This window comes from Octadecabacter sp. SW4, from assembly GCF_008065155.1.
Taxonomy (GTDB): domain Bacteria; phylum Pseudomonadota; class Alphaproteobacteria; order Rhodobacterales; family Rhodobacteraceae; genus SW4.
Genome location: NZ_CP042819.1, coordinates 1,642,285 through 1,871,354, shown reverse-complemented (window position 1 = coordinate 1,871,354; position 229,070 = coordinate 1,642,285). Strand labels below are relative to the sequence as shown.

209 protein-coding genes, 6 tRNA genes and 7 pseudogenes (2 of these 222 only partly in view) are annotated in these 229,070 nt (G+C 61.0%); 98 read left to right on the top strand and 124 right to left on the bottom strand.

The annotated features are described in order from the left end of the window. A protein-coding gene (locus FTO60_RS09220) for an AraC family transcriptional regulator (RefSeq protein WP_148055681.1) crosses the window boundary here: on the bottom strand, positions 1–433 show its 5' end (the start). It extends 461 nt beyond the left edge of the window; the window shows 433 of its 894 coding nt (coding positions 1–433); the start codon lies at positions 431–433; the stop codon falls past the left edge of the window. Between the two features lie 317 nt (positions 434–750). On the opposite strand from FTO60_RS09220, the gene FTO60_RS09215 reads away from it, so the two are divergent. Then, on the top strand, positions 751–1,554 hold the full coding sequence (locus tag FTO60_RS09215; protein ID WP_254696943.1) for an SDR family NAD(P)-dependent oxidoreductase: 804 nt from the start codon (positions 751–753) through the stop codon (positions 1,552–1,554). A gap of 163 nt (positions 1,555–1,717) precedes the next feature. On the opposite strand, the gene FTO60_RS09210 is transcribed toward FTO60_RS09215, so the two are convergent. Together FTO60_RS09210 and pgk are read right to left on the bottom strand one after the other, a co-directional pair. Beyond that, on the bottom strand, positions 1,718–2,611 hold the full coding sequence (locus tag FTO60_RS09210) for a fructose bisphosphate aldolase (protein ID WP_148055680.1): 894 nt from the start codon (positions 2,609–2,611) through the stop codon (positions 1,718–1,720). A gap of 78 nt (positions 2,612–2,689) precedes the next feature. Next, a complete protein-coding gene (gene pgk, locus FTO60_RS09205) occupies positions 2,690–3,865 on the bottom strand; it encodes a phosphoglycerate kinase (RefSeq protein WP_148055679.1) in 1,176 nt (391 codons plus the stop codon). A 128-nt stretch (positions 3,866–3,993) separates the two neighbouring features. On the opposite strand from pgk, the gene FTO60_RS09200 reads away from it, so the two are divergent. The 3 genes from FTO60_RS09200 to FTO60_RS09190 all read left to right on the top strand — a co-directional run bounded on the left by FTO60_RS09200 (position 3,994) and on the right by FTO60_RS09190 (position 6,330). Next, positions 3,994–4,500, top strand: coding sequence for a peptidylprolyl isomerase (locus tag FTO60_RS09200; protein WP_148055678.1), 507 nt, complete (start codon positions 3,994–3,996; stop codon positions 4,498–4,500). Further along, complete coding sequence (locus FTO60_RS09195; RefSeq protein ID WP_148055677.1) at positions 4,493–5,176, top strand: peptidylprolyl isomerase; 684 nt, start codon at positions 4,493–4,495, stop codon at positions 5,174–5,176. Before FTO60_RS09200 ends, FTO60_RS09195 begins: the two co-directional genes overlap by 8 nt. A gap of 191 nt (positions 5,177–5,367) precedes the next feature. Continuing rightward, positions 5,368–6,330, top strand: coding sequence for a DUF3179 domain-containing protein (locus tag FTO60_RS09190; protein ID WP_148055676.1), 963 nt, complete (start codon positions 5,368–5,370; stop codon positions 6,328–6,330). Between the two features lie 140 nt (positions 6,331–6,470). Here the strand turns inward: FTO60_RS09190 and FTO60_RS09185 are convergent, their stop codons facing one another. Next, a complete protein-coding gene (locus tag FTO60_RS09185; RefSeq protein ID WP_148055675.1) occupies positions 6,471–7,865 on the bottom strand; it encodes a YdiU family protein in 1,395 nt (464 codons plus the stop codon). 16 nt (positions 7,866–7,881) lie between these two features. Further along, complete coding sequence (locus FTO60_RS09180; protein ID WP_148055674.1) at positions 7,882–8,331, bottom strand: GNAT family N-acetyltransferase; 450 nt, start codon at positions 8,329–8,331, stop codon at positions 7,882–7,884. Between the two features lie 166 nt (positions 8,332–8,497). Between FTO60_RS09180 and FTO60_RS09175 the strand changes: the two genes are divergently transcribed. Continuing rightward, on the top strand, positions 8,498–9,340 hold the full coding sequence (locus tag FTO60_RS09175) for a phytanoyl-CoA dioxygenase family protein (RefSeq protein ID WP_148055673.1): 843 nt from the start codon (positions 8,498–8,500) through the stop codon (positions 9,338–9,340). 36 nt (positions 9,341–9,376) lie between these two features. Here FTO60_RS09175 and FTO60_RS09170 read toward each other — a convergent pair whose 3' ends face one another. From FTO60_RS09170 to FTO60_RS09150, 4 genes are all read right to left on the bottom strand, one after another. Then, positions 9,377–10,321, bottom strand: coding sequence for a nucleoside hydrolase (locus tag FTO60_RS09170; protein WP_148055672.1), 945 nt, complete (start codon positions 10,319–10,321; stop codon positions 9,377–9,379). Between the two features lie 228 nt (positions 10,322–10,549). Further along, on the bottom strand, positions 10,550–11,095 hold the full coding sequence (locus FTO60_RS09165; RefSeq protein WP_148055671.1) for an amino acid synthesis family protein: 546 nt from the start codon (positions 11,093–11,095) through the stop codon (positions 10,550–10,552). A gap of 247 nt (positions 11,096–11,342) precedes the next feature. Beyond that, positions 11,343–11,552 (bottom strand): hypothetical protein, encoded by a 210-nt coding sequence (locus FTO60_RS09155; protein WP_148055670.1) that lies wholly within the window; start codon positions 11,550–11,552, stop codon positions 11,343–11,345. Next, on the bottom strand, positions 11,549–12,709 hold the full coding sequence (locus tag FTO60_RS09150; protein ID WP_148055669.1) for an aromatic ring-hydroxylating dioxygenase subunit alpha: 1,161 nt from the start codon (positions 12,707–12,709) through the stop codon (positions 11,549–11,551). Before FTO60_RS09150 ends, FTO60_RS09155 begins: the two co-directional genes overlap by 4 nt. A gap of 320 nt (positions 12,710–13,029) precedes the next feature. On the opposite strand from FTO60_RS09150, the gene FTO60_RS09145 reads away from it, so the two are divergent. Further along, positions 13,030–13,281 (top strand): hypothetical protein, encoded by a 252-nt coding sequence (locus tag FTO60_RS09145; RefSeq protein ID WP_148055668.1) that lies wholly within the window; start codon positions 13,030–13,032, stop codon positions 13,279–13,281. Positions 13,282–13,336: 55 nt separating this feature from the next. Here FTO60_RS09145 and ilvN read toward each other — a convergent pair whose 3' ends face one another. Genes ilvN through FTO60_RS09130 form a run of 3 tightly spaced genes read right to left on the bottom strand, consistent with a single transcriptional unit; the run spans position 13,337 to position 16,317 of the window. Then, positions 13,337–13,906: an acetolactate synthase small subunit gene (ilvN, locus tag FTO60_RS09140; protein WP_148055667.1), complete on the bottom strand. Its 570-nt coding sequence runs from the start codon at positions 13,904–13,906 to the stop codon at positions 13,337–13,339. Further along, entirely contained in the window at positions 13,907–14,566 is a 660-nt protein-coding gene (locus FTO60_RS09135) for a hypothetical protein (RefSeq protein WP_148055666.1), read from the bottom strand. Further along, on the bottom strand, positions 14,566–16,317 hold the full coding sequence (locus FTO60_RS09130; protein ID WP_148055665.1) for an acetolactate synthase 3 large subunit: 1,752 nt from the start codon (positions 16,315–16,317) through the stop codon (positions 14,566–14,568). Before FTO60_RS09130 ends, FTO60_RS09135 begins: the two co-directional genes overlap by 1 nt. Before the next feature lie 447 nt (positions 16,318–16,764). Between FTO60_RS09130 and FTO60_RS09125 the strand changes: the two genes are divergently transcribed. From FTO60_RS09125 to FTO60_RS09105, 5 genes are all read left to right on the top strand, one after another. Then, positions 16,765–18,672, top strand: coding sequence for a calcium-binding protein (locus tag FTO60_RS09125; protein ID WP_148055664.1), 1,908 nt, complete (start codon positions 16,765–16,767; stop codon positions 18,670–18,672). A 165-nt stretch (positions 18,673–18,837) separates the two neighbouring features. Beyond that, positions 18,838–20,679 (top strand): calcium-binding protein, encoded by a 1,842-nt coding sequence (locus tag FTO60_RS09120; RefSeq protein ID WP_148055663.1) that lies wholly within the window; start codon positions 18,838–18,840, stop codon positions 20,677–20,679. A 412-nt stretch (positions 20,680–21,091) separates the two neighbouring features. Beyond that, on the top strand, positions 21,092–22,174 hold the full coding sequence (locus FTO60_RS09115) for a TRAP transporter substrate-binding protein (protein ID WP_148055662.1): 1,083 nt from the start codon (positions 21,092–21,094) through the stop codon (positions 22,172–22,174). A 120-nt stretch (positions 22,175–22,294) separates the two neighbouring features. Continuing rightward, complete coding sequence (locus tag FTO60_RS09110) at positions 22,295–23,284, top strand: TRAP transporter small permease subunit (protein ID WP_254696768.1); 990 nt, start codon at positions 22,295–22,297, stop codon at positions 23,282–23,284. 18 nt (positions 23,285–23,302) lie between these two features. Then, a complete protein-coding gene (locus FTO60_RS09105) occupies positions 23,303–25,654 on the top strand; it encodes a TRAP transporter large permease subunit (protein ID WP_148055661.1) in 2,352 nt (783 codons plus the stop codon). 255 nt (positions 25,655–25,909) lie between these two features. Here FTO60_RS09105 and FTO60_RS09100 read toward each other — a convergent pair whose 3' ends face one another. The 3 genes from FTO60_RS09100 to FTO60_RS09090 all read right to left on the bottom strand — a co-directional run bounded on the left by FTO60_RS09100 (position 25,910) and on the right by FTO60_RS09090 (position 27,799). Next, positions 25,910–26,740 carry an arginyltransferase gene (locus FTO60_RS09100; protein WP_148055660.1) on the bottom strand — a complete coding sequence of 277 codons (831 nt, stop codon included), beginning with the start codon at positions 26,738–26,740 and terminating at the stop codon, positions 25,910–25,912. A 92-nt stretch (positions 26,741–26,832) separates the two neighbouring features. Next, on the bottom strand, positions 26,833–27,285 hold the full coding sequence (locus FTO60_RS09095; protein WP_254696767.1) for an RDD family protein: 453 nt from the start codon (positions 27,283–27,285) through the stop codon (positions 26,833–26,835). A gap of 61 nt (positions 27,286–27,346) precedes the next feature. After that, positions 27,347–27,799, bottom strand: coding sequence for a DUF2852 domain-containing protein (locus FTO60_RS09090; protein WP_148055659.1), 453 nt, complete (start codon positions 27,797–27,799; stop codon positions 27,347–27,349). A 347-nt stretch (positions 27,800–28,146) separates the two neighbouring features. On the opposite strand from FTO60_RS09090, the gene FTO60_RS09085 reads away from it, so the two are divergent. Genes FTO60_RS09085 through FTO60_RS09075 form a run of 3 tightly spaced genes read left to right on the top strand, consistent with a single transcriptional unit; the run spans position 28,147 to position 31,847 of the window. Next, positions 28,147–30,921, top strand: a complete 2,775-nt coding sequence (locus FTO60_RS09085) for a glutamine-synthetase adenylyltransferase (protein ID WP_148055658.1) — start codon at positions 28,147–28,149, stop codon at positions 30,919–30,921. Then, entirely contained in the window at positions 30,911–31,183 is a 273-nt protein-coding gene (locus FTO60_RS09080) for a hypothetical protein (RefSeq protein ID WP_148055657.1), read from the top strand. Before FTO60_RS09085 ends, FTO60_RS09080 begins: the two co-directional genes overlap by 11 nt. After that, on the top strand, positions 31,176–31,847 hold the full coding sequence (locus FTO60_RS09075) for a hypothetical protein (RefSeq protein ID WP_148055656.1): 672 nt from the start codon (positions 31,176–31,178) through the stop codon (positions 31,845–31,847). The genes FTO60_RS09080 and FTO60_RS09075 overlap by 8 nt, the downstream gene beginning before the upstream one ends. Here the strand turns inward: FTO60_RS09075 and eda are convergent. Together eda and edd are read right to left on the bottom strand one after the other, a co-directional pair. Next, on the bottom strand, positions 31,844–32,485 hold the full coding sequence (gene eda, locus FTO60_RS09070; RefSeq protein ID WP_148055655.1) for a bifunctional 4-hydroxy-2-oxoglutarate aldolase/2-dehydro-3-deoxy-phosphogluconate aldolase: 642 nt from the start codon (positions 32,483–32,485) through the stop codon (positions 31,844–31,846). The two genes, FTO60_RS09075 and eda, sit on opposite strands and share 4 nt — an antisense overlap. A gap of 78 nt (positions 32,486–32,563) precedes the next feature. Then, positions 32,564–34,366 (bottom strand): phosphogluconate dehydratase, encoded by a 1,803-nt coding sequence (gene edd / locus FTO60_RS09065; protein WP_148055654.1) that lies wholly within the window; start codon positions 34,364–34,366, stop codon positions 32,564–32,566. A gap of 230 nt (positions 34,367–34,596) precedes the next feature. Between edd and FTO60_RS09060 the strand changes: the two genes are divergently transcribed. Genes FTO60_RS09060 through FTO60_RS09050 form a run of 3 tightly spaced genes read left to right on the top strand, consistent with a single transcriptional unit; the run spans position 34,597 to position 37,014 of the window. Next, positions 34,597–35,223: a DUF6778 family protein gene (locus tag FTO60_RS09060; protein ID WP_148055653.1), complete on the top strand. Its 627-nt coding sequence runs from the start codon at positions 34,597–34,599 to the stop codon at positions 35,221–35,223. Between the two features lie 41 nt (positions 35,224–35,264). Beyond that, a complete protein-coding gene (locus FTO60_RS09055; protein ID WP_148055652.1) occupies positions 35,265–36,461 on the top strand; it encodes an RSP_2647 family RNA methyltransferase in 1,197 nt (398 codons plus the stop codon). Positions 36,462–36,471: 10 nt separating this feature from the next. Next, positions 36,472–37,014 (top strand): RSP_2648 family PIN domain-containing protein, encoded by a 543-nt coding sequence (locus FTO60_RS09050; protein WP_148055651.1) that lies wholly within the window; start codon positions 36,472–36,474, stop codon positions 37,012–37,014. Here the strand turns inward: FTO60_RS09050 and FTO60_RS09045 are convergent. The 8 genes from FTO60_RS09045 to FTO60_RS09015 form a co-directional block, all read right to left on the bottom strand. Next, positions 37,004–37,690, bottom strand: coding sequence for a M48 family metallopeptidase (locus tag FTO60_RS09045; protein ID WP_148055650.1), 687 nt, complete (start codon positions 37,688–37,690; stop codon positions 37,004–37,006). The genes FTO60_RS09050 and FTO60_RS09045 overlap by 11 nt on opposite strands. 40 nt (positions 37,691–37,730) lie before the next feature. Further along, positions 37,731–38,360 carry an MOSC domain-containing protein gene (locus FTO60_RS09040; RefSeq protein ID WP_148055649.1) on the bottom strand — a complete coding sequence of 210 codons (630 nt, stop codon included), beginning with the start codon at positions 38,358–38,360 and terminating at the stop codon, positions 37,731–37,733. Then, positions 38,357–38,953: a DedA family protein gene (locus tag FTO60_RS09035; protein WP_254696766.1), complete on the bottom strand. Its 597-nt coding sequence runs from the start codon at positions 38,951–38,953 to the stop codon at positions 38,357–38,359. Before FTO60_RS09035 ends, FTO60_RS09040 begins: the two co-directional genes overlap by 4 nt. Continuing rightward, entirely contained in the window at positions 38,946–39,305 is a 360-nt protein-coding gene (locus FTO60_RS09030) for a hypothetical protein (RefSeq protein ID WP_148055647.1), read from the bottom strand. The genes FTO60_RS09035 and FTO60_RS09030 overlap by 8 nt, the downstream gene beginning before the upstream one ends. Beyond that, the gene (locus tag FTO60_RS09025; RefSeq protein WP_148055646.1) at positions 39,302–40,486 is read right to left on the bottom strand and encodes a VWA domain-containing protein; all 1,185 of its coding nucleotides are present in this window, start codon (positions 40,484–40,486) and stop codon (positions 39,302–39,304) included. Before FTO60_RS09025 ends, FTO60_RS09030 begins: the two co-directional genes overlap by 4 nt. A 4-nt stretch (positions 40,487–40,490) precedes the next feature. Next, a complete protein-coding gene (locus tag FTO60_RS17680; RefSeq protein WP_172623854.1) occupies positions 40,491–40,661 on the bottom strand; it encodes a hypothetical protein in 171 nt (56 codons plus the stop codon). 12 nt (positions 40,662–40,673) lie between these two features. After that, complete coding sequence (locus tag FTO60_RS09020; RefSeq protein WP_148055645.1) at positions 40,674–42,038, bottom strand: DUF2927 domain-containing protein; 1,365 nt, start codon at positions 42,036–42,038, stop codon at positions 40,674–40,676. A gap of 369 nt (positions 42,039–42,407) precedes the next feature. Beyond that, a complete protein-coding gene (locus FTO60_RS09015; RefSeq protein ID WP_148055644.1) occupies positions 42,408–43,247 on the bottom strand; it encodes a MoxR family ATPase in 840 nt (279 codons plus the stop codon). A 189-nt stretch (positions 43,248–43,436) separates the two neighbouring features. Here FTO60_RS09015 and dksA point away from each other — a divergent pair, with 189 nt between their 5' ends. Then, positions 43,437–43,859: an RNA polymerase-binding protein DksA gene (gene dksA, locus FTO60_RS09010; protein ID WP_148055643.1), complete on the top strand. Its 423-nt coding sequence runs from the start codon at positions 43,437–43,439 to the stop codon at positions 43,857–43,859. Between the two features lies 1 nt (position 43,860). After that, the gene (locus tag FTO60_RS09005) at positions 43,861–45,006 is read left to right on the top strand and encodes an FAD-dependent monooxygenase (protein WP_254696765.1); all 1,146 of its coding nucleotides are present in this window, start codon (positions 43,861–43,863) and stop codon (positions 45,004–45,006) included. 30 nt (positions 45,007–45,036) lie between these two features. On the opposite strand, the gene xth is transcribed toward FTO60_RS09005, so the two are convergent. From xth to FTO60_RS08990, 3 genes are all read right to left on the bottom strand, one after another. Beyond that, complete coding sequence (gene xth, locus FTO60_RS09000; protein ID WP_148055642.1) at positions 45,037–45,837, bottom strand: exodeoxyribonuclease III; 801 nt, start codon at positions 45,835–45,837, stop codon at positions 45,037–45,039. Between the two features lie 108 nt (positions 45,838–45,945). Beyond that, entirely contained in the window at positions 45,946–46,287 is a 342-nt protein-coding gene (locus tag FTO60_RS08995) for a hypothetical protein (protein ID WP_148055641.1), read from the bottom strand. Between the two features lie 246 nt (positions 46,288–46,533). Next, a complete protein-coding gene (locus FTO60_RS08990) occupies positions 46,534–46,857 on the bottom strand; it encodes an iron-sulfur cluster assembly accessory protein (protein ID WP_148055640.1) in 324 nt (107 codons plus the stop codon). 96 nt (positions 46,858–46,953) lie between these two features. Between FTO60_RS08990 and FTO60_RS08985 the strand changes: the two genes are divergently transcribed. The 8 genes and pseudogenes from FTO60_RS08985 (at position 46,954) to FTO60_RS08950 (ending at position 55,303) form a co-directional block, all read left to right on the top strand. Further along, the gene (locus tag FTO60_RS08985; RefSeq protein WP_148055639.1) at positions 46,954–48,117 is read left to right on the top strand and encodes a deoxyguanosinetriphosphate triphosphohydrolase; all 1,164 of its coding nucleotides are present in this window, start codon (positions 46,954–46,956) and stop codon (positions 48,115–48,117) included. A 142-nt stretch (positions 48,118–48,259) separates the two neighbouring features. Then, the gene (argS, locus tag FTO60_RS08980; protein WP_148055638.1) at positions 48,260–50,002 is read left to right on the top strand and encodes an arginine--tRNA ligase; all 1,743 of its coding nucleotides are present in this window, start codon (positions 48,260–48,262) and stop codon (positions 50,000–50,002) included. 479 nt (positions 50,003–50,481) lie between these two features. Continuing rightward, positions 50,482–51,105 carry an SPOR domain-containing protein gene (locus FTO60_RS18040; RefSeq protein ID WP_368074250.1) on the top strand — a complete coding sequence of 208 codons (624 nt, stop codon included), beginning with the start codon at positions 50,482–50,484 and terminating at the stop codon, positions 51,103–51,105. Beyond that, the gene (gene nagZ / locus FTO60_RS08970) at positions 51,106–52,110 is read left to right on the top strand and encodes a beta-N-acetylhexosaminidase (protein WP_148055637.1); all 1,005 of its coding nucleotides are present in this window, start codon (positions 51,106–51,108) and stop codon (positions 52,108–52,110) included. After that, positions 52,103–52,891 (top strand): ScpA family protein, encoded by a 789-nt coding sequence (locus tag FTO60_RS08965; RefSeq protein WP_148055636.1) that lies wholly within the window; start codon positions 52,103–52,105, stop codon positions 52,889–52,891. Before nagZ ends, FTO60_RS08965 begins: the two co-directional genes overlap by 8 nt. Next, positions 52,884–53,519: an SMC-Scp complex subunit ScpB gene (gene scpB / locus FTO60_RS08960; protein ID WP_148055635.1), complete on the top strand. Its 636-nt coding sequence runs from the start codon at positions 52,884–52,886 to the stop codon at positions 53,517–53,519. The genes FTO60_RS08965 and scpB overlap by 8 nt, the downstream gene beginning before the upstream one ends. A gap of 99 nt (positions 53,520–53,618) precedes the next feature. Next, on the top strand, positions 53,619–53,822 hold the full coding sequence (locus FTO60_RS08955) for a hypothetical protein (RefSeq protein WP_148055634.1): 204 nt from the start codon (positions 53,619–53,621) through the stop codon (positions 53,820–53,822). Between the two features lie 27 nt (positions 53,823–53,849). Then, positions 53,850–55,303: pseudogene (locus tag FTO60_RS08950) on the top strand (GGDEF domain-containing protein). On the opposite strand, the gene FTO60_RS08940 reads toward FTO60_RS08950, so the two are convergent. The 8 genes from FTO60_RS08940 to FTO60_RS08905 all read right to left on the bottom strand — a co-directional run bounded on the left by FTO60_RS08940 (position 55,300) and on the right by FTO60_RS08905 (position 60,695). After that, complete coding sequence (locus FTO60_RS08940) at positions 55,300–56,379, bottom strand: 2'-deoxycytidine 5'-triphosphate deaminase (RefSeq protein WP_148055631.1); 1,080 nt, start codon at positions 56,377–56,379, stop codon at positions 55,300–55,302. The pseudogene FTO60_RS08950 and the gene FTO60_RS08940 overlap by 4 nt on opposite strands. 70 nt (positions 56,380–56,449) lie before the next feature. Beyond that, a tRNA-Pro gene (locus FTO60_RS08935) sits at positions 56,450–56,526 on the bottom strand. 81 nt (positions 56,527–56,607) lie between these two features. Beyond that, a complete protein-coding gene (locus FTO60_RS08930) occupies positions 56,608–57,246 on the bottom strand; it encodes a MerR family transcriptional regulator (RefSeq protein ID WP_148055630.1) in 639 nt (212 codons plus the stop codon). Positions 57,247–57,257: 11 nt separating this feature from the next. Beyond that, the gene (ihfA, locus tag FTO60_RS08925; protein WP_148055629.1) at positions 57,258–57,560 is read right to left on the bottom strand and encodes an integration host factor subunit alpha; all 303 of its coding nucleotides are present in this window, start codon (positions 57,558–57,560) and stop codon (positions 57,258–57,260) included. 94 nt (positions 57,561–57,654) lie between these two features. Beyond that, complete coding sequence (locus tag FTO60_RS08920) at positions 57,655–58,626, bottom strand: beta-ketoacyl-ACP synthase III (protein ID WP_148055628.1); 972 nt, start codon at positions 58,624–58,626, stop codon at positions 57,655–57,657. Continuing rightward, a complete protein-coding gene (gene plsX, locus FTO60_RS08915; protein WP_148055627.1) occupies positions 58,623–59,765 on the bottom strand; it encodes a phosphate acyltransferase PlsX in 1,143 nt (380 codons plus the stop codon). The genes FTO60_RS08920 and plsX overlap by 4 nt, the downstream gene beginning before the upstream one ends. Positions 59,766–59,769: 4 nt before the next feature. Further along, positions 59,770–59,976 (bottom strand): 50S ribosomal protein L32, encoded by a 207-nt coding sequence (rpmF, locus tag FTO60_RS08910; RefSeq protein ID WP_148055626.1) that lies wholly within the window; start codon positions 59,974–59,976, stop codon positions 59,770–59,772. Between the two features lie 173 nt (positions 59,977–60,149). Next, complete coding sequence (locus FTO60_RS08905) at positions 60,150–60,695, bottom strand: DUF177 domain-containing protein (RefSeq protein ID WP_148055625.1); 546 nt, start codon at positions 60,693–60,695, stop codon at positions 60,150–60,152. Between the two features lie 82 nt (positions 60,696–60,777). Between FTO60_RS08905 and FTO60_RS08900 the strand changes: the two genes are divergently transcribed. Together FTO60_RS08900 and FTO60_RS08895 are read left to right on the top strand one after the other, a co-directional pair. Then, on the top strand, positions 60,778–61,251 hold the full coding sequence (locus tag FTO60_RS08900; protein ID WP_148055624.1) for an outer membrane protein assembly factor BamE: 474 nt from the start codon (positions 60,778–60,780) through the stop codon (positions 61,249–61,251). Positions 61,252–61,291: 40 nt separating this feature from the next. Continuing rightward, a complete protein-coding gene (locus tag FTO60_RS08895) occupies positions 61,292–62,068 on the top strand; it encodes a GNAT family N-acetyltransferase (RefSeq protein WP_148055623.1) in 777 nt (258 codons plus the stop codon). Positions 62,069–62,112: 44 nt separating this feature from the next. Here the strand turns inward: FTO60_RS08895 and FTO60_RS08890 are convergent, their stop codons facing one another. Then, complete coding sequence (locus FTO60_RS08890) at positions 62,113–62,475, bottom strand: SUF system Fe-S cluster assembly protein (RefSeq protein ID WP_148055622.1); 363 nt, start codon at positions 62,473–62,475, stop codon at positions 62,113–62,115. Between the two features lie 105 nt (positions 62,476–62,580). Here FTO60_RS08890 and tgt point away from each other — a divergent pair. Further along, a pseudogene (gene tgt / locus FTO60_RS08885) lies at positions 62,581–63,710 on the top strand (tRNA guanosine(34) transglycosylase Tgt). On the opposite strand, the gene FTO60_RS08880 reads toward tgt, so the two are convergent. Continuing rightward, a complete protein-coding gene (locus tag FTO60_RS08880) occupies positions 63,707–64,567 on the bottom strand; it encodes a hypothetical protein (protein ID WP_148055621.1) in 861 nt (286 codons plus the stop codon). The pseudogene tgt and the gene FTO60_RS08880 overlap by 4 nt on opposite strands. Before the next feature lie 141 nt (positions 64,568–64,708). Between FTO60_RS08880 and FTO60_RS08875 the strand changes: the two genes are divergently transcribed. Together FTO60_RS08875 and lon are read left to right on the top strand one after the other, a co-directional pair. Continuing rightward, positions 64,709–65,095 (top strand): nuclear transport factor 2 family protein, encoded by a 387-nt coding sequence (locus FTO60_RS08875; protein ID WP_148055620.1) that lies wholly within the window; start codon positions 64,709–64,711, stop codon positions 65,093–65,095. 261 nt (positions 65,096–65,356) lie between these two features. After that, positions 65,357–67,768, top strand: coding sequence for an endopeptidase La (gene lon, locus FTO60_RS08870; protein ID WP_148055619.1), 2,412 nt, complete (start codon positions 65,357–65,359; stop codon positions 67,766–67,768). A gap of 310 nt (positions 67,769–68,078) precedes the next feature. Here lon and FTO60_RS08865 read toward each other — a convergent pair whose 3' ends face one another. The 4 genes from FTO60_RS08865 to FTO60_RS08855 all read right to left on the bottom strand — a co-directional run bounded on the left by FTO60_RS08865 (position 68,079) and on the right by FTO60_RS08855 (position 72,843). After that, positions 68,079–70,136, bottom strand: a complete 2,058-nt coding sequence (locus tag FTO60_RS08865) for a molybdopterin-dependent oxidoreductase (RefSeq protein ID WP_148055618.1) — start codon at positions 70,134–70,136, stop codon at positions 68,079–68,081. A 218-nt stretch (positions 70,137–70,354) separates the two neighbouring features. Then, positions 70,355–70,933, bottom strand: a complete 579-nt coding sequence (locus tag FTO60_RS17825; RefSeq protein ID WP_197738489.1) for an L-lactate permease — start codon at positions 70,931–70,933, stop codon at positions 70,355–70,357. A gap of 11 nt (positions 70,934–70,944) precedes the next feature. After that, positions 70,945–71,838, bottom strand: coding sequence for an L-lactate permease (locus tag FTO60_RS17820; protein WP_197738488.1), 894 nt, complete (start codon positions 71,836–71,838; stop codon positions 70,945–70,947). A 3-nt stretch (positions 71,839–71,841) separates the two neighbouring features. Then, positions 71,842–72,843 carry a 2-hydroxyacid dehydrogenase gene (locus FTO60_RS08855; RefSeq protein WP_148055617.1) on the bottom strand — a complete coding sequence of 334 codons (1,002 nt, stop codon included), beginning with the start codon at positions 72,841–72,843 and terminating at the stop codon, positions 71,842–71,844. Positions 72,844–73,231: 388 nt separating this feature from the next. On the opposite strand from FTO60_RS08855, the gene FTO60_RS08850 reads away from it, so the two are divergent. The 6 genes from FTO60_RS08850 (at position 73,232) to FTO60_RS08825 (ending at position 77,807) form a co-directional block, all read left to right on the top strand. Then, positions 73,232–74,689, top strand: coding sequence for a pyridoxal-dependent decarboxylase (locus FTO60_RS08850; protein ID WP_148055616.1), 1,458 nt, complete (start codon positions 73,232–73,234; stop codon positions 74,687–74,689). Positions 74,690–75,101: 412 nt separating this feature from the next. Continuing rightward, positions 75,102–75,566 carry an HU family DNA-binding protein gene (locus FTO60_RS08845; protein ID WP_148055615.1) on the top strand — a complete coding sequence of 155 codons (465 nt, stop codon included), beginning with the start codon at positions 75,102–75,104 and terminating at the stop codon, positions 75,564–75,566. A gap of 19 nt (positions 75,567–75,585) precedes the next feature. Continuing rightward, positions 75,586–75,660, top strand: a tRNA-Val gene (locus tag FTO60_RS08840). Between the two features lie 53 nt (positions 75,661–75,713). Continuing rightward, positions 75,714–76,301 (top strand): histidine phosphatase family protein, encoded by a 588-nt coding sequence (locus tag FTO60_RS08835; protein ID WP_148055614.1) that lies wholly within the window; start codon positions 75,714–75,716, stop codon positions 76,299–76,301. Between the two features lie 63 nt (positions 76,302–76,364). After that, positions 76,365–76,440 (top strand) — tRNA-Val (locus FTO60_RS08830). A gap of 428 nt (positions 76,441–76,868) precedes the next feature. Next, positions 76,869–77,807 (top strand): pirin family protein, encoded by a 939-nt coding sequence (locus FTO60_RS08825; protein WP_148055613.1) that lies wholly within the window; start codon positions 76,869–76,871, stop codon positions 77,805–77,807. Positions 77,808–77,890: 83 nt separating this feature from the next. Here the strand turns inward: FTO60_RS08825 and FTO60_RS08820 are convergent, their stop codons facing one another. Then, positions 77,891–80,584 (bottom strand): calcium-binding protein, encoded by a 2,694-nt coding sequence (locus FTO60_RS08820; RefSeq protein WP_172623852.1) that lies wholly within the window; start codon positions 80,582–80,584, stop codon positions 77,891–77,893. A gap of 271 nt (positions 80,585–80,855) precedes the next feature. On the opposite strand from FTO60_RS08820, the gene FTO60_RS08815 reads away from it, so the two are divergent. After that, positions 80,856–81,341 (top strand): CBS domain-containing protein, encoded by a 486-nt coding sequence (locus FTO60_RS08815; RefSeq protein WP_148055611.1) that lies wholly within the window; start codon positions 80,856–80,858, stop codon positions 81,339–81,341. Here FTO60_RS08815 and FTO60_RS08810 read toward each other — a convergent pair. The 3 genes from FTO60_RS08810 to FTO60_RS08805 form a co-directional block, all read right to left on the bottom strand. Next, positions 81,304–82,047, bottom strand: a complete 744-nt coding sequence (locus FTO60_RS08810; RefSeq protein ID WP_148055610.1) for a Crp/Fnr family transcriptional regulator — start codon at positions 82,045–82,047, stop codon at positions 81,304–81,306. The genes FTO60_RS08815 and FTO60_RS08810 overlap by 38 nt on opposite strands. A 224-nt stretch (positions 82,048–82,271) precedes the next feature. After that, positions 82,272–82,445, bottom strand: a complete 174-nt coding sequence (locus tag FTO60_RS17675; protein ID WP_172623851.1) for a hypothetical protein — start codon at positions 82,443–82,445, stop codon at positions 82,272–82,274. Positions 82,446–82,522: 77 nt separating this feature from the next. Further along, on the bottom strand, positions 82,523–83,284 hold the full coding sequence (locus FTO60_RS08805; RefSeq protein WP_148055609.1) for a polysaccharide deacetylase family protein: 762 nt from the start codon (positions 83,282–83,284) through the stop codon (positions 82,523–82,525). A 223-nt stretch (positions 83,285–83,507) separates the two neighbouring features. Between FTO60_RS08805 and FTO60_RS08800 the strand changes: the two genes are divergently transcribed. The 3 genes from FTO60_RS08800 to FTO60_RS08790 all read left to right on the top strand — a co-directional run bounded on the left by FTO60_RS08800 (position 83,508) and on the right by FTO60_RS08790 (position 84,207). Further along, a tRNA-Asp gene (locus FTO60_RS08800) sits at positions 83,508–83,584 on the top strand. A 33-nt stretch (positions 83,585–83,617) separates the two neighbouring features. After that, positions 83,618–83,694 (top strand) — tRNA-Asp (locus tag FTO60_RS08795). Positions 83,695–83,985: 291 nt separating this feature from the next. After that, positions 83,986–84,207 (top strand): RND transporter, encoded by a 222-nt coding sequence (locus tag FTO60_RS08790; RefSeq protein WP_148055608.1) that lies wholly within the window; start codon positions 83,986–83,988, stop codon positions 84,205–84,207. Here FTO60_RS08790 and FTO60_RS08785 read toward each other — a convergent pair. Continuing rightward, positions 84,204–85,502: a S41 family peptidase gene (locus FTO60_RS08785; protein WP_148055607.1), complete on the bottom strand. Its 1,299-nt coding sequence runs from the start codon at positions 85,500–85,502 to the stop codon at positions 84,204–84,206. The genes FTO60_RS08790 and FTO60_RS08785 overlap by 4 nt on opposite strands. Beyond that, the gene (locus FTO60_RS08780) at positions 85,499–86,872 is read right to left on the bottom strand and encodes a dipeptidase (protein WP_148055606.1); all 1,374 of its coding nucleotides are present in this window, start codon (positions 86,870–86,872) and stop codon (positions 85,499–85,501) included. The genes FTO60_RS08785 and FTO60_RS08780 overlap by 4 nt, the downstream gene beginning before the upstream one ends. 313 nt (positions 86,873–87,185) lie before the next feature. Between FTO60_RS08780 and hemA the strand changes: the two genes are divergently transcribed. The 4 genes and pseudogenes from hemA to FTO60_RS08760 all read left to right on the top strand — a co-directional run bounded on the left by hemA (position 87,186) and on the right by FTO60_RS08760 (position 91,965). Next, positions 87,186–88,409 (top strand): 5-aminolevulinate synthase, encoded by a 1,224-nt coding sequence (hemA, locus tag FTO60_RS08775; protein ID WP_148055605.1) that lies wholly within the window; start codon positions 87,186–87,188, stop codon positions 88,407–88,409. A gap of 115 nt (positions 88,410–88,524) precedes the next feature. Beyond that, positions 88,525–89,736: a helix-turn-helix domain-containing protein gene (locus FTO60_RS08770; protein ID WP_148055604.1), complete on the top strand. Its 1,212-nt coding sequence runs from the start codon at positions 88,525–88,527 to the stop codon at positions 89,734–89,736. An 89-nt stretch (positions 89,737–89,825) separates the two neighbouring features. Further along, positions 89,826–90,949, top strand: a pseudogene (gene ispG, locus FTO60_RS08765) (flavodoxin-dependent (E)-4-hydroxy-3-methylbut-2-enyl-diphosphate synthase). Positions 90,950–91,536: 587 nt separating this feature from the next. After that, on the top strand, positions 91,537–91,965 hold the full coding sequence (locus FTO60_RS08760; protein WP_148055603.1) for a hypothetical protein: 429 nt from the start codon (positions 91,537–91,539) through the stop codon (positions 91,963–91,965). An 84-nt stretch (positions 91,966–92,049) separates the two neighbouring features. Here FTO60_RS08760 and FTO60_RS08755 read toward each other — a convergent pair whose 3' ends face one another. Further along, complete coding sequence (locus FTO60_RS08755; protein ID WP_148055602.1) at positions 92,050–92,814, bottom strand: MBL fold metallo-hydrolase; 765 nt, start codon at positions 92,812–92,814, stop codon at positions 92,050–92,052. 97 nt (positions 92,815–92,911) lie between these two features. Here FTO60_RS08755 and FTO60_RS08750 point away from each other — a divergent pair, with 97 nt between their 5' ends. Beyond that, positions 92,912–93,322 carry a hypothetical protein gene (locus tag FTO60_RS08750; RefSeq protein WP_148055601.1) on the top strand — a complete coding sequence of 137 codons (411 nt, stop codon included), beginning with the start codon at positions 92,912–92,914 and terminating at the stop codon, positions 93,320–93,322. A 15-nt stretch (positions 93,323–93,337) separates the two neighbouring features. Here FTO60_RS08750 and FTO60_RS08745 read toward each other — a convergent pair whose 3' ends face one another. Then, entirely contained in the window at positions 93,338–94,657 is a 1,320-nt protein-coding gene (locus FTO60_RS08745) for a M48 family metalloprotease (RefSeq protein ID WP_148055600.1), read from the bottom strand. A 77-nt stretch (positions 94,658–94,734) separates the two neighbouring features. Here FTO60_RS08745 and FTO60_RS08740 point away from each other — a divergent pair, with 77 nt between their 5' ends. Together FTO60_RS08740 and FTO60_RS08735 are read left to right on the top strand one after the other, a co-directional pair. Then, a complete protein-coding gene (locus FTO60_RS08740) occupies positions 94,735–95,886 on the top strand; it encodes an aminotransferase class I/II-fold pyridoxal phosphate-dependent enzyme (RefSeq protein ID WP_148055599.1) in 1,152 nt (383 codons plus the stop codon). Between the two features lie 31 nt (positions 95,887–95,917). Then, a complete protein-coding gene (locus tag FTO60_RS08735) occupies positions 95,918–97,150 on the top strand; it encodes an N-acetylmuramoyl-L-alanine amidase (protein ID WP_254696764.1) in 1,233 nt (410 codons plus the stop codon). On the opposite strand, the gene FTO60_RS08730 is transcribed toward FTO60_RS08735, so the two are convergent. Continuing rightward, a complete protein-coding gene (locus FTO60_RS08730) occupies positions 97,144–97,758 on the bottom strand; it encodes a class I SAM-dependent methyltransferase (protein ID WP_148055598.1) in 615 nt (204 codons plus the stop codon). The genes FTO60_RS08735 and FTO60_RS08730 overlap by 7 nt on opposite strands. 153 nt (positions 97,759–97,911) lie before the next feature. Between FTO60_RS08730 and FTO60_RS08725 the strand changes: the two genes are divergently transcribed. The 3 genes from FTO60_RS08725 to FTO60_RS08715 all read left to right on the top strand — a co-directional run bounded on the left by FTO60_RS08725 (position 97,912) and on the right by FTO60_RS08715 (position 102,457). Beyond that, the gene (locus tag FTO60_RS08725) at positions 97,912–100,428 is read left to right on the top strand and encodes a penicillin-binding protein 1A (RefSeq protein WP_368074266.1); all 2,517 of its coding nucleotides are present in this window, start codon (positions 97,912–97,914) and stop codon (positions 100,426–100,428) included. Between the two features lie 67 nt (positions 100,429–100,495). Continuing rightward, positions 100,496–101,623: a peptide chain release factor 2 gene (prfB, locus tag FTO60_RS08720; RefSeq protein WP_148055596.1), complete on the top strand. Its 1,128-nt coding sequence runs from the start codon at positions 100,496–100,498 to the stop codon at positions 101,621–101,623. Between the two features lie 51 nt (positions 101,624–101,674). Further along, entirely contained in the window at positions 101,675–102,457 is a 783-nt protein-coding gene (locus FTO60_RS08715) for a DUF2189 domain-containing protein (RefSeq protein ID WP_148055595.1), read from the top strand. On the opposite strand, the gene FTO60_RS08710 is transcribed toward FTO60_RS08715, so the two are convergent. The 6 genes from FTO60_RS08710 to bcp form a co-directional block, all read right to left on the bottom strand. Further along, entirely contained in the window at positions 102,454–103,134 is a 681-nt protein-coding gene (locus tag FTO60_RS08710; RefSeq protein ID WP_148055594.1) for a DUF4336 domain-containing protein, read from the bottom strand. The two genes, FTO60_RS08715 and FTO60_RS08710, sit on opposite strands and share 4 nt — an antisense overlap. Before the next feature lie 69 nt (positions 103,135–103,203). Then, positions 103,204–103,704, bottom strand: a complete 501-nt coding sequence (locus FTO60_RS08705; protein WP_148055593.1) for a polymer-forming cytoskeletal protein — start codon at positions 103,702–103,704, stop codon at positions 103,204–103,206. Then, positions 103,694–105,013 carry a M23 family metallopeptidase gene (locus tag FTO60_RS08700; protein WP_254696763.1) on the bottom strand — a complete coding sequence of 440 codons (1,320 nt, stop codon included), beginning with the start codon at positions 105,011–105,013 and terminating at the stop codon, positions 103,694–103,696. The genes FTO60_RS08705 and FTO60_RS08700 overlap by 11 nt, the downstream gene beginning before the upstream one ends. Positions 105,014–105,209: 196 nt before the next feature. Continuing rightward, entirely contained in the window at positions 105,210–106,013 is an 804-nt protein-coding gene (locus tag FTO60_RS08695; RefSeq protein WP_148057103.1) for a ferritin-like domain-containing protein, read from the bottom strand. Positions 106,014–106,029: 16 nt separating this feature from the next. After that, positions 106,030–107,154: a PLP-dependent aspartate aminotransferase family protein gene (locus FTO60_RS08690; protein WP_148055591.1), complete on the bottom strand. Its 1,125-nt coding sequence runs from the start codon at positions 107,152–107,154 to the stop codon at positions 106,030–106,032. Between the two features lie 45 nt (positions 107,155–107,199). After that, positions 107,200–107,673: a thioredoxin-dependent thiol peroxidase gene (gene bcp, locus FTO60_RS08685; protein WP_148055590.1), complete on the bottom strand. Its 474-nt coding sequence runs from the start codon at positions 107,671–107,673 to the stop codon at positions 107,200–107,202. A gap of 105 nt (positions 107,674–107,778) precedes the next feature. On the opposite strand from bcp, the gene FTO60_RS08680 reads away from it, so the two are divergent. The 6 genes and pseudogenes from FTO60_RS08680 to lpdA all read left to right on the top strand — a co-directional run bounded on the left by FTO60_RS08680 (position 107,779) and on the right by lpdA (position 117,310). Continuing rightward, complete coding sequence (locus FTO60_RS08680; RefSeq protein WP_148055589.1) at positions 107,779–111,054, top strand: DUF3971 domain-containing protein; 3,276 nt, start codon at positions 107,779–107,781, stop codon at positions 111,052–111,054. A gap of 22 nt (positions 111,055–111,076) precedes the next feature. Beyond that, positions 111,077–112,129: a tRNA preQ1(34) S-adenosylmethionine ribosyltransferase-isomerase QueA gene (gene queA, locus FTO60_RS08675; RefSeq protein ID WP_148055588.1), complete on the top strand. Its 1,053-nt coding sequence runs from the start codon at positions 111,077–111,079 to the stop codon at positions 112,127–112,129. A 143-nt stretch (positions 112,130–112,272) separates the two neighbouring features. Next, positions 112,273–113,564, top strand: a pseudogene (locus FTO60_RS08670) (MFS transporter). Between the two features lie 51 nt (positions 113,565–113,615). Continuing rightward, positions 113,616–114,200 (top strand): DUF924 family protein, encoded by a 585-nt coding sequence (locus FTO60_RS08665; protein ID WP_148055587.1) that lies wholly within the window; start codon positions 113,616–113,618, stop codon positions 114,198–114,200. A gap of 102 nt (positions 114,201–114,302) precedes the next feature. Continuing rightward, entirely contained in the window at positions 114,303–115,835 is a 1,533-nt protein-coding gene (locus FTO60_RS08660) for a diguanylate cyclase (protein WP_254696762.1), read from the top strand. An 80-nt stretch (positions 115,836–115,915) separates the two neighbouring features. After that, positions 115,916–117,310 carry a dihydrolipoyl dehydrogenase gene (gene lpdA / locus FTO60_RS08655; protein WP_148055586.1) on the top strand — a complete coding sequence of 465 codons (1,395 nt, stop codon included), beginning with the start codon at positions 115,916–115,918 and terminating at the stop codon, positions 117,308–117,310. 123 nt (positions 117,311–117,433) lie between these two features. Here the strand turns inward: lpdA and FTO60_RS08650 are convergent, their stop codons facing one another. Together FTO60_RS08650 and FTO60_RS08645 are read right to left on the bottom strand one after the other, a co-directional pair. Beyond that, the gene (locus tag FTO60_RS08650; RefSeq protein ID WP_148055585.1) at positions 117,434–119,866 is read right to left on the bottom strand and encodes a VWA domain-containing protein; all 2,433 of its coding nucleotides are present in this window, start codon (positions 119,864–119,866) and stop codon (positions 117,434–117,436) included. A gap of 94 nt (positions 119,867–119,960) precedes the next feature. Next, the gene (locus FTO60_RS08645) at positions 119,961–120,323 is read right to left on the bottom strand and encodes a rhodanese-like domain-containing protein (protein ID WP_148055584.1); all 363 of its coding nucleotides are present in this window, start codon (positions 120,321–120,323) and stop codon (positions 119,961–119,963) included. Between the two features lie 152 nt (positions 120,324–120,475). Here FTO60_RS08645 and uvrA point away from each other — a divergent pair, with 152 nt between their 5' ends. Next, entirely contained in the window at positions 120,476–123,334 is a 2,859-nt protein-coding gene (uvrA, locus tag FTO60_RS08640) for an excinuclease ABC subunit UvrA (RefSeq protein ID WP_148055583.1), read from the top strand. A 16-nt stretch (positions 123,335–123,350) separates the two neighbouring features. Here uvrA and FTO60_RS08635 read toward each other — a convergent pair whose 3' ends face one another. From FTO60_RS08635 to FTO60_RS08620, 4 genes are all read right to left on the bottom strand, one after another. Further along, positions 123,351–123,551 carry a DUF2892 domain-containing protein gene (locus FTO60_RS08635; protein WP_148055582.1) on the bottom strand — a complete coding sequence of 67 codons (201 nt, stop codon included), beginning with the start codon at positions 123,549–123,551 and terminating at the stop codon, positions 123,351–123,353. Between the two features lie 64 nt (positions 123,552–123,615). Continuing rightward, positions 123,616–124,743, bottom strand: coding sequence for a carboxylate-amine ligase (locus tag FTO60_RS08630; protein WP_148055581.1), 1,128 nt, complete (start codon positions 124,741–124,743; stop codon positions 123,616–123,618). Between the two features lie 7 nt (positions 124,744–124,750). After that, positions 124,751–125,083, bottom strand: coding sequence for a cupredoxin domain-containing protein (locus FTO60_RS08625; RefSeq protein WP_197738482.1), 333 nt, complete (start codon positions 125,081–125,083; stop codon positions 124,751–124,753). Positions 125,084–125,172: 89 nt separating this feature from the next. Then, positions 125,173–126,672, bottom strand: a complete 1,500-nt coding sequence (locus tag FTO60_RS08620) for a CoA-acylating methylmalonate-semialdehyde dehydrogenase (RefSeq protein ID WP_148055580.1) — start codon at positions 126,670–126,672, stop codon at positions 125,173–125,175. Positions 126,673–126,732: 60 nt separating this feature from the next. On the opposite strand from FTO60_RS08620, the gene FTO60_RS08615 reads away from it, so the two are divergent. From FTO60_RS08615 to coaD, 3 genes are read left to right on the top strand one after another with little or no spacing between them, the layout of a single operon-like run. Continuing rightward, a complete protein-coding gene (locus FTO60_RS08615) occupies positions 126,733–127,665 on the top strand; it encodes a LysR family transcriptional regulator (RefSeq protein ID WP_254696761.1) in 933 nt (310 codons plus the stop codon). Positions 127,666–127,695: 30 nt separating this feature from the next. After that, positions 127,696–128,130 carry a CBS domain-containing protein gene (locus FTO60_RS08610; protein ID WP_148055579.1) on the top strand — a complete coding sequence of 145 codons (435 nt, stop codon included), beginning with the start codon at positions 127,696–127,698 and terminating at the stop codon, positions 128,128–128,130. 60 nt (positions 128,131–128,190) lie between these two features. After that, a complete protein-coding gene (gene coaD / locus FTO60_RS08605; protein ID WP_148055578.1) occupies positions 128,191–128,682 on the top strand; it encodes a pantetheine-phosphate adenylyltransferase in 492 nt (163 codons plus the stop codon). A gap of 47 nt (positions 128,683–128,729) precedes the next feature. Here the strand turns inward: coaD and gap (FTO60_RS08600) are convergent, their stop codons facing one another. From gap (FTO60_RS08600) to tkt, 8 genes are all read right to left on the bottom strand, one after another. After that, on the bottom strand, positions 128,730–129,734 hold the full coding sequence (gap, locus tag FTO60_RS08600; protein ID WP_148055577.1) for a type I glyceraldehyde-3-phosphate dehydrogenase: 1,005 nt from the start codon (positions 129,732–129,734) through the stop codon (positions 128,730–128,732). A 108-nt stretch (positions 129,735–129,842) separates the two neighbouring features. After that, a complete protein-coding gene (locus FTO60_RS17670) occupies positions 129,843–129,986 on the bottom strand; it encodes a hypothetical protein (RefSeq protein WP_172623850.1) in 144 nt (47 codons plus the stop codon). Positions 129,987–130,032: 46 nt separating this feature from the next. Next, positions 130,033–130,563, bottom strand: coding sequence for a helix-turn-helix transcriptional regulator (locus tag FTO60_RS08595; RefSeq protein WP_254696760.1), 531 nt, complete (start codon positions 130,561–130,563; stop codon positions 130,033–130,035). Between the two features lie 8 nt (positions 130,564–130,571). Then, positions 130,572–131,111: a cytochrome b/b6 domain-containing protein gene (locus FTO60_RS08590; protein WP_148055575.1), complete on the bottom strand. Its 540-nt coding sequence runs from the start codon at positions 131,109–131,111 to the stop codon at positions 130,572–130,574. A gap of 56 nt (positions 131,112–131,167) precedes the next feature. Beyond that, a complete protein-coding gene (locus FTO60_RS08585) occupies positions 131,168–131,416 on the bottom strand; it encodes a PepSY domain-containing protein (RefSeq protein WP_148055574.1) in 249 nt (82 codons plus the stop codon). 164 nt (positions 131,417–131,580) lie between these two features. Then, the gene (gap, locus tag FTO60_RS08580) at positions 131,581–132,585 is read right to left on the bottom strand and encodes a type I glyceraldehyde-3-phosphate dehydrogenase (RefSeq protein ID WP_148055573.1); all 1,005 of its coding nucleotides are present in this window, start codon (positions 132,583–132,585) and stop codon (positions 131,581–131,583) included. Between the two features lie 172 nt (positions 132,586–132,757). Continuing rightward, complete coding sequence (locus tag FTO60_RS08575; RefSeq protein ID WP_148055572.1) at positions 132,758–133,312, bottom strand: DUF4329 domain-containing protein; 555 nt, start codon at positions 133,310–133,312, stop codon at positions 132,758–132,760. A gap of 21 nt (positions 133,313–133,333) precedes the next feature. After that, entirely contained in the window at positions 133,334–135,352 is a 2,019-nt protein-coding gene (gene tkt / locus FTO60_RS08570) for a transketolase (protein WP_148055571.1), read from the bottom strand. Positions 135,353–135,656: 304 nt separating this feature from the next. Between tkt and FTO60_RS08565 the strand changes: the two genes are divergently transcribed. Together FTO60_RS08565 and FTO60_RS08560 are read left to right on the top strand one after the other, a co-directional pair. Next, positions 135,657–136,130 carry a hypothetical protein gene (locus tag FTO60_RS08565; RefSeq protein WP_148055570.1) on the top strand — a complete coding sequence of 158 codons (474 nt, stop codon included), beginning with the start codon at positions 135,657–135,659 and terminating at the stop codon, positions 136,128–136,130. Further along, complete coding sequence (locus FTO60_RS08560) at positions 136,130–136,543, top strand: cell division protein ZapA (protein WP_148055569.1); 414 nt, start codon at positions 136,130–136,132, stop codon at positions 136,541–136,543. The genes FTO60_RS08565 and FTO60_RS08560 overlap by 1 nt, the downstream gene beginning before the upstream one ends. A 50-nt stretch (positions 136,544–136,593) precedes the next feature. On the opposite strand, the gene grxD is transcribed toward FTO60_RS08560, so the two are convergent. The 3 genes from grxD to purL form a co-directional block, all read right to left on the bottom strand. Beyond that, entirely contained in the window at positions 136,594–136,956 is a 363-nt protein-coding gene (gene grxD / locus FTO60_RS08555; RefSeq protein ID WP_148055568.1) for a Grx4 family monothiol glutaredoxin, read from the bottom strand. 69 nt (positions 136,957–137,025) lie between these two features. Next, complete coding sequence (locus FTO60_RS08550; protein ID WP_148055567.1) at positions 137,026–137,262, bottom strand: BolA/IbaG family iron-sulfur metabolism protein; 237 nt, start codon at positions 137,260–137,262, stop codon at positions 137,026–137,028. 116 nt (positions 137,263–137,378) lie between these two features. Beyond that, entirely contained in the window at positions 137,379–139,538 is a 2,160-nt protein-coding gene (gene purL / locus FTO60_RS08545) for a phosphoribosylformylglycinamidine synthase subunit PurL (RefSeq protein WP_148055566.1), read from the bottom strand. A gap of 127 nt (positions 139,539–139,665) precedes the next feature. Here purL and FTO60_RS08540 point away from each other — a divergent pair, with 127 nt between their 5' ends. The 3 genes from FTO60_RS08540 to FTO60_RS08530 are packed head-to-tail and all read left to right on the top strand — an operon-like array spanning position 139,666 to position 142,567. Continuing rightward, positions 139,666–140,679: a pyridoxal-phosphate dependent enzyme gene (locus FTO60_RS08540; RefSeq protein ID WP_148055565.1), complete on the top strand. Its 1,014-nt coding sequence runs from the start codon at positions 139,666–139,668 to the stop codon at positions 140,677–140,679. After that, positions 140,676–141,821, top strand: a complete 1,146-nt coding sequence (locus FTO60_RS08535) for a Xaa-Pro peptidase family protein (protein WP_148055564.1) — start codon at positions 140,676–140,678, stop codon at positions 141,819–141,821. Before FTO60_RS08540 ends, FTO60_RS08535 begins: the two co-directional genes overlap by 4 nt. A gap of 2 nt (positions 141,822–141,823) precedes the next feature. Then, positions 141,824–142,567: an aspartate/glutamate racemase family protein gene (locus FTO60_RS08530; RefSeq protein WP_148055563.1), complete on the top strand. Its 744-nt coding sequence runs from the start codon at positions 141,824–141,826 to the stop codon at positions 142,565–142,567. 176 nt (positions 142,568–142,743) lie between these two features. Here FTO60_RS08530 and FTO60_RS08525 read toward each other — a convergent pair whose 3' ends face one another. Further along, a complete protein-coding gene (locus tag FTO60_RS08525) occupies positions 142,744–143,646 on the bottom strand; it encodes a LysR family transcriptional regulator (protein WP_148055562.1) in 903 nt (300 codons plus the stop codon). Between the two features lie 162 nt (positions 143,647–143,808). On the opposite strand from FTO60_RS08525, the gene FTO60_RS08520 reads away from it, so the two are divergent. The 11 genes from FTO60_RS08520 (at position 143,809) to FTO60_RS08470 (ending at position 155,308) form a co-directional block, all read left to right on the top strand. Further along, the gene (locus FTO60_RS08520) at positions 143,809–147,225 is read left to right on the top strand and encodes an indolepyruvate ferredoxin oxidoreductase family protein (protein ID WP_148055561.1); all 3,417 of its coding nucleotides are present in this window, start codon (positions 143,809–143,811) and stop codon (positions 147,223–147,225) included. 92 nt (positions 147,226–147,317) lie between these two features. Continuing rightward, positions 147,318–148,220, top strand: a complete 903-nt coding sequence (locus tag FTO60_RS08515; RefSeq protein ID WP_148055560.1) for a lysophospholipid acyltransferase family protein — start codon at positions 147,318–147,320, stop codon at positions 148,218–148,220. Next, the gene (locus tag FTO60_RS08510; protein ID WP_148055559.1) at positions 148,198–149,007 is read left to right on the top strand and encodes a glutamate racemase; all 810 of its coding nucleotides are present in this window, start codon (positions 148,198–148,200) and stop codon (positions 149,005–149,007) included. The genes FTO60_RS08515 and FTO60_RS08510 overlap by 23 nt, the downstream gene beginning before the upstream one ends. Positions 149,008–149,059: 52 nt before the next feature. Beyond that, positions 149,060–150,085 carry an N-acetyl-gamma-glutamyl-phosphate reductase gene (argC, locus tag FTO60_RS08505; RefSeq protein WP_148055558.1) on the top strand — a complete coding sequence of 342 codons (1,026 nt, stop codon included), beginning with the start codon at positions 149,060–149,062 and terminating at the stop codon, positions 150,083–150,085. Continuing rightward, the gene (gene ccmE, locus FTO60_RS08500; RefSeq protein WP_148055557.1) at positions 150,085–150,531 is read left to right on the top strand and encodes a cytochrome c maturation protein CcmE; all 447 of its coding nucleotides are present in this window, start codon (positions 150,085–150,087) and stop codon (positions 150,529–150,531) included. Before argC ends, ccmE begins: the two co-directional genes overlap by 1 nt. A 56-nt stretch (positions 150,532–150,587) precedes the next feature. Then, the gene (locus FTO60_RS08495; protein WP_148055556.1) at positions 150,588–151,199 is read left to right on the top strand and encodes a holin-associated N-acetylmuramidase; all 612 of its coding nucleotides are present in this window, start codon (positions 150,588–150,590) and stop codon (positions 151,197–151,199) included. Next, the gene (locus FTO60_RS08490; protein ID WP_148055555.1) at positions 151,190–151,747 is read left to right on the top strand and encodes a holin family protein; all 558 of its coding nucleotides are present in this window, start codon (positions 151,190–151,192) and stop codon (positions 151,745–151,747) included. Before FTO60_RS08495 ends, FTO60_RS08490 begins: the two co-directional genes overlap by 10 nt. Then, positions 151,737–151,940, top strand: coding sequence for a hemolysin XhlA family protein (locus tag FTO60_RS08485; RefSeq protein WP_148055554.1), 204 nt, complete (start codon positions 151,737–151,739; stop codon positions 151,938–151,940). The genes FTO60_RS08490 and FTO60_RS08485 overlap by 11 nt, the downstream gene beginning before the upstream one ends. Positions 151,941–152,048: 108 nt before the next feature. Then, positions 152,049–154,022, top strand: a complete 1,974-nt coding sequence (locus tag FTO60_RS08480; protein ID WP_148055553.1) for a heme lyase CcmF/NrfE family subunit — start codon at positions 152,049–152,051, stop codon at positions 154,020–154,022. Further along, positions 154,019–154,465 (top strand): cytochrome c-type biogenesis protein, encoded by a 447-nt coding sequence (locus FTO60_RS08475; protein WP_148055552.1) that lies wholly within the window; start codon positions 154,019–154,021, stop codon positions 154,463–154,465. The genes FTO60_RS08480 and FTO60_RS08475 overlap by 4 nt, the downstream gene beginning before the upstream one ends. Positions 154,466–154,531: 66 nt before the next feature. Further along, positions 154,532–155,308 carry an enoyl-CoA hydratase-related protein gene (locus FTO60_RS08470; RefSeq protein ID WP_148055551.1) on the top strand — a complete coding sequence of 259 codons (777 nt, stop codon included), beginning with the start codon at positions 154,532–154,534 and terminating at the stop codon, positions 155,306–155,308. A 119-nt stretch (positions 155,309–155,427) separates the two neighbouring features. Here the strand turns inward: FTO60_RS08470 and FTO60_RS08465 are convergent, their stop codons facing one another. The 3 genes from FTO60_RS08465 to gltX form a co-directional block, all read right to left on the bottom strand. Continuing rightward, the gene (locus tag FTO60_RS08465; RefSeq protein WP_148055550.1) at positions 155,428–156,081 is read right to left on the bottom strand and encodes an alternative oxidase; all 654 of its coding nucleotides are present in this window, start codon (positions 156,079–156,081) and stop codon (positions 155,428–155,430) included. Positions 156,082–156,255: 174 nt separating this feature from the next. Beyond that, on the bottom strand, positions 156,256–157,551 hold the full coding sequence (locus FTO60_RS08460; protein ID WP_148055549.1) for a citrate synthase: 1,296 nt from the start codon (positions 157,549–157,551) through the stop codon (positions 156,256–156,258). A gap of 96 nt (positions 157,552–157,647) precedes the next feature. After that, a complete protein-coding gene (gltX, locus tag FTO60_RS08455; protein ID WP_148055548.1) occupies positions 157,648–159,051 on the bottom strand; it encodes a glutamate--tRNA ligase in 1,404 nt (467 codons plus the stop codon). A 77-nt stretch (positions 159,052–159,128) separates the two neighbouring features. On the opposite strand from gltX, the gene FTO60_RS08450 reads away from it, so the two are divergent. Further along, positions 159,129–161,219 carry a ComEC/Rec2 family competence protein gene (locus tag FTO60_RS08450; RefSeq protein ID WP_368074249.1) on the top strand — a complete coding sequence of 697 codons (2,091 nt, stop codon included), beginning with the start codon at positions 159,129–159,131 and terminating at the stop codon, positions 161,217–161,219. Here FTO60_RS08450 and lexA read toward each other — a convergent pair. From lexA to FTO60_RS08420, 6 genes and pseudogenes are all read right to left on the bottom strand, one after another. Then, positions 161,213–161,907: pseudogene (gene lexA / locus FTO60_RS08445) on the bottom strand (transcriptional repressor LexA). The gene FTO60_RS08450 and the pseudogene lexA sit on opposite strands and share 7 nt — an antisense overlap. 70 nt (positions 161,908–161,977) lie before the next feature. Then, a complete protein-coding gene (gene glp, locus FTO60_RS08440; RefSeq protein WP_148055547.1) occupies positions 161,978–163,150 on the bottom strand; it encodes a gephyrin-like molybdotransferase Glp in 1,173 nt (390 codons plus the stop codon). After that, entirely contained in the window at positions 163,147–163,623 is a 477-nt protein-coding gene (moaC, locus tag FTO60_RS08435) for a cyclic pyranopterin monophosphate synthase MoaC (protein ID WP_148055546.1), read from the bottom strand. The genes glp and moaC overlap by 4 nt, the downstream gene beginning before the upstream one ends. Continuing rightward, a complete protein-coding gene (gene trpC / locus FTO60_RS08430) occupies positions 163,623–164,429 on the bottom strand; it encodes an indole-3-glycerol phosphate synthase TrpC (RefSeq protein WP_148055545.1) in 807 nt (268 codons plus the stop codon). The genes moaC and trpC overlap by 1 nt, the downstream gene beginning before the upstream one ends. Then, a complete protein-coding gene (trpD, locus tag FTO60_RS08425; protein WP_148055544.1) occupies positions 164,430–165,446 on the bottom strand; it encodes an anthranilate phosphoribosyltransferase in 1,017 nt (338 codons plus the stop codon). After that, positions 165,443–166,030, bottom strand: a complete 588-nt coding sequence (locus tag FTO60_RS08420; protein ID WP_148055543.1) for an aminodeoxychorismate/anthranilate synthase component II — start codon at positions 166,028–166,030, stop codon at positions 165,443–165,445. Before FTO60_RS08420 ends, trpD begins: the two co-directional genes overlap by 4 nt. A gap of 217 nt (positions 166,031–166,247) precedes the next feature. Between FTO60_RS08420 and FTO60_RS08415 the strand changes: the two genes are divergently transcribed. Then, the gene (locus FTO60_RS08415; RefSeq protein ID WP_148055542.1) at positions 166,248–167,699 is read left to right on the top strand and encodes a divergent polysaccharide deacetylase family protein; all 1,452 of its coding nucleotides are present in this window, start codon (positions 166,248–166,250) and stop codon (positions 167,697–167,699) included. Between the two features lie 381 nt (positions 167,700–168,080). Here FTO60_RS08415 and FTO60_RS08410 read toward each other — a convergent pair whose 3' ends face one another. From FTO60_RS08410 to FTO60_RS08360, 11 genes are all read right to left on the bottom strand, one after another. Further along, the gene (locus tag FTO60_RS08410; RefSeq protein ID WP_148055541.1) at positions 168,081–169,649 is read right to left on the bottom strand and encodes an ABC transporter substrate-binding protein; all 1,569 of its coding nucleotides are present in this window, start codon (positions 169,647–169,649) and stop codon (positions 168,081–168,083) included. Between the two features lie 38 nt (positions 169,650–169,687). Then, a complete protein-coding gene (locus FTO60_RS08405; RefSeq protein ID WP_254696759.1) occupies positions 169,688–170,776 on the bottom strand; it encodes a DUF917 domain-containing protein in 1,089 nt (362 codons plus the stop codon). Beyond that, complete coding sequence (locus FTO60_RS08400; RefSeq protein WP_148055540.1) at positions 170,773–171,873, bottom strand: DUF917 domain-containing protein; 1,101 nt, start codon at positions 171,871–171,873, stop codon at positions 170,773–170,775. The genes FTO60_RS08405 and FTO60_RS08400 overlap by 4 nt, the downstream gene beginning before the upstream one ends. Beyond that, on the bottom strand, positions 171,866–173,410 hold the full coding sequence (locus FTO60_RS08395; RefSeq protein ID WP_148055539.1) for a hydantoinase/oxoprolinase N-terminal domain-containing protein: 1,545 nt from the start codon (positions 173,408–173,410) through the stop codon (positions 171,866–171,868). Before FTO60_RS08395 ends, FTO60_RS08400 begins: the two co-directional genes overlap by 8 nt. Before the next feature lie 2 nt (positions 173,411–173,412). Next, positions 173,413–175,116 (bottom strand): ABC transporter ATP-binding protein, encoded by a 1,704-nt coding sequence (locus FTO60_RS08390; RefSeq protein ID WP_148055538.1) that lies wholly within the window; start codon positions 175,114–175,116, stop codon positions 173,413–173,415. Further along, positions 175,113–175,991, bottom strand: coding sequence for an ABC transporter permease (locus FTO60_RS08385; RefSeq protein ID WP_148055537.1), 879 nt, complete (start codon positions 175,989–175,991; stop codon positions 175,113–175,115). The genes FTO60_RS08390 and FTO60_RS08385 overlap by 4 nt, the downstream gene beginning before the upstream one ends. Then, the gene (locus tag FTO60_RS08380) at positions 175,988–177,010 is read right to left on the bottom strand and encodes an ABC transporter permease (RefSeq protein ID WP_148055536.1); all 1,023 of its coding nucleotides are present in this window, start codon (positions 177,008–177,010) and stop codon (positions 175,988–175,990) included. Before FTO60_RS08380 ends, FTO60_RS08385 begins: the two co-directional genes overlap by 4 nt. 104 nt (positions 177,011–177,114) lie before the next feature. Next, the gene (locus FTO60_RS08375) at positions 177,115–178,638 is read right to left on the bottom strand and encodes a LuxR family transcriptional regulator (RefSeq protein WP_148055535.1); all 1,524 of its coding nucleotides are present in this window, start codon (positions 178,636–178,638) and stop codon (positions 177,115–177,117) included. A gap of 293 nt (positions 178,639–178,931) precedes the next feature. Next, a complete protein-coding gene (trpE, locus tag FTO60_RS08370) occupies positions 178,932–180,437 on the bottom strand; it encodes an anthranilate synthase component I (protein WP_148055534.1) in 1,506 nt (501 codons plus the stop codon). A gap of 9 nt (positions 180,438–180,446) precedes the next feature. Further along, complete coding sequence (locus tag FTO60_RS08365) at positions 180,447–182,291, bottom strand: SurA N-terminal domain-containing protein (protein WP_148055533.1); 1,845 nt, start codon at positions 182,289–182,291, stop codon at positions 180,447–180,449. A gap of 334 nt (positions 182,292–182,625) precedes the next feature. After that, positions 182,626–182,988 (bottom strand): MAPEG family protein, encoded by a 363-nt coding sequence (locus FTO60_RS08360; RefSeq protein WP_172623849.1) that lies wholly within the window; start codon positions 182,986–182,988, stop codon positions 182,626–182,628. Between the two features lie 106 nt (positions 182,989–183,094). On the opposite strand from FTO60_RS08360, the gene FTO60_RS08355 reads away from it, so the two are divergent. Then, entirely contained in the window at positions 183,095–183,904 is an 810-nt protein-coding gene (locus FTO60_RS08355; RefSeq protein ID WP_148055531.1) for a helix-turn-helix domain-containing protein, read from the top strand. A gap of 205 nt (positions 183,905–184,109) precedes the next feature. Here FTO60_RS08355 and FTO60_RS08350 read toward each other — a convergent pair whose 3' ends face one another. The 4 genes from FTO60_RS08350 to fabI form a co-directional block, all read right to left on the bottom strand. Further along, positions 184,110–185,276 (bottom strand): aminotransferase, encoded by a 1,167-nt coding sequence (locus FTO60_RS08350; RefSeq protein ID WP_148055530.1) that lies wholly within the window; start codon positions 185,274–185,276, stop codon positions 184,110–184,112. Between the two features lie 34 nt (positions 185,277–185,310). Beyond that, on the bottom strand, positions 185,311–185,832 hold the full coding sequence (gene gpt, locus FTO60_RS08345; protein ID WP_148055529.1) for a xanthine phosphoribosyltransferase: 522 nt from the start codon (positions 185,830–185,832) through the stop codon (positions 185,311–185,313). A 79-nt stretch (positions 185,833–185,911) separates the two neighbouring features. After that, positions 185,912–186,529 (bottom strand): LysE family translocator, encoded by a 618-nt coding sequence (locus tag FTO60_RS08340; protein ID WP_148055528.1) that lies wholly within the window; start codon positions 186,527–186,529, stop codon positions 185,912–185,914. 6 nt (positions 186,530–186,535) lie between these two features. Further along, a complete protein-coding gene (gene fabI / locus FTO60_RS08335) occupies positions 186,536–187,342 on the bottom strand; it encodes an enoyl-ACP reductase FabI (RefSeq protein WP_148055527.1) in 807 nt (268 codons plus the stop codon). A 139-nt stretch (positions 187,343–187,481) separates the two neighbouring features. Between fabI and pdxH the strand changes: the two genes are divergently transcribed. The 6 genes from pdxH (at position 187,482) to FTO60_RS08305 (ending at position 190,460) form a co-directional block, all read left to right on the top strand. Next, positions 187,482–188,087 carry a pyridoxamine 5'-phosphate oxidase gene (gene pdxH / locus FTO60_RS08330; RefSeq protein ID WP_148055526.1) on the top strand — a complete coding sequence of 202 codons (606 nt, stop codon included), beginning with the start codon at positions 187,482–187,484 and terminating at the stop codon, positions 188,085–188,087. Between the two features lie 121 nt (positions 188,088–188,208). Next, on the top strand, positions 188,209–188,757 hold the full coding sequence (locus FTO60_RS08325) for a cold-shock protein (protein ID WP_148055525.1): 549 nt from the start codon (positions 188,209–188,211) through the stop codon (positions 188,755–188,757). Then, positions 188,754–189,215: a DUF192 domain-containing protein gene (locus FTO60_RS08320; protein WP_148055524.1), complete on the top strand. Its 462-nt coding sequence runs from the start codon at positions 188,754–188,756 to the stop codon at positions 189,213–189,215. The genes FTO60_RS08325 and FTO60_RS08320 overlap by 4 nt, the downstream gene beginning before the upstream one ends. A gap of 52 nt (positions 189,216–189,267) precedes the next feature. Continuing rightward, positions 189,268–189,344 (top strand) — tRNA-Pro (locus FTO60_RS08315). Positions 189,345–189,568: 224 nt separating this feature from the next. Then, complete coding sequence (locus FTO60_RS08310) at positions 189,569–189,862, top strand: hypothetical protein (RefSeq protein ID WP_148055523.1); 294 nt, start codon at positions 189,569–189,571, stop codon at positions 189,860–189,862. Between the two features lie 184 nt (positions 189,863–190,046). Continuing rightward, the gene (locus FTO60_RS08305) at positions 190,047–190,460 is read left to right on the top strand and encodes a hypothetical protein (RefSeq protein WP_148055522.1); all 414 of its coding nucleotides are present in this window, start codon (positions 190,047–190,049) and stop codon (positions 190,458–190,460) included. Between the two features lie 68 nt (positions 190,461–190,528). Here the strand turns inward: FTO60_RS08305 and FTO60_RS08300 are convergent, their stop codons facing one another. Further along, positions 190,529–190,990 (bottom strand): hypothetical protein, encoded by a 462-nt coding sequence (locus FTO60_RS08300; protein ID WP_148055521.1) that lies wholly within the window; start codon positions 190,988–190,990, stop codon positions 190,529–190,531. A 541-nt stretch (positions 190,991–191,531) separates the two neighbouring features. Here FTO60_RS08300 and FTO60_RS08295 point away from each other — a divergent pair. Next, complete coding sequence (locus tag FTO60_RS08295; protein WP_148055520.1) at positions 191,532–195,203, top strand: vitamin B12-dependent ribonucleotide reductase; 3,672 nt, start codon at positions 191,532–191,534, stop codon at positions 195,201–195,203. A 286-nt stretch (positions 195,204–195,489) separates the two neighbouring features. Here FTO60_RS08295 and FTO60_RS08290 read toward each other — a convergent pair whose 3' ends face one another. After that, positions 195,490–195,930 carry a MarR family winged helix-turn-helix transcriptional regulator gene (locus FTO60_RS08290; RefSeq protein WP_172623848.1) on the bottom strand — a complete coding sequence of 147 codons (441 nt, stop codon included), beginning with the start codon at positions 195,928–195,930 and terminating at the stop codon, positions 195,490–195,492. Between the two features lie 161 nt (positions 195,931–196,091). On the opposite strand from FTO60_RS08290, the gene FTO60_RS08285 reads away from it, so the two are divergent. The 3 genes from FTO60_RS08285 (at position 196,092) to FTO60_RS08275 (ending at position 198,420) form a co-directional block, all read left to right on the top strand. Continuing rightward, positions 196,092–196,583: an EF-hand domain-containing protein gene (locus tag FTO60_RS08285; protein ID WP_148055518.1), complete on the top strand. Its 492-nt coding sequence runs from the start codon at positions 196,092–196,094 to the stop codon at positions 196,581–196,583. A gap of 23 nt (positions 196,584–196,606) precedes the next feature. Next, the gene (locus tag FTO60_RS08280) at positions 196,607–197,869 is read left to right on the top strand and encodes a ferric reductase-like transmembrane domain-containing protein (protein ID WP_148055517.1); all 1,263 of its coding nucleotides are present in this window, start codon (positions 196,607–196,609) and stop codon (positions 197,867–197,869) included. Positions 197,870–197,940: 71 nt separating this feature from the next. Then, the gene (locus FTO60_RS08275; RefSeq protein ID WP_148055516.1) at positions 197,941–198,420 is read left to right on the top strand and encodes an enoyl-CoA hydratase; all 480 of its coding nucleotides are present in this window, start codon (positions 197,941–197,943) and stop codon (positions 198,418–198,420) included. Positions 198,421–198,764: 344 nt separating this feature from the next. Here the strand turns inward: FTO60_RS08275 and urtE are convergent, their stop codons facing one another. The 16 genes and pseudogenes from urtE to tyrS form a co-directional block, all read right to left on the bottom strand. Further along, on the bottom strand, positions 198,765–199,460 hold the full coding sequence (gene urtE, locus FTO60_RS08270; protein WP_148055515.1) for an urea ABC transporter ATP-binding subunit UrtE: 696 nt from the start codon (positions 199,458–199,460) through the stop codon (positions 198,765–198,767). Then, positions 199,447–200,202, bottom strand: a complete 756-nt coding sequence (gene urtD, locus FTO60_RS08265) for an urea ABC transporter ATP-binding protein UrtD (protein ID WP_148055514.1) — start codon at positions 200,200–200,202, stop codon at positions 199,447–199,449. The genes urtE and urtD overlap by 14 nt, the downstream gene beginning before the upstream one ends. Further along, positions 200,199–201,380, bottom strand: coding sequence for an urea ABC transporter permease subunit UrtC (gene urtC, locus FTO60_RS08260; RefSeq protein WP_148055513.1), 1,182 nt, complete (start codon positions 201,378–201,380; stop codon positions 200,199–200,201). Before urtC ends, urtD begins: the two co-directional genes overlap by 4 nt. Before the next feature lie 3 nt (positions 201,381–201,383). Further along, positions 201,384–203,312, bottom strand: coding sequence for an urea ABC transporter permease subunit UrtB (gene urtB, locus FTO60_RS08255; RefSeq protein ID WP_148055512.1), 1,929 nt, complete (start codon positions 203,310–203,312; stop codon positions 201,384–201,386). Between the two features lie 76 nt (positions 203,313–203,388). After that, on the bottom strand, positions 203,389–204,675 hold the full coding sequence (gene urtA, locus FTO60_RS08250) for an urea ABC transporter substrate-binding protein (RefSeq protein ID WP_148055511.1): 1,287 nt from the start codon (positions 204,673–204,675) through the stop codon (positions 203,389–203,391). Between the two features lie 701 nt (positions 204,676–205,376). After that, positions 205,377–205,490, bottom strand: a pseudogene (locus FTO60_RS18035) (DDE-type integrase/transposase/recombinase); the annotation flags it as partial. Positions 205,491–205,502: 12 nt separating this feature from the next. Then, positions 205,503–205,583, bottom strand: a pseudogene (locus FTO60_RS18030) (cupin domain-containing protein); the annotation flags it as partial. Further along, positions 205,580–206,854: a phosphopyruvate hydratase gene (eno, locus tag FTO60_RS08240; protein WP_148055510.1), complete on the bottom strand. Its 1,275-nt coding sequence runs from the start codon at positions 206,852–206,854 to the stop codon at positions 205,580–205,582. The gene eno and the pseudogene FTO60_RS18030, both read right to left, overlap by 4 nt. A gap of 49 nt (positions 206,855–206,903) precedes the next feature. Beyond that, entirely contained in the window at positions 206,904–207,800 is an 897-nt protein-coding gene (locus FTO60_RS08235; RefSeq protein ID WP_148055509.1) for a DMT family transporter, read from the bottom strand. Further along, positions 207,800–208,489 (bottom strand): NYN domain-containing protein, encoded by a 690-nt coding sequence (locus FTO60_RS08230; RefSeq protein WP_148055508.1) that lies wholly within the window; start codon positions 208,487–208,489, stop codon positions 207,800–207,802. The genes FTO60_RS08235 and FTO60_RS08230 overlap by 1 nt, the downstream gene beginning before the upstream one ends. Continuing rightward, positions 208,489–208,905, bottom strand: a complete 417-nt coding sequence (locus FTO60_RS08225) for a Fur family transcriptional regulator (protein ID WP_148055507.1) — start codon at positions 208,903–208,905, stop codon at positions 208,489–208,491. The genes FTO60_RS08230 and FTO60_RS08225 overlap by 1 nt, the downstream gene beginning before the upstream one ends. A 62-nt stretch (positions 208,906–208,967) precedes the next feature. Beyond that, complete coding sequence (locus FTO60_RS08220) at positions 208,968–209,654, bottom strand: hypothetical protein (RefSeq protein WP_148055506.1); 687 nt, start codon at positions 209,652–209,654, stop codon at positions 208,968–208,970. Positions 209,655–209,735: 81 nt separating this feature from the next. Further along, on the bottom strand, positions 209,736–210,674 hold the full coding sequence (locus FTO60_RS08215) for a zinc transporter ZntB (protein WP_172623846.1): 939 nt from the start codon (positions 210,672–210,674) through the stop codon (positions 209,736–209,738). After that, complete coding sequence (locus FTO60_RS08210) at positions 210,671–211,918, bottom strand: sodium:proton antiporter (protein ID WP_148055504.1); 1,248 nt, start codon at positions 211,916–211,918, stop codon at positions 210,671–210,673. Before FTO60_RS08210 ends, FTO60_RS08215 begins: the two co-directional genes overlap by 4 nt. Before the next feature lie 21 nt (positions 211,919–211,939). Beyond that, positions 211,940–212,341, bottom strand: coding sequence for a hypothetical protein (locus FTO60_RS08205; protein ID WP_148055503.1), 402 nt, complete (start codon positions 212,339–212,341; stop codon positions 211,940–211,942). A 125-nt stretch (positions 212,342–212,466) separates the two neighbouring features. Beyond that, complete coding sequence (gene tyrS / locus FTO60_RS08200) at positions 212,467–213,720, bottom strand: tyrosine--tRNA ligase (protein ID WP_148055502.1); 1,254 nt, start codon at positions 213,718–213,720, stop codon at positions 212,467–212,469. Between the two features lie 61 nt (positions 213,721–213,781). Between tyrS and FTO60_RS08195 the strand changes: the two genes are divergently transcribed. Beyond that, positions 213,782–214,876: an anhydro-N-acetylmuramic acid kinase gene (locus FTO60_RS08195; protein ID WP_148055501.1), complete on the top strand. Its 1,095-nt coding sequence runs from the start codon at positions 213,782–213,784 to the stop codon at positions 214,874–214,876. Positions 214,877–215,090: 214 nt separating this feature from the next. Here FTO60_RS08195 and FTO60_RS08190 read toward each other — a convergent pair whose 3' ends face one another. Next, complete coding sequence (locus FTO60_RS08190; protein ID WP_148055500.1) at positions 215,091–216,656, bottom strand: trimethylamine methyltransferase family protein; 1,566 nt, start codon at positions 216,654–216,656, stop codon at positions 215,091–215,093. A 427-nt stretch (positions 216,657–217,083) separates the two neighbouring features. Here FTO60_RS08190 and FTO60_RS08185 point away from each other — a divergent pair, with 427 nt between their 5' ends. Beyond that, a complete protein-coding gene (locus tag FTO60_RS08185; RefSeq protein WP_148055499.1) occupies positions 217,084–217,686 on the top strand; it encodes an outer membrane beta-barrel protein in 603 nt (200 codons plus the stop codon). Between the two features lie 235 nt (positions 217,687–217,921). Then, entirely contained in the window at positions 217,922–218,515 is a 594-nt protein-coding gene (locus FTO60_RS08180; RefSeq protein ID WP_148055498.1) for an outer membrane protein, read from the top strand. Between the two features lie 32 nt (positions 218,516–218,547). Here FTO60_RS08180 and FTO60_RS08175 read toward each other — a convergent pair whose 3' ends face one another. From FTO60_RS08175 to soxR, 4 genes are read right to left on the bottom strand one after another with little or no spacing between them, the layout of a single operon-like run. After that, positions 218,548–219,396, bottom strand: coding sequence for a YgcG family protein (locus tag FTO60_RS08175; RefSeq protein ID WP_172623845.1), 849 nt, complete (start codon positions 219,394–219,396; stop codon positions 218,548–218,550). Between the two features lie 4 nt (positions 219,397–219,400). Further along, positions 219,401–220,210: an oxaloacetate decarboxylase gene (locus FTO60_RS08170; protein WP_148055496.1), complete on the bottom strand. Its 810-nt coding sequence runs from the start codon at positions 220,208–220,210 to the stop codon at positions 219,401–219,403. After that, positions 220,207–221,397, bottom strand: a complete 1,191-nt coding sequence (locus FTO60_RS08165; RefSeq protein ID WP_148055495.1) for a pyridoxal phosphate-dependent aminotransferase — start codon at positions 221,395–221,397, stop codon at positions 220,207–220,209. The genes FTO60_RS08170 and FTO60_RS08165 overlap by 4 nt, the downstream gene beginning before the upstream one ends. A 32-nt stretch (positions 221,398–221,429) precedes the next feature. Continuing rightward, the gene (gene soxR, locus FTO60_RS08160) at positions 221,430–221,885 is read right to left on the bottom strand and encodes a redox-sensitive transcriptional activator SoxR (protein ID WP_148055494.1); all 456 of its coding nucleotides are present in this window, start codon (positions 221,883–221,885) and stop codon (positions 221,430–221,432) included. A gap of 76 nt (positions 221,886–221,961) precedes the next feature. Between soxR and FTO60_RS08155 the strand changes: the two genes are divergently transcribed. From FTO60_RS08155 to FTO60_RS08140, 4 genes are all read left to right on the top strand, one after another. Continuing rightward, a complete protein-coding gene (locus tag FTO60_RS08155; RefSeq protein ID WP_148055493.1) occupies positions 221,962–222,348 on the top strand; it encodes a VOC family protein in 387 nt (128 codons plus the stop codon). Between the two features lie 705 nt (positions 222,349–223,053). Continuing rightward, positions 223,054–224,463, top strand: coding sequence for a cysteine--tRNA ligase (gene cysS / locus FTO60_RS08150; RefSeq protein ID WP_148055492.1), 1,410 nt, complete (start codon positions 223,054–223,056; stop codon positions 224,461–224,463). A gap of 193 nt (positions 224,464–224,656) precedes the next feature. Then, positions 224,657–226,276: a citramalate synthase gene (gene cimA / locus FTO60_RS08145; protein ID WP_148055491.1), complete on the top strand. Its 1,620-nt coding sequence runs from the start codon at positions 224,657–224,659 to the stop codon at positions 226,274–226,276. Then, a complete protein-coding gene (locus tag FTO60_RS08140) occupies positions 226,273–227,034 on the top strand; it encodes a squalene/phytoene synthase family protein (RefSeq protein WP_148055490.1) in 762 nt (253 codons plus the stop codon). The genes cimA and FTO60_RS08140 overlap by 4 nt, the downstream gene beginning before the upstream one ends. Here the strand turns inward: FTO60_RS08140 and FTO60_RS08135 are convergent. Beyond that, a complete protein-coding gene (locus FTO60_RS08135; RefSeq protein ID WP_148055489.1) occupies positions 227,031–228,266 on the bottom strand; it encodes an MFS transporter in 1,236 nt (411 codons plus the stop codon). The genes FTO60_RS08140 and FTO60_RS08135 overlap by 4 nt on opposite strands. Before the next feature lie 27 nt (positions 228,267–228,293). After that, on the bottom strand, positions 228,294–229,070 hold the 3' portion of the coding sequence (locus FTO60_RS08130; protein ID WP_148055488.1) for a cobyrinate a,c-diamide synthase. The gene runs 495 nt beyond the window's last position; the window shows 777 of its 1,272 coding nt (coding positions 496–1,272); its start codon lies beyond the right edge, outside the window; the stop codon is at positions 228,294–228,296.

The window sequence follows — 229,070 nt, the reverse complement described above, 5'->3', positions numbered from 1 at the left end:
GAAGCGCATCGCTAAAGGCCGCATCCCAACTGGCCAGTCTGATCCCCTGTGCGCGCAATGCGCCCCTGCGCGGGGGGAGGGCAGCTCCGGCATTGTCCATCTCCAAGGCCAGTTCCGCCATGACCCGGTGATCCAGCGACACGAACACACCATAAAGCGGATTGTTCATGGATGCAGCGGGCGTCCCGGCCTTCACCGGCATCGACATCGGGCAGCACAAATATTGTCTGTCGTCGTAGACGTGCCGGTGGCCATCCAGGATGGCTTCCTTGGCCCCGCTCACGATGGCAACGACGCAGGGTTCATACACGGCTGGAACACAGGGGATCGCCTGTGTGGCCCGAAACAGGCGCACGCCCTTGATACCCGTTTCCGTCAGGCCGTCCCGGTCAGTGCGGGTTTTGATAAGCTGTTTGATCTGGTCTTTGCCCATACGCCCGATCTAAGGCTGCAAATTCGGGCATGGCAACCCAACTGATACAATCAGGCAAGTATTTGCGATGATATCGTCTACTTCTGCCCATCGTAGAGAGCTATCTACATTCTCAAGTCGCGCACAGGCACTGCACGGTTGCCGTGCCGACGCTTCAAGGAGTAACGCAATGGCAGACACGACATTCGGACCCAAAGGCTGGACGCCAAAGCGCCTCGTCGCACTGGCGGGCAAAACCTATGTGATCACCGGGGGCAACGCAGGTGCGGGATTTCAAGCCTCGCGCATCCTTTTGTCCAAAAGGGGGCAAGGTCGTGATGCTGAACCGCAGCGCGGAGAAATCGACCGCTGCTATCAAAGAACTGAAAGAAGAGTTTGGCGCAGAGGCCGATGTGAGCTTTGTGCGCATGGACCTGTCTGATCTGGCAAGTGTGCGCACGGCGGCCAGGGAGATTTTGAGAACTGTCCCGCAGATCGACGCCCTGATCTGCAACGCAGCCATCGCGCAAGTGCCGACTCAAAAGCTGACCGTTGACGGATTCGAAAGTCAGCTTGGCACAAATCACTATGGCCATTTCGTGCTGTCCGGGATGCTGTTTGACCGGATCGAAACCAGCAAAGGTCGGATCGTGGTTGTCGCCAGCCTTGGCTATAACATGGGCACCAAAACCATCCAGTTCGACGACATGAACTGGGACAAGAACTACAGCGCCAACCCGGTCTACAGCCAAAGCAAGCTGGCGCAGATGATGTTTGCCTATGAGTTGCAGGATCGCCTTAAGGGGACAGGCAAGGACGTGCAGGTTTACGTCTGTCACCCGGGTGCCTCTGCGACCTCGCTGATCAGCACCAGTGGCGGGCTTGTGACGCGCATGACATGGTGGCTGATGAGCAGGACGCCGCTGGTGCAAACTGCCGAAAAAGGGGCCTATCCAGAAGTCATGTGCGCGACCGAGGACGGGCTGGAACAACGCGCGCTTTATGGTCCCACGGGATTGATGCAAACCGGCGGCCCGGTCGGCAAGGGGACGCTCAACCCCCACGCCTATGACAAACCTGTCATGGAAAAGCTGTGGCACGTGTCTGAGGAGGCGACCGGATTTAACTGGGCCTTCGATTGACGATCGGCGCGGCGTGTTCAATCGCTCCGCGCCGCAGTGGGCAGTCGCGCATTCCGCTGCATTGGTCAAAGTAGACCCAATCCCGCCCTTTGCCGTAATGCGAAGGTTTGTCGCAAATCCGAAAAATGGGGTGCGGTGGTAAGAACCCGCCCCATTTTGCGCCCTATCCTGCGATGGACGCGCGGTAGATGCTGTCGATGGTCTCGGCGATCATGGCGTTGAAGGCCGCGTCGCTTTGCTGCGCGGACAGCCCTTCGGTCAAGGCACGGCTAAAACTGGCGATGACGCCGCGATTGCGGGCCAGTTTCGCGTTCGCCTCGTCGCGCGAATAACCGCCCGAAAGCGCGACGACCTGCATCACCTTGGGGTGATCCACCAGCGGCGCATAATGGTTGGCGACCTCGGGCAAGGTCAGCTTCAGCATCACCTGCTGCCCGTCGGGAACCTTGTCCAGATGGCGCAGGATTTCGGCCAGCAGCAGGTCTTCGGCGGCCGCCTTGTCACTGATCGAAATGGTCACTTCGGGTTCAAGGATCGGCACCATGTCGTGGGCCAGCACCTGCGCACCGACCTCAAACTGCTGCGCGACGATGGCCGCGACCCCCGCCGGATTGGCCGCATTGATCACCGAACGTTCCTTGGTGCCAAAGACGCCAAGCCCATGCGCGCGGGTCAAAAGATCATCCAGACCCGGCATCGGTTTCATCAGTTGCGCGCCATCAGCTTCGGCCTCCAACCCCTTGTCAATCTTGAGAAAAGGCACAACGCCATGATCTTCCCAAAGGGCCTGGGCGGCGGGCTTGCCGCCAAAGTCGCGGTCCATCGTCATTTCAAACAGGATCGCGCCCAGAATCTTGTCGCCGTTGAACGCAGGGGCGGCGACGATCCGCGCGCGCATGGCGTGGATCAGGTCGAACATTTCCGCGTCATTGCTGAACTGGTCCTCGGTCACGCCATAAAGCCCCAGCGCCTTGGGCGTCGATCCGCCGCTTTGGTCCAGTGCGGCGATAAAGCCCTGACCGCTGCGGATTTTGTCGGCTTGCTGCTGGTTTGGCATGGTTCGATCCCTTCTGTTTCATTTGATTTAGGTCTGGCGCGGCAGGCTCGCAATGTTGGTTGCGCTAACCTGTGCTGTTTAGCCCAGTGCGGCAACGCCGGGCAGAGTCTTGCCTTCCATCCATTCAAGGAAAGCACCGCCAGCGGTGGAAATATAGGTGAAATCATCGGCCGCGCCCGCCTGATTGAGGGCCGCAACCGTGTCTCCACCCCCGGCGACCGATACCAGCTTGCCCGCTTTGGACAGATCGGCGGCCTTGCGCGCGGCGGCATTGGTGGCCGCATCAAAGGGTGCGATTTCAAATGCGCCCAGCGGTCCGTTCCAGACCAGCGTCTTGGCGTTTTCCAGAACCGCGCTGATATAGGCAACGGTTTGCGGCCCCGCATCAAGGATCATCGCGTCAGCGGGGCAGGCATCGGGGGCCAGCACTTCGCTGGGCGCACCGGCCTTGAATTCACGGGCCACGACGATATCGCGCGGCAGGATGATTTCGCAGCCCACATCGTTGGCCTTTTGCAGGATGGCGCGGGCGGTGTCGGCCAGATCGTGTTCCGCCAGTGATTTGCCCACGTCGATCCCTTGCGCGGCCAGAAAGGTATTGGCCATACCGCCGCCGATCACCAGATGATCGACCTTGGTCACGAGATTGCCCAGCAGGTCCAGCTTGGTTGATACCTTGGCCCCGCCGACCACGGCGACCACGGGACGGTCGGGTGTTCCCAGCGCCTTTTCCAACGCGCCCAGTTCTTCGGCCATCAAACGCCCTGCACAGGCTGGCAGCAGGCGGGCCAGCGCTTCGGTGCTGGCATGGGCGCGATGGGCGGCCGAAAAGGCATCGTTGCAATAGACATCGCCAAGGCTGGCCAGACGGGCCGCAAAAGCGGGATCGTTCTTTTCCTCGCCGGGGTTAAAGCGCAGGTTTTCCAGCAACAGCACCTCGCCGTCGCCCATTTCGGCGACTGCATCAGCGTAATCGCTGTTCACAAAGGTCACGGGTTGGCCCAGCACGTCGGATACGGCCTGCGCGATATGTTCCAGTGACATCTCCGGCACGACCTTGCCCTTGGGGCGGCCAAAATGGGCCATTAGGATCACCTTGCCGCCCGCCGCCTGAATATCGTCAACGGTCGGCACGATCCGGTCAATGCGGGTGGTGTCGGTGACATGGCCGTCCTCGACCGGGACGTTGATATCGACGCGCACCAGCACGCGTTTGCCGTTCAGGTCCATGTCATCAAGCGTTTTCCAAGCCATGTCAGCCTCCGGTATCTGCGGGTTCACGCTTACTTGACCCGCCAGACGTGCGGCGTCAACAGCGCCGCTTGGCAATCGGCGCCGTGGCGCATAGTGTCCGCGCGAAATATCAGCTGAGGAGCGCCAAGATGGCCGAGATCAAAGACCCCGAAAATACAATCCTGATGGAACTGACCGGCGGGACCGTCACTATCGCGCTGCTGCCCGATGTGGCCCCCGCCCATACGGCCCGCATGAAGGAACTGGCCCGCGCCGGTGCCTATGACAACGTCGCCTTTCATCGCGTGATTGATGGCTTCATGGCGCAGACCGGCGATGTGCAGCACGCCAATATGGAACAGGACTATAACCCCGGGCGCGCAGGCACGGGCGGGTCTGAGTTGCCTGATCTTCCAGCCGAATTTTCCAAAATCCCCCATGCGCGTGGGTCATTGGGCGCGGCGCGCTCGGCCAACCCGAACTCGGCCAACAGCCAGTTTTTCATCAACTTCAAGGACAATGATTTCCTGAATGGCCAATACACCGTTTACGGGCAGGTCATCTCCGGCATGGAACACGTCGATGCCATCGCCAAGGGCGAGCCACCGGCGAACCCCGACCGGATGATCAGCGTCAAGGTGGCGGGCGATGCGTAACCGCGCGCTTCTTGTCGTTTTGCTGGCGGGTGTTGTCGCGGCGGCCTATTTTGTCGTGATCTCGCCGCGCGGCGACGTGCCGACCACGGCCAGTGACATACCCACCGAAGTGGTCGCGCCCGCTCCGGCGGCCGAACCGGCCCCCGTGTCGCAGGCGGCCCTGGATGCGGTGCAGGGTCTGGGCCTTGTGATCGACGTCACCGGCGAAGCCAATGGCAGCATCGTCATTGACCTTTTCGAGGACACCGCCCCCGCACATGCCGCCCAGATCAGCGAACTGGCCGCATCGGGTGCCTATGACGGCGTGGTGTTTCACCGCGTGATCGAAGGCTTCATGGCACAGACCGGTGATGTGGAATTTGGCAAGATGGGCATGGATATGCGGCAGGCCGGCATGGGCGGGTCAGACCTGCCCGATCTGCCGCTCGAGGTGGATGACACGCAGTCGTTCCAGCGTGGCACCGTGGGTATGGCTCGCGCCCAAGACCCCAATTCCGCCAATAGCCAGTTCTTTATCATGTTCGCACCGGCCACCCAGCTGGACGGCAGCTATACGATCATCGGCGAGGTGGTCGACGGGCTGGATGTCCTGGACGCGATCAAGCGCGGCACGGGGGCCAATGGCGCCGTGATCGGCGCGCCCGACGTGATGTCGGCCGTGCGCGTGATCAATTGAAATGACCGATGATCGGCTGGGGCCCGCGCGGGTGATCGTCGGCAGCGGGGACCGGTTGGACGGTGATGGCGTGCCGAACTGAAGCGCCTCTCCGTCGTGAAGGGCTGGACGATCACCCTCTGTCACGTTGCTGTTAGGGGGCTAGCTTTGGCAGCGCGCTGCGGACATCCTTGAGCCAAAGGAGAGGACCGATGCGCCTGACACTTGCCGCCACCTTTGTCGCGATAGCTGGTATGGCCAGCGCCAACCCCGAATTCTGGGAGCGCGAGTGGCCCAATACGGATTTCACCGCCACCACAATCACCGACTGGACCGAGATCATGTCGGGCGGCCCGCCCAAGGACGGGATTCCGGCGCTGTCGGACCCGTCGTTTCTGGCCGTGGGTGACGAGAGCACGCTACAAGACCGCGAGCCTGTGATCACCGTTGAAATCGAGGGAGAAACCCCGCGTGCCTACCCGATCCGCTATCTGATCTGGCATGAGATCATCAATGATGTGGTCGGCGACACCCCTGTGGCAGTGACGTTTTGCCCGCTGTGTAACTCGGGCATCACCTTTGATCGGCGCACGGAGGCTGGCGTGCTGGATTTCGGCGTCACCGGCAAGCTGCGCATGTCGGATATGGTGATGTATGACCGCCAGACCGAAAGCTGGTGGCAACAGGCCGTGGGCATCGCCATTGTCGGAGAGCTGACTGGAACCACGTTGCAGACCCTGCCAAGCTGGATGGAAAGCTGGGCGCAGTTCAGCGCGCGCAACCCTGACGGGCTGGTCATGGCGCGCCCCGATGCGCGGCGCGCCTATGGCGAAAACCCCTATGTGCAATACGACAGCTCTTTTCGCCCGTTCCTGTTTTCGGGTGAAATGCCACCCCATGATATCCCCGCTCTGGCCCGTGTGGTCCGTGTTGGCGATCGCGCATGGCCAATGACCCGCGTGGCCGAGGCCGGAGAATTGCGCGAAGCAGGCGTGGTGCTGACATGGGAGGCGGGGCAGGCCTCGGCGCTGGACAGTGCGCGGATCGCGGCGGGGCGCGATGTGGGCACGGTGCGGGTGCGTGACGATGCTGGCGCCGATCTGGCCCATGATGTGCTGTTTGCCTTTGCCTTTCACGCCTTCTGGCCCGAAGGGGAATGGATGTTGGGCCAATGAGCGGGTGCCCCGCGCGCCTATTACCCCCAACCTGACCTTCCCTGAGGGGAAGGGACAATGGGGCGGCCCGACCCCGTTTCATGGGCGTTTCGAGCGTTGAAAGGTTTGCCTCCGGCGGGAGTTATTACGAACAGAAGAAATCAGGTGCCACAGAAAGTGCGCGTGACTTTTTCGTCCGCGTCGGGCGGGCGTGCGTAGGTCGCATTGGCCGTAAAGGGCTGCGTCACGGCGGCGAGCATGGCGTGGAAGGGTGCGTCGTCATCGGTGATGGCCGCTTGAATTGCGGCCTCGATCCGGTGCAGTCGCGGCACGATCTGCGGGTTGGTGCGCGCCATCTGGCCGTGGTCGGGGTTGTGCGATTGCCAGCGGGTCTTCCATGCATCAAAGGCAGCGCGGTCGATGAACTGATCGCGCGCGTTCGCATGGGGCAGGGCGGCAAATGTATTGGTGAAATCCGCGCCGTCCCGGGCCATCAGCGCCAGCAGGTCTTCGATAAGGTCTGGATCGCTGTCACTCAGCCCAAGTTTGGCGCTGAAGGTGGCTTGATACGCGGCCGCGTAAAGATCGGGAAAGCGGTTGATGATCGCCGTGAACTGGTCGATGGCCGCACTTTGGTCGGGCATCAATGGCACCAGCGAGGTGGCGAATTGCGCGATATTCCAATGGGCCAGTCTCGGCTGGTTGGCGTAGGCATAGCGCCCCTGTTGATCGATTGCGGAAAACACCGTGTCGGGGTGGTAGCTGTCCATCATCGCGCAGGGGCCATAGTCGATCGTTTCACCGGCGATCGCCACGTTATCAGTGTTCATCACCCCGTGAATGAATCCCAGCCCCATCCATTTGGCGACCAGATCGACCTGCCGTTGCATGACCTGTTCCAGAAGGTCGGCGGGGCCGCTGGCCCGCGGATAATGGCGCGCGATTGTGTAATCGGTCAGGGTTTGCAGCCCGTCCTGATCCCCCCGCGCGGCGAAGAACTGAAAGGTGCCGACACGGATATGGCTGGCGGCGGTCCGGGTCAGAACTGCGCCGGGCAGGGCGGTTTCGCGCTGCACTTTTTGTCCCGTGCGCACAGCCGCGAGGGCGCGCGTTGTCGGCACCCCCAAGGCGTGCATCGCCTCGCTCATCAGGTATTCGCGCAGCACCGGCCCCAGCCACGCGCGCCCGTCACCGCTGCGCGAAAACGGCGTGCGCCCCGATCCTTTGAGCTGGATATCGTGGCGGGAGCCGTCGGGCGCGATCACTTCGCCCAGCAGCAGGGCACGCCCGTCGCCCAGTTGTGGGCTCCAGCCGCCGAACTGGTGGCCGGCATAGGCCTGTGCCAGCGGGTCGGCCCCGTCGGGTGTAACGTTCCCGGAAAACAGAACGGCAGCCTCGGCCTCACTCAGGTCGCTGCTGTCGATACCAAGGTCGCCCGCCAGCGCATGGTTGAACGCGATCAGTGCGGGCGTGGCGACGGGTGTCGCGGGCTGGCGCGCATAAAAGCGCTCCGGCAGGGCGGCATAGCTGTTGTCAAAGGCGATGTGCAGGGGCATGGGGCTTATATAGGTGCTAGAGCCTGCGTGTCATCAGGCAGTATTGATCACGCAAGCCAAACCCCGCCTTTTCATAAAGCCGCTGGGTGGCGCGATCATCGCGCTTGACCTCGAGGTGCAGCGCCGTCACGCCCGCCCCTTGCAGCGCCTTGCCGACCGCGATCAGCGTTTCGGTGCCGATCCCGCGATTGCGCACAGAGGGGCGGATGTAGATTTCATCGACAAAGCTGTCCATGCCGCCAAATTCCAGCGACCAGCCAAAGGTCACCACGACATAGCCGATCGGCGCGCGGGCCGGGCCGAACAGATAGGCGGCCCCCAGAGGTGACCCTTCCAGCAGCGGCTCAAGACTGGCACGGCGCATCGCATCATCGCTGGCTATGCCCATTTCCTCGTGACACCGCGCGACAAGCGTCAGCAGGGCGTCAAGGTCGGCGGATGTGGCAAGGTGGATGGCTGTGGACACGGGGGGGCGGCCTTTTGCAAGCGTTCGGCGCGACCCTAACGCTGCGCGGCGGGAAAGGACAGACGAAGCGGGCAGTCGTGGGTGCAGTTTTCGCCCACCCAGTGTCGCCCATAGGCAAGACCCGCCGTGTTCGGGCTTGTTTGATGGGCGCAAAGGGGAGGATACCATGCAACACAAAGGCGCGGATTTCATCAACCTTGCGGCCTATCCGATCCATCGCGATGGGGCCACGCGCGATGCGGTCCTGGCAGAGGTGCGCGCCGCCCTCGCGCGTGACGGCTGCGCCGTATTGAAGGGGTTTTTGACGCCCGTTGGTGTTGCTGCCCTTGCGGACGAGGCCGACAAAGTCGCCGATCAGGGCCACAAATCCTATAGCAAGACCAACGCCTATTTCACCAAGGATGACCCAAGCCTGCCGCCCGATGATCCGCGCCGCCAGTTCTTTGCGCGCTCCAATGCGTTTATTGCGGCTGACAACTTTGCCGCCGACGGCCCTTTGCGCGCCGTGCACGATTTCGACGGCTTCGACCGCTTCATTCAGGATTGCCTGCAAGAAGAAAAGTTCTTTCGTTACGCCGATCCGCTGGCCGATGTGATCGTGAACATGGCCGGTGCGGGGAACGGGTTTCCCTGGCATTTCGACACCAACAATTTCACCGTGACGCTGGCGATCCAGAACGCCGAGGAGGGGGGCGCATTCGAATATGCCCCGCATATTCGCGCGCAAGGCGAAAATTTTGCCGAGGTGGCGCGCGTGCTGGACGGGACATCAGACAAGGTGCGGGTGCTGCATCTGGAGCCCGGTGATTTACAACTGTTTCGCGGGCGCTATTCCTTGCACCGTGTCGCCCCCCTCAAGGGGAACCGCCCGCGCTATGTGGCGATTTTTTCCTATGTGGAAGAACCTGACATGGTGGGCAGCGTGGAGCGCACAACCCAGCTTTATGGCCGCGTTCTGCCGATTCATCGGGAACGGGCCGGGCTGCGGGCGGATCGCTATATCGACTGATCGCGGGCCGGTGTGCCTGCGCGGCTGTGGTGATCATCACCCCAGTCGCGCCAGCCGCGCAGCCAGCAGCGCGAAAAATGCATCTGCATCAATATCGCGCATGAACAGCGCGTTGGGCGCGCGATCGGTGACGCGCCACCAGTCGGCAACAGTCATGCCGCGGGTCAGCTCGGAGCGGGTTTCAACCGCGACGTTGATCCGGCGGCCTTTGAACAGGTCCGGCTGGATCAGATAGGCAATGACGCAAGGATCATGCAGGGGCGCGCCCTGGGTGCCGTATTTCTCCTTGTCGTAGCGCTCGAAAAAGTCGGTCCAGGCAGCCACCATATGACCCACTTGCGTGTCCATTGCACGAAAGGCGGCGACATGGGCGGGCGTGGTCAGCGCCTTATGCGTCACATCAAGCGGCATCACCACCAGCGGCACGCCCGCGCGGAACACGATATCGGCGGCTTCGGGATCGACGTAGATGTTGAACTCGGCCGCGGGAGTGATGTTGCCACCCTCGAAAAAGCCACCGCCCATCAGCACGATTTCCTGCACGCGGGCGACAATGTCGGGCGCGCGGGTAAAGGCGGTGGCGATATTGGTCAGCGGCCCCAGCGGGCAAAGCGTGACCGTGCCCGCCGGTTCGCGGCGCAATGTGTCGATGATGAAATCCACACCATGCCGGTCTTGCAGCGGCATCGTCGGCTCGGCCATCTGCGGGCCGTCCAGCCCGGTTTTGCCATGCACATGTTCGGCCGTGACCAGCGTGTGTTTCAACGGCCTGTCGCAGCCCGCAAAGACAGGCAAATCGGTCTTGCCAGCCAGTTCACAGACGATGCGCGCGTTTTTCTGGGTCAGGGGCAGGGGGACGTTGCCCGCGACGGCCACCACGCCCAGCACATCGACATCCTCGGGCGAGGCAAGCGCAAGCAGGATCGCGACCGCATCATCCTGTCCGGGGTCCGTGTCGATAATGATCTTGCGCGCGCTCATTCTGCTCTCCTGCGGTGTCGGATCAGGAAATCAGGAACGGCGCGGCGATGCCAGTGGAAAGAGGGGGGATGGGGCGCGTCCCGGTCCGAAGCCAGACGTTGTCGTGCTGGAATACCGGAAGAAACCAGTGCGGCACGTGAAGTGCCGCGCGAGCGGCTTCGTCCAAGAGCCCAAAGTTTCCGATGCTGCGTCGATGTCTAAATGGCGGCTTTAAGAAAGTTAGCTTGATCAAGATGGGCTCGGGCCCTTTCCAACGCGTGGATGTGCTCGTGTTCCGTCCGACAGCCCGATGCACAATACGATTTCGTCTGCACGGGGTGCATCAGGCACCACCAGCGTCATTGTGTCGATGTGATCAAAGGACCATGCCTCGTCCTTATGACCCAGTGGCAAATCAATGGACCCGGCCAACGGCCCAACTTTGTGGTTCGACGGCATCAGGGATTGACCGCCACCCACGGCTGCGCGCACAGGCTTTCCGAGCGCAGGGTGCAACATGGCGGCACCATGTTCCATCGCGCCAGCCGATCCGATAAGGGCCGCTTTGCCGTAGCAAACTGGAGGCTCGCCCAACATCTTCACGAGCTCTTGTGTCAGCAATTGACCTAGCCGCGCGCCAACATCGAAGAGGGGCGAGAGGTCGTCCTGATGTACCCCTGCGAATTGGTTTCTGACAACCGCCATGGCAGCAACGCGTATGATACGGTCACACGCCATACTCATTTCGTCAGCGGTGATGATTTCCTTTGTGAAGACCGTTTTTCGAACGTCCATGATCACACTTTCCTCTCATAATCTGTAAGGCGCACATCTTTGAAAAATTGGAATGCGATGCCTAGCGGAACCACGATAGAGAAGAGGATCATTGCAAGCCACAGTGGCCCCCGCCCATTACCCGCTGCATCAAGGATAGCGCCCGCGAACCGCCGAAACCAGCCGTTGGTTCGGAGATGGGCAAGGCCTGCTTCGTCCCACAACCCAGCCATCTGAACCCGTCGCCACCTTCAGCCCTAGCCATCCGCTAGACCCGCCCGTGTTTGGCTAGACGGGCGTGCAGGCTGTCGGCGTCGGGATGGCCCATTTCCAGCGCGTAGATATAGGCGTGTGTCAGGTAGAAACAGCTGGCGTCGATATCGTTGGCGGTCATCCCTGCCTCGCCGTAAAGCGTGACCAGCGCGCGGCGGTCGTCGCGTGCATGGGCGGCCAGCAGACGGTCGTCAAGATCGCTCATTCGGCGGCTTGGGCCTTAGTGCGGTGCGCCTGGACACAGCCCGCAACCCAATCGTGGAAACAATGGGTTGGCCCGTCCATGACGGGGCTGAACCGGCCACCGTCAAAGCTGGGCGCGGCGCGACCCCTTTGCATGCCCTCGACCACGAAGATGTCCTCTTCAAAGACACCGCGCCACAGATGGGCGTTGCGCGCGCGCATGTCCTCGCTCACCTTCGGGTCGGCGTAGTAAAGATGCACATGTTCGGTCGTCGTGGTCTGGGTGTTGGGTTCCAGAATGATCACGAAACAGTGGTCACGCTGGGCCCCCAACAGGACGTTGGGATAGACGGCGACATATTCCGCGCCCGTATCCCATTTGTCGCTGAGGTTCGCAAAATCGGGGAACACCATGTCATCCGGCCCCTTCAACTGGCGGTAAACCAGCGTGCCCTGACCGGAATATTTGCCCGGTGCGGCGATGTTGTAATGATCCTCAAGGCGGGAATAGCTGTTCAGGCCGGGATGGATCCAGGGCAGGTGGTAGCTTTCACAGTAGTTTTCCACGGCCAGTTTGAAATTGGTCTCGACCTGCAGGTCAAAGCGGCTGTCAGCACCGCCATGATACATCGGTTGGTCAAATTCGCGCCAGCGCTCCAGCAGATCGGCATGCACCACCTCAAAGGGGTCGGCCTTGCCGTCGATGTTGATGAACACGGTGTCGAACCAGATGTGGCTGCGCACCTCGTTCAACCCCAGATCATCCTTGACGATGGCGGGGTGGGTGTTGTGACCGGCACCGCCCACATGCGGGGTGCTGATCAGCTTGCCAGCCGTGGAATAGCACCAGCTGTGATAGGGGCAGCGGATCGCGCCTTCGATTTTTTTCGGCTCGCTCACCAGAATCATGCCGCGATGGCGGCAGATGTTTTCAAAGACGCGGACCTGACCCGCGCGGTCGCGGATCAGCAGCAGGGGGATACCGGCAAATTCCAACGGCACCGCATCGCCGTTTTCGGGCACATCGGCCGCCACGGCCAGACCGGCCCAGCTTGCGAACAGCACCGCGTGCTTTTCCTCCTCGAACATGGCGGGATCAACGTAATGGGCGTTGGGTAAGCCATGTGCGGTCTCAAGGGGGGCGCGAACGGCAGAAAGATCGTTTGGGTGCGTGGCCATGTGACAGGACTCCCGATGCAGATGATGGCCAAGTTTAACAGAGATTGCGCCAGATTTCGCAGTCTGTGCGCGACTTGCGCAACCCTGACCGCGACATCGTTTCGGCAAGGGTTTGCGCAAATTCAGGGGGCGCATTGGTCACAAATGGCCGACCCGGATTGATCGGCGAAAGGGCGCAAACAGTAGCGGTGAAAATGCGCGCAAGGTCGCGTGCAATTGCCATTTTCGCGCCAGACGATAGCATGTTGTCAGGACAGACCCTTAATTGGGCCGTGAAGACGATGCAGTCTTCGCACCATGTCCTTAAAGGAGACGAAGAAATGACTTCCAAGTTCAAGATTCTGACACCCGTCCTTGTTCTGATTGCGGCCCCTGCATTCGCCCAGGAGATGGACGCGGCAATCGATGTGAACGGCGATGGGATGTATTCCTTCCCCGAGCTTCAGGCAGTTGACGGCGAACTGACCGAGGATGCGTTTACCGTGATGGACGTTAACGGTGATGGCCTGCTGGACGGGGATGAAGTGGCCGCAGCGACAGACGCGGGGCTGATGCCCATGTCCGACGGCTAGGTCTGACCGCCAATGAAATTTGCGCCCCCGCCGTGACGACGGTGGGGGCTGCGCCCTAGGCGAATTCGACGCCGCGCGCCAGTGCCGCAACACCCGTGCGCGCCATTTCCACAAGGCCAATCGGGCGCATGAGGTCGGCAAAGGCGTCGATCTTTTCCGGCGTGCCGGTGATTTCGAAAACAAATGATTCCAGGGTGCTATCCACCACATTGGCGCGGAAGATATCCGCGAGACGCAGGGCTTCGACCCGCGCGTCACCCTTGCCCGCAACCTTGAACAGCGCCAGTTCGCGTTCCACGCTGGCCCCTTCGACGGTCAGGTCGTGGACCTCATAGACCGACACGATCCGGCCCAACTGCGCCTTGATCTGTTCGATCACCTGCGGCGTGCCGGTGGTGACAATGGTGATGCGCGAGCGGTGGCCCTCGTGGTCAATCTCGGCCACGGTCAGGCTTTCGATGTTATACCCGCGCCCCGCAAACAACCCGATGACGCGCGCCAGCACGCCGGGTTCGTTTTCCACGACCACGGCCAGCGTGTGCCGCTCGATCACCTCGGAAAAGGTGGGGCGAAGGTTATAGGCGGAATGGCTCGTCGCGCCTTTTTTGATTTTGAGTGGGGACATTTAAGGGTTAGCCTCTCTGTTTTTTAGGACGATAAAAGGACCGATATAGTCGCCGCTCGAGAAAAATATGCCTCTCGATTCCGCCAGTTTTAGGAATGGGTCCATACAACTCATGAACTTTGGTACGTGCTGGTTAACAGCAAAGCTTAGGAATTCATTCTCACCATCATTATAGTAAGGTCGAAAGAACTCCTTTTCCTCGTCTGTCCATATGATGTTGTTCGGCAAAAGCGATCTTAGGTAAATGCTATCCGCCGCGATCAAAGCCCAAACACTAGAGAGTTGTTGAGCTAATTCGGGGCGCTGCCTCGCGATGTCTGTGCCGTGTTTAAGTAGCGATGCCAAATGGAACCAGGTTGGCTTTCTGCGGGCAATATCGTCTTTGGCGTTTCCAACGGATTCAGCGGTAAGTTTGATGAATTCTCTTACTCCCATTTCCTCACCTCTCTTGGCGGCCTCGGTAGCAAAAACCGGCAGCATTATGCTTAGATTGACATGAGCGACCAAAACCATAGCTCTCGTTTGGGGGTCATAGTGTTCAAGTGATTCAACGAGGTAGCTGACGAATTCAGAGTCGCTGAACTCAAGAGGTAATAGGAGTGGGTTGGAAGGTGCGTGACTGCTGCCTCTCCCAAATATTCCTTTGAAGAATCCAGCCATTAAACCAACACGCTCCCCTTGGCATCAATCGCGCCAGAGGTGCTCGCATCCCCCAGCAGCATTTCGTTGTGGGCCTTGCCGGACGGGATCATCGGGAAGCAGTTTTCGTGCTTCTCCACCAGACAATCAAACAGGACGGGCCCGTCGTGGTTCAGCATTTCCATGATCGCATCGTCCAGATCGGCGGGGTCGTGGCACTGGATGCCCTTGGCACCAAAGGCTTCGGCCAGTTTCACGAAATCGGGCAGGCTCTCGGACCAGCTTGAGGAATACCTTTCGCCGTGCAGCAGTTCCTGCCACTGGCGCACCATGCCCAGACGTTCGTTATTGAGGATGAACTGTTTGACGGGCAGGCCGTATTGCATGGCGGTGCCAAGTTCCTGCATGTTCATCAGCCAGGATGCCTCACCGGCGATGTTGATCACCAGCGCGTCAGGGTGGGCCATCTGCACACCGATTGACGCGGGATGGCCATAACCCATCGTGCCAAGGCCACCGGATGTCATCCAGCGGTTGGGATCTTCAAAGCCCAGATACTGCGCGGCCCACATCTGGTGCTGGCCCACTTCGGTGCAGATATAGCGGTCATGATCCTTGGTCAGCGCCTCAAGCCGGGCCAGCGCATGCTGGGGCTTGATCACCTTGCCCTTTTGTTCGAATTTCAGACAGTCGACCTTTTGCCACTCATTGATCTGGCCCCACCATTTGGCGACAGCCTCGGCGTTGGTCTTGCGCCCGTTCGATTTCCAGACCTTGAGCAGGTCTTCGAGCACATGCGCCACGTCGCCCAAAATCGGGATATCGACACGGATCACCTTGTTGATCGACGAGGCATCAATGTCGATATGCGCCTTGGTGGATTTCGGGCTGAAGGCATCAATGCGCCCCGTGATCCGGTCATCAAAGCGCGCGCCGATGTTGATCATCAGATCGCAGTCGTGCATCGCCATGTTGGCCTCGTAAAGGCCGTGCATCCCCAGCATTCCCAGCCATTTGTCGCCCGATGCGGGGTAGGCACCCAGACCCATGAGGGTCGAGGTGATCGGAAAGCCCGTGGCCTCGACCAGTTCGCGCAGCAATTGCGATGCGGCAGGGCCGGAATTGATCACGCCACCACCGGTATAGAAAACGGGGCGCTTGGCCTTTTCGATCGCGCGGGCCAGTTCAGTGATGGACTCGATATCGCCTTTGACTTGCGGCGCGTAGTGGCTCTTGCGTTTGGATTTTTCGCTGTAGCTGCCGGTGGCGAACTGCACGTCCTTTGGGATGTCGATCAGCACGGGACCGGGGCGGCCCGACATGGCCACATGGAATGCCTCGTGGATTGTGCCAGCCAGTTTGTCGGTCTCCTTGACCAGCCAGTTGTGTTTCGTGCAGGGGCGGGTGATGCCAACGGTATCTGCCTCCTGGAATGCGTCCGAGCCGATCATGAAGGTCGGAACCTGCCCGGTCAGCACGATGATCGGGATGGAGTCCATCAAGGCATCGGTCAGCCCTGTCACGGCATTGGTCGCGCCGGGGCCGGATGTCACCAGCGCCACGCCGGGCTTGCCGGTTGCACGGGCGTAACCTTCGGCGGCATGGACCGCGCCCTGTTCATGGCGCACCAGCACGTGGCGGATTTCGTTTTGCTGGAAAATCTCGTCATAGATCGGAAGCACCGCGCCACCGGGATATCCAAAGACGACATCCACGCCCTGATCCTTCAGGGCCTGAACTACCATTTTCGCTCCGGTCATTTGACGTGTCATCGTGTTTTCCTATCTCTGACGTCTTTGTCGTGTGGTATGAGGTCGTTTGGCATAAAAAAGCCCCCGAGGTTTCGGGGGCGCATGGGAACCTGATTGGGTAAACCGTTACCGGCCCATGCGCGATTTTCCTACGACAGTTAGAATGTGTGTCATCCCTTGGGGTCCTTCATATGCGTGCGCAGACTTTATGCATGCGCAGCAAGAGGGGTCAACAGCCCGATTGTAGAAAAGTTCGCCCGAGGGCGCTTTTTCGCAACATTCTTACAAAAGGTGGGGTTCGGGGTGAATGGTCCCGCTGGTAGGCCATTGTTTCCCACTCCGAAACAATACCGCACCGGGTCGCCGCTAAGACCGCGTTTATTCACGAAATTTTAAGCGCCCCCTTGCCTTACCCCCCCGTCAGGCAACCATAGGGTGTAACGATTGATCCTGTGGGGGGAACCGACGATGCCATTTGAAATTCTGAATCCGCTTGGCTTGACAACTGAACCGTTTCCGGGCGGTGTCGCCGCAAGCCCGTCCTTGACCCCAAGTTATCTGGTCCAACCGGTGTCCTATGCGGATGCAACAGGGGGCAGCTTGACGCGCGGTGAGATCGGGACCAATTCGTTTGATCTGATCTACACGGATGTGAACGGTGTCGAAACAACCGCGACCATCATGCTTGCAGATATCAATCCCGACTATGAAGATGGCGACGATTTTTCGCTCGGAATTCAGGCCGTGCCATTCGGGGATCTACTGGACGGCTTTTTGGTGCAAGTCTTTGGTGTGATTGATGATGCACCCGCGCAAACGAATGGTGGCTTTATCAATGCGCCGGGGTTGGTATCGGTCAGTATCGATGCTGGTATGCCTGTTGTCACGGCGACCGATTGGACGGCCCTCACGGACCTGTCCGAGGATGCCGTTCAAAGTTCGCAGCTTGAACCGCTTGGCGATGGACGGCTTAGCTTTCGGTATCAGATGAGCGACGAAAGCGGCAATGCGGCTGGCGAGCTAATGGGGATTCTTGAACAGTCCGAGAACGGCATCACAGCAACGGTTCTGATCGAAGACCTCGGCGAATTCGGTGGTGTCGAAAAACAGGCATTTGCGTTTGATGATGGTGGTGTTCTGGTCGTGCAAAGTGGTGTTTTTCTTGAAGACAACGTGATCTCCCAATTCGATGCCGATGGTGGGCTGGTGGCCGAGGGGACATTCGATGTCGCGACCCTCGATGCCTTGGGCCTTGATCAATCCAATGCAACAGCCGCCGTCGATCTGGACGACAACGGCGACTTGGCGATTTACTTTGAAACGATCGTGCCCGCGGGCGAGGTGGCGCAGGTCTATGCCATGACCCTTGACCTGTTGCCCGTCACCGAACTCCCTGATCCGATCACCCCCACCGAGGGCGATGACCTGCTTGACCTGACCGACGGCGATGATGTGATCGATGCGCTGGGCGGGGATGACACGGTGTTTGGCCGTGACGGGAACGATAACATCACCGGCGGGGACGGTAACGACAATCTGCGCGGTGGCGACAATAATGATGAAATCAAAGGTGGTGAAGGTGATGATTTCATCCGTGGCAACCGTGGCTACGATAACCTTAAAGGTGGTGCAGGCAATGACGACATCAACGGCGGCTATGGAAACGATTACGTCTATGGCGACGACGGTGATGACAAGGTGTCGGGTTTTAACGGTGACGATTTCCTGTGGGGCGGCGCGGGTGATGACACGCTGCACGGTGGGCGCGGCGATGACCGTATGACGGGCGATGATACGAATGGCGAACAGGGCAGTGATGTGCTGCGCGGTGCGCAGGGTAACGACAGGTTGGGCGGAGGTGGCGGGGATGACTCGCTGTATGGCGGTGACGGCAACGATCTATTGAACGGTGGGCAAGGCGACGATCTATTGAAAGGCGGTAGTGGTGATGACGGGCTGCGTGGGCTTACGGGCGACGACACGCTGTTCGGTGGCGATGGCGCAGACTCCATCGCTGGCGGGGCGGGTGACGACCTTGTCAAAGGCGGCGCAGGAAACGACATTTTCCGCATTGATGCCGCGCAGCGCGAGATTCTCTTCAACGAAGAAACGCAGGATTATGAACCCCAGTGGATCGACTTTGACGGTGGCACGGATACTGTCAAAGATTTTGAAGTGGGTGCGGACAAGATCCACATTTATGGTCAGAACAGCGCCGACGATAATGCGCTATTTACCTTTGATGATATCTTCTTGTCGCAAGAGGACAGCGCCGCAATCATTCAGGCAGGCGACACAACGATGCGTTTGGAAGGCGTCGATGTGGATGACATTGACGAAGATGACTTCACGTTTGGTGCACATCCGTATTTTTGATCCGCTATCTGTTTCCATATGGGAAACAGTTGATAAGACAGGGCTTTCGATCGCGCCAAGCTAAAAAGGCAACTTGCCGAACCCTCGCTGATCTGTGAATGTTAATCATTGATTAACGATTGCGCCCGGCATTTCGGGCGACACATAGGCCTGGGGGGGCACGCTATGACACTACTTGCTGACTTTGTGGACGCACGTATCGCCGATGGAGCGGTGATTGGCGCAACGATCACCATCGAACTGGACGACGGCACGAACGTCTTCTTATGGCAGGAACAAGCGCCGTCTGATGAAGACACGTATGACCTTGGGCTGACGATCATCGGCGATGACGGACATGTGCGCGTGTCCGACGGGGATGAATTTGCATGGATCGGGCCGGGCATGTCTGCCGACAGTCTGTTGCAGGTGGTCGACATTCCCGCCGACAGCTTTGTGCAGCCGGGCGCGGGGCAGGTGGGCTTTGCCGTTGAATATGACAGCACCGATATCGAAGGGTCGATCGTGCGGATGGATCTTGTGGTCGATCCGGTGGCCGACAACCTGATCGACGTGGGGCTGACGGCGATTGATGCCTTTTCCGCAGTCACCCTCGAGGATGCGCCCGACGAGGGCGATCCGGCGATCATTGGCACGGAATTCAAGGACCAGATATTCGGCCGCGACGGCGATGACCTGATCTATGGCAAGGCCGGGCACGACTTTATCTCGGGCGGGTCGGGCGATGATGAAATCTATGGTGGGGCGGGTGGCGACAGCCTGCACGGCAACACCGGCGATGACGTGATCAAGGGCAACAAGGGTGATGATTTCATCAAGGGCCACACCGGCAACGACTACCTGCAGGGTGGCGAAGGCAACGACAAGATTTCCGGCGGCATGGGCGCAGACAGCGTTTACGGCGACAAGAACAACGACACGCTTTACGGATACCGCGGCGAAGACAACCTGCACGGCGGGGATGGTCGTGACAGCCTTTATGGCGGTGCCGGGGCCGATAGCCTGCATGGCAACAAGGGCAATGACATCATCTATGGCGGTGGCCAGAACGACTTTATCCGTGGCGACTCGGGGGCCGATACCGTGTTTGGCGGGATTGGCCGGGACATCATCTATGGCGGGCTTGGCAACGACCAGCTTGATGGCGGGGCCAGCAGCGACCGGATATTGGGCGGCTATGGCAACGACGTGATCAAGGGCGGCAGCGGCTGGGACAAGGTGTTTGGCGGCAACGGCAGCGACAGTGTCGCGGGCGGTTGGGGCAATGATTATATCAACACCTCGGGCAACGTGAATGACTTTGGCATCAGCGGCAGCCCCGATCGCGGTTATCCCGGCCTTTTTGCGGCGGATGACGATCCGAATGATGACGCCGACGTCGTGCGCGGCGGGCAGGGCAATGACACGATCATCACCGGCGATGACGGCGACCTTGCCACGGGTGGCAAGGGCAACGACTATATCGATGGCGGCTTTGACGACGACACGCTGAACGGCAACGCGGGCAACGACACGATCATCGGCGGCGAAGGCTCTGACCTGATCCGTGGTGGCGTTGGCAATGACACGATCTATGCCGGTCTTGATCCGTCCTTGCCCGATCTGCTGAACCTGGCCGACGATGCGGGCGATCTGGTGACGGACAACGGGCAGGATATCGTTTGGGGCGGCAGCGGCAACGACGTCATTTATGGCGCTGATGACGACGACACGCTTTATGGCGGTTCGGGTAATGACATGCTCAATGGCGGGGTCGATGACGACATGCTGACCGGCGGGCAGGGCAACGACGTGTTCGGCTTTGGTGCAGGTGATGGCAGTGACACGATCACCGACTTTACCAGCGGCGCGGACAAGATCGCGCTGACAGGTTTTGACGGGCTCACGTTTGACGACATTTTCCTTAGTCAGGATGAAAGTGCCGCGATCATCGCCGCGGGCGATGTGACGATCCGGCTGGAAAATACCGATGCCGACGATCTGGCCGAAGAAGACTTCGTCTTTTGATGTGAAAGGGCGGGGCGCACATGCCCCGCCTGACCTGCCTTTGCCTATTCAGCTTGGCGCCTGTCATGCGCTGGGCGGGCCGCGATCTGGCCGCTCTCATCACAGGGAAACTCGTCTTTCGGTCCCGTGATCAAAAGGTGTGCACGCAAGCCCCCGCCAGGTGACGTTAGGTTACCCCCGAATCGTTCTTGTCCGCCCAGCCTTATTTTTAGGCCTTTTTTAAAGCGCGTCGCGCAGCTGCGACATGTTGGCGCTATCAAAAAGGAAAATTGGTAAGATTTTTTTACGATTTGGCCAAAGTGGGCAATTAAGGGTATTCAAATGCTGCCGATGTGTCGCTAGGCTCTGGCCAGTCTTAGGACGTTCTGCCTCCGGGAGGGGGGCAGGACATTGAACTCTCGGGAGGACCTAAATGGATCGTCGTTCTTTTCTTAAAACATCAGCGCTTGGTGGCACCGCTGCCGCAGCCACAACTCTGGCCGCACCGGCTTATGCGCAGGGCAACCGCACACTGACAATGGTCACGTCCGTTCCTGACGGATTCGCCGTGTTCGACGATGCGGCCGTGCATTTTGCCGAACTGGTAACGGCTGGCACCGGTGGCGCGCTGACCATCGACAAAAAGCCGGCAGGTTCGCTTGTGGGTGCCTTCGAGGTGTTTGATGCCGTGTCCGCAGGGCAGGCCGATATCTACCACTCGGCTGACTACTACTTTGGCGGCCAGCACCCCGGTTTCTATTTCTTCACGGCTGTGCCTTTCGGCGCGACTGCGCAGGAACTGGCAACCTGGTATTATCAAGACGGCGGTGCCGAACTGCACGACGAACTGGGCGAGATTTTCGGCCTCAAGTCGTTCTTCGCAGGCAATACCGGCGCGCAGCCCGGTGGCTGGTTCCGCAAGGAAATCAACTCGGCCGATGACCTTCAGGGTCTTAAGTTCCGTATGCCCGGCCTTGGTGGCAAGGCGCTGGGCCTGACCGGTGCGTCGGTGCAAAACGTGCCCGGTGGCGAAATCTATCAGGCGCTGTCGTCCGGCGCGATTGATGGCGCCGAGTGGATCGGCCCGTTTGCCGACGAGCGTCTTGGCCTGCAGGAAGTCTGTGAATTCTACTACACAGGCGGCATGCACGAGCCGGGTTCGGCCCTGACCGCATCGTTCAACCGCGATGTTTGGGACAGCCTGTCCCCCGAGCATCAGTCGATCGTCGAGACCGCAGCAGCAGCCACCCACCAGTGGAGCCTGATGCAATCGCACGCCAACAACGGTGCGGCGCTGGCCCGTCTGGTTTCGGGCGGCACCAAAGTCTTGCAGTTCAGCGACGATATCTGGGATGCCTTTGCAGTCGGCGCGAAAGGCGCGCTCGACGAGTTCATGGGTGACGAGCTTTATGCCCGTATCCGCGCGAGCTTTGATACGTCGGTTGCCTCGTCCTCTGCTTGGATCCGCCAGTCGGATCAGGCGTTTACCGACCAGCGCACACGGATCTACGGCTAAGCCGACAGGCAAGCCAAGACCTCCAGCCCCCGCCAGACGCGGTGGGGGCTGGTTTCGCGCAACCGGGTCTTAGGGCTGTGTGGCGCGGTGTGAATTTCCAGATTTGGGGGCACGAGCCAGATGGAAGAAGAAGTCCTGACAGGATTTTGGCCGGTGTATGACACATGGCTGATCCAGAAAATCACCGCCCTCGAGGCCTACGGGGCCTTGGGCTGGTTTTTTGGCAATCTGATCGAAGCCATTTATAACATCATCTTTGCGATCACCCACCCGGCGTCCTGGCTGGACTGGCTGTCATGGGCCAACACGACCGAGGACAAGGAATCGCTGATGCGGTTCATCTATTACGGTGCCTCCGTGGAGCTGTTCTTTGCGGTCTTTGTGCTGTTCCTGATCGTGACCACGGTCGGGTTGTTCCGGAACCGGTTTATGTGGGGCTGCGTGCGCGTCCTCGAAGGGTTCGCCAATTCGGTCGGGCGCTTTTTCGCCTGGGCAGGCCTGTTGATGGTGCTGCAACAGATCGTGATCATCTTTATGCAGCGGGTCTTTGCGGTCGCTGAAATCAGCCTTGGCTTTGGCGCCGTCTTTACCAAGGACGTCAGTTGGTGGGCCGAGGAGCTCAAGTTCTATAACGCCTTGGTTGTGACCCTCTGTGCGACCTACACATTCGTGCAGGGCGGGCATGTGCGCGTCGATCTTGTCTATGCTGCCGTCAGCCACGGCAAAAAGCGTATCATCGACATGTTTGGCAGCCTGTTCTTCATGGTTCCGGCGGCGGTGCTGACGTGGATGTATGGCTGGTTCTTCATGTGGCGCCACCTGGTCGTGCCCAATCCGTCGGCCTCTGACACGCTGGAGCGTCTGGTGACCAAGGCGCGCGCCCTGCGCTGGAACGTTGAGACCATCGGCTTTAGCCCGAACGGCTTTAACGCCTATTTTCTGTTCAAGGTTCTGCTTGTGGCCTTCACGTTGATGGTGATGTTGCAGGCCGTTGCGTTCTTTTACCGCTCGTATCTCGAGTGGAAAGAGGGGCCCGACAGCGCGGGCAAATACCTCGACAAAGACAGTTTGGGTGACGCGCAAGCCGAACTCGTGGCCGAAATTCACTAATTCAAAGGCAGAACCCTTATGCTCTTCGGACTTGATGGCGTCGAAATTGGCCTGATTATCGTGTTCCTGTGTTTGTTCGCAGGCATCCTTTCGGGCTTTCCCGTCGCGTTTTCCATTGGTGGCTCTGCGGTCATCTCGTTTGCCATCGTGGCCGCGCTTGATAGCGGCGGTTACCTGATCCATCAGGCGATTGACAAAAGCACGCCGGAATACGCCGCGCTGATTGCCGAGGGGATAAAATCGGAAACCATATCGGTGTTCCGCTTCCCCGAGTTGCCAAGGCTGGCCCAACCCGTGTTCGTGCAGGGCTGGGAAGTAGCGCTGGATCGCAACGTCTCCTTTATCGTCAACCGCATGAACGAACGGGTGCTGGCGGGCCAGTCTATTGAAACGCTGCTGGCGGTGTTGATGTTCGTGATGATGGGGATCACGCTGGAACGCTCGAAGATCGCCGATGATCTACTGACCACGATGAGCCGGGTTTTTGGCCCGCTGCCCGGTGGTCTGGCCGTGTCGGTTGTTGTGGTGGGGGCCTTCCTTGCGGCCTCGACCGGGATCGTCGGGGCGACCGTGGTAACGATGGGCCTTTTGTCGCTGCCCACCATGTTGCGCAACGGCTATTCGCCGTCTTTGGCCACAGGTGTGATCGCCGCGTCGGGCACCCTGGGGCAAATCATTCCGCCGTCGATCGTGATCGTTCTATTGGGCACGCTGGCGGGGGACATTTATTCTGCCGCGCAAGAGTCCCGCGCGCTTGCCGCGGGCTGCACCGATGCGCTGACCTATCTGGGTGAACCGGCCGTCGTGTCGGTGGGCACGCTGTTTCAGGCGGCCCTGTTGCCCGGTATCTTGCTGGCCTTCCTTTATGCGGCCTATGCGTTCGGCTACGCGCTGTTCAATCCGACCCATGCACCGGCTGTGCACGTCGAGGGCGGCCAAAGCAGCGGCGTGACCCGCAGCGAGGGGCTGACATGGTTCGTGTTTGCGCCCGTCGGCTTGATCGTGGGTGTGATCCTGATGGGTAATATCGGCCTTGTCGGTTCGCAGTCGGTCCTGGTGGACAGCTATTCGGACGCCGGTGAAAGCGCGAGCCTGCGCACCAACGTGGGCCCCGACTGCGCCGCCGCTATGATCGACCTGCACGGTCAAGAGGCATGGGATGCCGCCTTGGCCCAACAGGCCCTGATCGACGAAGCAGGTGGCGTCGCAGAAGCCCAGCAGTTGACCCAAGAAGAACGTCAGGTGCTGGTCGCCGAAAAGGTCGCCAACGCCCCATTGATCGGCACCGGAATCGCGATTGCGACCCTGTTGCTGGCATTGCTGCTGACAACGGCGCGTGGGGTGATGCCTGCCGCTGATCCGCGTCCCTTGCTGATTGGCGCGGGCGGGATCGTGCTGTTGCTGGCGGTGGACATGCTGCTGATCGGGCCGCTGACATCGCCCGGCATGACGACAATCCTGATCGCCATCCCGCTTTTGGTGGTGTTCTACGGGCTGCGCGACGGGGTCAAACGGCTGGCGCAGAATGAACTGCTGCGCGTTGTGTTCCCGCCGTTGGTGTTGATCGTTGCGGTGCTGGGGTCGATCCTTGGCGGGATTACCAACCCGACACCGGCTGCCGCCCTTGGGGCGGGTGGCGCGATCATGCTCGCGGCCTATCGCAAGCTGAAAGATCAGGAAAGGTCCGGCAATATCATCCTTCTGGGCACGGGTGCTGTTGTGGTGATGCTGATCGTCGGGGTGAACTTCGACATGCGGCTGGGCCAGGAAACGGTCACAGTCGAAGACTACATCGCCTATATCGTCGCCTTTGCCGCGTTTCTTTACGCCTGTTTCGCGATGGCCTATGCGCTTTGGGTGCTGCTGTCGGGTGGGGTCTTGTCACCGGTGGTGCGCGAAACCGCCAAGGTAACCAGCATGGTCTTTACCATTCTGATCGGCTCGCAGATGCTGAACCTTGTGGTGATTTCCTTTGGCGGCGAAGAATATATCCAGCAGTTCCTGCGCAGTTTCGACAACGAATGGCAGGTATTCTTTGTGGTCATGCTGGTGCTGTTCGTGCTGGGCTTCGTGCTTGATTTCCTCGAGATCATCTACATCGTGATCCCGATTGTCGGTCCTGTCATTTATGGCGGCACCATGGACCCCAAATGGGTGACGATCATGATCGCCGTGAACCTGCAGACCAGCTTCCTGACGCCGCCCTTTGGTTTTGCGCTGTTCTACCTGCGCGGGGTCGCCCCGCCCGAGGTCACGACCGGCCACATCTACAAGGGCGTGCTGCCATTCGTGTTGATCCAGGTAGCCGGACTGGCCCTGCTGACCCTGTTCCCGGGTGTGGTGACGATCGTGCCGGCGCTGATCAACTAGGCGGATACCTCAGACAAGATCAAGATAAGGGCGGGTCAGAAACGGCCCGCCCTTTTTGCACGGAATCAAGGCCGCACACCGCCGTGTATCGTCAGACCGCCCCGCCGGGCTGGCGATTTGGCTGATGCCAGTGGCAACTTCAGGGGGAGGACGTGCTTGGCGACCATAAAGTGCCACGCGGCAAGCTCGGATCTCCACCCCGCGGCCTGACGGTGAACAGCTTGCGTTGCGTGCCGCCGATTACCCTCAGATCTGCTAAATGCTCCGGCTACCCGGCAGGCTGATCTGCGCGACCTGTTCGGCGATTGGCGCGACCGAAAGGGGGTGGGTATCGGCCTCGTATTGCGCGGGATCGCCGATGTCCTGCCACGCCCCCTTGCGATAGATCTCAAGGCCCTTGAACTTGGCCTTGTAGTCCATCTTGGGGCTGCCGGGCACCCAATAGCCAAGGTAGACATAGGGCAGGCCCATCTCTTGGGCGATGGCGATGTGATCAAGGATCAGATAGGTGCCAAGGCTGTGTTTCTGCCGCTCGGGGGCAAAGAAACTATAGACCATGCTTAGCCCGTCATCGAGGATATCGGTCAGGCAGACCGCCGCCATCCCGTCATAGCTGTCATCGGGCGTATCGGGGTCGGAGTATTCGATCAGACGGGTGCGCACGGGGGTTTCCTCGACCATCGCGGCAAATTCAAACAGGTCCATATCGGCCATCCCGCCCTTGGCGTGGCGGCTATCAAGGTAGTCGCGAAACAATTGGAACTGTTCTTCGGTCGCCCAGGGCGACATGGCGCGACGATGCAACTGGCCATTGCGTTTGCTGACGCGGCGCTGGCTGCGCGAGGGGACAAAATCCGCGACGCGGATACGGGCGGACAGGCAGGCGCTGCATTCGGCACACGACGGGCGATACAACACGTTTTGCGACCGCCGGAACCCTTGCTTTGACAGGCTGTCATTCAGCCGTTCAGCCCCTTCGCCCTGCAGGGCGGTGAACAGCTTGCGCTCCATCCGCCCGTCCAGATAGGGGCAGGGTTGCGGGGCCGTCACGTAAAACTGCGGCGCTATGGGAAGCGTGTGGCGCATATCATCCTGATCAAGTGTGGTTTGCGCAGGGTAGCAATGGATTACGCCCGCGCCAACCCCGCCATTTTCGGCGGGTCGATCCGGTGTGTGGGTCAGGCCATGCGGTTCAGCATCGCTGTGCCCAGCACCGCATCCGACAACCCCTGCTTGCGCGGGTTCACGACCATCAGGATCACCGACACCAGTTGCAGTGGTGCGATGGCCATCGACAGGTAATATCCCAGCGTGTGCAGGGCCGCCGTCTGGCCCGACAGGCGTAGCCCGTCACCTTCGCGCAGTTCGATCGCCATCAGGCGCATCCCCCATGTGGCCGATCCGCCCGCAAGGGTAGACCAGCGATAAAGAAAGCCGATCACGACCATCAGGACAGGGAAATAAAAGATCGCCGTAAAGGCGGTAAAGGGGGTGGCGATCAGTGAAAGGATCACCACAAGTGTCACATCCGCAATCCATGCCAGCAAACGCTTGCGGTTGACGCTGGCGTAGAAGTCAGGGTGGCGGGTCGGGTCGGGCAGGGCGGTTGTGGGGGCCATCGTGGCGGTCATCTCTTTGGTCCTGTGAAATGGGAATACGGCCCCCGCATCAGCAGGGGCCACATGTGCCGGATCAGGCGGCGTCGTCTTCGTCCGCGTCGTCGTCCGTTGCCCGTTTGGCGCGGTCTTCCATGAACTGGTCGAACTCGGCCTTGTCCTTGGCGTCGCGCAGCCGTTCAAGAAAGCTCTCGAAATTTTGCTGCTCTTCTTCAAGGCGGCGCAGGGTTTCGGTCTTGTAGGCATCAAAGGCGCTGTTGCCGGACGATTTCATCGTTGTGCGCAGGTGGGAATGTGCGTGGCGCCGCGTGGCGCATTTGCCAGAAAACATACGTTTGCTCCAGATCATATAGGCCAGCAGGGCAAGGCCGACGGGCCAGAATATGATAAAGCCAAGGACCATCGCGGCGATCCATGCACCTTTGCCACGCTCATCGAGCCAGGCCTCGGTGCGGGCGAAAAAGCCACCCGGCCGCACGGTGCGTGCGTAGGGCGCATTGTAGTCGATGTTGGTGGACGAGGTGGTCATCAGGGTGCTCCATGCTGTGTTGCGGTTCATGTGAATGGTCTTCACATTACAGTAGATGGGGCGGGGTCGGCAAACCGTCAAGAGGGTATGTGAAGGTTTTTTACATTAAGCGAATTTGCGCTTTGAAATGGGCCTCTTGGCGCGGGCTGCAAGCACGGGCCGCGCCCGACCCTCCCCACGGGAGTGCGCATTGCGGCATAGCCCCCTGTCGCAACCCTTGCGGCATAGAACTCTGCTTGCTGGGGTTTCATCGTTGCCGCGCCCACCCGGGGTCAGGCGCGGCCTTTCCCACCCGGCCGGGCGTTTGTGCGATTGACCAGCCCCGCCCGCGCTTTCATTGTGGCCTCATGACATTTGCCTCCCGCATGACGCGCGCGCCGCGTGCTTTTGAACCTGATCGCGGGGCGGATGGACTGGCGCATGTGCAAGGGATCGACGCGGGCTTGCACGACCTGATCCACGGCGCGGCCGGGTGCAGCCCCTTTCTATTGGGCCTGCTGGGCGTCGAAGGCGCGTGGTTGACCGAAAATATCGACACCCCCGAAGCAGCCCGCGACGCCATTCTGGCCGAGGTGGCGCAACTGCCGCGCGCCGATCTTGAACAGGGGTTGCGCACGGCCAAACGCCGCATGGCGCTGCTGGTCGCTTTGGCCGATCTGGGCGGTGTCTGGCCGCTGGAAACCGTGACCCGCGCGATCACCGATCTGGCGGACGGGGCCGTTGATATCTGCATCCGCCGCCTTGTGGCTGCCGAAATCACCCGTGGCAAACTGCCCGCAATGACCGAGGATGATGCGCAGAGCGCCGCTGGAATGGTCGCCCTGTCGATGGGCAAGCAGGGGGCGTATGAGCTGAACTATTCCAGCGATATCGACCTGATTTGCCTGTTTGACGAAACCCGTTTCGACCCCGATGACTATCACGAGGCCCGCGCCGCGTTCATCCGCGTGACCCGCAAGATGACGGCGATCCTGTCCGATCTTGGGGCGGGCGGATACGTGTTCCGCACCGATCTGCGCCTGCGCCCCGATGCCAGTGTCACCCCGGTGTGCCTGTCAATGGAAACGGCCGAACGCTATTACGAAAGCGTGGGGCGCACATGGGAACGGGCGGCCTATATCAAGGCGCGGGCCTCGGCGGGCGATATCACGGCGGGCGAGGGATTCCTGAAAACGCTCACCCCCTTTGTGTGGCGCAAGCACCTAGATTTTGCCGCCATTCAGGACGCCCACGACATGCGCCTGCGGATCCGCGATCACAAGGGGCTGGGCGGCAAGCTGGACCTGATGGGCCATAACATGAAACTGGGGCGCGGCGGCATTCGCGAGATCGAATTTTTCACCCAGACCCGCCAGTTGATCGCCGGTGGACGCGACCCGAGCTTGCGCGCGCGCGGCACCTGTGACGGGTTGGATGCGCTGGTGGCGGCGGGCTGGGTGCCTGATGATACGGCGCGCACCCTGCAAACGCATTACCGGGCCCACCGCGAGGTCGAACACCGTTTGCAAATGATCAACGATGCGCAAACCCACGACCTGCCGCAAGACGGCGAAGGGTTTGACCGTTTGGCGGCCTTCATGGGGGTCGCGCGCGCTGATCTGGAGCGCGATCTGCGCGACCGCCTTGAGGAGGTGCATAGCCTGACCGAGGGGTTCTTTGCCCCCGGTCAGGGCGATGTCGCGCCCGTCGATGATTTCGGCAAGGAGATCACGGCGCGCTGGCTGACCTATCCGGCGCTGCGCTCGGACCGCGCCGTGCAGATTTTTGACCGTTTGCGCCCTGAAATCCTGACCCGGCTGCGCGAGGCCGCCAAACCCGACGAGGCGCTGGCGCAGTTTGACGGTTTTCTGGCGGGGTTGCCTGCGGGTGTGCAGTTGTTTTCCCTGTTCGAGGCCAACCCGCAACTGACCCAGTTGATCGTTGATATTGCCGCGACGGCCCCCGCGCTGGCGCACTACCTGTCGCAAAACGCTAGCGTGTTTGATGCGGTGATCGGCGGTGGTTTCTTTGCGCCCTGGCCCGACACGGCGGGCCTGCGCACCAGTTTCGATGCGGCCCTTGACGGGGTCGATGACTACGAATCCCGTCTTGATATGGCGCGCCGCTGGGCCAAGGAATGGCACTTTCGCATCGGTGTGCATCACCTGCGTGGCCTGATCGACGGGATCGAGGCAGGCCGCCAATATGCGCAGCTGGCACAGGTGGTGGTGGCGGGACTTTGGCCGCATGTTCTGGCGCAGTTTGTTGCCAAACACGGGGTCACACCGGGGCGCGGCGCGGCGGTGCTGGCGATGGGATCGCTGGGGGCGGGGCGGCTGAATGCCATGTCCGATCTGGACCTGATCGTGATCTATGACGCCGATGGCGAAGCCGCCTCGGACGGGCCGAAACCCCTGGCTACGCGCACCTATTTTGCCCGCCTGACGCAGGCGCTGGTGACGGCCCTGTCCGCGCAGATGCCTGAAGGACGGCTATACGAGGTGGACATGCGCTTGCGCCCTTCGGGGCGGGCCGGGCCGGTTGCCACATCGCTCGCCGCGTTTGAAACCTATCAGCGGGACGCGGCATGGACTTGGGAACACCTCGCCCTGACCCGTGCGCGCGCCATTGCAGGCGCACCCGACCTTCTGGCCGATATTGCGGCGGTGCGCCGCGCAGTGCTGGCCGACAAGGCAGCCGGTGACACGGTGCTGGCCGATGTGGCCGATATGCGCGCGCGGATCGCTGCGGCCAAACCACCGCAAGGGGCGTGGGATGCCAAAATCGGCGCGGGCCGCTTGCAAGACATCGAATTGCTGGCACAGACCGCCTGTCTGCGCGCAGGCTGCGGTGAAACCGCGCTCGAAGCGCAGCTACAGGCCGGAATTGGGTGGTTAAGTGCCGCAGAGAGCGCAGCACTTGCCCAAGGATATGCGTTGTTCTGGCGCTTGCAGGCGGCGGCGCGTTTGCTGACCGGAGGCGCGCTTGATCCCGCAGAACTGGGCGAGGGCGGCGTGCGTTTTATCCTGCGCGAAACGGGAATGGAAAACACCGATGCGCTGGCCTCCGCAATGGCCGAAACGGCCGCGACCGCAAGCGCGATCATCGCGCGATTACTGGAAGGAAAAACCGATGGCGCGTGACCCGCTGGACCCAAAGGGGTTGATCCGCGAGGCCTTTGTGATTGACGGGATCGGCGCGCCCGAATGTCGGTCGATTTTCCTTGATTGGGCGTTGTCGCTGCCCGCAGGGGCCGAGCCCAAAGCCAGCATCCGCGCGATGCTGGCGCAATATGGCGACCAGCCTGCTGATCATCCGATGACCCTGACGCTGCGCGAAGGGCTGGCCGACATCGCCCCCGCCACACGGCGCGGCGGGCGGGCAGGGCGCTTGCGCGGTGGCTAGGCCGCGTCATCTGGGCTGGCCGCGCCGGGTCGCGTTTTTTGGCGCGCTTGCCGGGATTGCGGCCAGTGCGGTATCCGCAGTGTTACTGCTGACCTCTGGCCCCGGCATGGGCGACGTCGGCGTTATCTTGCATGGCGCGTTCACGATCTTTTCGCTGCTGGGCGTGCTGTTCTTTGCGATTGTCGCGCTCTGGGTCTGGTTCTGGCACCTGCGCTGGCTGCGCTATGGCGTTGTCGGGCTGGCGGTGCTGGCGCTGGCCTATCTGCTGGCCTATGACACCCGGCGCGACGGGCGCTATCAGCGCATGGCCGCCGAGGCCGAACGCAGGCAGGCGCTGTTTGCGGAGATACAACAGGATTTCTACGCCCGGATGCGCGCGGCTGGCACCGACCGCGCCGCCCTCATTGCCCTGCGCCCGGCCTATGACGCCCGCGTCAACCGGCGCGACCTGTTCAACGGCGAGCGTAATACCACTTGGGGGCCGTTCGAGGAGGTGCACACGATCTATGTGATGACCTTTGCCGACCCCGCTTACGAGGCGGTGAAAGCCCCGCCCTATGCGGGGCTATATTGTCGCGAGTTCAACGACAACTTTGGCGATCTGGTGGTCAGCGACGTGCAAATCGCGCGGCTGGCGATGATTTGCCCGCCCCTTGATCCTTAGCGGGGCAGGGCGGCTGCTTGGGTCGCCAGCGCGGTGATTGCATCCCAGTCGCGCGCGGCGACAAGGTTGGCAGGGGCAACCCATGACCCGCCCACACAGACCGTGTTGGGCAGCGACAGGTAGTCACCGGCGTTTTTCAGGCTCACGCCGCCAGTGGGGCAGAATCTGACCTGCGGGATCGGTGCGCCAATCGCCTTGAGGGCGGGGGCGCCGCCGTTGGCTTCGGCGGGAAAGAATTTCTGCACGCTATAGCCGCGCTCCAGCAGGCGCATGGCTTCGGTCGCCGTGGCCACACCGGGCAGGAGGGGCAGGTCATTGGCCTCGCAGGCATCCAGCAACCGGTCGGTCGCGCCCGGTGCCACGCCAAATGTCGCGCCTGCGGCCTTGGCGTTCTCCACGTCCGCGGCCGTCAGCAGGGTGCCCGCGCCGACAACGCCACCTGCAACGCCCGCCATTTCGCGGATCACGTCCAAGGCGGCCGGTGTGCGCAGGGTCACTTCGAGGGCGGGCAGGCCGCCTACTACCAGCGCGCGCGCCAGATCGGCGGCGATGCTGGCATCATCGACCACCAGCACAGGCACGACAGGGGCCAAGAGGCAGGTTTGCAGGGTCAGTTCAGAGGCGTGTTGCGGGGTCATCGATTTGGTCCTGATGGGGCGCGTTTGGCCCATGTCGGGCCTCCGGCGGAAGTTATTATGGAAGAAAAAGCCGGGGTGTTAAACGACACACCCGGCCCCTTCGGCCGACAAGCCGACGTTTCTGCGGAACACGTCAAACAATTCACGTCCCACACCGTTGCCATTGCCCGACAGATCAGCGGGCGCAGGGGTGCGGCCGGTAAGATCGGCAAGGGTTTCAAGCGTGCCCTTGGTGGCGTCCAGGCGGATCATGTCGCCATCGCGCAGCAGCGACAGCGGGCCGCCGTCCGCTGCTTCGGGGCAGACATGGATCGCGGCGGGCACCTTGCCCGAGGCCCCCGACATGCGCCCGTCGGTGACCAGCGCGACCTTTAGTCCACGATCCTGCAGCACCGCCAGCGTGGGTGTCAGGCTGTGAAGTTCGGGCATGCCGTTGGATTTGGGCCCCTGAAAGCGCACCACGACGATCGTGTCTTGGGTGAACTCGCCTGCTTTGAAGGCGTCTTTCACGGCTTCCTGGGTATGGAAAATCCGCGCCTTGGCTTCGATGACATGGCGGTCCTCGGCCACGGCGCTGATCTTGATCACACTGCGCCCCAGGTTGCCCGAAAGCTGCACCAGCCCACCGTGGGCGTGGAAGGGATTGCTGACCGGGCGCAGGATCTTGTCGTTCAGGGTGTCGCGCGTGCCCTCGCGGTAGCTGACCTGACCGTCCGTCAACACCGGTTCTTTTGTATAAAGCGACAGCCCGTCACCGGCCACCGTGCGCACATCATCATGCAGCAGCCCGGCGTTGAGAAGTTCGCCAATCATATAACCAAGCCCGCCTGCGGCGTGAAAATGGTTCACGTCGGCCAGCCCGTTGGGATAGACCTTGGCCATCAGCGGGGTCACCTCGGAGAGGTCGGCGAAATCCTGCAGATCAAGGATTACGCCCGCTGCCTTGGCCATCGCCGGCAGGTGCAGCACAAGGTTGGTGGACCCGCCCGTGGCCATTAGCCCAACCAGCCCGTTCACGAATGCCTTTTCATCCAGCACGTCACTGACAGGGGTGTAGTTGTTCCCCAGCGCGGTGATTTCCAGCGCGCGGGCGGTGGCCGCACGGGTCAGGGCCTCGCGCAGCTCCGTGCCGGGATTGACAAACGAGGCGCCGGGCAGGTGCAGCCCCATGAATTCCATCAGCATCTGGTTGGAGTTGGCGGTGCCGTAGAATGTGCAGGTGCCGGGGCCGTGATAGCTGGCCATTTCGGCCTTCATCAGCTCATCCCGGCCGATGTTGCCTTTGGCGAACTCCTGGCGCACGCGGGCCTTTTCATCGTTGGGCAACCCGCTGACCATCGGTCCGGCGGGCATGAACACCGACGGGATATATCCGAATGTCGCGGCGGCCATTACCAGGCCGGGGACGATCTTGTCGCAGACCCCCAGATAGGCAGCGGCGTCAAAGACGTTGTGGGACAGGCCAACGGCGGCGGCCAACGCGATCACGTCACGTGAAAACAGCGACAGCTCCATTCCGGTCTGGCCCTGGGTGACGCCATCACACATCGCCGGAACACCGCCCGCAACCTGGGCCGTGGCCCCGGCCGCGCGGGCCGCATCGCGAATGATATCGGGATATTTTTCGAACGGCTGATGGGCGCTGAGCATATCGTTATAAGCGGTGATGATCCCGAGGTTGGGCGCGCGATCGGCGACCAGCCTGTCCTTGTCCTGCCCCATCGCGGCATAGGCGTGGGCCTGATTGCCGCAGGTCATATGGGCGCGGCGTGGCCCCTCGGCGGCGGCGGATGCCATCCGATCAAGGTAGATGGCGCGCGGACCAGCGCTGCGGGCGATGATACGGTCGGTGACGGTCTTGATGGTGGGGTTGAGTGCCATGATGCTCTTTCTGGATCGTGTTGGGCTGTCCCTATCACGGGCGGTTAGCGCTAACAATACGCGATTTCCCCCAAGAATAGCGCAAAATGTCATCGGTTTCGACGTGGAATTGCCCTGCGATCACCCTGAAACCGTCGCACCCTTGTCCCATTCCTGCCCGATTTGAGGATGAGGTTAACAACATCCTAAGGGGAAAACCGCATAAGGGCAGAAAGCCCGGAGGTAGTGAAATGAAACTGTTGAAAATGATGGCTTTGGGCGCTCTGGCACTTGGTGTTGCAGGCTGCGCGAGTTTGGACACGGTGACGCGGAACGCGCCGCTGGAGGTGCCGCAGGTGGCCGCGCCCGCGGTGCAGGAACAGCGTGACTATTCCGTGCAGGCGATCCGTTTTGCCGTTCCCGATGACCTGCGCGTCTCGGAAGCCAACAGCTATTACCCGATCGCTGATATCGTGTGGCGTGGCGACCCGCTGGGCAACCGGCGCGACCAGATTGCCGCGATCTTCCAGACATCCATCGCGGCGGGCACAGCCGATCTGACAGGCGACACGGCCGTGATCGTTGATGTGACCCTGCAGCGCTTCCATTCCCTGACCGAGCGCACGCGCTATACGGTGGGCGGTGTGCATTCGATCAAGTTCGACCTGACGATCCGTGATGCCGAAACCGGTGCCATCCTTGAAGGCCCGCAGCGTATCAACGCCGATCTGGCCGCATTGGGTGGTCGCGCGGCGATCCGCGCCGACCAGACAGGTCAAGGCCAGAAGGTGCGTATCACCACGCATCTGACACAGGTTTTCAACGATCTGCTGACCGGGCCCGTGGGCACATTCCCGGAAGAAGCGGGCAACAGCTAAGCCCTCTTTCATAGATCAAACGAACAGGGTAGGAGGGCTGCATGACGCAGCCCTCCTTTCCGCCTGTCCGCCTGTTACCCAAAGCCAATGCGCGCGCCGTGCGCCACGGGTTTCCCTGGGTTTACGCAAACGAAGTCGTGCTTGATCGCCGCACCAAAGGCATGGCGGGTGGCACCGTCACCCAGCTTGAAGATAGCGAGCGCCGCCCGATGGGGGTTGTCGCCGTTAACCCGGCCTCGCGGATCATCTGCCGGATGCTTGACCAGAACTCCGAGGCGGTGATTGATCAGGCGTGGTTCGCGGACCGGATCGCGCGGGCGCTGGCGCATCGCGCACGCCTTTATGACGCGCCTTTCTACCGCCTTGTCCATGCTGAATCTGACGGCTTGCCGGGCGTGGTGATTGACCGCTTTGGCGATACGGCGGTGGTGCAGCCCAACGCGGCCTGGGCCGACGCGCTGATTGAACCGCTGGCGGCGGCGCTGGCATCGGTCACCGGTGTCACGACGATCATCAAGAACGGCACAGGGCGCGCGCGTGCTCTCGAAGGGTTGGCGGAAGAAACGACCGTGTTGCTGGGCCAGGCCCCCACCGCCGCGATCCCCGTGCCGATGAACGGCGCGACCTATATGGCCGATGTGATGGGCGGGCAGAAAACCGGCCTGTTTTTCGATCAGCGGCCCAACCACGCCTTTGCGGCCGCGTTGTCACACGGATCACGGGTGCTGGATATGTTCAGCCATGTGGGGGGCTTTTCGCTGGCGGCCCTGGCCAATGGCGCGGCCTCGGCGCTGGCGGTTGACGGGTCGGCGCCAGCGTTGGACCTGGCCCAGGCGGGGGCGGTGGCCAGCGGTGTGGCTGACCGGTTCGCGACCCGTCAGGGCGATGCATTCGACGTGCTGGCGGCCCTTGGCGAAGAAGGGGCGCAGTTTGACGTTGTCATTTGCGATCCGCCCGCTTTTGCGCCGTCAAAGAACGCGCTCGAGGCCGGATTGCGCGCCTATGAACGGGTGGCGCGGCTGGCGGCACCTTTGGTGGCAGATGGTGGCTATCTGGTGTTGTGTTCCTGTTCGCATGCGGCGGATCTGACGAAATTTCGCAATGCCAGCGCGCGCGGGATTGGCCGTGGCGGGCGGCGCGGGGTGATCGTCAATACCGGTTCGGCTGGACCGGACCACCCGCTGCTGCCGCAACTGGCCGAGAGCGGTTACCTCAAGGCGCTGACATTCCGGTTATGAGGGGCCGGCTGTGAGGGTTCTGATCGACGCCTGCGTTCTTTATCCGACGGTCATGCGCGAAGTGGTGCTGGGCGTGGCGCAAACGGGGCTGTTCGAAGCGCGCTGGTCCACTAGGATACTGGAAGAATGGGCGCTGGCCGCGCGCAAGATCGGACCCGAGGGCGAGGTGATCGCGCGCGGTGAAATATCATTGCTTTACAGTCGGTTCGCGGATGCAGTTATACCTGTTCACCCGGGACTTGAGGGCCGTTTGTGGCTGCCTGACCCAGCGGATGTGCATGTCTTGGCGGCGGCGATTGCCGGGTCGTGCGATATGATCCTGACGATGAACGCCAAGGATTTTCCCCGCAATATACTTGAAGAAGAGGGGCTAAGCCGTTGTGATCCCGATGGTTTCCTGCGTGACCTTTTGGCGGATCACCCGGATCTGGTGCGCCCCGTTGCCGACAGCGTTCTGGCCGAGGCCCGCCGCCTGTCGGGTGCGGACTGGACCATGCGCGCTTTGATGAAAAAGGCGCGGCTGCCGCGGTTCGGCAAGGCGCTTACGGTTTGATCCACTTGGCCTCATTGGCCTCGATCGCAGCGATGCGTTCGGCTGTTTTAGGGTGGCTCATCAACCAGGCCGCCTGTTCTGCGCCCCTTGCGCCTGTCAGGGTTTCCAGCTTTGTAAACAATGACTTCTGCGGCGAAGTTCCGATCCCTGCCTTGACCAGCAGGGCGCTGGCATAGGCGTCGGCCTCGTATTCATCCTGCCGCGACAGACGTGCGGCCAGCAGGGTCATCAACCCGTTGGCGATGAATGGCCCGACAAAGGGCACAAAGCGCCCGATCACCATCATCAGGGCGGCGCGCATGGCGTTCTGGCTGGAAAAATCAATCATCCGACGGCGCGAATGGCCCAATGCCACATGGCCCAATTCGTGAGCGATCACGCTGGCCATTTCCTCGGCCGTGACCTCGCCCGCGCGGTATTTGTTGAAAAATCCGCGGGTGATAAAGATGCGCCCGTCAGGGGCGGCCAATCCGTTGACCGGATCGATTTCATAGATATGCACCTTGATGCGCGCCAGATCGAGGGCGGCCGCCATGCGATCCATCAGCTTTTTCAAAGCGGGATCAGCCAGTTGTGTCGATCTGCTGTCCAGTTCGCGCGCTGTGCGCCAGACCGAAAAGCGATACATCGCAAAGCCGTAGAGCACGGCCAGAATGATCGGGGTGAATTTCAACATATGCTATATATGGGGCGTTGGGGCGCGATTGCCAGTGTCATCATGGCGGGTGTCCAAGGCGCTGAGCAGCCATCGCAAGTGCCTTGTGATGGGCAGGAACGCGCAAAAGGGCTTCAAGGAACGTATGGTCGGGAAAACCTGCCAAATACTGGGCAAAGTTTTCCACAATACCAATGCGTTCACCGTCATATTCAATGTGTTTTACCACATCCAAGGGCGTAACATCACCGCCGTGCAACACCCGTGCATAGGCCCCCGGGCGCGCGGCCTTGTGAAACATCTTGACCCCCTGCGGGTCGCCGATCCGGGCCGCAAAAGTGATGCAGGGAATGCGCGGTGCTGTGACTTGCAGTGTGACATCGCCAATCACCAGTAAATCACCAAGGGCCAGATCGGCGCTGGCCAATCCGTCGATCAACAGGTTCTCTCCAAAGAACCCGGCAGGCAGATCGCGACCAAGATGATCGGCCCACCAAAGGCGATCCGTTTGCGTGAAAATATAGACCGCCTGATCCGGGCCGCCGTGGTTGGCGCGATCAACGATGGTGTCGCCGTCCAGCCCCATGTGCCCGACTGTCACCGCAGGCTGCGCCGCTTTGAAATGCCCCGTCATCCCTGATTTCGCGGCGATCGGCCGCGCCTGTGCGATGCAGGCGGCCAAGACCTTCATGCGGCTGGTTTTCGGCTGGCCCGCCACAGCCACCAGCCCAACCCGATCACCAGCGCCAAAGCAGTGACAAAGCCGCTGGCGTTGCCCAGCAGGCCCGATACGGCGGTGATATTATCGGCAAAGCCGTAGCCCAGCCCGACATAAAGCCCGACCCAGACGATTTCTCCGGCGATTCCCCAAAGGGCAAAGCGTGGCCATGAGTATCCGGTCAGGCCGCAGACGTAGTTCATGTATGGCCCCAGCGGCGCCACCAACCAGCAGGAAAAGAACACCGCCGGGCCACCCCGTTCACCCAGAAACAGGGCCGCGCGGGTCAGCAGCCGCGCGCGCCGTGGGGTGCGGGTCAGCCAGCCGCGCGCGCCCATGCCCAGCTTGCGCGCGCCCCAAAAGCCCGTGTTGTCGCCCAGGACCGCGCCGCCAAACGCAGCCGCCGCGACGGCGGCGACCGACAGATCGCCCGTTGCCGCGAATCCGCCCGAGGCCAGCATCAGCAGCGACGAAGGCACGGGCAGGGCAAGGCAGCTAAGGAAGGTAACAACAAAGACGATCGTCACGCCGTAATCGGCCACCAATCCCAGAACGAAATCAGCCACCAGAGCCGACCTCTTGCACGGCGCGCCACGCCGTCGCGGCGGCATCAATGCGCGCCTGCAGCTCCCTTAGGGTCAGCCCGTTTTCCTGGGCAATTTTTTCTATTGAAATGCGGCGCGGTGGCGCGTCCTGATCCAAAAACAGCGCGGGGTTGATGGCCTCGGGCGGAAGATCATACGAGCGCGCGACGTAGCGCGGCGACATCCAGCCCGCCAGCGGCTGATCCTGATGGGCGGGATCGTTCCAGTAGATCCAGGCCGCCGCGGTGCGAAAGCCGAAAAAACCCAAGGCCCCAAGGGCGATCACAAAGCCGATCAGGGCGATCCTTTGCCTGTGCCACAACCGTTTGATCATGTCAGCGCCTTCATCCCGCGCGAAATCCCGTCCAGCGTCATCGGCACCATGCGGTCCGCGCCGAATATGTCGCGGATCATGGCGATGGATTGCGTATATGGCCAGTGCGGTTCGGGCAGGGGGTTGATCCACAGGTGCGCGGGCCACTGATCGCGCGCGCGGTTCAACCAAACCTCGCCGCTTTCTTCGTTCCAGTGTTCGTTTGCGCCGCCCGGCACGGCAACCTCGTAAGGCGACATGCTGGCATCGCCGACAAAGATGCATTTGTAATCCGATCCGTAGGTGCGCAGAACCTCGGATGTGGGGGTCTGCGCGCCCCAGCGGCGGGCATTGTCGCGCCAGACCCCTTCGTAAAGGCAGTTGTGGAAATAGTAATATTCCAGGTGCTTGAATTCGGCCCGCGCGGCGCTGAACAGTTCCTCGACCACGCGGATATGCGGGTCCATCGACCCACCGACGTCCAGAAACAGCAACACCTTGACCGCATTACGCCGCTCGGGGCGGGTTTGCACATCAAGGTAGCCGTGTTCGGCGGTGGCGCGGATCGTGCCATCGAGATCAAGTTCATCATGCGCCCCGTCGCGCGCCCAGGACCGCAAGCGTTTCAGCGCAATCTTGATGTTGCGGGTGCCCAGTTCCACGGTGTCGTCAAGATTGCGAAACTCGCGCTTGTCCCAGACCTTGACGGCGCGCTGGTGGCGGCTTTGGTCCTGACCGATCCGCACGCCTTCGGGGTTATAGCCATAGGCTCCAAAGGGCGAGGTGCCGGCCGTGCCGACCCATTTGTTCCCCCCCTGATGGCGGCCTTGCTGGTCTTTCAGACGTTCGCGCAGGGTTTCCATGAGCTTGTCAAACCCGCCAAGGGCGTCGATCTCGGCCTTTTCTTCGGGACTAAGGTGTTTTTCGGCCAGCTTTTCCAGCCAGTCGCGGGGGATATCGACAGCCTCGAGAACCTGCGCGGCACTGATGTTTTCCAGACCGGCAAAACTGGCGGCAAAGGCACGGTCGAACTTGTCGATGTTGCGCTCGTCCTTGACCATGATCGTGCGGGCCAGGACATAGAATGCCTCGATGTCATAGGTCGCGAGGCCAGCCTGCACGCCGTCGAGAAAGCCCAGAAATTCGCGCAAGGAAACGGGAACCCCAGTATCGCGCAATTTCGCAAAGAAGGGCAGGAACATCGCGTCAGGTAATGCTGCGTTCGACAATAATCAGCACGAACATGCCGATGACCCCAAAGATCAGGCCAAGGGCCGCGCCCCATTGCGCCATATCGGCGGGTTTGCCGCCGCGCCGTTTGGCCATGAAGACCCCTGTCACTGCACCAATCAGTATACCTGTCAGGGGAAAGATCATCGGGGGTCAGCCTTATTTTGTCGGGTTCAGCCCCGCGATTTCGCGTTGGCGCGCCCGTATGTTGCGTTCGGAGCCAAATCCGTAACGCGCCCATGCCAGACTGTCCAGTCGCACCGCGTCGGCTTCGGAATACCGGCCCGTCATTTCAAGGGCTTCGGCGCGGAACATCATCAAGGTTGCCAGCAGGGCGGCATTCTGATGGGCACCGGCCACGGGAATCGCGCGATCAACGATATTCAGCACGCTGTCGGCATCTCCGGCGGCCAGGGCAAATGCGGCGATCTGCACGGCCACATGGGCCGCATGGATCTGGGTCAGGGGGCTTTGGCCATAGGCGTTTTGCGCGGCCTGAAACGACGCCAGGGCAAGATCGGGGTTATAGCCGACCTGCAGACGGCCATAGGCATAATGGGCAAAGCCGCTGCGCGTGCCATCCCAGCGAAAGTTCTGCGCAAGCGTGATCGCCTCGCGCGCGGCCTCGCGGCGCCGGTTCGGGGTGGCGCCACTGGACAGCGCAGTTTCCATCGCCTCGATCCAGTTGCGGGTCGTGTCGTTGCGCGGCGCGGCGGGGCCGGTCTGGCCGCCCGGATTGAGACGGGCAAGCACACCGGGCAGGCGCGCGGCCACTTCGCCACGGCTCATGCCGTTGCGCAGGTCATCTGAATAATAGGCGCGCAGGATCAGCATATCAAAGCCGGTCAGCACCGCATGGATGTTGTCGTCATTAAACACGCTATCGGGCAGGCGATACAGATCGTTCAGCGGGCCAAGCGCCTGGGCTATTTCCTCGTGCAGGCAATCGCGGATTTCCTGCGGCGCCACATCGGCGGGCACGAACACAACTGCGCGGTCGCGCCGTTGCAGGGTCGTCCAGTCAACCTGCGGCGTGCGGCGCACCCGTTTGAATTCGTCCCAGGACGAAATGCGCGGCACCACGAAACAGGCCGCGCGCGGCACGGCACGTTGCAGTTCGGCGCGCGGCACGGCCTCGATCGTGATGGATGCGGTTGGCGCGCCGGTCATGAAGATGTCGATTCCGGCCTCAGCGCGAAAGCGCCCCAGAAGGCTGCGCAGGTCGGGCATCAGGCTTGGGGGGACAGCCCCTGTGACACGCACGGAAATCGGCCCCTCGAAACGGGTCATGCGGGCAATCGGGCGTCCGCTTTCCATGCGGAATGACAGATCAAGGAAGTCTTGCGCAATTTCCGCATTCGGGCGGGTCGGACGGGGGAAGCGTTGCGCGGCAAAGGTGCGCATCGGGGGCAATGTATCGGCCATGCCAAGGGCACGGGCAGGGGGCGCGGATTGGGGCACGGGTGTGCAACCGGTCAGGAATGCAACGGAAACCGCCATCAGGCGGCGGCGCAAAAGGTTCATGCGTCACCCCCAAGGGATGACCGGCCCGCGGGTGCGGCGATGGTTGCTGTTTCGGTCCCCCACACCACACGGTCACGCTTTGCGTTTGACTGCGCAGGATGGCTTGCAACCGGCATTTTTGCCTTGGTCAAACCTGTTCTCCTCAAATCACAGTCGCAAGTTGGTGCTGGACTGCGGCCCGAGTTAGGACAGATTGGGGCATTCCCATGACGATCCTCGGACCCGCCCATTAGGCGCGGGTCGGCGCGCGAAATCACGCAGAATATGCCGGTAAATGGTGTGATAAAGGTCAAGCGTGGCGGGAAAGACTCAGTCTTTTCGGCGCATTAGGGGATCTGGGGGGGAGGGGCGCAAGATATAGTGCCCTCCCTAACGCTGCCCCCGCGCCATAAAGGCCAACCGTTCGAACAGATGCACGTCCTGCTCGTTTTTCAACAGCGCGCCGTGCAATTTGGGCAAGGTATCGGTGCCATCGCGTTTCAGGTCTTCGGCGCTCAGGTCTTCGGCCAGCAGCAGCTTCAGCCAATCCAGCACTTCCGAGGTGGACGGCTTTTTCTTCAACCCCGCCTGTTCACGCACCTCAAAGAACTGGGTCAGCGCCGTGGTCAACAATGCCTCTTTGATGCCGGGGTGATGGACCTCGACGATCTTGCGCATCGTGTCCATGTCGGGAAAACGGATGTAATGAAAAAAGCAGCGGCGCAGGAACGCATCGGGCAGTTCCTTTTCGTTATTGGAGGTAATGATCACGATCGGGCGCTGCAGGGCGCGCACGGTTTCGCCGGTTTCATAGACGTGAAACTCCATGCGATCCAGCTCTTGCAGCAGGTCGTTGGGAAACTCGATGTCGGCCTTGTCGATTTCATCGATCAGCAGCACGACGCGGCCTTTTGCGGCGAAGGCCTGCCAGAGTTTCCCCTGTTTGATGTAGTTGCCCACATCGTTGACCCGCGCATCCCCCAGCTGGCTGTCGCGCAACCGGCTGACGGCATCGTATTCATAAAGGCCCTGCTGGGCGCGGGTGGTGGATTTGATGTGCCATTCAATCATCGGCAGCCCCAGCGCCGCGCTGACCTGCCGCGCCAGTTCGGTCTTGCCCGTGCCCGGTTCGCCCTTGACCAGAAGCGGGCGTTCCAGCGTCACAGCCGCGTTCACCGCCACCGTGAGATCATCGGTCGCCACATAGCTGTCGGTTCCGGTGAAGCGCATAAAATCCAAACCTTTTCGCTGGTTACTTGCCGTTAACGATAACATCCCCGCCGCGCTGTTCAAGGGTCATCATTTTGCCGTCAAAGGGGGTGACACTGGGGCGGCAAGGGGGTAAAGGATGCCAAAAGGAGGGTCCCGTTGACAGTTTCCGAGTCGCATACAGGGCCTGACCTGATCAGGGGAGCAGAGATGAAAAACGAAGTGTTCCTGCCGGACAACTATAGTCCCGCCGAAGACGAACCGTTCATGAACGAGCGCCAGACCGAGTATTTCCGCCGCAAGCTGATCGCATGGAAAGCCGAGATCATGGAAGACAGCCGTGACACCGTGCAGGGCATGAAAGACAGCACCCGCAACATTCCCGATATTGCCGATCGCGCTTCGGAAGAAACCGACCGGGCGCTGGAACTGCGCACCCGCGACCGCGAGCGCAAGCTGGTTGCCAAGATCGACGCGGCCCTGCGCCGGATCGACGAAGGTGAATACGGCTATTGTGACATCACCGGTGAACCGATCAGCCTCAAACGCCTTGATGCACGCCCGATCGCGACCATGAGCCTTGAAGCGCAAGAGCGTCACGAGCGCCGCGAAAAGGTGCATCGGGACGATTGATGTGACCGATTTGGCGAAAAATACAGGCGGCGGCCCCAACACGGGTCGCCGCGTTTGCGTTGTGGGGGGCGGTTTGGGTGGCCTTGCGGCGGCTTTGGCCTTTGCGCGTCAGGGCGCGGTCGTGCAGGTCTTTGAACAGGCCCCGCGCATCGCAGAGGTCGGCGCCGGTATTCAGGTCACCCCCAATGGCGCGCGGGTTCTGTCGGCCCTTGGCCTTGATGGCCCGATGGCTGCCCATAGTATCGTCGCCAAGGCCGTGGAACCGATGGATGCGGTCAGCGGGCGGCCCGTGACCCGTTTCGATCTGACCGGCCTTGACGGTCCGCCCTACCGGTTTTTCCATCGCGCGGCGCTGATATCCTTGCTGATGGAGGCCTGTGTTGCGGCAGGGGTCGAAATTCACACCGATGCGCGCATCGACGCCGCCTTGCCCGAGGGCGATCTGATTGTCGGGGCTGATGGGATCAATTCGCAATTGCGGGTGCGCTTGAATGGGGCCGATGATCCGTTTTTCACGGGGCAGGTAGCCTGGCGCGCAGTTGTGAACATGGCTGACGCCGATCCGGTCGCGCGGATTTGGATGGCGCCGGGGCGGCATGTGGTGACCTATCCCCTGACAGGCGGGCGGCTCAATATCGTGGCGGTGCAGGCGCGCCAGCAATGGGCGGCCGAAGGCTGGAACCACGACGACGATGCGGGCAACCTGCGGCAGGCGTTCCGCGGGTTGTCGGGGCGGTTGCGCGGTATTCTGGATCAGGTCGAAGACCTGCGCCTTTGGGGGTTGTTCCGTCATCCGGTCGCGCAGGTCTGGTATCAGGACAACATCGCGATTCTGGGGGATGCGGCGCATCCGACCCTGCCATTTCTGGCGCAGGGGGCAAATCTGGCGTTCGAGGATGCCTGGGCGCTGGCCGCCAATTGCGCCGCACACGGTGATCTGGCGGTGGCCCTGCCTGCCTATCAGGCGCAGCGTCGCGCCCGTGTGCAGCGCGCGATTTCAGCGGCCAATGCCAATGCGCGCAACTATCACCTGTCGGGTCTTCAGCGCCGCGTCGCCCATCTGGGATTGCGCGGGCTGGGGGCGGTTGCGCCAAATGCGTTCCTGGGGCGGATGGATTGGCTTTACGGGCATGATGTGACAGCCTAACGCGGCCTTTATGGAAGTAAAAACAATAGATTACGCGGCGATATTCACCCACACCGGCACGTGATCCGAGGGTTTATCGCGGCCACGCACCTCGGCCTCGATCCAACAATCGGTCAGCAAGTCGGCGCATTGCGGCGTCAGCAGAACATGGTCAATGCGGATACCGTCGTTGCGGTCATAGGCGCCCGCCTGATAGTCCCAGAAACTGTAGTGGCCAGCGCCCTGCACACGGGCGCGAAAGGCCTCGGTAAAACCAAGGTTTTCGATCCGGCGAAAGGCGGCACGGCTCTCGGGACGAAACAGCGCATCATCGCGCCATGCATCAGGGCGTTTTGCATCTAATGCTTGGGGAATAACGTTGTAATCTCCGGCCATTAGGGCGGGTTCTTCACGTTCCATAAGCGCTTTGGCGCGGGCGTGCAAACGGTCCATCCAGCGCAGTTTATAGTCGTATTTCGGACCCGGTGCGGGGTTGCCATTGGGCAGGTAGAGGCCGCAAATACGCACCGCTCGTTCGCCCACAACCGTGGCCTCGATCCAGCGCGCTTCGATGTCGTCAACACCCTCGCGGCCCGCACCCTGGGCGTCGGGCAGCCCGCGCACCACGTCTTCAAGCGGGAATTTCGACAGGATCGCGACGCCGTTGAACCCTTTTTGCCCATGGGTTTCGACATTATATCCCATATCTTCAAAGACTTCGCGAGGAAAGTTCGCGTCCAAAGACTTGATTTCCTGCAACAGGGCAACGTCTGGCGCGCTGTCGCGCAACCATTGGGTCAGTGCGTCGATGCGCGCTTTTACTCCGTTGATATTGAATGTCGCGATTTTCATGTGGCACCCCTGATTTTGGCCATTTTTGACCGACAGTGGCGGGCGACACAACAGGCAAAGGGCCGGCGCTTCACGGCGTCGGCCCTTTGGGGTCGCAAATGGGGGGCCTTAACGGGCGAGCGTCAGAACCTGATCGGCCACTGCATTGCCACTTTCGTCATAGAGCACGGCAATCACGTTGGTGACGGGCTGGGCGCCGACATTGACGGCCACATCCGGGTTCGCACCGGCGTGAACGGCGGTTTCGCCCAGAAGCGCGCCGGTTTCGCCGCCATTGTAGCTGTAGATCTGCACGGTGCCGTCGGTGGCCGCGCGCACAAGGCCGACGTCGATATTGGAGGATGCGTCCTGGGTGCCTTGCAGACCGAAATAGTTGTAATCGGCCGCAGTTGCGACAGATGCGACGCCAAGGGATGCGACGAGGGCGAGAGCGATAGATGTGCGTTTCATGTTAATCTCCGTTTTGTTTTGGGGGTGGCGTGATTGCCACCGACAGGTCTGATATAGGAGGAAAATTTTTGAACTAAACCGTATAGTGTGTTTGTTTGCGCACAACTGAATGGGTCGTTTCGCACCAAGAAATTTCGACGGAAATCCTTGAATGTTCATTCAAGAAACACGGTCGGGAATTATGCTGCCCATGAAAAACGCCGCGGCCCTTGCAGGCGCGGCGTCAGTGGCAGCGGTGATGGCGTCCTACATCGAAAAGCTGACACCACATCCGCAAGAGCTGCTGGCATTCGGGTTCTCGATCACAAAGCGCGCGCCGATCAGCTCTTCGGAGAAATCGATCACCGCATCTGTCAGGAACGGGAGCGATACCGAGTCCACCACCACCTTTTCACCCGATCCTTCAAGGATCAGATCATCATCCTTGGGATCATCAAGGTCGATTTCATACTGGAACCCGCTGCATCCGCCCCCTTCAACGGCGACGCGCAGGGCCTTGCCCTGGGCACTTGCGCCAATTTCGGCCAGGCGTTCAAAGGCGCGGGCGGTCACTTTGGGCGGGATCATCATTTTGGGGGCCTATCGGTTTACCTTCAAATTGAATATAGGAACAGCAGGCAGGGGCGGCAAGGCAGGCGCCCGACAAATGAAGACGAGGCAAAGGCAATGGCAGCGCCCTATGCCTGCAATCCCGCCGGGACGCGGGGCAGGCTTTATCCCGAGGACGAGAGTGTTTTTCGCTCGCCCTTTCAGCGTGATCGCGACCGGATTATCCATGCGAGCGCCTTTCGCCGCTTGAAACACAAGACCCAGGTATTCGTCGAACACGAGGGTGATTATTTTCGCACCCGCCTGACCCATTCGATCGAGGTCGCGCAGGTCGCGCGCACCATTTCCGGCGTGTTGGGGCTGGACGGTGCCCTGACCGAGGCGGTGGCGCTGGCCCATGATCTGGGCCACACCCCCTTTGGCCACACGGGCGAGGAGGCGCTATCGGCCCTGATGGCCCCCTACGGCGGTTTCGATCATAACGCGCAGGCCATTCGTATCGTCACCAATCTGGAGCGCCATTATGCCGAATGGGACGGGCTGAACCTGACTTGGGAAACGCTGGAAGGGATCGCCAAACATAATGGTCCTGTTGCGCCCGTTCCGGGCGACGGTCCGGTTAGTGATCCGGTGCCTTACGCGCTGGCCGACTACAACGCCCGTCACGATCTTGAGCTGCATACCCACGCCAGCGGCGAGGCGCAGGTCGCGGCCCTGTCCGATGACATCGCCTATAACAACCACGACCTGCATGATGGTTTGCGCGCTGAACTGTTCGGCACCGATGATCTGTTGGATCTGCCGGTGGTGGGGGATTGTTTTCGCGAGGTGGACGGCAAATACCCCGGCCTCAATTACTATCGTCGCCGCCACGAGGCCCTGCGCCGTTTCTTTGGTATTCTGGTCGAGGATGTGATGGCCGTAAGCCGCGCCAATCTGGCCGAGGTGGACCCGCAATCAGCCGCCGATATCCGCCACGCGGGCCGGATGATGGTGCAGTTTTCACCCGCGCTTTGGTCCGACCTTGGGGTGATCCGCAAGTTCCTGTTCACCCGCATGTATCGCGCGCCCGCCGTGGTGCGGATGCGCAAGGACGTCACACAGGTCGTGAATGACCTGTTCCCGCTTTTCATGGCGCAGCCCGAACATCTGCCCAAGCAATGGCGCAAGGATGTGGCCGAGGCGCGCGACGAAACGGCGCTGGCGCGGATCGTGGCTGATTACATCGCCGGGATGACCGACCGTTTCGCGCTGGAAACCCACGCGCGATTGATGGGCTAGCTGCGCCGGATGATCAGCGTCGCCAGCAGGCTTGCGCCCGGAAACGCGAATGTGGTGCGGATCAAGGTTGTTTCCCCTGCCATCCGTTGACGCGGCGCAGGGCCGTGATAAACCGCCCCTTGAACAATAGGAAAACGCGCTGATGAACCTCTTTGCTGAAATCCGTGTGCTTGTGATCGACTGTCTGGATGCGCTGGTGGCTGACGGGCGCCTGCCTGCGGGGCTTGACCGGGCGGCTGTCACGGTAGAACCGCCGCGTGATGCGGCGCATGGCGATATGGCGACGAACGCGGCGATGGTGCTGGCAAAACCGGCCGGAATGAAACCGCGCGATATCGCCGATGCCCTGGCCGCGTTGCTGGCGGCTGATCCGCGCGTGTCTGTGGCCGAGGTTGCAGGACCGGGTTTTCTGAATATGCGTCTGGCCCCTGCGGTCTGGCAGGGCGTGGTCAAGGCCGCGCTTGACGTGGATGGTTTTGGCCGCTCGACGATGGGGCAGGGGCAAAAGGTCAACGTGGAATATGTATCGGCCAATCCCACCGGCCCGCTGCATGTGGGGCATACGCGCGGGGCCGTGTTTGGCGATGCGCTCGCAAGCCTGCTGGATTTCGCCGGATGGGACGTGACGCGCGAATACTATATCAATGACGGCGGCGCGCAGGTCGATGTCCTCGCGCGGTCGGTCTATCTGCGCTACCTTGAGGCGCATGGCAAACAGGTCGCCTTTCCCGATGGCACCTATCCGGGTGATTACCTGATCGAGACGGGCAAGGCGCTCATGGCATCGGTCGGCGATGCCTATGTTGATCAGCCCGAGGATGTCTGGCTGGAGGCTGTGCGCGAATTTGCCACCGATGCCATGATGGCGTTGATCCGTGCGGATCTGGCCTCGCTCGGTGTCGCAATGGACAAGTTTTACAGTGAAAAATCGCTTTATGGCACGGGTCTGATCGAGGCGGCGATTGCCGATCTTGATCAGAAGGGTCTGATCTACAAGGGCACGCTCGAACCCCCCAAGGGCAAGATGCCCGAGGACTGGGAACCGCGCGAACAGACCCTGTTCAAGTCAACGGAATTTGGTGATGACGTGGACCGCCCGATCATGAAGTCGGACGGGGCGTGGACCTATTTCGCGCCCGACATCGCCTATCACTATGACAAGGTGCAGCGCGGCTATGATCAGCTGATCGACGTCTTTGGCGCGGATCATGGCGGGTATGTCAAACGGATGAAGGCGGCTGTCGCGGCGCTGTCGGATGGCCGCGTGCCGCTTGATATCAAGCTGACGCAGCTGGTCAAACTGTTCAAGAACGGCGAACCCTTCAAGATGTCCAAACGGGCCGGGACGTTTATCACCGTGCGCGATGTGGTCGATGCCGTTGGCAAGGACGTGACCCGGTTCCACATGCTGACCCGCAAGAACGACGCGCCCCTTGATTTCGATTTTGACAAGGTCACCGAACAGTCCAAGGACAACCCGGTGTTCTATGTGCAATATGCGCATGCGCGGATTGCCTCGGTGCTGCGCAAGGCGACCGAGGAAGGGATCGCTGTCGATGACGCCGCCCTGCAGGGGGCCGATTTGTCCGGTCTTGCCCACGAGGCCGAGCTGAAAGTGGCGCAAAAGATCGCCGAATTTCCGCGCCTTGTGGAAATCGCGGCGCGCACCAACGAGCCGCATCGGGTCGCCTTTTATCTATATGAAATGGCGTCGGAATTTCACGCCCTGTGGAACCGCGGCAACGACGACACCGACCTGCGGTTCCTGCAGATTGGTGATTCATCGGCAACACAATCCAAAATCGCGCTGATTCGTGCTGTCGCCGTTGTTATTTCGTCCGGTCTTGGTATTCTTGGCGTGACCCCAGCAGAAGAGATGCGCTAAAGCGCACGCGTCTGGGCGAGTGAGGCAAGAGAGACCTGCGGGGTGCCACGTGCAGCCCAAAGCGGGCAGCGAGGCGATATGGCAGAGACTTCCTTTGAGGGTGCGCGTTCGGGAAAAGGTCCGCGCGCGGGCAAACTGGTAAGCTATGCAGGGGCGGCGATGTCGCTCGCGCTTGTGGTGGGGATCGGTGTCTGGGGCTACAAATTGCTGGTGCGCGATGCGACGGGTGTTCCGGTCGTGCGCGCGATGGAGGGGCCGATGCGATCCGCCCCCGAAAACCCCGGTGGTGAAATTGCCCTGCACACAGGGCTTTCCGTCAATGCCGTGCCCGCCCAGGGCGGCGTCGCCCCGCCCGAAGATACGCTGGTGCTGGCCCCGCGCAGCCCGCCCTGCCGCAAGAAGACCTTGAAATCACGCCATCGGCCGAAGCCCGTGAGCTGGCGCCGAAAGACCCGCTTGGCACGGTGGTTGAAGGCGAAGTGGCCGCCGTTGCCGAAGCCGCTGAGACCGCCAGCCCCGTTGATCCCGACACGCCCCTCACGGTCGAGGAAGTATTGGCGCTGGCGGATCAGATCGCTGCCGCCGCCGCGCCGATGACGGACCTTGAAGCGGGCGAAGATGTGCCCGTGGCTGTCGCTGTGGCCGGTGTCGCACAGGTTGAAACGCCTGCGCCGACAGCGTCGCCCGTCGCCACGACTGCGGCCGGTGTCGCGCGCTCCCTGCGTCCAAGGGTCCGTCCCAACGGCGGATTCGCCGCTGCAGTCGTGACGCCCGCCGTGGCCCAAGCCGCGCCCGCCAGCGCGCCGGCCCCCGCCAGCGCACCTGCCGCCGTCAGCGAGGCGGTGATTCCCGCAGGCACCAAGCTGGTGCAGCTGGGCGCCTTTGACAGCGCCGAGATCGCGGCGCGCGAATGGACCCGCCTGTCAGGTGAGTTCAGCGATTACATGAATGGCAAGGATCGTCTGATCCAGCGCGCCGAAAGTGGCGGGCGCACCTTTTACAGGTTGCGTGCGATGGGCTTTGACGATCTGGCCGATGCGCGCCGCTTCTGCAGCGCCCTGGTCGCCGAGGAGGCCGCCTGTATCCCCGTTGTGGTCCGTTAAATGCCGCAATCTGCGGCGATTTTCGGACCTGAAGGTCACGCTGTAACTGACTGGGAAAGATCGTTTTTTCGAGATTGTGACCCGCTTGGGTTCATCCTGTTTGCACGCAATGTCGACACGCCCGAACAACTGCGCCGCCTGACGGCGGACCTGCGCGATGCTGTGGGCCGTGACGCGCCGATCCTGATTGATCAGGAAGGCGGGCGCGTGCAGCGGATGCGCGCGCCATACTGGCGCGAATACCTGCCGCCGCTGGACCAGATGGCGGTTGCCCATGATCCGCTGCGCGCCATGCATCTGCGCTATCTGTTGATTGCCGCGGAACTGCGCGATGTCGGCATTGATGCCAATTGCGCGCCGATGGCCGATGTGGCCGATCACGACACCCATCCGTTTTTGCGGAACCGCTGTTATGGGCAGGATGCGGAGACCGTGATTGCGGCCGCCCGCGCGGTGGCTGACGGGCTGCTGGCGGGCGGGGTGTTGCCGGTCTTGAAACATATCCCCGGGCATGGCCGCGCCCGCGTTGACAGCCACAAAGACCTGCCGCGCGTCACCGCCACCCGCGCTGACCTCGCGGCGCAGGATTTCGCGCCGTTCAAAGCGCTGAACGATCTGCCGATGGGCATGACCGCCCATATCGTGTTCGAAGACATCGACCCGACCGCCCCCGCCACCACATCGGCCAAGATGATGCGGGTGATCCGCGAGGACATCGGCTTTGGCGGGCTGATCATGACCGATGACCTGTCGATGGAGGCCTTGCAGGGTGATTTGACGGCCCGCGCCGCGGGCGCGATTGCTGCCGGATGCGACGTGGTTTTGCACTGCAATGGCCACGCCGGCGAAATGGAACAGGTCGCCGCCGCCAGCGGTGCGCTGACCCCGGTCGCGCAGGCCCGCGCCGATGCCGCCCTTGCCACGCGTAAATCGCCGACACTGATTGACATTCCCGCTCTGGAAGCCGAATTTAACGGGCTTTTAGGCGAGGGGCCGCATGGCTGAGCAAGACCAGTTTCAGGAAGATGTGAACGACCGGCTTGCTGCCGAGGCGCTGATTGTGGACGTGGACGGTTACGAGGGGCCGCTTGATCTGCTTTTGACGTTGTCGCGCACGCAAAAGGTCGATCTGCGCCAGATTTCCGTGCTGGCACTGGCCGAACAGTATCTGGGCTTTATCGAACGGGCCAAGGAACTTCGCATCGAATTGGCCGCTGATTATCTGGTGATGGCCGCGTGGCTGGCGTTTCTGAAATCGCGCCTCCTGCTGCCCCCCGATCCCGCCGAGGAAGGACCATCGGGCGAGGAACTGGCCGCCCATCTGGCGTTTCAGCTGGAGCGTCTGCAAGCGATGCGCGAAGCGGCGGCCAAATTGATGGCGCGCGACCAGAAGGGGCGAGATTTCTTTGCCCGCGGCATCACCGAAGACGTTGCCCGTGTGCGCCGCGTGACCTATACCGCGACCCTGCTGGACCTGATGCAGGGCTATGCGCGCATTCGCACCCGCGATGATTTCCGCCCCTTTACGATGGACCGCGATTCTGTCTTTACGATGGAAGAAGCCCTTGGGCGGATGCGCGGGCTGATCGGCTTTGCGGGCGAATGGACCGACATCATGTCCTACCTGCCCGAGGGCTGGGAGATGGACCCCGCCAAGAAACGATCCGCCACCGCCAGCACCTTTGCCGCCAGTCTGGAATTGGCCAAGGAAGGCCGTATCGAAATCCGTCAGGGCGAGATTTTCGCCCCCATCCAAATACGTAAGAAGTTGCCCACAGATGGTTGAAGTCAAAGAAGAAAGCCTGTTCGAAGCCCCGCCAATGGCCGAGCAGGAGCGCATGGTCGAGGCGATCCTGTTCGCCACTGCCGATCCCGTCACGATCAAGGAATTGGCGGGCCGGATGCCGCATGGCTGTGACCCTGCCGAGGCATTGGTGCATCTGCGCAAACGCTATGACGGGCGCGGCGTGAACCTGATGAAGGTGGGCGATGCCTGGGCCATTCGCACCGCCTCTGATCTGGGCTTTCTGATGCAAAAGGAAACGATCGAGGTGCGCAAACTGTCGCGCGCGGCGATCGAAACTCTGGCCATCGTCGCCTATCACCAGCCCGTCACCCGCGCCGAAATCGAGGAAATTCGCGGTGTGTCGGTCAGCCGCGGCACGATTGATCAGCTGATCGAGATGGAATGGATCCGCTTTGGGCGGCGCAAGATGACGCCGGGGCGGCCTGTGACTTTTGTGGTGACACAGGAGTTTCTTGATCACTTCGGCCTTGAAAACGCGCGGGACTTGCCGGGGCTCAAGGAATTGCGATCAGCTGGCCTGCTGGAAAACCGTCCGCCACCCGGGACCGGGATGGGCGAAAGCGAAGACGACGATGATGACCAGACCGAATTGTTCGAGGACGAATAGCGCCACGAAATCGCCCGAAAGCCCTGCTATCGTTTGCGTGATTTGGGATATCAGGCGAAATGGGCTAGATTTCCATCAGGCAGAGCAAAGGACGCGCAGATGAACGTCGACCGCATTATTTCGATGATTTTACGTAAATTGGTGAATCGTGGCATTAACAAGGGGATCGATATGGCCGCCAATCGTGGCCGTGATCCACAAAACATGACCCGCGAAGAGCGCCAGCAGGCCAAACAGGCCCGTGACGGGACCAAGCGCGCGCGTCAGGCCATGCGCATGGGACGGCGCATCGGCAAGCTCTGATTAACGCAAAATTAGGCTGGGTGTGTGATGAGGATCCCGACATGTCACCGTCGGGTATCCATTTTGACCAGTTTCACCGCCAATTACTCCCGTGCCGATGCCGCCCGATTCAGATTGATCCGGCAGGGATTGCGGCTTCGCCGCCCGCTTGCGGCCTGTTCGCTTGTGCTGGCGCTGCTGGCCTTGATCGAAACATTTGCTGGCGTTGATGCCCTGTTGCGACCCATTGAAAACGGGCCGGCGACCCACCCGTTGACAGCCGTGTTGCTGCTGGCGCTCTCGGTGGGGGTGCTTTCGTTTCGCCATCACCAACCCACGCCCGCCTGGCGCTATGTGCTGTCGGGCGTCTGTTTGCTGATCGTTGGCGAACGCACGCTTGAGGGGGTCTTTCCCGCGTGGCAAAGCCTGCTATCGGGCGGGCTTGAGAGATGGGTATTTCAACCGTTCGCGATCAATTTACATGCGGAATTGGGCACCGATACCGCCTTTGTTCTGATGATGCTCTTTGCCTCGGTCATGGTGCGGCGTCATTTCGGGCGGATCGGGCTGACATTCAATCTTGTGGCGATTGCGGCGATCCTGAATGCCTTTGTCGGGATGAGCTATGGGCTGGAACTGTTTGATGGTCATATGTCGATGGCGACGCTTGTGTCGCTGATCCCTTTGTCGCTGGCGGTGCTGACACTTTATTTGCATCGCCCCTTCGTGCGGGTGGCCCTGCTTTATGGTGATGTGGGCAAGCGCACGCGGATCATGATGATGGTCGGTTTTCTGGTGCCCTGGGCCGGCGGTTTTGTGCTGCACCGGATGTTTCAGGTGACGGAGCGGATGATCCCCGTCGAGGCGATGATCATCAGCCTGATTATCTGGTGTATGGTCGGCACGGCCGTGCATTCGGGCGTCATACAGGAACGGGTCGATCGCGCCCGGCGCATGACCGAACGCCAGCTGGCGCGCATGGCAACCTACGATCAATTGACGGGAATCATGAACCGGCGCGGGTTGCACGAGGCACTGTCGCGACGCTGGACACGGTTTGTCGAAAACGGGGTTGGCACGGGCATCGTGCTGATCGACCTTGATCACTTCAAAAGGGTCAATGACCAGTTGGGCCATGACGAAGGTGACCGGATACTGGCCCAGGTCGGAGAGGTCCTGCGCCCGCAACTCCGGCAGGTTGATGTTCTGGGTCGCTGGGGGGCGAGGAATTCATGCTGATTCTCGAGACCGATGATCCTGCACAACTGGCGGCAATTTGCGAACGTGTCCGGCTGGCGATTTCGCGTATGCCACTGAATGGCGGCGCAGGCGCGGGCCTGCCCGCGACCGTCAGCGCGTCGCTGGGCCTAAGCCAGTTCCAGCCGGGCGATACATCCCATTCCGATGCGATGAAACGCGCCGACGATGCGCTGTATCTGGCCAAGGGGCGGGGGCGCAACTGCGTCGTCGCGCATGGCAGTCTTAACCTGATGAGCGCCTAGACCTTGAAGTGCTTGGACAGTTTTAGCCCCTGACCCTGATAATTGGAGGCAATCTCGCGGCCATATAGTTGTTGCGGCACTTCGGACAGGTTTTCATAGACCAGCCGCCCAACGATCTGGCCGTGTTCCAAAACAAACGGGGCCTCGTGGCAGCGCACTTCGAGCACCCCGCGTGACCCGGCACCGCCCGCACCGTCCCAGCCGAAACCGGGGTCGAAAAAGCCCGCATAATGCACGCGAAATTCGCCGACCATCGCCAGATAAGGGGCCATTTCGGCCGCCGTATCGGGCGGAATCGCAATCGCCTCGCGGCTGACCAGAATATAGAACGCACCGGGATCAAGGATGATCCAGCCATCGGTGGTGCGCACTTCCTCCCAGAAATCGGCGGCGTGATAGTGGTTGAGCAGGCCCAGATCAATCACGCCGGTATGCGGTTTGGCGCGATAGCCGACCAGATCGTCGCCGCGCGGTTTCAGATCGACGGAAAAGCCAAGCCCGTCGGAAATCACGGCATCCCCGTTCACGATCGGCGTTTTCGCATGCAGCTTGCGCAGGTCATCATCGCTGATCACCGTCTTGCCGACCCGGAAAATGATCTGGTTCAGCATCTGTCCGGCGGTGGCGATCACCGAAAAGGACTGCGGGCAGATTTCAACGTAAAGCGGGCCGGTATAGCCGTCAGGCACCCGGTCAAATTCGGTGCCGTGATCGGTGATGATGCGGGTCAGCAGATCCAGCCGCCCGATCGAGGATTTCGCGCTGGCCGCACCGGATGTGCCTGCGGGCAGGGCCAGTGACTCCATCAGCGGCACCACGTAGACACAGCCCTTTTCCAGCACCGCGCCATCGGATAGGTCAATCGCGTGCATCTGGAAATCGGTCAGACGGTCGGCAACGGTGCGCGACCGCCCAGCCAAGAAAGAGGCGCGCACCCGATAGGCCGTGGTGCCCAACCGCAAATCAAGCGAGGCGGGCTGGATTTGGCCCGGCGCAATGGGCGCGCTGGCGCTGATCGCGCGCTCTGCGATCATCACCTGCATTTGCCGGTCTGACTGAACGCCCGATTTGGCCATTGATTTCGCCCCCTTTAGATGCGCGACAGCAAAACGCCCGCCGCGCGGCTGCACGAACGGGCGGTTATGTTGGTCGGGCTAGCAGGACTCGAACCTGCGACCTTCCGTCCCCCAGACGGACGCGCTACCAGGCTGCGCCATAGCCCGACTAAGGCGACTTCATACTGGATTTTGGCCCACGGGCAAGCCGGAATCGCGATTTCTTTTGGGCGGAGCACGGGGCGCGGATCAGGGCCGCATCATGCGCTCGCGCAGCGCCTCGAGACGGGCCACAAGCGGTGCGATCTCTGCGGCCCGGCGGTGCAGGGTGTCGCGGTTGGCGCGCTGCAACAGCGGCTGCATCCGCGCGGGCAAATCGCTGTCGTCATCGCCGGGGTCGGGCGACGGGGCTGGCGCGGCGGCAAGGTTGACCGACAGTGTGGGGCCGGGCGCCGGTTCGGGCATCGCCATTGGCACAACATTGTCGTCGGGGTCGGCGTTGGCTGCGTCTAGCGCGGGTGTCGGTGATTTTTCCACCGCTTTGGCCAGGGGCGCGGGTGGTTCAACGACCGGGGCCGCGACAGGATCGTCCGGGGTGATATCAACCGCAGCGCCGGGTGTCTTGCCAAGGGTCGCCACATGTTTGCCCCCTTGTTCGCGCAGCATTTTCTGCACGCCCTTGATGGTCATGCCTTCATCGTGCAGGAGGGTTTTGATCCCACCCAGAAGCGCCATATCCTCGGGGCGGTAATACCGCCGCCCGCCGGCACGTTTCACCGGCTTGATCTGGCTGAACTTGCTTTCCCAGAACCGCAACACATGGGCGGGCGTGTCAAGCCAGTCGGCGACTTCGCTGATGGTGCGAAATGCTCCGCGGGATTTGGCCACGCGCGCGCCCCCTAACCTTTGTTGCCGGCGGCGACGCGGTCTTTCATCAGGTGGGATGGGCGGAATGTCAGCACGCGGCGGGGATGGATCGGAACCTCCTCGCCGGTCTTTGGATTACGGCCAACGCGGGCCGCCTTGGCGCGCACGGAAAATGTCCCGAAGGACGATATTTTGACGGTTTCACCGCGCACAAGCGCATCCGAGATATGCGTGAGCACGCTTTCAACCAGATCGGCGCTGTCGTTGCGTGAAAGCCCGACTTCTGTATGGACGGCTTCGGCCAGATCCATGCGTGTGAGTGTCTTATCGGCCATGTTTGTCCCCCTTTATTGCGGGAACATTAGGCAGGTTGCATTTTCAGAGTCAATATCAAGGGCTTGCACTGCGCAATTAACAGGCCGGTTATCGCTACCAGCGCAGCACCACCGCGCCCCAGGCAAGGCCGCCGCCGATGGCTTCGGTCACGATCAGATCGCCGCGCTTGATCTGGCCATTGGCCACGCCCACCGACAGGGCCAGCGGGATGGACGCGGCGGATGTATTGCCGTGGTCCTGCACCGTGACGACAACCCGGTCCATGCCCACGCCCAGCTTTTTCGCGGTCGATTGGATGATGCGGATATTGGCCTGATGCGGCACGACCCAATCCACATCGTCCGCGCCAAGACCGACCTTATCAAGGGCCGTATGGGCGGTTTGGGCCAGCTTTTCAACGGCGTGGCGGAACACTTCCTTGCCCTGCATGCGCAGCACGCCGGTGTTTTGCGTGGCCACACCACCGTCCACATAGAGCAGGTCGCGATACCGCCCGTCGGAATTGAGGTCGGTCGCGAGGATGCCGCGATCGCTTGCATCGCCTTTGCCTTGTGCGGCTTGCAGAACCACCGCGCCCGCGCCATCACCGAACAAGACGCAGGTGGAGCGGTCGGTCCAATCCATGATCCGGCTGAAGGTTTCCGCGCCGATCACCAGCACGCGCTTGGCCTGACCTGATACGATCAGCGCGTTCGCATTGGTGAGCGCATAAACGAAACCAGCACAAACCGCTTGCACATCAAAGGCATAGCCGGTTTCGTTGCCGATATTTGCCTGCACCATCGTCGCAGCCGACGGAAATGTGCTGTCAGCGGTCGAGGTCGCCAGAATGATCGCGTCGATATCATGGCCCGCCAATCCGGCGTCAGCCAGGGCGGCTTTGGCGGCGTGGGTCGCCAGATCTGATGTGGTCTCGCCCTCGGCGGCGAAATGGCGGCGCTCGATCCCCGAGCGGGCCTTGATCCATTCATCTGATGTGTCCAGGGTCGCCTCGAACTCGGCGTTTTCGACGACCCGCGCGGGGAGGTAATGCCCCACGCCTTTGACCACGGCGCGCAATGTCATTTAGTGCCCTTGCCTTTGGCGGCTATGGGCGCCGCCTCCTCTTGGGGGGTATCTTGGGCAAGTGAGGCAGCCGATGCAACCCGTGCGGCCAGACGCTCTGAAAAGCCCGAGCGCCCCAGTTGATAGGCAAGCGACAGGGCAGCGGCGACACCCGTCGCATCGGCTGATCCGTGGCTTTTGATCACCGTGCCGTTCAGCCCCAGAAACACGCCGCCATTCACGCCGCGCGGGTCGATCCGTTTGCGCAGCCGCCCCAGCGAGGTCATCGCCAACAGGGCCGCGATGCGCGACAGGGGGGTTTTTCTGAAGGCTTCCTTGAGCAGGTCCGAGATCAGATTCGCGGTGCCTTCTCCGGTTTTCAGCGCCACATTGCCGGTAAACCCGTCTGTGACGACCACATCGACGCGAGTCGAGGGCAGATCGCCGCCTTCGACGAATCCCACATATTCGAAGTCGCCGCGTGGCGCGGCCGTCGCGATCAGGTCGTGTGCCACTTTCAGTTCGGCGCGGCCTTTGTGTTCCTCGACGCCCACATTGAGCAGACCGATACGGGGGCGGGCGATTCCCAACCCGTTGCGCGCATAAGAGGCACCCATCAGGGCATAGGTCAGCAAATCATCCTGGTCGGCGCGAATATCCGCACCGGCGTCCAGCATGATGTTGAACCCGGACGGATTGCGCGAGGGCCAGTAGCAGGCAATCGCCGGGCGGTTGACGCCATCGGCCTTGCGCAGGCGCAGCATCGACACCGCCATCAGCGCGCCGGTATTGCCGCAGCTGACACAGACGGCAGCGTCGCCGTTGCGCACCGCGTCGATGGCAGACCACATCGAGGTCTGCTTGCCGTGGCGCATCACATGGCTGGGCTTGTCCGACATCGCGACCACGTCGGGCGCGTCCTGCACGGTGACGCGATCGGCAATCCGTTTCTTGGCGATCAAGGCGTCCAGATCGGATTTCGGCCCGTGCAAGATCGCGCGCGCGTCGGGGGTTTCCGCCAGAAAACGCGCAAGGCCCGCAACAACGGTTGCAGGCCCTTTGTCGCCGCCCATGGCGTCAATACTTAGAATAACAGGCGTGCCGTGGTCCCCGTTCCGGGCCGCGCGCGGATCAGTGTCCGTCGTCCGGGCAGGGGACATGGGGCTAGGCCGCGTCGTCGTCGAGATCGACCTCGGTGGTCATCGCCACGACTTCACGGTCGTCATAGTTGCCGCATGAGGGGCAAACATGGTGCGGGCGCTTCAGTTCGCCGCAGCTTGAGCATTCGTTCGGGTTTGCAGCCACGAGCGAGTCATGTGCGCGACGGTTGTTGCGGCGCGACTTGGATACTTTGTTCTGCTGGACAGCCATGTCACAACCTTTGATTTCGGGGGCGCATGGCCCGTGTTTTCGCGCGCGTGGCGCAACATTCCGGCGTCTTAGGGCATCTGGGCATGCCTATCAAGTCACCATATGAAAGAGGGCGCGAACATAGAGCGATTCCGCGCAAGCGCAACCATTTTTGCCAGGCCCCCGAAAGCGCGTTATTCGCCCTTGTTTTTCAGGGCATTGCGCAGGTCGGCAAGGCCCGCAAAGGGGCGCGTGTCTTCGTCCGTCATCGCCGCTTTGCCCGGTTCGGTAAAATTGGCGTTTTCGACGCTTGCCCCTTGGATGCGTGGATAGGCGGGCAGCGCAAGCGCAAGGCTTTCTGTCATCACCGCGGCCAGATCAAGGATATCGGGGGCCTGTTCGGTGGTGTCATCCTCGGGCATTTCGATCTCGGCGGCGTCGATCTGGTCCAGTTCGGCGACGTAGGATCGCGTGATCGTTTCGTCGATGCGGGTCGTCACCGGATCAAGCGTGACAACACAGGGCTGCACCACAGTCGCGCCCAGGTCGGCCTGCAAATGCCAGTCGCGCCGCCCGACCGGCGACAGGGTGCCGGCAAAGCGCAGCTTGCGAATGGCAGTGATCCCCAGTTCGGCGGCCAGTTTTTCGCGCGCGGTCGCGTCGGGTTCCAGCAAAATGCGGGTCTCGCGCCGGTTGGGCAGGTCCGACAGGCGGATTTGTGATGGCGTCTGGTCAGACATAAGCGCATCCATTCTTGAACAAGGGACGTGACATGATGTAAGTCGGATAAAAGGCATCACATGCCAAGGCAAGGGGTCACACATGAGCATCACAGGCGCAAAGCTGCGACGAGGCATTCTGCGCGGCACTGCCGTTCTTGCATTGGTCACGGTTGTCGGCTGCACAGCGCAGTTCCGCAATCACGGGTTTGCCCCCGATGACGCCCAGTTGGCCGAAGTGCTGATTGGTGTCGATACCCGCGACACGGTCGCCGAACTGATTGGCGCGCCGACGGCGGGCGGCGTGTTGAATGACGGCGGTTTTTACTATGTCCAAAGCCGCTGGCGTCAGTTTGCCTATATGGCACCGGCTGAAATCGAGCGCGAAGTCGTGGCAATCACTTTTGACAGTGCAGGTGTTGTAGAAAACATCGAACGTTACGGGCTGGAAGACGGACAGGTCGTGGCCCTGTCGCGCCGCGTGACCCAGGATAACGTGCGCGACACCACCTTTATCCGTCAGCTGCTGGGCGATATCGGGCGCTTTGATGCGGGCACCTTCCTTGGCGACGGTTAAGACGCTTTGCGCCCTGGGCGGCACCGCCTAGGCTGTTGATATGGAAACCCTGAAACAGGATTTGCCTGGCGCCCTCTTGCAAAAGGGGCGCTATGTCGCGCGCTTGGCCCAAAGCCCGGCTGATCTGCGTGCCACTCAGGCGCTGCGTTATCGCTGCTTTGTGGCGCGCGGTGGGGCAAGGGAGGCAGGCGCGGGGGTTGAAAGTGACAGTTTTGATGCGGCCTGCCAGCATGTGATGATCGCGGATCGCGACAGCGGCGCGCTGGCCTGTTGCTTTCGCATACTGCCCCTGGCAAACGGCACAGAAATTCACACGAGCTACGCCGCGCAATTCTATGATTTATCAATGTTAACTGCGTTTGGCGCACCGATGATAGAAGTCGGGCGATTTTGTATTTCGCCCAAGGCCAATGACAGTGATGTCCTGCGCGTGGCCTGGGGTGCTTTGGGGCGCATAGTCGATGAACGCGGCGCCAAGCTGCTGTTTGGCTGTTCATCCTTTGCCGGTAACGATCCGGCCCCGGCGCGCGCCGGTTTTGCACTGTTGCGCGACCGGCACCTGGCCCCCGCCATTTGGCGACCGGGCGTCAAAGCGCCCGCGTTTGTGGATTTTAGTACCTGCGGGCCGGTCAGCGATCGATTGGCCGCACTGCGCGCCATGCCATCGCTGCTGCGCAGCTATCTGGCGATGGGGGGCTGGGTCAGTGACCATGCGGTGATAGATCCCGCGATGAACACGATGCATGTGTTTACGGGGCTGGAAATTGACGCCGTGCCGCCCGCGCGCGCCGCCGCCTTGCGTGCTTTGGCTGAGTGAACGCCCCACCGGCGCGTTCAATCACACTTGCGGTGTTGCGCCGATTACATGAAGCCCAGTTCGAGGCGGGCTTCGTCGCTCATCATTTCCATGCCCCACTGGGGTTCAAAAGTCATCGCCACCTCAACTTGTTTCACACCGGGCAGCGGTTCGACAGCATCGGCGACCCATCCGGGCATTTCACCGGCCACGGGGCATCCGGGCGCGGTCAACGTCATGGTGATGTTCACTTCGGAGGCGTCATTGATGTCGATCGTGTAGATCAGCCCAAGGTCGTAGATATTCACAGGAATTTCAGGGTCATAGACAGATCGACAGGCCGCCACGATATCTTCGTAAAGCGGGTGGTCGGTGGTCGAGGGCGCGATCAGCGGCGTGCCTTCGATTTGTGGGTCTAGGTCGGTCATCTGGGCCTCTTGTAATCCTGAGTGTTCATATAGGGTTTAGGGCAGGGCACGTAAAGGGCCAGTGCCGCCCTTGGCAAATCCGCTCCGGTGCGCCAAGAGGAGGTCATGACAAAACCTTTCGCATTTTCCCTGCACGCCACTGATGGCAAGGCCCGCACGGGTGTGATTTCCACGCCGCGCGGCGATATCCGCACGCCGGCTTTCATGCCCGTTGGTACTGCCGCGACCGTCAAGGCGATGATGCCCGAAAGCGTGGCCGCGACAGGTGCCGATATCCTGCTGGGCAATACCTATCATCTGATGCTGCGCCCTACGGCGGAACGGATTGCGCGCCTTGGCGGGCTGCACAGGTTCATGAATTGGGACAAGCCGATCCTGACGGATTCGGGCGGCTTTCAGGTGATGTCATTGGCTGAATTGCGCAAGCTGACCGAAAAAGGCGTGACGTTTCGCAGCCATATTGATGGGTCGCGTCACGAATTGACGCCCGAGCGCAGCATGGAAATCCAGCGCCTGCTTGGGTCTGATATCGTGATGTGTTTTGACGAATGTCCGGCGTTGCCAGCAGATCGTGCGCGCATCGCCCAAAGCATGGCGCTTTCGATGCGGTGGGCGCAGCGGTCGCGCGATGCCTTTGGCGATCGGCCGGGCCATGCGCTGTTTGGTATTCAGCAGGGTGGGCTGGAACAGGACCTGCGCGCTGAGAGTGCCGCCGCGCTGACGGGCATCGGCTTTGATGGCTATGCCGTGGGTGGTCTGGCTGTGGGCGAGGGGCAGGAAGCGATGTTTGCCTGCCTTGAATACGCGCCTGATCAACTGCCCGTGGACAAGCCGCGCTATCTGATGGGCGTGGGCAAGCCCGATGATATTGTCGGCGCGGTGAAACGCGGGATCGACATGATGGATTGCGTCCTGCCGTCCCGATCCGGGCGCACGGGGCAGGCGTTTACGCGGCGCGGGGTGCTTAATATCAAGAACGCGCGCCACGCTGATGATCCCCGCCCCTGGACGAAAACTGCGCCTGTCCGGCCTGTTCCAACTACAGCCGCGCCTATCTGCATCATGTGTTCCGTAGCCAGGAGATGATTTCGGGCATGCTGCTGACATGGCACAACCTGCGCTATTTTCAGGATATCATGCAGGGGATGCGCGATGCGATTGCCACCGCCAGCTTTGCGGCGTGGGAGGCTGATTTTCACGCGGGCCGCGCGCAGGGCGATATTGATCCGCTTTAGGCAGGCAGGGGCGGTGGCGTTTGCGCCGTGGCTTTGGGCCGTTCAAGATCGTTGAGATCGTCGTCCAGCATCCGTCCGTAGGTATCGTCGATCCAGTTCATCAGGGCCGCGCGGGTGGGATAGTGCGCGGGGCGGAACGTGCGGGTGATCACCCGTTTCTTGCCCGTCTCGGTAATTTCTGTATGCGCGTAACCTGCGTGTTGCGACGGGTCATCAGCTTGGGGAACGATCCAATGGAACCCAATCCGATGCGGCACCTCCAGCACATCAAGTGTTTGAATTTCTTCAAGAAGTGATGTGCCATTGATCCGCTGCACAAGGCGGCGCCGCATCGGGTTGCCATCGACATTTTCAAAGGTCACAAGGTCGTTTTTCGCAAGCCGGTCAATGTAGGGCGGCGTGCCGATCACCCCATCCCAGACACGGCTTTGTGGCAGCCGTGTTGTGGCGCGCGCGGTGAGTGTGCGGTCTTTGCGCATAAACCAGCGATCCAGAAATTGAGTCGTGTAAAGCAGGGACAGCAGGTTCATCGCGACAAAGGCCCAGATCGCGATGCGGGTCGTGATCTCGTGCAGTGACAAGCTGGGGATGAACTCACCGATCAGCGCAAGTGCGAACAGCCCCCCGGATACGATTTCGATGGTAAAGCGCCACGGCGGGATCAGCAGCGACAGCAGGGGCGCAAAGATACCGATCCCCACCACAAAGGCCAGACCGGCAACCAGCGGCATTGGCACGCTGAACAGGCTGGTGCGCACCCCCCAGAAGGTCGTGGCCCCCGCGAGGAACAAGAAGACGACCATCACCGCATAGCGGCGGCGATCACGATAAAGACGGCGGGCAAGGCGGCGAAACATGGCGGGCGTCCTGACGTTGCGGTTGGCCAGATATCCCAGAACCCTGTGGCGGCAGGGTGATGGAAATATGGCAGATCGGGGGTTTTTGCCACGCCGCGCGCGCTGCCTTATGATCACCACACCATAGTCACGGAGGGCGACATGACCCAGGATCCGGCCGCAAACAAGGCCAACGCGATGGCGTTTTACGATTTGATGTTCAACCAGTGCCAGCCGCGCGAGGCCATTGCCCGCTACGTGGGTGACGACTACATCCAGCACAACCCGCATGTGGCCGATGGAAAAGAGGCGTTTATCACCTATTTTGAACGCATGGCCGCAGAATATCCCGGCAAGATCACCCAGTTCAAACGCGCGATAGCCGAGGGTGATCTTGTGGTGCTGCATTGCCATCAGATCTGGCCCGGCGGTGAAGACTACGCGGGCATGGATATCTTTCGGTTTGATGCGCAGGGCAAGATCGTTGAACACTGGGACGTGCTGCAGGTGATCAGCGATAAATCTGCAAACGATAACGGATTATTCTGATCATTACCGGCGCAACAGCGGCCTGATCCAGCGGCGCGGCTGTGCAATCGCCGTCCTATGCGCCAAATTGATGCAATTATTCGCACGAATGCCGTGATCGCGCCTTGCGCAGGCCGCAGGCAATCGGCACTCTGCGTGAAAGCATAAAAAGCGCCTTGATGGTTGAAACGCTGGGACATACCCCCACATTTAGTGACCAGAGAGGAGACGTGATGTTGCCGCCAGGCGGGGCAGCACGTCTTGCCAAGAAAAGGAAAGAGCATGCAAGAGCCACTCAGCGCGTCCTACCCCGTATTGCCGTTGCGCGATATCGTGGTGTTTCCGCACATGATCGTCCCGCTGTTTGTGGGCCGGGAAAAATCTGTCCGCGCTTTGGAAGAAGTGATGCAGGACGACAAGCAAATCCTGCTGTCCAGCCAGATCGACCCCAGCGTCGATGATCCCGCCAGTGATGGCATTTACAAGGCCGGCGTTCTGGCCAATGTGCTGCAGCTGCTGAAACTGCCCGATGGCACCGTCAAGGTGCTGGTCGAAGGCATCAGCCGTGTGCGCATCACGCAATATATCGACAATCCGAATTTCTTTGAGGCGAGCGCGGAATATCTGACCGAAATGCCCGGTGACGAAGAGGTCACATCGGCCCTCGTGCGGTCCGTCGCCAATGAATTCGAGCGTTATTCCAAGGTCAAAAAGAACATCCCCGAAGAGGCCCTTGCCGCCGTCGGCGAAGCCAGCGAACCTGCCAAGCTGGCCGATCTGGTCGCGGGGCATCTGGGTATCGAAGTCGGTCAAAAGCAGGATTTGCTGGAAACCCTGTCGGTATCTGATCGTCTGGAAAAGGTATTTGGCCTGATGCAGGGCGAAATGTCGGTCCTGCAGGTCGAGAAAAAGATCAAGACCCGCGTCAAATCGCAGATGGAGCGCACCCAGCGCGAATACTATCTGAACGAACAGATGAAGGCGATCCAGAAGGAGCTGGGTGACGGCGAGGAGGGCGAGGGCGAGATTGCCGAGCTTGAGAACAAGATCGCCGCGACCAAGTTTTCCAAAGAGGCCCGCGACAAGGCCGAGGCCGAGCTGAAGAAGCTGAAAAACATGTCGCCGATGTCCGCCGAGGCAACTGTGGTGCGCAATTATCTTGACTGGATGCTGTCGATCCCCTGGGGCGTGAAATCGCGCACCAAAAAGGATTTGGGCCGCGCCGAGGCGATCCTGGACGCCGACCACTACGGGTTGGAAAAGGTCAAGGAACGCATCGTCGAATATCTGGCCGTGCAGCAACGCTCGAAAAAGCTGAAAGGCCCGATCATGTGCCTTGTCGGCCCTCCCGGCGTGGGCAAGACCAGCCTTGGCAAATCGGTCGCCAAGGCCACGGGGCGCGAGTTTATTCGCATCTCGCTTGGAGGCGTGCGCGATGAAAGCGAAATTCGCGGCCACCGTCGCACCTATATCGGGTCCATGCCCGGGAAGATCATTCAGGCGTTGAAAAAGGCGAAAACCACCAACCCGCTGATCTTGCTTGATGAAATCGACAAGATGGGGCAGGATTTCCGTGGCGATCCCGCCTCGGCCATGCTGGAAGTGCTGGACCCGGAACAGAACGGCACCTTTGCCGATCACTACCTCGAGGTCGAATATGACCTGTCCAACGTGATGTTCCTGACCACCGCGAACTCTTATAACATGCCCGGGCCATTGCTGGACCGGATGGAGATCATTCCGCTGGCTGGCTACACCGAAGACGAAAAGGTCGAGATCGCCAAGCAGCACCTGTTGTCCAAGCAGATGAAGAACCACGGGCTGAAACCCCGCGAGTTCGAACTCTCGGACGAGGCGCTGCGCGAAATGGTGCGCACCTATACCCGCGAGGCGGGGGTGCGTAACCTTGAGCGCGAAATCGCCAAGGTTGTGCGTAAGGCCGTCACCAAGCTGGTCAAGAAAGAGGCTGAAAAGGTGGTCGTCACGGCCGACAATCTGGACGATTTCCTGGGCGTCAAGAAATTCCGCTTTGGTCTGGCCGAGGAAACCGACCAGATCGGTGTCGTGACGGGGCTGGCCTATACCTCGGTCGGGGGCGAATTGCTCAATATCGAAGCGCTGCGTCTGCCAGGCAAGGGCCGGATGAAGACCACCGGCAAGCTGGGCGATGTGATGAAGGAATCGATCGATGCGGCCAGCAGCTATGTGCGCTCCATCAGTCCGAAGATCGGGGTGAAGCCGCCCAAATTCGACAAGATCGACATTCACGTGCACGTGCCCGATGGCGCCACCCCCAAGGATGGGCCAAGCGCGGGTCTGGCGATGGTGACCTCGATTGTGTCGGTGCTGACACAGATCCCCGTGCGCAAGGACATCGCCATGACCGGCGAAGTCAGCTTGCGCGGCAACGCCATGCCCATCGGTGGGTTGAAGGAAAAACTTCTCGCAGCGCTGCGCGGTGGCATTAAGACAGTGCTGATCCCGCAGGAAAACGAAAAGGACCTGGTGGATATCCCCGACAACGTGAAGGACGGCATGACGATCATTCCGGTCAACCACGTCTCCGAGGTGCTGGAACATGCGCTGGTGCGTGCGCCCGAACCGATCGAATGGGATCAGGAGGCCGAGGACGAAGCCGCGGCGACCGCCGCCCTGAAATCTACGGATGACGGGGCAGGGGCCGTGACCCACTAAAACGAGCCATTGCCTATTTGGTAACAGAAAAGGGTGCCCGTTTCGGGCGCCCTTTTTCGGTCTGAAGCTAGGCCGCAGCATACGGGCCACCGGGCTGATCCGATCGGGACTGATGATCGTGGGGTTGCGCAGCCGTTTTGTCGGATGCCGGATGGCTGGAGCGTTACGCCACCACTAACCCCAAGCGGGAATCGGACCTAGGCGCATGTTGCGGCGAAGGTATAAAATCAGACCAAAACGACCGTTGCTGCGCTGCAGACCAATGTCGGCTTGGGAGGCACAGCTCGAACGCCCGTTAAGTTTCATGGGTTCATTCACGTTCTTGAAGGAGTGAGATCATCACATGTGCTCCGTAATTGGACTGGCCTACTGAGAAGGCAAAGGTATCCAAAGCTGACTCTGGCAAAACCGATGACGCATCGGTAAGCGCGTTCAATCCCGGCCATCCGTCCCTGATCCAGACAGTCCCGGTCGGAATACGAGCAGTGACTTTTGCGCGTGCGCGGAACGCACCTCGTTCGTTGGATACTTCAATTTCAACCGCATTTGCGATTCCACGTTCCTTTGCATCGTCAAGAGATATCCAAAGGTCGGCTGCGTCTTCGCGCGCCGCAAGCGTGGGTAGCGCACGCGCATGATCATAGAATGAATGAAAATGTGCGAATGTCCGACCGTGGGCCAGATGAAGCGAGCCTTGTCCTCCATCTGGCTCGGTGCAGGTCGGAAGCGGCGAGAGCCCCATTTCGGCGGCACGCTGCGAATAGAACTCGATTTTGCCTGACGGCGTTGTAAAGCGGAAGTCCGGGTGAGCGACGGGCGAGACCTTCAGCGCCGCACGCCCGCCATTGGCGCGCATTGACGCCACGGTCGTGTGGCCTGTTGCATCGTGGTCCAGAGCCGCGTTCATCGCATCTTCCTGGCTGTCCCACGGATAGACATCTTCGACACCTAGCCTCTGCGCGAGACCCTGATACAGATGATAAACGGGCCTAGCATCTCCTTGTGCCGGAAGAGCTTGGTCCGAGAGATGCACATAGGTGTTTGTGGACTTTGCACCGATTTCCTCCAGCCAGATTGTCCCTGGCAGAACGATGTCTGCGACCTCGCGGATCATTTGATTAGGGAATATATCATAGGCCACAACAAGGTCAGCTTTACCCAGAGCAGCACGCATTCGGTTCGTATCCGGAAATGAAGATAGGACGTTCGACCCGATTGAAACGAAGACCTTTACGTCCCCGCTTTCGAGGGCCGCAATAATAGCCTCCATTTGGTTGGGGATGTAGCGACCCGGCTTGCGTCTATCGGCAGCCGACAAATCGACAAAGCCCGCACCGTGGCTTCGCCCGCCATGGCGTGGCCCGATGCCGCCTCCTGGACGACCGAAATTGCCGGTCAAGCCAGGAAGACAAGAGATTGCCCGCGCCGCGTCCCAGGTGTTGTTACCTTTGTGAAGAGATGAGCCGCCAATCACAATCATGGCGGCCCGCGACGAAGCATATGTGCGGGCCAAAGCGGTGATCTGTTCGTGGGAAACGCCCGTTTGCTTTTCGGCCCATTGCGGTGTCATCGGTTTGATATGTTGGGCCAATGCCTCGAATCCAACGGTATGAGCCTCGATAAAGGCCTTGTCCCACAACTCGTCTTCCAGGATGACCTGTATCATAGCCAAGGCAAGTGCTGCATCCGTGCCCGGCCTGACAAGAACCACGTCATCCGCCAGCGCTGAGGCTTCGGTTTTGCGCACGTCAATGACCACGATCCGCGCGCCGCGCCGTTTTGCAATCTCGACATGTTTCAGCGTCGCAGCCTGACTGACAGTATTTGCACCCCAAAGAATGACCATTTCCGAGTTTGCACTCAGGTCTTCCTTGGTCGAGGTCTCAAGTGCGCCTGTGATGCCAAGGCCGAACCCTCCCAATCCCCAACAGATCATTGCCGGGTTCCAGAACTGGCAGCCATAGAGGTTTGCAAATCTGTCCATCTGGGCGCGCTTCAACCCAAAGGCATAGTCATTCGCCCAGTTCCCGTGTCCCTGCCAAAAACCGACGGCCTCTCTGCCCACGGCTTGCATATGGGTCGCCATCACGTCCAATGCGCCGTCCCAAGTGGTCTCGGACCAATCTTCGCTGCCGCGCTTCGTCCGTGTCAGGGGCTTAAGGAGCCGGTGCTGGTTTGATACGATCTCGTGGGCAGCTTTGCCGCGCATACACAAGAACCCTTCGCTGTCTGGGTTCGTATCATCACCCTTTATTGACGCAAGCTGGCCGTCTTCAATCGTAACATCCATCCCGCAAAGCGTCGGATGACAATTCATCGGACACATGGTCTTGTAATTCTGTCGCTTGGTCATGTCGCGTCCGATCATAGCTTTGAAACAGACTAAGCCGTATAGACTCTTCCCGACCAGAAATTCTTGAATTGCGTCGAGACGGTGCAAAATCAGACGCCAAATTACAAGACGAAGCCATAAGGTGAGCTTGGGAATTCCGATTTGCAGTCGCCGAAAGCCCACATTGGCGCAGCCGCAACGAAGGGCGAGTTTGTCCCTCTCGTCGGACCTTGGCGCATGTTGCAACGAAGCCGTTAAATCAGATAGATGGCAAGAAACGAGACGGCCGCGCCCGCACCTGCATATAACAGGCAGGGCAACAGCGTACGCTCCAGGACCTCGCCTTCGCGTCCTGTCAGGCCGACGGTCGCGCTGCCCGCGATGATGTTATACGGGGCGATAATGTTGCCGATTGCCGCCCCGAAGCCCTGTGCCGCAATCAGCGAGGGCACGGGCAAGGACAGACTTTGGGCCGTCGAGACCTGTAGGTCGGTGAACAGGATGTTCGAGGCCGTGGCTGATCCGGTGATGAAGGTCCCGAGGACCCCGATGAACGGGGCAATGATCGGCCAGGCCGGGCCGACGCTGGCGGCGGCTGCGGCAAGGCTCGCGATCATCCCGGAATGGACCATCAGCCGCGACAGCGCCAGCATCACCAAAAGGGCCAGCGCGACGGGCAGCAGGCGGTTCAGGGCGGCCATCAAGGCCCCGCGCAGCACAGCGCCCTGACCTTTTGCAATGGCTGCAACCAGCAGACCTGCAAACAACATCGTGCCGGGATGATAAAGCGGTTGGTAAGACCCGCTGTAGCTTTCGCCGAGTGTCCAACTCAAGGTAATCCCGCTCAGGCTTTGCTGCAGGGGGGGATCAACCGCGTGAGCAGAACAAGCAGTAGAATCAAAAGGTAGGGGGACAGATCGGCCACAAGTGATCGGAAATTCAGCCCGGTCGGCCCCTGTCCACGCCGCAGCACAGCAATGAACACGGCTCCGCCGATCAAGGCACCTGCAAGCGTCGGCAATTCCGGTCCCACCACGGCGGCAATGACCAGCGACGGGATCAGAAAGCACAGCGCCGCGAGGGCCGTCCAAAGCACGTCTTTGCGCGATAGCGGGCCGCTTGCGGCAAGCCGGACCGTCGCCAGCAACAGGAACGGCGCGGCAACGGCATGCAATGTGGCTGTCCTGACCGCGATCTCTGTCCCGGACCCGCCGATTATCGCGATCTGCGCCAGCGCCGGCGTGCCGACCGCGCCGAATGACACGCCCGCGGCATGACCCAAAAGCGCGAGAACCAGGGCTCTGACCGGCGCATATCCAAGTCCGACCAGCAAAGGCGCTGCAAGGGCAACCGGCGTCCCAAAACCGGCGGCGCCTTCCATGAACAGACCAAAGAACCAGGCGATCAGAATGGCTTGAAGGCGGCGGTCGCTCGTCAGTGACGTCAGCGCGTCCCGGATACGGGCAATCGCGCCCGTCTGTTTCTGAAATTCAAAGATGGCCAAAGCCGGCAGGATGATCATGAGGATCGTGAAGGTCGCGTGGCTGGCCTCGGCGGCGACACCGCCCATCAGGCTGGCCAAGGCATTGCCCGTCGCGGGGGGCGGCTGGAACGCCGTTAGGACAAGCACCAGTGCAACAACGAGGCCACACAGGCCCGCGACAATCGCGGACCACCGCATGACCCCCATGCCGACCAGAATAACCGCAAGCGGTGCCGCCGCGAGAAGTGCCGCCACCACCTATCTGTCGCCTGGCATCGGCACCGGATGAACCGGCACGCCATCGCGTTCGAATGCCGTGATGTTGGCGATCGTCGTTTCCGCAATCGCCTTTAGGGCTTCACGGGTAAAGAACCCCTGATGGCCCGTGATCAGGACGTTGGGAAAGGTCAAAAGCCGTGCGAAGACATCATCGCGGATGAACGTCTGGGACAGGTCTTCGAAAAACAGGTCCGCCTCTTCTTCGTAGACATCAAGACCGACGCTGCCAAGCGCGCCGCTTTTGAGCCCGCCGATCAGGGCGGATGAATCCACCACCGCACCACGACTGGTATTGATCAGCATCACACCCGGCTTCATTTTTGCGATCGCATCCGCGTCGATCAGGTGGTGCGTTTGCGGCGTCAGCGGGCATTGCAGCGTGATGATGTCGCTGGCGCGCAGGAGGTCATCAAGATCAACGTAGCGAACCCCCAGATCGGTGCAGTTGGGGTTTTCGTAGGGATCAAAGGCAAGCAAGTTGCATCCAAACCCGTTCAGGATGCGCGCAACGTTTTCGCCGATCTGGCCGGTGCCGATGATACCGACAGTTTTCCCCCAAAGATCAAACCCAAGAAGGCCATCAAGTGCAAAATTACCATCGCGCACGCGGTTATAGGCGCGATGAAGTTGCCGGTTCAGGGTCAGGATCAGAGCGACCGCGTGCTCGGCGACCGCGTGTGGCGAATAGGCAGGAACCCGCGCCACCGCCATGTTTGCTTTCTGCGCCGCCGCAAGATCGATGTGGTTGAAACCGGCCGAGCGCAGCGCGATCAACCGAACGCCCGACTGCGCGAGTTCTGCAATGACGTCCGCGCCAAGATCGTCATTCACGAATGCGCAGACGGCGCCACAGCCGCACCCCAGTGATGCGGTCTTGGGTGACAGGCGGACGTCAAGGAACACCAGCTCGTGCTGGCCTTGATTGGCCGCTGCCATAAAGCGTTCGTCATATGGTTTCGTGCTGAAAACAGATACTTTCATTCGCGCCCATGCCCCAACCTTTTGAATTGCACCGTGACTCTTGGCGACCACGTTAACACGGCGAAACCCGAAGCCAAGACCGATTGCGCACCTTGGGAATCAACAGTCGGTTATGTGCCGGAACGGAGGTTGCGGATCAGGCCGCGGCGTGGATGAGGGGCCAGTCGGGCGCGACGCCGCGAAAACGGTCGCAGCAATAACGGGGCGCGCGACGAAGCGGCCGTTGGGCCTAACGAAATCCATCCCCAAACGCCACGCCGCAAGACGGGAGTCCAAGGATATTCAATCTGCGCATGCCCTCATGACTTGATGTCCGTCCTGACCGTAGATCACTTGCGCCAAATGCATTTTTCTGCAAATTTTCTTTTTTCATATAAGGACGCAGCCTGTGGGAAACACCAGGAAAGAAACCCTTGATCCGGACGATTGGGACGCCAGTCGCGCACTCGCACACAAGATCGTTGACGAGGCGGTGGACCATTTGGATAAGGTCCGAGAGCGTCCCGTTTGGCGGCCGATGCCCGACGAGGTCCGCGTCAGGTTCCAGTCTGGCCTACCCGAAGACTCCGCGCCTCTGGATCAAGTCTACAATGAATATCGCGAAACCGTCGGTGCTTACCCGATGGGTAATGTCCATCCTCGCTTTTGGGGATGGTATATGGGTGCCAGCAATTTCACCGGAGCTTTGGGCGATTTTCTTGCTGCAGTGGAAGGTAGCAATCTTGGAGGCGGCAACACGGGCGCGGCCCAGATCGAACAGCAAGTCGTCGATTGGCTGAAGGAGATTGCGGGCTTTCCCAAAACCTCAAGTGGCACCCTGACCAGCGGCGGGTCGATGGCGAACCTTGTGGCGCATACCGTGATCCGCAACCTTGCCGCCGGGTATGACGTACGCAAGGAAGGTATCGCCGCGCTGAAAAGGCCGCTGCGCTTTTATGCCTCCGATCAGGTGCACAGTTGCCACCAGAAGGCGTTAGAGACACTGGGTCTGGGCTCAAGAGCTTTGGTAGAGGTCCAAAGTGACGACAGTCAGCGGATGCGGCTCGATGCGCTTGGGGCCGCGATCGCGCAGGACCGCGCCAATGGGCTGCAACCGGCTTGCGTGATCGGGACGGCAGGGACGACGAACACCGGAGCGATAGATGACCTGACGGCGATTGCTGATCTCTGCGAGCGAGAAGGCCTTTGGTTCCATGTGGATGGCTGTATCGGCGGAGTCCTGCGTCTTGCCCCGGATCACGCCCATTTGGTCGCCGGAATCGAGCGGGCGGGCTCTGTCGCCATTGATCCACATAAATGGCTTCACGCACCCTTCGAAGCGGGAGCCGTTCTGATCAAGGATCCCGAGGCGCATTTTTCGACATTCGAGATGCACGGCGCCTATCTGCAACTCCAGGAGCGTGGGATGATTGCGGGCAAGTTCCTCGCGGATTACGGCCTGGAACTCAGCCGGGGCTTTCGCGCTTTGAAGATATGGATGGCGTTCAAGGAACAAGGTTCCGCAAAGTTCGGGCGGCTTATTGCGCAGGACATTGCCCTTGCCCGCTATATGGCTGGGCAGATTGAGGCGCATCCGCTTCTCGAACTGATCGCTCCGGTAGACCTCAATATCGTGTGCTTCCGCTATATGGAAACGGAGGAAGATGCGGCCAAAATCCTCAACACCGAAATCATGCTTCGGATTCAGGAGCGCGGGCTCGCGGTGCCTTCTGACACAACAGTGCAGGGCAAGCATGGGCTTCGTTGTGCCTTCAACAATCACCGCACCCAGCGTGAGGATATTGACGGGTTCCTGAGCGACGTGCTGCGCATCGCAGATGAAATCCTGTCAGAGAAAACCGCTTGATTCCCTGATTGGAGATATCGTTGACGACCTTGCGATCATCCGCCCGCTTCGCGCCGCGCACCCTCGAAGGAAGTGAACCACATAATAGATGATTTGGGGATCCTGTCAGTGGCTATGTGACCTGGATTGCGCAAAAAGAATAAGCCCGTATGACGTATGTAAAAGCGAAAGGGCATCGCGGGGGGCGCCTCGGAAACCTGGACGCAGACCGTGACAAAGGTCCGCTTGGGCCAGAAAGACGCGACGTTCCACATCCCGCCTTTGCCGCGCGGGCGCTTGCAGCGGAACCCGTGCCGAGCGGCCGGCTGATCACAGGTAAAATGCAACACTGGCCAATTTGACGTGTGAACACGGTATCCAAGCCCCGCGTGACAGGCTATTGTTTCCATAATCGAAACACTTGGAGGCCAGCATGGCAACCCGCACCACGAAAACTGCCAAGAAGAGCACGACGGCGACGAAAACCACCACGGCCCGCGCGAAAACCACGACGGCCAAGGCCAAAACGACCGCCGCCAAGCCCAAGGCCGCCGCGATCAAGGCGGCACCCGCCGCCGCACCTGCGCCCACACCGACCGTTGTGGCTTCGGCCGCGCCGGTTGTGGCTGGCCCGACCGTGCGCAAGAAAGAGCTGATCGACCGTGTCGTTCTGGAATCGGGCATGAAGAAAAAGGACGTCAAACCTGTGGTCGAGGCAATGCTGGCCGTCCTTGGCCGCAGCCTGTCGCAGGGCGAGGAGATGATCGCGCACCCGCTGGGCAAGCTGAAGGTGAACCGTGAAAAACAACTGACCAATGGCAAGATGATGATCGTCAAAGTGCGTCAGAACGCCGAAACAGCCGCAGCGAACGAGACCCTTGCAGAGGCTGCCGAGTAAGGCTAGAACGCCCGCCATCGGGTGATTAGCTCAGTGGTAGAGCGCTTCGTTCACATCGAAGATGTCAGGAGTTCAAATCTCTTATCACCCACCAGAATTCAGAGGCGCACTGTCATAGGTGCGCCTTTTTACGTTGAAGGCCGCCCGATGAAACCGATCCCCGAAATATTCGTGATCCGTCACGGCCAAACCGAATGGAACCTTGCCGGGCGCTGGCAGGGCGATCTGGATTCCCCGCTGACCGCGCAAGGGATCGCGCAGGCCAAGGCTGTGGGGGCGCAGCTTGCGCGCCTCGGGATCACACCCGCCAGCCACCGGTTTTACACCAGCCCGATGGGGCGCGCGCGCGCCACGGCCCAGTTGATGACTGGCGGGCAGGGCGTGGTGATCGAGGATGCCCGCCTGCGCGAAATATCCGTTGGCCGTTGGACCGGTGCCACCCGCGACGAAATCCGCGCCCAGACCGATTTGCACGCCGATGCGCATTTTCTGGACTTCTACGCCGCCGCCCCGGGCGGAGAGCCATTTGCCGTGATGCAGGATCGTTGCGCCGCATTTCTCGAGGCACTGACAGGGCCAAGCGTGATTGTCACCCACGGAATTACCTCGCGGTTCCTGCGCACGCTGGCGATGGGCTGGGGGCTTGATCGGGTCGCGGAGCTTCCCGGCGGGCAGGGTGTGATCCACCACGTCGCGAACCGTCAACACGCTGAAATCACGCCGCAAACGGATTGAATTTCATCAGCGGCCAAGAGGGGGCTTGCGTCAATCCGTCGGGGCAGCTAGATGATGCCGCGCGGGTCGTTAGCTCAGTTGGTAGAGCGCTTCGTTTACACCGAAGATGTCGGGAGTTCGAGCCTCTCACGACCCACCACCTGTCCACCTCTTTTCAGGTTGATATGATCCTCGCTGCGGGCGGCCCGACCGAACGCGCGTTTGCTGCGCAAGCCACGCTAGGTCGGGAGTTCGAGCCTCTCACGACCCACCACCTGTCCACCTCTTTTCAGGTTGATATGATCCTCGCTGCGGGTGGCCCGACCGAACGCGCGTTTGCTGCGCAAGCCACGCTAGGTCGGGAGTTCGAGCCTCTCACGACCCACCAACCACCAATTTGCAAAGCAAATTTGTGGAGCGCGAGGCAGCGTTTCCCATTGGAAACGCGTTCGCGCACCTCTCGATACAAGAAAATCCCGACTGACACTATTCACCGCTTTATTGTGCGCCCTCGCACATGCCCCCTCCGCATTCACCCCTTGGTGCGCGCCTGCCCCGCGTTATATCATGATCACAGGAGGAACGCGCATGAGTTGGAATCCAGCCCTTGATCCCGATTGCCCCACAGGTGACGCCGTGGATGCGATTGAAACCGTGATTGTGCCGCGCGCCCGTGATCTGGGGGGCTTTGCGGTGCGGCGCGCCTTGCCAGCGCCCAAACGGCAGATGGTTGGCCCATTCATCTTTTTCGATCAGATGGGCCCGGCGGAAATCCTGACCGGGCAGGGGGTCGACGTGCGCCCGCATCCCCATATCGGGCTGGCAACGGTCACCTATCTGCACAGCGGTCGCATTCATCATCGCGACAGCCTTGGCACGGATCAGTGGATCACGCCCGGGGCCGTCAACCTGATGACGGCGGGTCACGGCATTACCCATTCCGAACGGATGGATGATGATGTTCGCCCGGTCAGCCTGTTCGGCATTCAAAGCTGGATCGCCCTGCCAGAAGAGCGCGAGGATGACCCCGCGGCCTTTGTCCATGCGCCAGCCGATGATCTGCCGGTCCTACAGGGAGAGGGCAAGCAGGTGCGCCTGATCCTTGGCACGGCCTACGGCGAGGCGGCCCCAGTGGCGACCCCGTCGGAGATGTTTTATCTGGACGCGATTCTGGATGCGGACGCGGCCATTCCGCTGCCTGACAATCACGAAGACCGCGGTGCCTATGTGCTGGAGGGGGCCGTTGATGTGGCGGGCCAGCGTTTTGATGCGGGAAAGATGATGGTGTTTCGCCCCGGCGACAATGTCAGCCTGCGCGCGGGCGATCAGGGCGCGCGGATCATGCTGCTGGGTGGGGCCACCTTGAACGGGCCGCGCCATATCTGGTGGAATTTCGTTGCTTCAAGCCGCGACAGGATTGATGCGGCCAAAGAGGCATGGCGGGCCGGTGACTGGGCCAACGGGCGCTTTCAACTGCCTGTGGGCGATGATCAGGACCACATCCCGCTGCCCGAACGCCGCCCGTAATTTAGCGCAATGGCGGTCTGCCCCACCCTTTGCGCACAAAAAATCGAGGGTGGTTCCCCACCCTCGATCAATGTCATGCGCGCCTAGACGATATTGAGGTCCAGCGCGATTGCGGCGACGTCAAGCCCGGCGCTGTTTTGCAGTTCCAGAATATCGCCAGTGCCGAAATCAAAGGTAACGATCGTGCCGGTGACATCGAGGGTCGCGTAAGTGTCCGCGACTTGGCTCGCGGTCAGCCCGCCACCCCAAAGGGCATCGTCGATTTCGATCTTGTCGATGCCGGTTTCGTAGTCGGTGACTGTGTCGGCATCGTAGCCAAGCCCGAACACGAAAGTATCGGCGTGGTTGCCACCGGTCATGGTGTCGTTGCCCGTGCCGCCGTCAAGCAGATCGCCGCCAAGACCGCCATCCATGACGTCATCGCCGTCGCCACCAAAAAGCGCGTCCAAGCCTGCGTCACCGGTTATGACATCGTCGCCGGCGTCACCGTAAACGGTGTCGTTGTTGCCCTGACCGGCAAGCAGGTCATTGTCGGCTCCGCCGTGGATTTCGTCATTGCCCGAGCCGCCAGCGATCGAATCCAGCCCGGCTTCGCCAAAGATGATATCATCCTGACCCTGACCCAGAACGGTGTCATCGCCACCACCCGCATAGATCAGGTCGGCGCCTGTTCCGCCGGCGATGTCGTCATCACCGTCCAGCCCGTAGATTTCATCAGCGCCGCCGAACCCGCTGATGACATCGTCGTTATTGGCGCCCGTCAGCAGATCTTCGCCCGCTGTGCCCGTGACGGTCAGCGGATCGTCATTCACGGATGCAGAATCTGGGTTGGAGACAAAGAAGTCGTCAAGCATGCTCAGCCCTTCGCCCGGATCGACCGACCCGTCATCAATGCCAAGCTGTGCCGCCACGCCTGTCAGTGTCGCCACCAGTTCACCGTCGACATAGACCGTCAGATCATCGCCCGACACGCCTTGGGTGATCATCGCGGTGCCGGCCACCGTGTCGGTGTCGAAATGCACCAGCCCGTCAAAGCCGATCAGGCCCAGCTTGTCTGCGCCGATTTCAAAGTCGGCAATCGTGCTGGCGGTGATCACATCGCTGACCGATGTGCCATAGGACAGCACAAACAGGTCCGACCCGGCACCACCTGTAAAGGCGTTGCTGCCAATCCCGACAAGATAGTCATCGCCCGCCGTTCCGGTGACCGTCGCTCCGGTCGCGTGCAGCGCGATTTCGTCATAGTCCACCAGCAGTTCGGCGCTATAGACTGTCGCGGGTTTGGTATCGCCCTTGATATAGACGGCAACGTCGAAATCATCTGTCAGGTTCAGGCCGTTCACCGAGACCGATCCGGCGTTGTCCTGCCAGCCCGCACTGATGCTGAGCGGCGAAATGTCGGTTGCCCAATCGAGCAGGTTCAACACGGTCTGGGTTTCTGCACCGACCTCGTATTTTTCCTCGCCGTTCTGAATGGGCGGCGGATCGCTGGGGTCAAGCGGGATTGTGACGCTGGGCAGGTCCTGACCGTATTTGTCAGGCAGCAGGCGCCAGCGTGGGCCGGTGATATATTCGGTGCCATCCGCGTTCAGGACAGGCTCGAACGGTTCGCGGTCCATCGTTGTATACCAGGCGTTGGTAAAGCCCAGTTCAAGATCGTCCGACATTGATCCGATCAGATCGGGGAGCGACCCTGTGACCGCATCCGCCAGCATCGTGTCACGCAAGATCGTGCCCGCCGCGTAAAGCGTGCCGTCCCCCGCATAGTAGTCATCCGTCGTGACCCAGACGGTGCGGCCCAGATCGCCTTCGTAGTCTTCGATGACCGCATAGGTGGGCAGGGTGCCAATCGCGGATTCGTTCTCGAAATCTTCGGGGCGGACCTGATCGTTGGGGTTGTTGGTGATCGTGTGGTGGATCACAAGTTCGGCCGCGCTGATCGCAAAGAGCTTTTTCAGGCCCGATACCTCGTCGGTTTCTTTCCATTCGTCGGGGGTGTCCAGCGTGGCTTCCAGGCGCACATCGTTGGGCCGTTTGATCGTGTTGCCCCAGCGATAAAGCAGCTTGCCATCGTCCTTCATCGTCACCGAATAATCGGTGCTATAGGCGATGTCGTAGGACACGGTGCTTTCGTTGGGGTTCAGCAGATCCTTGATGTCAAGAACGCCGTCCTGATTGGCGTCCGTCACCCCAAAGACTGCGGCATTGTCGAGCAGCTCTTGCACGTAATGCCCATCCCAGGCCAGATTCTGGCTTTTGAGGATCAGGTTGTCATCCAGTTCATATGCCGCGTCTGGATCACCGGGAAATTTCTGGTCCGAAAGAATATGTTGCATGACCGTGTAGTGTTCGGTCGAGGCTTTGACGGTGGTGCCGCCGATCCCCGCCAGCCACGTGCCCAGAACGGCAGGGGTCTTGAAGGTGTCGGTGGGCGCATCGGAAATGACGACACCGGCCTGAACGCCGCCGATCATCAGATCACCGGCCCAGCCTTCGGCGTAATCGCCATCCAGCACCTTGTCCTCGGCCCCGACGAAATCAGTGACATAGAACCCGAATTCACTGTCGATCGGATAGAGCGTCACGCCGTCCTTGGTTACCTTGGTACCATTGTCGCCAGTGAAATCAACAAAGCCGCCATCCGCGCCCTGGGTCTGCCCGTCAAAGGTGCCGGTGATGTCATTGGTGCTGAAAACATGGGTCGATGTAAAATCGGGATCGGTATTGAGCGGCTGATCAAAGTCGACTTCGGTGCCCGGGTTGATTGGTGTTGCCATTGTCTCGTCTCCTCGCAAATTGATATCCGCGACAACACCCGCAGCGGGTGAATCGAAGAAATATGCCATCATTCTAATGTGTCGTAGGGGACCGAAAATTAACGAAAGTTAAGCGCTGTGGATTTGGCATGGGGCAGCAAAATAAAAATCGCAGAGCATTGATAAAGGATAATGCGCAAGCAGGTGAACGATGGGACGTTTACACATATGTGGCGCGAGGTGCGGGACGAATGAAGGCCCCTGTGTCGCGCTTGAAGCTGCGGAAACGACGATGCGTGTAAAAAGTCTAATTGATCATCCACCCGTGACGGTTGGTCCCGATGCGACCGTTCTTGCCGTGACAACGATGATGCGCGAGGACGATATCGGGGCGGTGCTGGTTCTTGACCGGAACCGGCTGGTCGGGATCGTCACCGACCGTGATATCGCGACCAAACTCACGCCGTTTGGCGCACCGGCACTTGCGCAGCCCATCGCGCGCTTCATGACCCTTGATCCGCTGACCTGTTCGCCCGATCAGGATGTGCGGGATGCGACAGTGTTGATGGCTGACTTTCAGGTGCGCCGCCTGCCGGTTCTTGATGCCAGCGGGCGGGTTGTCGGGCTGTTGACCCTTGATATGATTGCCGAAGATTTCTGTGAACATCTGGCGGGCGAAACCCTTGGCGAGATCGTCGAGCAACGCTCCCGCAAACCGCTGCGCGTCAAGCCCGAGGATCTCAGGGCTGGATTTCCTGTGCCAAAGTTTCGGCAGTGATCCCGGCAAGGTCTTCAAGGGCCGCCCTGTCGCAGATGCAAAGGTCAATGTGATCGGCCGTCGAAACAAGACCCTGCCGCGCCATCCGCCGCAGCGTGCGGCAGACATGCACCGCCGTCAGCCCCATCAGTTCGCCGATCTGTTGTTGGGTGACGGGCATATGATAGCAATCGATTGTGTCGTCGCGCATCGCGCCGGTGCGCACGCCCATTTCCAGAAAGGCATAGGCCAGACGTTCGTCGGCCTTGCCGCGCCCCAGCCGCAGCATCCGTTCGGCAATCCGCGTCCGGATCGCTGCCGCTTCCATCGTGTTGACCTGGGCCAGCTGCGGCACGGCGCGTTCAAGCGCCAGCCATTCGGCCAGGGGGACGGCGGCGATGGTGGCGTCTGTCACTGTCTCAAGCCCCATAGCAACGGTCACGCCGTCCACCGAGGTCAGATCAAAGAAATCCCCCGGCAGGCCAAAATCGATGATCTGCGTCTGGCCTTCGGGCATAGATTTGAAAATACTGGCCCAACCATCCATCACCACATAGATCGCGTGACTGTCGTCGGCGTCGCTTTTTATCAGACGGCCAGCCGCATAGTGGCGGCTGTGCGTCGTCAGCACGGCGCGGAACCTTGCACTTTGATCGGGATCAAGAACGTGATCGAACCAGTATCTGGTGGGCTGTGGCGGGGATTGTTTCAAAAGTGACGTTGACATGCGGCCTCTCTTGCAGGGCGGGGTGGGACGCACCAGCGCCGTTGAAATAACTTGCGCTGTATCAGGCTGCGCATCGCAGACCTTGGGCAAGGGGTCGTGGGAGGACTATAAGCATTCAAACATAAAGATGCTTTGATCTTGATCAACGTCGCAACAGCGACAGCCCCCGTGCCCCGATGTTGCGGGGTCCGGGGGCTGTGCCAATGTCGGTGCAGTGGTGAACCTTACGGACGCCCACCCTGGGTTTGTGTGTGATCCTGGTCGCGATCCTGATTGTCATCGACAGCCGTTGTCACGATGTCGCTGTCACTGGCGACACCGGTCTGTGCCGTTCCCAGCGGGTCTTCACATGCGGCCAGCAAGCCGGTCAAAGCAAAAGCAATACTAAGTTTCTTCATGGTGTTCTCCTTCTCCATGCCATGATTATTTGGCATCCGAAGGCGGCACGCATTGACTAAAGTTAACGGTCTGTTCCCTAGCTTGCGGCCTGAATGACCCGGCGAAAATTGCGGTTTTGCCATGTGGGCCAGCCCAGCATTTGCGACATCGTGGCAAAGCGCAGGCCGCGCCCGGTCAGCCCGTCCAGCGCGCGGGGCATCGCGTCAATCGTGCCGCTGTGGATATCATGGCTCAGGATGATCGACCCCGAGCTGGAATGTCCAAGAATCCGGTCGGCGACCACAGAGGCGCCGGGGCGGCGCCAGTCTTGCGGGTCAACCGACCACAGGACCGTGGGCATGGAGCGCGCCGCGTGCAGCATCAGGCGCTGGCGGCGGTTGAATGCGCCGTAGGGTGGGCGAAACGTAACCGGTGGGCGGCCGGTGATCTGATAGATCGCATCCGTAGTGCGATCGATCTCACGGATGACAGCGCCGTCGGAATAGCCGTCCAGAAACGGGTGCGACCAGCTGTGGTTGCCAATCTCGTGCCCCTCGGCGGCGATCCGGCGGGCGATGGCGGGGTATTGCACCACACGGTTACCAATCAGGTAGAAGGTCGCGCGCAGATTGCGCGCCGCCAGCAGATCCAGCAGGCGTGGCGTCAGGCTGGGGTGTGGCCCGTCATCAAATGTCATCGCCACCACGGGCGAAGGCGTGCTGATGGCGGTGATTGTCGCGCCGTCCCTTTCGACGATATCGTCGGGCAGGGCAATCAGCGGTCGGGCGCGCACCGGTGTGGCGGCAGCGGACAAAGCCGCAGCGCTTGCGGACAGAAATGTCCGGCGAGACATCGTCATATGTGACCCTCCCCAGGGTGGCATTTGTCTTGCGACAGGATGCAGAATGACGCGGAACATCCTGCAATTCAATGATTTATTGTAAATCAGGGGGCGCGGCTTCGGGTCGGTGGCCCTGGCGGGCGAAAAATGCCGCTGATTTGGTGCGCTTCGCGCTTGACGGGGTGCAAGGTGCATCCTAGAAGGCAGGTCACGCTTGAGGACACCCTTGGGCGGGCAGTGAGCGGTTGTAGCTCAGTTGGTTAGAGTGCCGGCCTGTCACGCCGGAGGTCGCGGGTTCGAGCCCCGTCAACCGCGCCACACTGCCCCCTGAAACGTCTTGATGCGTGATGCGCGGTTGTAGCTCAGCTGGTTAGAGTGCCGGCCTGTCACGCCGGAGGTCGCGGGTTCGAGCCCCGTCAACCGCGCCACTTTTCCCCTTTGATTGATGCCGTGACGCAGACCGGAATCAAGCCGCAGGCGCCGGTCTGATCGGCGGCCCGCCCCACGGGTCGGCGATATGCCAGCCGGGCGCGACACCGCCAGGCAAGATGACTGCGGCCACCATAAAGTGCGACGACGGCATGGTTGCATCGCCCACCCACGGGCCGCCGATCAGATCTTTTGGACCATGCGCGAAGGCCTGCGACAATACATTCCGCTTTTGGCATGGATTATCTGCCACTCTGCCCTTATGTCATCCCGTAACGAAAGGGCAGAGCATGCAATTCCTTGATCAAATCCCGTGGACCCTCGCGATCCTTGCGGCACTCACGCTGGGCCTTGCGCCCTTTTTCCCCGAACCGCATATCTGGGAAAAGCTCAAGATGCTGGTTGCGGGCAGGCTGTCGCGGCCCGTCGATATCTTTGATCTGCTGCTGCATGCCGCGCCCTGGGCCTTGCTGGTGGCCAAGGCGGTGCGCGCGGTGGTGCTGAAATCCTAATCGCGCAGGAGCGCATCCAGTTGCGGGTCATCGCCACGGCGCATCGCGTCGGCGTCAAAGGCGGATACGATATCAGGCGGCACGCCAATCCGTTCATAAAGCGAGCCATCGGCCGCAAAATAGCGCTGATGCGACAAGCCCAGCACAAAGCCGTTGGGCAGGGTCACTTCCATAATGTCGGATTGTCCGCCCGCAGTCGCTTCACCCACGACCGTAACCTGTGGCAGGTCGCGCATTGCAAGGGTGAATATCTCAGCCGCACTTGCGGAATAGCCGCTGGTCAGCAGCGTCACAGGTTGGGTCAATGCGCGCGGTCCGGCTGGCGAAACCATGATTTCGAACGGGTCGCCAAAGCCGTTGGCGTTGCGCGTCACCTTGGTGCAGCAGAGCAACGGTTCGGTTGCGAAAAATCCCGCGTATGTCAGCCCGACACTGTCTGATCCACCGGGGTTCAGGCGCAGGTCGATGACGATCGCATCGGTATTGGCCAAGGCGCCCGCCACTTCGGCGAATCCGTCACTGGCCAGCCCGTCCTCGGTGCCAAACAGGCCCGCGTTCGCGCCCATGTGCCGGATCAGGACATAGCCGGTATTGCCCTCAAGCACGCCGTATTCCAGCCCTGTGTTTGCAACGCTGGTCAGGCCGCGCGCGCGGGGAACCTCAAGAAATGCAGTGCGCTCCTCGGCCCAATCCACATAGGTGGCGGGGCTAAAGCCGCGCGACAGGGCAGGGGCGACGATATAGGTGTGGCCATCATCCAAAGGTGCCAGAACCTGCGTCATGAGATCAAAGGTGGCGGTATCGTCCAGATCGTCGGTGAATTGCCGCGCAAACTGGTCATAGCGCGCGGCCCAATCGACACCATGCAGATCAAAGAAGGCATAGTTTTCGTTCATCACGGTCCACATCGCCTCAAAGTTTTCGCGCGGGGTGCCGGGCTGCGGGGTGGTGCCGCAACGGGCGGGCAGTGCGGCGATGGGGGTGGCAATGATGGGGTTCACCGTGCCTTGCACGTTGATTGTCAGCACACCGTCCGTGGCCGAAAAATCCGCATTTGCCAGCGCGCGCAGGGCAAGGGAATGGGCGGGGCCGGTCAGATAGGTCAGGCAAGTCGCGCTGTTGACCTCGTAGACGTCCAGCCGGAACCGCCCGATATCAAGCACCAGCCCGTAGCCATCGGTGGCCCAAAGCCCGCGTGCGCCGCGCTCCGGCATGAAGGCAGGCCAGGTGAGAACCACAAGGGCGATCAGCGTGCCAATCCCCCAAAACGCCCAGTTCAGAAGCCGCCTGATCACGTCAGGGCGTCCAAGACACGCGCCCAGCTTCGGATGCCCTTGTGAAAACTGCGCAGGTCGTATTTTTCGTTCGGGCTGTGGATGCGGTCGTCTTCCTGGGCAAAGCCGATCAGCATCGCGTCCATGCCCAGCACGTCCTTGAAATGGCCCGCGATCGGGATTGATCCGCCCATGCCGACAAACACCGCTTCGCGGTTCCATTCATCCGACAGGGCGTGGCGCGCGGCCTCGAATTCGGGCCGGTCGATGTTCATCACGGCGGCTTTTGATCCTTCCAGATCGTTGTCCCAAGTGACGCGGGTGTCGGGGCGTAACTGCCCTTCGACATGGGCGCGCACCTTGTCGCGCAGCATGTCGGGGTCCATGTCGCCCACAAGGCGGCAGGTGATCTTGCAATGGGCCTGCGCCGGAATCACGGTTTTTGATCCCGCCCCCTGATAGCCGCCCCACAGCCCGTTGATCTCCAATGTCGGGCGCGCCCATTGCTGTTCCAGTGTGGAATAGCCCGCCTCGCCACTGGCACGGGTCAGGCCGGCGTTGGCCAGATAATCAGCCTCGTCAAAGCCGCTGTTCTCCCACTGGCGTTTCAGGGTGTCGCCAATCTCGTTCACGCCATCATAAAAGCCCTCCACGGCAACGCGCCCGCTATCATCGTGAAAGCTGGCGATGATCCGGCTGATTTCGCGCAGGGGGTTCACGGCGGGGCCGCCATAATGGCCCGAATGCAGGTCCATCGCAGGGCCATGCAGGGTAAATTCATCCTTGAGCATCCCGCGCAACTGGCTGGCGATCGACGGCACACCTGGGGCGACCATGCTGGTGTCGCAGATCAGCGCCAGATCGCAGCAAAGTTCGTCTTTGTGCGCCTCCATGAAGGGCACGAGGGATGGCGAGCCGGATTCTTCCTCGCCCTCGAACAGGAAGGTCAGCTTGCAGGGCAGGGTGCCATGCACGGCCTTCCACGCGCGGCAGGCTTCGACAAAGGTCATCAACTGGCCCTTGTCGTCAGATGCGCCGCGCCCGCGAATGACGCGGCCGTTGGGGGTGTCACTGATGCCGGGTTCAAACGGGGGGTTGTCCCAAAGGTCAAGCGGATCAACGGGTTGCACGTCGTAGTGGCCGTAAAACAGCAGGTGCGGGCCATCCCCGTCCAAGTGGCCGACAACCATCGGATGGCCGGGTGTTTTGTGTTTGGTCACATCCACACCCAGCGATTGGAGATCGGCGACCAGCCAGTCGGCGGCCTTGTCGACCTGCGGTGTGAAGGCGGGATCGGTGCTGATCGATTGCAGGCGCATGAAGTCCATCAGGCGGTCCAGCGCCGCGTCAAGGTCGGTGTCGATACGGGACAGGACGGGATCAAGGGACATGGGTGCCTCCGGCAGTTGGGATTTTGGCTGACCCTATCGTATGGCGATGCCGTGTCCAGCCTTGCACGGCGTGTTTGAGGTGCGTTGCATCGTCCGGCGGCAGACCGGACAGCCCCCGACCGCCCCCATGGGCGGGGGCTTCACCCCCCACCCGCGGTCGGGGGCCGTCCTTTCCAAGGTTTGCGCGACACCAACGAAGACAGCATGGGGGCGGCAATTTGTAACCTGTTGCCCGTCGGGACGGGATTCTATATCACGCAAAGGACCAATCTGCGCGGCGAAGGTCGCGCAAGCTGCAAGAATTGGAAACGACTTGGATTTCGACGCGCAACTTGATGCCGCCATCGCCCGCCTTCACCTTGAGGGGCGTTATCGCACGTTTATTGATATAGAACGCCAAAAGGGCCAGTTTCCCCATGCGATCTGGCGCAAGCCCGACGGCAGCGAACAGCCCATCACCGTCTGGTGTGGCAACGATTATCTGGGGATGGGGCAACACCCTGTGGTTCTGGCCGCGATGCACGCGGCACTGGATGCCACCGGCGCAGGATCGGGCGGCACACGCAATATTTCCGGCACGACGATCTATCACAAGCGGCTTGAGGGCGAACTGGCCGATCTGCACGGCAAGGAAGCGGCACTGCTGTTCACCAGCGCCTATATCGCCAATGACGCGACCCTTTCGACCCTGCCGCGCCTGTTTCCCGGGCTGGTGATCCTGTCCGACAGCCTGAACCACGCCAGCATGATCGAGGGCATCCGCCGCAATGGCGGCGCCAAGCGCATCTTCAAGCACAATGATCTGGACGATCTGCGGGCGCAATTGGCCGCTTTGCCGCCCGAAGTGCCAAAATTGATCGCCTTTGAATCGATCTATTCGATGGATGGTGATTTTGGGCCGATTGCGGAAATCTGCGATATCGCCGACGAATTTGGCGCGCTGACCTATCTGGATGAAGTGCACGCCGTGGGCATGTATGGCCCGCGCGGGGGCGGGGTGGCCGAACGCGATGGATTGCTGGGCCGGATCGACATTATCAACGGCACTCTGGGCAAGGCCTATGGCGTGATGGGCGGCTATATCGCCACCAGCACCAAGATGGCCGATGCGGTGCGTTCCTATGCGCCGGGGTTCATTTTCACCACATCGCTGCCACCCGCCGTGGCCGCTGGTGCTGCGGCGTCGGTGGCGCATCTCAAGGGCGATCAGGCCCTGCGGGATGCCCATCAGCAGCAGGCGAAAATCCTGAAAATGCGGCTCAAGGGGCTGGGCTTGCCGATCATTGATCACGGCAGCCACATCGTGCCCCTGATCGTCGGCGACCCGATCCACACCAAGAAGCTGTCGGATATGTTGTTGGAAATGCATGGGATTTACGTGCAGCCGATCAACTTTCCGACGGTCCCACGTGGCACCGAACGCCTGCGCTTTACCCCCAGCCCCGTGCATGGCCCGCGCGAGATGGATGCGCTGGTGACGGCCCTGGACGGGCTGTGGTCGCATTGTGCGCTGAATCGTGCCGACCTTGCCGGTTAAGGTTTCTTCTGCAGGTGCATAAAGTCCAAGGCTATGTTAAGGTTAGTCAATAAGTTGCAAAAATCGATTGATTCGATTCTGCGACATATGGGGCAGATTGGAACGGGACCAGCGCATGATCCGCAAGGGCTTCAGACGCAGCAAAGCGATTGAAGAAGTTGAATCTAAAGGGTTCGACGCCTTTGACTTGCGCCTTGGCGACCTGATGCGTGGCGAACGTGCGACGATTGGAAAGTCCCTTCTGGATGTGCAGCGCGAGCTGAAAATCAAAGCCGCCTATATCGCCGCCATTGAAAATGCCGACCCGACCGCCTTTGATACGCCGGGCTTTATTGCCGGATACGTGCGGTCTTATGCGCGCTACCTGAACATGGACCCCGACTGGGCGTTTGACACGTTCTGTCACGAAAGCGGATTTGCCACGGCGCATGGCATGTCGGCGGATGCCTCCTCGGTCAAGCCGACCCGCGAGGATCGCCTGAACCGCGCCGATAAGGATATTTTCGCCGCCCCCGCCACGCCGTTCATTCCGACGGGCGAGGCAATGTTTTCCCGCATTGAACCGGGTGCAATCGGGTCCGTTCTGGTGCTGATCGCGCTGATTGGCGGTTTGGGTTATGGTGGTTATGCGGTGTTGCAGGAAGTGCAGCGCGTGCAACTGGCCCCCGTCGAAAGCGCCCCAGTCGTCATCGCCGAAGTTGACCCGCTTGCCGGTGCCGCTGGCGATGGCCCTGCGATCACCGCGCCGATGGATCAGCTTGCCGATATTGCGCTGCCCTCGGCGGATGCGCTGGATCGTCTTTATCGTCCACAGGCTCTGGATGTGCCGGTGCTGGAATCGCGTGATGCACCGATTGCCTCGCTTGATCCGTCCTCGATCGGCACCTTTGCCAATGTGGACAGTGAAACGCTGGTGGTCGGGATTGACCCGCGCGAGATCAGCCCCGAAAGCGTCGTGACAGCCGCCGCCGTGCAAGTCACCGAAGAACCTGCCCCCGGTGTGCAACTGGTCGCCGTGCGTCCGGCATGGGTGCGGGTGCGGGCGGCCGATGGCACCGTGATTTTCGAAACGATCATGAATGCCGGCGATACCTATGACGTGCCGCAAACCGAAGACCCGGCGACCCTGCGCATTGGCGAAAGCGGCGCTGTCTATTTCGCGATGAACGGCCAGCACTATGGCCCCGTGGGCCCACGGGGTGCGGTCAGTTCCAACGTGGCCCTGTCGGTTGACAGCCTGACAGAAACCTACGCGGTTGCGGATATCAGCGCCGACACCGATCTGGCCACCGTCGTCAACGTGGCCGAAGCGCAAATTACCCAGTAGCAGACCCGGGAACGTCCAAGTGTCGCGCCCCGTTGCCGATTGCCTCTGCGCGTCTTAGGTAGGGGCGGCAAACAGTCAAAGGCCGCGCAATGTCCCATAATCCGATCCGCCCGTGGCGCAATATCTATCGCCGCAAAAGCCGCCAGATCATGGTGGGCAATGTGCCCGTGGGGGGGATGCCCCGATTGCGGTGCAGACCATGACCAACACGCTGACCACGGATGTGGCGGGCACGGTTGCGCAGGTGCAGGCGGCGGCGGATGCAGGGGCGGATATCGTGCGCGTGTCCGTGCCCGACGAGGCCAGCAGCAAAGCCCTGCGCGAGATATGTGCCGAAAGCCCCGTGCCAATCGTCGCGGACATTCATTTTCATTACAAACGCGGGATCGAAGCCGCGCAGGCGGGTGCGGCCTGCCTGCGTATCAATCCGGGCAACATCGGTGACGAAAAACGCGTCAAAGAGGTCATTCAGGCCGCGCGCGATCACAATTGCAGCATCCGCATTGGTGTAAATGCGGGCAGCCTTGAAAAGCATCTGCTTGAAAAATATGGCGAACCTTGCCCTGATGCGATGGTCGAAAGTGGCCTTGAACATATCCGTATCCTGCAAGACAACGATTTCCACAACTTCAAGATCAGCGTCAAAGCGTCCGATGTGTTCATGTCGGCGGCCGCCTATCAACAACTGGCCGACGCGACCGATGCGCCCATCCATCTGGGTATCACCGAAGCGGGTGGGCTGGTCAGTGGCACTATCAAATCGGCCATCGGGCTGGGCAATCTGTTGTGGATGGGGATTGGCGATACGATCCGTGTGAGCCTGTCCGCCGATCCCGTCCAAGAGGTCAAGGTGGGCTTTGAAATCCTGAAATCGCTGGGCCTGCGCCATCGTGGCGTAAATATCATTTCCTGCCCGTCCTGCGCGCGTCAGGGCTTTGATGTGATCAAAACAGTTGAAAAACTTGAAAAACGTCTGGAACATATCAAAACACCGATGAGCCTGAGCATCATCGGCTGTGTCGTCAACGGCCCCGGCGAGGCGCTGATGACGGATGTCGGGTTTACAGGTGGTGGCGCAGGGTCTGGTATGGTGTATCTCGCGGGGAAACAAAGCCACAAGATGGACAACGACCAGATGGTCGATCACATCGTCGATCAGGTCGAACAGCACGCCGCCAAGGTCGCAGCCGCTGACGAAACGACCCAAGGCTAAGGATCATGGTGGCGGACCTGACCGCCATCAAACTGACCCACAGTTTCAGCAAACCCCAATTGCGGTTCCGCCGTCCGACAGTGGTGGTTTCGGCGGCGTATTCAGTTGCGACGCCAATCTAACCGGCGCGGGACGGGGCAACTTCGTCCAGTATGTCCTGTGGTGGGCCGTCAATACCAGCCGTGGATGTCTGTTCGGTCGATCGACCAATGAAGCGGCCAGGATGTGGCGCCGCAGGCACAACCCGCATCATTTTGCTGAAACGGCGTTTCACGCCGTGCAGAGATGACTTAAGGTAAAGCTACTAATTTCTCAACGTATTCTGGAGTAAAATCATGAAGACTTTTGCAATCGCACTTGCTGTTACCGGTCTGGCGGCGGGCGCCGCCCAGGCACAGTCATTCGCCTTTGATGGCGCTGAATTGGCGTTTTAAAGCTTTGACAGCGATGATGACTACAGCGGCCAGTATCTTCGCGGGTCTGCCGAGGTTTCATTCGGGCGTTTCGGCGCACAACTTGACCTGACGCAGTTCGGATATAACGGTGAAACTGAGTATACGAGCTATGGTCTGCACCTATTTTACGGCGTGACGGATCAGATCACCGTCGGTGTGTTCTACGAAGATGATGACTGGGATGGAGATGTTTACGGGTCTTCCGGCTTTGAAGCGGCATATGACAACGGCCAGATTTCAGGCCAACTGGCAGCCGGGCGTTATGAAGAACGCGACGGCGCCTATGAATTTGATTTCACCCAGATCGACATCGGCTATGAATTGCAGCCGGGCTTGTCGGTGTTGGGCGAAATCACCAAGACCAGCGGCAGTGAAGACGTCGGCATCGTCGGTATTGGCGCGCGTTACGAAACCCAAAGCGGTCTGTTCGCAGAAGCAATGGTCGAGCAGTATTCAGAAGACTATGATCACAAGGTCATTTCGTTCGAGGTCGGCTATGCCTTTGGTGGCGGCACCACATTTGACCAGCGCGACTGGGCTGGCATTATTGGTCTTTACTAGGACGAAACCGGTCTGACATTGGTTGCAGTTTTGAAGCGCCGGACAAGAGCTGTCCGGCGCTTTACGTTTGGGCGGGCCAATTTTTCAATACCAGCCACCCATCTTAACCTCGGCGGCGTCGCCCACAAGCGCGGCAAATTCCGCCGGATCCTGTGTGCCATCGTCGCGCCCGCGGTAGTGGTAGGGGTAGACATAGCTGGGGCCAAATTCGCGCACCGCATCGGCGGCGGCTGCCGCGTCCATCGTGAAGGGCAGGTTCATGCTGACAAAGGCCAGATCGATGTTTTCCAGTGCGCGCATTTCGGGGATGTCTTCGGTATCGCCTGAAACATAGGTGCGGAAGCCGTCAATCGACAAAACATAGCCGTTATCGCGGCCTTGCGGGTGAAAGTTCATGCGTTCGGGCGTGATATTATAGGCCGGAATCGCATCAATCGCCAGATCGCCAAATGTCGTGCTGTCGCCATTGGCCAGTTGTTGGGCGCGGGCCTGAAGGTCAGCGGCAAGCATGCCGTAAACGGCCGGATTGGTCACAAGCGGGGCTGTGTCACCGGCGATTCCCGCCAGTGTTTCGGCGTTGTAATGGTCGCCGTGTTCGTGGGTGATCATGATCAGATCGGGGGCGGGCATATCGCCATAGGCGGCCACTTCGCCGACCGGGTCCACATAGATCACGCCCGCGGGTGTGCGCATCACAAAAGAGGCGTGCGAGATCGGGTGGATCGTGATTTCGCTGCTGGTCGTGGCAAAGATATCGCCGCCATTCGCCGCAGCGCGGGCGCCAAAGGGCAGGACGGTGGTGACGCCAAGGGCCGCGCCGGTTTTCATCAGATGTCTACGCGTGATCATATCGGTTCCTTTCTGTTCTTTGAGATGACGTAGTGCAAATTCGCACGGTGTCATCGGGGTATGGAATTCCACCATTTCGTATCTTCTTGGATGGTCAATGTTGAGCGTTGTTCATAAATGGGGAGGTCATCATGCCCGTAGATTATTCACAATTGCCAGTCTTGCCGCCATCAGTTTTGTCTTCACCGCCTGTGACGGCGGCGGGCCGCTGACGGGCTGGCTGCCAAGCGACACCGACTCCGCGAACGAGGTATTCCAGAACCGCGTTGCGCTGGCGTTCCCCGATGGCACACGCCTGGCCGTGGTCGATGCTGCCCTCAAGGCCGAGCGGTTCAGTTTCGTCTCGGATGATCGCGGGATTTCGTCCACCAGCACAGAGGGGACACGCTTTGCCAGCAAGCAGTGGCGCTTTGACGACGCGTGTTCCCGGGTCGCCGCGCTGATCTGGCAGCAACGGGCGGGGGCGGTCTACGACATGTCGGCCTCGCTCACGTCGGAATGCCCGTGAGGGGCAGTGCGCGCCCTAACGGGTTTGGGCGGCGCTGATCACATCCTGCGCACGCAACCACGGCACGGACCCGCGTGGCAGCTGATCGGCCGCGCGGCTGGCATGCAGAGCGGCGTCGCGCATCCGGCCCGCAAGGGCATAGCGTTCCGCCGTGGCCAGCGAGGCCATGCCGTTTTGCCCGGCGCGCGCATAGGCCTGACCAAGGTCGCGCAGGATTCGCCCGTCAAGCGGGTCACGATCCCGGGCGCGCTGCAGGGCGTCGATCGCGCGCCGCGTGCTGTCGCTGGTGTCCAGTGCCAGCAAGGCCCGGCCATAACCGCCCAGGATCAGCGGTTCATTCGGGGCAAGGGTCACCGCACGGCCATAGGCGTTGACGGCGGCCGCGGGCTGGCGGCTTTCCAGCAGGATTTGCCCGAACAATTCGTGAAAATATGCATCGTTGGGGTTGGCGGCCAGCAGTGCCTGCATCGTGTTGATCGCGCGCCCGGCGTCCGCTTGCCGGTGATAGGCGACTGCGCGGCGCATCTGCGCAATCGCGCTGGTGTCATTGCCGGTCCGGCGCAGGGTCCAGGCGGGGTTTTGGGTAAAGGCCGACAGCTTGCCCTGGGCGCGGGCGAACCAATACTCCGCGCTGGATTGATCGGTGGGTGTGCCCGGATTGGCGGCGATCAGGGCGCGCAGGGCCCGCATCCGGTCAGCCGTCAGCGGATGGGTGCGCGCATAGGGGTCCTGACGCCCGATCGACAAGGCCTCCTGACCGCGAAACACCTCGAGCACCTCAAGCGCGGCGGTCGGGTCAACCCCGGCGCGCAGCATATAGCGCGTGCCGGACTGGTCGGCGGCGCTTTCCTCGGCGCGGGTGTGGGCGAACAGATTACGCTGGCTTGATCCCGCGATGCCGGCCGCAAGACCCGCCGCCGCGTCGCCGCGCCCGGTGGACATGGCTACGGCTGCCGCCAGCGCCATCCCAAAGGCGGCGGTATTGCGCGAGGCGCGCAAATTGGTCATCCGCCGTGTGATGTGTCCGTTGGAAATATGTGCCGCCTCGTGGGCGATGATCGCTTGCAGTTGTCCCGCCGTTTCCATTTTCAACAGCAGGCCGGAATGCAGAAAAATCGCCCGCCCATCCAGGACAAAGGCATTCAGGCTGCGATCGTCAATGATCAGGATACGCACGTTGTTTGGCGACAATCCTGCGGCGCGCAGGATCGGTGCGGCCAGTTGTTCCAGCGCATGTTCGATTTCCGCGTCTCGGATCAGGGTCACCGCGCGCGCAGGTTGCGCGGCGGCAAAGCTGATCACGATCGCGGCCAGCCAAAGGCGGAAAAGGTGCATTGACGCCTCCGGTAGGGGCAGGGCAAACAGAACACAAGACGGGGCAGGCCCCGCACTGGCAGGATAAGGGGCAGGGCATGCGAAACTCAACCCGTGGTGATGTTGATCCTTTCATTGTGATGGATGTCATGGAGGCGGCGCGTGCGGCGGAAACCGCCGGGCGCCATATTATCCACATGGAAGTGGGTCAGCCGGGCACCGGTGCGCCGGAAGGGGCGGTTGCGCGGCTTGCCGCCGAAATGGCCGCGCAGCCTTTGGGCTATACTGTCGGGCTGGGCATGCCTGCGTTGCGCGCCCGCATCGCGCGCCACTATCGCGACTGGTATGGCGTCGATCTGAATCCTGACCGCGTGGTGATCACCGCCGGTGCCTCGGGTGCGTTTCTACTGGCCTTTACGGCACTTTTCGATGCTGGTGCGCGGGTTGGTCTGGGCGAGCCGTGCTATCCCTCCTATCGCCAGATTCTGCGCGCCCTGTCGCTGGAGCCTGTGGGCATTCCCACCCGGATGGCCAACCGCTTGCAGCCGGTCGCGGGTGATGTGGCCGCGCATCAGTTGGACGGGCTGATCGTAGCCTCGCCCGCCAACCCGTCGGGCACGATGCTGGAGCGCGACGACATCGCGGCCCTGTCAGCGGCCTGTGATGCGCAGGGTGCGGCCTTTATTTCGGACGAGATTTATCACGGGATCACCTATGAGACCAAAGCCCACAGTGCGCTGGAGGTCACCGACGAGGTCTATGTGATCAACTCGTTTTCCAAGTATTTCTCCATGACGGGCTGGCGCGTCGGCTGGATGGTGGTGCCCGAGGATCACGTGCGCACCGTTGAGCGGTTGGCCCAGAACATGTTTATCTGCGCCCCCCACGCCAGCCAGCAACTGGCCCTTGCGGCGATGGACTGCGCGCCGGAATTGGAGGGCAACCTCGCGGTCTATGCCCGGAACCGCCAGATCGTCATGGCGGGGTTGCGCGCTGCGGGTTTCACGCGCTTTGCCCCGCCGGACGGCGCGTTTTACATCTATGTGGACGTGAGCGCCTTTACCGATGATGCCCGGGCCTTTGCCGCCGAAATTCTGGAGGTTGCGGGCGTGGCCGTCACCCCCGGACTGGATTTTGATCCGCTGCGTGGGCACCACTGGCTGCGGTTTTCCTATGCCCGATCAAGCGATGACATGCACGAGGGCATGGCGCGGTTGCAACGCTTTATGGCGGGCCGCGCGCAGGCGTGATAGGAACAGGCAAAAGCAGGTGAGAACACCCATGCAGGCGCGTCTACTTTCCCGAATGATCGGCCCCGTGCTGGCGCTTGCGCTGGCCCTTCCGGCTGCGGCGCAAGAGTTTTCCGGCCTTGCCCGTCTGGATGTGGCGCAAAGTCAGGTGCGCGATACCTGGGGTGGGGTTGAACTGAACCTGTTTCTGTCCCAGCCGGTGCCTTATCGCGTGTTCACGCTGGACGATCCGCGCCGTCTGGTGCTGGATTTTCGCGAGGTGGACTGGCGCGGGGCAAGCCGTGCGGGTTTGCTGAACGCCGACCGGATCAGCGATCTGCGCTTTGGGGCGCTGCGCCCGGGCTGGTCGCGCATGGTTCTTGATCTGGCGGAACCTCTGCAAGTGCGCGCCGCCGGAATGGCCGTGGATGAAACCGATGGCACCGCGCATATCACCGTGACGCTGGATAGCACGGATGCCGATGGGTTTGCCGCCCTTGCAGGCGCGCCTGCGGACCCTGACTGGGAATTTCTGATCGCGACGGACCCGACGGTTGCCGCCGCGCCACAGGTTGATGATGGCCTCCTGACAATCGTGATCGACCCGGGGCATGGTGGGATTGACCCCGGTGCCGAACGCGACGGGCTGCAAGAGGCGACAGTGATGCTCCAGCTTGCCCAAGAGGTTGCCGAGGCGCTGACCCGGGTGGGCGATATCAATGTCGTGCTGACCCGCGACAGCGATACCTTTGTGCCCCTCGAGGAACGCGTCACCATTGCCCGCGCGGTGGCGGCGGATGCGTTTATCTCGCTGCATGCGGATGCGCTTGAGGAAGACGATGCCACGGGCGCATCGATCTACACGCTGACGGATGACGCGATTGGTGGTGCATCACAAAGAATGGCCGAACGCCATGACCGTGCTGATTTGGTGGCAGGGTTGGATCTGAGCGGGCAGGATGACACGGTGGCGACCGTCTTGATGGACCTTGCCCGCCTTGAGACCGGCCCCAAGGGCGAACGCCTGGCCGAGGCGCTGGTCGCGGGTCTGGAGGAGGCGGGCGCGACCCTCAATTCACGCCCCCGCCGCGAGGCCGGTCTGGCGGTGCTGCACGCGGCCGATTTCCCGTCCATTCTGGTCGAGGTCGGCTTTTTGTCCAACACCAGTGACCGCGCCGCACTTGCCACCGCAGCAGGGCGGGCCGAGCTTGTGGCGGGTATCGTTCTGGCCGTGCAACGCTGGGCTGCCGCCGAGGCCGCGCTTGCCCCGCTGGTGCGTCAATAGCGCCCCGTGAACCGGGCAAGCCAGATCGTGTGATCACCACAGCTTGGGTCGTTGGGGGTGTATTTTATGACTTCGAATCCGTGCTTTGCGAGGCAGTCTTCATACTGCGCCGGTGACAGGCTGGCGTGATATACGGCTTCTGTGCCGATCTTGCCGATGGCTTCGCCCGCGGCGTCGCCACTGGTGAACATCAGGGCCGCACGCGGCGCGGCATGGGCGGCGAAGGTGGCAAACATCGCCCGCTGATCATCGGCCGAAAGATGGAAAAAGCTGTCCCAAGCAAGGATCGCATCGAACGGCACCCCAAGGGCAAGACCGCGCATATCGTCGTGGTGCACCGTGGCGTGGGGCAGGTTGGCGGCAAACAGATCAACCATCGGCACGGCGGCGTCCACGCCCGTGACATGCGCCCCCCGTTCCATCAGATAGCTGGCGATGGGGCGGCCCGATCCGCAGCCCAGATCAAGGATTCGCCGCCGTTTGCCGTGCAGCGGCGTATAGTCCAGCATCCGGTCCAGCCAGCGTTTTTCCATTAGGGAACGGTTGCGCAGCCGCGCCCATTGCGGGGCGATGCGGGCATATGTGGGGATGATATCGTCGGGTGTCATGGGCTTGCACTTGGGCGTAACGCGGGCTTTTGGCAAGCACGCACGCAGATGTGTCCGGCCAACAGGCATTTAATGGCCGATCTGGCGCTTTGTGCTTTTGACGATCCGGTCACTTGCCCATATAAGCGGGTGAAACTACCGGGGGCGCGCGCAGTGCTACGCTTTATCTTGTCTTTTCTGGGCGGCATCTTTTCGATGCTCACCCTTGGCTTGGCTATGGGCGCCCTGACCCTTGGCGCGATTTTCTATATGTATGGCCGAGACTTGCCCACCTACGAGGTGCTGGCCAATTACACCCCCAAGACCATCAGCCGGATCTATTCCAGCGAAGGCGCGATCATCGACGAATTCGCCACCGAGCGCCGCCTGTTCAGCCCTGCCGAGGAAATTCCCGACATCGTCAAACAGGCGTTCATCTCCGCCGAGGACAAGAATTTCTATGAGCACGCGGGCTATGATGTGCGCGGCATCGCGAGCGCGCTTTATGAGGCGGTGATATCGGGCGGGCGCGAATTGCGCGGGGCCTCGACGATCACGCAGCAGGTGATGAAGAATTTTCTGCTGGACGGCTCGCGCACTGCTGAACGCAAAATTCAGGAAATCATTCTGGCCGCCCGGATCGAGCAATCCATGCCCAAGGAACGTATTCTTGAACTTTATCTCAACGAGATTGATCTGGGCGTGCGCAGCTATGGCGTGACGGCCGCCGCGCAAAGTTACTTTAACAAACCGCTGTCAGAGCTGACCATCGCCGAAGCCGCTTTTCTGGCCGTGCACCCCAAGGCGCCCTACAGCTATCACCCTGTGCGCCAACGCGAAGCGGCGCTGGAACGGCGCGCCTTCATCCTCAATGAAATGTTCCAGAACGGCTTTATCACTGATGACGAACTGGCCGAGGCTTTGGCTGATCCGCTGCGCACCGTGCAGGGCGGTGATTTCCCCAGTTTCCGCAGCACCGTCCCGCCACGCGATTACTTCAGCGATCAGGTGCGCCGCCAGATCGTCGAGGAACTGGGCGTTGATTCCAATTATTTCACGACGGCAGGCTATTCGATCCGCGCGACTGTGGATGCAGAAATGCAGGCCGCTGCTAGCGAGGCCCTGCGCCGCGCGCTGGAACAGTTTGATCGCGAACGCGGGCGCTGGCGTGGCACCGGCCTCACTATTCCCGCCGAAGATCTTGCCTCCGAAGAAAGCTGGCGCGCGGCCCTGGACGACATCCGCATTGCCCGCGACATCACGCTGGAAAACCAGTGGTATCCCGCTGTCGTGCTTGAAGTGGGTGAGGAACAGTTGCGCCTTGGCATCGAAGGGATCGGCGAGGATGAGCCCGATCCGGTTGTGCCGCGCCGGGACATCGAATGGATGCGCGGCGGTTTTGCCGATAATTTCACCCTGGGTGACGTGGTGCATGTGCGCAAGATGACGGCCGATAGCGACGGCAGTTTCATCCGCTGGACCCTGCGTCAGGTGCCCGAAGTGCAGGGCGCGTTCATGGCGATGGACGTGAACACGGGCCGGGTGATTGCCATGCAGGGCGGCTTTTCGTTCCAGTATTCGCAGTTGAACCGTGCCACACAGGCCTACCGTCAGCCCGGTTCGTCATTCAAACCTTTCGTTTACGCCGCCGCGTTGGATAGCGGATACACACCTGCGACCATCGTCGTGGATGCCCCGATCGAGGTGCGCGCAGGCGGCGAAATCTGGCGTCCGATGAACTATTCCGACCGCTTTTACGGCCCGACGCCACTGCGCACGGGGATTGAACAGTCGCGCAACGTCATGACTGTGCGTCTGGCCCAGGAGGTCGGGATGGACGTGATCGCCAATTACGCTGAACGCTTTGGCGTTTATGACGATATGAACCCCTTTCTGGCAGCGGCGCTTGGTTCTGAAGAAACCACGCTGTTCCGCATGGTCGCGGCCTACGCGATGTTTGCCAATGGCGGCGAGCGGGTCGAACCCACGCTGGTTGACCGTGTGCAGGACCGTTACGGCGCAACCGTCTATCGGCATGATCAACGGATCTGCGACGATTGTGACTCGGTCCTGTTGGAAGCGGGCCGTGCGCCTGCGATTGTGTCAGACCGCGAAAGGGTGATGAACGCCGTCACCGCCTACCAGTTGACCAGCATGATGCGCGGCGTTGTCGAACGTGGCACCGCGCGCAGTTCGGTGAACCTGCCCGTGCCGATTGCCGGCAAGACAGGCACCACGAACGATGGCAAGGACGTCTGGTTCGTCGGGTTTTCGTCCAACATCGTCGCGGGCTGTTACATCGGCTATGACACGCCGCGCAGCATGGGTGCGGCATCGGGCGGTGGTATGTGCGGCCCCGTGTTCAACAGCTTCATGACGCAGGCAATTCCAAAGTTTGGGGGCGGGAATTTTGACGTGCCTGCCGAATGTCAGTTCATCAACATCGACCGCTTTAGCGGCGCGCGCCTGCCGGACGGCGCAAGCGGCGACAATGTCGTCGCGGAATGTTTCCGCATTGGCGAAGATCCGGTGTTTGGCATCGCCTTTGACGGTGGTTTCGCGATGGCGGGCGATTTGCCCCTGTTTGACGAGGTCCGCAACGCGCGCGAGGTGACGACATCAACCGGTGACACGGCCACTGTCGGCCCGCAAGCGACCTTTGGCACGCTGTCGTCGGGCGGTCTCTACTAGGCTGCTTGCCCGTCCCACGCGGGCGGGCTATCACCGTGCAAACCTCTGGATACCGGAAAGACCGACCATGCGCGCCGAGACGCAAAATATCGTTGCCGCCATCGACAAATCCCTTGATCTGCTGAAACAGCGGATGGATTGGGACACGGCCAAACACCGGTTGGAAGAATTCAATGCCCGCGTCGAAGACCCGACCCTGTGGGACGATCCCGCCGCGGCGCAAAAGCTGATGCGTGACCGCCAGATGCTGGTCGATGCCATCGCCACCTACGAGGAAATCGCGCAGGAAAAGACCGAACAGGTCGATATGATCGAATTGGGCGAAATGGAAGATGACGCCGAAGTCGTCACTGAGGCCGAAGAAGCCCTGGCCAAGCTGGCCAAGACCGCCGCCACCAAGGAGCTGGAAGCGCTGCTGGACGGCGAGGCGGATGGCAACGACACCTTCCTTGAGATCAACGCCGGTGCGGGCGGGACGGAAAGCTGCGACTGGGCCAATATGCTGGCGCGGATGTATGTCCGCTGGGCCGAAAAGAAGGGCTACAAGGTCGAACTGCAATCGGAAAGCCCCGGGGATGAAGCCGGTATCAAATCGGCTTCCTACAAGATCAGCGGCCCCAACGCCTATGGCTGGCTGAAATCGGAAAGCGGTGTGCATCGTCTGGTACGGATCAGCCCGTTTGACAGCGCCGCCAAACGCCACACGTCGTTCACATCCGTCAAGGTTTATCCGGTGGTCGATGACAACATCGAAATCGAGGTGAACCCCGCCGATATCCGCATCGATACCTACCGCTCCAGCGGCGCAGGTGGGCAGCACGTCAACACCACGGATTCGGCGGTGCGCATCACCCACGCGCCCACGGGGATCGTCGTGACCAGTTCGGAAAAGTCGCAACACCAGAACCGTGACATCGCCATGAAGGCGCTGAAATCGCGGCTCTATCAGATGGAGCTTGATAAACGGTCAGCCCTTGTCAACGAAGCCCATGAGAACGCCGGTGATGCGGGCTGGGGCAACCAGATCCGGTCATATGTGTTGCAGCCCTACCAGATGGTCAAAGACCTGCGCACCCGCTTTGAAACCAGCGATACGCAGGGCGTTCTGGATGGTGATCTGGATGGCTTCATGGCTGCGACCCTGGCGATGGACGTCAGTGGCAAAAGCCGCGCCGAAGCCACCGCCGAGGACTAACACTTGACTTGAGGCCGCGTGGCTGGCGAAATATTCCAAAAGGGGAATATCATGTCCGACGCCAGCCCGCATCTCGCCGCATCGCCGCTGCCCGATATCGGTCATGTGACCTTGGTCGAACTCTGGGTGGTGCTGAAGGCCGGTATGACCGACTTTCGCCGCGCCCCGCAATTCGGGCTGTTCTTTAGCGCGGTGTATGTGTTGGGCGGGTTTTTCATGCTCTGGCTGGGCGCGGGCCATGTGACTTGGATATTGGCCACATCACTGGGGTTTCCGCTGGCGGCACCCTTTGCCGCGGTCGGTCTTTACGAGGTCAGCCGCCGCCTTGAAACCGATCAACCGCTGCACTGGCGCGATATATTGGGCGTGGTCTGGAATGAACGCACCCGACAGGTGCCCTGGATCGGCGCGATCATCGTGTTCTATTTCCTGTTCTGGACTTTTTTGGCGCATATGATTTTCGCCCTGTTCATGGGTCTGTCGACCATGACCAATGTCTCGCAAAGCTGGGAAGTGTTTCTGACAGCAAACGGGCTGACGATGATTGCCGTGGAACTGGGCGTGGGGGCGGTGCTGGCGTTCCTGCTGTTTTCCCTCACGGTGGTCAGCCTGCCATTGGTGCTGGAAAAAGAGGTCGATTTCGTCAGCGCCATGATCCTGAGCTTTCGCACGGTGCGCCAGAACCTGTTGGTGATGTGGATCTGGGCGGGGATCATCGCCGTGCTGTCACTGATCGCCCTTGCGCCGATGTTTCTGGGGCTCGTGATCGTGCTGCCGGTGCTGGGCCATGCCACTTGGCACCTTTATCGTCGCGCACTGTGTGATCGGGTTTAAAGCCAGGAAAAGGCGCGCCTGATCACGCCCTGTGCATCCATAACGGGGGCGCCATGGGCCATCACCAGCCGGTCGGCGGGCCAGTGTGTGATCGTCGCGAGGGCGTCCCGCGCCGCGGCGCGGTTGCGAAAGGCCAGCCGGAACTTGCGGGGCACGCTGGGTTCGGGCGCTGTCATCAGATCAAGGCGGGCAATGAGCGCACGCCAGCCACGAAACCAGTCACGCGGGAAATGCTGGATCAGGTCGGTGAACAGGACGGTTGCGCTGGCGCGGTGAAAAAAGACAACCTCGGTCGTGATTGCATTGCCAGTGATCACGCATTGATCAATCTGACCGGCCCAGTCGGGGCAGGGCCTGTCGGTAAGCGTGGTGTCAAACGCCAGATCGCTGCGTTTGGCGGGTAAACCGGGGGCACCATAGGTGCGGGCCTGCGGATAGGCGGCCTGCCAGTCGCCCAATGACATGTGGTGCAGCGTGTTGGGCGCGACCAGATGCTGCACGGGACCAAGGGCGTCAACGGCGCTTTGCAGATCGGGTGTCAGGGCAATGGGTGACCAGACAAATAGCCCCCCGTCCGCCAGCCGGATCACCACCATACGCGTGGGGTAGTGAAAGCCCAGCGTCGACAGATGCGGCCCAAGGGCTGTCCAGACCTGAGGGGCAAGTTGGATCATCATCTTAGGGTCATCACAATCGAAAGGGCGCCGCGATTGCGCGGGCGCCCTTTGGAAAAATGATGCGCTATTCTAGGCCTTGTCGGTGGCCTTGGCGGTGACTTTGCTGTCGGTCTTGTTCAGGGGGTCGTCCTGACGCTGGACCGAGCCTTCAAAGTGGGCACCCGATTCGATGGCGATGGTCTTGTGGATGATGTCACCCTCGACCCGCGCCGAAGATGTCAGACGCACCTTGAGCCCGCGCACCGTGCCGATGATCCGGCCATTGACGACCACATCGTCAGCGATGCATTCGCCCTTGACGGTTGCACCTTCGCCGATGGTCAGCAGATGCGCGCGAATGTCGCCGTCAACCTGACCTTCGATGTTGATGTCACCGCTGGTTTTCAAGTTGCCCTTGATGTGCAGATCCGTTGACAGGATCGACGCGGGCGGCTTGGCCTTTGGTGCGGATGGCTTGAATTCCGTCGCGGGGGCGCTGCTTGGCGTTCCTGGCTTGGCCGCATCCGTTGACGGGGTTTTGGAGTCACCGGCGCTTGGGCCAGGTTCGTTGATTTTGCTCTTAGAAAACATCTTGTCCAGCTCTTATATAGATCATGGGGTTTACGGGGCGTCCGCCTACGCGGATTTCATAGTGTACGTGTGGGCCAGTTGACCGTCCAGAACTGCCAATATCACCAATCCAGTCCCCGCGCGAGACTCTATCGCCTACTTGCACGCGAAGTTGGTTTTGGTGGGCATAAAGTGTCTCGATCCCGAACTCGTGCTGGATTTTCGTCAGGCGACCAAAGCCGGACGACCAGCCGGCGAAGGTCACGACACCATCAGCCGGGGCATAAATGGGCGTGCCGGTGGGGGCGGCCATATCTGCTCCGTTATGCATCCGGCCCCAGCGCGGCCCAAAGACCGACGACAAGCGATAGTTGTCTTTTACTGGGCTATCAAACGGTGCCTGGTCGGCGGCGATACGGTAAAGGTTGATCCGGTCAAGCCCGCCAAGAATTGCGTTGGCCCGATCAGAGTCAGGATCCGGGCCGCCGCCACGGGTGGAAAACTGGAAGGGCATCAACGGGCCACCGGTGCCCGAATAGCCACGGCGCGCGGCCGCAAGCAGTTCATCGGGGTTCAGTCCGGCAGCGCGGAACATCTGGTCAAGCGGCTCGACGGATACGGTCAGCGCGTCTTCGAGTTGGCGGAAGATCGCGTCATTCTTTTCTTCCAGAAGGCGCAGTTCCAGTTCCATCTCGGCGGCGCTTTCGAGGGCGAATTGCGCGTCAGCCGCGATCTGATCCCGTTCGGCGGCGGTTGACGCAAGCGCGTCCGCCAGCATGTCAACCGCGCCATTGGCATCGCTGCCGCCGGTCATCGCGGCGACCGATGCGCCATCCCCGGCCATTGCGGCGGTCAGGGTTTCGGCCTCGTCGCGGGCGGCTTCACGTTCCTGCATCGTGCGGCGCAGGGTGGCCTGCACCACTTCGATACCGGTTTCCATTTCGCGGCGGCTGTCCTCGGAGGTCAGCAGTTCGGACTGCATGGTCGAGATTTGTTCAAGTGCGAGCGAGAAGCGTTGTTGTGCGGCCACGGCCTCTTCTGCGCGAAGGTCGCGTTCCAGAGACAGGGCGTTCAGGCGGTCTTCATAGATCATTTGATCGCGTAGGGCCTGGGCGCGGAAATTGCCTGCCCCGATCGAATCCATCAGCAAGATAGCAGTGGCGATAATTGTCCAGGCGACGGTGATGGCCCCACCTGCCCAGGCCAGCAATTGCGTTTCAGACCGAAGCCGGATGAACCGGGTTTCCGTGTCAGAGCGCAAAAAGAGCCGTTTTTCAGGAAAGCGCTTTTCAAGCGCCCGGTGCAACTTTTGAGTAAGGCGTGATCGCACGTATCTGTCCCTTCTGTTCCCGTCCCAAAGCATACGCCTGCCCCCCAGCCCACAGTATGCCCGTCGGTGTTAACGGGGCGGGGAGTCTGCTGCAAGAATTTTGCGCAATAATGTTCAAATCCAGAGGGATATCGGCTGCTATGGGCGAAAATGCGCCGACTGACCCACGGACAAGTGCGGGGATCGCGCCCAAGGTCTAGCGCCGTGGTCCGGTTTCGTCGGCCAAAGGCCAATAGAAATCGGGAGGAATACCGGCCTCGGCGCGCTTTTCCTCGTTGAAGGGCGGCTTGAGGTTGCCATGAAAATAGCGGCGCACAAGGTCATGGAATACGCCGGTCGGGTCCAGATCGTGACGCCCGCACAGAAAATGGAACCATTTGGACCCATAGGCCACGTGGTGCACTTCTTCGGCATAGATCACGTTCAGCGCATCAATCGCCTGCTGGTCCTTGGCCTGCTGAAAAATCCTGATCATGCCGGGCGTGACATCCAGCCCGCGCGCCTCGAGGACCATCGGCACCACCGCCAGCCGCCCCATCAGATCACCGGCGGTATCTTCCGCGGCGCGCCACATCCCGGCATGGGCGGCAAGGGCGCCATAGTGGCTGCCCTGAGCCTCGAGGCAGTCGCACATCAGGTTGAAGTGTTTGGATTCTTCGTCAGCCGATTTCACCCAGTCATCATAAAACCCGATCGGCATCGGCGTATCGGTAAAGCGCGCGATAATGTCCCAGTGCAGGTCCACGGCGTTCAGTTCGATATGCGCCACCGCATGAAGGATGGCGATGCGCCCGTCGGCTGTGCCGGGCTTGCGGCGCGGCACAGCGCGCGGGTCCAGCAGGGCGGGCTGGTCGGGGCGCGCCGGTTGCATCGGTGGGCTAGCGCTGCCGATCTCGGGTTTGTCGCCATTGGCGCGCGCGGTCTGCCACTGGGCTGCGAATTTGCGCGACAGGGCGGTTTTCGCGCGCCCGTCAGCGGTGCGCAACACCGCGTCCGCCATTTGCGCAAGCGGCAGATCAGTCAAGCGCCTGCTCCAGATCCGCGATCAGGTCGCCCGCATCCTCGATCCCGATCGACAGGCGCAGAAGGTTGGGCGGGATTCCGGTGTGCGGTTCAATGGTAAAGCGGTGCTCCACAAGGCTTTCGACGCCACCCAAGGACGTGGCGCGGGCGAACAGCTGCAAGCGGCCCGCGACGCGCAGGGCGTCGGCCCCGTCCCCTGTGACAAGGACCGACATCAGCCCGCCAAATCCACCCTGCATCTGGCGCGCGGCAATGGCGTGACCTGCGTGATCGGGCAGGCCGGGGTAATAAACGGCGTCGATTTTCGGGTGATCGGCGACATGGCTGGCGATGGTCAACGCGCTTTGGCTCATCCGGTGGACGCGCAGGGGCAGGGTGCGCATCCCGCGCAATAACAGCCATGCGGCAAAGGGGTTGATCACCGCGCCTGCGTCGTGGCGATCCGTGGCGATCGCCTGCCAGATCGGGGCATCGGGCGCGTTGGTGGCCAGCACTCCGGCCAGCACATCGGAATGGCCGTTGATTGCCTTGGTGGCCGAATGCATGACGATATCCGCCCCCAGCGTCAGGGGCTGGGACAACACCGGCGTGGCGGCGGTCGAATCCACCGCCAGCAACCCGCCTGCATCATGGGCAAGCATCGCCGCCCGCGCGATGTCGGTGGATTTTAACCAGGGGTTCGATGGCGTTTCAATGAATGTTATCTGTGGCTTGTATGTCGCAATTGATGTTTCAAGCTGGGCCGGATCGGCGGTATCGACCTCGTGTAGATGCATCGCGCGCCGCGCACAGAAATCGCGCAGCCACGCGGTCGTCCCCCAGTAGATTCCCGATTGGACCACGATGCTGGACCCCGCAGGCAGGGTGCGAAACACGGCTGCAATCGCCGCCATGCCCGACGGAAACAGCAGCGCTGCGTCAGCCTGTTCCAGCCGTGCCAACACGCGCTCGCACTGGCGGGTGATGTCGCTGTGATCGCGCGCATACATATTGGCGGGATCAAGCAGGGCATAATCTGCACCGCGCGCATAGGTGGTGGCCATGCCGATATCGGGCACGATGGTGCCGCCGCCCTGGGCGCTGATGGTCGCTGGATCTAGGTCGTTGTGGTCTGTCATGCTGGCCCCCGTTCCTGTGTCGACAAATCCCGCGCCGTGCGCAAGCTAAAGCGCGCGCGCCGCCGCCAGCACCGCGTCCACGTGGCCGGGCACTTTGACCTTGCGCCAGATCTGCGTGATCTTGCCTGCGCCGTCGATCAGAAAGGTCGCGCGCTCGATCCCCATGTAGGTCTTGCCATACATGCTCTTTTCGACCCAGACGCCATAGCGCTCGCAGGTATCAGAATTTTCATCCGACAGCAGAACCACGCCGAGGTTGTGTTTATCGCGGAATTTGTCGTGCTTTTTGACGCTGTCCTTGGAAACACCCAGCACCACCGCCCCCGCGGCGGCAAATTCAGCGGCCTGTTCGGTAAAGCCGATGGCCTCTTTCGTGCAGCCCGGCGTGTCGTCGCGCGGATAGAAATAGAGCACGATCGTCTGGCCCGCGTAATCGGCCAGCGAGACCGTGTCGCCACCATCGCGGGGCAGGCTGATGGCGGGGGCGGGATCGTCGATTTCGGGGGTGGGATTGGACATTTCAGCACTCCTTTGCGCAGGGTTGTTGTTTCGTGTTTTGTTTTAGGTCGCAACACGCGAATATAAAGGCATAACTGTCGCCAAGGGCCGCAAAGCATTGTTTTCATGACTGATCCGAAAACGCCAGCCGAACCGCCGCGCAAACGGCGGATCAAAAAGCGCCACATCGCGCGCACGGTGCTGCTGTTGGCAGGCCTGCCGGTGTTGTTTGGCGTGATCGGCGTGGTGATGATGCTGGGGCGCGAAATCACCGCCCCCACCTGGATCAAGACCCGCGTCGAAGCCCGCGTGGCCGAGGTGCTGGATGGTGCAAACCTCCGGTTTGGCAGGATTTTCTTTACAATCGGCACCGATTTGCATCCGCGTATCCGCTTGACCAACGCGGTGCTGCGCGACCGCGAAGGCACCCCCATCGCCCGCTTTCCCGAGGTCGAGGGCCTGCTTTCGCCGCGCGGGTTGATGCATGGTGAAGTGCTGGCGCAAGAGGTGCGTTTGCAAGGCGCGCAGATCAACCTGCGGCGCGGGCGCGATGGCCGCGTAGCCGTGGCCTTTGGCGGCTCGGTGGCGACGGTGACCGAGGCGGCAAGCCTGACCGCACTTCTTGATGAAGCCGATCAGGTGTTTGACCGCAGTGAACTGGCTGCGCTGGAACGGGTGCAGGCAGACGGTTTGATCGTGAATTTCGACGATGCCCGCGCCGGACGCAGCTGGACTGTGGACGGGGGCCAGCTTGATCTTGATCTGCGCAATGATCGGACGGCCCTGCGCGGCGAGGTCGCGCTGCTGTCTGGCCGGTCCTATGTGACGGTGATGACGCTGAGCTACACAAGTCCGCGCCGTTCGCGTGCGGCTGATGTCAGCCTCAGGATCACTGATGCGGCGGCGGCGGATCTGGCGACCCAATCGCCCGCCCTGAGCTGGCTGTCGGTGATCGAGGCGCCCATTTCGGCGACCCTGCGCGCCAGCATTGATGATGACGGCGCGCTTGGTCCGCTGAATGCATTGCTGGAAATCGGGCAGGGCGATCTGCGCCCCACCAACGCCACCCGTCCGATCCACTTTGAACAGGCGCGCACCTATCTGACCTATGATCCGGTCGCGGCCGAAGTCAATTTTTCCTATATTGATGTGCAATCGGGCTGGGGCAGTTTTCAGGGCAGCGGCAAGGCCTATCTACGCGAATTCAGCGAGGGCTGGCCCGCCGCAATTCTTGCGCAGCTCAATCTGGGCGAAATGCAGGTCAACCCCGGCGGGGTCTACACGACTGCGGTGGATGTGGGCACGGCGATCGCCGATTTCCGCCTGCGGCTTGATCCTTTCACGCTGACCCTTGGGCAGGCGGTTTTGCAAAACGACCAGCAGCGCGCCACCCTGCGCGGCGAGGTTCTGGCCGCGCCGGACGGCTGGCAGGTGTCGCTGGACGGGGCGATGGACAGCCTGTCGCGCGACCGGCTGATGGCGGTCTGGCCTGCGCAGCTGATACCGCGCACCCGCAGATGGTTCGCGGAAAACCTGCTGGGGGCCGCGTTTTCCGATCTGAGGGCGGCGGTGCGGTTGCGCCCCTCCCGGCCCGCCGTGATCAGCATGACAACGGAATTTGACGCGCTGAACCTGCGATACGTCAAGGCACTGCCGCCGATCACGGGCGGGCAGGGATTGCTGAGCTTTGACGGCACGGCCCTGAGCGTGGCGCTGGATCGCGGGATCGTCACCCCGCCCGAAGGCGGGCGCATGGTGCTTGACGGATCGACCTTCATCATTCCCGATCTGCGCACCCCCGCACCACCTGCGCAGGTGGATTTGCAGATTGCCAGCACCGTCACCGCAGCCCTTGCGATCCTTGATCACGACCCGTTCGGGTTTATCAGCAAGGCCGGATTGGCAACGACGCTTGCCGACGGGCGTGCGCAGATTGCCGCGCAGATCAACCTGCCTCTGCGTCGCCGTGTTCCGCGCGACGAGATTATCTATCGCGCCACTGCCACCCTGCGCGACGTGCAAAGCAGCGTGTTGGTCCCCGACCGCCGATTGGCCGCCTCCGAACTGGCGCTGCGTGCCGACAACGCAGGTATGACGATCAGCGGGCCGGTGCGCGTTGGCACGGTGCCCGCTACGGTGCAATGGCAACAGGCCTTTGGCCCGGGCAACGGCGGCCGCTCGACGATTTCTGGCGAGGTCGAGCTTTCGCAGCGCTTTGCCGATGAATTCAACATCGGTTTGCCAAGCGGGACGCTGAGCGGGGCCACCACGGCAGATGTGACCATCAATTTGCAGCGCGACAGCCCGCCTGTTTTCACGCTGTCGTCCGGGTTGGCGGGGCTTGGCTTGCAACTGCCCGCCCTTGGCTGGCGCAAGGCGGCCGAGAGCGGCGGCGATCTGCATGTTGACGGCACGCTGGGTCCGGTGCCGGATATTTCGGCACTGACAATCGACGCGGGCGGGCTGCGGGCGCAGGGCGCGATCGGTATCAGCGCAACGGGCGGGCTTGAGGCGGCACGTTTTTCGCGGGTGCAGTTGGGCGACTGGCTTGATGCGCCGGTGATCTTGCGCGGGCGTGGTGCGGGGCGGCCCGCGCAGGTAGTGGTTGCGGGCGGTCTGCTGGATTTGCGCAGCGCCGATTTTGGCGACAGCGCCGGGCAGGGAGGCCCGATGGAGATTGCGCTCAATACCTTGCAGATTTCCGAAGGCATTGCCCTGACGGATTTTCGCGGTGAATTTGACAGCGCAGGCGGGTTTTCCGGCGGCTTTTCGGCACGGGTGAACGGCGGCGCAGCGGTGCAGGGCACGGTCGTTCCCAGCCGCGGGCGGTCAGCCGTGCGCATCGTCAGCAATGACGCAGGCGGCGTGTTTCGCGCGGCCGGACTGTTGCGCAACGCCCAGGGGGGCGAGATGGACCTGACCTTGCTGCCCGCCGGGGCCGAGGGCAGCTATGACGGCACCCTTGCGGCGACAAACCTGCGCGTGCGCGACGCCCCCGCCCTTGCCGGATTGCTGAATGCGATCAGTGTCGTGGGCTTGTTGCAGCAGCTGGACGGGCAAGGGCTGTCCTTTAGCAATGTGGACGCCCAGTTTCGCATCACCCCCGACCGGATCATCATCACGCAATCCAGCGCCGTTGGTCCCGGTCTTGGGCTGTCGCTGGACGGGGTTTATCGCATCGCGGATCGCAACATGGATTTTCAGGGTGTGGTGTCGCCGATTTATCTGCTCAACGGGATCGGCAGCTTTTTGACCCGCCCGGGCGAGGGGTTCATCGGCTTTAACTTTACCCTGCGCGGCCCTGTCGATAGTGCCCGTGTTGCGGTCAATCCGCTCAGTGCGCTGACACCGGGGATGTTTCGCGAGATTTTCCGCCGCCCGCCGCCGCAGGTCGGGCAATAGCGGCCTAAAACGGGAGAGCGGCGTGCAGCTGAGTGACTTTGATTTCGATCTGCCTGATGACCTGATCGCGACACGTCCTGTGACGCCGCGCGGTGATGCGCGCCTATTGCTGGCGCAGGGTGATGACACGCGCGATCTGCACGTGCGCGATCTGGTTGATGTCCTGCATGCGGGGGATCGGTTGGTGCTGAACGATACCAAGGTCATTCCGGCGCGATTGACCGGTGAACGCAGGCGCGAGTCGGCCCAAGGGGTCGTGCAGGCGCGCATCGAAGTCACCCTGCTGGAGCCGCGCGCGGATGGCTGTTGGGCCGCGCTGATCAAGCCGCTGCGCAAGCTGAAAATCGCTGAAACGGTGGTGTTTTCGCCTGATTTGTCGGCCAGTCTTGCGGCGGTCGTTGACGGGCAGGGCGTTTTGCGATTCAACCTGACGGGTGATGATTTTGACGCCGCCCTGGCCAAAGCGGGCGCGATGCCCCTGCCGCCCTATATCGCTGCCAGGCGCGCGGCGGACGAGGCCGACAAACGTGACTATCAAACCGTCTGGGCGCGCCACAAGGGCGCGGTCGCAGCCCCCACCGCGTCATTGCATCTGGATCGCGCGATGCTGGATGCGCTGGCGGCCAAGGGCGTGCAGTTCACCTATGTGACCCTGCATGTGGGGGCGGGCACCTTTTTGCCGGTCAAGGTCGATGATATCGCCGATCACAAGATGCATGCCGAATGGGGCCATGTCAGCGCGCAGGCCGCAGGTGAAATCAACGCGACCCGAGCCGCTGGCGGGCGGGTCATTCCGGTGGGCACCACGGCCCTGCGATTGATCGAAAGTGCGGCCACGGACGGTGGTGTTGCCCCGTGGGAGGGGCCAACGGATATCTTCATCACGCCGGGTTTCATATTCCGGGTTGCCGACGGGTTGATGACCAATTTCCACCTGCCCAAATCGACGCTGATGATGCTGGTTTCGGCGCTGATGGGCCCTGCGCGGGTGCGTGACATTTATGCCCATGCCATTGCGCAAAAGTATCGGTTTTTTTCCTATGGGGATGCGTCGCTTCTTTTGCCGAAAGCGTGATCCGATTTACCGCAATTTAACGTGGACATGGCAGAGCGAACGGGCCTAAGGGGCGCTGATGGTTGCTGGCATGTCGCGGATATCGGACAGGACAGTGGGAACGGTGGTTAACCTCGGGTAAATGACGCCCGAAAGGGGACGAAATGATCAAAGTTCTTGGCGCGTCCTGGGCATTGTTTCTGGGCATGTTCATGCTGATGGTGGGCAACGGCTTGCAGGGCACCTTGCTGGGCCTGCGCGGCGCCGCCGAAGATTTCAGCGCCTTTCAGATGTCCTTTGTCATGTCCGCCTATTTTGTCGGCTTTCTGGGGGGTCGCGGCTTGCGCCCGAAATGATCCGGCGGGTTGGCCATGTGCGGGTCTTTGCCGCGCTTGGGTCGATGATTTCGGCGGTGCTGATTCTTTATCCTGTCCTGCCCGAAGTCTGGGCCTGGACCCTTGGGCGCGTCGTGATCGGGTTCTGTTTTTCCGGCGTTTACGTGACGGCGGAAAGCTGGCTGAATAATGCCGCCACCAACGAAACCCGCGGGCAGGCGCTGTCGGTCTACATGATCGTGCAGATGGGCGGGATCGTCGCTGCGCAGGCGATCATTTCCCAAGGTGATGTGTCGGGCTATACGCTGTTCATCATCCCGTCGGTCCTTGTGTCGCTGGCCTTTGCGCCGATTCTGTTGTCGGTGGTGCCGACACCGGCCTTTGACAGCACCAAGCCGATGCGGTTGCGCGACCTGATCAAGGCCTCACCGCTGGCGTCGGTGGGGATGTTCCTGCTGGGCGGTGTCTATTCGGCGCAGTTCGGGATGGTGGCCGTCTATGGCACTGAAATCGGGCTGAGCGTGGCGCGGATTTCGATCCTCGTGTCGGTGATCTATGTCAGTGCGCTGGTGTCGCAATATCCGATCGGCTGGCTGTCGGACCGGATGGACCGCCGTGTGCTGATCATCGCGATGGGCGCGGCTGGGGCCTTTGGCGCCGTGCTGGCAACGCTGTTCGGCGCGGGGTCGTTTACGATGCTGATGATCGGGGCGGGCTTTGTCGGGGGCACCTCGAACCCGCTTTATTCCCTGCTGATCGCCTATGCCAACGACTATCTTGAACACGAGGATATGGCCGCCGCTTCGGCCGGTTTCCTGTTTATCAACGGGGTCGGGGCCATTGCCGGCCCGCTGGTGATCGGCTGGGGCATGGGCGTGATCGGCCCGCATGCCTTCTGGTTGCTGATCACCGCGTTGATGGGGGCGGTCGCGATTTATGGTCTTTACCGGATGACCCGTCGCCCCACGGCCACCCCCGTCGAGGACATGGTGCCCTATACGCCTGTCTCACCGACGTCCTCTCCGGTGCTCGCCGAGGTGGCGCAGGAAATCTACATTGACGCCGATGAGCAACAGGAGAGTGAGGCACAACAAGCCGAGAGGGTTGCCACAACGCCATGAAACTGCAACGCTTTCATCTGTTACGGTCGCACATAGAGGGGAGGAGGTTCCGTGGTCACACCTGAGAACATCCTGACATACTGGTTTGACGAAGTTGGCCCCAAGGGCTGGTATGGTGGCGGCGCCGAGCTTGACAGCGAAATCCGCGACAAGTTCCTGCCCACATGGCAAGAGGCCAAGGATGGTGCCTGCGGCTTGTGGTTGACCTATCCGGCGGGCACGCTGGCCTATATCATCCTGACCGATCAGTTCCCGCGCAACATGTTCCGCGACGCCGGAGAGGCATTCAGTTCCGACAAATCCGCGCGCGCCGCATCAAAGATCGCGATCAACCGCGACTGGGATCTGAAAATCGGTGAACCCGCGCGGCATTTCTTTTACATGCCGCTGGTGCATTCCGAAAATCTGATTGATCAGGACCGGGCCGTGCGCCTGATTTGCAGCCGGATGAGCAATGCGGGGGCCGAAAACCTGCGCCACGCCCGCGCCCACCGCGAAGTGATCCGCCTGTTCGGGCGCTTTCCGTTCCGCAATGCGGCACTTGGGCGGCCCAGCACCGAAGCGGAAACCGCGTGGATGGCCGAAGGGGGCTATGCGGCCGCCCTGCGTGCAGTGGATAGCTCTGCCGCTGCCTGAGTTTAAAATTTGATATTTTTGTCGCTGTCGCCGGTGGCGCGATTAATCTTGCAGCAAGGTTTTCGCGCGACAAACGCCCATGTTTGAGGAATAGGTGCGCAGGTGAAACACGACAGTATCGACAGGGATGCGCCGGTTCCGTCCTGGCAAGCCGGGCTTGACCTGACAGACGACGGGCATGCCGACCTGGCCACCGAAATCATGAATATCATGGAACAGGGGATCCTCGTCTGGTCGCAAGACGGGATATGCGAATTGCATAACACCCGCATTTTCGATGTCCTTGAAATTGACGGCGATGACCTGAGTATTGGCACCGAACGGGACGAATTTCGCGACAAGGCCCTGTCGCACGGGCAAATATCGAACGAGGATCGCGAGAAATCAGACGCGCGGATCAAGGCGCATCAACCCTATTCCTTCGATCTGGTGCTTCCCTCGGGGCGGGTGGTTTTGTCCAGCGCGCGGCCCGCGCGCGGCGGCGGCTATGTGGTGACATTCACCGATGTGTCCGAGGCGCGGCGCGTCGCGCGCGACCTTGCCAATGCCAAGATCACGGCGGAAATGGCCGAAAGCCGCGCCAAGGATGTGTTGGCTACCGAACGCGCGCGCCAGGAAGAAGCCAAGATGCTCGGCAATCTTGATGAGTGGTTGCAATCGTGCAAATCCCTGGACGAATTGTTCATGATCGTCACCAAATTCATGGATAAACTGATCCCCGGCAGTGCCGGCGAACTTTATGTCTACTCCAATAGCCGCGATGTGCTTGACGGAATGTGCGCCTGGCCTGCGGACCAGTTGCATGACCATATCGCGCCTGACAGTTGCTGGGCGCTGCGCCGTGGCCGCGCCTATGAATATGACGCGCAGGGCATGTGTTTTCCCTGCGATCACGCCAAATCCGATGATGCGCCCATGGTGGACACCTATATCTGCGTGCCGATCGTCGCCCACGGCGACACCGTCGGATTGCTGCACATCCGATTTGACCGCGCGCCCGGGCAGGGGGGGCATGTGCGCGACAGCGGTGCCTTTGCGGTGCGTTGCGGCGAACATATTTCGATGGCGATTGCCAACGTCAAGCTGCGCGACGAATTGCATGACCAATCCATCCGCGACCCGCTGACGGGGCTCTATAACCGGCGCTATTTCATGGATGCGATGCGGCGCGAGATTTCGATCTGTGATCGCAAGAAACGTAGTTTCGGGCTGGTGTCGTTTGATGCCGACAAGTTCAAGAATTTCAACGACAATCACGGCCATGATGCGGGCGATATGGTGCTGCGCGCCATTGGTGAAAAGCTGCGCGATGTGATGAGTGATGGCGAGGTTTGCTGCCGCATCGGTGGTGAGGAGTTTGCCGTGCTGGTCCCAAAGGCTGATCTGGCGCGCGCTGTCGAACTCGCCGAAATGCTGCGTGAAACGATTGCGGCGACGCAGGTGCGCTATCACGATGGCCCGCTGCCACGCGTCACGATTTCGGCGGGTGTCTCGGCTTTTCCGACCAGCGGCATGACCCCGCAAGCCCTGCTCAAACGCGCTGATGAGGCGCTTTACCGCGCCAAGGAGGCGGGGCGCAACACCGTGTGCCGCGCCGATGCGCCCCCGGCCAAAGGGGTTGCACGCAGGAAATAGCTGCCATGCCCTAAGGTCACTGGCAGGCCTTTGCGAATTAGTTTAATGTCAAACTAATTCGTAATCCAAGGGAGGGGCACATGGCTGCCAGCAATTTCGATCTGATCGTTATCGGTGCCGGACCGGGCGGCTATGTGGCGGCCATTCGCGGCGCGCAACTGGGGATGAAAGTCGCCATTGTCGAGCGTGAAAATCTGGGCGGTATTTGCCTCAACTGGGGCTGTATCCCGACCAAGGCGCTGCTGCGCAGTTCGGAGGTGTTCCACCTGATGCACCGCGCCAAGGAGTTCGGTCTGAAAGCCACCGGCATCGATTACGATCTGGAGGCCGTGGTCAAACGCTCGCGCGGGGTCGCCGGGCAGTTGTCGGGTGGCATCGGTCATCTGATGAAAAAGAACAAGATTACCGTCGTCATGGGAGAGGCGACATTGCCCGCCAAGGGCAAGGTCAGCGTCAAGACCGACAAGGGCACCGAAGACCTGAGCGCCAAGAACATCATCGTCGCCACTGGCGCGCGCGCCCGCGAATTGCCCGGTCTTGAGGCCGATGGCGATCTGGTCTGGACCTACCGCCATGCGCTGCAACCGCCGCGCATGCCCAAGAAACTGCTGGTTATCGGGTCAGGCGCGATTGGTATTGAATTTGCAAGCTTTTATAACACCTTGGGCGCTGACACGACCGTTGTCGAAGTCATGGACCGCGTGCTGCCCGTAGAAGACGCCGAAATCAGCGCCTTTGCCAAAAAGCAGTTCGTCAAACAGGGCATGAAGATCATGGAGAAATCCACGGTCAAACAGCTGGATCGCGGCAAAGGCAAGGTGACGGCGCATATCGAAGCGGGCGGCAAGGTTGAAAAGATCGACTTTGACACGGTCATTTCCGCCGTCGGGATCGTTGGCAACGTCGAAGGGCTGGGCCTTGAGGAGCTGGGCGTCAAGATTGACCGCACCCATGTGGTCACGGATGAATTCTGCCGCACCGGCGTCGAGGGGCTTTATGCCATCGGTGATATCGCCGGCGCGCCGTGGCTGGCCCACAAGGCCTCCCATGAAGGTGTCATGGTCGCCGACCTGATTGCGGGCAAACACGCCCATCCGGTCAAACCCGAAAGCATCGCCGGATGCACCTATTGTCACCCGCAGGTCGCCAGCGTCGGCTACACCGAGGCCAAGGCCAAGGAACTGGGTTATGACATCAAGGTCGGGCGGTTCCCGTTCATCGGCAACGGCAAGGCCATCGCCTTGGGCGAGGCCGAGGGCATGGTCAAAACCGTGTTTGATGCGAAAACCGGCGAACTGCTGGGCGCGCACATGATTGGTGCCGAAGTGACCGAACTGATTCAGGGCTATGTGGTGGGCCGCCAGCTGGAAACCACCGAAGAAGACCTGATGAACACCGTCTTCCCGCACCCGACACTATCGGAAATGATGCATGAGAGCGTGCTCGATGCCTACGGGCGCGTGATCCATATGTAGGCGACTGGCGCTGCGAAAAACAAAGGGGCGGTCCTGACGGGGCCGCCTTTTTTGCTTGAAACGATCGCTTTGCGGTGGGGCTAAGCTGGCACGGAGCCGCGCCCCCGGCCACCGCGTGGCGCGCTACTGTGTCACTGTGATCAGCCGTGACCCGATCACCGTTCGGTCCTGATTGAGGTAGTAGCGAATCTCGTAGGTGCCCGCGGCCTCGGGCATTTCAAGCTGCACCGGATTGCCACTGTTGGTGTAGCGATAGTTGATATATCCGCTTTCGCCGATCTCGCTGATGGCGACAAAGTCGCGCGCATAGCCCGGCCCGGCCCAGCCCACGTCGATGGTGCTGCCAGCGCGGGCCGTATCGGGGGCCATGAAATCGGCGCTGACGGGGGTGACGGTGACGATCCGTGTGGCCACGACCTCGCGGTCCTGATCAAGCACATAGCGCAATTCATAGGTGCCCGGAATGGCGGGCATTTCCACTATCGCGGGGTTGCCCTGCTGGGTGTAGGCATAGTTGACGTTGCCGCGCTCGCCGACCTCGCTCACGGCGATATAATCGCGGCTGTAGTCGGGGCCATCCCATGTCACTGCAAGTTCGCTGCCAGCGGGCGCGGTGTCGGGTGCGTCCAGCGTCACCGCAATCGGGGTGACGGTGATCAGGCGGGTGGCCACGACCTCGCGGTCCTGATCAAGCACGTAGCGCAATTCATAGGTGCCGGGCTGTGTCGGCATGTCCACCACCGCCGGATTGCCCTGCTGGGTGTAGGCATAATTGATGTTGGCGCCTTCGCCGACTTCACCCACAGAGATGAAATCGCGGGTGTAATCCGGGCCTTGCCACGTGACCGCGACGGCGGCGCCCACAGGGGCGGTATCGGGTGCGTCCAGCGTCACCGCAAGCGGGGTAATGGTGATCATCCGCGTGGCGATGACTTCGCGGTCCTGGTTGAGCACGTAGCGCAGTTCATAGCTGCCCGGGTCGGTGGGCATTTCGACCATCGCCGGGTTGCCCTGCTGGGTGTAGGTGTAATTGATGTAGCTGCCTTCGCCGACTTCGCCCACGGCGATATAATCGCGCGCATAATCCGGCCCATCCCAGCCAACTGCAATTGTCGCGCCAGCGGTTGCTTCGTCGGGGGCGACAAGACCGGCCTTGATGTCGCTGACGGTGATCGTGGCCCGGGCCAGAACCGTGCTGCCCTGATTCATGACATAGCGCACCTCGTAGGTGCCCGGTTCCGCGGGCATTTCCAGCCCAAGCGGATTGCCCCGCGCGGTGTAGGTGTAGTTTTCATAGCCGCGATCATCGGGCCGTGCCACGCTGATGTAATCGCGTGCATAGTCCGGCCCGTCCCAGCCGATTGTCACGGTTTCACCAATTGCGGCCGTGTCGGGGGCGATCAGGTTCACCGCCAGCGGCGTCACCTCGATGGGCGCGCTGGCGAGCACTTCGTTGCCGTCGTTCAGAATATAGCGCAATTCGTAACTGCCCGGTTCGGGTGGCATTTGCAGATCAAGCGGGCTGCCGTCCTGCGTATAGCTATAGTTGACGTAGCCGCGTTCCCCCACTTCGGAGACGGCGATATAATCGCGCGCGGCATTCGGGCCGCTCCACGCCACCTGCACGGTGTCACCGATCACGGCGCTGGCGGGTCCGGTGACCGTGGCCTGGGGCAGGGGGATGTCAAAAGGGATCGTGACGGTGACATCGCCGCCGCTGGATACGGTAAAGGTCGTGTCTTCGCTCACTTCCTTGACGACCCATGTGGCGGTGGCGCGGTAGCTGCCTTCCGCCAGGTCGATGTTGATCGGATTGCCCGCCATATCGTCGACGATCACACCGGCATCGCTTGTCACGCTCCAGAGCACATCATCGGTGATCGATAGCCCACCTGCGCTTTCGGTGGCGCGGAAGGTGCCGTTGACGGTGATGATTTCGGGTTCTTCGGTGATCACGCTCAGGGCGGCGGCCAGTTCATCTGCGTCGCGCGCCGTGCGGAACGTGCCGCCGGTTTCCTCGGCGATACAGCGCATTTGCGCCAGGGCCTCGGCATCGGAAATATCAAAGCCGATGACATGGGCGGTAAAGTCGATCCCGGCCTCCTCGAGCAGGCGCGCAGCGGCACAGGGATCGGGGTTGCAGGTTTCCACGCCGTCGCTGACAAGGATCACTGTGGCGCTGTCTTCGGTATAGCGCAGGGCGTTTGCAGCAGCGATCACGGCGTCTGTCATCGGCGTCTTGCCCAGCGGGCTGATCCCGGCCACAGCCTGTGCAATGGCATCGCGGGTGTTCAGATCGGGGGCGACGACCGTTTCGATATCCGAGCAATTGCCCCGTTCGCGGTGGCCATAGACCGTCAGCCCAAGGCGCTGATCAGCGGGCAGGGTTTGCAGCAGATCCGTGACCACATCCTGCGCGATCGTGATCTTGGGAACCCCGTCAATCTGCCCCCACATGGAACCCGAACCGTCCAGCACAAGGATCGTGTTGGGCCTGTCCTGCGCGGCCAATGTGGCGGGCAGTAGCAGGGACAAAAGCAGGGCAAGGCAGCGCATGATGAAATCCTAGGGTCAAATGAATGACCCTAGGGAAACACAGATGCCCGAGTCGGGGAAGGGGGGCGTGGGGCAGGTATTCCTGACCTCTGCCTCAGGCCAGCGTGCCGCCCGCGGCGATCCAGTCGTGCAACCCGCCGAGGTTGGTCACATCCTCATAGCCCATCTGGCGCAGCATTGTCGCGGCCATCGCCGAGCGCGCACCCGAGGCGCAATAAAGCGCGATTGGCTGGTCGGTTTTCAGGGCGCTGTGGTGTTCGGGGCTAGCCGGATCGGCCTGCATCCGCAGGGTGGCAAGCGGGATTGCCAGTGCGCCCTTGGCTATGCCACTTGCAGCGATTTCGCCCGGGTCGCGGATGTCGATCAGGGTCAGCGCGCCCGCCGCGACCTGCGCGACAGCATCCATTTGCGGCGCATTGCCTGTGGTTTTCTGAGGAGTGCGAAGGAAATTCAGCATGGTGTGCTCCGTGTTTCTAAGTTACCGAGGATAAATACATTCCAAAAATGAAATGTAAAGGGGTGGGTTGCATGTTCACGACATGTTCCGTTTTTTCGGTTGGCGACCCGCGCCAGTTAAACTACATCTTAACCACCGAGCAGGGGGCCAGCATGGCAGAGCAAAGATTCATCGAAGTGCGCGGTGCGCGCGAACATAACCTCAAGAACATCGACGTGGACATTCCGCGCGACCAACTGGTTGTGATTACAGGGCTTTCCGGCTCGGGCAAGTCCAGCCTTGCCTTTGATACGATCTATGCCGAGGGCCAGCGAAGATATGTGGAATCGCTTTCGGCCTATGCGCGCCAGTTCCTGGATATGATGGAAAAGCCGGATGTGGATCACATTTCCGGCCTCTCGCCTGCGATCTCGATCGAACAAAAGACCACCAGCAAGAATCCGCGCTCGACGGTGGGCACCGTGACCGAGATTTACGACTACATGCGCCTGTTGTTTGCCCGCGCGGGCACGCCGTTTTCCCCCGCCACCGGATTACCGATCGAGGCACAGCAGGTGCAGGATATGGTCGATCGGGTGATGGACATGGAGGAAGGCACGCGCGGCTATCTTCTGGCGCCGATCATCCGCGACCGCAAAGGCGAATATCGCAAGGAATTCCTCGAGTTACGCAAACAGGGCTTTCAGCGCGTCAAGGTGGACGGCGAATTTTACGATCTGGACGAGCCGCCAACATTGGACAAGAAATTCCGCCATGACATTGATGTGGTCGTTGACCGGATCGTCGTGCGCGCGGGGCTGGAAACGCGGCTGGCCGACAGTTTCCGCACCGCCCTTGATCTGGCCGATGGCATCACCGTGCTGGAAACCGCCCCCAAGGAGGGCGACCCCGAACGCATCACTTTCAGCGAGAATTTTGCCTGTCCCGTGTCCGGTTTCACCATCCCGGAAATCGAACCGCGCCTGTTTTCGTTCAACGCGCCCTTTGGCGCTTGCCCCAGCTGTGATGGTCTGGGGGTCGAGCTGTTCTTTGACGAACGTCTTGTCGTGCCCGACCCGAGTTTGAAAATCTATGACGGCGCGCTGGCGCCCTGGCGCAAGGGCAAGTCGCCCTATTTCCTGCAAACCATCGAAGCGATTGCGAAACATTACGATTTCAACAAAAGCACCCGCTGGATGGATCTGCCTGAAAAGGTGCAGCAGGTGTTCCTTTATGGCTCGGGTGAGGAAGAGATCAAATTTCGCTACGATGAAGGTGGCCGCGTGTATCAGGTCAGCCGCGCCTTTGAAGGTGTGATCCCGAATATGGAGCGCCGCTACCGCGAGACCGACAGTAACTGGATCCGTGAAGAATTTGAACGCTATCAGAACAACCGCCACTGCGGCACCTGCGAAGGCTATCGTTTGCGCCCCGAGGCCCTGGCGGTGAAAATCGCCGGTTTGCACGTGGGCCAGGTGGTGCAGATGTCGATCCGCGAGGCCTTTGACTGGTGCGAAAGCGTGCCCGACCACCTGAGCAAGCAAAAGAACGAAGTGGCCCGCGCGATCCTGAAAGAAATTCGCGAGAGGCTGGGTTTCCTGAATAATGTGGGCCTTGAATACCTGACCCTGTCGCGCAACGCCGGCACATTGTCCGGTGGCGAGGCGCAGCGCATCCGACTGGCCAGCCAGATCGGTTCGGGCCTTACTGGTGTGCTTTATGTGCTGGACGAACCGTCAATCGGGTTGCACCAGCGTGACAATTCCCGCCTGTTGACCACGCTGAAAAACCTGCGCGATCAAGGCAATACGGTGATTGTCGTGGAACACGACGAAGAAGCGATTCGCGAGGCGGACTATGTATTCGATATCGGCCCGGGCGCAGGCGTGCATGGTGGCCAGATCATCGCGCGCGGCACGCCTGCGCAAATCGAGGCCAATGCCGACAGCATCACCGGCCAGTATCTGACTGGCACGCGCGAAATTCCGTTCAGCGCGGATCGGCGCAAGGGCAACAAGAAAAAGATCAGCATCAAGAACGCGACCGGCAATAATCTGCGCGGCGTCGATGTCGAGTTTCCGCTGGCGAAATTTGTCTGCGTCACCGGCGTGTCGGGCGGGGGCAAATCGACGTTGACGATTGAAACGCTGTTCAAGACGGCATCGATGCGGCTGAACGGCGCGCGCCAGACCCCGGCACCCTGCGATCAGATCAAGGGGCTGGAGCATCTGGACAAGGTCATCGACATCGATCAGCGCGCCATTGGCCGCACACCGCGATCCAACCCTGCCACCTATACCGGGGCCTTTACCCCGATCCGCGACTGGTTCGCCGGCCTGCCCGAGGCCAAGACCCGCGGTTACAAGCCCGGACGGTTCAGTTTCAACGTCAAGGGCGGGCGCTGCGAGGCCTGTCAGGGCGATGGGGTCATCAAGATCGAGATGCACTTTCTGCCCGATGTCTATGTGCAATGCGAGACCTGCAAGGGCGCGCGCTATAACCGCGAGACATTGGAAGTTCGCTTTAAGGGCAAGAGCATAGCAGACGTTCTTGATATGACGGTTGAAGATGCGCAGGCGTTTTTCAAGGCCGTCCCCAGCATCCGCGAAAAGATGGACGCACTGGTGCGTGTGGGGCTGGGGTATATCAAGGTCGGCCAGTCCGCGACGACCCTGTCAGGGGGCGAGGCGCAGCGCGTCAAACTGTCCAAGGAATTGGCGAAACGGTCCACGGGTCGCACGCTTTATATCCTCGACGAACCCACCACGGGGTTACATTTCGAGGATACCAAAAAGCTGCTCGAAGTGCTGCATGAATTGGTCGAACAGGGTAACACGGTGATCGTGATTGAACACAATCTGGATGTGGTGAAAACCGCCGATTGGATCATCGACATCGGCCCCGAAGGTGGGGATGGCGGCGGGATGGTCGTGGCCACCGGCACGCCCGAACAGGTGGCCGAAGTCAGCCAAAGCTATACCGGTCACTACCTGAAGCCGATGCTGCAGCCCAAGAAAGTGGCGGCAGAATAGGGTCGCCAGCTTTCGGTTATTTGTTGGGGCAGGTGTTGATTCCGATGATGGAATACAGCGCGCAACTGCCCATCAGACCGGTCGCCAAGGGCACGATGCCAATCAGATAAAACCAGCGATAGGCCGCGTCTGTGTCCAGGAAAAAACCGGCGATCAGCGCGAGGCCGATCACGACGCGCAGGGTTCGATCAATCTGGCCAACGTTTTTCTTGAGCATGGGAAACTCCTTTGATGTCTCGGTGCAATGATAGCTGCGCGCGCGCCCCGAGTCGGTGACAAGATCACAGATCGTGGCTGAATTCCTCGATCAGATGTGACACCACGGCGCGCATCTGTTCGCTGTGATCGGCGCCGGCATCAGCGGCGGCCTGTGCCACTGCGCGCTGGCGGTCGGCGCTGGTGCCCTTGGCCAAGATATCGCGCGCCGCCTCGACCTCGGTGGCGCATTTCAACACGCCTGCATCCTGCGCCACCAGTTCGATCAATTCGTCCAGAAGGTCGGCAAAAGGCACAATCTCGCCCCGGCCAAAATCAATCAGCCCTTCATTGATGCCATAGCGTTGCGCGCGCCAGCGGTTTTCGGCGACCAGAATATTATCGTATCTGCGCCAGCGCTGGTTCTTGCGCCGCAGCCGATACAGCATCCGTGTCAGGCACTGGATCAGGGCGGCAATCGACAGGGTATGTTCCATCCGCGGCCCGACATCGCAGATTCGGGTTTCCAACGTGGGAAAGCGCGCCGAGGGGCGCAGATCCCACCAGATTTTCGAGGAATCCTCGATCACGCCCAAATCGACCAGCGCATTGACCGACCGTTCGTATTCGCCCCAACTGTCCAGTTGCGGCGGCAGCCCCGTGCGCGGCAGATTGTCAAACACCGTCAATCGATACGACGCCAGCCCCGTGTCTTCGCCCTGCCAGAACGGCGAGGAGGTGGAGAGCGCCAGCAAATGCGGCAGGAAATACGACATCTGCCCCATCAGATCGGCGCGCAGCGCGTCGTCGTTCAGCCCCACATGCACATGCATCCCGCAGATCAGCATTCGCCGCACGACCCCGCCCAGATCGCGGCGCAACTGGTTGTAGCGGTCTTTTTCGGTGTGGTGTTGCTGCTTCCAATCGGCCAGCGGATGGCACGAGGCGGCAATCGGGGCGAGGTTATGATCGGCCGCCACATCGCGCACGGTTGTGCGCAGGCGTTTGAGGTCGGCGCGTGCGTCGTTGATGGTGGCGCAGACGCCAGTGCCAATCTCGATCTGGCATTGCAGGTATTCCGGGCTGACCTGTCCACCAAGGGCGGCGGTGCATTGATCCATCAAGGCATCGGGTGCCTTGGCCAGCATCAACGTATCGCGATCCACCAGGAGGTATTCCTCCTCGATGCCGATGGTGAAATCAGGTTCGCTCATGCCCGGATCAGGTGGCGCGGATCAGCCCCTGCATGGCAGGGTGAAAGGCACATTTGTAAGGGTGATCGCCCGCTGACCCGATGGTGACTTCGCCCGACTGCCCGTTGTTCAGCCGCCCGGTATCAAAGCTGCCGTCTTCGGCGGTGCCGGTATGGGGCGCGTTGTCGGCGTTGGTGAAAACGACCGTGTCACCCACCGACACATCCAGCGTTGCGGGGGAAAAGGCGAACCCTTCGATCATCACATTATGGGTTGCCGCCTGGGCGCGGGTGCCAAAAAAGGCGAGCGGCGCAACCAATAATCCGCCCAGAAAGGTCCGTCTGTCCATCGTGGTTTTCATCGCAATCTCCTTTGGCTGAATGGCGAGAGTGTGCGGCGGATTGCGCTTTGACGCAAGGCGCGGATCAGCATTGACCCGCGCCTTGCTGCTTATTCCATCACGGGGATCGAAAATTCACCGCCCTCTTTGATGCCCGAGGGCCAGCGGGCAGTGACGGTTTTGGTCTTGGTGTAGAATTTAAAGGCGTCCGGCCCGTGCTGATTGAGATCGCCAAAGGCGGATTTCTTCCAACCGCCAAAGGTATGATAGGCCAGTGGCACGGGGATCGGCACATTGATCCCGACCATGCCCACCTGCACACGCGAGGCGAAATCGCGCGCAGCGTCACCGTCGCGGGTGAAAATCGCGGTGCCATTGCCATATTCGTGGTCGGTGGCCATCGCCAGCGCGTCCTCATAGGTTTCGGCGCGCACGGTTGACAGGACGGGGCCGAAAATTTCCTGCGTATAGATGTCCATATCCGTGGTCACATGATCAAACAGATGCGGGCCGACGAAAAAGCCGTCTTCATAGCCTTGCAGGTTGAAATTGCGCCCGTCCACGACCAGTTTCGCGCCCTGATCGATGCCGGTCTGCACCAGACGTTCGATATTGGCCTTGGCGGCAGCCGTCACCACAGGGCCATAATCCACATCATTGCCCGCCGTGTAGGGGCCGACTTTCAAGGCCTCGATCCGCGGCACCAGCTTGTCGATCAGGCGGTCGGCAGTGTCATTGCCCACGGCCACGGCCACCGAAATCGCCATGCAGCGTTCGCCCGCCGCGCCGTATCCGGCCCCCACCAGTGCATCGGCGGCCTGATCCATATCGGCATCCGGCATGATGATCATGTGGTTTTTCGCGCCGCCAAAGCACTGCACGCGCTTGCCGTTGGCACAGCCGCGCCCGTAGATATATTCTGCAATCGGGGTGGACCCGACAAAGCCGACCGACATGATGTCAGGATGATCGAGGATCGCATCGACGCTGTCCTTGTCGCCGTTCACGACCTGCAAGATGCCCGGTGGCAGGCCCGCTTCTTCCATGAGTTCAGCCAGCATCAGCGGGACCGATGGATCGCGTTCGCTTGGTTTGAGGATAAAGGCGTTGCCGCAGGCGATGGCAGGGGCAAACATCCACATCGGGATCATCGCCGGAAAGTTGAACGGCGTGATGCCGGCACTGACGCCAAGCGCTTGTTTCATCGAATAAATATCAATTCCCGGGCCCGCGCCATCGGTGAATTCGCCTTTCAGCATTTGCGGCGCGCCGATGCAATATTCGACCACTTCGAGCCCGCGCTGCACGTCGCCTGCCGCATCGGGCAGGGTCTTGCCGTGTTCGCGCGACAATGCCTCGGCGAGCTTGTCCATATCGCGGTTCAGCAGGGTCACAAATTTCATCATCACCCGCGCGCGGCGCTGCGGGTTCACGGCGGCCCATGCGGGCTGAGCGGCGGCGGCGATCTTGACGGCCTTGTCCATTTCGGCAGCCGTGGCCAGTGGCACTTTGGCCTGCACCTCGCCGGTGGCGGGGTTGTAGACCTCGGCGAAACGGCCTGACGTGCCTTTGACATGCGCGCCGCCGATGTAATGGGTCAATTCTTGCATGGGATCCTCCTTGGGTTGCGGGGATCATAGTCTTGCATTTTTGTCGTGAAAAGCACCAGTATGGCAAATTGGTTTTGCAATATTGCAGGTATGGCGATGAACTGGGATGATGTGCGGATATTCCTGGCTGTGGCACGCGCGGCCAGCCTGACCGGCGCAGCCCCGGTGCTGCGGATGGATCCGGCGACCCTGGGGCGGCGGATTGCGCGGCTCGAGGATTCCGTCGGTGGCGCATTATTTGTCAAATCGCCGCAAGGGTATGCACTGACCGACCTTGGCGCGCGCCTGCAAGACCACGCTGCACGCGCCGAGGATGCCCTGACCCCCGCGCTGCATGCCGGTGAGGGACAGGGTAGTTTGACCGGGCAAATCCGGATCGGTGCGCCTGATGGCTGCGCCAATTTCCTGCTACCGCAGGTCTGCGCCGCGATCCAGTTGGACAACCCTGCGCTTGATATTCAGGTGCTGGCGCTGCCGCGCGTTGTGAACCTGTCCAAACGCGAGGCCGACATGGCGATCACGGTCAGCCCGCCCAATGCGGAACGGTTGTCGGTGCAAAAGATCACCGACTACCACCTGCATTTGGCTGCAGCAAAAGGCACGCAATTTCAAACGCTTGCGGATATTCGCGGTGAGCGGATCGTTGGCTATATCCCCGATATGATCTTTGACAAGGAACTGGATTACCTGGGCGATATCGGTGCCAAGGCCGTGCAATTGGCGTCAAATTCCGTGTCTGTTCAACTGAATATGCTGCGTCAGGGCGGCGGTGTGGGGATCGTGCATGACTTTGCCATGCCCTTTGCGCCCGAGCTGCAATTTGTGCTGCAAGACGCCCTGTCACTGACCCGCGCATTTTATCTGGTGCGGCATCTGTCGGACCGGCGCTCGGACCGGTTGACCCGTTTTGCGGACCTTTTGATCGCGGGGGTGCGGCGTGAAGTGGCACATCTTGAAGCACAGGCGCGCTTGACAGCGGGGGGCAAAAGCTAGGACGCTGGTAAAAAGCAAAAGGAGACCGTCATGATCGTGCAACAAATTCTGAAATCCAAGGCTGATACCGGCGTCTTGACACTGAGGCCCGGCGCGCTGGTTTCCGATGCGGTTGCGGTCTTGTCCGAAAAACGGATCGGCACGATCGTGGTGTCCGAAGGGGGGCAGACGCCCGATGGCATTTTGTCGGAACGCGATATCGTGCGCGAACTTGGCAAGCGTGGCGCGGGCTGCATGAACGAACCTGTCAGCGCCCTGATGACGGCCAATCCGGTGACATGCGGGCGCGACGACAGCGCTGATAAGGTCTTGGAAATGATGACAGAAGGGCGGTTCCGCCACCTTCCCGTGATGCAGGACGGCGTCATGGTCGGGCTGATTTCCATCGGTGATGTGGTCAAGGCGCGCCTTGCAGAACTGTCGATGGAAAAGGACGCGCTGCAAGGCATGATCATGGGCCACTAGCCCTTGCATTCCCGCGCGCAATAATGTTGCGTGCCACCTGACATCAATCGGAGGTGCGCCATGCGCGTTGGGCTTTATCCCGGCACATTTGACCCCGTCACCAACGGGCATATGGATATTATCCGCCGCGCCTGTTCGCTGGTGGACCGGCTTGTGATCGGCGTGGCGATCAACCGCGACAAGGGGCCATTGTTCACCCTTGAAGAACGCGTGGCGATGATCGAGGCCGAGTGTGGCACCATTGCCAAGGAAACCGGCACCGACATCGTGGCGCATCCGTTTGACAATCTGCTGATCGATTGCGCCCATGACGTGGGCGCCGGGGTGATCATTCGCGGGCTGCGGGCTGTCGCGGATTTTGAGTATGAATTTCAAATGGTTGGAATGAACCGTTCACTTGATAATTCGATCGAGACGGTGTTCCTGATGGCGGATGCGAAAAATCAGGCAATTGCGTCCAAACTGGTCAAGGAAATCGCCCGTCTGGGCGGGGATGTGGCGAAATTCGTGCCACCTGCCGTCAAATCGGCCCTGACCCAGCGTCTGTCATAAGGCCGCCCCCAAGGACGACCTTAGCTTTGCATCATATCCCGTTGATTTTACAGGAATGATCCCATCTTCACCGCCGTGTCAGCCATACGGTTCGAAAAGCCCCATTCATTATCATACCACGTCAGGATACGGCACATGTTGCCGTCCATGACCTTGGTCTGATCGGTTGCAAAGATGCTGGAATGGGGATCGTGGTTGAAATCAACGCTCACCAGTTTCTTGTCGGTAAAGCCGAGGATCCCCTTGAGGGGGCCGGCATTGGCCGCAGCGCGGATCAGATCATTGATTTCATCAACCGTGGTGTCACGCTTGGTTTCAAAGGTCAGGTCGACGACCGACACATTGGGCGTTGGCACGCGGATCGCAACGCCATCAAGGATACCGTCAAGTTCGGGCAGAACAAGGCCCACGGCCTTGGCGGCACCGGTGCTGGTGGGGATCATCGACAGGGCCGCGGCGCGGGCGCGATAAAGGTCCGTGTGCATCGTATCAAGGGTCGGCTGATCACCGGTGTAGCTGTGCACGGTGGTCATGAATCCACGCTTGATACCGATCGCGTCATTGATCACCTTTGCCACCGGGGCCAGGCAGTTGGTCGTGCAGGAGGCGTTGGACACAACGATATCCGCCGCGCTAAGCAGGCCGTCATTCACGCCGTAAACGATTGTTTTATCAGCGTCTTTGCCGGGGGCCGAGATCAGAACGCGGCTTGATCCGTTTTCCAGGTGGGCCTGACAGGCGTCCTTGCTGGTAAAGATGCCGGTGCATTCCAGCACAATATCCACATCCGCCCAGGGCAGATCGGCGGGGTTGCGCAGTGCTGTGACCTTGATTGGGCCGCGCCCCACGTCGATTGTGTCTTCGGTGGTGGTGACGGGGTGGGGAAAGCGGCCATGAACACTATCATATTGCAGCAGGTGCGCATTGGTTTCGACGGGGCCAAGATCGTTGATCGCCACGACGTCGATATCGGTGCGCCCGCTTTCAATGATCGCGCGCAGCACGTTCCGGCCGATCCGTCCAAATCCGTTGATTGCTACTTTGACTGACATGGTTCTGCCCTCGCTTTGAGAAACTGCAACGTCCGCGCCAGCATAGCGGGACTGTTGGCGCTAACATCGCCATTTTACGCCAAAGGTCAACCGCAGATCAACGCAACTCTAGCGCCAGATGGCGAGGTATTCGATCAGGGCCAGCAATTCACGCAACAGGAACAGGCCAGCCCCGATCCCGAGCACGAAACGGTCAAGGACAAAGAAAGCGACGATCAGCCCAAGTAGCCAGATTGCGATTTTGTTGGTCATGGCGCAGTGTTAGCCGCGCGCCACCACAAGGGGAAGGGGCGATCGCTCAGGGCAGGCTGGTCGCGCCCGCGGGCAGGGCTGGGTCGGGGGCGGTAATCAGGTCCGTGCCTGTCAGATCCTCGATCAGCAGGCTGAGCAGTTCACCGCGATTTGCCACGCCAGCCTTGCGATAGATTGCGTTCAGGTGCGATTTGATCGTCCCTTCAGCCGAGCCGCGATACTGCGCGATCTCGCCAATCGAAAACCCTTTGACGGTGAAATGGGCCACGTCTGCTTCGGATGGGGTCAGGGACCAGGCGGCGAATTGTGCCTCGATCACGTCATGAAAGGCGCTGGCTGCCACGGAAACCTGCCGTTCAAGATGGCTTTTGCGGCGCAGCAACGCCACGAGATAGCGGGCTTCGATGATGACCGCCAGGATCAGCGCGATGGCCGCCACGGCCTCGACCACGAAATGCCAATCCGACAAGGCCCAACGGCCCAGAGACAGGCCATCAGAAATGACATCCCAAAGGAAAAACCCCGCAGTTACAACCTGCGCGGCAATCAGCAACAACAAGGCGAAAGGCTTTTCCATGACCCTCATCATGGCACGATCTTAGCGTCTTTGGGCACCTTTTTCACACCCGTAACCATTGCCTGCGGCAAATTCACGCCCGTGCGGCGGCTTTCCCAGATCACGGCGGCGATATGCGCGGCGATAGAAATCTCGGCCCAGACGACAAGCGCTTCGTGGCTGTCCTCGACCCATCCAATGCCCCAGAATGCATTGGTTGTCAGCATGTAGCCGGTCGCGCCAATCGCGGCGAGAGTGACGAGCAGGTTGAAAATCATCAAGGCCCCCAGCGGGGTATGACCCAAGTGAACCGCGCGCCGACCGGTCGCGATGTCGGTCATTTGATCGGCGATGGCCGCAGCAGTGGGCGCAAAGCTAGTGAAACGCGCCATTTTGGGCCCGACCATCCCCCAGACAAGGCGGAAGGCAATAAGCCCGACGACAATGTAACCGATGATTTCATGCAGTTTGCTTTCGTCATCGGTAAAGAACGCATTGGCCGTAAAGGTCACGACAAGCGACCAGTGAAACAAGCGCAAAAGCGGATCCCAAACGCGGTGGCGGGTCATGATCTGTCCTTTCTGAAAAAATGGGGCGCGGGATGTTGGCCCGCGCCCCTCTGGGGTCAATCGTCGATCTTGGTGCGCACGATGTTGTAGGCATCGTCAAGATAAAGCTCGAAACGCTGACCATCCTTGAGCGCATAGACCTCGATCATGCCGTCTTCCATTTCGATCTGGCGCACTTCGTAGCCCTGTTCGGTCAGGGTCGCGCGGATCTGTGCCTGCACGTCTTCGCTGATCATGCCGTCATTTGAGGCGGCGGCAAAAGTGGCGGGAAGACTGATTGCGGCGGCAAGAAGAAGTTGTTTCATGGTATCGACCTTTCCTGGTTTGGCGGGCCAATGGGCGCGCCTTGTGTCCAAGACATGGTCGAAAGATATGCGCCGCGGAATCCGACTGCGGTTCGAGAACAGCCAGATTAGCCTTTGGTTTAGGGGCTACAACTTTGGTTCAGGTGCAACCCGGCGCGCCTGCATTAATGCAGCAACCGCCCCATCGCGCCCGCCACATCTGCCATCCGCGCGCTAAAGCCCCACTCGTTATCATACCACGCCAGCACCCGCACCGTGCGCCCGCCCACGACCTTGGTCTGATCTGGGGCAAAGATGGTGGAATAGGGGGTGTGGTTGAAATCAATGCTGACCTTGGGTTCTGGATCATAGGACAGGACGGCGCCCATGTGACCGGCGGCCGCCTCGGCGACGATGGCGTTCACATCGGCGACGCTGACGTCGCGCGCGGCCTCGAATGTCAGATCAACGGCGCTGACATTGGGGGTGGGGACGCGCATGGCGGTGCCGTCCAGTTTGCCCGCCAGTTCCGGCAGCACTTCACCCAGGGCCTTGGCGGCGCCGGTGCTGGTGGGGATCATCGCCATCGCGGCGGCGCGGGCGCGGTAAAGGTCATCGTGGCGACGGTCCAGCGTTGGTTGGTCACCGGTATAGCTGTGGATCGTGGTCATGATGCCGCGCTCGATGCCGATGGCGTCGTTCAGAACCTTGGCCAGCGGGGCAAGACAGTTGGTGGTGCAGGACCCGTTCGAAATCATCCGCTCGTCGGCCAGCATCGCGCGATGGTTCACGCCGTAGACAACGGTGCGGTCCACATTCTTGGCCGGGGCCGAGATCAGGACTTTTTTCGCGCCGCGCGACAGGTGAACGGCGGATTTTTCGCCGTCATTGAATTTGCCCGAACATTCCAGCACCACATCGACGCCGCCCCAATCCAGTTCCTCGGGGTTGTAGGTCGACATCATGTCAATCGGGCCGCGCCCCAGATCAAGCGCGCCGTCGCGCACGGTGACGGTGCCGCCAAAGCGGCCATGCACAGAGTCATAGCGTAGCAGGTGCGCGTTGGTTTCCACGGGGCCGGTGGCGTTGATTTTGACGACCTGCACATCGTTGCGCGCCGATTCAAAGATATGCGCCAAAGTGCAGCGGCCAATCCGGCCAAACCCATTGATACCCACAGTGACCGTCATGAAATGCCCTCGCTTGCCGCTTTTGATCTTGGCTGCGGTATAGGGGGTGACGGGGGGCGGACCAAGGAAAAATGTGATATTTGCCAATACGTTAGCGATAACAGTGCCGCATTGCAGCACGTTGGCGCTAACAGTTTTACGCAGGGTCGCGGATTCGCGGCGCGGGTCGGTGTTAAAACGAATCTGCGCGCGCGTGCAGGTCCGGCAAGCTATAGCCGGGGCGGATGTTTGCCTCGTCCTCGGGGACAAAGCCGGGATCGACCAAAATACAGCCGCGGCCACAGACCTGCACGGTGTTACGGTCGCTGAAATCGACGCGCCAGACCCGCCCGCCGGGGGTGGCGACATAGCCGTTCAAACCGAACTCCCAATCAGACAGCAGATCAAGATCCGACGGCACTTCGTTGTCGTAATCCGGCCCATAGGCACCGTGGGTGTGATAAGTGGCAAAGATACCCGATCCTGCGCGCGGGGCGTCCATCTCGCAGGTGGCAAAGGTGCCACCGCGCGGTGGGGTGGCGGTAATTTGCCCGTCTGGTTGCAGCACGAAAAAGCCGCATAATTCGCGCCTTTCGCGAAAGGATTGCGCCTGAATGGTATCAAGAAAGGCCACGGCAAAGGCATCGGCGCGTGCTTCGTCGGGCGCGCGTGCGGGGCCGTAGGCTGGCAGCGCGGCGCAGCCGGTCAGCGCCAGCAGGAGCAGGGGAACGAAGGCTGCGGATGTCATGGCTTCGCTCCCCCTTTTTGTCTAGCCCAGCAGGGCCTTGACCTTGTCGGCGGTGGCCTGCGCCGTGATCCCGAATTGCGCGAACAATTCCGGTGCGGGTGCCGAGGCCCCGAAGCCGGACATGCCGACAAAGCCTGCCTTGGCTTCGCGGCCGCGTTCACCCAGCAGCCATTTGTCCCAGCCAAGGCGCACGCCAGCCTCGACCGCGACCCGCACGGGGCCGCCGGGCAAGACACGCTTGCGATAGCCGTCGTCCTGGGCCTCGAACAATTCCCAGCAGGGCATTGATACCACACGGGTGCCGATACCTTCGGCTTCGAGGATATCGCGGGCCTCCATCGCCACGGACACTTCGGACCCGGTTGCCATCAGAATCGCCTGACGCTTGCCCGATGAATCCGCCAGCACATAGGCCCCCTGGGCGGTCAGGTTCTTGTTCTTGTGATCATGGCGCAGGGTCGGCAGCCCCTGACGCGACAGTGCCAGCACCGAGGGCGAGGTTTTCGCAGTCAGCGCGCATTCCCAGGCTTCGGCCACCTCAACGGCGTCAGCGGGGCGGAACACATGCATGTTGGGCGTGGCGCGCAGCATCGCCAGATGCTCGACCGGCTGGTGGGTCGGCCCGTCTTCGCCAAGGCCGATGCTGTCGTGGGTCATGACGTAAACCGTTGGCACGGCCATCAGGGCCGACAGGCGCATCGCGCCGCGTGCGTAATCGGTGAAACACATGAAGGTGCCCGAATAGGGGCGGATGCCACCATGCAGGACCATGCCGTTCATCGCCGCCGCCATACCGTGTTCGCGGATGCCATAGTGGATAAAGCGGCCTGCGCGGTTGTCGGGGTTGAACACGCCCAGATCGCCGGTCTTGGTATTGTTCGATCCCGTCAGGTCAGCCGAGCCGCCGACAGTTTCGGGCATGATCGGGTTGATGACTTCCAATGCCTTTTCCGAGGACGACCGGGTCGCCATTTTCGGGGCGCTCTCGCTGAGCTGTTTTTTCAGCGCCTTGATGGTCGCTGACAGTTTCTTTGGCGCATCAAGCGCAAAGGTGCGATTGAAATCATCCTGTTTTGATTTCGGCAATTTGGCAAAGCCGGATTCCCACGCGGCGCGGGCCGTAGCGCCGCGTGCGCCCATTGCCTCCCACTGGGATTTCACATCTGCGGGAATTTCAAACGGACCATAGGGCCAGCCATATGCGTCCTTGGCGGCCTGCAATTGCGCCGCGTCAGTCAGCGCACCGTGCCCCTTTGAGGTATCCTGCGCGGCGTGGCCCAGGGCGATATGGGTCTTGCAGGCAATCATCGAGGGGCGCGGATCGGCCTTGGCGGCGGTGATTGCGGCGTCAATCGCCACGGGGTCGTGGCCATCGATGGATTGCACGTGCCAGCCGGATGCCGCGAAACGGGCAGGCTGGTCGGTGATATCGGCCAGATCGACCGTGCCGTCGATGGTGATATTGTTGTCGTCAAAGAACACCACCAGTTTGGACAGCTTCTGCATACCGGCAAGGCCGATCGCCTCTTGGCTGACGCCTTCCATCAGGCAGCCGTCACCGGCCATGACATAGGTGTGGTGGTTGATTGCTTTGGATCCAAATCGGGCGCGCAGGATTTCTTCGGCGATGGCAAAGCCAACCGCATTGGCGATGCCCTGACCCAAGGGGCCGGTGGTGGTTTCAACGCCGCTGGCATGGCCATATTCGGGGTGGCCTGCGGTGATCGCGCCCCACTGGCGGAAATCCTTGAGCTGTTGCAGCGTCATATCCGCGTAACCCGTCAGGTGCAGCAGGGAATACAGTAGCATCGACCCGTGGCCCGCCGACAGGATGAACCGGTCACGATCCGGCCAGTTCGGGGCCGTTGGGTCAAAGCGCAGGTGGTTTTCAAACAGGACCGTCGCGACATCAGCCATACCCATCGGCATGCCAGAGTGGCCGGAATTGGCAGCGGCCACCGCGTCCAGTGTCAGGGTGCGGATGGCAGCGGCTTTCATCCAATGCTCGGGGTGCGCTTTGCGCAGGGCGTCAATATCCAAAGGTGCGGTCCTTATGCCATGTGGTGTTGCTAGGGTCATAGCAGGCACCCCCCCAAGATCAAGCGTGGCTTGTGGGTTGCTTCAAGGTCGCGGGCTAAGGGCTTATTCTGCAAGGGATATGCACATTTGCGAGGCAGGCTGCGATGGCTTACGCTTTGCACCAACCGACGCGATTCGCAAAGGCAACACCGGTGTTGCGGGCCTGACTGCCATTTGGCGGTGCCTGTGACGGCAGTGACCCAAGCGTCGGCAAGATGTTCGCATGTGCCGCATTGGCAAAGCGGACCACAAGAGGGACGGGCATATGAGCGATATAGGCGAACTTGAAGGGCGGATTTCAGCCGCGCTTGACCGGATTCGGCGGGGTGTCGAAGGCGGCGGGGCGATGGCCGCGGACACGGGCGAAGTTGACAAACTGCGTGACCAGCTGGCGCAGGAAAAGGATGCCAATGCGCAGCTTGAAGCGCGGGTTGCGACCCTCAAGGACCGGCAGGACGGGCAAATCAGCGCCATGAACGACGCCGTCGAGGGCTATCGCAAGACGGCCGAACAGACTGACCGTGACTTGCAGCGCCTGCGGCAAGTCAACGCCGAACTGCGCGATATCAACGATCAATTGCGCAAGGCCGCAAGCGAAGGAGTTGCGGAACCACATCTGATCAACAAGGCGATGCTGGCCGAATTGGAAGCCCTGCGCGCCAGCCGCGCTGCGGACATCGCCGAGGTCGATGCGGTGCTCAATGAACTCAAGCCCCTGATTTCAGAGGAGGGCGCGTAATGCCACAGGTCGAAATTTCCATCGGTGGCCGCACCTTCGAGGTCGCCTGTCAGGAGGGCGAGGAGCATTTCCTGCACACCGCCGCGAATATGCTGGATATCGAGGCAACCAGCCTGTCCACCCAGATTGGCCGGATGCCGGAATCGCGGATGCTGCTGATGTCGGGGCTGTTGCTGGCTGACAAGACGGCTGCCTTGGAAGACAAGGTGCGTGACGCGGAGCGGCGGGCGGCGGATTTGCAGGCCGAGCTTGACCGGATCCAAGCGCAGGGCGCGCCCGAACCGGTGCGCGTCGAGGTGCCGGTGGTTCCGGTCGAGGTGACTGACACACTGGCCGAACTGGCGGCGCGGGCCGAGGCTTTGGCCGACACGGTCGAGGACAGGTTTGCCCAAGGCTCCAGCGCCGAATACTAGGGCGTAAGAACGGGCGGTGACTGGATGCAGTCGCCGCCCGTATTTTATCGTCAGTCGGCGTTGGCTTCGCGGATCTTGTCGGCGGCTTCTTTGTTGAACGCCACACCTTCTTTTTCCAACAGCGTGTCAAGTTCACCCGACAGGGTCATTTCGGTGATGATATCACAGCCGCCGACAAATTCACCTTTGACGTAAAGCTGGGGCACGGTTGGCCAGTCGGAATAATCCTTGATGCCCTGGCGCAGGGCTTCGTCGGCCAGCACGTTTACATCGGCAAATTCAACGCCCATGAAGTTCAGCACGCCCGCCACGCGGGATGAAAACCCGCACTGGGGCATTTCCTTGGTGCCTTTCATGAACAGCACCACGTCATTGGTGGTCACGGTCTCTTTGATCTGGGTTTCAGTGGTCATATCGTTTTCCTTTCGGGTGGCAGAGTTTCGTCTAAACTCTGTGCGCAAATCTTTGATGAAGATTTGGCGTTATTCGGGGGCTTTCGTCGTCAAAGCCAATGCATGAAGTTCGCCGTTGCTACCGTCCATCTTGCCCTTGAGGGCGGCATAGACGGCGCGTTGTTGTTGCACGCGGTTCTGCCCGCGGAAGCTTTCGTCGATCACTTCGGCGGCGAAATGTGTGCCGTCATCGCCCTGCACGTTGATTTTCGCGTCAGGAAAGCTGGCGCGCAGCAGGGTTTCGATTTCGTGTGCGGTGATCGCCATGGTGTGCCTCGTGTCTATGGTTGAAATGTAGGGCGGCGGCGGGGTGGCTGCAAGCACCGGTCGCGCGGGGTGATTTGCAGGAGCCTCCGGCGGGAGTTGTATTGGCCAAGATGAAGTCAGCCTATGGCGTCATGGAACCCCGCGCGATAGATCGCCACGAGGTCGGCAAGGGGGGCGGAGGACGCGCCGATGCGCAGATCGGTGCCGCCAAAGCGCCCGACGGTTGCGATTGGCACATCCGCGTGACCAGCGGCGACCATCAGCGCCTCGGCCTTGTCAAACGAACAGGCCACAAGATAGCGCGCCTGATCCTCGCCAAAGCAGAACGGGGTGGTGTCGTCATCGAGCGTGACGCCCACATTGCCTGCCTCGGCCAGTTCAAAGGCCGCGAGCGCAAGGCCCCCATCGGACAGGTCGGTGCAGACGTCGATATTGGCGCGGTTGGCGCGGATGAAATCGCCGTGGCGTTTTTCGGCTGCCAGATCGACGGCGGGTGCATCGCCTTCTTCGCGGTTGAATACTTCGGCCAGCAGGGCCGATTGCCCAAGGTGGCCTTGGGTTTCGCCGATCAGCAGCGCCACGTGGCCTTCGCGCACTGTGCCTGCGATCAGGTCGTCGCCGTGTTTGATCAGCCCCACCGCGCCGATGGTCGGTGTGGGCAAGATGCCAGTGCCGTCGGTTTCATTGTAAAGCGATACATTGCCCGACACGATCGGCATATCAAGGGCGATGCAGGCCGCGCCGATGCCTTTGATCGCGCCGACGAATTGCCCCATGATTTCAGGCTTTTCAGGGTTGCCAAAGTTCATGTTGTCGGTCGTTGCCAGCGGCGTTGCGCCCACCGCAGTCAGGTTGCGATAGGCCTCGGCCACGGCCTGCGCGCCGCCTGCTTCGGGGTTGGCCTTGACGTAGCGGGGCGTCACATCGCTGGTAAAGGCGATAGATTTATCGGTGCCATGCACCCGCACGATCCCGGCGCCAAGGCCCGGCGTGCGCAGCGTGTCGGCCATGACCTGGCTGTCGTATTGTTCATAGACCCATTGTTTGCTGGCGTAGTTGGGCGAAGCAAGCAGCGCGCGCAGCCCGTCGATGGCGTCGATATTGGGCACATCGGCAAGCGGGGTCGCGGCGGGGGTTTCCACCCAGGGCCGGTCGTATTCGGGGGCCGAACCGGACAGGGTCGCCAGTGGCAGGTCGGCCTTGACCACATTGTTGTGCATGACGATAAAGCGGTCTTCGGCGATGGTTTCACCGACGATGGCAAAGTCGAGATCCCATTTTTCGAACACGGCGCGGGCCTCTGCCTCGAGTTCGGGTTTGAGGACCATGAGCATGCGTTCCTGACTTTCCGACAGCATCATTTCATAGGCTGTCATATTGTCTTCGCGTTGCGGCACGTCTTCGAGGGTGAGTTTGACACCCAGCCCGCCCTTGTCGCCCATTTCCACGGCTGAACAGGTCAGGCCCGCCGCGCCCATATCCTGGATCGAGATCACGGCCCCCGTGGCCATCAGTTCCAGTGTGGCTTCCATCAGCCGCTTTTCGGTGAAGGGGTCGCCGACCTGCACGGTGGGGCGCTTTTCCTCGATCGTGTCATCAAATTCGGCCGAGGCCATCGTTGCCCCGCCAACCCCGTCGCGCCCGGTTTTAGCGCCCAGATAAACCACGGGCATGCCCACGCCCGATGCGGCCGAGTAGAAAATCTTGTCCGTATCTGCAAGGCCCGCCGCAAAGGCATTGACCAGACAGTTGCCGTTATAGGCGGGGTGAAACCTGACTTCTCCGCCCACCGTCGGCACGCCAAAGCAATTGCCGTAACCGCCAACCCCTTCGACGACACCATGCACAAGCTGGCGGGTCTTGGGGTGGTCGGGTGCACCGAATGACAGGGAATTCATCGCCGCGATCGGGCGCGCGCCCATCGTGAACACATCGCGCAGGATGCCGCCCACGCCGGTGGCCGCGCCCTGATAGGGTTCGATATAGCTGGGGTGGTTGTGGCTTTCCATTTTGAAGACAACGCATTGCCCGTCACCGATATCAACGATCCCGGCGTTTTCACCGGGGCCGCAGATCACTTGGGGACCGGTCGTGGGCAAGGTGCGCAGCCACTTTTTCGAGGATTTATAGGAACAGTGTTCGTTCCACATGGCACTAAAGATGCCCAGCTCGGTAAAGGTGGGCTCGCGGTCGATAATCTCAAGGATGCGGTCGTATTCGTCGGGCGACAACCCGTGGGCTTTGATCAGATCGGGTGTAATGGCCGGCTCTTGCATGGTGACTCGTTCCTTGGGGCGCTTGGGGTCGGTTCTTAGTCCAAGGGCGCGGGCGGGGAAAGGGGGCGTCAGCGCAATTGACCCTCGCGGCGCAATCGGGTGTGCTGTGGCAAACGAGGGGTAAGAGATGACAGCAGTTGAAAACAGGTATCGCGGCCAGGGGCTGTCGCTGGGCGTGCCCCAGCCAAGCATTGATGCGGGCGCACCTGCCGCCCTTTTGGCGCGCTGTCCCGAAGCGGCGCAGACGCCGCTGCACAGGGCGGATGCGATTGCGACACAGGCGGGCGTGACGCAGGTTTGGGTCAAGGATGAACGCACCCGCATGGGGCTGGGCAGTTTCAAGGCACTGGGGGCGGCTTATGTCATTGCCCATGATGCCTGCGTTGACGGGCTGGACATGGTGCGGCGTTGTTATGTCACGGCAAGTGCGGGCAATCACGGGTTGTCGGTTGCAGCAGGTGCGCGTGTGTTTGGCGCGCGCGCCGTGGTCTATCTGGCGGATACGGTGCCCGAGAGTTTTGCGCAGCGTTTGCGCGCCCAAGGTGCGGATGTGGTGCGCGCGGGCGCGATCTATGAAGAGAGCATGGCGGCGGCGTCACTGGCCGCTTTGGACAACGGCTGGGAGCTGTTGTCAGACAGTTCCTGGGCGGGATACGTGGAAATCCCGCATCGGTTGATGGAGGGTTATCTGGTGTTGGCGGCGGAAATCGCCGCGCAGATGGACCGGCCCCCGACTCATGTGTTCTTGCAGGCCGGTGTCGGCGGTTTGGCGGCTGCCACAGCGGCTTATCTGCGCCATGTCTGGGGGGATGCGCCGCGCATGATCGTGGTCGAACCCGCGGCGGCTCCGGCCTTGCAGGCCGCGATCATGGCGGGTCAGTTTGTGGCGACCAGCGGTCCTGCATCCTGCATGGGACGGCTGGATTGCAAGGAGGCGTCCTTGATTGCCTTGCAGGGGCTGAGCCGGGACGCCGACTGTTTCATGACGATTTCCGAGGAGGCAGCGCAGGCGGTCTTGCCGCCGCTGGCGGAGGCGGGGCTTGCGACATCGGCATCGGGCGGGGCGGGGCTGGCGGCGCTGATGACGGCGGGCCTTGATCCATCCGCACGGGTGCTGTGCATCCTGAGCGAGGAACCATGAGGCCCGCGCGCGGATTTGATGTGGCTGAATATCGCGCCCGCGTGGCGCGCGCGCAGTCGGCAATGGCGGCGGCTGGCCTTGGTGCCTTGTTGCTGACGACCGAGGCGGATCTGCGGTATTTCACCGGGTTCCTGACGCGGTTTTGGGAAAGCCCGACGCGGCCCTGGTATCTTGTGGTGCCTGCGCAGGGCGATCCGATTGCGGTGATTCCGTCGATTGGCGCGGCCCTGATGGGCAAGACCTGGATCAGCGATATCCGCACTTGGGTTGCGCCGGATTTATCCGACGACGGGGTGACGCTGTTGATTGCGACCCTGCAAGAGGTGGGCGGCGATATCGGCACGCCATTCGGGTTGGAAAGCCACGCGCGGATGCCCTTGGCGGCGCTGGCACAGGTGCAGCAGGGCGTGACCCTGCGAAGTGATCAGGGAATCGTTGCGGGGCTGCGCGCGCTGAAATCCCCGGCTGAGATTTCCAAGATCACCGCCAGTTGCGCCATCGCAGGGCGGGCCTTTGCCCGTGTGCCTGAAATCGCCGGTGCGGGCGTGGCGCTGTCACAGGTGTTTCGTGATTTCCAGCGCTTGTGCCTTGAAGAAGGGGCCGATTGGGTGCCCTACCTTGCGGGCGGCGTCGGGCGGTTGGGCTATGACGATGTGATCTCGCCCGCGACGGATGAACCTTTGGCGCAGGGTGATGTCCTGATGCTGGACACCGGGTTGATCCGCGACGGGTATTTTTGCGATTTCGATCGCAATTATGTGGTCGGCGCGCCTGATCCTTTGGCCGCTGATGGCTATGCCTGTTTGCTGGCGGCCTGTGATGCGGGCCGCGCGGCGGCGCGGGTGGGGGCCAGGGCCGCAGATGTGTTTCACGCGATGAATGCCGTGATTGCGCAGGGGCCGGGGGTGGCGGGCACGGACCCCGGGCGCTTGGGGCACGGGTTGGGGATGCAACTGACAGAAGGGCTGTCGCTGATTCCCAGTGATCAGACAAGGCTGGCAGCAGGTATGGTGATCACGCTCGAACCGGGGATCACGCTGCCCGGGGGCGGCTATCTTGTGCACGAGGATAATTTCGTGATCGACCCGCAAGGCGCGCGCCAGATTTCGCCGCCGGTCTGGCCGCAACTGCAAGGGATTTGAACATGGAACAGGCATTTGATTACGCGCTGGCCCCGTCGCTGGGCCATCGGGCTACGCTGGGGCTGATCCTGCTGGCCGCAGATGAGACGCTTGAACATGAAATGCGCAGCGTCTTGGGGGTGCAGGATGGGGTCGCGCTACATTGCAGTCGCGTTCCCAGTGCGCCCGATGTGAGCCGCGAAAGCCTGGCCATGATGGAAAGCCAACTGCCTGCGGCGGCGGCACTTTTGCCCGATACGGATTTTGATGTGATCGGCTATGGCTGCACCTCGGGCACATCGGTGATCGGTGCCGCGAAAGTGGTGCAGATGGTGCAATCCGGGCGTAGGACGGCAGCGGTGACGGACCCTTTGACGGCTTTAATTGCCGCCTGTAATCATTTGAATTTACATAATATTGCGCTGCTAACCCCCTATGTTATCGAGGTCTCGCAGGGGCTACGTGACGTGTTGGCTGATGCGGGGGTCGCCACACCGGTCTACGGATCGTTCAACGAGGCCGAGGAAGCGCGCGTGACGCGCATTGATGCGTCCTCGCTGATCCACGCGGCGACAACGTTGGGCCAAAGCCCGGACGTGGACGCGGTGTTCCTGTCCTGCACCAATCTGCGCACGCTTGATGTACTGCCGCTGATCGCCGCGCAGATCGGCAAGCCGGTGCTGTCCAGCAATCAGGTGCTGATCTGGCAGATGGCGCGGTTGGCGGGGATCAGCCTGGATTTGGCGCGGTTCGGCCCGGCGCTTTGACAGAAAAAAGCCGGGCACTAAGGCCCGGCGAAGTCCAACAGGGAGGTTGAAGTGATGCGCTTCTCAGCATCATCGCCTTCGAAAGATGAAATAGGTGGCGTTTCTGAAACGATCAACCCCTTGCAGGCGTGCGAAACGGCAAAGCCGATATGCAATTTTTGCATGGCTGGTCGGGGCTAGTCGTCATCATCGCGGGCCTTGCGGCGCTGCGCGGTGATTTCCTCCTGAATGAAATCGCGAAATGCGGCGATACGTTTGGATTGGCGCAATTCTTCGGGATAGGCGAGGAACACCGGCACTTCACCGCTTTCGACTTCGGGCAGGCAGCGCACAAGGCCGGGGATGTCCTTGGTCACGTAATCGGGCAGAACCCCAACCCCAAGGTCCGAGCGCACAGCCTGCAAGACACCGAAATAGTTGTTGACGTTCAACCGTTTGGGCGCGTCATAGCTGAGCAGCAGTTGCACCAGTTGAGCCCCCGCGGAGACCTGTGCGGAATTGGGGTTCTGGCAGATCAGGCGGTGATTGCCGATATCTTCCATGTCATCAAGCGGCCCTTCGCGATCAAGGTAGCCTTGCGAAGCATAAAGCCGCATGCGCACCGACATCAGCCGCTTGCGGATCAAATCGGCCTGACTGGGTTCCTTCATGCGGATGGCGACATCGGCCTCGCGCATGGGCAGGTCAAGCACCCGTTCTTCAAGCATCAGGTCGATATTCAGGTCCGGGTATTTTTCATAAAGCGCGGGCAGGCGCGGCGCGAGCCAGAGCGTGCCGAATCCGGTCGTCGTGGTCACGCGGAGTTCGCCAAATACTTCTTCTTTGCTGTCGCGAATGCGCGCGCTGGCGGATTCCAGACGCTTGTTCATGGATTTTGTCGCATCGAACAGCAATTCGCCCTGCTCGGTCAGGATCAGCCCGCGCGCGTGCCGGTGAAACAGGGTGGTGTTGAGCGATTCTTCCAGTGCGCGCACCTGCCGTGACACAGCCGATTGGCTGAGGTGCAGGATATCACCGGCGTGGGTCAGGCTGCCCGCATCCGCGACCGCGTGAAAGATTCGTAGTTTGTCCCAGTCCATTCCGACACCATTGTTCTGTTGTTCCCGCTTGCGCTTTACGCATGTTACCTAGCGCATTTGCACGGGTTCAAACAGGTGTGACAGGGGAATTTTCTGGTTTGTAGGTCAGTATTTTTGACCTATAGTTTCTTCAAGACGTTCTAACCGCATGGGAGGTGCGTGATGGGCCGGCAAGATATTTCGCTGAATGACCGTTATGATCTGGGCAAATCGCCAGTGTTGCTGAACGGCACGCAGGCGCTTGTGCGCCTGATGTTGATGCAGCGCGCGCGCGATGCGGCGGCGGGGTTGAACACAGCCGGATATGTCACAGGCTATCGCGGGTCGCCGCTTGGGTCCGTCGATATGCAAATGCAGCGCGCCGAAAAGCTGTTGGCCCAATCGCTGATCACCTTTCAGCCGGGTTTGAACGAAGATCTGGCCGCGACAGCCCTGTGGGGCAGCCAGCAGGCCGAATTGCGCGGTGAAGGCAAATACGATGGTGTGTTTGGCCTGTGGTATGGCAAGGGGCCGGGGATTGATCGCTCGGGCGATGTGATGCGCCATGTGAACATGGCAGGCACCGCGCCCCACGGCGGGGTGATCATGGCGATGGGTGATGATCACACGGGCGAATCTTCGACAACCCTGCACCAGTCCGATTGGGCGATGGTCGATGCCTATATGCCGATCGTATCGCCTGCGGGCGTGCAGGAAATTCTGGATTACGGCGCCTATGCCTATGCGCTGTCGCGGTTTGCCGGGGTTTGGGTCGGCCTGAAAACCATGAAGGACACGGTCGAGGTCACATCGGTGGTTGATGGTGATCCCCACCGGATGCAGTTTGTCACGCCCGATCTTGATCTGCCCGAGGATGGGTTGAACATCCGTCTGATCGACACGCCCGTCGCCCAAGAGGCGCGGATGATCGATCACAAACGCTTTGCCGCCGAGGCGTTCAGCCGCGCCAACAACATGGATAAACGGGTCTGGGGACAGGCGGGTGCGCGCATCGGGTTGGTCGCCGCGGGCAAGAACTGGCTTGATCTTGTCCATGCGCTTGATCTGCTGGGGATCGACGAAGAAACCGCCACACGGCTGGGCATCACGACCTACAAGGTCGGGCAGGTCTGGCCGCTGGATATGGTCGGGTTTCATGACTGGGCCGAGGGCCTCGACCTGATTGTCGTCGTCGAGGAAAAGCGCAAACTGATCGAGGTGCAGGTCAAGGAAGCGCTGTTTGATGATCGCGCGGGGCGGCGCGTTTATGGCTGGCACAAGGGCAATTCCTATGTGAACGGGCGGCGCGAGGAGCTGTTCCCGACCCGCTATGCGCTTGATCCGGTGATGATCGCGCAAAAGCTGGGCGAGGTCTTGATCGCTGAAGGGTGCGAGACGGACCGGCTGCATGCAGGTCTGGAGCAGATCGTTGCGGCGCAAGGCGCTGATAATGCACGCGATATCGTGGCGCGGCGGCCCTATTTCTGTTCCGGATGCCCGCATAACACCAGCACCAAAGTGCCCGAGGGCGATCGTGCCTATGCTGGCATTGGTTGTCATTATCTTGTGCAATGGATGGACCGGAACACCATTGGATATACGCACATGGGCGGCGAAGGGGCCAATTGGGTCGGCGAGGCGCCGTTTTCCACCCGTGATCATGTGTTCCAGAATATCGGCGACGGCACGTATAACCATTCGGGCGTGCAGGCGATCCGCTTTGCGGTGATGGCGGGGGTGAATATCACCTACAAGATCTTGTTCAATGACGCTGTGGCGATGACGGGCGGGCAGGGAAATGACGGTGGTTTGACGGCCGATCAGATTTGCCGTGAATTGCTGGCGATGGGGATTAAGAACGTCGCCTTGGTTTATGATAAAAAAGAAGAAATTGATTTTTCACTGTTTCCGGCCGGGATCACCCGCGATCCGCGCGAGAACTTGAATGAAGTTCAGGAAAGATTACGAAAAATCAAGGGTGTATCAGCCATCGTTTATGTGCAGACCTGTGCCGCCGAAAAACGCCGCCGTCGCAAGCGCGGGGCTTTTCCCGATCCCGACAAACGTGTGTTCATCAATACAGATGTTTGCGAAGGCTGTGGCGATTGCGGGGTGCAATCCAACTGCGTGTCGATCGTGCCGGTGGACACGGAACTGGGGCGCAAGCGGGCGATTGATCAGTCAAGCTGCAACAAGGATTATTCCTGTGTTCAGGGGTTTTGCCCCTCGTTTGTGACGGTTGAGGGGGCGCAGCTTCGCAAGGAGGCATCGGCGGAACTCGTGCTGCCCGACATGCCCGACCCGACGCTGCCCGCGATTGAAGGCACTCATAATATCGTCATCACAGGGGTGGGCGGCACCGGCGTTGTGACCATCGGCGCGGTGCTGGCGATGGCGGCGCATATTGATGGCAAGGGTGCGAGCATGATGGAAATGGCGGGGATGGCGCAGAAAGGCGGCGCTGTGCATCTGCATTGTCGTCTGGCCGATAACCCTCGCGATATCAATGCGATACGGGTCGCTTTGGGGGAATGTGATACCTTGATAGGTGGCGATCTGGTGGTGTCGGCGGGGGCGACGACCCTGGGCCTGATGCAGGCGGGGCGCAGCAAGGCTGTCGTCAATTCCCACGCGATCATGACCGGTGATTTCACCCGTGACACCGAATTTCGCATCCCGACCGATCAACTGGCCCTGGCGCTGCAGGCGCGGCTGCGGGACCGGCTGGTGATGTTTGACGCCAGTGATCTGGCCGCGAAGGCGATGGGCGACAGCATTTATTCCAATATGATGGTGTTTGGGGCGGCCTGGCAAATGGGCGCGGTGCCCCTGTCGGGCGATGCGATCCGGCAGGCGATCGTCCTGAACGGCACCGCGGTGGCGCGCAATCTGCGCGCCTTTGAAATTGGCCGCTGGGCGGTGTTGCATCCTGAAGATGCGGCGCGACTGGCGCAGGCGGATGTGGTGCCGTTGCCCAAGACGCTGGATGAAAAGATCGCCTTTCGCGCGGATCATTTGCTGGCCTATCAGGGGCCGAATCTGGCCGCGCGCTACCGCGATCTGGTGAGGCGGTTTGCCGATGATGATCTGCGCGAGGCTGTGGCCTTGGGCTATCACAAGCTCTTGTCTTATAAGGATGAATACGAGGTTGCGCGCCTGCTGACCCAAACCCGCGCGCGGGCCGAGGCCGCGTTCGCGGGCGATTTGAGGCTGACCTATCACCTTGCGCCGCCGATCCTGACAGGCAAGGGGCCCGACGGGCGCCCCAGAAAACGGGCGTTCGGGGGCGTGTTCGCCAGATTATTCCCGCTGCTGGCGCGCCTCAAGGGCCTGCGCGGCACCGCGTTTGATCCTTTTGGCTACACCCGCGAGCGCAAGATGGAGCGTGCTTTGATCGCGCAATACGAGGGCGACATGGCCGAGGTTCTGGCCACCCTGCGCCCCAATACCCGCGACGCCGCGATTGCGCTGGCGGCCTTGCCGTTGCAAATCAAGGGGTTCGGCCCCGTCAAAGCCAAGGCGGCGCAGGCCGCAGCCAAACGGCGCGCAGAATTGCTGGCCGTTTTGCGCGCGCCTGAAACGCGGGCGGCGGCACAGTGAATTTTCGTGTCACGTCGGTGTAATGCTTTGTGGTTATCCATGTGGCACAGGCCTATACCTGCCCCGGGAGCAGTCCAGAAACCAAGGCAACAATGACCCAAGACCGCAGTGCCCGCGAGATCAGTTATGCCAGTTCGGCGGCCACGCGGGGCGGGCGCGCCGTGATCCGCGTCATGGAAAACACCACCGGCCGGTTGCGCCTGATCCGCAAGCTGCGCGGTTCGGACGCTGAAGTGGCGCAGGGGGCTGATTTCTGGCAGGTGATCACGCAGCGTTACGGGTTGGATTTGAACGTGATCGCTGGCGATCTGAATGATATTCCCGCGAATGGCCCGCTGGTTCTGGTGGCCAATCACCCCTACGGCATTCTTGACGGGCTGATGCTGGGGTGGATCCTGTCGCAACGCCGTGGCGGTGATTTTCGCATTCTCGCCAATGATGTGTTTTGCAAATCCCCCGATCTTGCCCGGGTGATCCTGCCGATCAGTTTTGATGATACCAAAGCGGCCGCGAAGCTGAACCTTGAAACCCGGGCCGAGGCGCTGCGCTATCTGGCGGCGGGCGGCGCGATCGGGGTTTTTCCCGGCGGCACGGTGTCCACCTCGGCGCGCCCGTTTTCGCGCGCAATGGACCCAAGCTGGCGAACATTCACGGCCAGGATGATTACCAAAAGCGGGGCGACGGTGGTGCCGGTGTTTTTTGCCGGGTCTAACAGCCGCCTGTTTCAGCTGGCCAGCCACATACACAGCACCCTGCGTGTAGGCATGTTGATTCGCGAATTTCGCAGTCGGATGGGGCAGCCGGTGGATGTGGTTATCGGGCGCCCGGTGACGGCGGCGGCCCTGGCCCCGTTCTGTCATGACGCCAAAGCATGCATGGATTTCCTGCGCAAAGCCACGTATGAGCTTTCTCCAACGCCCGTGGCGCCTGAAGCGCTGGGGCACGAGTTTGACAGCAAGCAAAGGGCACGTGATGGCGGTCGGCATATTCGATAGCGGATTGGGCGGGTTGACGGTTCTGGATGCGTTGCAGAAACGCCTGCCGGACGTGCCGTTCATGTATTACGGCGACAACGCCAACGCGCCCTACGGGGTGCGCGATGCCGATGATGTGTTCGCCCTGACCAAGGCTGCCGTTGAACACCTGTGGGACAACGGGTGCGATCTGGTGATCCTCGCCTGCAACACCGCAAGCGCCGCCGCCCTGCGCCGCCTGCAAGAGGGCCATGTCCCCCCCGGCAAGCGTGTGCTGGGTGTGTTCGTGCCGCTGATCGAGGCGTTGACCGAACGCCAGTGGGGCGATAATTCCCCGCCGCGCGAGGTGGCGATCAAACATGTGGCGTTGTTTGCGACCCCCGCGACGGTATCGTCGCGCGCCTTCCAGCGCGAATTGGCGTTTCGTGCGATCGGTGTCGATGTCGAGGCGCAGGCCTGCGGTGGTGTTGTCGATGCGATCGAGGACGGTGATCTGATCTTGGCCGAAGCGCTGGTGCGCAGCCATGTGGATGCCCTGAAACGCAAGATGCCCAGCCCCGATGCGGCTGTGTTGGGCTGCACTCATTATCCGCTGATGGCGGATGTATTCCAACAGGCGCTGGGGCCGGACGTGCGGGTGTTTTCGCAGGCCGAACTGGTTGCCGAAAGCCTGGCTGATTATCTGGGCCGTCGCCCCGAAATGATCGGGAGCGGACAAAGCGCCTATCTGACCAGCGGGAAACCTGCCAAGGTGTCGGACCGCGCCACGCAGTTCCTGCGCCGCGAAATCACTTTTACCGCAGCCTGAGGCAATCCGCGCGTTGAAGCGGGGTCAAAGACCCCCTAAATCTGGAGCAGTCATGACCAAAACGATCGCCATTCTCGGGGCCTCGGGTTACACAGGGGCCGAGCTTGTCCGCATCATCGCGGGCCATCCTGACATGGCGATAGTGGCCCTGTCGGCGGATCGCAAGGCGGGCATGGCTATGGGCGATGTATTTCCGCATCTGCGCCATCTGGACCTGCCGGTACTGCAGCGCATGGACGAGATCGATTTCAGCGGGATCGATCTGGCCTTTGCGGCCCTGCCACATGGGTTGACCCATGCCTTTGCCAAATCGATGCCTGATCATTTGAAACTGGTGGATCTGTCGGCGGATTTCCGGCTGCGTGATGCGGCTGCCTACAAGAAATGGTATGGGCTGGATCACGGGGCGATGGAATTGCAGCCCGATGTGGCCTTTGGCCTGCCGGAATTTTACCACGACGAAATTGCGCGAGCGCGCATCACGGCCAACACGGGCTGCTATGTGGCGACGACCCTGTTGCCGCTGATCCCGCTGTTGCGGGCCGGTGTGATTGCGCCCGAGGGTATCGTTGTTGACGCAAAATCGGGCGTGTCAGGCGCCGGGCGCGCCGCGAGCGAGGCGATCCTGTTCGCCGAAGTCAACGAAGGTTTCAAGGCATATGGTGTCGGCGCGCACCGGCATATGGGCGAGCTGGATCAGGAGTTGTCGCTGGCGGCGGGCCAGTCTGTGATTGTCAGCTTCACGCCCCATCTGGTGCCCATGACGCGCGGGATGCAGGCGACGATCTATGCGGCAGGCGACGCGGCGCAGGTGCATGCCACGCTGGTCGCGGCCCATGAAGATGCCGCCTTTGTCGATGTGCTGCCCTTGGGCGAGGTGCCGCAGGTGCAGCATGTGCGCGGATCGAACCGGTGCCGGATCGGCGTTGTGGCGGACCGCATGGCGGGCCGCGTGATCGTGATGTCCGTGCTGGATAATTTGATGAAAGGTGCATCAGGGCAGGCCGTGCAAAACGCCAACCTGATGCTTGGTCTGAAAGAGGAGGCGGGTCTGATGATGGCACCGATGTTCCCGTAATGCGCGGGCTTAAGAAACAGCGACGGATACAGGTTATCGTGCTGGCGTTCGTGGCGCTGGCGGGGGCGACCGCCCTGATCGGCTGGGGGATGTCGGACGGGATCAACTATTTCCGCTCGCCCAGCGAGGTGATCGCCGCGCCCCCCGGCGAAACCGAATTGTTCCGCATGGGCGGGCTGGTGGCCGAGGGCAGCGTTGTGCGCGGCACCGGCACCGAAGTCCGCTTTGTCGTTACCGATGGCGGGGCCGATGTTCCGGTGACCTTTACCGGTATTCTGCCGGACCTGTTTGAGGAAGGCCAAGGCATGATCGGGCAGGGCCGCTATGTTGACGGCACCTTTGAAGCCGTTGAAATCCTTGCAAAACACGATGAAACCTATATGCCAAAGGAAGTCATCGACGCCTTGCAGGAACAGGGCGTTTACCAGACACCGGACGGTAGCTAGACCCCGCATTAACGTTTGCACGCCAGATTTTGCCCCGCATCAACGTGGGGCAAATCATGCAGGACGTATACCAAATCGCGCAACAGATCGTCGCCCGCGAGGGCGGATATGTGGATGATCCCGATGATCCGGGCGGCGCGACCAATTTCGGCGTGACAATCGGCACGATGCAGCGCCTTGGGCGTGATCTGACGGGCGACGGACGGGTTGATGCGGCGGATGTCGCGGCCCTGACCCGGGATCAGGCGGTAAGGATTTTCGTGCAGCATTATTTTGAACGCCCGCGCATCGGCGAACTGCCGCAGGTGCTGCAGGCATCTGTCTTTGACATGTATGTCAACGCGGGCGCCAATGCGGTCAAGATATTGCAGCGCCTTTTCAATGACATGCGCATCGAAGTCGATGTGGACGGCGTGATCGGCCCGCAGACGATTGCCGCCGCATTTCGGGCCGAAGCCGCCGCACCTGATCATCTCGCCGATGCCTACGGGATCGCGCGGCGCAACTATTACTACGCCTTGGGCGATGCCCGCCCGGCAAGCCGCAAATATGCGCGCCGCCGCGATGGCGGCAAGGGCGGCTGGATCATCCGGGCCGAGGAATTCATTTCGCCGCGCTATCAACTGACGGATGCCGCACACCGTGCACGGGTGGCCGCATGGGGCTGATCGAACGGATTTTCAGCGCCGTGTTCGGGGACGGGCGCAATGTGATCGTTGAAACGGCAGAAGTGTTCCGTGAAAACGCCGAAGCTGCGGGACAGCGCGGCGCTGATGTGAAGCAGCAGGCGATGCGCCAGTTTGCGGCGGAGTTTGCCACGCCGCGGCGCGGAATTTTTGATCGGCTGGTTGACGCGCTCAACCGGCTGCCGCGCCCGTTGCTGGCCTTTGGCACGCTGGGGCTGTTCGTCACGGCGATGGTCAATCCGATCTGGTTTGCCAGCCGGATGCAGGGGATTGCGCTGGTGCCTGAACCGCTTTGGTGGCTGATGGGGGCAATCGTCAGTTTTTACTTTGGCGCGCGCCATCAGGCCGTGGGCCAGCAATTTCAACGCTCTATCGCGGAAACCGTGTCCCGGGCGAGCGAGGTGACACGCAACATTCGCGCGCTTGATGCGCTGGGAGCGGGGGCGCAGCTTGCGCCGACCGATCCTGTTGATGCCCGCACTGATACCAACCCCGCGCTGGCAGATTGGCAGGCGCGCGATGACGGATGACTGGATGCGCGAAGTGGAAAAACGGATCGCGAAACTGGAAATGCAGGCCGCAATTGAATCGGTGCATCGCGCCAATGTCGAACAACGCCTGACGGCGATCGAGGACACGTTGAAATGGCTCGTGCGCCTGATTATCGGCACCTTGCTGATGGCCGCGATCGCCTATGCGCTGCGCGGCGGACTAACGCTTTAAGGTTCTGCGTGGAAATGTTGCATAAGTTCCGGAATTTGTGATCGGCATTTCATTTGGCGCTCAGCGATTTCGATTTTGCCTGCCGCGATCATGGTTTAGGGTCGGGGCATGATTACAGAGCTTGGACATTTCGCGTTGATTCTGGCCTTTGCGGTCGCTGTCATTCAGATGGTGGTTCCCATGGTCGGCGCAACAAAAGGCTGGCGCAATTGGATGGCGGTCGCTGAACCGGCGGCCACGGTGCAATTTATCCTTGTGGGGTTCTCGTTTGCCGCCCTGACATGGGCCTTTGTGACGTCGGACTTTTCGTTGCAGCTGGTGTTCCTGAACTCGCACAGCGACAAGCCGATGTTATACAAGATCACCGGCGTGTGGGGCAATCACGAAGGGTCGCTGCTGCTTTGGCTGCTGATCCTGACCCTGTTCGGGGCCTGCGCTGCGTGGTTTGGCGGCAATCTGCCCGAACGTCTGCGCGCACGGGTATTATCGGTGCAAGCCGCGATTGGTGTTGCCTTTTTCGGGTTCATTCTGCTGACGTCCAATCCTTTCCTGCGCCTCGAGGTGCCGCCTCTGAACGGTCAGGACCTGAATCCGCTGTTGCAAGATCTTGGCTTGGCGTTTCATCCGCCGTTTCTTTATTTGGGCTACGTGGGCCTTTCGATGTCGTTCAGTTTTGCGGTGGCTGCCCTGATCGAAGGGCGCGTCGATGCCGCATGGGCCCGCTGGGTGCGCCCATGGACATTGGCGGCCTGGCTGTTCCTGACCGTGGGCATCGCGCTTGGGTCGTGGTGGGCCTATTACGAATTGGGTTGGGGCGGTTTCTGGTTCTGGGATCCGGTTGAAAACGCGTCCTTCATGCCCTGGCTGATTGCGACAGCCTTGCTTCACTCGGCCATCGTCGTCGAAAAGCGCGAGGCGTTGAAGGCCTGGACAATCCTGCTGGCGATCCTGGCGTTCGGCTTTTCGCTGCTGGGCACGTTCATCGTGCGCTCGGGGGTGCTGACGTCGGTGCACGCCTTTGCGAACGACCCCGAGCGCGGCATCTTCATTCTCGCGATCCTTGTCGTGTTTGTCGGCGGCGCGCTCAGCCTGTTCGCGGCGCGTGTCCAAGCGCTGGAATCCAAGGGCGTCTTTGCCGCCGTGAGCCGCGAAAGCGGGATCGTTCTGAACAATATCCTGCTGTCGGTTTCGGCGTTCGTGGTCTTTGTCGGCACGCTCTGGCCCTTGGTTGCGGAACTGTTTTTCGGTCGCACGTTGTCGGTAGGCCCACCCTTCTTTGACGCGGCGTTTTCGCCCTTCATGGTGGCGCTGGCGGTGGTCTTGCCGATTGGTGCAATGCTGGCGTGGAAACGGGGCGTTATCAGCAAGGCGGCGCGCCCGCTTTGGCCTGCTCTCGTGCTGGCGATTGCGCTTGCCGGATTGGCATTTGCGCTGCAAACGGGGCGTTCGGCGCTGGGGCCGATTGGCACTTTGCTGGGCGTTTGGGTGATCGCGGGCTCGCTGATTGATCTGTGGACCCGCACGGGCCGCAACGGGATTGCGCAACGTATGGGCCGTCTGACCCGCTTGCCACGGGCCGATTGGGGCAAGGCCTTGTCGCATGCGGGCCTGGGGATCACGATATTCGCGACCTCGGCGCTGACCGCATGGCAGCAAGAGGATATCCGCGTGGCCGACATCGGTGACCGCTTTGCCCTGGGGGGCTACGAGATCGAATTGCGTAGCGTCACCGAGGTGCAGGGGCCGAATTTTATCGCGACACGGGCGGAAATGCTGGCCTACCGCAATGGTCGTCTGGTTGCCGATGTCTTCCCTGAAAAACGGATTTATCCGGTCGCGGGCATGCCCACGACCGAAGCCGGGATCGATAACGGGTTCCTGCGCGATCTTTATCTGGTGATTGGCGACCCACAAGATGGCGGCGGCTGGGCCGTGCGCACCTATGTCAAACCCTTTGCCAACTGGATTTGGGGCGGGGCAATCGTAATGGCGATTGGCGGGCTGATTTCCCTGTCTGATCGCCGCATGCGGGTCGCGGCAGGGGCCGCCAAGGCGCGAATGCAGGGGGTGCCTGCGGAATGAAGCGGCTTGTCCTGATTTTCCTGCTGCTTGCGGCACCGCTTTATGCCGTGCAGCCGGATGAAATTCTGGACGATCCGGTCCTGGAAGAGCGCGCGCGCGAGCTGTCCCAGGGGCTGCGCTGCCCTGTGTGCCGCAATGAAAGCATTGATGAATCCAATTCCGATGTGTCGCGCGATCTGCGCATTTTGTTGCGCCAACGACTGGTTGCGGGCGACAGTGATGCCGAAGCGGTGCAGTATATCGTTGATCGCTATGGTGAATTTGTGCTGCTGCGCCCGGTTTACACCGGGGCGAACCGTCTGCTTTGGGCGGCGGGTCCGGTGATGTTTATCCTGGCCTTGCTGATCGGTTACCGCGTGGTGCGCGCCCGTGCCAACGCCACCCCGGACAAGGATCTGGACTCCGATGAACAAAAGCGTCTGGACGAGATTTTACGCTCGTGACGCATGGTTTCGCTTTCCTGAACGGATCAGTTCAGTAGGGTAGCGCAAACTGTTGAAGGATCCGCAATGGACTATCAGGCCATCACCCTTGTCGTTCGCGATGATATTGCCACGCTGACACTGAACCGCCCTGACGTGATGAATGCGCTGAACACGCAGATGCGCGCCGAAATCACCCATGCAGTCAAGGATGCGGCGGCGCGCGCGCGCGTGTTGGTGATGACGGGCGCGGGGGCGGCGTTTTGTTCGGGGCAGGATCTGGGGGATGGGGGCAATGCCGCCAACCTTGATCTTGAGCGCACGTTGCGGGACGAATATGTGCCGATGCTGCGCGCCATCATGGACTGCCCGATCCCGACGATTGCGGCCGTCAATGGTGCGGCGGCGGGGGCAGGGGCGAACCTTGCGCTGGCCTTTGATGTGGTGATCGCGTCCGAAGATGCCGTGTTCATTCAGGCCTTTGCGCGCATCGGGCTGATCCCCGATGCCGGTGGCACCTATTTTCTGCCCCGCCAGATTGGCGCCGCCAAGGCGATGGGGGCGGCCCTGTTTGCTGATAAGATATCTGCAAAACAGGCCTGTGACTGGGGCATGATCTTTGAAACGGCCCCGGCCAAGGATTTCAACGATCACTGGCAGGCCCGCGCCGCACATCTGGCCAAGGGGCCGACCACAACCTATGGCCATATCAAGCATGCGATCCGTGGATCGTTCGAGAACACGCTCGAGGATCAACTTGCGCTTGAGGCGCGCCTGCAAGGTGCCTGCGGCAAGACCCGCGATTTCAAAGAGGGCGTGCTGGCGTTTCTGGAAAAGCGTCCGGCGAATTACGAGGGGCGCTGAGCGGCGAAATAGACCCGTCGCAGAGGGGGCCAAAGGTGCCTACGGCCATCGTAAATGCTTTTGCCGAAGACAATGCTTTGTTCCTTGCATTTGAAAGCTAAGTTTTGCGTTTCAGATGTTCACGGGGCCTTGTGCGCCGCGATTTCATTGGCGAAATGGTGGTTGGTGTCGCGGTGCAGGGCCTCGTCCTCGCGGATTACCAGCACCACGTCGCGCAGGCGGGCATCTTTGGGCAGCTTCCAGTAGTCGATGGCGATCTGTGGGGCAGGGACGTTTTCGATCTCGCCCGCATCGATCTCGGCCAGATAGGAAGTATAGGACGTCACCGCCTCTTCCTCCAGATAACCGACCAGTCGGTGCGCGATGCGAGGCGCGAAAAGATAGAGGAAGAAGTAGAAGTTATAAAAGATCAGCTGCACCGCCATGATGAGACCCCTCTCAAACCGGCTCGGCTGCGCGATGTGGATGAATGTCATGAGGTGCATCCGCTCGTTGTCGGCCTCGTCGATCAACTCCTTGATCCAGCCCTGATCGTCGCGGATGTGGCGGATCGCCTTAAGATGCTGCAACAACCCGCCAACCATGCCGGGCACAGCGGCGACCGTTTCCAGCACCACGGCGCGGTGGCCATAGCGTTTGGCAAAGAACATGTCGGGCACGATCCGCATCAGCTTGACGACGCGCAACGCTATCCGGTCCCGCCAGTCTTTTGGCGGGTGATGCGAAGCGGCGAAGTCAGCTTCGATGGTTGAAAAACTGTGGTTCTGGCGCATGGGAGGTGCCCTTCTCTGAAGTTGCTAACCCTTGATCCAGATATAGGATCATGGGCCGAAAATTCAGTGTGCGACACCTGCGACATTTTTGCCGCGAAACCTGTGGCCACCGGCCCGAAAATAAAATGACCCCACAGATCGCTCTGCAGGGCCCTTTTTCAATCTTACCGCCGTTCAGCGGTCTTCGATATCGACATAATCGCGCATCGTTTCGCCCAGATACAACTGGCGCGGACGGCCGATTTTCAACTGCGGATCGGCAAGCTGTTCTTTCCACTGGCTGACCCAGCCCACGGTGCGTGACATGGCAAAGATCGGCGTGAACATCGAGGTCGGGAAACCCATCGCCTCGAGGATGATACCCGAATAGAAATCAACGTTCGGAAACAGCTTTTTGTCGGCGAAGTAGGGGTCGGCCAGTGCCTGACGCTCCAACTCCTTGGCGACTTGCAGGATCGGGTTGTTTTCAACACCCAGCAGGTCCAGCACCTCGTCGGCGGATTGCTTCAGCACCGTCGCGCGGGGGTCAAAGTTTTTGTAGACGCGGTGACCAAAGCCCATCAGGCGGTAGCTGTCGTTCTTGTCCTTGGCGCGGGCGATAAATTCGGGGATGCGATCAACCGTGCCAATTTCCTTGAGCATTTCAAGGCAGGCCTGGTTCGCACCACCGTGGGCCGGCCCCCAAAGGCAGGCAATCCCGGCCGCGATACAGGCAAAGGGGTTCGCCCCCGAAGATGACGCCAGACGCACCGTCGAAGTCGAAGCGTTTTGCTCATGATCGGCATGCAGCGTGAAAATCCGGTCCATCGCCCGGGCCAACACGGGGTTCACATTGTATTCCTCAGCAGGGACGGAAAAACACATGTGCAAGAAGTTCGACGCATAATCGAGGTCGTTGCGCGGATACACAAACGGCTGGCCAATCGAATATTTATAGGCCATCGCGGCAATCGTCGGCATCTTGGCGATCAGGCGGATGCTGGCCACCTCGCGCTGGTGTTCGTCATTGATATCAGTGGAGTCGTGGTAAAACGCCGACATTGCGCCAACCACACCCACCATCGTGGCCATCGGATGCGCATCGCGGCGGAATCCGCGGAAGAACATGTGCATCTGTTCGTGGATCATCGTGTGATTGGTGATCAGCGCCTCGAATTTTTCCAGCGTCGGGGCCGAGGGCAGTTCACCGTAAAGCAGCAAATAGCACACTTCGAGGTAATGCGATTTGGCCGCCAACTGGTCGATCGGATAGCCGCGGTGCAGCAATTCGCCCTTGTCGCCGTCGATAAAGGTAATGGTGCTGTCACAGGCCGCCGTCGAGGTGAAACCGGGATCGTAGGTGAACACGCCCGCCTGACCGTAAAGTTTGCGGATGTCGACGACATCGGGGCCAACCGACGGGGAGTGCACGGGCAATTCATATGAATTGTCACCAATTTTCAGTGTCGCGGTCTTTGCTGTGTCAGCCATTCGGGTGCCCCTTTTTAGGTGGCGACGGGAAGACCCCGCCGCGGCGTGTTTGCGCGGTCAAAAAACTGGTTAACGTCAAAGTATGACGAAAAGGTTTCAGCCCGCGGCGTCATTCAGGCGGGCGATGGTTTCGTCGCGCCCAAGGACAAGCATCATATCGAAAACGCTGGGGGTTGCGGCACGCCCGGCAAGGGCGGCGCGCAATGGTCCGGCAAGCTTGCCAAGTGTCAACTCCTGCGCTTGGGCAAGGGCCGAAACGGCAGCCTCCAACGTCTCGCGGTTCCAGCTAGCATTTTGCAACTGCGGCGTCAATTCTCTCAGTATACCACGGGATACATCGTCAAGATGTCTGGCGGCCTTCTCGTCCGGGGTGATCGGGCGGGCCGTCAGTAAAAAATGAGCCTTTTCAATAAGATCAGGAAAGGTTTTGGCCCGTTCCTTGAGGCAATACATGCCGCGCGACATGCGGTCGCGCTGGGTGTCATCCAGGGGGTCTGCGCCGGTTACCGCAAGGTAAGCCTGCAATTCATGCAGCAGTGCAGCATCATCCGCCGCCGCGATATGTTGGCCACAGATATTGTCCAGTTTCTTGAAGTCGAAACGCGACGGTGACTTGCCGATTCCGTCCAGATCGAACCAGGCCTTTGCCTGTTCATCGGTGAAAAATTCGTCATCCCCGTGGCTCCATCCCAGACGTGCCAGATAGTTGCGCATCCCCGCCGCCGGATAGCCCATCGCCTGATATTCGGCCGCCCCGGTCGCGCCGTGGCGTTTTGACAGCTTCTTGCCGTCGGGGCCGAAAATCAGCGGGATATGCGCCAGCACCGGTTTGTCCCAACCCATCGCCGCGTAGATCAGGTTTTGACGAAATGCATTGGCCAGATGATCATCGCCGCGAATGACATGCGTGACGCCCATGTCGTGATCATCGACCACCACCGCCAGCATGTAAACGGGGGTGCCGTCCGAGCGCAGCAGGATCATGTCGTCAAGCTGGTCGTTTTGCCATGTGACATCGCCCTGTACGGCGTCGCGCAGCGTGGTGGCCCCGTCGCGCGGTGCTTTCAGGCGAACGACATATGGCAGATCGGGGTGATCGCTGTCGGGCACATCGCGCCAGGGCGAGCGGTAGAGCGTCGAGGACTTGGTCGCGCGCGCCGCTTCGCGAAACGCCTCGATTTCGTCCTGCGTGGCAAAGCATTTATAGGCCGCGCCCCGGGCCAGCATGTCGTGGGCCACACCAGCGTGGCGCGCGGCATTGGCGGCTTGCGAGATCGGCGCGCCGTCCCAGTCCAGCCCCAGCCATGTCAGCCCGTCGAGGATGGCCTGCCGATTTTCGGGGGTCGAGCGCGCCTTGTCGGTATCCTCGATCCGCAACAGGAACTTGCCGCCGCGCCCGCGCGCATAAAGCCAGTTGAACAGGGCGGTGCGTGCGCCGCCGATGTGCAGCGCGCCCGTGGGCGAGGGGGCGAAACGTGTGACGACAGGACGGTCGGACATGGGGAATTAACCTTTCGCTAACCAAGACGGGACTAAGCTCTGGCCTTGGGGATACTAAGGCGGGGGTCAGAGGACAAGTGGGCCTGACACAGCATTTGCAGGCGACAATCCTTGCGCAGCGCGGGCATATGTTCGGCTGGGTGCCGGTGGCTTTGGCCTGCGGCATCGGCTGGTATTTCCTCGCCAAGGTCGAGCCGGGGTTTGCCACCTACGCGCTGGTCTCGGCGGCGGGTGTGGCGGCGCTGGTCCTGGCACGGGTTGTGCCATTGATCTGGCGGCCGCTCTGTTTCTTTCTTGCACTTGTGGCGCTGGGGTTCGTGCTGGCGGGCGCGCGGGCGCAGCGGGTCGGTGAACCGGTGCTGGGCTGGCGTTATTATGGTCCGATCGAAGGGCGGATCGTTGCGATTGACCGTTCGGTCAGTGACGTGCCGCGCCTGACGCTGGATCGGGTGGTGCTGGCGCGGGTCTCGCCTGCGCGCACGCCTGATCGTGTGCGGGTATCGCTGCATGGCGAAACGTCCTACATCACGCCCGAACCTGGGATGGTGGTGATCATGACAGGGCATTTGTCGCCACCCTCGGGGCCCGTCGAACCGGGCGGTTTCGATTTCCGACGCATGGCGTGGTTTTCCGGTCTGGGGGCCGTGGGATATACCCGCACCCCGGTTCTGCAACTGGCCCCGGCGGATGGCGCGGGCCTGTGGATTTACAAACAACGCATGGCGATGTCCGCGTGGGTTCAGCGCGCGATTGCGGGCGAGGCGGGGGCTTTTGCCGCTGCGATCATGACTGGCGACCGCGCCGCGATGGGGCAGGGCACGCTGCGTGATCTGCGCGCTGCGAACCTTGCGCATCTGCTGGCGATTTCGGGGCTGCATATGGGGCTGTTGACGGGGTTTGTCTTTGCGCTGATGCGCTATGGGCTGGCGTTGATCCCTGGGGTGGCCCTGCGCTGGCCGGTGCGCAAGATCGCGGCCGTGGTGGCCCTGATGGTGGGGGCCGGCTATCTGGCGCTGTCGGGCGGGAACGTGGCAACGGAACGCGCCTTTATCATGGTTGCGGTGATGTTCGTGGCGATCTTGCTGAACCGGCGCGCCTTGACCCTGCGCGCCGTGGCGATGGCGGCGGTGATCGTGCTGGTGCTGCGCCCCGAGGCCTTGTCCGGACCCGGGTTCCAGATGTCATTCGCGGCGACCACCGCCCTTGTTGCGGTCTTTGGCCTGCTGCGCCGGTTTGATCAATCATACCTGCCCAAATGGCTGCGCGCGGTGGGGGCGGTGTTTGTGTCCTCGCTTGTGGCGGGGCTGGCGACCGCGCCCTTTGCGGCGGCGCAGTTCAACCAGTTCGCGCAGTTTGGCTTGATCGCCAATTTGCTGAGCGTGCCCTTGATGGGGGTGCTGGTCATGCCCGCCGCCGTGCTGGCGGTTTGCCTTGCGCCGCTGGGGTTGTCGCAGATCGGCTTCGTGCCGATGGCCTGGGGACTGCGCTGGATTCTGGGGGTCGCGGATCGCGTGGCCAATATGGATGGTGCCGTCAACTATGTGCCCGCGCCCGATCCGGTCGTGTTGCCACTGATCGCGCTGGCCGGGCTGATCGTGGTGCTGTGGCAGGGGCGGTTGCGCTGGTCGGGGCTGGCCGTTGGGCTGTTGGCGGCCCTGCTCTGGGTGCAAAGCGAACGCCCCGCCTTGCTGATCGCCGAAAGCGGAGGGTTGATTGGGGTGATGGGCCCGGAGGGGCGCGATCTGAACAAGGCGCGCGGTGATGGGTTTTCAGCAGAGATATGGCTTGAAAATGATGGCGCGCCGGTGGCGCAGGATGCAGCCTTTGCGCGGGGCGGCATGGAAACCCAGGATCGGATCAGCCGCGCGACGGTGGGCGGGCAGCAGGTGCTGCACATGACCGGCGCGCGCAACCTTGCGGCGCTTGATGGCTGTGGCGGCGCAGATATTCTGGTGACCAATCAAGAGGTTGCAAGCCGCCCTTGCACCGTGATCGACATCAATGCCCTGCGCCGTGACGGGGCCGTGGCGGGCCGCGTCATTGACGGCACATTAGTGCTGGAAACGGCGCGCGCACGCACCGGTGACAGATTGTGGAACACGCCGGAACTGCGCAACGCGGCCCTTGGGCCACGCCGTGGCCTGATCGCGCTGCTGTCCGGTCAGTAAGAGCGGATCAGCCCGACCAGCTTGCCCTGCACCTTGACCTGATCATCGCGGAATACGCGGGTTTCATAAGCCGGATTTGCCGCTTCAAGCGCAATCGAGGCACCGTTGCGGCGATAGCGTTTCAGGGTCGCCTCGGCGTCCTCGACCAAAGCGACGACAATATCGCCGTTATCCGCATGGCTGGTTTCGCGCACGATCACGGTGTCGCCATCGTTGATGCCCGCGTCGATCATCGAATCGCCTTTGACTTCAAGGGCATAGTGTTCGCCCGCGCCCAGCATCGCCTGCGGTACAGCCACGTTGTGGGACACTTCGGAAATGGCGGCGATTGGCACACCGGCGGCAATCCGGCCCATCACTGGCAGTTCGATCGCGCCCGCAGCCTCGACCGGAATGGCGTTTGCCGGGGTGCTATCGGGGCGGTCGCCGTCAATGACGCGGGGGGTAAAGCCGCTGGTGGCTTCGCCGCCCATCGCCTCGGGCAGTTTGATAATTTCAAGGGCGCGGGCGCGGTGGGCAAGGCGGCGGATAAAGCCGCGTTCCTCAAGCGCTGTAATCAGCCGGTGGATGCCCGATTTCGAGCGCAGATCAAGCGCTTCTTTCATTTCGTCAAAGCTGGGGGGACGCCATCGCGCTGCACCCGTTTCTGGATGAACTCCAGCAGGTCGAGCTGTTTCTTGGTCAGCATCATGTTCTCCTGATCTGCATACGTTTTGCCTATGTTCTACGCATGTTCCCGTTTTGTGTCAACGGGGTCGTCAAAGCATCAGGATATCGACCATTTCGCCAGGGTTCTGCGCGGGGCCGTTTGGTGGCTGCACGATCAGGCAGTTTGCATCCGACAGGACGGTCAGCAGTGAACTGTCCTGTTTATCAAAGGCGCGCGCGCCCTGCGCACTGACCACGCCGCGCAGGTAGTGTTCGCGCGGCCCGTTGGCTGCAAGTGCGGCGGCAAGGGGCGCGGTGACACGCGGGGCGGGCGCATGGCCCAACCCCAGCATCGCGCGGATCACCGGCACCACGAACACATGGCCACAGACCATCGCCGATACCGGATTGCCCGGCAGGCCGATCATCATTGCGTCGCCCAGTTTGCCCGCCATCAACGGTTTGCCCGGGCGCATGGCCACCTTGTAAAAGGCGCGCGCCATCCCAAGGCTTTCTGCCGCCGGACCGACCAGATCGTGATCGCCCACCGAGGCCCCGCCGATGGTCAGGATCAGGTCCGCACCACGCGCCAGATCGAACACCTGTCTGATTTCATCAAGGTCATCGCCGGCAATCGGCAGCAAGCGCGCCTCGGCCCCCGCAGCCGTGACAAGCGCGTGCAATCCGTAACTGTTCGAGGCGATGATCTGGTCCACACCCGGTGTTTCACCCGGCTGCACCAGTTCATCCCCCGTGGCGATAATCGCGACAATCGGGCGGCGCGTGACCGGGACGCGCGCGATATTCATCGCCGCGATCAGCGCCACATCCGACGGGGTCAGCACGCGCGGTGCTGCAAGCGTGTCGCCGATGCGGAAATCCGCGCCCAGCGGGCGGACGTTATGGTTGTCACTGGGGTGATCGGTGATGGTGATCCGGTCGCCGGTCCGCGTGACGTCTTCCTGAATGACAACCCGGTCAGCCCCGGCGGGCAAGGGGGCGCCGGTGAAGATCCGCGCCGCCTGACCTACTCCAACATGGCCGTCAAACCCGTGACCGGCGGCAGATTCGCCAATCACCTCCAGTGTCGCCCCCAAAGCCACATCGCCACTGCGCAGCGCATAGCCATCCATCGCCGAGGCCGAAAACGGTGGCTGATCACGGCGCGCCTGCAGCGGCCGGGCAAGGGTGCGCCCCGCAGCATCGGTCAGGGCCACTTCCTCGATGTCCATCGGCGTGACCAGATCGAACAGGGCAGCAAGGGCATCGGCAACAGAGATCATGCCATGAACCGTCCCGATTTGCCGCCGTCTTTCAGGGTCACGCGGATACCACCGATCACCATGTCCTTTTGCACGGCCTTGACCATGTCATGCACCGTGAGGGCGGCCACAGATACGGCTGTCAGCGCCTCCATTTCCACGCCGGTCTGGCCGGTGGTTTTCACGGTGGCAGTGATGCGCAGGCCCGGCAGTCTGTCGTCGGGGGTCAGATCCACCGCGACCTTGGTGATGGGCAGCGGGTGGCAGAGCGGGATCAGCTCCGAGGTCTTTTTTGCCCCCATGATCCCCGCCAGCCGCGCGATGCCCAACACGTCACCCTTGCCCGCGCGTCCCGCGACGATCATCGCGAGCGTGGCCGACGTCATGGTGATATGGCCCTCGGCGACGGCGATCCGGTCGGTGAAGTCCTTGTCGGAGACATCGACCATATGCGCATGGCCCGCGCCGTCAAAATGGCTGAGTTTATCGCCCATCACATGCCGCCTGCGGTCAGGGGATTGGCGATCAGCGTGCGGGTTGCGGCGGCCACATCATCCTGGCGCATCAGGCTTTCGCCGATCAGAAAACACCGCGCGCCATACATCGCCATTTCGGCCAGCTCTTCGGGTGTTGTCAGGCCGCTTTCGCAGACGATCACACGATCCGCCGGCACCAGTTTCGAGAGGGTGCGGGTGGTATCGAGCGTCGTTTCAAAGGTCTTGAGGTTGCGGTTGTTGATCCCCATCAGCGGCGATTTCAGCGCGGTCGCACGCTCAAGTTCGGGGGCGTCATGCACTTCGATCAGCACATCCATGCCCCAAGCAATCGCGGCCTCTTCCAGCTCGATTGCCTGGGTGTCGCTGACGCTGGCCATGATGATCAGGATGCAATCGGCGCCCATCGCGCGGGCCTCGGCGACCTGATAGGTGTCATACATGAAATCCTTGCGCAGCACCGGCAGGTCGCAGGCATTGCGCGCGGCGATCAGATAATCATCGGCCCCCTGAAAGGACGGCGTATCGGTGAGGACCGACAGGCAGGTGGCCCCCCCCGTGGCATAGGCGTCGGCCAATGCGGCAGGGTCGAAATCCGCGCGGATCAGCCCTTTGGAAGGGCTGGCTTTCTTGATCTCGGCGATCAGGCCATAGCCTTCGCGGCTCGCCTCGACCAGACGGTCGGCGAAGCCGCGGGTCGGACTGGCGGCGCGGGCCGCATCTTCGACGTCTGTCAGGGGGCGGGCGGCTTGGCGCGCGGCGACCTCCTCCAGTTTGTAGGCTTTGATTTTGTCGAGAATATCCATTCAACCCCCTTGGGTGATCTTGGCAAGTGTGGTGACAGCGCGTTTCGCGGCCCCGCTGTCAATGCTTTCGCGGGCGATGTCGACACCGTCTTTCAGGGTTGCAGCGCGGTCGGCGATGATCAGGGCGGCAGCGGCGTTCAGCAGGACCGCATCGCGGTAGGCCCCGGTTTCACCGCCCATCAACCCCATGAGGGCCGCGCCATTTTCCTGAGGTGATCCGCCAAGGATATCGCGCAGCCGATAGGCGGGCAGGCCCGCGTCCTCGGGGTGGATTTCCATCGCCGTGATCTGGCCGTTTTCCAGCGCGGCAACGGCGGTGGTGCCGGTGATCGACACCTCGTCCATGCCGTCATTGCCATGCACCAACCAAGCCTTTTCGCTGCCAAGGTCCAACAGGGTTTCGGCCATCGGAAAGATCAGGTCGGGCGCGAAGGCCCCGGTCAGCTGGCGTTTGACGCCTGCGGGATTGGTCAGCGGGCCAAGGATGTTAAAGATCGTCTTGCACCCGAGTTCGGCGCGGACCGGCCCCACATGTTTCATCGCCGGATGGTGCATGGGCGCCATCATGAAGCCGATGCCCGCCTCGGCCAGCCCGCGCTGCACCACGTCTGGGCCAACCATGACATCAATCCCGATCACACCCAATGCATCCGCCGCGCCGGATTTCGACGACAGGTTGCGATTGCCGTGTTTGGCGACCGGCACGCCAGCGCCTGCCACGACAAAGGCGGTGGCCGTGGAGATGTTCAGCGTTCCGAGGCCATCACCGCCGGTGCCGACGATATCCATCGCGCCCGCGGGGGCTGTCACGGGGACGCATTTGGCGCGCATCGCGGCGGCGGCGGCGGCGTATTCGGCGACACTTTCGCCGCGTGCCCGCATCGCCATCAGGAAGCCGCCGATCTGGGCGGGGGTGGCCAGCCCTTCGAACAGCAATTCAAAGGCCTGATTGGCCTGCGCGCGCGACAATGGCCCCTCGGAGGCGGCGAAAATCAGCGGCTTCATCTTGTCGCTCATGCGGTGGTCCTCAGCTTGGCCAGGTCAAGAAAATTGCCCAACAGCTTGTGGCCATGCTGCGAGGCGATGCTTTCGGGGTGGAACTGCACGCCGTGGATCGGTAGGGTCTTGTGTTGCAGCCCCATGATGGTGCCATCGGCCAGTTCGGCGGTGATGTCGAGACAGTCAGGCAGGGTGGCACGCTCGACGATCAGGGAATGATAGCGGGTGGCCTCGAACGGGCTGGGCAATCCGGCGAACAGCCCCTTGCCGCTGTGCTGCATCGCGCCCATCTTGCCATGCACGATCTCGTGGCAGCGCACGACCCTGCCGCCAAAGGCCTCGCCGATGGTTTGATGGCCCAGACAAACCCCCATGAGTGGCGTTTTGGTGTCCGCCGCCGCCTGTGTCAGCGCCAGACAGATCCCGGCCTGTGCAGGATCGCAGGGACCGGGCGAGAGCAGGATCGCATCCGCACCCATGCCCATGGCCTCTTGGACGTCCAGCGCATCGTTGCGTTTCACAACCACATCCGCGCCAAGTTCGCCCAGATAATGCACCAGATTATAGGTGAAACTGTCGTAGTTATCGATCAAAAGCAGCATATCGGGCCTTGCGCAAATTGGGGGCTACCGTCGCCCCGTGTGGTCGCGGTATAGTCTGGCGATACATGGGCCAAGGCGCAAGCAATCGTCAAGGTCCGAGGCAGCCCGCACAGGGCAATGACGGCAGCGAGGCGGGCACGACGTGGGACGCGGATTCTTTCTAGGCATATTTTCGGGCATATTCGTGTCGGGGATTGCAGTTGCGACGGCTTCACTGATGGCACCGCAGCCTGCGGGCAATACGCCCCCCGCGCGCCCGCAGGTAGAGGCCCCGGCGGCCGCAAGCGGCGATGTCGCGCCCAGCACCGCCCCTGCCACAGTCGAGGCAATGGAGGACGGGCCGACCCTTGGTGTGGCACCGACCGTGGATACGCCCAGTGCAGACACCGCTGCGCCGATGGCCGATACAACCCCCGCTGATGTGCCGCAGACCGGTGTGTTGGACGCCGATCTGGGCACACCGGAGTCGGGTGGCGAAACCCCGCTGGTTGATCTGGACAGCAGCGTGGAACCCGTCTTGCCCTCGCCGCAAAGCATCGCGCCCGCGGTGCCCCAGACCGAGGCCGACATCACCCTGTCAACCGAACCTGCCCAGCCGGTCGCGCCTGTTGTCGTGGATGACACGGCGTTTGACGAACGTGATGCGGAGGTTGTGACGGAGCCCGCAAGCGGGGCCGAACCTGACGCCGATCAATCCGATGCTAGCGAACCTGACAGCGAGCAACCTGTCGCAGCCGAAAGCAGCGACGCGGGCCAACCCGCCGACCCGGCGCTTGAGCCCGAGGAATTCGTGATCATCGATCTGGGCGATGATACGCCGGTGATCCGCGAGGATGGGGTCGAGACCGGCGAAACATTCGCCCCCGAATCCGCACCGTCATTCCAGTTGCAGGGCGATACCGCCGCCTTGCCAACCGTCGAGGGTAGCGGCGTGATCATTCGCCGCCCCGGCGCCGCGCAAACCGAAGAGGTCAGCCAGGAACAGCCCACCCAAATCGCCCCCGCGCTGGAACGCTTTGCCGCCGAGCATGACAACCCCGAAGGCAAGCCGCTGTTATCGGTGATTCTGATAGACGACGACATGATGCCCGGTGCTTCGGCTGCACTGGCGGGGTTGCCGTTTCCGGTGACGATCGCGCTTGATCCCAGCGTGGCGGGCGTGGCCGAGAGAATGGCCGCTTACCGCGCGGCCGGATTGGAAGTGGCGGCTGTCGTGGACCTGCCGCGCGGGGCCGCGCCCAGCGATGTCGAAATCGCCTTTGCCGCCTATTTCGCCGCCTTGCCCGAGGCGGTGCTGGTTCTGGACGGCGGCGAGGGCGGATTGCAGGCAGACGCGGCTGTCACCCGTCAGGCAATAGAGATACTGGCTGCGGACGGGCGCGGGCTTGTGACGGTATCGCAGGGGCTTAATCAGGCGCTGCGCGAGGCCGAAAGGGCACAGGTGCCAGCGGCAGTGATCTACCGCGATCTGGACAGCGAAGATCAGGATGCCCAGGTGATCCGGCGGTTCCTTGATCAGGCCGCGTTTCAGGCGCGCAAGGAAAGCGGCGTTGTGTTGCTGGGCCGCCTGCGCCCCAATACGATTTCAGCGCTGATCCTTTGGGGAACCGCGAACCGGGCAGGGCAGGTTTCGGTCGCGCCCACCTCGGCCGTGCTGATGGCGCAGTAGGTTATTGTGGCGGCTAGTCCGGTGGCCGCTTTGAGCCCAGTGCAGACGTCCTGCCAAGAGCACGAACGGTCGCTTTGAAGCTATGCGGAACAGAAAAGCAAAGAACGGACACTTGAGCCGCGCTTTTTGAGTTAAGTCGGTAACAATTTCTTCTGGACCAGGACTTCTCGTCCCAGATAGTGCAGCCGTGTCGCCCGCATGCTGGCCGTCATGAAAACCTTGAGCCACGTTTCGGAGTTGCGCCACAGTCAGGCTTTAAGATGGCTAAATTCAGATTTGCAGTTTCCTGGTCATGGTCCTGTCACCACCTCGCCGCAGACCCAACCTTAAACGCAGGCGGCAATCTCTTGAGAGATTACCGCCTGCCAGATCTTTGAACGATTAGTCGCAGATCCATTTCATCGTGTGGAAATTGAACTCGAAGCTTTGCATCGGCACCCATGTAAAGCCGTCCAGACAGGCGTGCTGGGCTTGCTGGGACCGCTGGGTCAGAACGAAGACGGCCACCTGATCATCGACCAGCTTGCGCTGCAGGTCGGCATAGATGGCGTTCTGTGCGTCGATGTCGACCGTTTCGCGGGCCTCGTCGATCATGGCGTCGATTTCGTCATCCAGAACCCAGTCCATCGACTGCCATGTGCCTGCCGCGTCGGAATGGAACTGGTTGAAGAAATAGCTGTCCGGTGACGGATAGGTGGCACCGTAGAACACCTGCGTCATATGCGGCGTGGTATCGACGTTGCCCGCCAGTTCGGTCATCCGGTTCCACGGTTCGGGCTTGAGGATCAGGTTGAAGCCGATGGAATCAAGGATCGACTTTTGCAGGAGTGCGATTTCTTCCTCGAAGGCCAGGCCTGCGACGTACATCATTTCGATGTCGATCGGCCCTTGCCCCCCATAAGACGACCCTTCGACAAGGGCGCGTGCGGCGTCCAGATCGAATTCCGGCAGCGCCACATCATCGGGGAAAGCGTCTGCAAAAACCGGCGGCATCGGCCCTGCAAGCGGTTCACCGGGCAGCAGGAATTCGCGGATTGTTTCATAATCCGTGGCCAGTGCAAGCGCGCGGCGGATGTCGCGGTCATCGGTGGGCGGGCGCTGGTTGTTGAGCTTGAAGTAGAAGTTTGTGGCCGTGGGGTATTCCACGATGCGGTAGTCGTCCAGCGCGCCAATGGCGGCATAGGTTTCCTGTGCCTGCCCGTCCGAGGACAGGGACAATTCGCCCGCCTGCGCCAGTGCCTTGACCGTGGCTTCTTCGTTGGTGACGACAAAGCGAACTTCGTCGATGGCCTGATCGTCCCAGCCAAGGTGGTAATCTTCAAACCGTTTCATCGTCATGGATGCGCCGCGGTTCCAGCTGTCGAGCATGAAGGCCCCTGCGCCTGCGGAATTGTTGGCAAGGTAGTCCTGTCCCCAGGGGTCATCATCGGTGGCATTTTCCTGCACGAGGTCGGAATTGACCACGAAAAGGATCGGTGTCGTTGTCAGGAATGGGGTGTAGACCTCATCCAGAACGATCTGCACGGTCCGGTTGTCGATTTCCGTCACCGCGCCCTCGGACATGACGGGGGTGAACAGGTAGGACGGGCCTTCGTTGATGGCCATCAGGCGTTCGATGGACCAGACGACATCCTTGGCCTCGACGGGAGTTCCGTCCTGAAACAGGGCGCCTTCTTTGAGTGTGAAGGTCCAGGTGAGGGTGTCGTCCGACACCTCCCAGCTTTCGGCCAGCAGGGGTTGGATCGCGCCGTCACCGTCGAGAGTGGTCAGCGCCTCGTACATATTCACGCCGGCCATGTATTCGGTATAGTCGTTGATCTTTGCCGGATCGACCGTGCCGAAAATCTGGACCGTGTTGACCGTGATGACGTTTTGGGCAAACGCGGGGGCCGCGGCCAGCAATGCGCCGGCAGATGTTGCCGCCATCAAGAGGGAATGCAGTGTTTTCATTGTCTTTCTCCTTGTTGGGTTCAGGTGTGGGCGGACCTTCAAAGGTCTTCTATTGGAACGTAGTCGTGCTCGTAGCCAAAGTAGCGGGGCCCAACGAGTTGCAGGCCGTGGTCGCTGCGCCATGCGGGATCGCAAGGCAGGCCGAAAACGATGACACGGAAACCGTAGCCCATCGTTTCGGTGGTAATTGGAACGCCCGTTTCCAGATCCAGCAGGCAGATCAGATCGGGGGTGGTGGCAAGGGCGGTGCCGTCGTCGGTTTCGGCGACCAGAAATTCGTTCTGGAAATGCAGCCGCATGGTGCGCCCCGCAAAGCCCTCAAGCCCTTCGATCAGGGCGGTGCCGCGCGCAAAGCCACCGGTGGTGCGCCGGTCCACGTCCATCACGCGCCCTTCGAACAGGCGGATGCCGTCCAATTCACGCGCGAGGCGATCCGCGCAGTTGCGATTGGCGGCCTGTTCTTCCTCGACGATCTTGCCGATGTTGTGGATCAACGACATGGAGCCGCGCAGGGTGGCCTTTTTCGCCTCGGCCCCTGTCATCGGATAAAGCGCGATCAGCCCCGCGCCACCCATTTCAACGGTGATGGACCGCGCAAATTTTTCGGTCGAGAGATTGTCGACCGTGTTCAGGGTGATCGCGTTGCCCTTTTCATCGGCCATGGTCATCGGGCAGGCCGCAACCCCCGCCATGGTCATCGACACCATCTGCAATTCGGGAAAGGCGCGGCCCATGCCGTCGCCATCGACAATGGGCAGGCCCGCGGTGGCGGCAACCGCGATGGGGATGGTGGAATTCAGCCCGCCCGCCTCGATCGTGAAGATCGCATCGGCCTTGCGGCCCAGCACAGCCTCAAGCGCGCGCAGGGCGGAAATGGCCTCGTCGCCGCGGGGCAGTTTTTCGAGCATCACAGTGGGCGCGCCCATCATCGCCACGGGGACAACCAGTGCGTCATCTGCGAGGTCGTCAACGTCGATCACGCGCACGGGGCCGGTGGCGCGGATCGCCTGTTCCGCCATCAATTTGCCGATGTAGGGGTCGCCGCCGCCGCCGGTGCCCAGAAAGGCACCGCCAAGGGCGATATGCCCCATATCATCCAGTCTGATCTGCTTGATCGGTTTCATCATGATCCTCCCTTGGCGACCATCGGTTCGAACGTGACATCCGGGTAGCCGAAGGCAGTCGGCCCGACGACGGCCAGGGCCTCGGGCGTGCGCAGCAAGGCGTGGCACGGCAGGCCGAGAACGGCGATCCGCTGGCCGTAGCGCAGCATTTCAGTGGTGATCGGGTGGCCCGTATCGGCATCCAACACGACGATCAGGTCGGGCACGCAGACTTCGACCACGTCGTTGCGCGTGAAAATCAGGAATTCGTTTTGCAAATCAATCCTGCCGCTGTCGCCCTGAAAATCGCCGAACCCGTCCAGATCAAGGTGGCCCACGGCAAAGCCGCCCTTCAGGTGGCGTTCAAGATCGCTGATCTTGGCCGTCATCAGAAGCCGCCCGCCTTCGTGGTCTATGACGGCCTGCACGGGGTCGGTGTGGTTGCGGTTGGCATCCAGCACCGCGCGGCCCAGATTGCGGGCTTGCGTCACCGTGCCCGGAATGGCCGCGCGTTTGATGAATTCACCACGCATCGGGGCCTGCGCCAGACCGGCGGCGGCCCCCATGGCAACCACGGTGGCCCGCGCGAGGTCTTCGAGCCATTTGTCGCTGGGCGTGTCACGGAACACCACCACGTTGCCTTTTTCGTCGGCCATGGCAGCAGGCGCGGACCGTTGGCCGTAGATCGACCATGTGATCATCTGCATTTCAGGAAAGGCACGGCCCATGCCGTCGCCGTCCACCACCGGCAGGCCCGCCTGCGCCGCCGTCAACATCGGCTCCATGGAATTGGCGCCGCCGATTTCGGCAGAGATCAGGGCATCGACCTTGCGGCCGACCTCCTGTTCTACGGCACGCAGGGCGCGCAAACACTCTTCGCCTTCCTCGATCTTCTCGACGCCCACAACGGGCGCGCCGATCCCGCCCAGCGACACGACCAGCGCATCGTCGGGTAGCTCATCCAGCGGGATGACGGGAATGGTGCGCCCTTTGCGCAGCTCCTCGCGGACGCGCAGTTTGCCGATATAGGGGTTGCCGCCCCCGCCTGTTCCAAGGATCGCTGCGCCGATTTCGAGCGCGTCCAGATCCTCGAGCGTTACTTCGCGCATGCTGTCAGCCATTCATCGACCCCACGACCTTGAGGCGAATGCGTGTGGCACCGCCGGGCAGATAGGCCAGCGGCACATCTTCCTGATCGAGCAATTCGATGCTGTCGGGATGTGCGCCTGCGGTGATCGCCTTTTGTGTGGCTTCTTTTCGGGCTTCGGCGAGAGCGTCTTCGCGGGTGGTTTTTTCAAGCGAGAAAATGCGATCGACCTCGCCGGAAATCTGGCCAATTGCAGCCCCAACGGCATTGGCCACGGAATAATGTTCGGGCCGGATCACGTTCAATTCGCCCATGGTGTCGGGCATCAGGATCGACCCGCCGCCGACGGCAAGGATCGGGATCGGGTCAGGCGACACGCGCATCCGCTCAACCGCGTTGTGCACCATTTCGTCAATCCGTGCCTTGGCGTTCTGAAGGTGCGCCTTGTCCAGCCCCGCGACCTTGGACACATCGCCCACATCCGCAAGGCCCATGGCCGAGACAACGTCTGTCGTGGTCAGCGTGTCGCCGCCAAACACCAGCGCGTCTTGCAAGATGCGGTAGCCCACGGAGCGGGGGCCCACGGTCATGCTATCGCCGTCGCCCGCGACGATCGTGCCGCCGCCAAGGGCGATGGAATAGACATCAGGCATGCGGAAATTGGTGCGCACGCCGCCCACATCGACCGTGGTGCTTGCCTGCCGCGGGAACCCTTTGACAAGCGCGCCCACATCTGTTGTCGTGCCGCCGATATCAACGACAATGGCATCGGACTCACCGGACAGGAACGACGCCCCGCGCATCGAATTGGTCGGCCCGCTGGCGAAGGTCAGCACCGGATAGGCCTGCACGAAATCGCGGTTCATCAATGTGCCGTCATTCTGGGTGATGTAATAGGGACAGGTCAGGCCAACCTGCGCCAGGGCCTCGGTAAAGGCTGTGACGGTTCTGGCCGACAGGCTGCGCAAAGAGGCGTTCATGATGGCCGCATTTTCGCGTTCCAGAATGCCCAGACGGCCGATTTCCGAGGACAGGGTAAAATTGGCGTCCGGCAGCCGCTTCTGCATCTGCTCCATCGCCTGGCGTTCCATCGCGTCGTTGACCGGTGAGAAGATCGAGGAAATGGCGATCGTGTCGATGCCTGCCTCGGCGATCTCGGCAGCGATGCCGTCAAGTTCCGCCATGTCGAGCGCGTTGATCTCGCGGCCATCGAATTCATTGCCGCCCTTGGCCAGCCAGTATTTGCCACCCACGGCCTCGCGAATGTCATCGGGCCAATCGACCATGGGGGGCAGGCATTGTGCCGCGGGCAGACAAAGGCGCACAGCGGCGGTGCGCACCATATGGCGGCGTTCGACCACGGCATTCACGAAGTGGGTTGTGCCGATCATCACGGCGGCCACCTTCGCGGCGGGCATGCCGGATTGATCCAGCACCTTGGTGATGCTTTCAGCCACGCCGGACATGACGTCTTCGGTAGTGGGGGATTTTACGCCTGCGAGGATCTTGTCACCGTCCATCAGGACCGCGTCGGTGTTTGTGCCGCCGACATCTACGCCAATTCGTATCATGTTTATCCTTCCATTGCGGTCGACGGGTTCAGGACCGCCGCGCGTTCTGCTTTGCTGACGATTGGTTTTTGCGCCTCGGCCTCGTCCGTGGTGACCGGAATGGCGGACAGAAGCGCGCGGGTGTAGGCGTGGGCGGGGGCGCCGAAGACATCGGCGACCGGCCCTTCTTCGACGATGCGACCGCGCAGCATGATCCCGACGCGATTGCAAAAATTGCGCATCAGCGACAAATCGTGGCTGATGAAAAGATAGGTCAGGTCGAATTCGTCGCGCAGGCGGTGCAACAGGTCGATCACGGTGGATTGCACCAGCACGTCCAGCGCGGAGGTCGGTTCATCCAGCACCAGAATGCGCGGGTTGACCGAAAGCGCGCGGGCGATGGCAACCCGCTGCTTCTGCCCGCCCGAGAGTTCATGTGGATACATATTGGCCATGTCCGCGGGCAGATCGACCATTTCGAGCAATTCGCCGACGCGTGATTTGATCCGCGTCGTGTCATGACCAGTGAATTTTAGCGGCACCGCAATCTGGTCCACGATGGTCCGGCGCGGGTTCAACGAGGAACCGGGGTTTTGGTAAACGATCTGGATCAACTTGCGGAAATCCGACGTTCCGGCGATCTGGCGGATGTCCCGCCCGTCGACGCGGATCGCGCCCGCTGTCGGGTCGATCAGCCCGAGGGTCATTTTGGCAAGCGTCGTTTTGCCTGATCCGCTTTCACCGGCCAGCCCGAAAATATCGCCCGGCCGCACGTCAATCGACACGTCATCAACGGCGCGGTGCGCGGTCTTGGTCTGGTTGAAGAAACCGCTGCGGGCGATAAAATCCTTTGAGATACTTTGGATCGAAATCGCGGGGTCGGTTTCCGTATGGTGGTTCTCGACAGTCACCACATCCGGGCCATAGAGCGGCGGCACCGCGGCCATCAGGCTTTTGGTGTAGGGATGCTGAGGGTTCGAGAATATGGCGTCTTTCGTGCCGTCCTCGACGATGCGGCCCTTGTCCATCACATAAACGCGGTCCGCCATTTCGCGCACCACCCCGAGGTTGTGGGTGATCAGCAAGAGCGACAGCCCCTCTTCGGCCACGAGGGAATTCAGCAAAGCGAGGATTTCGTCCTGCGTGGTGACGTCCAGCGCTGTGCCCGGTTCATCGGCGATCAACAGACGGGGTTTGTTGAGCAGGGCCATGCCGATCAGGACGCGCTGGCGCATGCCGCCTGACAACATGATCGGATAGCTGTCCAGAATGCGCGCCCCGTCGGACAATTGCACCTTGGCCAGCGTGTCGAGGATATGCGCCTGCCGCTGGGCCGCGGTGCGCGACTGCCCCAGCCGCATGTCAGCGTAGCGGACGATATCGTCCATCTGCCGCCCGATGGTCAGCACCGGATTAAACGACAGCATCGGGTCTTGCAGGACGATGGAAATGCCCGTGCCCTTGAGCTTGTTGCGTTCGATCTTGTTGAGATCAAGCAGGGAGCGGCCTGCGTAGGTGATTGTCCCGGCCTCGACCTCGCCGGGGGGCATGGGCAGGGTGCCGATGATGGTGCGCATCGTCACCGTCTTGCCCGACCCCGATTGCCCGATCAGGGAAACCCGTTCGCCTTCGCCCACGGTCATGGAGACGTCCTGGAGCACCTTGCGATACTGGCCATAGGCACGGAACCCGATGGACAGGTTCTGGATGTCCAACAGCGCGCTCATAATTCGACGTCCAGCATGTCACGCAGCCCGTCGCCCAGCAGGTTGAACCCCAGAATGGCGTAGAGGATTGCAAGGCCCGGCATCACCGCCTGCCACCACATTTCGGGCATGTATTCGGCCCCCGTGGCGACCATGGTGCCGAGATCCGGCGTGGGGGGCTGGATGCCGAGGCCGAGGAAGGACAGCGAGGCCCCGAACAGAATCACGAACCCCGCATCGAGCGAGATTTTGACCGCGATGGCGGAAATGCAATTCGGCAGAAGTTCGCGAAACAGGATGTGGAAATGCGAGGCGCCTGCGATCTGGGCCGCTTCGACGTAATCCTCGTTCATCTGCGCCTTGACGATGCGGTAGATCAGGCGCGTGTGCCACGTCCACCACAGCAGGGTGATCGCGATCATCGCGTTGACGAGGTTGGGTGACAGGACAGCCGTGATGGCCAGCGCCATGGCCAGCGGCGGCAAGGCCAGCATGATGTCGGTAAACCGCATGATAATCGTTTCGGTCCAGCCGCCGAAGTACCCCGCCAGCAACCCGAGGATCACCCCCAACGGCACGGCGACGCCCAACACGCCCACGACCAGACCTAGCGAGACGCGGTAGCCAAAGAGCACCCGGCTGAACACGTCGCGCCCGACGTTGTCGGTGCCCATCCAATGACCCCATGAGGGCGCGGCATGACGGTTGCGGAAGTCCACGAAAGACCCCGCACTTTCGGGTGACGGCGCCAGTAGCGGCGCAAAGATGGCGGCGATGATCACGCTGAGAACGATCACCGCGCCGACCAGCGCCGCAGGGTTTCGGCTGAAGCGATAGAACGCCATCTGGCGCGAGGTCAGCACGCGCTGGTCCTGGGGCATGTCAGAAGCGCTCATTTGCTCCTCCCTTCGCGCAGGCGGTGGCGTGGGTCGAGCACGCCGAGAATGATGTCGATGGTGAGATTTGCGATGACGAAGAACACGCCGGACACAAGGACGACCCCGATCACCGCGTTGAGGTCTTTTTGCAGGATCGTGCGCACCCCGTAGCTGGCGATGCCGGGCCACGAGAAAACGAATTCAACGATGAAGGCGTTGCCGATCAGCGATGCGAATTCCAGCCCCAGGATCGTCAGCGGGGCCACTGCGGCCACGCGCAGCATGTAGCGGAACCGCACGACCCGTTCGGGAATGCCATAGGCGCGCGAGGCTTCGATGAAGTCGCGGCTGGCCACTTCGATCATCGCTGAGCGCGTGATCCGCACAATCTGCCCGATCCCCGCCGCCGCAAGGGCAATCGAGGGCAGGAACAAGTGACGTATGGCATCGGCCACGACATCCATGCGGCCCTTGAGCAACCCGTCGACCAGCAACAGGCCTGTGATATCGGCATCAAACACGATTGAAGGATCTAGCCGCCCGGTGATGGGGAAGAACCCGAAATACATGGCCGCACTCAGCTGCAGCAGGATCGCCAGCACAAACCCCGGCGTAACCACGCCGATCAGGGAAATGACGCGGATGACGTTATCGACCCAGGTGTTGCGATAGACTGCCGCGAGAATGCCCAGCGGGATGGAAATGATGATCTGCAGGATGATCGTGAAAAGTACCAATTCGAACGTCGCGGGCAGCGCGCTGAGGATATCATCCATCACCGGACGCGATGTCAGGAGGGATTTACCAAGGTCGCCCTGGGCAAGGTTTGTCAGATATGTTCCGAGTTGCACGAAGAACGGCTGATCCAGCCCCATCTCCAGGCGCAACTCGGCGACCTGTTCGGGCGTGGCAAGCGGCCCGAGGGCAATTCGTGCCGGATCGCCCGGCACAATGCGCGCGATCACGAATATTAGAATGGCAAGGCCCAACAGAACGAATAACAGCGATGCGCCCCGTCGGAACAGGTATAACAGCATGGGCTTTCTATCCCCCTACCTTCACCGTAGTCCGCCATTCAGCGCGCAACGGACTCAAAATATGGATAGTCCTTTGGATAAAAAGTATAGCTTTCTTACAAAGTCTAAATTCCCATCGTTATTTCAATAAGTTCACCTCTCTTTCGCACACCGGTCGCACGATATAGTTTGGTGAGGTGGAACTTGACCGTCGCCTCGCTCAGCCCCAGCAAACGACCTATTTCCTTGTTGGTTGCGCCCGATTGAAGGGCCGTCAGCACCCGCAGTTGTTTGTGCGTCACGCCCAGATCGCGCAATCGTTCCGGCACCCAATAGCTCTGCTCGACCGTCCGAAGAACCTTGCGCACCATGCGCCCTGTCTGCACGTGACCGCGCACAAAGCCACTTGCCGTAAGCTGGCTGCCCAAACCGGACAGGGTTTCGCGGTTTTCCACAAAGGGGGCCACATGGCTTTCGCGAACGGCCAGAAGGAACGCGTGTTGAACAAGTCGGCGGCGCGCCTGGCCGCTTGCCTGTGCGGCCTCCACAAGTGTTGCATTCAAGGCCGCCCTTGGGCCAGCCACATGTGTCAAAGTGGCGTTCTGACGTCCCAAGGCCGCCCTGATCCCGCTGAGCAGGATGGATCCGATGGGTCCGCGCAGATTGTCGGGGTCCAGCCGCGCGATGGCCTGTTCGGCCCCGCCAAGACTGTGATCCAGCCGGTCGATCTCAATCTCCAGCAGGGCCAGCACGTCTGAATGGCGACCGTGGCGTTGGGCGTAGCCGACCTGAAATTCAGCCAGTTCGGCAAGAGCCGCCCGCCGCCCCGCCGTGAAATAAAGCGACAGGATTGTGATACGAGCCAGCTGGTTGAAAATCTCGGCCCAGCTGTCGCCTTCGATAAGCGATGTTCGCAGCTCTGCGCCTCGCGCAGGGATATGCGCAAAATTGCCGGTTTCGTAATCCAGAACGAGGGAAATGATTTCGCTGAGCTGCTCTTCGTTGCCGTGCGCTTCACCCGATTTTTCAAGACAAATCTTCGCGGAATACAGATGCCTGCGTCCGCGGCGCAGATGGCCCTCGTTGATGGATAGGTCCGCAAGGTGGAGGTGAATGAAATGTTCAAGGTGCCAATGGTGTGCCGCCTTGAACGCGGAAATGGCGCGCACCCCGAAGGAACGCGCTTCGGTCAGCCGCCCCACCCGCACCAGGATGGCGAGCATCGCGTTGTAGTAGAGGCCGCTTGTTAGAGGTTCCGCAATGGGCAGGGTCCGCTCGAGATAGATCCAGCGTTCAATATCGGCCGAATCAATCGGATCGCCAAGATGGATTGCCACAAGCAATTCGACGATCGTGAATCGGACCGTTTTATCGAACTCAAGATCCGGGTCGTTGAGATGGCCGGATGCACGGGCTGCCTGCCCGAACTTGCACAAGTAAACAACCCAACTGCAAAAGGCTGCTTCGTTCCGGCGCCAATGGTCAGACGGCATGACGGCAAGAACCTGGCCCAATGCATCAAACCCGTTCCGGAATGCGAATTGGTCACCGCCTGCAGTTTCGAAAAGCGCGTTGGCGCGCTCGATATCGGCAGTCTCGAAGGCACCAATTATCTCCGCGAGTTTGGGGGATGTTACAGGCGGTTCCATTCTGATTGGCTACACCATCATGCAAGCAGATCAAATCGCCCATCAACTATTGTGATCTTGTTTCATGCAGTGACCCCATCCCGAATGGCGTAGGCAGTCTGGAACAGTTCGTCGCCTTGAATGGCATCCGCCACCATACGTCTGGCATGTGACGCAATGCGGTGGCTATCGCGGCAAAAACCTTACATCGCAACGAGACGAAATAGGTTTGAAAACGGCATCCGGCCTTCATGCGAAGGTCCGCTTTGTCCGCAAAGCAGTCACTCCTCAAATCGGCGTCCGGTGTGTCGTCGCTAGTTTCCGCCATCCCGAAACATCGCGGCATCGGCTGCGGCGCGGCGGATCGCGTTGGATTTATGCACGGTTTCTTGATATTCCGCCTCGGGGTCGCTGTCATAGACGACGCCGCCACCAGCCTGAATATAGAGCTTTTCGTCCTTCAAGACGGCGGTGCGCAGGGCGATGCACATGTCCATGTCGCCATTGGCCGAGAAGTAGCCACAGCCGCCGCCGTAAACGCCGCGCTTTTCGGGCTCCAGCTCGTCGATGATTTCCATCGCGCGGACCTTGGGCGCGCCTGATACGGTGCCAGCTGGCATGCCTGCGAAAAAGGCTGACAGGGCGTCCTGATCCTCGGACAGTTCGCCGACCACGTTGGATACGATGTGCATGACGTGGCTGTAGCGTTCGACAATGAATTGTTCGGTTGGTTTGACCGAGCCAATCTTGGCAACACGCCCCACATCGTTGCGGCCCAGATCAAGCAGCATCAGGTGCTCGGCCAGTTCCTTTTTGTCGGCCATCAGGTCAGCTTCGTTGGCGTTATCTTCGGCCGGGGTTGCGCCGCGCGGGCGGGTGCCTGCGATCGGGCGAATGGTGATTTCATTGCCAAAGACGCGGACCAGAATTTCGGGCGACGCGCCAATCACCTGAAAACCGCCAAAGTTGAAAAAGAACATGAACGGCGACGGGTTGGTGCGCCGCAAGCTGCGATAAAGCGCGAAGGGCGGTTCGTGAAAATCCTGGGTCCAGCGTTGCGATGGCACCACCTGAAAGATGTCGCCTGCGCGGATGTAATCCTTGGCTTTTTCCACGGCGGCCAGATAATCGGCGTGCGCAAAATTCGACACCGGCGCGCCCGTGTCGCGGGCCTGACCCAGCGCGCGGCTGTCCATGGCAGGGTTTTCCAGCGCGCGCTGCGCATCCATCACCCGTTCTGCGGCCTGGGCATAGGCGGCCTTGGCCGACAGACCTGATGCGGCATAGGCGGGGGCCACAAGGATCACATCGCCCTTGACCCCGTCCAGCACGGCCACCACCGAGGGGCGCATCATCACCCCGTCAGGCAGGCCCAGCGGATCGGGGTTCACATCGGGCAGATGTTCCACAAGGCGGATCATGTCATAGCCCAGATAGCCGAACAGCCCCGCACTGGCGGCAGGCAGATCGGCGGGCAGGTCAATACGGCTTTCGGCGATCAACGCGCGCAGGGTCTCAAGCGGATTGCCGTCCAGCGCCGTAAACCCGTCTTCGTCAAAGCGGGCGTTGCGGTTCACTTCGGACACCCTGCCATTGCAGCGCCAGATCAGATCGGGTTTCATGCCGACGATGGAATAGCGCCCGCGCACTTCGCCCCCCGTCACGCTTTCCAGCATGAAGGCATCCTTGCCCGCGTTTGACAGTTTCAGCATCAGCGATACGGGCGTGTCCAGATCAGCGGCCAGACGGGTATAGACCACCTGATTTTCGCCCGCATCATAACGGGCGGCAAAACTGTCAAAATCAGGGGTGAGCGCCATCACAACAGCCTATTGGAACGCCGCATGCACCGCGTTCACGGCATTCTGGTTGATATCGACATCGGTGCGGATTTGCACATCGCGGTTGAAAATCTCAAAGATATCCTGCGCGATGCCCGCAGCGGCGGTCTCGGCGATCTGGGCCTGTTGCGCGGCGACAGTTTCATCGGAGATGTCAGGGGCGGCAATGGCGTCCAGACGGACGATGACCGCGCCTTCGCCCGCCCGATCTACAACCGAAACATCATCCACGGCCATCTCAAAGACGGTGTCAAGGAACCCGGGCGGTGTGCCTTCGATAAAGCCGCGCCGGGTTTGTCCGGCGGCGATGTTGGGCGCCAATTCAAGCGTGGCGAAATCTGTCTCGGCGTCGATCTGGTCTGCCAGGGCGCGGGCCTGCGCCATGACCAGCTCCTGTGTCCGGGCGGCTTCCCATCCGGCGATCACCTGCGCGCGCACCGCTTCAAGCGGGCGCAGGGCAGGCGGTGTGATCGCGTCAACCTGCAAAGCGAAGATACCGCCGTCTTCCAGTTCCAGCAATTCGGGGAAGGTACCCACCTGGGCGACTTCGGCCGCATCGCGAAAGGCGGCGTAGGCGGCGATGCCTTCGGTCGTTTCGACAGTCCAGTCCAGCGTGCCCAACTGCATGTCCGTGCGTTCGGCCACATCGGCGAGGGTCGCGCCACCGGCCAACAGATCGTTCACCTGCTCAATGCTGTTTTCGATGTTGCGGCGGGCGCGGACGCCCGCGCGTTCTTCACGCAGATCGTCGCGGGCCTCTTCAAAGCTGACTTCGCGGGCGGCCAATACGGCGTTCACACGAAACAGCGCCGGGCCAAGCAGGGTCTCGAGCGGGCCGATGACCGCGCCCAGCTCGGACGCAAAGATGGTCGGGCCGGCATCGCTCAACTCGGACTCGGTCACATCACCCATATCCACCTGGCCAAGGTCAAGGCCGCGCTCGGTGACCAGCCCCTCGAAATCGACCTCGCCTGCGGCGGCACGATCGGCTGCGGCCTGCGCGCTTTCGACATCGGCATAGATCAGACGTTCCACAAGGCGGCGTTCGGCCTGGACGAAATCGGTGATGTTGTCCTGATAGGCCTGGCGCAACTCTTCCTCGGCGACGACCACATCATCCTGGATCATCTCGGGCGTGAGGCTGACATAGGTGATGGCGCGGGTTTCAAGGCTGGTAAAGGGTTCCGGGTTGGCCTCGTAAAAGGCAGTCAGATCGGCCTCTGAAGGTTCAGACAACGGATCGGCCAGCATTGCCGCATCGACAACGGCCCAGGTGAAGCTGCGGCTTTCACCGGCGAATTGCGCCAGCGTGCTGGCAAAGGCATCGGGGGTTTGCAGGCCCGAAACCACGGCGCCCTGCAACAGGGTGCGGGCCATTTCCTCGCGCAGGCCAGTCTCGAACTCGGCCTCGTTCAGGCCGACGCTGCGCAGGGCGCTGGCATAGCCTTCGCGGTTGAATACGCCGTCCGACCCTTGAAAGGCGGGGATTTGCATGACCTGCGCGCGCACCCGGGCATCGCCCACCGACAGCCCCAATGCGCCGGCTTCGTTATCAAGGGCGCGGGTGGCGATCACCTGCGCCAACACCTGTTGGTCAAGGCCGATGGATTGCGCCTGTACAAAGCTGATCGGTGTGCCGATCGAGGCACCAAAGCTGGCCATCTGGTCGCGCAGGGCGTTCTGGTAGTCGCGGATCGGAATATCCTTGTCGCCAACCGTGCCAAGGGTGCGCACATTGCCCGAAAGCCCCGCCGCACCAAAGCCCATCAGGCCGACGAACAACAGGCCCAGAATGATCCAGACAAAGAAGCTTGAAGTCTTGCTGCGTGCCATGTGATTTGGTCCTGTATCCGCGCGGTTGTCGGCACTGTCTAAGTTGCCGCGCGCGGGGGTGCAAGTGGCGGCGCATGGATCAGTCGGGCAGGGGGGCAAGCTGAGGGATGTCAGATGGGTTTGGCCGTTACGTCATGAAGCGGCCCAAGATGAAAAAACCGAACCGTTGGGCGTCGGGAAGCGAAGGTCGGCAAGGAGCCCAGAGTGCGGAAAGCTGCAAGCTGTAGTAATAGCCGCTAGCGGACGAGAACGTGGTGGAAATTCGTGCCCTCCTTCGGCCGCCGCAGGACTAAGAACGTATCATACGACAAACGTGACTGTCGCTTGTTGTGCGTTAGCCAATAATAGACGTCGCCATCAAGAACAGACCCGCAAGACCTGCCAACCATGCACCCGTGCGCAGGAACGGCACACCTGCGAGATAGAGAGGAACATAAGCGATCCGCGCGATGACAAAGACCGCCGCGCCTGCCACGGCACCGCCTGTACCCTGAGACAACAATGCGAGCGGGAAAAACAAGATCATTGCTTCTGTTGCATTAGCCAAGGCGCGATCTGCACGCCCGGTGAGAGCTGTGGTTTCCGGCATGACATCGCGTGATTTCATGGCATCAGGGCTGCCCTTATAACGAAACGCAACGGGCAATAAGGTTTGAACGAAGTAGAGGCCGAGGGCCAAAAGAATCCAGAAAGTCATTTGTCGCTCCATGTTTCATATGCTGCGAAAATGGGCATTGGCCAAACAAGGATCAATTCCCTGACAGGGAATGGTCTGTAGTGCGGGTTCTTGGTAAGCACAGCGTATGAACTCTACGTCTCAACAACCCTATTTTGGCGATCTGCTAAGATCATGGCGCTCGGAACGGCAACAGTCGCAAGCCGAGCTTGCCTTGAAGGTCGAAACACCCCCGCGTCACATCAGCTTCCTGGAAACAGGTCGCTCCAAACCTTCGCGCGACATGGTTTTTCGTCTGTCTGCTGCTTTGGGCATTCCACTGCGGGACCGCAATTTGCTGCTGCGTGCGGCGGGCTTGGCGGATGCTTATGCCGTGCACGATATCAACAGCGATGAAATGTCCACCGTCCACGGAGCTGTTATCCGTTTGATGACCGCGCATGATCCCAATCCGTCCTTCGCGATTGATCGCACGTGGAACATTGTGGACATGAACGCATCGGCCCAATTCCTTATCGCGCATCTGGTCGGGGATCTGCCGTCAAATTCTACGAGACGGCTGAACTTACTCGATCTAGCGTTCGATCCACGGGGGTTGCGGCCCCATGTCGATAATTGGGAAGACTTTGCGACCCAAACAGTGCAGCGCCTGCACCGCGAAGCCCTTTGTCCGGAAGATCTGAGAACGGCATTGAACAGGATCAAGCGGCATCCAGATCTACCCGAAAGATGGTGGGATTTCGACGTGAAATACACCCCCAATCCCGTTTTCCCGATTTGCCTAAATCTTGGAGGTGCACCGCTCAGGTTATTCTCGGTCATAGCATCCATTGCGATGCCAACAAATGCACTGGCACAGGAGTTACGAGTTGAAACCTTTTTCCCTGTTGATGACGAAGCAGAGGCGTTTATAGCGCGCCTAAACGGGAAGAATTGACAGAGCCAATTTTGACGTCTTCTCCTCTTCCTGAGGGCACTTGTGAAAACGGTCACTCGGTGGGCTTGATCGGATGGCAACTTCGTCCGCGTCACTGGCCCCGACCCAGACCTGATCCAAGGTCCGGTTTGGGCCGGAATTGCGTAATGCCACCCTTGATGGGGGGCAGGTGATGCATCGCATCCCGTCCAAGGCGCGCGGCGTCCTATACCAACCGTTCAAACAACTCCCCAACTCCCGCGCGGTCGATATTGGCGAAGGCGATGCGCATCTGGCGCTGACCTGCGGTATTCTCGGGCGGCATGAACATGGTGCCGGGCAGCATCAGCACGGCCGCATCGCGCACCAGTTTCGGGGCCAGTTCGTTTGACGGCATGTCATATGGATGCGTCACATAGGCGAAATAGGCACCACAGCCCAGCAAGGTCCAGCCTTTGGCGGCCAGCGCTGGAAAGCCCTCAGATATGGCCGCGCGCCGGTCAAGGATTTCGGCGCGCTCGCCCGCCAGCCATTGGCCAAGGTTTTGCATCCCCCAGAGGGCGGCGCGCTGGCCGATCTGGTTGGGGCAGATCGTGACGGTATCCAGAAACTTCTCCGCCTCGGCCAGTCGGGCAGGGCAGGCAATCATCGCGCCAACGCGGTGGCCGGTCAGGCGGTAGGCCTTGGAAAAGCTGTAAAGCTGGATCAGCGTGTCGCTCCAATCGGGATCGGTGAACAGGTCGTGGGGCGGGCCGGTCCTGCTGTCAAAATCGCGGTAGGTTTCGTCAATGATCAGCGCTATGCCATGGGCGCGGGCCAGATCGAAAAACGCGCGCACCAGGTCGCCTGGGTATTCGACGCCGCCGGGGTTATTGGGGGTGACCAGCACGATCGCGCGGGTGCGCGGCGTGATCTGGGCGGCGGCCTGTTCGGGGTCGGGCAGCAGGGTCGGGCCCGTGTCCAACGCATTGCAGTGCACCCCCGCCATATCAAGCCACATACGGTGGTTGAAATAATAGGGCACAGGCAGGATCACATCATCGCCCGCTGCGCACAGACAGGCGATGGCAGCGGCAAAAGCCTGATTGCAACCCGATGTAATGGCGACATTTTCCGGCGTGACCTGACCCCCATAAGCGCGCGACCATTGCTGCGCCACTTCGGCGCGCAGGGGATCGTATCCCAACACGGGACCATAAAGATGCGCACCTGCGTCCATCATCACGGTATCGGCCATCGCGCGCAACATCGGCGCGGGTGGCGGATCGACAGGGGCGGCCTGCGAGACGTTGATCAACGGGCGATCAGGGCTGAATTGAACACCCTGCAGCCAGCGCCGCGCCTCCATCACAGGGGGGGCAAAGGTGGATTGGCTTGCTGAAATGGTCTTCATCTTGGTCAGAACAACTCCCCCCGGAGGGTCGGTTTCAGTCTTTCCCGCGGTAGGGTTCGACGTATTGCAGGGCCATATCCCAGGGAAAGAAGATCCATGTGTCCTGGGACACGCCGGTGATAAAGGTATCGACCATCGGTTCGCCTTCGGGTTTGGCATAGACGGTGGCGAAATGCGCCCGTGGGTAAAGCGCGCGGACCAGTTCGAGGGTTTTGCCGCTGTCCACCAGATCATCGACGATCAGGATGCCGGTGCCGTCGCCCATGGTCTCGGCGTCGGGCGATTTCAGCACCTTGGCCTCGCGGCGCTGGTCAGCCGCACCGCCGCCGGAATGATAGGACATCACCGAAATCGTATCGACGGTGCGGATGTCCAGCTCGCGTGCGACAATCATGGCCGGGGCCATGCCGCCACGGGTGATGGCCACGACGGCCTTCCACGCGCCATCATCGGGGCCGTGTCCGTCCAATCGCCAGGCCAGCGCGCGGCTGTCGCGGTGGATCTGATCCCAGGAAATGTGAAAACCTTTTTCATGGGGCAGGCGGTGGTCGGTCATGGCAGCATCCTTTTCGCTCAGCGCTTTGGCGGGTCACATAGCACAGGGTCGTGTCGGGGAGTATGGTGAAAACGCACCGTCACAGGGCGCGCGTCATCAGCAATCGCAGGCCAAGTGCGCCCATGACACAGGCGGCACCGCGGTCCAGCAGGGTTTTGGCGCGCAGATAGGCGGTGCGCGCCCTGGGTGTCGAAAACACCAGCGCGATGAACGTATAAAGCACCATTTCGACGATCAGGTGATTGGCAACGATCAATCCCGCGTCCAATGGCGCAAGCCCCGCCGGAAAGATCACCACGATCACGGCAGCGGCAAACAGGACCGATTTCGGATTGGCGAGGTTCACCAGGAATCCTGCGCGAAACGGGCGGCCGCTGCGTTTTTCGGGCGCGGCCAGATCATCGGGCGCGTGCCGCCAGAGCATCACTGCCAGATAGATCAGGTAAAGCGCGCCGCCCAGTTTCAGCGCGCCATAAAGCCAGGGCACGATCACAAACAGGGCCGACAGCCCCATCAACGCCGCCAGGGTCCAAAGCGCCGCCATGCAGGCCAACCCGACCCCGGTGACGATCCCGCCGCGCCGCCCCAGCACAATCGCGTTACGCACGGCCATCAGAAAGGCGGGGCCGGGGCTGGCCATCGCGGCCAGCAGCGTCAGGTTGAAGGCGATGAACTGGCCGGTCGTAATGTCGGTCACGCGGCGTTATTCCTTGGTCACGTCCGGTGCGTCCACGGCTTTCATGCCGACCACGTGATAGCCTGCATCGACATGATGCACTTCGCCGGTGACGGCACTGCCCAGGTCAGACAGCAGATAAAGCGCGGATTTGCCGACCTCGTCCTGTGTCACGGTGCGGCGCAGGGGGGCGTTATATTCGTTCCACTTCATGATCAGCCGGAAATCGCCGATACCGCTGGCGGCCAGCGTCTTGATCGTGCCCGCACTGATCGCGTTGACGCGGATCGCGTCCTTGCCCAGATCCTCGGCCAGATACCGCACCGAAGCCTCGAGCGCGGCCTTGGCCACGCCCATGACATTATAATGCGGCATGACCTTTTCGGCGCCGTAATATGTGAGAGTGAGGCAAGAGCCGCCGGGGTTCATCATCGCCGCGGCGCGTTTGACGACGGCCGTGAAGGAATAGACCGAGATATCCATCGACATCAGGAAGTTTTCACGGCTGGTATCGACATAGCGGCCACGCAATTCGTTTTTGTCTGAAAAGCCAATGGCATGGACGATAAAATCCATCTTGCCCCACTTTGCTTCCAGCGCGGCAAACAGCGCATCGACGCTGTCCATGTCGCCCACATCACAGGGCAGGACGATGTCTGATCCCAGTTGTGCGGCCAGCGGATCGACGCGCTTCTTCAGCGCCTCGCCCTGATAGGAAAAGGCCAGTTCTGCGCCCGCATCCGAACAGGCCTTGGCAATGCCCCAAGCGATGGATTTATCATTCGCCAGCCCCATGATCAGCCCGCGCTTACCTTGCATCAAATTGGAAGTCATTATTGTCCCTCTCGCCGAAATGGGCGTTGTTTCGCATTGGTTTAGGCGATTGAATGGTCTGCATCAAGCCTATGCGCGCGTTGCGTCAGGCTTGTCGAGCGGCTTGCGCCAGACTACCTGCAACACAAGAGGTGACATCATGAGCGACAGAACAGGCATTTTTGCGGGCGAAGATCCCTTCGCGATTGCACGTGCATGGCTGGCCGAAGCGGAAAGCAGCGAACCCAACGACCCCAACGCGATTGCCCTGTCAACGGTCGATCCAGACGGGCTGCCCAATGCACGGATGGTCCTTTTGAAAGAGATCGAGGACGCAGCGTTTGTGTTCTATACGAACTACGACAGCACCAAGGGGCAGGAACTGGCGGCTTCGGGCAGGGCGGCTTTTGTGATGCACTGGAAATCCCTGCGCCGTCAGATCCGCGTGCGCGGCACGGTGGAACGCGAGGAAGGCCCGCAGGCGGATGCCTATTATGCGTCGCGCTCGCTCAAAAGCCGGCTTGGGGCATGGGCATCGCATCAGTCACAGCCCCTGTCGTCACGCGCGGCCCTCGTGGCCGAGGTGGCCAAGGTCACGGGGCAGCACGGCACGCACCCGGCGCGCCCGCCGTTTTGGGGTGGCTTCAGAATCATTCCTTCGGAAATCGAGTTTTGGGCGGATGGCCCGTTTCGGTTGCATGACCGCTTTCGTTGGTCGCGCCTAGGTGTAAATGACACTTGGGAAATTAGCCGTTTAAGCCCATAATTTCACGCTTCGTGAAAAATCTTCCTCTTGCGGCCCTTGAATATCGGGGCTTTTGTCGTGCAGACATGGCTTGGGATGCGCGTGGTTCGATCGGGGCCAGGCGCCAGGAATATCTACTATTATGACTGAAAAAAATGAAAACGGACATGTCCTTAGGGGGCATGTAAAATGGTTCGATCCCGGCAAGGGATTTGGGTTTGTGGTTGCCGATGACGGCGGGCCTGACATTTTGCTGCACGCCAATGTGTTGCGCAATTTTGGCCAGAGCTCTGTTGCCGACGGGGCGACGATCGAACTCAGTGTGTTGGAAACCGAACGCGGGATGCAGGCCGTCGAGGTGTTTTCGATCGACACTGCCGACCTGCCAATCGGCGCGGGGCTGAGCGATTTTGCCGATATGGACCCCGAAGAAATGGCCAGTTCCCCTTTGGAGCCAGCGCGGGTAAAGTGGTTTGACAAGGCGAAGGGTTTTGGCTTTGCCAATGTGTTTGGCTCAACGGAGGACGTGTTTGTGCATGTCGAAATCTTGCGTCAGTCCGGCCTTGCCGATCTGCTTCCCGGCGAAGCGGTGACACTGCGGGTGATGGATGGCAAACGGGGCCGCATGGCGACGGAAGTTTTGTCATGGGATGCCGCCGCCAAGGTTGCGGCCAAGGCAGACGCCAAATGATCCGCGCCGCGCTGTTGATGATCTTGCTTGGCGGTGCCGCCTCGGCGCAGGCAGTCTGTTCCGAGGATGTTGTCTCGATTCGTGGCGATTTCGGGCAGGCGCGCTTCAAGGTCAGTATCGCTGACGATCCCGCGGAACGGGCGCAGGGGCTGATGAATGTCCAATCCATGCCGATGATGGAAGGCATGTTGTTTGTCTATGAGCGCCCGCAAAGCCCGCAGTTCTGGATGCGTAATACATTGATTCCCCTTGATATGCTGTTTGTTACCCCCGACGGCACCATCACGCGTATCCACAAGCAGGCGATTCCGCTGGATGAAACCCCGATTCCGGGCGGTGATGGCGTGCAAATGGTGCTCGAGGTCAATGGCGGCATGGCCGACCGGCTTGGGATTGCCGTTGGTGATCAGATGCAGCACCCGTCTTTTAATGAAGATGCAGTTTGGCCGTGCGAATAGTCGTTTTTGGTCTTTTCAAATCGGTTTGTAGACCTTAGAGACACCCTTGGTTCGGGGCGTAGCGCAGCCTGGTAGCGCATCTGTTTTGGGAACAGAGGGTCGGGAGTTCGAATCTCTCCGCCCCGACCAAATAAGCGGTTTATGTGATCGCACTTTCCCCATCGGCTGAATTTGGCACATTCCGCGTGATTTATACGGCGTTTTCATATCGTTAGCACTGCAAGTCAGGCTGGCCTTACTTACGCGGCCCGTCAATATATTTTATAATTGGAATTAGTCGAAGGTTGTTGAGGCACAAGCGACTCGGCGGCCTTGGGCTGATGTCTGTAATTCCTGTTTTGGGGAGAAATGCTATGAAAACCAATGTATTAACTGCCTTCGCCGCTGTTCTGGTTGTCACAAGTTCGCTACCCGCTTTTGCCGAAACCCGCACCGCACCAGGCGAGTGGCAACCTGACAACGCCGCCGTTCTTGAAGAACGCTATGGCTGCGATCCTACTGAATGGATTCGGGTCATATCCGGCATTAATGGCGAAACGCTTTACGTGAATAACTGGACCTGCCAGCCGGGTCGCGTCACCGACCGTGGCAGCACCCCGTCCATCGAGGAGGAATTCTCGGAGACACCCTTGGAGAGCACCGGCTGAACGGGCCAACGACGACTGCAAGGTCGATCAGCCCCCGTCGCAGCGGTGTTGTAATAGCGAGCGCCATCGGGTCTGTTCTATCGAGTTGACAGCCCCGGTGGTCTTTAGTTAACGTAACGTTATACAATAACTTTTTACTATCCTTTGGGGGATAATCATGAAGACTCTTGTAACGGCCGCCTGCGTGGCAACCTTGACATTTTCGACTACTTTCGCTGCTTTTGCCGAAATCCGCACGGAGCCAGGTGAATGGCGGCCTGACAACGCGGAGGTTCTGCAAGATCGTTATGGCTGCGATCCTGATGAATGGACCCGCGCCATTTCGGAAACCACGGGCGAGACGCTTTATTCCAACAACTGGACCTGCAAGCCGGGCCGGGTTACGCCGCGCGGTAGCACAAATTCACAACAGCTCAAGCCTTGTATTTATAACAATGCGCGCGCACCGCTGAACCTGCCGAAATCGCCCTTTACCTTGGCATTTGATGAAGATGAATGTGAGCCGCCCAGCCCTCCGCCATGCGGAGTCGTGGGTCGTGCGCCGCTCCTGCCGACATCGCCGTTTGCCGACGGATTATTGCAGAAGGTGTGTTATTAGGAATACTAATCGGTAAGACTGGCCTTCTCAGGTCTGTCAATGACCCGTCGCAGCACCGTTGCGGCGGGTCATTTCGTTTGAACGGGCCGCCCGCCGGCAATCATCAGGATCTCGCGCATTTCCGCCTCGAGCCGGGCATCGCGCAACCGCAACAGGCGCGCGCCGCCGTCGCGCTGCGGCACGCGGATGTGCGTGTCGGCGGTTACGATATAGCCCGTGCCGGATTGCACGCCGCGAAACGCAAAAACATAGCGCGGCAGATCTTCGACCGTGCCGTTGTGCTCAAGGATGAGACCTGCCGCCGCTTGTGGACTGGGCAGGGATTCGCAACGCACCTCATCGCGGCTTGGGCGCACGACGGTCTGTCCCGGCTCGTCACATGTGGCGGCGGCGGCAAAGAACAACCCTTCGGGATAGCTTGGGAAATAGGCCTGTTGCGCGCCGCCGCGCAGGGCGGCTTCGGTTGATCCGGTAGCGACGGCTGTGCACCCAGCGAGGACCACAAGGGCGAGGGGGGCGAAAAAGCGCATGGCAGACTCCGTGACAATTTTTCAACATCTGACATATGGGGGGCTTGGGGGAAAGGAGATCGCACGCGAATCCCTCGGGTGCGTCGGAACCGTTGCGCGGCCAGTTCATGTGCTGGATCAGCTTGTTGCCTTAACCCTGCGGGCCGCTTGGCTTTTTGTGATCGCGGGTTTGTTAACGAATTGTGGGTGGTTCTGTGGAGAACCTGGTGGAGGAATCGTTGAACGCCGCGCGATTGGGTGTTTCCGCTTTGGTCAATATAAAAGAATCAAAATTTAGTGAATTTTTCCCGTTGACCCACTAGGGGTAGATGCGCCAGTTTGTGCAGGCCGACTGACAGCACACAACATATAGTGCAATTCGGCGCGGGACAGATAGCAACAGACACCCGGGTCGCATGACGATCCGCTGGAGCTTGTGCACCAAATCGGGGCACGGGAACGGGTGGATTTTGCCAAACCTGCGCGATCAGCGGCCGATGCGACAGCATCGTGGACAAGGGATAGCGCTGCATAAGACGGCGCCAGTAAGAGGCAGAAGACAATGAAGATTGACCGTAATTTCACGAAAGCCGGGCAGGACGCCTATGCAGCGCTGAACTTCAAATCAGCGACGTCCGAGATCCGAAATCCTGACGGCACAATCGTCTTCAAACTTGAAAACTGCGAAATCCCCGAAGGCTGGAGCCAGGTGGCATCCGATGTCATCGCCCAAAAATACTTTCGCAAGGCTGGCGTCCCATCCGAGGTCAAGCGGGTCAAGGAAAAGGGCGTGCCCGAATTTCTGTGGCGCTCGGTTCCTGCGACGGGCGCGACCCTGGGCGGCGAAACCTCGGCCAAACAGGTGTTTGACCGTTTGGCGGGGGCCTGGGCCTATTGGGGATGGAAGGGTGGCTATTTCACCACCGAAGCCGACGCGCAGGCCTATTATGACGAGATGCGGTTCATGCTGGCGACCCAGCGCGCCGCGCCCAATTCCCCGCAGTGGTTCAACACCGGTCTGCACTGGGCTTACGGCATCGACGGTCCGGCGCAGGGCCACCACTATGTCGATTACCAGACCGGCAAGCTGACCAAATCCACCAGCAGCTATGAACATCCGCAGCCGCACGCCTGTTTTATCCAATCGGTCGCTGACGATCTGGTCAATGACGGCGGCATCATGGACCTTTGGGTGCGCGAAGCGCGCCTGTTCAAATACGGCTCCGGCACCGGCACCAATTTTTCGAGCCTGCGCGCCGCCGGTGAAAGCCTGTCGGGCGGTGGCAAATCTTCGGGCCTCATGGGCTTTTTGAAAATCGGTGATCGCGCAGCGGGCGCAATCAAATCGGGCGGCACTACACGGCGCGCCGCCAAGATGGTGATCGTCGATGCGGACCACCCCGATATCGAGGAGTTCATCAACTGGAAGGTGCTTGAGGAACAGAAGGTCGCCAGCATCGTTGCCGGGTCGAAAATGCACGAGCAAAAGCTGAACGGTATCTTTTCCGCGATCCGCACATGGGACGGGGCCGAGGCCGACGCCTATGACCCAAATACCAACGAAGGTTTGAAAAGTGCAATTCGGGATGCCAAAAGGGCGATGATTCCCGAAACATATATCAAGCGCGTGTTGGATTATGCCAAGCAGGGTCACACCAGCATCGAATTTCCGACCTATGATACGGACTGGGACAGCGAGGCCTACAACTCGGTTTCGGGCCAGAATTCCAACAACTCGATCCGCGTGACGGATGCGTTCCTCAAGGCCGTGGAGACCGATGGCGACTGGGATCTGATCAACCGCAAGAATGGCGAAGTTCACAAGACCATCAAGGCGCGCGAGCTGTGGGAACAGGTAGGGCATGCCGCATGGGCCTGCGCCGATCCGGGCATCCAGTATCACGACACGGTCAACGATTGGCACACCTGCCCCGAAGATGGGGCGATCCGCGGATCGAACCCGTGCAGCGAATACATGTTCCTGGACGACACCGCCTGTAACCTTGCCTCGATGAACCTGCTGACCTTTTATAAGGACGGCGAGTTCCAGGTCGAAGACTATATGCATGCCACGCGCCTTTGGACCGTGACGCTGGAAATTTCGGTGATGATGGCGCAGTTCCCGTCCAAGGAAATCGCGCAGCGGTCTTATGATTTCCGCACGCTGGGTCTGGGCTATGCCAATATTGGCGGTTTGCTGATGAACATGGGCTTTGGCTATGACAGCGCCGAGGGCCGCGCCATGTGTGGTGCGCTGACCGCGATCATGACCGGCGTGTCCTATGCCACATCCGCCGAAATGGCGGGCGAGCTGGGGTCATTCCCGGGCTACGCGAAGAACGCCGACCACATGCTGCGCGTGATCCGCAACCACCGCAACGCCGCTTACGGCGCAAGTGATGGCTATGAAAAGCTGGCGACAAAGCCGCTGGCGCTTGATCATGCCAATTGCCCCGATGCCCGCCTGATCGATCTGGCGATGGGCGCCTGGGACGAGGCCTTGAAGCTGGGCGAGACGCATGGCTATCGCAACGCGCAGGTTTCCGTCATTGCACCTACCGGCACGATCGGTCTGGTCATGGATTGCGATACCACCGGTATCGAGCCCGACTTTGCGCTGGTGAAGTTCAAGAAACTGGCCGGTGGCGGTTATTTCAAGATCATCAACCAGTCAGTGCCCGCTGCCCTTGAAACCCTTGGTTACGGGTCTGCCCAGATCGAGGAAATCATCAGCTATGCGGTGGGCCACGGCACCATTGGCAACGCGCCCGGCATCAACCACACCAGCCTGATCGGCCACGGGTTTGGCCCCGCCGAGATCGACAAGATCGAAGCCGCGCTGCCATCCGCTTTCGATATCCGCTTTGTGATGAACCAGTGGACGCTGGGCGAAGAGTTCTGCACCAAGACGCTGGGTATTCCTGCCGAAAAGCTGAACGATCCCACGTTTGACCTGCTGCGCCACCTTGGGTTTACGCGGGCCGATGTGGACGCCGCCAATGACCACGTCTGTGGCACGATGACACTGGAAGGCGCGCCGCACCTCAAGGCCGAACACTACAGCGTGTTCGATTGCGCCAACCCTTGCGGTAAAAAAGGCAAGCGTTTCCTGAGTGTTGACAGCCACATCTACATGATGGCCGCGGCGCAGTCGTTCATCTCGGGGGCGATCTCCAAGACGATCAACATGGCCAACGACGCCACGATCGAGGACTGCCAGAAGGCCTATGAACTGTCGTGGAGCCTGGGGATCAAGGCCAACGCCCTGTATCGTGACGGATCAAAACTGTCGCAGCCTTTGGCCGCCGCCCTGGTCGAGGATGACGACGAGGCCGCAGAAACGCTTGAAAGTGGCTCGAACCACGAAAAAGCGGCCGTGCTGGCCGAAAAGATCGTCGAAAAGATCATCATCAAGGAAATCGTGCGCTCTAACCGCGAAAAGATGCCGCATCGGCGCAAGGGCTATACCCAAAAGGCGAATGTGGGCGGGCACAAGGTTTACCTGCGCACCGGCGAATACGAAGACGGCAGCCTTGGCGAGATTTTCATCGACATGCACAAGGAAGGGGCCGGGTTCCGCGCGATGATGAACAATTTTGCCATCGCCGTGTCCGTGGGCCTGCAATATGGCGTGCCGCTGGAGGAATTCGTCGATGCCTTCACCTTCACCAAGTTCGAACCCGCGGGCATGGTCCAGGGCAACGATAGCATCAAGCAGGCGACGTCGATCCTTGACTATATCTTCCGCGAACTGGCCGTGTCCTATCTGGATCGCACCGATCTGGCGCATGTGAAACCCGAAGGTCATTCCTTTGATGATCTGGGGCGTGGCGAAGAAGAGGGCGTGTCCAACATTCAGGAAGTGTCGGAAAGTGCGGCCTCGCGCAGTCTCGAGGTGCTCAAACAGATCAGCTCTACCGGCTATCTGCGCAAACGCCTGCCACAGGATCTGGTGGTGCTGCAGGGCGGGGCCGGTGGCATGTCGCTGGGCAACGGGGCCGATCCGGTCGCGGCGCTGAACACGCTGGTGCCCGAAGTGGTCAGCGGCAATGTTGCGGTCGCCACAAGCACCACGGCGATGGCCTCGGGCACGGTCAGCCTGACCGCACGCGACAAGGCCAAGATGCAGGGCTACGAGGGCGAGGCCTGCGGCGAATGCGGCAACTACACCCTCGTGCGCAACGGCACCTGCATGAAGTGCAACACCTGCGGCGGGACATCCGGCTGTAGCTAAATTCGGTCAAGGGGCGGGTGCGCTCGCCCCTTCACGACGTTCAGGCCGCAGGCAGAAAACCGAGCGGTACAACAAAACGAGCCTGAACGGCGAGACTAACGGGGGGGCTTCGGTCCCCCCTTTTTTATGTTTAGGCTGGCGGTGATGGCGGACTGAGCGTTCGAACGGGCGCGTGGGAAGCCCAATGTGTCGAATGCTGCGCTGTGCGCCAATGTCGGCCTGTCGTCCGCTGGGTGCGCGTGGATGATGCGGATTCTATGTGATGGACATTCGACTGAGTGTGTTCTCAACCCATTCCGGCAGCCTTGTGCAAAAGGCGCATCACTTGCTTGCGCTCGCTTGCACTCAGACCGGCGAGTGACTTCTCATTTGATGCCCGGATCACATCCGGGAGTTCAGCAGCTTTCTTCCGCCCCTTCTCGGTCAAAAAAATCAGCGTTGTGCGGCGACTTTTCGGGTCCGGGCGCCGTTCGGCAAAGCCATCTTTGATGAGGGCATCCACGTTTCTGCTGGTGTAGTAGTCTGGAAAGTTAAGGCTGTTCCCGATCTCACGCTGCGTGACGCCATCTTTGGCAGACAGAAACATCAGGTTGGCAAAAATCTTCAGGTCCACGCCGTGTTGCTTCAGGCGTTCCTTCATGTCGGCATCGATGCGCCGCGCAAGCGTCTGGATAAGAAATCCGAAACTATTTTCGCGAATCCCATCTGATTCAGGGACTTGGGTCATGATGTAGTGCCTCCTGCTCAATGCCATACCTCCGTGGCTTGCAGGCTGCAAGTGTTGCATTTGCATATTTGTGTTTACAAGACTTGTAATTGCAAGTTATGCATATGCAGGTCAAGCGAGTCGCGTTTGGCAGCAGTCAAACCCAGCAGGAGGACATATCCATGCGGAGATCATTCATCATCAGTCTTCTGGTTGCCGCGCTTGCGGCCCCGGTCGGCACCGTGGCGCAAACCAGCGAGGGGCGTGATCTTGCCAAACTTGCCTTCCAGTCGGTGGACAGGGCCGAGCGCGGCTATATCGACCAGGGCGAATTCACAAACTTTGGCGGCGATGTCTTTGTCTCGATGGACCATGACCAAGACAACCGGCTGTCCCTGGGCGAGTTCCTTTCTTGGGGTTTTGGCATGGAACAAGTGGCTGAAGATGCGGGCCGGGCCGCGGCCTATGAAACCGCCCTGCGGGTTGTTTTCGCCTTCTGGGATCGCGACGGCGACAACGAAATTACACGAACGGAACACCGTCAGTCGCTGCTGGCCGACTTTCGCCGTGCCGATGCGGACAACGATGCCGTCCTGACCGAAGAAGAGTTTCTTCTTGGGTTCTCCATCAACGTCGCTGCCCGCGCCGCCATCAATCCGCCCCCCGCAGAATAATTCAAGAACGAGGAGGACCTGCCATGCTTCGCCGACAAGGGCCACTGGCCATCGCCACAGTGCTGTTGCTGTTCATCATTCTGCATCTGGGATTTCCGCCGGACGCTCACGCGCCGCGAACAACCGGCACCACGATGCTGGGCGGGATCGCCTTTTTGCTGATGACGTCGTCCGTCATCCTGTCTACGCGCCTTGAGATTTTTGAAGACCTCTTTGGCGGACTCGATCGCATGTACCAAGTGCACCGTGTGGCCGGGACGTTCGCCGCGATCTTTGCGTTGGTTCACCTGTTTGGTGTGCCAAAAGAATTGCCCGTGGGCGTTGATCCCGTTGCGAACACCTTGGTGCCGTCTGTTCCCCTGGGCATACTTGGGTTGATCCTTCTTGTCGTTGGGCTATTCATCGCTCTCAACAGAAAGATCAGATACTCTCGCTGGCGTCCGACCCACAAGGTCATGGCCTTGGTCTATGTGCTGATAATCGGCCATTTTATGACCGCACCCGGCATCTTCTTTGAACGGTTCAGCGCCTCGGGTGTCTTGCTGATCCTGGCGGCTATCATAGGTGTTGTTTGCCTTGTCTATTCGATCTTCGGGATGAACCGGCGCACGGCGGTGCGGTTCACGGTTGAGGCTGTGAACGCTCTGGAGCGTGCCACCGAAGTGGTTTTGAAACCGGTCGCGGATATGATCGACTTCAAGCCCGGCCAGTTCGCCTTTGTCGAGGTGCAGGGCAAGGGGTGGTCGGAGCCGCATCCGTTCACGATCTCAAGTGCGCCGGGCGAGGATCGGTTGCGCTTCACCATGAAAGTTCTGGGTGACTGGACCCGCAAGGTGCGCGAGGAGCTTCAACCGGGCCGCGACGTCATGGTCCGCGGCCCCTACGGGCGCTTCGATGCGGCGAAAACGACTGGCAAGAAGCAGATTTGGCTCGCGGGTGGCATTGGCCTGACGCCCTTCGCGTCGAAACTGCGCGCGATGCAGCCGGGCGACGACCGGCAGATCCACCTGGTCTATGCGGCGCGCGAGAAACAGGATGCGATCTTTCTGGATGAGTTGAAGGCACGCGCAGCCGAGCTGGGCAATATCACGCTGATCCCGCTCTTTTCGGAGGAAGGCAACTTTGCACGCACCGACAAGATGAGGGAAAATTTGCCCGATCCGCTTGACACCTATGAATACTTCATGTGCGGGCCGAAACCCATGATCGAGGGCCTGATGAAAGGCCTGAAAGAAGAAGGTGTGAGCCGCAAGAACATCCACACGGAAGCGTTCGCGCTGAGGTGAGGCGCAGCTTGGGTCGGCCGCACCCCGGCACTGCGCCTCGCCATCCAAAACACACTGACAGGAGCCCCCCCATGCGCAAGCTCATCGGATTTCTGCACGAGGTCGGCACCATCATGTATGTGGGAGGTATCCTGTCCCATATCGTGATCGGCCTTTTGTTCGCGCACAGCGATCCGGAAACGACCATCACCGTCTACACCTACAAACTGCAAAGCGCATACATTCTCATTCTGCCGGGGCTCGGCTTGAAGATCGTGACCGATCTGATCTTGTGGTTTGCCTTTGGCGAGCGGGCCTGGTGGATGAAGATCAAGCTGGCGTGCACCGCTTTTCTCACGATAAACGCCTTCGTCTTCCTTGTCCCGATGATGCCTGCGCTCCTTGCCTTGGCCCAAGCTTCCGTTCCGGTAGGCAAATTGAGCGCGGCTTTCCTGACACTGGAGGGTCGAGAGCAGTTGGTCGGAATGGCGAATGTCATGCCACTGGTCACAGAAATGGTAATGGGCGCGTTCAAACCCAAGATCACCCATCATGAGCGTGTGGCAGCTTAGCGGAGGCCGAGGTCGCCAAGGCGCAGGGAGGTCCATTTGGACATTATCTCGCCCGCGGAGTTGAAAGCCGCCATTGGCGCAACCGCCGTCAATGTCGCGAAGGCCGGCCCGCCGATGTCGGTGGATATCCCCGATTGAGCCGAACACAGCTGAACCGCGCTGTCGGGAAAGTTCGCAAAGCGCCAAACTGACTGATGCGGCGCTTTTCATGGACGGCAGCTATGTTCTTGGAAGTGGCCACTGGCAGCAGGCGCAAGGGACGACATTTATGATCGGGCGTTTCACGCAACAGACCGCATGCGATCCGTCTGCCATGCCAGCACCACTTAGCGCCAACCAATCACTCAGAGCGCGAGTGCGTCCAAGAGTGTGTCCCTTTGTGCTTGGGACTTTGGGATAGATTTCGTGATTTGTCCGCGTTGCATGATGTGGAAATGGTCGGAGTTGAGGTAGGCGAATTCGAAGTTCTGTTCGACAAGTATGATGGCCAGGTCGCCCCGATCGCGCAGGAGCCGAATGGTGCGGCCAATCATCTGGATGATATTGGGCTGGATGCCCTCGGTCGGTTCATCCAGCAGCAGCACCTTGGGACGGGCGATGAGAGCCCGCGCAATGGAAAGCTGCTGTTGCTGGCCGCCAGACAAGTCACCGCCACGCCGGGCCTTCATTTCAGCGAGGACTGGGAAGAGGTCGAATATGTCATCCGGAATCTTGTGCTCGGATTTGGGAAGGCAGGCAAAGCCCGTTTCAAGGTTCTCTTCAACTGTCATGAGCGGGAAAATCTCGCGTCCCTGCGGCACATACCCGACGCCTGCATGGGCCGACAGGGCGGCACGACCCGATTGCAGGTTGGCGCCATCAAGCGTGATCGTCCCGCCCGAGAAGGGGTGCCGCCCGGCGATGGCTTTCAACAGGCTGGTTTTGCCAACCCCGTTCGTGCCCGTCACACAAGTGACCTGACCCACAGGCGCGTTCAATGTGATCCCGTGAAGGATCTGGGATTGCCCGTATTTCAGGTTCAGGTTCTCAATCTCCAGCATCGGTGCGCCCCAAATAAACGTCCACAACGGTCGGGTTCTTGGTGACATGATCCAGTGACCCTTCGGCCAGCACCGACCCTTCATGCAACACCGTCACCTTGCAGTTCAGCCGCCGCACGAATTCCATATCATGTTCCACCACGATCACCGCGCGGGTCTCGGCGGCCTTTTTCAAGATGTCGGTGGTGTGTTCGCGTTCATGTGCCGTCATGCCGGCCGCGGGTTCATCGACCAACAACAGCCGGGGCGATTGCGCAAGCAGCATCCCGATCTCGAGCCATTGTTTTTGCCCATGGCTTAGCTCTCCGGCGAGGCGGGTCAGATGGTCGGTCAGGTTGATTTCGTCGGCGATCTCCTCAAGCCGCGCCGCGCCTTCGGGGGTCTTGCGATAGAACAGGACCGAGAGGGCGCCACGCGGGTTTTTCAACGCCATGGCAAGATTTTCGCGCACGGTTTGCGCCTCAAAGACTGTGGGCTTCTGGAACTTTCGTCCGATCCCAAGCATGGCGATCCGGCTTTCTGACATGCCAATGAGAGAACGGCTGTTGTCGCCGAACAGAATGTAGCCCTCATCCGGCTTCGTCTTGCCGGTTATGATGTCCATAAAGGTCGTCTTGCCCGCACCATTGGGGCCGATCACGGCGCGCAATTCAGGCTCGCCGATCTGTAGACTGAGGTTCTTGATCGCCTGAAATCCGTCAAAAGACTTTGAGATTCCTGACATTTCCAAAAGCGTGCTCATGATTTACGCACCAGTTTGTCAAACAAGCCGCCGATACCCTTGGGGGCGAACAGCGTGACCACGACAAAGGTCAGGCCGAGCAGCACCAGCCACCAATCGACCCATTGGATCGTGTAGACCCCAAGGTCGATGCTGGGCGCACCGCCGCCCGTAAACCAACTGGACAACAGCGATACCACCGCCGCACCGATGACGGCGCCATAGAGCCGCCCCCGTCCGCCGATGGCGACCCAGACAGCCAGATAGATCGACGCGATGGGGGCGATTTCGGCGGGGTTGATGATGCCCGCTTGCGGGTAGTAGAGCCCGCCTGCGATGCCCGCGACAATGGCGGTAACGGTGAAGACGAAGAGTTTATAGCTTTCCACATGGTAGCCCAGGAAACGAACACGCGACTCGTCATCGCGAATAGCCTGAATAATGCTGCCCAGCTTGCTGTCGGTGATCCAGGCAAACAGCAGATAGCCCAGCGCGAGGGCGAAGGCTGAGCCGAGGAAGAAAACGACGGAGATCACATCCTGGCCGCTGTCGGCGAACCCCGGGATGTTTTGCAGCCCCGATAACCCGTTGTTGCCGCGCAGCCCGCTGTCGTTCTGGAACAGGTAGAGTGCGAGGGCCAGTGTCATGGCTTGGGTCAGGATTGACAAGTAAACGCCTGTGACACGGCTGCGAAAGGCAAGCCAGCCAAATACCAGCGCCAAAAGGCCGGGGATCAGAACAACGAAAGCCATTTGGAAGAAAAGACTGTCCGCGAAGGCCCAAATCAGCGGAAATTCGGACGAGCCGACAACGCCGAAAATCTGGTTGCCGATGGCGTCTGATATTTCTTGCGGTGTCGGCGGGATGACCTGCCCGGCAAGGCTTTGGGCGACGATGATTTCGGTGCGGGCATACATCAGCCACATCCCGATGGCATAGCCGCCGATTCCGAAGAAGGCGAAATGGCCGAGGCTGAGAATACCGCAATATCCCCAGACCACGTCCATCGCGATGGCGATCAGGCACAGGCACAGCGTTTTGCCCAACGTCTTGACGAAAGAGGTGGAGATGAAGCCCAGGCCAGCGGCCTCGGACAGGATCGTGACGCCGACGGTGAATAGAGCGAGCGCGGCGAGGAAGTAGAGGACTGAGGGGTTTCGGGCGATGAAGGATTTGCGCTGGGTGTGCGTCTGGGTCATGGTTTAATCCGCCGCTGCCCGGCCTTTGGGGGCGACGATACCCTTGGGCCGGAATTGGATGAACAAGATGATAAAGAGGATCATGTATGTCTGCGCCGCCAGCGTATTGGACGGGTTCAACCACTCGATGCCCTTTTGCAGGAATCCGATCAGCCCGGCCCCGGCCAAAGTGCCAAAAACCGAGCCAACACCGCCCACCACCACGGTCATGAAACTTTGCACGATGTAATTGGCACCCATTTCGGAAGTCACCTGCGCGTAAAGGCCGATACCGACACCCGCGACCCCCGCAATGCCGGACCCCAGACCAAAGGTCATCATGTTGATGCGGTCTGGGTTGATGCCCATCGAGGCCGCCATGCCGGGGTTTTGCGTCACCGCCCGGACTTCCAGCCCCAGTCGGGTGCGTTTCAGAATATAGAGCAGCGCAAACAGGAACACGAGCGCCAGCACGAAGATCGCGATACGGATATAGCTGATCTGGATCACGTCAGAGATCACCAGCGCACCGCCCAGCCAATCGGGTGATGTCAACGGGCGGGCCTGTGTCCCAAAGATGTTCTTGGCGATCTGTTGCAGTGCAATGGATATACCGAAGGTGGCCAGCAAGGTCTCAAGCGGGCGATGATAGAGGTGCCGGATCACCAGCCGTTCCATCACAATGCCCGCACCGAAGGTGATCGCAAAGGCAAGCGGCAGGGCAACAATCAGCGACACCGTGTAGTTGGGGAGGATCAGTTGCACCACATAGCCTGTGTAGGCGCCCATCATGATGAACTCTCCATGAGCCATATTGATGACGCCCATTTGCCCAAACGTAATGGCAAGCCCAATCGCCGCGAGGAAATAGATCGACGCCAGTGACAAGCCGTCGAGCGTTAAATCCAACGTCTGCGCCCAGCCCACCCGTGTTTGAATCGCGTCAAGCGTGGCACGGGCAGCATTGGTGATGATGGGATCGTCTTCGTCGTAGACCTCGTAGAAGACAGCGTTTTGCAGCGCAGTGGTGATGTCATCCTGTGTTACCAGCGGCGGCACGATGCCATCGCGGGCGAGTGCGCGATAGGCGTCATCGCGTCTGTCTTGACGGTTCAATTGCGCCAGTGGAATGCCGCCGACGCGGCCATCGACGATATTGGCCTCAAGGGCGGCGCGGACCTCGCTGGCGGGCACGATAGCGGGGGCGAGACCGGCCTCGACGAGGTCTTCGTAGCTCGCGGCTCTATCTTCCATCGGGTCAAGGATGCGGGCGATGTTTCCCGCAGGCTGCGCGGAGGCCACGCCGCTGTCGACAGCGAGGATCTGGCTCAGCACCGCGCGGGCCTCGACAGAGGTGTCCGAGGACAGACTCGCGATGGCGGCGACGCGCTGTTCGGGGTCGTCGCCAAATCGGGCGGTGAGAAAATTGATCAATTGCTCTTTGCGGGCGCGCAAGGCTGGATCGTCTTCACCTGCGAGTGCGGCCAGGAGCGGTTCAAGCTGGCTGGCGTCACTGCGCCGCGAGATGCTATCAAGCGCTGCCTGGCGGCGCACCGGGTCCGGGTCTGACAATTGGAACTGCACCAGCGCCGTGCCGATGACACGCCGCACGCCGCCATTGGGGCGCAATTGGCTGAAAACCTCGGATGATGCGGTTGTTTCTTCGCCGGAATCTACGTCGCGCAGGGTGAGCGTGTTGTCGTCTTCGCTCGCGATATAGAACAGGCCGGTGGCATCGTCCTGCCAGACGCTCCGCGCGATCCATTGCTCAAGAAAGACGGGAACTTGTGGCAGGCCGGACGCAACCATGTCGTCCAGCACGACCCCAACAGAATTGCGCGAGGGCTTTGCCACCTCTTGGGCATGGGTCTGCAAGATAGACTGTAGATCTTGCGCCGAGGCAAGGCTGACAGAAGCCAGCAACCACATCAGGCTGAGCAGGACACGAACCATAAGGCAAAGGGCTTTCGGTCAGGAGAAATATTGACGGGGAGCCGGGCGCGCGGATCGGCGCGCCCGGTCACTGGTCTTAGTAGTTCGAGGTCAGCTGAACGCAGGTCTGGGTCTCGGTGTTGAACATGCCACACCCGAGGTCTTTCCAGTCGGAGACCAGAACAGCAGATTCTGGCAGGAAGTCGGTCCATGCATCGCCTGGGACTTCTTCGGTCTGGCTGATGATGTCGAACTGCCCGTCTGCGGTGATTTCACCGATCAGCACCGGCTTGGCGAGGTGGTGATTGGGCAACATGACAGCCGTCCCGCCGGTAAGGTTGGGGAATTCCTGTCCATACATCGCCTCGCGCACCGCATCCACATCCGTGGTGCCGGCCTCGGTGACCGCGTTCACCCACATGTTAAAGCCGATGTAGTGGGCTTCCATCGGGTCATTGGTCACGCGGTCTTCGCCCATGGCCTCTTTCCAGGCGGCGACCCATTCGTCGTTCAGGTCGGATTCCGCAGACTGAAAGTAATTCCACGCGGCAAGGTGGCCGACGAGGTCCGAGGTATCAAGGCCGGAGAGCTCTTCTTCACCTACCGAGAAAGCCACGACCGGAATGTCATCGGCAGAGATGCCGGCGGCGGCCAGCTCTTTGTAGAAACCGATGTTTGCGTCGCCGTTGATGGTGGAGATCACGCCCACCTGAGAGCCATCCGCGCCCAGTTCAACCACATCCGCCACAATGGTGGACCAGTCGGAATGACCGAACGGCGTGTAGTTGACGAAGATGTTTTCCTCGGGGATGCCCGCATCAAGCAGGTATTGCTCGAGGATGTTGTTGGTGGTTCTGGGATAGACATAGTCCGTCCCGAGCAGAGCGAATTTCTCGACGCCCAGTTCCTCGAGGAAATAATCGGTAGCGGGGATCGCCTGTTGGTTCGGTGCGGCCCCCGTGTAGAACACGTTGCGCGAGCTTTCTTCACCTTCATATTGCACGGGATAGAACATCAGACCGTTCAGTTCCTCCAGAACAGGCAATACGGATTTGCGCGAGACGGAGGTCCAGGAGCCGAAGATGACGTCGACCTCGGACACGGTGAGCAGTTCACGCGCCTTTTCGGCAAACAAAGGCCAGTCGGACGCGGGATCGACGACGACCGCTTCGATTTCGCAATCCAGCAAACCTCCAGCGGCATTCTGTTGTGCGATAAGAAGCTCCATCGTGTCCTTCAGCGTCGTCTCGGAAATGGCCATCGTGCCGGACAGAGAGTGCAGCACGCCAACCTTGATCGGCTCCTCGCAATCTGCGCTGGCAGCTGAACTTGCGATCAGAATCGCAGCGGTCGCAGTAAGTGTCTGTTTGATAGAAAATCTCATTTGGGTATCCCCCTTTGGTGTGCGGGAGAGCGGAGCCGTCTTGACGCAGACATGTCAAAGGACCAATGCTTTTCCACACAGCGTTTGCTGTAGCTGCGGACGGGTAGGGTCCTGCAAGACTGTCCCGTTCGCGGCGCTCCATGCTGAAGCTGCTACAACCTCGATTTTGACGGACGGACGGGCAAGCCCGGAGCCGGGTTAAATTTCGGCGTTGCAGCAAATCTGCTTTAAAGATGTGCAATTCGCCGCCCAACCGTCAAAAAATAGGCGCTAGGCGCAGAAATCACCCTGGTTTGTCATGCCGCGATGCAGCGTCGGCTGTTCGTATTGGCTTTGGTTCTGGAAGAAACGAGGCTCCAACGCTTGACCGCCCGGCTGCGCCCTCTGCGAGGCTGACGGTAAGTCAGATTTGCCGAGGTGGGTCCGTATCCACAACTGCTTTTTGCACGACGCAGACGCCGGGGGTCAGCCTCGACCTGTCGCGGGATTTTCATTCATCTGGGATGAGAGTCCGGCCCAAGGGGCGGGCACCTGCCGGTGCTGAACCTCCTTGGGGCAAGGACCGTACTGCTTCAGTTCACGGATCGTCTGGCTTTTACGTCCGGTCTTGTCAGTGTTGATCTTGATTGGCTGTTCCCAGCTTTACCGCCAGGCAGCGCCTTGCCCGAAAAGCGTTTGACCGCTTTTGCATGGCGGATGGCGGACACGTAATAGTCGATGGTGGTGCCCAGCCCATCGACGGCCCGATACATATACGTCCAGTTGCCGCAGACCTTGATGCCGGTCTCATCCATGCGCCAGCTGCCCGATGGCCGACCAGCGGCGTCAGCCACCCAGGTCTGGCGATAAAACCCGCCCTCCGGATGGGGGGCGAGGTTGAGATGCGCGATAATCTGGCCGGCCGTCACTTCAAGATGCTGCGCCCGGCGTAAGTGGCGGTTTCCCCCAGCATTTCTTCGATCCGGATCAACTGGTTATACTTTGCCAGCCGGTCCGAACGCGAGAGCGAGCCGGTCTTGATCTGGCCGCAGTTGGTGGCGACCGCAAGGTCGGCGATCGTCGCGTCTTCGGTTTCGCCCGAGCGGTGCGACATGACGTTGGTGAAACGCGCGCGGTGCGCCATGTCGACGGCTTGCAGCGTTTCGGTCAGCGTGCCGATCTGGTTGACCTTGACCAGCATGGAATTGGCGCTGCCCTTGGCGATGCCGTCGGCCAGACGGGCAGGGTTGGTCACGAACAGATCGTCACCGACCAGTTGCACCTTGTCGCCGATCTTGTCGGTCAGCAGCTTCCAGCCGTCCCAATCGTCTTCGGACATGCCGTCCTCGATGCTGATAATCGGGTAGTCGGCGGCCAGTTTCGCCAGGTAATCGGCGTTTTCGGCCGAGGTGAGCGAGACCCCTTCGCCCTTCATCTCGTATTTGCCGTCTTTGTAGTATTCGGTCGCGGCGCAGTCGAGCGCGAGGTAGATATCGCTGCCCGGTGTGTAGCCTGCCTTCTTGATCGCGGTCATGATGAAATCAAGTGCATCGCGGGTGCTGGCAAGGCCCGGGGCAAAGCCGCCCTCGTCGCCGATCCCGGTGTTGTGGCCTGCCGCGCTGAGTTCTTTCTTGAGGGTATGGAACACCTCTGATCCCATGCGCACCGCCTCGCGGATGTTATCCGCCGAGACCGGCATGATCATGAATTCCTGAATATCGATAGGGTTATCAGCATGTTCGCCGCCGTTGATGATGTTCATCATTGGCACGGGCAACACGCGGGCCGAAGTCCCGCCGATGTAGCGAAACAGCGGTTGTTCGCAGTAATCGGCCGCCGCCTTGGCCACGGCCAGCGACACGCCCAGAATTGCGTTTGCGCCAAGGCGGGCCTTGTTGGGGGTGCCGTCGAGTTCAATCATGGTCATGTCGATGGCGACCTGTTCGGTGGCGTCAAAGCCGACAATCGCTTCGGCGATTTCACCGTTCACGGCCGCGACCGCCTTCAGCACGCCCTTGCCCATGTAGCGCGCCTTGTCGCCGTCGCGTTTTTCCACCGCTTCGTGGGCGCCGGTTGAGGCCCCCGATGGGACAGCCGCGCGCCCCATTGTGCCGTCCTCCAGGGTCACATCGACTTCGACGGTGGGGTTGCCACGGCTGTCGAGGATTTCGCGGGCGTAAACGTCGATAATGATGCTCATGGCGGGGTCCTTTGGGTTTGTTAGCGCAAACAGCGCGCGATTCAATTTCCTATACCGCCTTGGCCGCCCTTAGGGAAGTGCGCCGCAAGCGGGACTCGCGCCAAAGCGTGTAGATGCCTGACCCGACGATGATCAACGCCCCCACAAGGGTGAATGTATCAGGGCGCTCCTGAAAGACGATCACCCCGACGATCAGCGCGAACACCAGCCGCGAATAGCGGAACGGGGCGACCACTGACATATCGCCGATCCGCGTGGCCATGACGATCAGATAATAGGCGCCAAGCCCGACCACCAATGCGCCTGCCATGCGCCAGCTGTCGGTCATGCCAGGCACCAGCAGTTGATCGCCCGTGACCCCAAGCCACAGCAGGATCGCCCCCGTCAGGATCGACACGACAAAGGCGTAAAAGGTGATCTGGCGCGTGCTGATTCCGGGCGGAATCCGGCGCGTGGCAAGGTCACGTCCGGCAAGGCCGACCACGCCAATCACGGCGAGCAGGGATTTTATATCAAACGACTCCATGCCCGGACGGATGATCAGGGTTACGCCAAACAGACCAATCAGGATCGCCAGCCAGCGCCGCCAGCCCACAGTTTCGCCCAGGAAAAGCGCGGCCCCCAGCGTCACCACCAGCGGGGTCGCCTGCAGGATCGCCGAGGCCGTGGAAATAGGCGTAAGCGCAATCGCGCTGACAAAGCCGAGCGTGCCACCGACTTCACAGATGTTGCGGGTGATGAAGGCGGGATGCAGCAGCGCGGGCGAGAACAGCCGGTCCCCGAAACGCAGCGCCAGCGCGCCGAAAAAGACCGTGCCACCCAGCCCGAGAAACACGACAACCTGTCCCACGGGCAGGGTGCCGGCGATTTGTTTGATGAACATGTCCTCGATCGCAAATCCGGCCATGGCCAGCACCATCAGGACGCTGCCGCGCAGGTTGTCCATCAGGGTTTGAGCCGGATCATCAGGTGGGTGCCGTTCTGTTTTGTTTCGATCTGCGGGATCGCTTTGACCAGGGACGACAGCTTGGCATGGCCATAGGTGCGGGTGTCGAAATCGGGGTGCGCGGCCTGGATCGTGCTGCCAATGCCGCCAAGATGATACCACTCGTCGTCCTGATCGCTTTTGGCTATCGCATCGCGAAAGAACTTGAGAGCCTGCGCCGCAGCGGGCGTTTTTGTCTTGGCGGCGGGGGTTTCGATCAGGTTTTCAATCAGAATGAACCGGTTGCAAACGTTGCGCAGGCTGTCAGGTGTTTTGCTTTCGCCAATGCCGATCACAGTGCGCCCATCTTCGCGCAGGCGGTTGGCAAGGGCGGTAAAGTCGCTGTCGGATGAGACCAGCACAAAACCGTCGAATTTTCCGCTGTGCAGGATGTCCATCGCGTCGATCACAAGGCCGATGTCGCTGGCATTCTTGCCCTTGGTATTGGCCGTCTCCTGTCGCGCGACCAGCCCAAGCGCCGGGATTTTGGCGGCCCAACCGCGCAACGCATCCGCCGACCAGTCGCCATAGACGCGGCGCAGGGCCAGTTCACCGATCCGCGCGACCTCTTCCAGGATCGCCTCGGCGTGTTTTGCGGGCACGTTGTCGGCATCGATCAGGACAGCCAAAAGGGGGCGGGGATCGGCCATCAATTGTCTTTCTTTTTTGGCACGCCATACAATTCCAGCCGATGCCCCTTGAGCGTATAGCCCAGTTTCGCGGCGATCTTTTCCTGCAGCGCTTCGATATCGGGATCGACAAATTCGATCACCTCGCCCGAGTTCATATCGATCAGGTGGTCGTGGTGTTCGCGGTCAGCCGTTTCGTAGCGCGCGCGCCCATCACCAAAGTCGTGCTTGTCCAGAATGCCGGATTCTTCGAACAATTTGACGGTGCGATAGACCGTGGCCAGTGAAATGCGCGGATCGGCAGCGCTGGCACGGGCATAAAGTTCCTCGACGTCGGGGTGGTCGTCCGCCGCTTCAAGAACGCCGGCAATCGTGCGGCGCTGGTCGGTCATGCGCAGCCCGCTTGCCTCGCAACGTGAAAGAATGGTGTCGTTCATGGTCTCGCCCCTATGGCCTGACATGGGTCTAGCGAAACCGGCGCGCGGTTGCCAGTGCCTCATTATTCGGCAATGGCCTGCGTGATACAAAGCGTGCCATCGGTCGGGTGGAGCAGCACATCGCCGCTGGCTAGCCGGGTCATGCGCACAGGCGCTGCGGGGCCGAAAAAGGTGGGCACATCGTCCAGAAGCGAGATGGTAAAACGGTTCGCCGCTGTGCAGGTCGTGGGTAAGGTTGCGGGCAAGGCGGGCAGGGTCATCGCCACGGTATAACTGCCGGAATTGTCGCGGTTACAGACATTATCACCCTTACAATCAAGCTCGCGAAAGCGGAAAGTCAGGGTAATTTCGGACCCGCGCGCTACGTTCACCCAAAGATCGTCCAGAGCGGCGGGGCGCGGTGCGGTGATGCGCACCCGATCAGGGTCGTCGATTTCGATATAGGTGCCGTTGCTGTCGCGCCCGCTTGCAGGGGTGAGCATGGCCGGGGTTAGCGTATACGAGTTGAATTCCCCGTCAGCGCTCATCTCGACCCAGATGCGGTGTAATTCGCCGGTGCGGTTACGCCTTTCACCAGTGTTGCGCACGACAAATGTCGTGAGGTTTCGCAGGTTGATCCGGAGGCTGTCGGGTGTGACCAGATGAGTGTGGCTTTCGGTGATCAGGCCGGTGTGATTGACCGACAGCGCCGTCAGGGTGGTGGCGCTGGCCATCAGGGCCGCGCAGGCAAGGGGAAGTATCGGCTTCATGGAAATCGCCTTTCATAAAGGTTCAATCCAAACACGATACCACAGGTCTGTCGCGGCGCAGTTACGGGTATTCCAGACCCGCTAAAGCCAGCGTTTCCAGCGCAACACGACCCAGCCGACCAGCACAATCACCACCATTGCGATCGTCAGGGCCGCAAAGGCCCAAGGCTGTTCGGCCCCGGGCATGCCCGCAAGGTTGACACCGAACAAGCCCGTGATCACACCAAGGGGCAGGAAGATCCCGGCGATCACCGACAGCACATAGCTGTTGCGCCCCATGCGTGTGGTCTGGGCCATATCGATGTGATCGGACAAGGCCGTGAGCCGTTCGCGGATCTCGTGCAGTTCCTCGTCGGTGCGGGTGGCGCGGTTGGCACTGTCGCGCAGGGTGGCGCGCAGGCCGCGCGGGAAGATGCCGGTTTCAAGGCGTGCAAGATCATGCAGCGCCGCTGCCTGTGGTCCCATATGGCGGCGCAACTTGATCACCTGACGGCGCAGCGGTGCCAGGTCGGGCAGGTCGGGCGAGTTGTTTTCATACACCGCGTCCTCCATCGCGTCGGCAAGATCATCCAGCGCCAGCGACGTGTCTTCGATCCGGGCGACCAGCCCCATTGTAAGGGCCGCCACAAACGCCCCGACCGAGCGGGGCGCGGCATTGGCAAGGGCGGCCTGGCGCAGGTCGTCAACGGCAAAGACGCGGCGGCGGCGCATGGTGACGATCATGTCCGGCGTAATCCAGAGACGCAGCGATACCATGTCCTCGGGCGCGTCACCTTGGTTGAGATTGACGCCGCGCAGGGTCAGCAGCAGCCCGTCGTCATGGGGGTCAACGCGCGGCCGGGTTTCGGCGGCCAGCAGGCCGTATGCGTTGGCGCGCAGGGTGGCGCGCACCCAGTCAGCAGCCTTCGGATCATTGAGGTCAAGATGCACCCAGCGGTAGCCCGCCACCGGCTGCGTCAGGTCATCCAGCGCGCGGGCGGTGCCATCAGCGGCAATATCAAAGGCGCAAATCGGGGTCATCGCAGCTCGGGCGCGCGGCCCAGCCGTTCGGCCAGCCCTGCCACGGTCAGCCCCTGCACGATGATCGAAAAGATCACCACGATATAGGTCGCCGTCAGGATCAGAGGTTTCCATTCCCCCTCGGGCAGGGACAGGGCCAGCGCGACCGAAATCCCGCCCTTGAGCCCGCCCCAGGTCATGATCGGGATCACCCCTTGGGAAAAATCGCGAAAGGGTTTCAACATCAGCACAGGCACTGAAACCGCCGCAAGTCGTGCCACCAACGCCAGCGCGATCGCCGCGAACCCGGACCACAGATAGGAGGTGTCGAAGGCCACCGCGAAAACCTCGAATCCGATCATCAGGAACAGCACCGCGTTCAGAATTTCGTCGACCAGCTTCCAAAAGGCATCGACGTAGCGGCGGGTTTCTTCGGACATGCCGTATTTCGCGCCCACATCGCCAATCAGCAGGCCCGCGCAGACAGCCATGATCGGCGCGCTGACGTGCAGCCAGACGGCCAGTTCGTAGCCGCCAAAGGCAAGGCCAAGGGTGATCAACACCTCAAGCGAATAGTCATCAATCCGGCGCATCACGCGAAAGGTCAGCCAGCCGAGCGTCAGGCCCAAAGCGGCCCCGCCCAGCGCCTCTTGCACAAACAGCCGTCCGGCATCGGCAAGGCCCGAACCCTCTGCATCGCCCGTGGGAAAGGCCAGCCCGATCAGCACCAGAAACACCACATAGGCGACACCGTCGTTGAACAGGCTCTCGCCTGCGATCTTGGTTTCAAGCGATTTGCGCAGATCCGCTTCGCGCAGCACCCCCAGCACGGCAACCGGATCGGTGGGTGAAATCAGTGATCCAAAGACCAGCGCAACCATCAGCGGCATTCCAGTCAGCCAGCTGAACCCGACCCCGACAATCACGGTGGAAAGGGCAATGCCGACTGTCGCCATCAACATCACCACGACCCATTCGCGCCGCAAATCAGAGAGCTTCACATGCAGGGCGCCTGCAAACAGCAGCAGGCCCAGCATCCCTTCGAGCAGGGCATCTGAAAACTCGATCTCGAGCACCTGCGCGCGGATCGCTTCCTCGACGGTGAGGGCGGGAAAGAACCAGTCTGTGATGATAATGCCAAAAGAGGCGAGCAGGGCGACCACCAGAATGCCGATGGCCGAAGGCAGGCGCAGGAACAGATAGTTGATGGTGCCGAATGCCCCCGCAAGAACAATAAGAAGCGAGGTGATTTGCAGCAATGTCATCGGGCGTCCTGATCTGGTTGATCAGGGTCTAGCATGTGCCGCGCGCCCCTGCCAGCATATCGACGGATGTGGCAGACGCAGCCAAGTGCCGCCCATCGGACGGACGCGCGCGCCCGCGCCAATCTTGAAACGTGCAAGGCCGGGGTTGGCCTGCGTATCAAGCACACCAAGGTCCAGCCAAAGGTGGCCCCGGTCGGCAAGCCATTCCATCGCCGACGCCAGAATCAGGTTATGCGCGCCCATCGCCCGGCCTTTTGGCCCACTCCACCCGATGTGATAGGTGGCAACGGGGCCGTGACACAGGAACAGCATCGCCACGACCGGTGTCGTGCCGATCTGATGAAACCCGCGGCCCTTCTGGATATCGCATGGCCTGTCCGCATTGACGATCCGCAGGCCCGTTTTGACGAGCTTTCCCAGCATCGCGCGGTGCAGACGGGGGCATCCATGCACCAGACCGACCCGCCCCTGACAGCGCTGGGGGCCGCATTGTCTGCATTGGCAGTGGCCTTGTCCGCAGGGGCGATTTTGGTCGTGGTCAGGACGCTTTAGCCCAGCTGCACCAGGGCGTGGCGTTTCTTGCCCGCCGACAGTTTGATCGGCGTGGCCAGCGCGCTCGCGTCCACCATCAGGCCCGCATCGGTCAGCGGTGCGTCGTTCATCCGTGCGCCGTTTTCGGCGATCAGGCGCTTGGCCTCCTTGCCGCTGTTTGCAAGGCCGGATTTGACGATCAACTGCACAATCGACATGCCATCACCAAGATCGGCCGCTGACAGGGTCAGGGTGGGCAGGTCATCGCCCACGCCGCCCTTTTCGAACACCTCGCGGGCGGTGGCTTCGGCGGCCGCAGCCGCATCAGCTCCGTGCAGCAGGCCCGTGATTTCATTGGCTAAAATGATCTTGGCCGCGTTGATCTCTGACCCTTCCAGCGCGCCAAGACGGTTACATTCCGCGAGCGGCAGTTCGGTGTAAAGCTTCAGGAACCGCCCGACATCGGCATCGGTCGTGTTGCGCCAGAACTGCCAGAAATCATATGACGAAACCATATCGGCATTGAGCCAGACCGCGCCATCAGCCGATTTGCCCATCTTCTTGCCGTCCGAGGTGGTCAGCAACGGCGAGGTCAATCCGTAAATCTCGTGATCCAACACGCGGCGGGTCAGGTCGATCCCGTTGACGATATTGCCCCACTGATCGCTGCCGCCCATCTGCAACAGGCAGCCATATCGGCGGTTCAGTTCAAGAAAATCATAGGCTTGCAGGATCATGTAATTGAATTCAAGGAACGACAGCGACTGTTCGCGATCCAGCCGGGATTTGACGCTTTCGAACGCCAGCATCCGGTTGACGCTGAAATGCCGCCCGATGTCGCGCAGGAAATCAAGGTAGTTCAGCCCGTCCAGCCATTCGGCGTTATTGAGCATCAGCGCGCGGTTGGGCGCGTCCGTGTCATAATCAATGTAGGCGGCAAACACCTGTTTGATCCCGGCGATATTGGCGTCGATCTGGTCGGGGGTCAGCAGGGGGCGTTCATCGGCGCGAAAGCTGGGATCGCCCACCTTGGTGGTGCCGCCGCCCATGAGGGTGATCGGCTGGTGCCCGGTCTTTTGCAGCCAGCGCAGCATCATGATCTGGATCAGGCTGCCCACGTGCAGCGATTTGGCTGTGGCGTCAAACCCGATGTAGGCAGGCACGACGCCCTTGCTGAACGCCTCGTCCAGCGCCTGATAATCCGTGCAATCGGCCAGAAAGCCGCGTTCGATCATGACGGTCATGAAATCGGATTTGGGGTGGTAGGTCATAACTTGCCTCTGTATCAGGTTCGGGGCATCTATAAGGGGCAGTTTGGTCAAGGGAAAGCGCATGTTGAAATCTGGCACGGTGCGCGCTCTTGGGGCGATGTCGGGAACCTCGCTTGACGGGGTGGATGTGGCGGTGATCGACACGGACGGGCATACCATTTCCGGGTTCGGGGACACGCAGTATCATCCCTATTCAGATCATGAACGCGCGGTCCTGCACGGTGCGTTGGGGCAGTGGCAGGACACGGTCGGCGATGATGTGGTCGCCTTGATCGAGGATGCGCATGTGGCGGCGATGACAGGGTTCGACGGCATTGATCTGGTGGGGTTTCATGGCCAGACATTGGCCCATGACCCCGCCGGTCGCGGCACCCATCAGGCGGGCGACGGGCAGCGGCTGGCCAACCGTCTGGGCCTGCCTGTGGTCTGGGATTTTCGCAGCGCCGATGTGCGCCTTGGCGGGCAGGGCGCGCCGCTGGCGCCGTTCTATCATTTCGCGCTGGCCAAATGGATCAAGGCGGATGGCCCGGTTGCCTTCCTGAATCTTGGCGGGGTTGGCAACCTGACATGGGTGGACCCGTCCAAAGCCACACCGGAAAGCGCGGGCGCGCTGCTGGCCTTTGATACCGGTCCCGCCAATGCGCCGATCAATGATCTGATGCAGCAACGGCGCGGGGAGCCCTTTGACCGGGACGGCAGGTTGGCGGCGCGTGGCGCGGTGGTGACCGGCGCGCTCGAGCTGTTTCTGGACGATCCCTATTTCTACAAAATGCCGCCCAAGTCACTGGATCGCAACGCGTTTGATCAGATGCTTGACCTTGTGCGCGAGCTGGATGACGCCGATGCCGCCGCAACGATGACAGGCATGGCCGCCAGTGCGGTGATGCGCGCAATGGAACATTGCCCCGCTGCCCCCGGCACGCTGCTGGTCTGCGGCGGCGGGCGCAAGAATCCGACCATGATGGCGATGCTGCAAGCGGGCGTTGATTGCCCCGTGCAGCCGGTCGAAGCCGTCGGGCTTGACGGTGACATGCTCGAGGCGCAGGCCTTTGCCTATCTGGCGGTGCGGGTGGCCAAAGGCCTGCCCACATCCTGCGCCGGCACCACCGGCGTGCGCGCCACTGTCGGGGGCGGGATACTCAGCCGTCCCAATTGAGTATTTCTGAACAGAAGAAATTAGGAACGCGTTAACCATGCCACGCTAGGCTGGTGGCGCGGAACAGGCAGGAGTGCCGATGGCCGTAACAGGAGAAGGCTCCCCCAATGCGCGCGGCGACTGCGGGGGAGCTGCCTCTTTCTTCTTTTGTTCAAAAATACCTCTGGGGGAGTCGCGGAACGCGACGGGGGCAAGGCCCCCAGCGACGCAGCCATCAACGCGGCAGGTGGATGTTGAATTTTGCCCGGATCGCGCTGTCCAGATCAGGTGCAAATTGCGCCGCACTAGTGGTGGACAGGATCCGTTCCTTGGCGGCTATCGCGTTTTCGATCAGGTCGGGTTTGTCTTTTTCGGCCCATTCCTTGGGCGACATCCGGTTACCCAGTGACGGGTAGACGTTATCGCTTTCCATCCGGCTGAGAGTTTGATCGGTGCCAAGGTAATGTCCGGGCCCGCCCAGACAGACCGCGCGCATTTGATCAAGCGCAAGCGTTTCGTCGTCCACTTCGATCCCGCGCACGCAGCGCAGCGCCTGACCGATCAGATCATCCCCAAGGATCAGGCTCTCGTGGCAGAACCCCAGCAGCGAGGCGTGCATGCCCGCCGCCTCGTAGACCATGTTCAGCCCCGACAGCCCGGCCATCACATTGGAACACATCTGTTCCCATCCCGCCTGCATGTCGGGCAGTTTGCTATCGGCGATTCCGGCCGCCGCACCGCCTGGAAGGCCATAGAACCGGTGCATTTGCGCGCAGCCCGCCGTCAGCAGCGCCTGTTCGCCCGACCCGCCGGTCATTGCGCCGGTGCGCAGGTCCAACCCGAAGGGCCAAGTGCCAAACACCGCCGGATGTCCCGGCGCCATCGCATTCACATAGACGATCCCCGCCAGGCATTCTGCGACCGCCTGCACGATCGCACCGGCGATGGTTGACGGTGCCGTGGCCCCCGACATCCCCGCCGACAAGAGCAGCACGGGCATCCCTGCGCGGATGCAGTTTTCCATGACCTCGCAGGCCTCGGTCGCAAAGCGCATGGGCGGGACGACAAAACAGTTGGAATTGCTCATGAAGGGGCGCGCGCGCCATGCGTCCTCGCCGCCCGCGATCATGTGCAGCATCTCGATGCAGGGGGCCACGTGGCCGGGTTCCACGAAGGAGGTGCCGATATGTTTGGTCGTGCCGCTGGTGGTCGCGTAGACCGTGTTGAGGTCCATTTCGAGGTTATCAAGGATATCGCGGCAGACCATCGGCCGCTGCAGGAAATGGATATTATCAAGCTGGTCGACGATCCGCGCCGCATCGAACAGATCCTGCACCGTGCTTTCGCGGTAATTGCGCCCGGCGACATCAACCATATGCACCGCTGCGCCCGCTGTGCCATAGTGCACGCGTGTGCCTGACAGGTCCAGATCATGGACCGGATCGCGGGCGCAAAGCGTCACATCGCGTTTGGCGATGGCCAGCATGTCTTCGACCAATGCGCGCGGAAAACGGATGCGCCCGTCGTCGCCCTGCACCGCACCTGCAACGGTCAGGATTGCAACGCCGCTGGGGGGCGCATCGGCCAGACCGATCTCTTCGAGGGCGGTGAGGGCAGCCGCGTGGATACGCGCCACATCGGCGTCACTGAGGGGGGAATACTGTCCGCCCGAAAGCCCCGGGCGCACCGGGCGCATAGCGTCGGACAGTTTCGCGGCGCGGCTGGCGTGGCGTGCGGCGCGCCCGCCGGAACGGGTCGCGCGCGGGGTCGGGTTCTTGGACGGGTAGGTCACATCGGTCATGGCTGTCTCGTTTATGCAAAGGGATCAGGAGAGGTGCGTTACCACACCAAGGGCCGCCCCCGCGCCGCACGACCACGGCGCGCGCCGATCGTGCGCAAGATAATCCAAATGTGAGACGCGGGGTTTGGATTCACGGCGGACCTTTTCATAAACTGGTCCCAGCCTTGCCGCCCGTTCGCAGGCCGTCTTGCCTGTTTACGACCCATGGTCGTTTTTGGCCCATGTGGGGTGTCGGCAGAAACGCGCCGCCGCGATTTGCTGCGCTGCAACATGCCGAGCCAAACGCGCCGAACCGGCAATTAAGCGCCCAAACCTCTAACGTTTCTGTGAGGTTATGGAAGCGCGCCCGTTTCGACCCCAAGTGTCCCTTGCGCGGTTGAAAGAACGGACCGCGACGTAATTCACATCAGAAGATGGAGACATCAACATGCGCACGACACTACTTGTTGCAGGCCTTGCAAGCCTCTCGCTCGCCGCTCCCGCCTTTGCTGGTGGTGTGGGCGATCCCGCACCGGCACCCGCACCGACCATCGTGCCGGCCCCCATGCCTGTCGCGACAGCAGACTGGGGCGGGTTCTACGCCGGTGGGTCGCTGGGCTACGGCGACGTCACGGGCAGCGCGACCCTTGGCGATGACGTAAACGGCGCGACCTACGGGGTCTTCGGCGGCTATCTGTATGACCTTGGCAACTATGTTGTCGGTGGCGAACTGGAAATCGAAGGTAGCAATATCACCGATACGGTTGCCGGTCTGGACGTTGACAGCGTTGCCCGTCTGAAATTCCGCGCCGGGTACGATGCCGGCCAGTGGTTGCCCTATGTCACGGCCGGTGCCGCGCAGCTGACCACATCAGGTGCGATTGATGACAGTGACACGGGTGCGTTTTATGGCATTGGTGCCGACTATCAGGTCAGTGACCGGATGCGTGTCGGGGCCGAAGTCCTCCAGCACAACTTTGACGACTTTGCCGGCAGCGGTATCGACGTTGATGCCACGACACTGGCGGCGCGCGTGTCGTTCCAGTTCTAAGAGGTTCGCAGCGGGGCTGGATTTCCCCAGATCCCCCCCAACAACATCCCCGTTGCAACAGAACGGCGCATCCCGGTGCGCCGTTCGCATTTGTTCGGTCCAGCGATCGGCTGATTATGGCCGCAAGACGTGGCCCTGCGCCGTGCAGGCTGGATCAGGTGTCATGGCCTCCCTTATCATAGCGTGATATAATAAAGTGTTCGCCTTTGAGCGCGTATTCAAAAGGAGAGATTTCATGTCACTGCGTTCCCTCGTGATTCCCGCCCTGTTGGGCAGTAGCCTTGCCACCTCTGCCTTTGCGGGCGGGTTGGCTGATCCGGTCACCCCGGTGCCGCTTGCACTGCCGCCCGCGGCCCCCGTGGCCGGTGAATGGACCGGGTTTTATCTGGGCGGTCAATACGGCACCGGCCACCTGGAAGAAGTGCCAAACGGCGTTGATGAAAACGGCGCGATCTATGGTTTGCACGCCGGTTACATGTATGATTTCGGCGACTGGGTTCTGGGTGGTGAAGTTGACTACGACTGGACCGAGATCGTGGACGAGGGCGCGATTGACGGCGCGCTGGATTACATCGCGCGGGCCAAGCTGCGGGTTGGCTATGATCTGGGTGATGCGCTGCCATATTTTACGGCCGGCATGGCGCAGGCGCAGTTCAGCGATCCGGGCATCCCGACCATCAGCGACACAGGGTATTTCTATGGGCTTGGCCTTGCCTACAAGGTGCGCCCGAATGTGTTGGTCGGCGGCGAATACCTGCGCCACGAGTTTGAGGATTTCGACGGCACGGGGCTGAGCCCGACCATTGATACCTTTACCTTGCGGGCGTAATACGCCTTTTAAGGGTGGGGTGTCAGCGGCGGCTACCACTTGCCGCTGGCGCCACCATCGCCAGACTTGCCGCCACCGAAGCTGTCGTCACTTTCAGTTTGGGCGATCTCCAGCGGAATGACAAAGGGCGTGGCTGTGGTATGACCGCAGGCAAGGCAGGTGACACGGGTTTCGCCGCGCCCTTGGGCCATTTCGCTGGCCGCTTGCAGCGTGATCTTTTCGCGCTTCAGACCGGGCTTGCCACATTGCGGGCAGGGTTCCTTGGCCAGACGGGCAGCGCGCATGCGTGACAGACCGAAAAGCGCGGCGATGATCGCGCCGATCGGCCCTAGAATGGCCCAGATGCCAAGCCCGCCACCATCGCCGCTGCCGCGTGACGGCCCGCCCGCGTGAAATGGCGCAACGATGCGCGTGTTGATCCCTTCGATTCCGCTGGCAATGCCGGCTGCAAAATCGCCATTGCGAAAGACGGGAAGGATATCTTCGTCGATCACACGGGCCGCCGCGCTGTCCCAGTCGCTGCCATAGGCATCGCCCAGCGTGATCGCCAGTTCGCGATCCTCGCGAAACACCAGCAAAAGCACGCCTGTATCCACGCCCTCGGCACCGATCCCCCAGGCATCGAACAGGGCTTTGCCATAGGCCTTGATGTCCATGTTCTGGGCGTAGAACCGCACCGAAGACAAGGTGACAATCGTGACCTCGGCACCGGTGTCGGCGCGTATGGTTTCCAGCGTTTGCGTCAGGCGCGCTGCGCTGGCGTCGTCCAGCATCTCGGCGTAGTCGTTGACAAAATTGGTGGCAGGCGTGGGAAAGGTCTGTGCGCGCGCGCCCAATGACAGCCCGAAAATCAGGCCAAAAACAGCTATAAATCGCAACATTGCATTATTCCTTTGGCAATAATGCGTCCACGATACTCCCATTAAGGCCATTTCCAAGAGCGCTAAAATCGCCCGTGTCGAACATCGCCGTGGCGGCGTCATGGATGGTGCGATGGGTGGCGCGCGCAAGGGCTGAGCCCAACGACAGGCGGGCAACCCCGATTGCGGCGAAATCGGCGCGGCTGTGGCGCGCAAACGGGCCAGCCACCAGCGCGTTCACCGGCTTGTCGGTTTGCGCGACAATCTGCGCCAGATCGTCCATGCTCGCGGGCATCGGCGCATAAAGGCAATCTGCCCCGGCGGCTGCAAACGCCTGCAGGCGGCGGATTGCCTCGTCGATGTCATAGGCGCCGATCATGATCCCGTCGGCGCGGGCGGTCAGGACAAAATCATCGGGCAGGGCGCGCGCGGCTGTGGCGGCGGCGCGGATCTTGGCGACCGCCAGATCGAAATCATAGACGGTGTCGCCGCCAAAGGGCACATCCTCGATGCAGATACCTGCAAGGCCCGCTTGGGCGGCCAGCCGCAGGGTTTGGGCGGTGCCTTCGGGCGTGTCGCTATAGCCGTTTTCGAAATCGCCCTGCACGGGAACAGTCACGGCGGCGACGATATCGGCCGCATGGGCCAGCGCCTGATCACGGGTCACGGTGCCATCGGGTTGACCAAGGGTAAAGGCGTGCGCGGCGGAAGATGTCGCGATTGCCTGCGCCCCCATCGCGGCCAGCATCTTGGCCGATCCGATGTCCCAGGCATTGGCCAGGATGAACGCGCCGCCCCTGTCGTGCAGAGCGCGAAACTGTTGGCCCATGCTCATGCGGGCGCTCCGGTGGCCAGGCGCGCGGCAAAGCCCAACAGCCGCGTGATCGCGTCAACGTAGGCGTCATCATCGACGGTCATCGCCACGCGGATATGGCCTGCGGCGGCGGCGCCAAAGCTTTCGCCGGGCATCACGGCGATCTGTTCGGCGTCAAGCAGGGCATCGCCAAATTCTTCGCCCGTCATGCCCGTCGCGCGGATATCCAGCATCACATACATCGCGCCCTGGATCGGCGCGGCGTGGACCACGTTCTGTTGCGCCAGCAACTTTTGCGTCAGCGCGCGGCGGCGGCGGAAGGGGGCGGCGACCTGCTCTTCCACGCGCTGGCCCTGGCCCAGCGCATAGGTGGCGGCGTCCTGAATATAGCCGGGCACGCCATAGGTCGTATGGGTGGACAGGGTAATCAGGTAGTCGATGACATCTTCGGGGCCACAGACCCAGCCCACGCGGCTGCCCGTCATGGCGTGACTTTTGGACATGGAGCCGACCACAAGCGTGCGCTGCGCCATATCGGGCAGGGCGCGGGGCGAGATATGCGTGCCCTCCCAGACCTGGCTGTCATAGACTTCGTCCGAGATAAGCCACATATCGTTGGCGATGCAGGTCTGCGCGATATCACGCAGGGAGTCACGGGCGTAGACCGCGCCGGTCGGATTGTTAGGCGAATTGACCAGCAGGCTTTTGGCGCGCGTGGCCTTTGCGGCGGCGTCGATATCCGCACCGCGCGGCTGAAAGCCCCGCCCGGCATCGGCGGGCACTGTGTGCGGGATGCCACCCACGGCGCGGATCGTGCCCGGGTAGGTGGCGTAGTAGGGATCAATGAACAGGCCCGTATCGCCCGTGTCCAGCACGGCCAGATGGCTGGCATAGAGGGCCGATTGCCCGCCCGGCGTGATGGTGACATTGCGCGCCGATGTCGGCACGCCGCTTTGGGCGGTGATGCGCGCCGCCACAGCCGCGCGCAGACCTTCGGTGCCGGGGATGGCGGCATAGCCGGTGTGGCCCGATCTGGCGGCATTGTGCATGGCCTCCAGAATGTCGGTGCTGGTGCGGATGTCATGTTCGCCGACCGTCAGTTCAATGATCGGCGCGCCTGCGTCCTTCAGTGCACGGGCGCGAAAGAACAAATCCCAGCCTCCCGAGCCGCCACCGGTAATCTGTGTGATGCGCTGTGATAATTCCATCTGCGCAGGGAAGCCGCTTTGGCGCGGCAATGTCAATCCGATGTTGGCGGTGCGCTGTCCCCCAGCAGATAGCGCGGCCCCGCGCCGTGCTTTGCCGCGATATCGGCCGGATTATAAAGCGCGCATCTGTCCAGCGAGAGGCAGCCGCATCCGATGCAGCCATCGAGCTTGTCACGCAGGGTTTCAAGGGCGGCGATCCGCGTATCAATATCGCGCCGGAACCCCTTGGAAATGCGGGTCCAATCGGCGCGGCTGGGGGCCTTGTGGGCAGGTAGTTTCGCCAGATGCTGCGCAATGTCAGCCAGGGCGAACCCCAGCCCGGTGGCCGCCATCACAAACGACAGGCGCCGGATATCGGCCCGCCCGTAGCGGCGATGCCCGCCCGCGTTGCGCAAGGGCGCGACGATCCCGTGGGTCTCGTAAAAGCGGATCGCCGAAACGGCCAGCCCGGTGCGCGCCGCCAGATCGCCGATGGATAGACCGGACATGAAAAAACCTCTTGATCTCAAGTTCACTTGAGGAATTAGACATGAGGCTGACATGAAAGCCAAGAGGAGAGAACCAATGGCACGACTTGAACATGTGAACGTCACCGTGGCCGATCCGCGTGCCACTGCCGCAGTGCTGCAAGACCTGTTCGGCTGGCACACCCGCTGGGAAGGCAGCGCGATCAACGGCGGTTTCACGGTGCATGTGGGTGGCGATGACAGCTATCTTGCGCTTTATACCGGTCCCGCGGGTGGGCGCGATCAGGTTGCGGCGGACAACAGCTATTTGCGGCGCGGCGGGTTGAACCATATCGGTGTGGTGGTTGACGATCTGGACGCCGCCGAGGTGGCGGTGAAGGCGGCCGGTTTCACGCCGCACAGCCACGCAGATTATGAACCGGGGCGGCGGTTTTATTTTCACGAGGGCAACGACGTCGAGATCGAGGTGGTGAGTTACGCCTGAGGGCGTCGCCTGCGGCGGGCGGGGCTGGGGGGCGCTGCCCCCCGTCCTCGCGGACTCCCCCCGGAGGTATTTTTGAACAGAAGAAGTTACAGGGTGTCGCGGGTCTTTTTCGGCAGGGATGCGCGGATGATGTCGTTGGCAGTGTCCAGGCGGGTCATAGTGATATCCTATCGCATGTTGCACGATGGTCGCATGGATCAGGCGCAATCACAGGTCGCATTGCTGCGCGGGGTGAATGTTGGCGTAGAAGTGCCTGAGTTCGTGATGCGCGGGGAAGATTTGCGCGCTGCCGTCTGTTCCTGTGCGCCCGACGATCCGCGTCATCTGCACGGTTTCTTTTCCACATCGCCTGTGGTGATTGATCACGCTGTGCTTGACCGATACGGGTGTCGCGTCCGAGGCGGTGGCGCAGCGCGGCAATATCGTCTGGCTGCATACGCCCGAGGGTTTTGGCACATCCAAGCTGGCAGGCCACTGCGCACGCGATCAAGGGCGATGTGACGGGTCGCCATCTGCGCACCAATTGCACCCTTGTGGAAATGCTGGACGGATAGCGCCCTGCCTGCTATGTCGGCGCCATGAAGAGCAATTGTATCATCGCCTGCCTCATTATCTGCTGACATACGTCACGCGGGCCGCTCTTTCACGTTTATCCTGAACAGTTAAGTTGCTAAGTCCGCGGGCGAGAACCGTTTAAGGACTGACATGACAACGATCCGTTTGCACAACACCAAGACGCGCCGGAAAGAGGAGTTCATCCCCCTCGATCCCAAAAACGTGCGCATGTATGTCTGTGGCCCGACGGTCTATGACCGTGCCCATCTGGGCAATGCGCGCCCTGTGGTGGTGTTTGATGTGCTTTATCGCTTGCTGCGTCATGTGTATGGCGCCGATCATGTGACCTATGTGCGCAATTTCACCGACGTGGACGACAAGATCAACGCGCGTGCCGCTGCGACGGGGCGCGACATTCGCGCGATCACCGATGAAACGATCGGCTGGTATCACGCGGATATGGAGGCGCTTGGCACCCTGCGCCCCGATCTGGAACCCCGCGCGACCGAATTTATCGCGCCGATGGTGGCGATGATCGCTGATCTGATCGCCAAGGGGCATGCTTACGAGGCCGAGGGCCATGTGCTGTTCGCGGTGGAAAGCTATGCCGATTATGGCGCGCTGTCGGGGCGGTCGATTGATGATATGATCGCCGGTGCGCGGGTTGAAGTGGCACCGTACAAGCGCAATCCGATGGATTTCGTGCTGTGGAAGCCGTCCGATGATCAGACGCCGGGGTGGGAGAGCCCCTGGGGGCGTGGCCGACCGGGTTGGCATATTGAGTGTTCCGCGATGAGTTACGAATTGTTGGGCGCGTCGTTTGATATCCACGGTGGGGGCAATGATTTGCAGTTTCCCCACCACGAGAACGAGATCGCCCAATCCGCCTGCGCCCATCCCGAAGGCGATTTCGCGCGCTACTGGCTGCACAACGAGATGTTGCAGGTCGAGGGCAAGAAGATGTCCAAGTCCTTGGGCAATTTCTTTACCGTGCGCGACCTGCTGGATGGCCATGATGGCCAGCCCCCTGTGCCGGGCGAGGTGATCCGGTTTGTGATGCTGGGGACGCATTACCGCAAGCCGATGGATTGGACAGAGAAGAAGCGGGTGGAGGCGGAGCGGACGTTGAGCAAGTGGTCCTCGCAAGTGATGGATCGAGACGGCGAAGAAAGGCCTAACGCGAAATTTTTGGCGGCCTTGGCGGATGACCTGAACACTGCGGGCGCGATTGCTGTCATGCGCGAGATGTCAAAAAGCGGAGACTATGATGGCTTGGCACATGCCGCGAAGCTGTTGGGACTGGATCTTGGAAATTTTGATCTTGTGCTGGCTGGCATGCACAACGCTGACGTTTCCCTGCGCCAATACGACCTTTCGAAGTTTGAAGATCAGCTACTTGAGCTGAGAAATGCGGCTGTGCATTCAAAAGATTTTTCTAAGGTGGACACCATGAAAAGGGCGTTGGCCGACGCTGGTGTGGAAGTCCGGATGTCAAAGTCGCGCGTTGAGTTGATAACTCTCAAAGACTTTGATCCCACGAAATTGGAGGGCCTCCGATGATCCGCAGACCAACACAGGACAGCCCCCGGCCGCGGGTGGGGGTGAAGCCCCCGCCCATGGGGGCGGTCGGGGGCTGTGCGTGCCAAGGGCACGAACGCGTTCTTGACGTCGTATCGCAACACGCCCCGGACTTGATCCGGGGCCTCAACCTTGCCGACGAGGCCCCGGATCAAGTCCGGGGCGGGAGGATCGCATGACCAAACAACGCCTCTACCTTTACGACACCACCCTGCGCGATGGCCAACAGACCCAAGGCGTGCAGTTTTCGACGTCCGAAAAGCAGCAGATCGCGCAGGTTCTGGACACCCTTGGGCTGGACTATATCGAGGGTGGTTGGCCCGGTGCGAACCCCACGGATAGCGATTTTTTCGACGCCGCGCCCAAGACCCGCGCGACGATGACCGCCTTTGGCATGACCAAACGCAATGGATACTCTGCCGAAAATGACGATGTGCTGGCCGCCGTGATGAACGCGGGCACCCCCGCCGTCTGTCTGGTGGGCAAGACCCATGATTTCCACGTGACCACCGCCTTGGGGATCACACTGGAGGAGAACCTTGAAAACATCGCCGCCTCGGTCAAACATCTGGTCGCTCAGGGGCGCGAGGCGCTGTTTGACGCCGAACACTTCTTTGATGGCTACAAGGCCAACCGCGATTATGCGCTGGCGGCGATCAAGGCCGCTCATGATGCGGGCGCGCGCTGGATCGTGCTGTGCGATACCAACGGTGGCACGCTGCCCCACGAGGTTGGCGCGATTGTGACGGATGTGATCGCCAGCGGGATCGCAGGCGAAAACCTGGGGATACACACCCATAACGATACCGAAAACGCGGTGGCCAATTCGCTGGCGGCCGTGGATGCAGGGGTGCGGCAGGTGCAGGGCACGCTGAACGGGCTTGGCGAACGCTGTGGCAATGCCAACCTGACCTCGCTGATTGCTACGTTTCTGCTCAAGGAACCCTATGCATCCGCGCTCGACACCGGCGTGACGCCCGAGGCACTGACCCGATTGCGCCGTGCGTCGCGTTTGCTGGATGATATCCTGAACCGTGTGCCGCAAAAACAGGCGCCCTACGTGGGGGCTAGTGCTTTCGCGCACAAGGCCGGTCTGCATGCCAGTGCCATCGCCAAAGACCCGACAACATACGAACATATCGACCCGGCACTGGTCGGCAATACGCGCATCGTGCCGATGTCGAACCAGGCGGGGCAATCCAACCTGCGTGAACGTCTGGAACGTGCCGGTCTGAGTGTCAAAAAGGGCGATCCGGCGCTGACCCGCATCCTTGAGCGCATCAAGGAGCAGGAGGCGCGCGGCTATTCCTATGACACCGCACAGGCGAGCTTTGAGCTGCTCGCGCGCGAGGAACTGGGGCTGCTGCCGACCTTTTTCGAGGTCAAGCGCTACCGCGTCACGGTGGAACGCCGCCGTAACAAGCGCGGCAAGATGGTGTCGCTGTCAGAAGCCGTCGTCGTCGTGAAGATCAATGGCGAGCGGATGCTGAATGTCAGTGAAAGCCAGGGGCCGGATGGCAGTGACCAGGGTCCGGTGAACGCATTGGCGCGGGCCTTGTCCAAAGACCTTGGTCCCTATCAGGCGCTGATCGACGACATGCATCTGGTTGACTTCAAGGTGCGCATCACCAACGGCGGAACCGAGGCCGTGACCCGCGTCATCATCGACAGTGAAGACGGGCAGGGGCGCAGTTGGTCCACCGTGGGTGTGAGCGCCAACATAGTGGACGCATCCTTTGATGCGCTGCTTGATGCGATCACCTGGAAACTGGTGCGTGACGGGGCAACGACGTGAGCCTGAACGCCTGCGCGGCACTGGTTGAAAAGGGCGATCCTGACCGGTTCCTTGCGGCGATGTCCTGCGCGCCGGATGTGCGGGCGGTTCTGTTCCCGCTATATGCTTTCAACCTTGAAGTGGCCCGCGCCCCCTGGGTGACCCGCGAGCCGCTGATTGCGCAGATGCGTCTGCAATTCTGGCGCGATGCGGTCGGCGATGTGATCGCGGGTAAACCTGCGCGCGCCCACGAGGTCGCAGGGCCGCTGGCCGCAGTCATCACGGCGCACAGCCTGCCTGCATCGCTGTTTTCCACCCTGATCACCGCGCGCGAATGGGATATCGACGGCGCGCCCTTCGCGACCGAAGAAGAGGTGATCGCGCATATTGATCGCGGCGCCGGATCGCTGGTGGTGTTGGCGGCGCTGGCTTTGGGGGCCGTGGCCGGGGACGAGGGCGATCTGCGCGAAGCGGCGATTGCGGGCGGCATTGCCAACTGGCTGCTGGCCGTGCCCGTGTTGACGGCGGCGGGGCGCAAACCGCTGGCCCATGAAACGCTTGCCGAAGTGCGCAATCTGGCTGATTACGGGTTGGGCATGATCGCCAAACATGGCCGCCGGGACTTTGGCCGGGCAGGGGCGGCACTGCGGGCCAACTGGCGCGCCCGTGACCTGCTGCGCGCGGCGCACAAAGACCCGCAGGCGGTGCCGGACGGGCGCTTGGGAACATCCGAATTCCGGCGCAGGCTGTCCTTGATCGGGGCGACCTGGCGGCGCTAGGCCGCGAATACGCGCGGGCGCATCACCAGCCAGATCAGCGCGCCCCCCGCCAGTGCCAACAGCGGCACCATCGCGGTGTTGACGGCCGTCCAGCCTTCCTGGGCGGTGCCGCCCGAACAGTTCATCAACCCGCCCGAGGCCAGCGAGGCAATCGTCACCATGCCAAAGACGATAAAGTCGTTCATGCCCTGCACACGGCCTTGTTCGTGGGGTTTATAGGCGCTGGCCAGCATGGTCGTGGCCCCGATAAAGCCAAAGTTCCAGCCGATTCCCAGCAGCACAAGTGCAAGGAAAAAGTTACCCAGTTCCACGCCCGACAACCCGACAACCCCCGCCGCACCAAGGAGCGCCAGACCCAGCGCGACGATCCTGCGCGCGCCGAAACGGGCGATCAGATGGCCGGTAAAGAACGATGGCACGAACATCGCCAGAACATGGGCCGACACGATGTCGGACGCATTCGAGGTGGTGAATCCGCAGCCGACCACGGCCAGCGGTGTCGAGGTCATTACAAGGTTCATCAGCGCATAGGCGACCATCGCGCAGATGATCGCCACAAGGATCACCGGATCGCGCAGCAAATCACGGCGTGACCGGCTTTGCGGGCTATCCGCGTTGACGACCGGCGGTTTCGGGATATCAAGAAAGATGAACATCAACATGCCAGCGGCGTTGATCAGAATCGCGACCATATAGGTGCCAACGAAGGGCACGGCGGTCAGATCGGTCGTCACCTTGACCAGTTGCGGGCCGATGATCGCGGAAATCAAACCACCTGCCATAACATAGGAAATCGCCTTGGGGCGGAAGGATTCCGAGGCCGTATCAGCCGCGGCAAACCGGAAAAAACCCTGCGCGGACATGTAGATACCGGTCATGTAGCTGCCCAGAAGGAACAGGTAGAAGCTGCCAATCGACAGGGCATAGGCGCCAATCAGCGAGCCGATCATCCCGCCAATCGCCCCGACGAAAAAGCCAAACCGCCGCCCGCGCAGCTGCATCACATGGCTTAGCCAGGGCGCGGTGGTCATCGACCCGAACACGATCATCGAAATCGGCAGGGTGGCGAAACACAAAGACAGCCCCGAAGCGCGTGCAAGCTGCTGTCCGGCCAAGCCGCCGATCACGAAAATCATCGTGATCTGGCTGCCCAGAAAGGCCTGTGCGCCGACAAGGATCGCCACATTGCGCCGTGCGCGGCCGTCGTCGATCTGGGTGTTCACGTCACTCATGGCCCTAGCGGTAGTCCGGTTGCCGGGTCATGGCAAGGCACGGTCAATCAGGTGCGCAAAGCTGCCGCAGGCGCGCCCTGCGCGCAGGCCCATATGGGGCAGGGCCGTGCCTGCGGCGTCGGTGGCGTGAAACAGGGGATCGCCGCGCGCGTGCAGCGTTGTTGCATAGTGGAATTCGTGACCGGCCCAGCGCCCCGCCATCGGGCCATGATTGCTGTGCAGGTGGCGATAGCCAAGGTGTAGTTTGCGCTCTTGGAACGAGGTCGCGAGATCAAGCAGGCCCAGCATCGGATGGGCGGTGCCGTCCGCATCGGTGATGCCTTGCCCCATGACCATGTATCCGCCACATTCCCCATAAATATCAGTATTTTCTGCGGCACTTCTTATGCATTGCATGAAGTTCGTGGCGCCCGCGATCTGCCCGGCATGCAATTCAGGATAGCCGCCGGGAAGATAGATGAAATCGGCGTCCCTTGGCCCCTCGTCGGCCAGCGGCGAAAAGAACGACAGCTCCGCCCCCGCCGCACGCCAGTCATCCAGCATATGCGGATAGGCAAAGGCAAAAGCCTGATCGCGGGCAACGGCGATGCGCTGCGCAGGGGGTGCGATACGCGGGGCCGCCTTTGCACTGATCCCGGGGGCAGCGGCGGCCAGCGCCAGCAGCGCCGCCATGTCCAGACCTGCGCCGATCACATCGGCTGCGCGCTCAAGATAGCTGTCCAGATCGGCGCGTTCACCCGCCTGCACCAGCCCCAGGTGGCGCGAGGGGTGCGCCAGAGCTGCATCGCGCGCGACCACGCCAAG

Coding starts and splice junctions, on each gene's coding strand:
- FTO60_RS09215 (WP_254696943.1), top strand. CDS start 751: ATGCTGAACCGCAGCGCGGAGAAATCGACCGCTGCTATCAAAGAACTG.
- FTO60_RS09210 (WP_148055680.1), bottom strand. CDS start 2,611: ATGCCAAACCAGCAGCAAGCCGACAAAATCCGCAGCGGTCAGGGCTTT.
- pgk (WP_148055679.1), bottom strand. CDS start 3,865: ATGGCTTGGAAAACGCTTGATGACATGGACCTGAACGGCAAACGCGTG.
- FTO60_RS09200 (WP_148055678.1), top strand. CDS start 3,994: ATGGCCGAGATCAAAGACCCCGAAAATACAATCCTGATGGAACTGACC.
- FTO60_RS09195 (WP_148055677.1), top strand. CDS start 4,493: ATGCGTAACCGCGCGCTTCTTGTCGTTTTGCTGGCGGGTGTTGTCGCG.
- FTO60_RS09190 (WP_148055676.1), top strand. CDS start 5,368: ATGCGCCTGACACTTGCCGCCACCTTTGTCGCGATAGCTGGTATGGCC.
- FTO60_RS09185 (WP_148055675.1), bottom strand. CDS start 7,865: ATGCCCCTGCACATCGCCTTTGACAACAGCTATGCCGCCCTGCCGGAG.
- FTO60_RS09175 (WP_148055673.1), top strand. CDS start 8,498: ATGCAACACAAAGGCGCGGATTTCATCAACCTTGCGGCCTATCCGATC.
- FTO60_RS09170 (WP_148055672.1), bottom strand. CDS start 10,321: ATGAGCGCGCGCAAGATCATTATCGACACGGACCCCGGACAGGATGAT.
- FTO60_RS09165 (WP_148055671.1), bottom strand. CDS start 11,095: ATGGACGTTCGAAAAACGGTCTTCACAAAGGAAATCATCACCGCTGAC.
- FTO60_RS09155 (WP_148055670.1), bottom strand. CDS start 11,552: ATGAGCGATCTTGACGACCGTCTGCTGGCCGCCCATGCACGCGACGAC.
- FTO60_RS09150 (WP_148055669.1), bottom strand. CDS start 12,709: ATGGCCACGCACCCAAACGATCTTTCTGCCGTTCGCGCCCCCCTTGAG.
- FTO60_RS09145 (WP_148055668.1), top strand. CDS start 13,030: ATGACTTCCAAGTTCAAGATTCTGACACCCGTCCTTGTTCTGATTGCG.
- ilvN (WP_148055667.1), bottom strand. CDS start 13,906: ATGTCCCCACTCAAAATCAAAAAAGGCGCGACGAGCCATTCCGCCTAT.
- FTO60_RS09135 (WP_148055666.1), bottom strand. CDS start 14,566: ATGGCTGGATTCTTCAAAGGAATATTTGGGAGAGGCAGCAGTCACGCA.
- FTO60_RS09130 (WP_148055665.1), bottom strand. CDS start 16,317: ATGACACGTCAAATGACCGGAGCGAAAATGGTAGTTCAGGCCCTGAAG.
- FTO60_RS09125 (WP_148055664.1), top strand. CDS start 16,765: ATGCCATTTGAAATTCTGAATCCGCTTGGCTTGACAACTGAACCGTTT.
- FTO60_RS09120 (WP_148055663.1), top strand. CDS start 18,838: ATGACACTACTTGCTGACTTTGTGGACGCACGTATCGCCGATGGAGCG.
- FTO60_RS09115 (WP_148055662.1), top strand. CDS start 21,092: ATGGATCGTCGTTCTTTTCTTAAAACATCAGCGCTTGGTGGCACCGCT.
- FTO60_RS09110 (WP_254696768.1), top strand. CDS start 22,295: ATGGAAGAAGAAGTCCTGACAGGATTTTGGCCGGTGTATGACACATGG.
- FTO60_RS09105 (WP_148055661.1), top strand. CDS start 23,303: ATGCTCTTCGGACTTGATGGCGTCGAAATTGGCCTGATTATCGTGTTC.
- FTO60_RS09100 (WP_148055660.1), bottom strand. CDS start 26,740: ATGCGCCACACGCTTCCCATAGCGCCGCAGTTTTACGTGACGGCCCCG.
- FTO60_RS09095 (WP_254696767.1), bottom strand. CDS start 27,285: ATGACCGCCACGATGGCCCCCACAACCGCCCTGCCCGACCCGACCCGC.
- FTO60_RS09090 (WP_148055659.1), bottom strand. CDS start 27,799: ATGACCACCTCGTCCACCAACATCGACTACAATGCGCCCTACGCACGC.
- FTO60_RS09085 (WP_148055658.1), top strand. CDS start 28,147: ATGACATTTGCCTCCCGCATGACGCGCGCGCCGCGTGCTTTTGAACCT.
- FTO60_RS09080 (WP_148055657.1), top strand. CDS start 30,911: ATGGCGCGTGACCCGCTGGACCCAAAGGGGTTGATCCGCGAGGCCTTT.
- eda (WP_148055655.1), bottom strand. CDS start 32,485: ATGACCCCGCAACACGCCTCTGAACTGACCCTGCAAACCTGCCTCTTG.
- edd (WP_148055654.1), bottom strand. CDS start 34,366: ATGGCACTCAACCCCACCATCAAGACCGTCACCGACCGTATCATCGCC.
- FTO60_RS09060 (WP_148055653.1), top strand. CDS start 34,597: ATGAAACTGTTGAAAATGATGGCTTTGGGCGCTCTGGCACTTGGTGTT.
- FTO60_RS09055 (WP_148055652.1), top strand. CDS start 35,265: ATGACGCAGCCCTCCTTTCCGCCTGTCCGCCTGTTACCCAAAGCCAAT.
- FTO60_RS09045 (WP_148055650.1), bottom strand. CDS start 37,690: ATGTTGAAATTCACCCCGATCATTCTGGCCGTGCTCTACGGCTTTGCG.
- FTO60_RS09040 (WP_148055649.1), bottom strand. CDS start 38,360: ATGAAGGTCTTGGCCGCCTGCATCGCACAGGCGCGGCCGATCGCCGCG.
- FTO60_RS09030 (WP_148055647.1), bottom strand. CDS start 39,305: ATGATCAAACGGTTGTGGCACAGGCAAAGGATCGCCCTGATCGGCTTT.
- FTO60_RS09025 (WP_148055646.1), bottom strand. CDS start 40,486: ATGTTCCTGCCCTTCTTTGCGAAATTGCGCGATACTGGGGTTCCCGTT.
- FTO60_RS17680 (WP_172623854.1), bottom strand. CDS start 40,661: ATGATCTTTCCCCTGACAGGTATACTGATTGGTGCAGTGACAGGGGTC.
- FTO60_RS09020 (WP_148055645.1), bottom strand. CDS start 42,038: ATGAACCTTTTGCGCCGCCGCCTGATGGCGGTTTCCGTTGCATTCCTG.
- FTO60_RS09015 (WP_148055644.1), bottom strand. CDS start 43,247: ATGCGCTTCACCGGAACCGACAGCTATGTGGCGACCGATGATCTCACG.
- dksA (WP_148055643.1), top strand. CDS start 43,437: ATGAAAAACGAAGTGTTCCTGCCGGACAACTATAGTCCCGCCGAAGAC.
- xth (WP_148055642.1), bottom strand. CDS start 45,837: ATGAAAATCGCGACATTCAATATCAACGGAGTAAAAGCGCGCATCGAC.
- FTO60_RS08995 (WP_148055641.1), bottom strand. CDS start 46,287: ATGAAACGCACATCTATCGCTCTCGCCCTCGTCGCATCCCTTGGCGTC.
- FTO60_RS08990 (WP_148055640.1), bottom strand. CDS start 46,857: ATGATGATCCCGCCCAAAGTGACCGCCCGCGCCTTTGAACGCCTGGCC.
- FTO60_RS08985 (WP_148055639.1), top strand. CDS start 46,954: ATGGCAGCGCCCTATGCCTGCAATCCCGCCGGGACGCGGGGCAGGCTT.
- argS (WP_148055638.1), top strand. CDS start 48,260: ATGAACCTCTTTGCTGAAATCCGTGTGCTTGTGATCGACTGTCTGGAT.
- nagZ (WP_148055637.1), top strand. CDS start 51,106: ATGCCGCAATCTGCGGCGATTTTCGGACCTGAAGGTCACGCTGTAACT.
- FTO60_RS08965 (WP_148055636.1), top strand. CDS start 52,103: ATGGCTGAGCAAGACCAGTTTCAGGAAGATGTGAACGACCGGCTTGCT.
- scpB (WP_148055635.1), top strand. CDS start 52,884: ATGGTTGAAGTCAAAGAAGAAAGCCTGTTCGAAGCCCCGCCAATGGCC.
- FTO60_RS08955 (WP_148055634.1), top strand. CDS start 53,619: ATGAACGTCGACCGCATTATTTCGATGATTTTACGTAAATTGGTGAAT.
- FTO60_RS08940 (WP_148055631.1), bottom strand. CDS start 56,379: ATGGCCAAATCGGGCGTTCAGTCAGACCGGCAAATGCAGGTGATGATC.
- ihfA (WP_148055629.1), bottom strand. CDS start 57,560: ATGGCCGATAAGACACTCACACGCATGGATCTGGCCGAAGCCGTCCAT.
- FTO60_RS08920 (WP_148055628.1), bottom strand. CDS start 58,626: ATGACATTGCGCGCCGTGGTCAAAGGCGTGGGGCATTACCTCCCCGCG.
- plsX (WP_148055627.1), bottom strand. CDS start 59,765: ATGTCCCCTGCCCGGACGACGGACACTGATCCGCGCGCGGCCCGGAAC.
- rpmF (WP_148055626.1), bottom strand. CDS start 59,976: ATGGCTGTCCAGCAGAACAAAGTATCCAAGTCGCGCCGCAACAACCGT.
- FTO60_RS08905 (WP_148055625.1), bottom strand. CDS start 60,695: ATGTCTGACCAGACGCCATCACAAATCCGCCTGTCGGACCTGCCCAAC.
- FTO60_RS08900 (WP_148055624.1), top strand. CDS start 60,778: ATGAGCATCACAGGCGCAAAGCTGCGACGAGGCATTCTGCGCGGCACT.
- FTO60_RS08895 (WP_148055623.1), top strand. CDS start 61,292: ATGGAAACCCTGAAACAGGATTTGCCTGGCGCCCTCTTGCAAAAGGGG.
- FTO60_RS08890 (WP_148055622.1), bottom strand. CDS start 62,475: ATGACCGACCTAGACCCACAAATCGAAGGCACGCCGCTGATCGCGCCC.
- FTO60_RS08880 (WP_148055621.1), bottom strand. CDS start 64,567: ATGTTTCGCCGCCTTGCCCGCCGTCTTTATCGTGATCGCCGCCGCTAT.
- FTO60_RS08875 (WP_148055620.1), top strand. CDS start 64,709: ATGACCCAGGATCCGGCCGCAAACAAGGCCAACGCGATGGCGTTTTAC.
- lon (WP_148055619.1), top strand. CDS start 65,357: ATGCAAGAGCCACTCAGCGCGTCCTACCCCGTATTGCCGTTGCGCGAT.
- FTO60_RS08865 (WP_148055618.1), bottom strand. CDS start 70,136: ATGATCGGACGCGACATGACCAAGCGACAGAATTACAAGACCATGTGT.
- FTO60_RS08855 (WP_148055617.1), bottom strand. CDS start 72,843: ATGAAAGTATCTGTTTTCAGCACGAAACCATATGACGAACGCTTTATG.
- FTO60_RS08845 (WP_148055615.1), top strand. CDS start 75,102: ATGGCAACCCGCACCACGAAAACTGCCAAGAAGAGCACGACGGCGACG.
- FTO60_RS08835 (WP_148055614.1), top strand. CDS start 75,714: ATGAAACCGATCCCCGAAATATTCGTGATCCGTCACGGCCAAACCGAA.
- FTO60_RS08825 (WP_148055613.1), top strand. CDS start 76,869: ATGAGTTGGAATCCAGCCCTTGATCCCGATTGCCCCACAGGTGACGCC.
- FTO60_RS08820 (WP_172623852.1), bottom strand. CDS start 80,584: ATGGCAACACCAATCAACCCGGGCACCGAAGTCGACTTTGATCAGCCG.
- FTO60_RS08815 (WP_148055611.1), top strand. CDS start 80,856: ATGCGTGTAAAAAGTCTAATTGATCATCCACCCGTGACGGTTGGTCCC.
- FTO60_RS08810 (WP_148055610.1), bottom strand. CDS start 82,047: ATGTCAACGTCACTTTTGAAACAATCCCCGCCACAGCCCACCAGATAC.
- FTO60_RS17675 (WP_172623851.1), bottom strand. CDS start 82,445: ATGAAGAAACTTAGTATTGCTTTTGCTTTGACCGGCTTGCTGGCCGCA.
- FTO60_RS08805 (WP_148055609.1), bottom strand. CDS start 83,284: ATGACGATGTCTCGCCGGACATTTCTGTCCGCAAGCGCTGCGGCTTTG.
- FTO60_RS08790 (WP_148055608.1), top strand. CDS start 83,986: ATGCAATTCCTTGATCAAATCCCGTGGACCCTCGCGATCCTTGCGGCA.
- FTO60_RS08780 (WP_148055606.1), bottom strand. CDS start 86,872: ATGTCCCTTGATCCCGTCCTGTCCCGTATCGACACCGACCTTGACGCG.
- FTO60_RS08770 (WP_148055604.1), top strand. CDS start 88,525: ATGATCCGCAAGGGCTTCAGACGCAGCAAAGCGATTGAAGAAGTTGAA.
- FTO60_RS08755 (WP_148055602.1), bottom strand. CDS start 92,814: ATGATCACGCGTAGACATCTGATGAAAACCGGCGCGGCCCTTGGCGTC.
- FTO60_RS08750 (WP_148055601.1), top strand. CDS start 92,912: ATGTTGAGCGTTGTTCATAAATGGGGAGGTCATCATGCCCGTAGATTA.
- FTO60_RS08745 (WP_148055600.1), bottom strand. CDS start 94,657: ATGCACCTTTTCCGCCTTTGGCTGGCCGCGATCGTGATCAGCTTTGCC.
- FTO60_RS08740 (WP_148055599.1), top strand. CDS start 94,735: ATGCGAAACTCAACCCGTGGTGATGTTGATCCTTTCATTGTGATGGAT.
- FTO60_RS08735 (WP_254696764.1), top strand. CDS start 95,918: ATGCAGGCGCGTCTACTTTCCCGAATGATCGGCCCCGTGCTGGCGCTT.
- FTO60_RS08730 (WP_148055598.1), bottom strand. CDS start 97,758: ATGACACCCGACGATATCATCCCCACATATGCCCGCATCGCCCCGCAA.
- prfB (WP_148055596.1), top strand. CDS start 100,496: ATGCGCGCCGAGACGCAAAATATCGTTGCCGCCATCGACAAATCCCTT.
- FTO60_RS08715 (WP_148055595.1), top strand. CDS start 101,675: ATGTCCGACGCCAGCCCGCATCTCGCCGCATCGCCGCTGCCCGATATC.
- FTO60_RS08710 (WP_148055594.1), bottom strand. CDS start 103,134: ATGATGATCCAACTTGCCCCTCAGGTCTGGACAGCCCTTGGGCCGCAT.
- FTO60_RS08705 (WP_148055593.1), bottom strand. CDS start 103,704: ATGTTTTCTAAGAGCAAAATCAACGAACCTGGCCCAAGCGCCGGTGAC.
- FTO60_RS08695 (WP_148057103.1), bottom strand. CDS start 106,013: ATGGCGGACGCGGTGTTGCGCACCGCTGACGGGCGCGCGAAAACCGCC.
- FTO60_RS08690 (WP_148055591.1), bottom strand. CDS start 107,154: ATGACAGACCACAACGACCTAGATCCAGCGACCATCAGCGCCCAGGGC.
- bcp (WP_148055590.1), bottom strand. CDS start 107,673: ATGTCCAATCCCACCCCCGAAATCGACGATCCCGCCCCCGCCATCAGC.
- FTO60_RS08680 (WP_148055589.1), top strand. CDS start 107,779: ATGACTGATCCGAAAACGCCAGCCGAACCGCCGCGCAAACGGCGGATC.
- lpdA (WP_148055586.1), top strand. CDS start 115,916: ATGGCTGCCAGCAATTTCGATCTGATCGTTATCGGTGCCGGACCGGGC.
- FTO60_RS08650 (WP_148055585.1), bottom strand. CDS start 119,866: ATGCGCTGCCTTGCCCTGCTTTTGTCCCTGCTACTGCCCGCCACATTG.
- FTO60_RS08645 (WP_148055584.1), bottom strand. CDS start 120,323: ATGCTGAATTTCCTTCGCACTCCTCAGAAAACCACAGGCAATGCGCCG.
- uvrA (WP_148055583.1), top strand. CDS start 120,476: ATGGCAGAGCAAAGATTCATCGAAGTGCGCGGTGCGCGCGAACATAAC.
- FTO60_RS08635 (WP_148055582.1), bottom strand. CDS start 123,551: ATGCTCAAGAAAAACGTTGGCCAGATTGATCGAACCCTGCGCGTCGTG.
- FTO60_RS08630 (WP_148055581.1), bottom strand. CDS start 124,743: ATGAGCGAACCTGATTTCACCATCGGCATCGAGGAGGAATACCTCCTG.
- FTO60_RS08625 (WP_197738482.1), bottom strand. CDS start 125,083: ATGAAAACCACGATGGACAGACGGACCTTTCTGGGCGGATTATTGGTT.
- FTO60_RS08620 (WP_148055580.1), bottom strand. CDS start 126,672: ATGCAAGAATTGACCCATTACATCGGCGGCGCGCATGTCAAAGGCACG.
- FTO60_RS08615 (WP_254696761.1), top strand. CDS start 126,733: ATGGCAAATTGGTTTTGCAATATTGCAGGTATGGCGATGAACTGGGAT.
- FTO60_RS08610 (WP_148055579.1), top strand. CDS start 127,696: ATGATCGTGCAACAAATTCTGAAATCCAAGGCTGATACCGGCGTCTTG.
- coaD (WP_148055578.1), top strand. CDS start 128,191: ATGCGCGTTGGGCTTTATCCCGGCACATTTGACCCCGTCACCAACGGG.
- gap (WP_148055577.1), bottom strand. CDS start 129,734: ATGTCAGTCAAAGTAGCAATCAACGGATTTGGACGGATCGGCCGGAAC.
- FTO60_RS17670 (WP_172623850.1), bottom strand. CDS start 129,986: ATGACCAACAAAATCGCAATCTGGCTACTTGGGCTGATCGTCGCTTTC.
- FTO60_RS08595 (WP_254696760.1), bottom strand. CDS start 130,563: ATGGAAAAGCCTTTCGCCTTGTTGTTGCTGATTGCCGCGCAGGTTGTA.
- FTO60_RS08590 (WP_148055575.1), bottom strand. CDS start 131,111: ATGACCCGCCACCGCGTTTGGGATCCGCTTTTGCGCTTGTTTCACTGG.
- FTO60_RS08585 (WP_148055574.1), bottom strand. CDS start 131,416: ATGAAACAACTTCTTCTTGCCGCCGCAATCAGTCTTCCCGCCACTTTT.
- gap (WP_148055573.1), bottom strand. CDS start 132,585: ATGACGGTCACTGTGGGTATCAATGGGTTTGGCCGGATTGGCCGCTGC.
- FTO60_RS08575 (WP_148055572.1), bottom strand. CDS start 133,312: ATGACATCCGCAGCCTTCGTTCCCCTGCTCCTGCTGGCGCTGACCGGC.
- FTO60_RS08565 (WP_148055570.1), top strand. CDS start 135,657: ATGAGCGATATAGGCGAACTTGAAGGGCGGATTTCAGCCGCGCTTGAC.
- FTO60_RS08560 (WP_148055569.1), top strand. CDS start 136,130: ATGCCACAGGTCGAAATTTCCATCGGTGGCCGCACCTTCGAGGTCGCC.
- grxD (WP_148055568.1), bottom strand. CDS start 136,956: ATGACCACTGAAACCCAGATCAAAGAGACCGTGACCACCAATGACGTG.
- FTO60_RS08550 (WP_148055567.1), bottom strand. CDS start 137,262: ATGGCGATCACCGCACACGAAATCGAAACCCTGCTGCGCGCCAGCTTT.
- purL (WP_148055566.1), bottom strand. CDS start 139,538: ATGCAAGAGCCGGCCATTACACCCGATCTGATCAAAGCCCACGGGTTG.
- FTO60_RS08540 (WP_148055565.1), top strand. CDS start 139,666: ATGACAGCAGTTGAAAACAGGTATCGCGGCCAGGGGCTGTCGCTGGGC.
- FTO60_RS08535 (WP_148055564.1), top strand. CDS start 140,676: ATGAGGCCCGCGCGCGGATTTGATGTGGCTGAATATCGCGCCCGCGTG.
- FTO60_RS08530 (WP_148055563.1), top strand. CDS start 141,824: ATGGAACAGGCATTTGATTACGCGCTGGCCCCGTCGCTGGGCCATCGG.
- FTO60_RS08525 (WP_148055562.1), bottom strand. CDS start 143,646: ATGGACTGGGACAAACTACGAATCTTTCACGCGGTCGCGGATGCGGGC.
- FTO60_RS08520 (WP_148055561.1), top strand. CDS start 143,809: ATGGGCCGGCAAGATATTTCGCTGAATGACCGTTATGATCTGGGCAAA.
- FTO60_RS08515 (WP_148055560.1), top strand. CDS start 147,318: ATGACCCAAGACCGCAGTGCCCGCGAGATCAGTTATGCCAGTTCGGCG.
- FTO60_RS08510 (WP_148055559.1), top strand. CDS start 148,198: ATGGCGGTCGGCATATTCGATAGCGGATTGGGCGGGTTGACGGTTCTG.
- argC (WP_148055558.1), top strand. CDS start 149,060: ATGACCAAAACGATCGCCATTCTCGGGGCCTCGGGTTACACAGGGGCC.
- ccmE (WP_148055557.1), top strand. CDS start 150,085: ATGCGCGGGCTTAAGAAACAGCGACGGATACAGGTTATCGTGCTGGCG.
- FTO60_RS08495 (WP_148055556.1), top strand. CDS start 150,588: ATGCAGGACGTATACCAAATCGCGCAACAGATCGTCGCCCGCGAGGGC.
- FTO60_RS08490 (WP_148055555.1), top strand. CDS start 151,190: ATGGGGCTGATCGAACGGATTTTCAGCGCCGTGTTCGGGGACGGGCGC.
- FTO60_RS08485 (WP_148055554.1), top strand. CDS start 151,737: ATGACGGATGACTGGATGCGCGAAGTGGAAAAACGGATCGCGAAACTG.
- FTO60_RS08480 (WP_148055553.1), top strand. CDS start 152,049: ATGATTACAGAGCTTGGACATTTCGCGTTGATTCTGGCCTTTGCGGTC.
- FTO60_RS08475 (WP_148055552.1), top strand. CDS start 154,019: ATGAAGCGGCTTGTCCTGATTTTCCTGCTGCTTGCGGCACCGCTTTAT.
- FTO60_RS08470 (WP_148055551.1), top strand. CDS start 154,532: ATGGACTATCAGGCCATCACCCTTGTCGTTCGCGATGATATTGCCACG.
- FTO60_RS08465 (WP_148055550.1), bottom strand. CDS start 156,081: ATGCGCCAGAACCACAGTTTTTCAACCATCGAAGCTGACTTCGCCGCT.
- FTO60_RS08460 (WP_148055549.1), bottom strand. CDS start 157,551: ATGGCTGACACAGCAAAGACCGCGACACTGAAAATTGGTGACAATTCA.
- gltX (WP_148055548.1), bottom strand. CDS start 159,051: ATGTCCGACCGTCCTGTCGTCACACGTTTCGCCCCCTCGCCCACGGGC.
- glp (WP_148055547.1), bottom strand. CDS start 163,150: ATGATCTCTGTTGCCGATGCCCTTGCTGCCCTGTTCGATCTGGTCACG.
- moaC (WP_148055546.1), bottom strand. CDS start 163,623: ATGGGCGATAAACTCAGCCATTTTGACGGCGCGGGCCATGCGCATATG.
- trpC (WP_148055545.1), bottom strand. CDS start 164,429: ATGGATATTCTCGACAAAATCAAAGCCTACAAACTGGAGGAGGTCGCC.
- trpD (WP_148055544.1), bottom strand. CDS start 165,446: ATGAGCGACAAGATGAAGCCGCTGATTTTCGCCGCCTCCGAGGGGCCA.
- FTO60_RS08420 (WP_148055543.1), bottom strand. CDS start 166,030: ATGCTGCTTTTGATCGATAACTACGACAGTTTCACCTATAATCTGGTG.
- FTO60_RS08415 (WP_148055542.1), top strand. CDS start 166,248: ATGGCACCGCAGCCTGCGGGCAATACGCCCCCCGCGCGCCCGCAGGTA.
- FTO60_RS08410 (WP_148055541.1), bottom strand. CDS start 169,649: ATGAAAACACTGCATTCCCTCTTGATGGCGGCAACATCTGCCGGCGCA.
- FTO60_RS08405 (WP_254696759.1), bottom strand. CDS start 170,776: ATGATGAAACCGATCAAGCAGATCAGACTGGATGATATGGGGCATATC.
- FTO60_RS08400 (WP_148055540.1), bottom strand. CDS start 171,873: ATGGCTGACAGCATGCGCGAAGTAACGCTCGAGGATCTGGACGCGCTC.
- FTO60_RS08395 (WP_148055539.1), bottom strand. CDS start 173,410: ATGATACGAATTGGCGTAGATGTCGGCGGCACAAACACCGACGCGGTC.
- FTO60_RS08390 (WP_148055538.1), bottom strand. CDS start 175,116: ATGAGCGCGCTGTTGGACATCCAGAACCTGTCCATCGGGTTCCGTGCC.
- FTO60_RS08385 (WP_148055537.1), bottom strand. CDS start 175,991: ATGAGCGCTTCTGACATGCCCCAGGACCAGCGCGTGCTGACCTCGCGC.
- FTO60_RS08380 (WP_148055536.1), bottom strand. CDS start 177,010: ATGCTGTTATACCTGTTCCGACGGGGCGCATCGCTGTTATTCGTTCTG.
- FTO60_RS08375 (WP_148055535.1), bottom strand. CDS start 178,638: ATGGAACCGCCTGTAACATCCCCCAAACTCGCGGAGATAATTGGTGCC.
- trpE (WP_148055534.1), bottom strand. CDS start 180,437: ATGGCGCTCACCCCTGATTTTGACAGTTTTGCCGCCCGTTATGATGCG.
- FTO60_RS08365 (WP_148055533.1), bottom strand. CDS start 182,291: ATGGCACGCAGCAAGACTTCAAGCTTCTTTGTCTGGATCATTCTGGGC.
- FTO60_RS08360 (WP_172623849.1), bottom strand. CDS start 182,988: ATGACTTTCTGGATTCTTTTGGCCCTCGGCCTCTACTTCGTTCAAACC.
- FTO60_RS08355 (WP_148055531.1), top strand. CDS start 183,095: ATGAACTCTACGTCTCAACAACCCTATTTTGGCGATCTGCTAAGATCA.
- FTO60_RS08350 (WP_148055530.1), bottom strand. CDS start 185,276: ATGAAGACCATTTCAGCAAGCCAATCCACCTTTGCCCCCCCTGTGATG.
- gpt (WP_148055529.1), bottom strand. CDS start 185,832: ATGACCGACCACCGCCTGCCCCATGAAAAAGGTTTTCACATTTCCTGG.
- fabI (WP_148055527.1), bottom strand. CDS start 187,342: ATGACTTCCAATTTGATGCAAGGTAAGCGCGGGCTGATCATGGGGCTG.
- pdxH (WP_148055526.1), top strand. CDS start 187,482: ATGAGCGACAGAACAGGCATTTTTGCGGGCGAAGATCCCTTCGCGATT.
- FTO60_RS08325 (WP_148055525.1), top strand. CDS start 188,209: ATGACTGAAAAAAATGAAAACGGACATGTCCTTAGGGGGCATGTAAAA.
- FTO60_RS08320 (WP_148055524.1), top strand. CDS start 188,754: ATGATCCGCGCCGCGCTGTTGATGATCTTGCTTGGCGGTGCCGCCTCG.
- FTO60_RS08310 (WP_148055523.1), top strand. CDS start 189,569: ATGAAAACCAATGTATTAACTGCCTTCGCCGCTGTTCTGGTTGTCACA.
- FTO60_RS08300 (WP_148055521.1), bottom strand. CDS start 190,990: ATGCGCTTTTTCGCCCCCCTCGCCCTTGTGGTCCTCGCTGGGTGCACA.
- FTO60_RS08295 (WP_148055520.1), top strand. CDS start 191,532: ATGAAGATTGACCGTAATTTCACGAAAGCCGGGCAGGACGCCTATGCA.
- FTO60_RS08290 (WP_172623848.1), bottom strand. CDS start 195,930: ATGACCCAAGTCCCTGAATCAGATGGGATTCGCGAAAATAGTTTCGGA.
- FTO60_RS08285 (WP_148055518.1), top strand. CDS start 196,092: ATGCGGAGATCATTCATCATCAGTCTTCTGGTTGCCGCGCTTGCGGCC.
- FTO60_RS08280 (WP_148055517.1), top strand. CDS start 196,607: ATGCTTCGCCGACAAGGGCCACTGGCCATCGCCACAGTGCTGTTGCTG.
- FTO60_RS08275 (WP_148055516.1), top strand. CDS start 197,941: ATGCGCAAGCTCATCGGATTTCTGCACGAGGTCGGCACCATCATGTAT.
- urtE (WP_148055515.1), bottom strand. CDS start 199,460: ATGCTGGAGATTGAGAACCTGAACCTGAAATACGGGCAATCCCAGATC.
- urtD (WP_148055514.1), bottom strand. CDS start 200,202: ATGAGCACGCTTTTGGAAATGTCAGGAATCTCAAAGTCTTTTGACGGA.
- urtC (WP_148055513.1), bottom strand. CDS start 201,380: ATGACCCAGACGCACACCCAGCGCAAATCCTTCATCGCCCGAAACCCC.
- urtB (WP_148055512.1), bottom strand. CDS start 203,312: ATGGTTCGTGTCCTGCTCAGCCTGATGTGGTTGCTGGCTTCTGTCAGC.
- urtA (WP_148055511.1), bottom strand. CDS start 204,675: ATGAGATTTTCTATCAAACAGACACTTACTGCGACCGCTGCGATTCTG.
- eno (WP_148055510.1), bottom strand. CDS start 206,854: ATGAGCATCATTATCGACGTTTACGCCCGCGAAATCCTCGACAGCCGT.
- FTO60_RS08235 (WP_148055509.1), bottom strand. CDS start 207,800: ATGGACAACCTGCGCGGCAGCGTCCTGATGGTGCTGGCCATGGCCGGA.
- FTO60_RS08230 (WP_148055508.1), bottom strand. CDS start 208,489: ATGGCCGATCCCCGCCCCCTTTTGGCTGTCCTGATCGATGCCGACAAC.
- FTO60_RS08225 (WP_148055507.1), bottom strand. CDS start 208,905: ATGAACGACACCATTCTTTCACGTTGCGAGGCAAGCGGGCTGCGCATG.
- FTO60_RS08220 (WP_148055506.1), bottom strand. CDS start 209,654: ATGAAGCCGATACTTCCCCTTGCCTGCGCGGCCCTGATGGCCAGCGCC.
- FTO60_RS08215 (WP_172623846.1), bottom strand. CDS start 210,674: ATGACCCCGATTTGCGCCTTTGATATTGCCGCTGATGGCACCGCCCGC.
- FTO60_RS08210 (WP_148055504.1), bottom strand. CDS start 211,918: ATGACATTGCTGCAAATCACCTCGCTTCTTATTGTTCTTGCGGGGGCA.
- FTO60_RS08205 (WP_148055503.1), bottom strand. CDS start 212,341: ATGCTGGGAAAGCTCGTCAAAACGGGCCTGCGGATCGTCAATGCGGAC.
- tyrS (WP_148055502.1), bottom strand. CDS start 213,720: ATGACCTACCACCCCAAATCCGATTTCATGACCGTCATGATCGAACGC.
- FTO60_RS08195 (WP_148055501.1), top strand. CDS start 213,782: ATGTTGAAATCTGGCACGGTGCGCGCTCTTGGGGCGATGTCGGGAACC.
- FTO60_RS08190 (WP_148055500.1), bottom strand. CDS start 216,656: ATGACCGATGTGACCTACCCGTCCAAGAACCCGACCCCGCGCGCGACC.
- FTO60_RS08185 (WP_148055499.1), top strand. CDS start 217,084: ATGCGCACGACACTACTTGTTGCAGGCCTTGCAAGCCTCTCGCTCGCC.
- FTO60_RS08180 (WP_148055498.1), top strand. CDS start 217,922: ATGTCACTGCGTTCCCTCGTGATTCCCGCCCTGTTGGGCAGTAGCCTT.
- FTO60_RS08175 (WP_172623845.1), bottom strand. CDS start 219,396: ATGTTGCGATTTATAGCTGTTTTTGGCCTGATTTTCGGGCTGTCATTG.
- FTO60_RS08170 (WP_148055496.1), bottom strand. CDS start 220,210: ATGAGCATGGGCCAACAGTTTCGCGCTCTGCACGACAGGGGCGGCGCG.
- FTO60_RS08165 (WP_148055495.1), bottom strand. CDS start 221,397: ATGGAATTATCACAGCGCATCACACAGATTACCGGTGGCGGCTCGGGA.
- soxR (WP_148055494.1), bottom strand. CDS start 221,885: ATGTCCGGTCTATCCATCGGCGATCTGGCGGCGCGCACCGGGCTGGCC.
- FTO60_RS08155 (WP_148055493.1), top strand. CDS start 221,962: ATGGCACGACTTGAACATGTGAACGTCACCGTGGCCGATCCGCGTGCC.
- cysS (WP_148055492.1), top strand. CDS start 223,054: ATGACAACGATCCGTTTGCACAACACCAAGACGCGCCGGAAAGAGGAG.
- cimA (WP_148055491.1), top strand. CDS start 224,657: ATGACCAAACAACGCCTCTACCTTTACGACACCACCCTGCGCGATGGC.
- FTO60_RS08135 (WP_148055489.1), bottom strand. CDS start 228,266: ATGAGTGACGTGAACACCCAGATCGACGACGGCCGCGCACGGCGCAAT.